Annotated in this window: 188 protein-coding genes, 4 tRNA genes and 3 pseudogenes (1 of these 195 cut by a window edge); 105 read left to right on the top strand and 90 right to left on the bottom strand. The window is 39.0% G+C overall.

All coding sequences use genetic code 11. From position 1 onward, the window contains the following. Nucleotides 1–297: 297 nt before the first annotated feature. Together AC559H_RS03995 and AC559H_RS03990 are read right to left on the bottom strand one after the other, a co-directional pair. A complete protein-coding gene (locus AC559H_RS03995) occupies nucleotides 298–1,461 on the bottom strand; it encodes an RNA-guided endonuclease InsQ/TnpB family protein (RefSeq protein WP_431602504.1) in 1,164 nt (387 codons plus the stop codon). A gap of 266 nt (nucleotides 1,462–1,727) precedes the next feature. Further along, the gene (locus tag AC559H_RS03990) at nucleotides 1,728–1,883 is read right to left on the bottom strand and encodes a QAALIT motif small membrane protein (RefSeq protein ID WP_155806209.1); all 156 of its coding nucleotides are present in this window, start codon (nucleotides 1,881–1,883) and stop codon (nucleotides 1,728–1,730) included. A 244-nt stretch (nucleotides 1,884–2,127) separates the two neighbouring features. On the opposite strand from AC559H_RS03990, the gene AC559H_RS03985 reads away from it, so the two are divergent. The 15 genes and pseudogenes from AC559H_RS03985 to AC559H_RS03915 all read left to right on the top strand — a co-directional run bounded on the left by AC559H_RS03985 (nucleotide 2,128) and on the right by AC559H_RS03915 (nucleotide 11,645). Further along, nucleotides 2,128–3,294, top strand: a complete 1,167-nt coding sequence (locus AC559H_RS03985) for a Ycf66 family protein (RefSeq protein WP_051319437.1) — start codon at nucleotides 2,128–2,130, stop codon at nucleotides 3,292–3,294. Between the two features lie 21 nt (nucleotides 3,295–3,315). Further along, nucleotides 3,316–3,672 (top strand): YkgJ family cysteine cluster protein, encoded by a 357-nt coding sequence (locus tag AC559H_RS03980; RefSeq protein WP_026786992.1) that lies wholly within the window; start codon nucleotides 3,316–3,318, stop codon nucleotides 3,670–3,672. Between the two features lie 257 nt (nucleotides 3,673–3,929). Beyond that, nucleotides 3,930–4,289: a TMEM165/GDT1 family protein gene (locus tag AC559H_RS03975; protein ID WP_237746346.1), complete on the top strand. Its 360-nt coding sequence runs from the start codon at nucleotides 3,930–3,932 to the stop codon at nucleotides 4,287–4,289. 19 nt (nucleotides 4,290–4,308) lie between these two features. After that, the gene (locus tag AC559H_RS03970; RefSeq protein ID WP_026786994.1) at nucleotides 4,309–4,617 is read left to right on the top strand and encodes a TMEM165/GDT1 family protein; all 309 of its coding nucleotides are present in this window, start codon (nucleotides 4,309–4,311) and stop codon (nucleotides 4,615–4,617) included. Nucleotides 4,618–4,782: 165 nt separating this feature from the next. Further along, nucleotides 4,783–7,881: a WD40 repeat domain-containing protein gene (locus AC559H_RS03965; protein WP_051319438.1), complete on the top strand. Its 3,099-nt coding sequence runs from the start codon at nucleotides 4,783–4,785 to the stop codon at nucleotides 7,879–7,881. Beyond that, on the top strand, nucleotides 7,878–8,597 hold the full coding sequence (locus AC559H_RS03960; RefSeq protein WP_026793798.1) for an MSCRAMM family adhesin SdrC: 720 nt from the start codon (nucleotides 7,878–7,880) through the stop codon (nucleotides 8,595–8,597). Before AC559H_RS03965 ends, AC559H_RS03960 begins: the two co-directional genes overlap by 4 nt. A 33-nt stretch (nucleotides 8,598–8,630) precedes the next feature. Further along, nucleotides 8,631–8,780, top strand: a complete 150-nt coding sequence (locus tag AC559H_RS03955; RefSeq protein WP_158442062.1) for a hypothetical protein — start codon at nucleotides 8,631–8,633, stop codon at nucleotides 8,778–8,780. Between the two features lie 153 nt (nucleotides 8,781–8,933). Continuing rightward, the gene (locus AC559H_RS03950) at nucleotides 8,934–9,170 is read left to right on the top strand and encodes a hypothetical protein (RefSeq protein ID WP_026786995.1); all 237 of its coding nucleotides are present in this window, start codon (nucleotides 8,934–8,936) and stop codon (nucleotides 9,168–9,170) included. Then, a pseudogene (locus AC559H_RS03945) lies at nucleotides 9,167–9,349 on the top strand (HNH endonuclease); the annotation flags it as partial. The gene AC559H_RS03950 and the pseudogene AC559H_RS03945, both read left to right, overlap by 4 nt. A 30-nt stretch (nucleotides 9,350–9,379) precedes the next feature. Beyond that, nucleotides 9,380–9,622: a hypothetical protein gene (locus AC559H_RS03940; protein WP_237745539.1), complete on the top strand. Its 243-nt coding sequence runs from the start codon at nucleotides 9,380–9,382 to the stop codon at nucleotides 9,620–9,622. Nucleotides 9,623–9,776: 154 nt separating this feature from the next. Further along, nucleotides 9,777–10,094: a DUF433 domain-containing protein gene (locus tag AC559H_RS03935; RefSeq protein WP_026793796.1), complete on the top strand. Its 318-nt coding sequence runs from the start codon at nucleotides 9,777–9,779 to the stop codon at nucleotides 10,092–10,094. Beyond that, the gene (locus AC559H_RS03930) at nucleotides 10,091–10,438 is read left to right on the top strand and encodes a DUF5615 family PIN-like protein (RefSeq protein WP_026793795.1); all 348 of its coding nucleotides are present in this window, start codon (nucleotides 10,091–10,093) and stop codon (nucleotides 10,436–10,438) included. The genes AC559H_RS03935 and AC559H_RS03930 overlap by 4 nt, the downstream gene beginning before the upstream one ends. Nucleotides 10,439–10,543: 105 nt before the next feature. Continuing rightward, a complete protein-coding gene (locus AC559H_RS03925) occupies nucleotides 10,544–10,897 on the top strand; it encodes a DUF433 domain-containing protein (protein WP_026793794.1) in 354 nt (117 codons plus the stop codon). Beyond that, nucleotides 10,872–11,243, top strand: coding sequence for a DUF5615 family PIN-like protein (locus AC559H_RS03920; protein ID WP_026793793.1), 372 nt, complete (start codon nucleotides 10,872–10,874; stop codon nucleotides 11,241–11,243). The genes AC559H_RS03925 and AC559H_RS03920 overlap by 26 nt, the downstream gene beginning before the upstream one ends. A 111-nt stretch (nucleotides 11,244–11,354) precedes the next feature. Then, on the top strand, nucleotides 11,355–11,645 hold the full coding sequence (locus tag AC559H_RS03915; RefSeq protein WP_026786999.1) for a nucleotidyltransferase family protein: 291 nt from the start codon (nucleotides 11,355–11,357) through the stop codon (nucleotides 11,643–11,645). A 48-nt stretch (nucleotides 11,646–11,693) separates the two neighbouring features. Here the strand turns inward: AC559H_RS03915 and AC559H_RS03910 are convergent, their stop codons facing one another. From AC559H_RS03910 to bioB, 5 genes are all read right to left on the bottom strand, one after another. Continuing rightward, nucleotides 11,694–13,718 carry a serine/threonine-protein kinase gene (locus AC559H_RS03910; protein ID WP_026793792.1) on the bottom strand — a complete coding sequence of 675 codons (2,025 nt, stop codon included), beginning with the start codon at nucleotides 13,716–13,718 and terminating at the stop codon, nucleotides 11,694–11,696. A gap of 544 nt (nucleotides 13,719–14,262) precedes the next feature. Further along, nucleotides 14,263–16,533 carry a transglycosylase domain-containing protein gene (locus AC559H_RS03905; RefSeq protein ID WP_026793791.1) on the bottom strand — a complete coding sequence of 757 codons (2,271 nt, stop codon included), beginning with the start codon at nucleotides 16,531–16,533 and terminating at the stop codon, nucleotides 14,263–14,265. 49 nt (nucleotides 16,534–16,582) lie between these two features. Further along, on the bottom strand, nucleotides 16,583–17,053 hold the full coding sequence (gene lspA / locus AC559H_RS03900) for a signal peptidase II (protein ID WP_026787002.1): 471 nt from the start codon (nucleotides 17,051–17,053) through the stop codon (nucleotides 16,583–16,585). 80 nt (nucleotides 17,054–17,133) lie between these two features. After that, nucleotides 17,134–17,718, bottom strand: a complete 585-nt coding sequence (locus AC559H_RS03895) for a biotin transporter BioY (protein WP_087882178.1) — start codon at nucleotides 17,716–17,718, stop codon at nucleotides 17,134–17,136. A gap of 19 nt (nucleotides 17,719–17,737) precedes the next feature. After that, nucleotides 17,738–18,856, bottom strand: coding sequence for a biotin synthase BioB (gene bioB, locus AC559H_RS03890; protein WP_026793790.1), 1,119 nt, complete (start codon nucleotides 18,854–18,856; stop codon nucleotides 17,738–17,740). 262 nt (nucleotides 18,857–19,118) lie between these two features. Between bioB and pstS the strand changes: the two genes are divergently transcribed. The 4 genes from pstS (at nucleotide 19,119) to pstB (ending at nucleotide 23,409) form a co-directional block, all read left to right on the top strand. Continuing rightward, a complete protein-coding gene (pstS, locus tag AC559H_RS03885) occupies nucleotides 19,119–20,285 on the top strand; it encodes a phosphate ABC transporter substrate-binding protein PstS (RefSeq protein ID WP_026793789.1) in 1,167 nt (388 codons plus the stop codon). Nucleotides 20,286–20,504: 219 nt separating this feature from the next. Further along, nucleotides 20,505–21,461, top strand: coding sequence for a phosphate ABC transporter permease subunit PstC (pstC, locus tag AC559H_RS03880; protein WP_026793788.1), 957 nt, complete (start codon nucleotides 20,505–20,507; stop codon nucleotides 21,459–21,461). A gap of 69 nt (nucleotides 21,462–21,530) precedes the next feature. Beyond that, nucleotides 21,531–22,430 (top strand): phosphate ABC transporter permease PstA, encoded by a 900-nt coding sequence (pstA, locus tag AC559H_RS03875; RefSeq protein WP_026793787.1) that lies wholly within the window; start codon nucleotides 21,531–21,533, stop codon nucleotides 22,428–22,430. A gap of 160 nt (nucleotides 22,431–22,590) precedes the next feature. After that, complete coding sequence (pstB, locus tag AC559H_RS03870) at nucleotides 22,591–23,409, top strand: phosphate ABC transporter ATP-binding protein PstB (RefSeq protein ID WP_026793786.1); 819 nt, start codon at nucleotides 22,591–22,593, stop codon at nucleotides 23,407–23,409. A gap of 44 nt (nucleotides 23,410–23,453) precedes the next feature. Here the strand turns inward: pstB and AC559H_RS03865 are convergent, their stop codons facing one another. Next, the gene (locus tag AC559H_RS03865; RefSeq protein WP_026787009.1) at nucleotides 23,454–23,621 is read right to left on the bottom strand and encodes an NblA/ycf18 family protein; all 168 of its coding nucleotides are present in this window, start codon (nucleotides 23,619–23,621) and stop codon (nucleotides 23,454–23,456) included. 223 nt (nucleotides 23,622–23,844) lie between these two features. On the opposite strand from AC559H_RS03865, the gene AC559H_RS03860 reads away from it, so the two are divergent. Next, a complete protein-coding gene (locus AC559H_RS03860) occupies nucleotides 23,845–24,432 on the top strand; it encodes a phycobiliprotein lyase (RefSeq protein WP_026787010.1) in 588 nt (195 codons plus the stop codon). A 117-nt stretch (nucleotides 24,433–24,549) separates the two neighbouring features. Here AC559H_RS03860 and AC559H_RS03855 read toward each other — a convergent pair whose 3' ends face one another. The 4 genes from AC559H_RS03855 to AC559H_RS03840 form a co-directional block, all read right to left on the bottom strand. Then, nucleotides 24,550–24,915: a hypothetical protein gene (locus AC559H_RS03855; protein ID WP_051319439.1), complete on the bottom strand. Its 366-nt coding sequence runs from the start codon at nucleotides 24,913–24,915 to the stop codon at nucleotides 24,550–24,552. 158 nt (nucleotides 24,916–25,073) lie between these two features. After that, nucleotides 25,074–25,949: an ABC transporter permease gene (locus tag AC559H_RS03850; RefSeq protein ID WP_026787011.1), complete on the bottom strand. Its 876-nt coding sequence runs from the start codon at nucleotides 25,947–25,949 to the stop codon at nucleotides 25,074–25,076. A 78-nt stretch (nucleotides 25,950–26,027) separates the two neighbouring features. Further along, entirely contained in the window at nucleotides 26,028–27,050 is a 1,023-nt protein-coding gene (locus tag AC559H_RS03845) for an ABC transporter ATP-binding protein (RefSeq protein ID WP_026787012.1), read from the bottom strand. 25 nt (nucleotides 27,051–27,075) lie between these two features. Beyond that, on the bottom strand, nucleotides 27,076–28,266 hold the full coding sequence (locus AC559H_RS03840; protein WP_026793785.1) for a site-2 protease family protein: 1,191 nt from the start codon (nucleotides 28,264–28,266) through the stop codon (nucleotides 27,076–27,078). Between the two features lie 185 nt (nucleotides 28,267–28,451). Between AC559H_RS03840 and AC559H_RS03835 the strand changes: the two genes are divergently transcribed. Next, nucleotides 28,452–29,471, top strand: a complete 1,020-nt coding sequence (locus AC559H_RS03835; protein WP_026787014.1) for a type I glyceraldehyde-3-phosphate dehydrogenase — start codon at nucleotides 28,452–28,454, stop codon at nucleotides 29,469–29,471. Between the two features lie 26 nt (nucleotides 29,472–29,497). Here AC559H_RS03835 and thiL read toward each other — a convergent pair whose 3' ends face one another. Continuing rightward, nucleotides 29,498–30,511: a thiamine-phosphate kinase gene (gene thiL / locus AC559H_RS03830; protein ID WP_026787015.1), complete on the bottom strand. Its 1,014-nt coding sequence runs from the start codon at nucleotides 30,509–30,511 to the stop codon at nucleotides 29,498–29,500. 86 nt (nucleotides 30,512–30,597) lie between these two features. After that, nucleotides 30,598–32,079 carry an isochorismate synthase gene (locus tag AC559H_RS03825; protein WP_026793784.1) on the bottom strand — a complete coding sequence of 494 codons (1,482 nt, stop codon included), beginning with the start codon at nucleotides 32,077–32,079 and terminating at the stop codon, nucleotides 30,598–30,600. 345 nt (nucleotides 32,080–32,424) lie between these two features. Between AC559H_RS03825 and menA the strand changes: the two genes are divergently transcribed. Then, on the top strand, nucleotides 32,425–33,324 hold the full coding sequence (menA, locus tag AC559H_RS03820) for a 2-carboxy-1,4-naphthoquinone phytyltransferase (protein ID WP_026787017.1): 900 nt from the start codon (nucleotides 32,425–32,427) through the stop codon (nucleotides 33,322–33,324). Nucleotides 33,325–33,389: 65 nt separating this feature from the next. Next, entirely contained in the window at nucleotides 33,390–33,806 is a 417-nt protein-coding gene (locus AC559H_RS03815; protein WP_174236010.1) for a DoxX family protein, read from the top strand. On the opposite strand, the gene AC559H_RS03810 is transcribed toward AC559H_RS03815, so the two are convergent. Then, nucleotides 33,784–35,151, bottom strand: coding sequence for a 2-succinylbenzoate--CoA ligase (locus tag AC559H_RS03810; protein WP_036831075.1), 1,368 nt, complete (start codon nucleotides 35,149–35,151; stop codon nucleotides 33,784–33,786). The genes AC559H_RS03815 and AC559H_RS03810 overlap by 23 nt on opposite strands. Beyond that, entirely contained in the window at nucleotides 35,151–37,400 is a 2,250-nt protein-coding gene (locus AC559H_RS03805) for a protein-arginine deiminase family protein (RefSeq protein WP_026793781.1), read from the bottom strand. The genes AC559H_RS03810 and AC559H_RS03805 overlap by 1 nt, the downstream gene beginning before the upstream one ends. A gap of 368 nt (nucleotides 37,401–37,768) precedes the next feature. Here AC559H_RS03805 and AC559H_RS03800 point away from each other — a divergent pair, with 368 nt between their 5' ends. Next, nucleotides 37,769–38,677, top strand: a complete 909-nt coding sequence (locus AC559H_RS03800) for a hypothetical protein (protein ID WP_026787020.1) — start codon at nucleotides 37,769–37,771, stop codon at nucleotides 38,675–38,677. On the opposite strand, the gene AC559H_RS03795 is transcribed toward AC559H_RS03800, so the two are convergent. From AC559H_RS03795 to AC559H_RS03785, 3 genes are all read right to left on the bottom strand, one after another. Continuing rightward, nucleotides 38,674–39,867, bottom strand: a complete 1,194-nt coding sequence (locus AC559H_RS03795) for a DNA-methyltransferase (RefSeq protein WP_026793780.1) — start codon at nucleotides 39,865–39,867, stop codon at nucleotides 38,674–38,676. The two genes, AC559H_RS03800 and AC559H_RS03795, sit on opposite strands and share 4 nt — an antisense overlap. Nucleotides 39,868–39,891: 24 nt before the next feature. Then, on the bottom strand, nucleotides 39,892–40,539 hold the full coding sequence (locus AC559H_RS03790; protein ID WP_071782555.1) for an ApaLI family restriction endonuclease: 648 nt from the start codon (nucleotides 40,537–40,539) through the stop codon (nucleotides 39,892–39,894). Between the two features lie 131 nt (nucleotides 40,540–40,670). Continuing rightward, complete coding sequence (locus tag AC559H_RS03785) at nucleotides 40,671–43,523, bottom strand: glycerol-3-phosphate acyltransferase (RefSeq protein WP_026793779.1); 2,853 nt, start codon at nucleotides 43,521–43,523, stop codon at nucleotides 40,671–40,673. A 151-nt stretch (nucleotides 43,524–43,674) separates the two neighbouring features. Between AC559H_RS03785 and psb35 the strand changes: the two genes are divergently transcribed. Continuing rightward, nucleotides 43,675–43,848, top strand: coding sequence for a photosystem II assembly protein Psb35 (psb35, locus tag AC559H_RS03780; RefSeq protein WP_162832327.1), 174 nt, complete (start codon nucleotides 43,675–43,677; stop codon nucleotides 43,846–43,848). A 188-nt stretch (nucleotides 43,849–44,036) separates the two neighbouring features. Here the strand turns inward: psb35 and AC559H_RS03775 are convergent, their stop codons facing one another. Both AC559H_RS03775 and AC559H_RS03770 read right to left on the bottom strand, forming a co-directional pair. Further along, nucleotides 44,037–44,795 carry an LmeA family phospholipid-binding protein gene (locus AC559H_RS03775; protein ID WP_026787023.1) on the bottom strand — a complete coding sequence of 253 codons (759 nt, stop codon included), beginning with the start codon at nucleotides 44,793–44,795 and terminating at the stop codon, nucleotides 44,037–44,039. A 489-nt stretch (nucleotides 44,796–45,284) separates the two neighbouring features. Beyond that, nucleotides 45,285–47,477, bottom strand: a complete 2,193-nt coding sequence (locus tag AC559H_RS03770; protein WP_237745532.1) for a phosphoketolase family protein — start codon at nucleotides 47,475–47,477, stop codon at nucleotides 45,285–45,287. A 245-nt stretch (nucleotides 47,478–47,722) separates the two neighbouring features. On the opposite strand from AC559H_RS03770, the gene AC559H_RS03765 reads away from it, so the two are divergent. Beyond that, a complete protein-coding gene (locus tag AC559H_RS03765) occupies nucleotides 47,723–49,087 on the top strand; it encodes a cytochrome P450 (RefSeq protein WP_026787025.1) in 1,365 nt (454 codons plus the stop codon). Here the strand turns inward: AC559H_RS03765 and AC559H_RS03760 are convergent. The 5 genes from AC559H_RS03760 to AC559H_RS03740 all read right to left on the bottom strand — a co-directional run bounded on the left by AC559H_RS03760 (nucleotide 49,077) and on the right by AC559H_RS03740 (nucleotide 50,857). Further along, nucleotides 49,077–49,754 (bottom strand): peptidase M15, encoded by a 678-nt coding sequence (locus AC559H_RS03760; RefSeq protein ID WP_237745533.1) that lies wholly within the window; start codon nucleotides 49,752–49,754, stop codon nucleotides 49,077–49,079. The two genes, AC559H_RS03765 and AC559H_RS03760, sit on opposite strands and share 11 nt — an antisense overlap. Continuing rightward, nucleotides 49,755–49,943, bottom strand: coding sequence for a type II toxin-antitoxin system HicA family toxin (locus AC559H_RS03755; protein ID WP_026787027.1), 189 nt, complete (start codon nucleotides 49,941–49,943; stop codon nucleotides 49,755–49,757). Continuing rightward, the gene (locus tag AC559H_RS03750) at nucleotides 49,940–50,152 is read right to left on the bottom strand and encodes a hypothetical protein (RefSeq protein WP_026793776.1); all 213 of its coding nucleotides are present in this window, start codon (nucleotides 50,150–50,152) and stop codon (nucleotides 49,940–49,942) included. The genes AC559H_RS03755 and AC559H_RS03750 overlap by 4 nt, the downstream gene beginning before the upstream one ends. A gap of 202 nt (nucleotides 50,153–50,354) precedes the next feature. Beyond that, nucleotides 50,355–50,615 (bottom strand): type II toxin-antitoxin system RelE family toxin, encoded by a 261-nt coding sequence (locus AC559H_RS03745; protein ID WP_026787029.1) that lies wholly within the window; start codon nucleotides 50,613–50,615, stop codon nucleotides 50,355–50,357. After that, the gene (locus tag AC559H_RS03740; RefSeq protein WP_026793775.1) at nucleotides 50,612–50,857 is read right to left on the bottom strand and encodes a hypothetical protein; all 246 of its coding nucleotides are present in this window, start codon (nucleotides 50,855–50,857) and stop codon (nucleotides 50,612–50,614) included. Before AC559H_RS03740 ends, AC559H_RS03745 begins: the two co-directional genes overlap by 4 nt. 238 nt (nucleotides 50,858–51,095) lie before the next feature. On the opposite strand from AC559H_RS03740, the gene AC559H_RS03735 reads away from it, so the two are divergent. Then, nucleotides 51,096–51,836: a hypothetical protein gene (locus tag AC559H_RS03735; protein WP_026798441.1), complete on the top strand. Its 741-nt coding sequence runs from the start codon at nucleotides 51,096–51,098 to the stop codon at nucleotides 51,834–51,836. Between the two features lie 83 nt (nucleotides 51,837–51,919). Then, complete coding sequence (locus tag AC559H_RS03730; protein WP_026793773.1) at nucleotides 51,920–54,352, top strand: GUN4 domain-containing protein; 2,433 nt, start codon at nucleotides 51,920–51,922, stop codon at nucleotides 54,350–54,352. On the opposite strand, the gene AC559H_RS03725 is transcribed toward AC559H_RS03730, so the two are convergent. Continuing rightward, the gene (locus tag AC559H_RS03725; protein ID WP_158442061.1) at nucleotides 54,317–54,493 is read right to left on the bottom strand and encodes a hypothetical protein; all 177 of its coding nucleotides are present in this window, start codon (nucleotides 54,491–54,493) and stop codon (nucleotides 54,317–54,319) included. The two genes, AC559H_RS03730 and AC559H_RS03725, sit on opposite strands and share 36 nt — an antisense overlap. 100 nt (nucleotides 54,494–54,593) lie before the next feature. Here AC559H_RS03725 and AC559H_RS03720 point away from each other — a divergent pair, with 100 nt between their 5' ends. Together AC559H_RS03720 and AC559H_RS03715 are read left to right on the top strand one after the other, a co-directional pair. Then, the gene (locus AC559H_RS03720) at nucleotides 54,594–54,842 is read left to right on the top strand and encodes an AbrB/MazE/SpoVT family DNA-binding domain-containing protein (RefSeq protein ID WP_036831080.1); all 249 of its coding nucleotides are present in this window, start codon (nucleotides 54,594–54,596) and stop codon (nucleotides 54,840–54,842) included. After that, complete coding sequence (locus AC559H_RS03715; RefSeq protein WP_026793771.1) at nucleotides 54,836–55,186, top strand: type II toxin-antitoxin system PemK/MazF family toxin; 351 nt, start codon at nucleotides 54,836–54,838, stop codon at nucleotides 55,184–55,186. Before AC559H_RS03720 ends, AC559H_RS03715 begins: the two co-directional genes overlap by 7 nt. A gap of 77 nt (nucleotides 55,187–55,263) precedes the next feature. Here AC559H_RS03715 and AC559H_RS03710 read toward each other — a convergent pair whose 3' ends face one another. Further along, the gene (locus tag AC559H_RS03710; protein ID WP_026793770.1) at nucleotides 55,264–55,656 is read right to left on the bottom strand and encodes a type II toxin-antitoxin system VapC family toxin; all 393 of its coding nucleotides are present in this window, start codon (nucleotides 55,654–55,656) and stop codon (nucleotides 55,264–55,266) included. Further along, nucleotides 55,656–55,907, bottom strand: a complete 252-nt coding sequence (locus AC559H_RS03705; RefSeq protein ID WP_026793769.1) for a hypothetical protein — start codon at nucleotides 55,905–55,907, stop codon at nucleotides 55,656–55,658. The genes AC559H_RS03710 and AC559H_RS03705 overlap by 1 nt, the downstream gene beginning before the upstream one ends. Before the next feature lie 91 nt (nucleotides 55,908–55,998). On the opposite strand from AC559H_RS03705, the gene AC559H_RS03700 reads away from it, so the two are divergent. Continuing rightward, nucleotides 55,999–56,649 (top strand): Uma2 family endonuclease, encoded by a 651-nt coding sequence (locus AC559H_RS03700; RefSeq protein ID WP_026793768.1) that lies wholly within the window; start codon nucleotides 55,999–56,001, stop codon nucleotides 56,647–56,649. A 285-nt stretch (nucleotides 56,650–56,934) separates the two neighbouring features. On the opposite strand, the gene gltB is transcribed toward AC559H_RS03700, so the two are convergent. Further along, nucleotides 56,935–61,533 (bottom strand): glutamate synthase large subunit, encoded by a 4,599-nt coding sequence (gltB, locus tag AC559H_RS03695; protein WP_026793767.1) that lies wholly within the window; start codon nucleotides 61,531–61,533, stop codon nucleotides 56,935–56,937. Nucleotides 61,534–61,637: 104 nt separating this feature from the next. Between gltB and nqrM the strand changes: the two genes are divergently transcribed. Next, on the top strand, nucleotides 61,638–61,739 hold the full coding sequence (gene nqrM / locus AC559H_RS03690; RefSeq protein WP_158442060.1) for a (Na+)-NQR maturation NqrM: 102 nt from the start codon (nucleotides 61,638–61,640) through the stop codon (nucleotides 61,737–61,739). Between the two features lie 32 nt (nucleotides 61,740–61,771). Continuing rightward, on the top strand, nucleotides 61,772–62,002 hold the full coding sequence (locus tag AC559H_RS03685; protein WP_026793766.1) for a type II toxin-antitoxin system HicB family antitoxin: 231 nt from the start codon (nucleotides 61,772–61,774) through the stop codon (nucleotides 62,000–62,002). A 66-nt stretch (nucleotides 62,003–62,068) separates the two neighbouring features. Here the strand turns inward: AC559H_RS03685 and AC559H_RS03680 are convergent, their stop codons facing one another. Continuing rightward, on the bottom strand, nucleotides 62,069–62,203 hold the full coding sequence (locus tag AC559H_RS03680) for a hypothetical protein (RefSeq protein WP_269147396.1): 135 nt from the start codon (nucleotides 62,201–62,203) through the stop codon (nucleotides 62,069–62,071). An 8-nt stretch (nucleotides 62,204–62,211) separates the two neighbouring features. Continuing rightward, nucleotides 62,212–64,005: a pentapeptide repeat-containing protein gene (locus tag AC559H_RS03675; RefSeq protein ID WP_026793765.1), complete on the bottom strand. Its 1,794-nt coding sequence runs from the start codon at nucleotides 64,003–64,005 to the stop codon at nucleotides 62,212–62,214. Nucleotides 64,006–64,207: 202 nt separating this feature from the next. On the opposite strand from AC559H_RS03675, the gene AC559H_RS03670 reads away from it, so the two are divergent. The 3 genes from AC559H_RS03670 (at nucleotide 64,208) to AC559H_RS03660 (ending at nucleotide 67,004) form a co-directional block, all read left to right on the top strand. Continuing rightward, nucleotides 64,208–64,588 carry a hypothetical protein gene (locus AC559H_RS03670; RefSeq protein WP_026793764.1) on the top strand — a complete coding sequence of 127 codons (381 nt, stop codon included), beginning with the start codon at nucleotides 64,208–64,210 and terminating at the stop codon, nucleotides 64,586–64,588. 122 nt (nucleotides 64,589–64,710) lie between these two features. Next, entirely contained in the window at nucleotides 64,711–65,829 is a 1,119-nt protein-coding gene (locus tag AC559H_RS03665; protein ID WP_026793763.1) for a patatin-like phospholipase family protein, read from the top strand. 269 nt (nucleotides 65,830–66,098) lie between these two features. Continuing rightward, nucleotides 66,099–67,004 carry a hypothetical protein gene (locus AC559H_RS03660; protein WP_148292193.1) on the top strand — a complete coding sequence of 302 codons (906 nt, stop codon included), beginning with the start codon at nucleotides 66,099–66,101 and terminating at the stop codon, nucleotides 67,002–67,004. A 72-nt stretch (nucleotides 67,005–67,076) separates the two neighbouring features. On the opposite strand, the gene AC559H_RS03655 is transcribed toward AC559H_RS03660, so the two are convergent. Continuing rightward, complete coding sequence (locus AC559H_RS03655) at nucleotides 67,077–67,283, bottom strand: hypothetical protein (RefSeq protein ID WP_026793761.1); 207 nt, start codon at nucleotides 67,281–67,283, stop codon at nucleotides 67,077–67,079. A gap of 343 nt (nucleotides 67,284–67,626) precedes the next feature. Between AC559H_RS03655 and argZ the strand changes: the two genes are divergently transcribed. Next, nucleotides 67,627–69,744, top strand: coding sequence for a bifunctional arginine dihydrolase/ornithine cyclodeaminase (argZ, locus tag AC559H_RS03650; protein ID WP_026793760.1), 2,118 nt, complete (start codon nucleotides 67,627–67,629; stop codon nucleotides 69,742–69,744). Nucleotides 69,745–69,823: 79 nt separating this feature from the next. Here the strand turns inward: argZ and AC559H_RS03645 are convergent. The 4 genes from AC559H_RS03645 to AC559H_RS03630 form a co-directional block, all read right to left on the bottom strand. Beyond that, nucleotides 69,824–69,895: transfer RNA gene (locus AC559H_RS03645), tRNA-Thr, on the bottom strand. A 68-nt stretch (nucleotides 69,896–69,963) separates the two neighbouring features. Then, nucleotides 69,964–70,045 (bottom strand) — tRNA-Tyr (locus AC559H_RS03640). Between the two features lie 97 nt (nucleotides 70,046–70,142). After that, a complete protein-coding gene (locus AC559H_RS03635; protein ID WP_043937103.1) occupies nucleotides 70,143–71,306 on the bottom strand; it encodes a hemolysin family protein in 1,164 nt (387 codons plus the stop codon). A gap of 199 nt (nucleotides 71,307–71,505) precedes the next feature. Beyond that, nucleotides 71,506–72,795 carry a glucose-1-phosphate adenylyltransferase gene (locus AC559H_RS03630; RefSeq protein WP_026793759.1) on the bottom strand — a complete coding sequence of 430 codons (1,290 nt, stop codon included), beginning with the start codon at nucleotides 72,793–72,795 and terminating at the stop codon, nucleotides 71,506–71,508. A 462-nt stretch (nucleotides 72,796–73,257) separates the two neighbouring features. On the opposite strand from AC559H_RS03630, the gene AC559H_RS03625 reads away from it, so the two are divergent. After that, nucleotides 73,258–75,744, top strand: a complete 2,487-nt coding sequence (locus AC559H_RS03625) for an NACHT domain-containing protein (RefSeq protein ID WP_158442199.1) — start codon at nucleotides 73,258–73,260, stop codon at nucleotides 75,742–75,744. A gap of 98 nt (nucleotides 75,745–75,842) precedes the next feature. Here the strand turns inward: AC559H_RS03625 and AC559H_RS03620 are convergent, their stop codons facing one another. Beyond that, on the bottom strand, nucleotides 75,843–77,813 hold the full coding sequence (locus AC559H_RS03620) for a S8 family serine peptidase (protein WP_071782695.1): 1,971 nt from the start codon (nucleotides 77,811–77,813) through the stop codon (nucleotides 75,843–75,845). Between the two features lie 241 nt (nucleotides 77,814–78,054). On the opposite strand from AC559H_RS03620, the gene AC559H_RS03615 reads away from it, so the two are divergent. After that, complete coding sequence (locus tag AC559H_RS03615) at nucleotides 78,055–79,518, top strand: glycoside hydrolase family 13 protein (RefSeq protein WP_026793758.1); 1,464 nt, start codon at nucleotides 78,055–78,057, stop codon at nucleotides 79,516–79,518. Between the two features lie 21 nt (nucleotides 79,519–79,539). Here AC559H_RS03615 and AC559H_RS03610 read toward each other — a convergent pair whose 3' ends face one another. Then, on the bottom strand, nucleotides 79,540–80,922 hold the full coding sequence (locus AC559H_RS03610) for a helix-turn-helix domain-containing protein (protein ID WP_026793757.1): 1,383 nt from the start codon (nucleotides 80,920–80,922) through the stop codon (nucleotides 79,540–79,542). 296 nt (nucleotides 80,923–81,218) lie between these two features. Here AC559H_RS03610 and AC559H_RS03605 point away from each other — a divergent pair, with 296 nt between their 5' ends. The 4 genes from AC559H_RS03605 to AC559H_RS03590 all read left to right on the top strand — a co-directional run bounded on the left by AC559H_RS03605 (nucleotide 81,219) and on the right by AC559H_RS03590 (nucleotide 83,415). Further along, a complete protein-coding gene (locus tag AC559H_RS03605; RefSeq protein ID WP_237745534.1) occupies nucleotides 81,219–81,839 on the top strand; it encodes a GTPase family protein in 621 nt (206 codons plus the stop codon). Between the two features lie 6 nt (nucleotides 81,840–81,845). After that, complete coding sequence (locus AC559H_RS03600) at nucleotides 81,846–82,697, top strand: GTPase family protein (RefSeq protein ID WP_051319442.1); 852 nt, start codon at nucleotides 81,846–81,848, stop codon at nucleotides 82,695–82,697. Between the two features lie 52 nt (nucleotides 82,698–82,749). Further along, nucleotides 82,750–82,950 (top strand): hypothetical protein, encoded by a 201-nt coding sequence (locus AC559H_RS03595; protein ID WP_026793754.1) that lies wholly within the window; start codon nucleotides 82,750–82,752, stop codon nucleotides 82,948–82,950. A 255-nt stretch (nucleotides 82,951–83,205) separates the two neighbouring features. Then, complete coding sequence (locus tag AC559H_RS03590; RefSeq protein ID WP_237745535.1) at nucleotides 83,206–83,415, top strand: type II toxin-antitoxin system HicB family antitoxin; 210 nt, start codon at nucleotides 83,206–83,208, stop codon at nucleotides 83,413–83,415. Nucleotides 83,416–83,457: 42 nt separating this feature from the next. Here the strand turns inward: AC559H_RS03590 and gifA (AC559H_RS03585) are convergent, their stop codons facing one another. The 4 genes from gifA (AC559H_RS03585) to AC559H_RS03570 form a co-directional block, all read right to left on the bottom strand. Then, nucleotides 83,458–83,649 carry a glutamine synthetase inactivation factor IF7A gene (gifA, locus tag AC559H_RS03585; RefSeq protein ID WP_026787056.1) on the bottom strand — a complete coding sequence of 64 codons (192 nt, stop codon included), beginning with the start codon at nucleotides 83,647–83,649 and terminating at the stop codon, nucleotides 83,458–83,460. Nucleotides 83,650–83,712: 63 nt separating this feature from the next. Further along, nucleotides 83,713–83,901: a glutamine synthetase inactivation factor IF7A gene (gene gifA / locus AC559H_RS03580; RefSeq protein WP_026787057.1), complete on the bottom strand. Its 189-nt coding sequence runs from the start codon at nucleotides 83,899–83,901 to the stop codon at nucleotides 83,713–83,715. 92 nt (nucleotides 83,902–83,993) lie between these two features. After that, nucleotides 83,994–84,185, bottom strand: coding sequence for a glutamine synthetase inactivation factor IF7A (gifA, locus tag AC559H_RS03575; RefSeq protein WP_026787058.1), 192 nt, complete (start codon nucleotides 84,183–84,185; stop codon nucleotides 83,994–83,996). 355 nt (nucleotides 84,186–84,540) lie between these two features. Further along, nucleotides 84,541–86,133, bottom strand: a complete 1,593-nt coding sequence (locus AC559H_RS03570) for a glycoside hydrolase family 57 protein (protein ID WP_026793752.1) — start codon at nucleotides 86,131–86,133, stop codon at nucleotides 84,541–84,543. Between the two features lie 458 nt (nucleotides 86,134–86,591). On the opposite strand from AC559H_RS03570, the pseudogene AC559H_RS03565 reads away from it, so the two are divergent. Beyond that, a pseudogene (locus AC559H_RS03565) lies at nucleotides 86,592–86,801 on the top strand (histidine kinase); the annotation flags it as partial. Between the two features lie 123 nt (nucleotides 86,802–86,924). Here the strand turns inward: AC559H_RS03565 and AC559H_RS03560 are convergent. The 4 genes from AC559H_RS03560 to psbH all read right to left on the bottom strand — a co-directional run bounded on the left by AC559H_RS03560 (nucleotide 86,925) and on the right by psbH (nucleotide 88,528). Continuing rightward, entirely contained in the window at nucleotides 86,925–87,191 is a 267-nt protein-coding gene (locus tag AC559H_RS03560; protein WP_026787061.1) for a DUF3146 family protein, read from the bottom strand. Then, on the bottom strand, nucleotides 87,188–87,826 hold the full coding sequence (pth, locus tag AC559H_RS03555) for an aminoacyl-tRNA hydrolase (RefSeq protein ID WP_233422994.1): 639 nt from the start codon (nucleotides 87,824–87,826) through the stop codon (nucleotides 87,188–87,190). Before pth ends, AC559H_RS03560 begins: the two co-directional genes overlap by 4 nt. A 55-nt stretch (nucleotides 87,827–87,881) precedes the next feature. Next, a complete protein-coding gene (locus AC559H_RS03550; RefSeq protein WP_026787063.1) occupies nucleotides 87,882–88,142 on the bottom strand; it encodes a TatA/E family twin arginine-targeting protein translocase in 261 nt (86 codons plus the stop codon). A gap of 182 nt (nucleotides 88,143–88,324) precedes the next feature. Next, nucleotides 88,325–88,528 (bottom strand): photosystem II reaction center phosphoprotein PsbH, encoded by a 204-nt coding sequence (gene psbH, locus AC559H_RS03545; protein ID WP_026787064.1) that lies wholly within the window; start codon nucleotides 88,526–88,528, stop codon nucleotides 88,325–88,327. A gap of 231 nt (nucleotides 88,529–88,759) precedes the next feature. Between psbH and psbN the strand changes: the two genes are divergently transcribed. The 5 genes from psbN (at nucleotide 88,760) to AC559H_RS03520 (ending at nucleotide 91,882) form a co-directional block, all read left to right on the top strand. After that, on the top strand, nucleotides 88,760–88,891 hold the full coding sequence (psbN, locus tag AC559H_RS03540) for a photosystem II reaction center protein PsbN (RefSeq protein WP_026787065.1): 132 nt from the start codon (nucleotides 88,760–88,762) through the stop codon (nucleotides 88,889–88,891). A gap of 132 nt (nucleotides 88,892–89,023) precedes the next feature. After that, nucleotides 89,024–90,124 (top strand): chorismate synthase, encoded by a 1,101-nt coding sequence (gene aroC, locus AC559H_RS03535; RefSeq protein ID WP_026787066.1) that lies wholly within the window; start codon nucleotides 89,024–89,026, stop codon nucleotides 90,122–90,124. 1 nt (nucleotide 90,125) lies between these two features. Then, on the top strand, nucleotides 90,126–91,037 hold the full coding sequence (locus AC559H_RS03530) for an MBL fold metallo-hydrolase (RefSeq protein WP_026787067.1): 912 nt from the start codon (nucleotides 90,126–90,128) through the stop codon (nucleotides 91,035–91,037). A 50-nt stretch (nucleotides 91,038–91,087) separates the two neighbouring features. Continuing rightward, on the top strand, nucleotides 91,088–91,636 hold the full coding sequence (locus tag AC559H_RS03525) for a DUF3747 domain-containing protein (RefSeq protein WP_026793750.1): 549 nt from the start codon (nucleotides 91,088–91,090) through the stop codon (nucleotides 91,634–91,636). A gap of 21 nt (nucleotides 91,637–91,657) precedes the next feature. Then, nucleotides 91,658–91,882 (top strand): DUF4926 domain-containing protein, encoded by a 225-nt coding sequence (locus AC559H_RS03520; protein WP_026787069.1) that lies wholly within the window; start codon nucleotides 91,658–91,660, stop codon nucleotides 91,880–91,882. Nucleotides 91,883–91,981: 99 nt separating this feature from the next. Here AC559H_RS03520 and AC559H_RS03515 read toward each other — a convergent pair whose 3' ends face one another. The 9 genes from AC559H_RS03515 to AC559H_RS03475 form a co-directional block, all read right to left on the bottom strand. Continuing rightward, entirely contained in the window at nucleotides 91,982–92,596 is a 615-nt protein-coding gene (locus tag AC559H_RS03515) for a Uma2 family endonuclease (protein ID WP_026787070.1), read from the bottom strand. Nucleotides 92,597–92,914: 318 nt separating this feature from the next. Next, nucleotides 92,915–94,117, bottom strand: a complete 1,203-nt coding sequence (locus tag AC559H_RS03510) for a 4-hydroxy-3-methylbut-2-enyl diphosphate reductase (RefSeq protein ID WP_026793749.1) — start codon at nucleotides 94,115–94,117, stop codon at nucleotides 92,915–92,917. 39 nt (nucleotides 94,118–94,156) lie between these two features. After that, nucleotides 94,157–94,948 (bottom strand): lipoate--protein ligase family protein, encoded by a 792-nt coding sequence (locus tag AC559H_RS03505; RefSeq protein WP_036831085.1) that lies wholly within the window; start codon nucleotides 94,946–94,948, stop codon nucleotides 94,157–94,159. Then, nucleotides 94,917–95,393, bottom strand: coding sequence for a YbjN domain-containing protein (locus tag AC559H_RS03500; RefSeq protein ID WP_026787073.1), 477 nt, complete (start codon nucleotides 95,391–95,393; stop codon nucleotides 94,917–94,919). The genes AC559H_RS03505 and AC559H_RS03500 overlap by 32 nt, the downstream gene beginning before the upstream one ends. Before the next feature lie 63 nt (nucleotides 95,394–95,456). Continuing rightward, nucleotides 95,457–95,999: a Uma2 family endonuclease gene (locus AC559H_RS03495; protein WP_026787074.1), complete on the bottom strand. Its 543-nt coding sequence runs from the start codon at nucleotides 95,997–95,999 to the stop codon at nucleotides 95,457–95,459. Nucleotides 96,000–96,096: 97 nt separating this feature from the next. Further along, nucleotides 96,097–96,525 (bottom strand): DUF29 domain-containing protein, encoded by a 429-nt coding sequence (locus AC559H_RS03490; RefSeq protein ID WP_026787075.1) that lies wholly within the window; start codon nucleotides 96,523–96,525, stop codon nucleotides 96,097–96,099. A gap of 156 nt (nucleotides 96,526–96,681) precedes the next feature. Further along, the gene (locus AC559H_RS03485; protein WP_026787076.1) at nucleotides 96,682–97,272 is read right to left on the bottom strand and encodes a hypothetical protein; all 591 of its coding nucleotides are present in this window, start codon (nucleotides 97,270–97,272) and stop codon (nucleotides 96,682–96,684) included. A 3-nt stretch (nucleotides 97,273–97,275) separates the two neighbouring features. Further along, nucleotides 97,276–98,610 carry an AAA family ATPase gene (locus AC559H_RS03480; protein WP_026798440.1) on the bottom strand — a complete coding sequence of 445 codons (1,335 nt, stop codon included), beginning with the start codon at nucleotides 98,608–98,610 and terminating at the stop codon, nucleotides 97,276–97,278. A 24-nt stretch (nucleotides 98,611–98,634) separates the two neighbouring features. Then, nucleotides 98,635–98,823 (bottom strand): type II toxin-antitoxin system Phd/YefM family antitoxin, encoded by a 189-nt coding sequence (locus tag AC559H_RS03475; RefSeq protein WP_026793743.1) that lies wholly within the window; start codon nucleotides 98,821–98,823, stop codon nucleotides 98,635–98,637. A 100-nt stretch (nucleotides 98,824–98,923) separates the two neighbouring features. Between AC559H_RS03475 and mnmG the strand changes: the two genes are divergently transcribed. After that, on the top strand, nucleotides 98,924–100,840 hold the full coding sequence (gene mnmG / locus AC559H_RS03470; RefSeq protein WP_026793742.1) for a tRNA uridine-5-carboxymethylaminomethyl(34) synthesis enzyme MnmG: 1,917 nt from the start codon (nucleotides 98,924–98,926) through the stop codon (nucleotides 100,838–100,840). Nucleotides 100,841–101,103: 263 nt separating this feature from the next. Here the strand turns inward: mnmG and AC559H_RS03465 are convergent, their stop codons facing one another. Both AC559H_RS03465 and AC559H_RS03460 read right to left on the bottom strand, forming a co-directional pair. Next, nucleotides 101,104–101,487, bottom strand: coding sequence for a KGK domain-containing protein (locus tag AC559H_RS03465; protein ID WP_051319443.1), 384 nt, complete (start codon nucleotides 101,485–101,487; stop codon nucleotides 101,104–101,106). Between the two features lie 147 nt (nucleotides 101,488–101,634). After that, nucleotides 101,635–104,040, bottom strand: coding sequence for a dynamin family protein (locus AC559H_RS03460; protein WP_051319444.1), 2,406 nt, complete (start codon nucleotides 104,038–104,040; stop codon nucleotides 101,635–101,637). 237 nt (nucleotides 104,041–104,277) lie between these two features. On the opposite strand from AC559H_RS03460, the gene AC559H_RS03455 reads away from it, so the two are divergent. The 5 genes from AC559H_RS03455 (at nucleotide 104,278) to AC559H_RS03435 (ending at nucleotide 107,912) form a co-directional block, all read left to right on the top strand. Then, nucleotides 104,278–105,177 (top strand): 2OG-Fe(II) oxygenase, encoded by a 900-nt coding sequence (locus AC559H_RS03455; RefSeq protein WP_026793741.1) that lies wholly within the window; start codon nucleotides 104,278–104,280, stop codon nucleotides 105,175–105,177. Nucleotides 105,178–105,389: 212 nt separating this feature from the next. Continuing rightward, nucleotides 105,390–105,935: an NYN domain-containing protein gene (locus tag AC559H_RS03450; protein ID WP_026793740.1), complete on the top strand. Its 546-nt coding sequence runs from the start codon at nucleotides 105,390–105,392 to the stop codon at nucleotides 105,933–105,935. A gap of 125 nt (nucleotides 105,936–106,060) precedes the next feature. Next, nucleotides 106,061–106,132: transfer RNA gene (locus tag AC559H_RS03445), tRNA-Asn, on the top strand. A 139-nt stretch (nucleotides 106,133–106,271) separates the two neighbouring features. Beyond that, nucleotides 106,272–107,627: a DUF3370 domain-containing protein gene (locus AC559H_RS03440; protein ID WP_026793739.1), complete on the top strand. Its 1,356-nt coding sequence runs from the start codon at nucleotides 106,272–106,274 to the stop codon at nucleotides 107,625–107,627. A 78-nt stretch (nucleotides 107,628–107,705) separates the two neighbouring features. Beyond that, on the top strand, nucleotides 107,706–107,912 hold the full coding sequence (locus AC559H_RS03435; RefSeq protein WP_026787083.1) for a hypothetical protein: 207 nt from the start codon (nucleotides 107,706–107,708) through the stop codon (nucleotides 107,910–107,912). Nucleotides 107,913–108,492: 580 nt separating this feature from the next. Here AC559H_RS03435 and AC559H_RS03430 read toward each other — a convergent pair. Next, nucleotides 108,493–109,836, bottom strand: coding sequence for a peptidylprolyl isomerase (locus AC559H_RS03430; RefSeq protein WP_026787084.1), 1,344 nt, complete (start codon nucleotides 109,834–109,836; stop codon nucleotides 108,493–108,495). 189 nt (nucleotides 109,837–110,025) lie between these two features. Here AC559H_RS03430 and AC559H_RS03425 point away from each other — a divergent pair, with 189 nt between their 5' ends. Then, entirely contained in the window at nucleotides 110,026–110,574 is a 549-nt protein-coding gene (locus tag AC559H_RS03425; protein ID WP_026787085.1) for a peroxiredoxin, read from the top strand. Between the two features lie 63 nt (nucleotides 110,575–110,637). Here AC559H_RS03425 and AC559H_RS03420 read toward each other — a convergent pair whose 3' ends face one another. The 5 genes from AC559H_RS03420 to AC559H_RS03400 form a co-directional block, all read right to left on the bottom strand. Next, entirely contained in the window at nucleotides 110,638–110,841 is a 204-nt protein-coding gene (locus tag AC559H_RS03420; RefSeq protein ID WP_026787086.1) for a DUF751 family protein, read from the bottom strand. A gap of 76 nt (nucleotides 110,842–110,917) precedes the next feature. Then, nucleotides 110,918–111,982, bottom strand: coding sequence for an ABC transporter ATP-binding protein (locus AC559H_RS03415; RefSeq protein ID WP_026793738.1), 1,065 nt, complete (start codon nucleotides 111,980–111,982; stop codon nucleotides 110,918–110,920). A 34-nt stretch (nucleotides 111,983–112,016) separates the two neighbouring features. Next, nucleotides 112,017–112,880: a carbohydrate ABC transporter permease gene (locus tag AC559H_RS03410; protein ID WP_026787087.1), complete on the bottom strand. Its 864-nt coding sequence runs from the start codon at nucleotides 112,878–112,880 to the stop codon at nucleotides 112,017–112,019. After that, complete coding sequence (locus tag AC559H_RS03405; protein ID WP_026793737.1) at nucleotides 112,881–113,789, bottom strand: carbohydrate ABC transporter permease; 909 nt, start codon at nucleotides 113,787–113,789, stop codon at nucleotides 112,881–112,883. A gap of 9 nt (nucleotides 113,790–113,798) precedes the next feature. Then, the gene (locus tag AC559H_RS03400) at nucleotides 113,799–115,082 is read right to left on the bottom strand and encodes an ABC transporter substrate-binding protein (RefSeq protein ID WP_026793736.1); all 1,284 of its coding nucleotides are present in this window, start codon (nucleotides 115,080–115,082) and stop codon (nucleotides 113,799–113,801) included. A 267-nt stretch (nucleotides 115,083–115,349) separates the two neighbouring features. On the opposite strand from AC559H_RS03400, the gene AC559H_RS03395 reads away from it, so the two are divergent. The 3 genes from AC559H_RS03395 (at nucleotide 115,350) to AC559H_RS03385 (ending at nucleotide 116,727) form a co-directional block, all read left to right on the top strand. After that, the gene (locus tag AC559H_RS03395; protein ID WP_026793735.1) at nucleotides 115,350–115,529 is read left to right on the top strand and encodes a hypothetical protein; all 180 of its coding nucleotides are present in this window, start codon (nucleotides 115,350–115,352) and stop codon (nucleotides 115,527–115,529) included. 9 nt (nucleotides 115,530–115,538) lie between these two features. Next, on the top strand, nucleotides 115,539–116,264 hold the full coding sequence (locus AC559H_RS03390) for a response regulator transcription factor (RefSeq protein ID WP_026793734.1): 726 nt from the start codon (nucleotides 115,539–115,541) through the stop codon (nucleotides 116,262–116,264). Between the two features lie 208 nt (nucleotides 116,265–116,472). Further along, entirely contained in the window at nucleotides 116,473–116,727 is a 255-nt protein-coding gene (locus tag AC559H_RS03385; protein WP_026793733.1) for a hypothetical protein, read from the top strand. A gap of 96 nt (nucleotides 116,728–116,823) precedes the next feature. On the opposite strand, the gene AC559H_RS03380 is transcribed toward AC559H_RS03385, so the two are convergent. Further along, nucleotides 116,824–117,744, bottom strand: coding sequence for a glycosyltransferase family 2 protein (locus tag AC559H_RS03380; RefSeq protein ID WP_026793732.1), 921 nt, complete (start codon nucleotides 117,742–117,744; stop codon nucleotides 116,824–116,826). Nucleotides 117,745–117,918: 174 nt separating this feature from the next. On the opposite strand from AC559H_RS03380, the gene AC559H_RS03375 reads away from it, so the two are divergent. Next, the gene (locus AC559H_RS03375) at nucleotides 117,919–119,121 is read left to right on the top strand and encodes an argininosuccinate synthase (protein WP_026793731.1); all 1,203 of its coding nucleotides are present in this window, start codon (nucleotides 117,919–117,921) and stop codon (nucleotides 119,119–119,121) included. A 186-nt stretch (nucleotides 119,122–119,307) separates the two neighbouring features. Here AC559H_RS03375 and AC559H_RS03370 read toward each other — a convergent pair. Beyond that, nucleotides 119,308–119,508, bottom strand: a pseudogene (locus tag AC559H_RS03370) (IS701-like element ISPlag1 family transposase); the annotation flags it as partial. 22 nt (nucleotides 119,509–119,530) lie between these two features. Next, a complete protein-coding gene (locus tag AC559H_RS03365; protein WP_237745536.1) occupies nucleotides 119,531–119,818 on the bottom strand; it encodes an ISAzo13-like element transposase-related protein in 288 nt (95 codons plus the stop codon). Between the two features lie 50 nt (nucleotides 119,819–119,868). Here AC559H_RS03365 and AC559H_RS03360 point away from each other — a divergent pair, with 50 nt between their 5' ends. The 9 genes from AC559H_RS03360 to AC559H_RS03320 all read left to right on the top strand — a co-directional run bounded on the left by AC559H_RS03360 (nucleotide 119,869) and on the right by AC559H_RS03320 (nucleotide 136,938). After that, nucleotides 119,869–121,068 carry a calcium-binding protein gene (locus AC559H_RS03360; protein ID WP_051319446.1) on the top strand — a complete coding sequence of 400 codons (1,200 nt, stop codon included), beginning with the start codon at nucleotides 119,869–119,871 and terminating at the stop codon, nucleotides 121,066–121,068. Nucleotides 121,069–121,149: 81 nt separating this feature from the next. Then, nucleotides 121,150–125,511 carry a tetratricopeptide repeat protein gene (locus AC559H_RS03355; RefSeq protein ID WP_158442059.1) on the top strand — a complete coding sequence of 1,454 codons (4,362 nt, stop codon included), beginning with the start codon at nucleotides 121,150–121,152 and terminating at the stop codon, nucleotides 125,509–125,511. Nucleotides 125,512–125,556: 45 nt separating this feature from the next. After that, nucleotides 125,557–128,763, top strand: a complete 3,207-nt coding sequence (locus tag AC559H_RS03350) for a tetratricopeptide repeat protein (RefSeq protein WP_081694750.1) — start codon at nucleotides 125,557–125,559, stop codon at nucleotides 128,761–128,763. A gap of 77 nt (nucleotides 128,764–128,840) precedes the next feature. Further along, complete coding sequence (locus AC559H_RS03345; protein WP_026793729.1) at nucleotides 128,841–129,602, top strand: hypothetical protein; 762 nt, start codon at nucleotides 128,841–128,843, stop codon at nucleotides 129,600–129,602. Further along, nucleotides 129,595–130,530 carry a glycosyltransferase family 2 protein gene (locus AC559H_RS03340; RefSeq protein ID WP_051319896.1) on the top strand — a complete coding sequence of 312 codons (936 nt, stop codon included), beginning with the start codon at nucleotides 129,595–129,597 and terminating at the stop codon, nucleotides 130,528–130,530. The genes AC559H_RS03345 and AC559H_RS03340 overlap by 8 nt, the downstream gene beginning before the upstream one ends. 27 nt (nucleotides 130,531–130,557) lie before the next feature. Then, nucleotides 130,558–132,924 (top strand): glycosyltransferase, encoded by a 2,367-nt coding sequence (locus AC559H_RS03335; RefSeq protein ID WP_026793728.1) that lies wholly within the window; start codon nucleotides 130,558–130,560, stop codon nucleotides 132,922–132,924. A gap of 93 nt (nucleotides 132,925–133,017) precedes the next feature. After that, nucleotides 133,018–133,803: a Stf0 family sulfotransferase gene (locus AC559H_RS03330; protein WP_026793727.1), complete on the top strand. Its 786-nt coding sequence runs from the start codon at nucleotides 133,018–133,020 to the stop codon at nucleotides 133,801–133,803. Nucleotides 133,804–133,858: 55 nt separating this feature from the next. After that, nucleotides 133,859–135,916: a Stf0 family sulfotransferase gene (locus AC559H_RS03325; RefSeq protein ID WP_026798439.1), complete on the top strand. Its 2,058-nt coding sequence runs from the start codon at nucleotides 133,859–133,861 to the stop codon at nucleotides 135,914–135,916. A gap of 50 nt (nucleotides 135,917–135,966) precedes the next feature. Beyond that, nucleotides 135,967–136,938, top strand: a complete 972-nt coding sequence (locus AC559H_RS03320; RefSeq protein WP_026798438.1) for a hypothetical protein — start codon at nucleotides 135,967–135,969, stop codon at nucleotides 136,936–136,938. Nucleotides 136,939–136,954: 16 nt separating this feature from the next. Here AC559H_RS03320 and AC559H_RS03315 read toward each other — a convergent pair whose 3' ends face one another. Further along, nucleotides 136,955–137,791, bottom strand: a complete 837-nt coding sequence (locus AC559H_RS03315; RefSeq protein ID WP_036834550.1) for an IS5 family transposase — start codon at nucleotides 137,789–137,791, stop codon at nucleotides 136,955–136,957. 93 nt (nucleotides 137,792–137,884) lie between these two features. Here AC559H_RS03315 and AC559H_RS03310 point away from each other — a divergent pair, with 93 nt between their 5' ends. Further along, the gene (locus tag AC559H_RS03310; RefSeq protein ID WP_052349574.1) at nucleotides 137,885–138,334 is read left to right on the top strand and encodes a profilin; all 450 of its coding nucleotides are present in this window, start codon (nucleotides 137,885–137,887) and stop codon (nucleotides 138,332–138,334) included. Nucleotides 138,335–138,405: 71 nt separating this feature from the next. Here the strand turns inward: AC559H_RS03310 and AC559H_RS03305 are convergent, their stop codons facing one another. From AC559H_RS03305 to AC559H_RS03295, 3 genes are read right to left on the bottom strand one after another with little or no spacing between them, the layout of a single operon-like run. Further along, a complete protein-coding gene (locus AC559H_RS03305) occupies nucleotides 138,406–138,528 on the bottom strand; it encodes a hypothetical protein (RefSeq protein WP_255377737.1) in 123 nt (40 codons plus the stop codon). After that, on the bottom strand, nucleotides 138,528–138,797 hold the full coding sequence (locus AC559H_RS03300) for a type II toxin-antitoxin system Phd/YefM family antitoxin (protein WP_026793460.1): 270 nt from the start codon (nucleotides 138,795–138,797) through the stop codon (nucleotides 138,528–138,530). The genes AC559H_RS03305 and AC559H_RS03300 overlap by 1 nt, the downstream gene beginning before the upstream one ends. Nucleotides 138,798–138,856: 59 nt before the next feature. Beyond that, nucleotides 138,857–139,021, bottom strand: coding sequence for a hypothetical protein (locus AC559H_RS03295; RefSeq protein WP_155806228.1), 165 nt, complete (start codon nucleotides 139,019–139,021; stop codon nucleotides 138,857–138,859). On the opposite strand from AC559H_RS03295, the gene AC559H_RS03290 reads away from it, so the two are divergent. Beyond that, nucleotides 139,020–139,538 (top strand): hypothetical protein, encoded by a 519-nt coding sequence (locus AC559H_RS03290; RefSeq protein ID WP_026787463.1) that lies wholly within the window; start codon nucleotides 139,020–139,022, stop codon nucleotides 139,536–139,538. The genes AC559H_RS03295 and AC559H_RS03290 overlap by 2 nt on opposite strands. Further along, nucleotides 139,531–140,064: a hypothetical protein gene (locus tag AC559H_RS03285; RefSeq protein WP_026793461.1), complete on the top strand. Its 534-nt coding sequence runs from the start codon at nucleotides 139,531–139,533 to the stop codon at nucleotides 140,062–140,064. Before AC559H_RS03290 ends, AC559H_RS03285 begins: the two co-directional genes overlap by 8 nt. Before the next feature lie 137 nt (nucleotides 140,065–140,201). On the opposite strand, the gene AC559H_RS03280 is transcribed toward AC559H_RS03285, so the two are convergent. Continuing rightward, nucleotides 140,202–142,952: a class I SAM-dependent DNA methyltransferase gene (locus AC559H_RS03280; protein WP_026793462.1), complete on the bottom strand. Its 2,751-nt coding sequence runs from the start codon at nucleotides 142,950–142,952 to the stop codon at nucleotides 140,202–140,204. Nucleotides 142,953–143,495: 543 nt separating this feature from the next. Here AC559H_RS03280 and AC559H_RS03275 point away from each other — a divergent pair. Beyond that, nucleotides 143,496–146,591 (top strand): adenylate/guanylate cyclase domain-containing protein, encoded by a 3,096-nt coding sequence (locus tag AC559H_RS03275; protein WP_026787460.1) that lies wholly within the window; start codon nucleotides 143,496–143,498, stop codon nucleotides 146,589–146,591. 457 nt (nucleotides 146,592–147,048) lie between these two features. Here the strand turns inward: AC559H_RS03275 and gyrA are convergent, their stop codons facing one another. After that, complete coding sequence (gyrA, locus tag AC559H_RS03270; RefSeq protein ID WP_043937199.1) at nucleotides 147,049–149,817, bottom strand: DNA topoisomerase (ATP-hydrolyzing) subunit A; 2,769 nt, start codon at nucleotides 149,815–149,817, stop codon at nucleotides 147,049–147,051. A 180-nt stretch (nucleotides 149,818–149,997) separates the two neighbouring features. Here gyrA and AC559H_RS03265 point away from each other — a divergent pair, with 180 nt between their 5' ends. From AC559H_RS03265 to AC559H_RS03255, 3 genes are all read left to right on the top strand, one after another. Further along, entirely contained in the window at nucleotides 149,998–150,918 is a 921-nt protein-coding gene (locus AC559H_RS03265; RefSeq protein WP_026793463.1) for a histone deacetylase family protein, read from the top strand. A gap of 212 nt (nucleotides 150,919–151,130) precedes the next feature. Continuing rightward, the gene (locus AC559H_RS03260; RefSeq protein WP_026787456.1) at nucleotides 151,131–151,322 is read left to right on the top strand and encodes a hypothetical protein; all 192 of its coding nucleotides are present in this window, start codon (nucleotides 151,131–151,133) and stop codon (nucleotides 151,320–151,322) included. A gap of 148 nt (nucleotides 151,323–151,470) precedes the next feature. Further along, a complete protein-coding gene (locus AC559H_RS03255) occupies nucleotides 151,471–152,178 on the top strand; it encodes a sirohydrochlorin chelatase (protein WP_026793464.1) in 708 nt (235 codons plus the stop codon). A gap of 109 nt (nucleotides 152,179–152,287) precedes the next feature. Here AC559H_RS03255 and AC559H_RS03250 read toward each other — a convergent pair whose 3' ends face one another. Both AC559H_RS03250 and AC559H_RS03245 read right to left on the bottom strand, forming a co-directional pair. Beyond that, nucleotides 152,288–155,053: a PAS domain-containing sensor histidine kinase gene (locus tag AC559H_RS03250; protein ID WP_051319726.1), complete on the bottom strand. Its 2,766-nt coding sequence runs from the start codon at nucleotides 155,051–155,053 to the stop codon at nucleotides 152,288–152,290. A gap of 100 nt (nucleotides 155,054–155,153) precedes the next feature. Next, nucleotides 155,154–155,561 (bottom strand): response regulator, encoded by a 408-nt coding sequence (locus AC559H_RS03245; protein ID WP_026793465.1) that lies wholly within the window; start codon nucleotides 155,559–155,561, stop codon nucleotides 155,154–155,156. A 274-nt stretch (nucleotides 155,562–155,835) separates the two neighbouring features. On the opposite strand from AC559H_RS03245, the gene AC559H_RS03240 reads away from it, so the two are divergent. The 3 genes from AC559H_RS03240 to AC559H_RS03230 are packed head-to-tail and all read left to right on the top strand — an operon-like array spanning nucleotide 155,836 to nucleotide 159,534. Continuing rightward, nucleotides 155,836–157,365: an efflux RND transporter periplasmic adaptor subunit gene (locus AC559H_RS03240; RefSeq protein ID WP_026793466.1), complete on the top strand. Its 1,530-nt coding sequence runs from the start codon at nucleotides 155,836–155,838 to the stop codon at nucleotides 157,363–157,365. A gap of 57 nt (nucleotides 157,366–157,422) precedes the next feature. Beyond that, nucleotides 157,423–159,090 carry an ABC transporter substrate-binding protein gene (locus AC559H_RS03235; protein WP_036833312.1) on the top strand — a complete coding sequence of 556 codons (1,668 nt, stop codon included), beginning with the start codon at nucleotides 157,423–157,425 and terminating at the stop codon, nucleotides 159,088–159,090. 9 nt (nucleotides 159,091–159,099) lie between these two features. Continuing rightward, entirely contained in the window at nucleotides 159,100–159,534 is a 435-nt protein-coding gene (locus tag AC559H_RS03230; protein WP_081694811.1) for an META domain-containing protein, read from the top strand. A 66-nt stretch (nucleotides 159,535–159,600) separates the two neighbouring features. Here the strand turns inward: AC559H_RS03230 and AC559H_RS03225 are convergent, their stop codons facing one another. The 4 genes from AC559H_RS03225 to AC559H_RS03210 all read right to left on the bottom strand — a co-directional run bounded on the left by AC559H_RS03225 (nucleotide 159,601) and on the right by AC559H_RS03210 (nucleotide 163,473). Continuing rightward, nucleotides 159,601–160,293, bottom strand: a complete 693-nt coding sequence (locus tag AC559H_RS03225) for a Rho termination factor N-terminal domain-containing protein (protein WP_051319728.1) — start codon at nucleotides 160,291–160,293, stop codon at nucleotides 159,601–159,603. Further along, nucleotides 160,293–161,795, bottom strand: a complete 1,503-nt coding sequence (locus tag AC559H_RS03220; RefSeq protein ID WP_237745599.1) for an AAA family ATPase — start codon at nucleotides 161,793–161,795, stop codon at nucleotides 160,293–160,295. The genes AC559H_RS03225 and AC559H_RS03220 overlap by 1 nt, the downstream gene beginning before the upstream one ends. A gap of 111 nt (nucleotides 161,796–161,906) precedes the next feature. Then, nucleotides 161,907–162,944: a fatty acid desaturase gene (locus AC559H_RS03215; RefSeq protein WP_026793469.1), complete on the bottom strand. Its 1,038-nt coding sequence runs from the start codon at nucleotides 162,942–162,944 to the stop codon at nucleotides 161,907–161,909. Nucleotides 162,945–163,224: 280 nt separating this feature from the next. Further along, nucleotides 163,225–163,473 (bottom strand): hypothetical protein, encoded by a 249-nt coding sequence (locus tag AC559H_RS03210; protein WP_026787448.1) that lies wholly within the window; start codon nucleotides 163,471–163,473, stop codon nucleotides 163,225–163,227. 264 nt (nucleotides 163,474–163,737) lie between these two features. On the opposite strand from AC559H_RS03210, the gene thrC reads away from it, so the two are divergent. Beyond that, nucleotides 163,738–164,829, top strand: coding sequence for a threonine synthase (gene thrC / locus AC559H_RS03205; protein ID WP_026793471.1), 1,092 nt, complete (start codon nucleotides 163,738–163,740; stop codon nucleotides 164,827–164,829). A 90-nt stretch (nucleotides 164,830–164,919) separates the two neighbouring features. Here thrC and AC559H_RS03200 read toward each other — a convergent pair whose 3' ends face one another. The 5 genes from AC559H_RS03200 to AC559H_RS03180 all read right to left on the bottom strand — a co-directional run bounded on the left by AC559H_RS03200 (nucleotide 164,920) and on the right by AC559H_RS03180 (nucleotide 166,942). Further along, nucleotides 164,920–165,369 carry a type II toxin-antitoxin system VapC family toxin gene (locus AC559H_RS03200; protein ID WP_026793472.1) on the bottom strand — a complete coding sequence of 150 codons (450 nt, stop codon included), beginning with the start codon at nucleotides 165,367–165,369 and terminating at the stop codon, nucleotides 164,920–164,922. Then, nucleotides 165,353–165,772: a hypothetical protein gene (locus AC559H_RS03195; protein ID WP_237745600.1), complete on the bottom strand. Its 420-nt coding sequence runs from the start codon at nucleotides 165,770–165,772 to the stop codon at nucleotides 165,353–165,355. The genes AC559H_RS03200 and AC559H_RS03195 overlap by 17 nt, the downstream gene beginning before the upstream one ends. A gap of 230 nt (nucleotides 165,773–166,002) precedes the next feature. Then, nucleotides 166,003–166,185, bottom strand: coding sequence for a carbohydrate porin (locus AC559H_RS03190; RefSeq protein WP_026793473.1), 183 nt, complete (start codon nucleotides 166,183–166,185; stop codon nucleotides 166,003–166,005). 136 nt (nucleotides 166,186–166,321) lie between these two features. After that, entirely contained in the window at nucleotides 166,322–166,531 is a 210-nt protein-coding gene (locus tag AC559H_RS03185; protein WP_026793474.1) for a hypothetical protein, read from the bottom strand. Between the two features lie 339 nt (nucleotides 166,532–166,870). After that, nucleotides 166,871–166,942: transfer RNA gene (locus AC559H_RS03180), tRNA-Val, on the bottom strand. A gap of 168 nt (nucleotides 166,943–167,110) precedes the next feature. Here AC559H_RS03180 and AC559H_RS03175 point away from each other — a divergent pair. Further along, complete coding sequence (locus AC559H_RS03175; RefSeq protein ID WP_026798435.1) at nucleotides 167,111–168,577, top strand: SLBB domain-containing protein; 1,467 nt, start codon at nucleotides 167,111–167,113, stop codon at nucleotides 168,575–168,577. A 55-nt stretch (nucleotides 168,578–168,632) separates the two neighbouring features. Here the strand turns inward: AC559H_RS03175 and AC559H_RS03170 are convergent, their stop codons facing one another. After that, nucleotides 168,633–169,121, bottom strand: a complete 489-nt coding sequence (locus tag AC559H_RS03170) for a DUF6803 family protein (protein ID WP_026793475.1) — start codon at nucleotides 169,119–169,121, stop codon at nucleotides 168,633–168,635. Nucleotides 169,122–169,443: 322 nt separating this feature from the next. On the opposite strand from AC559H_RS03170, the gene AC559H_RS03165 reads away from it, so the two are divergent. The 3 genes from AC559H_RS03165 to AC559H_RS03155 all read left to right on the top strand — a co-directional run bounded on the left by AC559H_RS03165 (nucleotide 169,444) and on the right by AC559H_RS03155 (nucleotide 171,252). After that, on the top strand, nucleotides 169,444–170,154 hold the full coding sequence (locus tag AC559H_RS03165) for a cadmium resistance transporter (RefSeq protein ID WP_026793476.1): 711 nt from the start codon (nucleotides 169,444–169,446) through the stop codon (nucleotides 170,152–170,154). Between the two features lie 25 nt (nucleotides 170,155–170,179). Then, nucleotides 170,180–170,485 (top strand): hypothetical protein, encoded by a 306-nt coding sequence (locus AC559H_RS03160; protein WP_036833315.1) that lies wholly within the window; start codon nucleotides 170,180–170,182, stop codon nucleotides 170,483–170,485. Nucleotides 170,486–170,628: 143 nt separating this feature from the next. Then, on the top strand, nucleotides 170,629–171,252 hold the full coding sequence (locus tag AC559H_RS03155; RefSeq protein ID WP_026793477.1) for a hypothetical protein: 624 nt from the start codon (nucleotides 170,629–170,631) through the stop codon (nucleotides 171,250–171,252). A gap of 27 nt (nucleotides 171,253–171,279) precedes the next feature. On the opposite strand, the gene pta is transcribed toward AC559H_RS03155, so the two are convergent. Next, complete coding sequence (gene pta, locus AC559H_RS03150) at nucleotides 171,280–173,370, bottom strand: phosphate acetyltransferase (RefSeq protein ID WP_026793478.1); 2,091 nt, start codon at nucleotides 173,368–173,370, stop codon at nucleotides 171,280–171,282. 191 nt (nucleotides 173,371–173,561) lie between these two features. Between pta and hemB the strand changes: the two genes are divergently transcribed. Continuing rightward, the gene (hemB, locus tag AC559H_RS03145) at nucleotides 173,562–174,569 is read left to right on the top strand and encodes a porphobilinogen synthase (RefSeq protein WP_026793479.1); all 1,008 of its coding nucleotides are present in this window, start codon (nucleotides 173,562–173,564) and stop codon (nucleotides 174,567–174,569) included. A 342-nt stretch (nucleotides 174,570–174,911) separates the two neighbouring features. Further along, complete coding sequence (locus AC559H_RS03140; protein ID WP_141292963.1) at nucleotides 174,912–175,073, top strand: ribbon-helix-helix protein, CopG family; 162 nt, start codon at nucleotides 174,912–174,914, stop codon at nucleotides 175,071–175,073. 68 nt (nucleotides 175,074–175,141) lie between these two features. Here AC559H_RS03140 and AC559H_RS03135 read toward each other — a convergent pair whose 3' ends face one another. Continuing rightward, the gene (locus AC559H_RS03135; RefSeq protein ID WP_026793480.1) at nucleotides 175,142–175,387 is read right to left on the bottom strand and encodes a hypothetical protein; all 246 of its coding nucleotides are present in this window, start codon (nucleotides 175,385–175,387) and stop codon (nucleotides 175,142–175,144) included. Between the two features lie 342 nt (nucleotides 175,388–175,729). Here AC559H_RS03135 and AC559H_RS03130 point away from each other — a divergent pair, with 342 nt between their 5' ends. The 8 genes from AC559H_RS03130 to AC559H_RS03095 all read left to right on the top strand — a co-directional run bounded on the left by AC559H_RS03130 (nucleotide 175,730) and on the right by AC559H_RS03095 (nucleotide 182,731). Further along, the gene (locus AC559H_RS03130; protein ID WP_158442056.1) at nucleotides 175,730–175,894 is read left to right on the top strand and encodes a hypothetical protein; all 165 of its coding nucleotides are present in this window, start codon (nucleotides 175,730–175,732) and stop codon (nucleotides 175,892–175,894) included. Nucleotides 175,895–175,979: 85 nt separating this feature from the next. Continuing rightward, nucleotides 175,980–178,487, top strand: coding sequence for a dynamin family protein (locus tag AC559H_RS03125; RefSeq protein ID WP_026793481.1), 2,508 nt, complete (start codon nucleotides 175,980–175,982; stop codon nucleotides 178,485–178,487). A 77-nt stretch (nucleotides 178,488–178,564) separates the two neighbouring features. Then, nucleotides 178,565–179,470, top strand: coding sequence for a hypothetical protein (locus AC559H_RS03120; protein WP_051319753.1), 906 nt, complete (start codon nucleotides 178,565–178,567; stop codon nucleotides 179,468–179,470). A gap of 15 nt (nucleotides 179,471–179,485) precedes the next feature. After that, nucleotides 179,486–180,790 (top strand): hypothetical protein, encoded by a 1,305-nt coding sequence (locus AC559H_RS03115; RefSeq protein WP_026793483.1) that lies wholly within the window; start codon nucleotides 179,486–179,488, stop codon nucleotides 180,788–180,790. Nucleotides 180,791–180,828: 38 nt separating this feature from the next. Continuing rightward, nucleotides 180,829–181,239: a CdiA C-terminal domain-containing protein gene (locus AC559H_RS03110; protein WP_051319754.1), complete on the top strand. Its 411-nt coding sequence runs from the start codon at nucleotides 180,829–180,831 to the stop codon at nucleotides 181,237–181,239. A gap of 11 nt (nucleotides 181,240–181,250) precedes the next feature. Beyond that, on the top strand, nucleotides 181,251–181,634 hold the full coding sequence (locus tag AC559H_RS03105; RefSeq protein ID WP_026793484.1) for a hypothetical protein: 384 nt from the start codon (nucleotides 181,251–181,253) through the stop codon (nucleotides 181,632–181,634). An 82-nt stretch (nucleotides 181,635–181,716) separates the two neighbouring features. Further along, a complete protein-coding gene (locus tag AC559H_RS03100; protein WP_026793485.1) occupies nucleotides 181,717–182,151 on the top strand; it encodes a hypothetical protein in 435 nt (144 codons plus the stop codon). A gap of 7 nt (nucleotides 182,152–182,158) precedes the next feature. Then, nucleotides 182,159–182,731, top strand: a complete 573-nt coding sequence (locus AC559H_RS03095) for a hypothetical protein (RefSeq protein ID WP_026793486.1) — start codon at nucleotides 182,159–182,161, stop codon at nucleotides 182,729–182,731. Nucleotides 182,732–182,808: 77 nt separating this feature from the next. On the opposite strand, the gene ccmP is transcribed toward AC559H_RS03095, so the two are convergent. Beyond that, nucleotides 182,809–183,450, bottom strand: coding sequence for a beta-carboxysome protein CcmP (gene ccmP / locus AC559H_RS03090; protein ID WP_026787432.1), 642 nt, complete (start codon nucleotides 183,448–183,450; stop codon nucleotides 182,809–182,811). 238 nt (nucleotides 183,451–183,688) lie between these two features. On the opposite strand from ccmP, the gene AC559H_RS03085 reads away from it, so the two are divergent. The 5 genes from AC559H_RS03085 (at nucleotide 183,689) to AC559H_RS03065 (ending at nucleotide 188,699) form a co-directional block, all read left to right on the top strand. Further along, nucleotides 183,689–184,936: a DUF3086 domain-containing protein gene (locus tag AC559H_RS03085; RefSeq protein WP_036833399.1), complete on the top strand. Its 1,248-nt coding sequence runs from the start codon at nucleotides 183,689–183,691 to the stop codon at nucleotides 184,934–184,936. A gap of 36 nt (nucleotides 184,937–184,972) precedes the next feature. After that, the gene (gene plsY / locus AC559H_RS03080) at nucleotides 184,973–185,650 is read left to right on the top strand and encodes a glycerol-3-phosphate 1-O-acyltransferase PlsY (protein ID WP_026793488.1); all 678 of its coding nucleotides are present in this window, start codon (nucleotides 184,973–184,975) and stop codon (nucleotides 185,648–185,650) included. 222 nt (nucleotides 185,651–185,872) lie between these two features. Continuing rightward, nucleotides 185,873–187,870: an adenylate/guanylate cyclase domain-containing protein gene (locus tag AC559H_RS03075; RefSeq protein WP_051319755.1), complete on the top strand. Its 1,998-nt coding sequence runs from the start codon at nucleotides 185,873–185,875 to the stop codon at nucleotides 187,868–187,870. Nucleotides 187,871–188,012: 142 nt separating this feature from the next. Continuing rightward, the gene (locus AC559H_RS03070; RefSeq protein ID WP_026793490.1) at nucleotides 188,013–188,411 is read left to right on the top strand and encodes a bacteriohemerythrin; all 399 of its coding nucleotides are present in this window, start codon (nucleotides 188,013–188,015) and stop codon (nucleotides 188,409–188,411) included. Nucleotides 188,412–188,504: 93 nt separating this feature from the next. Next, on the top strand, nucleotides 188,505–188,699 hold the full coding sequence (locus tag AC559H_RS03065) for a hypothetical protein (protein WP_026793491.1): 195 nt from the start codon (nucleotides 188,505–188,507) through the stop codon (nucleotides 188,697–188,699). Between the two features lie 60 nt (nucleotides 188,700–188,759). Here AC559H_RS03065 and AC559H_RS03060 read toward each other — a convergent pair whose 3' ends face one another. Both AC559H_RS03060 and AC559H_RS03055 read right to left on the bottom strand, forming a co-directional pair. Further along, nucleotides 188,760–189,497, bottom strand: coding sequence for a CHAT domain-containing protein (locus tag AC559H_RS03060; RefSeq protein WP_071782752.1), 738 nt, complete (start codon nucleotides 189,495–189,497; stop codon nucleotides 188,760–188,762). A gap of 26 nt (nucleotides 189,498–189,523) precedes the next feature. Then, nucleotides 189,524–191,710, bottom strand: coding sequence for an NACHT domain-containing protein (locus tag AC559H_RS03055; RefSeq protein ID WP_051319756.1), 2,187 nt, complete (start codon nucleotides 191,708–191,710; stop codon nucleotides 189,524–189,526). An 11-nt stretch (nucleotides 191,711–191,721) separates the two neighbouring features. On the opposite strand from AC559H_RS03055, the gene AC559H_RS03050 reads away from it, so the two are divergent. The 6 genes from AC559H_RS03050 to AC559H_RS03025 form a co-directional block, all read left to right on the top strand. Beyond that, complete coding sequence (locus AC559H_RS03050) at nucleotides 191,722–192,039, top strand: ATPase (RefSeq protein ID WP_148292187.1); 318 nt, start codon at nucleotides 191,722–191,724, stop codon at nucleotides 192,037–192,039. Further along, nucleotides 192,032–192,214 (top strand): hypothetical protein, encoded by a 183-nt coding sequence (locus AC559H_RS03045; protein ID WP_026793492.1) that lies wholly within the window; start codon nucleotides 192,032–192,034, stop codon nucleotides 192,212–192,214. The genes AC559H_RS03050 and AC559H_RS03045 overlap by 8 nt, the downstream gene beginning before the upstream one ends. An 18-nt stretch (nucleotides 192,215–192,232) precedes the next feature. After that, a complete protein-coding gene (locus AC559H_RS03040; protein WP_026793493.1) occupies nucleotides 192,233–193,717 on the top strand; it encodes a type I restriction-modification system subunit M in 1,485 nt (494 codons plus the stop codon). Between the two features lie 75 nt (nucleotides 193,718–193,792). Continuing rightward, complete coding sequence (gene dxs / locus AC559H_RS03035) at nucleotides 193,793–195,706, top strand: 1-deoxy-D-xylulose-5-phosphate synthase (protein WP_026793494.1); 1,914 nt, start codon at nucleotides 193,793–193,795, stop codon at nucleotides 195,704–195,706. A 288-nt stretch (nucleotides 195,707–195,994) separates the two neighbouring features. Further along, nucleotides 195,995–196,600, top strand: a complete 606-nt coding sequence (locus AC559H_RS03030) for a Uma2 family endonuclease (RefSeq protein WP_233423007.1) — start codon at nucleotides 195,995–195,997, stop codon at nucleotides 196,598–196,600. Between the two features lie 27 nt (nucleotides 196,601–196,627). Further along, nucleotides 196,628–196,660, top strand: partial view of a Uma2 family endonuclease gene (locus AC559H_RS03025; protein ID WP_026798434.1) — the 5' portion only. It continues 618 nt past the right edge of the window; only the first 33 of its 651 coding nucleotides appear in the window; it begins with the start codon at nucleotides 196,628–196,630; its stop codon lies off the right edge, out of view.

Genomic DNA, 196,660 nt, shown 5'->3' with positions numbered 1-196,660 from the left:
TAGCTAGTTTTCTTAAATCCTTAATCACTATTTTACAGACCCCCGCCTCTGAATCTATTTAGATGGACTTAAAATAACTGGTAATTTAAGTACCTAAACAAATTAATTACACATCCTCTACCCCGTTCCCCCCCCTAGCCCCCGTGCACGGGGGTTTGGGGGGCTGTTCCCTCTCTCAACTAGGTAATTTATTTTGTGCAACTACTTATAACAATTTAGGTTGACATCCGCCCCGCCGTAAAACGGGCGGGGATTCCATCTATTTCAACAAATCAACCCTTCGACCGTTCGACTGGCTCACGGCTCAGGAGACAATTGTTGAAATCCTGGACGGGTTGACGCTTCGCCGAGATGCGCTTTCTTTGCAGAAAGTCTGACCTTCTCTCCACGTCCGTTTAGAGTCTCCGAAAGTCCTCCGGCGACTAAAATATTAATTGCGGCGTTAACATCTCGATCATGAAAAGTGCCGCAATTCAAACAAATCCACTCTCTAACATTTAGCTCTTTTTTGCCACCGCGAAAACCACAGCAAGAGCAAGATTGAGAAGTCGGAGTCCATCTATCAATCACTCGAAAATCACGCCCGTACATAACTGACTTAGCCTCTAACATAGTTCTAAAATACTGCCAACCCAAATCAGAAATGGCACGGGCTAATTTTCTGTTTTTAACCATCCCTGAAACGTTTAAGTCTTCCAAGACTATCGTTTGGTTTTCACGAATAATCCGGGTTGACAACTTATGAAGAAAATCGCTTCTGGTATCAGAAATTTTAGCGTGAAGTTTAGCTAGTTTCTTTCTGGCAACTTCCCTTCTTTTACTACCCTTCTGTTTTCTTGACAAATTTTTCTGTAATCTCCTTAAACGCTTTAACTGTTTCTTTAAAGGTTTAGGTGATTTAATTTTTTCGCCATTACTTAATGTAGCAAAATCAGTGATTCCTAAGTCAATTCCAACACTGCGTCCATTCTTTGCTAATTGTTGGGGATTAAACTCAACTACAAAACTAGCAAAATATCTGTCGGCACTATCTTTAATTAGGGTAGCACTAGAAGGCGTTGCGGGTAACTCTCTACTCCAAATCACTTTGATATCACCTATTTTAGCTAGGTGAATGTAACTAGAGTTAGGATAGAGTTTAAAACCATTGTCGGTGAATTTAGCAGACTGTTTAGACTTACGTTTCTTAAATTTAGGCGGTTTAATTTTCCGACCTTTTCTTTGCCCTTTACAGGATTTGAAAAAGTTAGAATAGGCCTGTTCTAAATCTCTCAAAGACTGCTGCAAGGGAACCGAGGAAACTTCTGTTAACCATTGCTTTTCCTCGGTTTTTTTGAGTTCTGTAAGTCTTTTAGAAAGTTCACCGCTAGAAGGTTTTTTATTCCCTGCATGGTATTGTTCTTGACAATAGGCTAAGGCATCGTTAAAAACCACACGACAACAACCAAACAATTGGGACATTAGCCTCTTTTGTTGGTCAGTTGGGTAGATTCTGTACTGATACCTTAACTTCATTCTTTGCTCTTAAAATCTTCTTATTTAGTATACACTACAATTGAATAAAAAGCCTAAGTGGAACGACGGGGTTTTAAACCCATTTTTTCGATAAATTATAAATTAAATCTTGATGAGAAAAGTTTCATCAAAGAGAAATCAATTTTTAGGGAACCTCCATCTACGGGATAGAAGGATGATTGGTTCCCCAAAATAGCCTGAGTTAATCGAATTTATTTGATCACGTCTTGAGACAAAACAATTTTTTCCATTTGCATTTGAGAGGCTACTCCCATTGAGAATAATGGTTTATAGCCGAACCAGTTCAGACTGACTTGCAAATGCAGAGACAACGTAATAAAAGCAGCCAACAATAATTTTTCTAACATAATCAACTCCCCAATCAAAAAACTTCTAGCCGCACCCTTCTATCGTAGATATATCTATATTAATAAGACGATGTTTCTTTTCCGTATGATTCCCTACAATGTTGATAGGTGATAAAATTCACATCAAATTCTGATCTGAATCACAAATCGTCAACAGCCAATCGTCAACACCTCAACGGCTAACCGTCAACCGTTAACGGTAAAATAACGCAATAGAGGTTTTTTGATAGAGTGAGAAGGAAAAATGCTGGCATATATTCTAGCGATTGCAGTGGGTTTAGCAAGTTTTGGCCTTTATATGGCCGCCTTCTTCTTTCCAGAAGTTCACCGCAAAAGTGATTTCGTCTGGAGTGGAGTGGGATTATTCTATGGCTTGATTCTGTGGGCCTGTGCGGGACGAATTACCGGAGCCGTACTATTAGGTCAGGTGGCGAGTGTGTCCCTGTTGATTTGGTTTGGATGGGAAGTTCTGACCCTACGACGAACAGCAACCCCCGTCACAGAACAAACCCCGATTCCGGCGAAGGTGAAAAAACGAGTTAAGGGTTTGATTGGTGTTCAGTCTCCGGTAATTTTTCCTGAACCTGTACAGGATATTGTTACTACTCCCGAACCCGTCTTTGAGAACAACCCAGTAGTTGCTCAAACCCCAGTAGAAACACAGGAACAACCCGAACCAGAAGTTATTTCCCCATCCCCAGAAATTGTAGAGGAACCTCCACTTCCCCCTATAACCGAAGAACAGAATCTTCCTGAAGTCGAAGAAACACCATCAGTAACTCCCTTAACTTCGGATACCCCGGTAAAAACACCCAAGGTTAAAGCTGACAAACCTCCAGTTATTCCCAAGGTTAAGACTGCAAAAACGACTTCTAAAACCCAAAAATCTATCCCGGCGCTCGCTGGAACTTTATCTGGTTTTATTGGTAATTTAACGGGTTTATTTAATAAAAAACCCAAAACCCCCAGCAAACCGAAATCCCCGGAACCCACCCCTGTTCCCCCCGTTAAGGTTATAGAAGATAATCAGAAGGTGGCGACGGATGAATTTGCTGAATTTGAGGATTTAGAAACAAAAATTGTTGAGGAGAACTCTACTCCAAAAACTGCGGTTAGTGTTCCCGAAATCCTAGAAGAAGTTGAAAAACCTGCTCCTTCACCCTTTGAACAAATTATTACTTCCCAGGTTGAAGGAGTGGTGGAGATAATCACAGAACAAGTTAATCCTATAGTTGAGGAAATACAGGAATCTGTGACAGAAGAAATATCCTCAGAAACTAATAATTTAGAACCAGAAACCGTTGTGGAAGTTATTACAATTTCTGAAATTGAAACAGCTTCAGAAACACTGGAATCCGAGGAAATCAACCCGTCCCCATTGGTTACACCTGAACCGTCTGACCAAAAATAAGCGCGAATCTAAACCAGAATCATGACCACTTGGCTTTGTATCAAACAATGTGGGGCTTGCTGTCATCTTGACCCCAGTGAACGTCCTGAATTAGATCAATATTTAGCCCCGAAAGACTTACAATTATATTTGAGTTTAGTCGGGGAAGATGGATGGTGTATTAATTTTGATTCTGAAACTAAAGAATGCAAAATTTATGATCAGCGCCCTCGATTTTGTCGGGTAGAATCCGATATTTTTCAAGAATTATATGGAATTGAAGCATCAGAATTAAATGATTTTGCCATTGATTGTTGTCAACAACAAATTGAAGGAGTCTATGGGGATTCTTCCCCGGAAATAGAGCGTTTTAATCAAGCGGTCGGGTATGAATCCTAGGGACTTTCTCAGTTTTTTATTGCCGGATGGGGTAAAATATGAAAAGATTATGATATAGTTTCAATATTACCCCAACCGTCAACCAATGATGAACACAGATTCAAGAGGATTAAGAGGATTTCACCGACTACGTTCCTTGCTTCGCTCAAGATTTATTTAGTGCGAAGCTCTTAGGATAATCCGCGCAATCATATTAATCCGTATTAATCAGTGTCAAACAAAGGCAAAAAACGTAATCCGTGAAATCTGTGAAATCAGTGTTTAAAGACCCCGCTAGTAACCTATCTGCGATCGCTAATTCCGAAAAACAGACAGATCAACAGCAAGATTCAGCAAAACCCAATACGGGGAAAATTTTTGTCTCCACATTCATTACTATTTTTTTAGCTGAAATTGGAGATAAAACCCAACTTACGACTTTATTAATGACAGCAGAATCCCATAATCCTTGGATAGTTTTTGCTGGGGCGGGAAGCGCATTAGTTTTAACCAGTTTCTTAGGAGTTTTAGTCGGACAATGGTTAGCTTCTCGGATTTCACCCAGAACCTTGGAACTGGCTGCGGGTAGCAGTTTATTATTGATTTCGGTGCTATTGTTTTGGGAAGTTTTACACTAAATTAGTTATAATTAAGTCTATGGATTTTCAACTATTAGGATTGACTTTTATCACGGTTTTTCTATCAGAATTAGGAGATAAAAGTCAAGTGGCTGCGATCGCTCTCAGTGGTACTAGCAAATCTCCCCGCGCGGTCTTTTTTGGTACAGCCACCGCCTTATTATTAGCCAGTTTCCTCGGTGTGATAGTGGGACAAGGATTTGCAGAAATTCTACCCACTCGTCTAGTTAAAATAGCAGCCGCCATCGGTTTTGCGGTATTAGGAATTCGATTATTATGGTTTACGGGAATACCCGGTAAGCCTAAAGATCAGTCACTTGAGTGCTGAGATATAAGCGACTCGTTCGGTTTTGCCTGGTTAATTCTTTAATTGTTCTCACTATAGCAGAAGCAAAGGCTTTTACAAAGTGTGATTATTTTTCTTAATCAAACCTTTGTTATTTTATCTGGTTATGAGTTTAAAATGAATAGATAACCTGTAATAGTTAAGACCATGACCGCACCCTCTGAACGGCCAGCTATTGAGAATCTTCGGGGTAAATTTACCAGTCCAGACATCCAGCAACGACTTACAGCCCTTTCAGACTGTCTGAAATTTGAGGGAGGCTTGGATTTACTAGCGCAACAAGCATTAACTAACCCTTCAGAACAGGTTAAACAATCTGCTTATTGGGTGCTGTATGGTGATAATCCTTATTTAACTGAAAATGTTAATTTGCGATCGCCTAATATTATACAAGATACTATTTCCTCTGTAGCAATTAGTTCAGAGCATAAAATTATCGTCGGTGGTGGTTGGAAAACCATCAGAATTTGGAATTTAGATACAGGAAAATTAATTGATACAATTAACGCCCATTCCCATTGGGTTTTATCCGTTGCGATTAGTTCCAATGGTCAATATTTAGTTAGTAGTAGTATTGACAAAACTGTTAAGTTATGGAGTTTAAAAACTAAAATTAATTTGCATACTTTTACAGGTCATACAAGTTGGGTTAATGTGGTTAAAATCACCCCAGATAATCAAACCTTAATTAGTGGGAGTGCAGATAAAACGATTAAAGTCTGGAATTTAGAAAAGAAAGAACTTGTCCATACTTTTAATGGTCATACCGGATGGATTTCTTCTTTAGCAATAAGTTCAGATAGTAAATTTTTAGTGAGTGGAAGTACAGATAAAACAATCAAAGTATGGAATTTAACCCAAAAACAATTATTAAAAACTATTGAAGAACATTCAGATTGGATTCAAAATGTCGCCATTAGTTCTGATAATCAATCTTTAGTTACAGGTAGTCGAGATGGAATTATTAAAATTTGGCAAAAAGATCCTAATACTCAAGGTAAAAATGAAAATTTTAATATTCCTTTTGTAACCGATGTTTTGAGTTTCTTTTTTGGAAAGAGTAATAATCAATCCCCATTTCAATTACTTGTCAATAGTTTAAAATGTGTTAAGACTATCACCGGAAAATTTCAAACAATGACTAATTTTGATATTACTCCTAATGGTAATATTCAAGTCATGGGAACCAATAATGGCAGTATTTATATTCAAAGCCCTAATCAATACCCTAATCAATCTCGTATCAATGGTCATGCTGGATTTATTAGTTCTATTGCTGTTAGTTCTAATAGTAAACTATTTGTTAGTGGGAGTCGGAATTGGATCAAACTTTGGAATTTACAAACAGGAGAAATTTTAAATATTTTAGAAGGTGAGTCTCCTAAACTAACATCGTTAAAAATCAATTCCCCAGGAAAAACTTTATATTGTGGTGACTATCAAGAGTTTACTATTCAAGGTTTCGATCAATATAATAAACCGATTAAAATTGAAAATATAACTTGGACTGCTACAGGAGGAGAGGTCGAAGACGGACTATTCCAAGCCGGAAATATATCAGGTTCTAACTTTAAAATTCAAGCACAGGTTAACTCGGTTAGTTGTCAAATTTCAATTACAATTCTTGAAAAACCTAAACTAACATCCTTAAAAATTAACCCTTCAGAAACAAGTCTATATTGTGGTAAATCTCAACAATTTAATGTTAAAGGTTTTGATCAATATAATCAACCTATTCCCATCGGACAAGTCACTTGGACGGCCACGGGGGGAACAATTAAAAATGGACTATTTACAGCCGGAAATATATCAGGTTCTAACTTTAAAATTCAAGCACAAGTTAACTCTGTTAATTGTCAAGTTTTAATCACAATTCTTGAAAAACCTAAACTAACATCGTTAAAAATTAATCCTTCAGGACAAACTTTATATTGTGGTGACTCTCAACAATTTAGTGCTAAAGGTTTTGATCAATATAATCAACCTTTTTCCCTCGGACAAGTTCGTTGGACTGCTACAGGGGGAACGATTAAAAACGGACTATTTACAGCCGGAAATATATCAGGTTCTAACTTTAAAATAGAAGCACAAGTTAACTCTGTTAATTGTCAAATTATAATTACAATTCCTGAAAACCCCAAACTAACATCGTTAACAATTAATCCTTCAGGACAAACTTTATATTGTGGGGACTCTCAACAATTTAATGTTAAAGGTTTTGATCAATATAATCAACCTATTTCCATCGGACAAGTCACTTGGACGGCTGACAATATACAACTTCCTAATAATGGAATATTTGTTGCGGGTCGCTTTGAAAAAACGGTTACTATTACCGCAAAAGTTGAAACAATTAGTCAATCTGTCCAAGTTGAAGTTATTGAACGTCCAAGATTAACCTCTTTGATTATTTCTCCATCATTGATAGAAATGTGTCCGGGTCAAACCTATCAATTTACAGTTGAGGGTTTCGATCAAAGAGGAAATTCTATTGCAATTAAAAATGTCAATTGGACTGCAACCGGGGGCAAAATTAACAACAATGGAAATTATATTGTTGGGGATAATAGTAAAGGACAATTCACCGTCACCGCTTCAATACCTGGTAAAACAATTAGCGCAACGGCTAAAATCATTGTTCCTTCTATTCTAACTAATCTGATCATTTCACCGCAGACTATTTATGCTGAACCCAATGAACCTATCACGTTTCAAGTTATGGGTTTAGATCAGATTGGAGATTGGTTTTGGGTGAATAATATTGAATGGAAATGTACCGCCGGAGGTCGAATAGACCGAGAGGGAGTTTTCAAAGGAGGTTATGAACAAGAACAAGTTACTGTAACCGCCAAAGTTGGGTTACTTCAAGTTAGTGCAACTGTTAATATATTACCTGTTTTAAGACGGATTCAGATTAATCCTAATCGGAATATTTCTCTTAAACCGAATGAAAGTATAACCTTTAATGTCGTTGGGTTTGATCAATATGGAAATGAATTTGAAACAGGAAATATTGTCTGGGAAGCAAAAGGGGGAAGAATTGATCGGAATGGGAAATTTACCGCTAAGGATAATGATAAAGGGTCATATAAAGTAACGGCTAAAGTTTCTCCATTATCTCCCTATGATATTCGCTCAAAAATATTCCAGATCAACCTGAAACAACTAATAATATCTCACCCACTTCTGAGCAGAATTCGTCTTCAGAACTATTTAATTTTGAAATCGCTTTTCAAGCCTGGTTGATCAAACAAGCGATTAAAATAAGTGTTCGTTTATTAGATTGGGTGGGGAACTTTTGTATTAATTTGGCTCAAATTAGTGATTCTGTTAATATCCAGGTTGTTCCTGTTTTAACAAGTCCAACGCCACGTCCAACACCACGCCCAACACCACGCCCAACACCATGTCCAACCCCAACTCCGACTCCAACTCCAACTCCGACTCCAACTCCAACTCCAACTCCAACTCCAACTTCAACTTCAACTCCAACCCCAACTCCAACCCCAACTCCGACTCCAACACCAACTCCCAAACCCAAGGAAAACCCGAAAAACGCAGAAGATTCTGATAATGACTCTGGTACCGATTCTGAATATAACGAAGATTCTGATAACGACACTGATACCGATTCTGAATATAACGAAGATCCTGATAATGACTCTGATACCGATTCTGAATATAACGAAGATCCTGATAATGACTCTGATACCGATTCTGAATATAACGAAGATTCTGATAACGACTCTGATAGCGATTCTGAATATAATGAATATTACTATAGAGAATTTTATATTCCTCTCTATCTGATACTGATAGATGATTCCTTATCTGATCAAAATCATTGGTTCTATAAAAGTCAACTTTTTTACGATGGATACTTTATTAATGATATCGAAACTTATGCTTATTATTTAGCCTATCAAGATTTTTGTAGTTTTTGTCAATATGATCAAGATTGAGATATAGCAGTTATGATTTTATGACTTAAAGCAGTGCGAGTGTCCTCCCTCGCTACACCCCAACATCTACTAATTAATTGTTTTAATATTATTGTATTTGCGATCGCCTATTCTTATATTAATATCAATTTTAGTAAGATGGTGCGTGTTAATTTGATTGAGGCTGCGATCGCTAATTTTTAAAAAAGTCTAACTGCTTGAAAATTTATCAAATTTATGATATAATTTTACACTCTTATCTATAAGTTGATTGATTTCCGATGAAATATTAGAAAATCGGGGATTATCAGAATTTGCTAGAGTTAAGCTAGTGCTTTCTACTGGAGCAGCAAAATTATGATTCAAGTAATGATTAGCCCACAGTCCTTACTGGAAACAGGCATTAAAGTTGAGAAGGTTGATAGCCTTCGACTCTTCAAATTTACCGACGAGTTACAATCTAACCTCGAAGACCTGCTAGACAAAAACAAGACAGGTTCGCTAACCCTAGAAGAAGAGGCAGAACTCAATGCCATTGGGGAACTTGACCGCATCTTTACCTACCTCAATTCTCTCTTAGTTGCCGAGCAATGACTATTAATGAATTGACAAGGCAACTCGTGCGGAAACGCGCAGGCTACCTGTGCGAATATTGCCATTCTCCAGAGAAAATCAGCACCTCTCGTTTCACCATCGATCACATCCAGCCGCGCTCTCTAGGTGGCTCTGACAATTCTGATAACCTGGCTTTAGCTTGTAGCCGCTGTAACCAGCGTCGTTATAACTTCATTGTGGGTCGGGATGTGGAAACCTCAGCAATTCTGCCTTTATTTAATCCCCGTCAACAGCAGTGGGCTGACCACTTCATCTGGAATGCAGAGGGTACGGAGATTGTCGGCACAACTCCTATCGGTCGAGCCACTTGTGAGCGTCTTGACCTCAACGACGAACGCTATAGAGGAGAACGTTCTATCCAAGAAGCCCGGACGCTATGGGTTCAGGCTGGCTGGCATCCTCCCTCAGAAGATCCCCGGCAGCTTGAGTAAGCAGATTTGTCCGGCTGCTCTACTTAATTGTTTTAATATTATTGTATTTGCGATCGCACATTCTTATATTAATATCAATTATTAATTGCGATCGCACTCCAGAAGAAATTGCCGAAAATATACTATAATTAAATTCAGTAACGAGGCAAACTCTATGAACTTGACTACGACACAACACAAGTATATAGAACTGAATGAAAACAACGTTCCCTACATTGCCGGAACAACCATGAAAGTAATTGAATTAGTTTCCGGTCATCTTGCTTTTGGTTGGAGTCCCGAAGAAATTAAATTTCAACATCCCTATTTAAGCATGAGTCAAATTTATTCTACCTTAGCTTACTATTGGGATAATAAAGAAGAACTAGATGCCGATATACAGCGACGATTTGAGAATGTTGAAACGTTACGTCAACAAGCAGGTGAATCTGCTTTAGTTAAAAAACTTCGCACCCAGGGACTTATTAAATGACCCTAGCCCTTTATATGGATGAACACATTCGCCGAGCAATTACAAATGGTTTAAAATTGCGCGGTATAGACGTTCTCACAGTACAAGAAGATGGACGAACTGGCACGCCTGACCCAATTTTACTTGATCGCGCCACAGAACTTGATCGTGTTATCTTTACCCAAGATGATGATTTTTTAGTAATAGCTAACCGTCGCCAGCAACAGGGGGTAAAGTTTAGTGGGGTTATTTACGCACATCAACAGTCTGTCACCGTTGGAGAATGTGTGCGGGACTTAGAAATAATTGCCAAAGCAAGTGAACCAGAAGATTTAGTGAACCAAGTTCAATACTTACCTTTTTAACAATAAAATTATTGTTTTAATATTATTGTATTTGCGATCGCACATTCTTGTATTAATATCAATTTTTAGATATAATAAATTAATCCTAACTAGGGTTATAAACCGATGCAACTCGAAGACTATTTCGACTTTTTACGTCCTGATGATATTCGGATCAAAGGAACTCGGATAGGGATCGAAACGGTTCTTTATGATTTCATCCATCGCGCCCGTACCCCTGAAGAAATTGCTCAAACCTACCCATCTTTAACCTTAGAACAGGTTTATGCCACAATTTTGTATTACTTACACAACACAGAAACCATCAATCAATATATTGCCAACTGGTTAGAGTGGAGTCATGAAAAATGGCAAAATCAGCAATTAAATCCAACACCAACCCTGCTACGATTACGCGAAATTCGAGCAGAAATGAAAAGAGCAGGAAAAAATAATGGAACTGAAATATCTGTTAGATGAAAATATTGCTCCTATCTATAAAGTTCAACTTGCTAAACAGAATCGGGATTTAATTGTTTGGAGAGTTGGTGATCCGAATAGTCCAAAAATGGGGACACTAGATCCAGATATTCTAACTTGGTGTGAGAAATTAGGTTTTATCTTAGTAACAAATAACCGGGCTTCTATGCCTGTTCACTTGGTTGATCATATCAATGTAGGGGGTCATATTCCTGGTATTTTTATCCTTAACCCCAAGTTAAGTATAGGTGCAAATATTGAGGAACTGATTTTTCTAGCAGAGGTTTCTTTTAGAGATGAATACCAGGATCAAATTATTCATCTACCTTATAGTTATTTATTGTAAATCAATGGTGATTATTGCTATTCTTTAAAAAAGTTTAATTATTTGAAAATGGATCGAATTTAAGATATAATAATCTATACCGTTTTTAACTCATTAATCCCTAATAAACTCATGAACCTTGATGACCTGCTGAAAAGTTATCGTCAAGAAATTTTAAGGATTGCGGCTCAATATGGAGCCTATAATATCCGAATTTTTGGATCTGTGGCTAGAAATGAAGCAGATTCCAATAGTGATGTAGATTTTTTAGTTGAGCTTGAACCCGGAAGAAGTCTTTTTGATTTAGGTGGACTCCTGATGGACTTACAAAATTTATTAGGGTGTCCAGTTGATGTTGTTACAGAAAAAGGTTTAAAAAAACGCATTCGTCAACAAGTATTAAAAGAGGCAATTTCCTTATGAGAAGTGATTCCGAAATATAGATTTTAAGCTCACCTTTAAGAATCAATGTTATTGTTTCCACAACTTCACCGTCCGGTCATAACTTCCCGTTGCTAACCATTGACCATCCCCACTAAACGCCACCGTAAAAACATCACTTTCATGGGCTTTAATTGTTTCTAATAATATCCCTTTTTGTACATCCCAAATATCAATTATTCCCTGTCCTCCTCCACTCACTAAAAACCGATTATCTGGACTAAAAATAATATTAAATATCTCTTGATCATCGGCTCTTAATGTTCTTAATAAACCCCATTTTTCCTGTTGCTTTTGCCATATTCTAATCATGCCATTTTTAGACGCCGAAGCCAATAATTGACCATTTAAACTAAACGCCACACTTCTCACCCAGTCCCCATGACCTGTTAAACTTTGGACTTCCTTTGCTGTGTTCAAATCCCAAATTTTTACCGTTTGATCTCGACTCCCACTTGCTAACTTTTGACTATCCAAACTAAACGCCACACTATAAACTCGATCCTGATGACCTGTTAAGGTAAACCCCCGTTTTCCCTTATTCATATTCCAAATTTCAATACTTTTATCTCGACTTCCACTAGCTAATAATTGACCATTGGGACTAAAGGCTACCCCTTCCACCCCGTCTTGATGACCCGTGAGGGTGTACCACCTTTTACCCTTGGTCATATCCCAAATTTCAATGGTTTGATCCCGACTCCCACTCGCCAAAGTCTTGCTATCAGGACTAAAAGCAATAGTCGTGATCCAATTACTATGACCAACCAAGGTATACCACCGTTTCCCAGAGTCCAGCCGCCAAATTTCAATCGTCTGATCCTGACTCCCACTCGCCAAAGTCTGGCCATCGGGACTGAAAGCCACTCCGGTGATGGCGTTGCGATGACCACTGAGGGTATGGACACACTTCCAAGAGGGCGCTTGCAACGGTTGAACACGCTGCTGTTGGGGGGGTGTAGGTTGTTGGATGGTGCGGGGGGGTAAGGTCTGGGAGGACGATGGAATGGGAGTTCTAACGGTTTGGGGTGCGGGAGTTGGGGGGGATGGGGTTTGTAAATGGCGGGCGATCGCTGGAGGTATGCCACTCGGATGTAGATCTTTTAGGACTTTTAAGGCAGAATCATAACGTTGACTGGGTAATACTGCTAACATTTTATCTAAGATTTTTCCTAATTCTGAATTCACATAATTTTGTTTTAAATAATCTCGCCAAATCCACCGATCCTCATGAATATCATATAAATCAAAAGGAGAAATTTGCGTCATTAAATAAATACAAGTTACCCCCAAACTATAAATATCACTACTATAAATTGCCTGTCCTCTGGTTTGTTCGGGAGCGACATATTCGGGACTACCAATTACTGTTCCCATGATTGGAACTTGACTATCGCTAACAACTTTTGCCGCCCCAAAATCTACTAATACTAACTGACCTTGAGGTTGAGAACTCCCAGGAACATTTTGAGGCGAAGATTGACCGCGAAATTGTTGCAAAACTTCGGGACGAACTAATGGCAATTGTGCTGATAAAGATCCCTCTCTAAGAATAATATTAGCGGGTTTAATATCTCGGTGAATTACCCGATGATGATGAATAAATTGTAAAACAGGTAATAAGTCATCTAAGACTTGAGAAATTTGGGCTTGATTAAATACTCCTTGATGTAAAAGTTCTTCTTCTAAATTCGGCCCGTTAATAAATTCTTGGACTAAATATTGATGATTGTCTTGTTCAAAATGGGCTAATAATTCAGGAATTTGCGGGTGTTTTCCTAACTCATCTAATCTTTCTGCTTCACGATGAAATAACTCAATTGCTTTTTGGGAATTTCCCTGCATTTGGGGATGAAATTGTTTAATCACACAAGCAGGGCGGGAGGGTTTATCTTCATCCACTGCTAAAAAGGTTTTACCAAACCCTCCATGACCAATCACTTTAACAGCGCGATACCGTTCTCTCAACAATAATTTTGCCCCACAGGTTAAGCAAAATTTAGCCTCTGGGGTGTTCTGGGGTTGCGGACATTGGGGATTTAAGCAATAACTCATGATGATATAACTCAAACTAGCCTGAGTTTATTTTAGTCTAAGATAACCTGAAGAAACCATTTTTCTTAGAAACCCTGTTTACAGGAATTGTTATACTATAAAAAATTAATTTCGTTGTTGCGCTTTAGCGCTCCTACTCTTGGCGCTGAAGCGCAACAACAGAATGCGCTGAAGTGCGACAACAGAATGCGCTGAAGCGCAACAACAGAATGCGCTGAAGCGCAACAACAGAATGCGCTGAAGCGCAACAACAGAATGCGCTGAAGCGCAACAACAGAATGCGCTGAAGCGCAACAACAGAATGCGCTGAAGCGCAACAACAGAATGCGCTGAAGCGCAACAACGAACTGTTTTCTTATTGTTGCTTTATCAAATGATCGATGGTGAATATATGGTAAATTTATTTAGAGAAAATGATAGAATAGAATCGGCCATATTCCCCGAATTAAATTTAACCCCAACACAAATTTTTCAGTTATAATTCCCCGTAGAGACGAGCCACGGCGCGTCTCTCTTTCTCTTGATTTCTCAAAATAATAAAAAATTATCTAGCAATTTGACTCATATAATCTCGCCATAATTGAGCCGCATTTGCACTACTTCCATTGGTGGGAGAATTATCATCATTACCTAACCAAATTCCCGTGGCTAATTTAGAATCAGGAAGATAACCAATAAACCACAAATCAACATTATCATTTGTCGTTCCGGTTTTACCCGCTTCTCCTAAACCAATATAGGCACTTTGACCCGTACCCCGACGAACTGCTCCTTGCAACAAAGTTGTCATGGTTTCCGCAACAGAAGCCGATAAAACTGAAGGAATTGTTGGATTTTGTTGATCATAAGCATAAATCACCCGACAGGTATTAATATCATTAAAATCCGTACAATCACTACTATCTAAAATCCGTCTAATTGCATGGGGAGAATGACGTAAACCATTATTAGCAACGGTGCTATAAGATCCCGTAATTTCTAATAGATTTACCTCACTTTGACCGATAACTAAACCTGGAACTGGATCAAGTTTTGACTTAATTCCTAAGCGTTTTGCCATGTCAATAATTCGATCTAATCCAACATCTTGAGCAATTCTCAGGGCGATCACATTTTCTGATAATGCTAACCCTCTATACATATCCAGATCATCCCCACTGCGTTCACACCCTTGATAACTTTGTCCTTTCCAATTTAATGGTTCACAGGAATAGATTTGACCCGGAGGAATACCCTGAGCTAGTGCGGCTAAATAGGTAAATAATTTAAACGTTGATCCCGGTTGACGTTGAGCTTGGGTAACACGGTTAAATTGACTTTCTTTATAATCTACACCCCCCGCCATTGCCAAAATTTCCCCGTTATTAGAATCTAATGTTACCAGACCTCCTTGAGAAAATCCATTAGTTGCTCCTGTGGTCTGAATCGAACTTTTTAGGGAAGATTCTGCAATGGTTTGCATCGAAGGAGTTAATGCCGTTTCTACGATAAAATTTCCTTCTCTGGCTAATTGTTCCCCTAATAATTGCTGCAATTCAGCAAAAATATAATCATAAAAATAGGGAGCAATGGTACTTTCTAAAAACTCCTGAGCTTTAGGATTAATTTCAATCCGAGAACGACGAGCGCGATCGGCTTCATCTTCACTCACCATACCCAGTTCTAACATCCGACTAATCACCCGATCGCGATACTGCACCGCTAATTGATAATTTTGAATCGGATTAAAACTATTGGGTGCGGGTAAAATTCCTACTAATGTTGCTGCTTCTGAAAGGTTTAAATCCTTGGCAGATTTGTTAAAATAGAATTTAGCTGCATCTTCAAAACCATATAAATTAATTCCTAAATAAACCCGATTCAAATAGGTTTTTAGAAGTTTATTTTTTCCATAAACTGCTTCTAATTTTAGGGCCACAACCGCTTCCCTAAATTTACGCCCAGCAGAATCCTCCGTACCGACATAATCCCGATATAAACTCCGGGCTAACTGTTGAGAAAGGGTACTTCCCCCTTCTCGAATTTCCCCATCCCTAACATTGGTTAATAGGGCGCGTAATGTGCCAAAGGGATCAATTCCCAAATGCCAATAAAACCGAGCATCCTCAGAGGCGACAACGGCTTTGGGTAAATAGGGGCCAAAATCCGATAACTTATCTGCTTCTAAATGGGCGATGGTATTAGCTTCTCGCAGGGGACGGCCATCGGCGGCATGAATAATAACTGGCCCGGTTACGGTTTTCGGTAGGGGATCAACTTCAAATTTCTGCGACTCAAATAGTACCACAATGCCCACGGCGGCGCTTAAACCACAGATTCCATAAAATCCATAACGGAGGGTTTGAAGATACCAAGGAGGCGGATTTCGATATTCTACCCGGGAAACCGAGGCCAATTCTGGTGGCCCCAAGGTGAAACTATCTCCATGTCGCAACGGAAGTACCTTAATCCGTCGCCGTCCCCAATATAAGCCATTTGTGGAGTCTTCATCCTGAATCATAAACCCGGTACGACCCGAAAATAATCCCATCCGTTTGGGATCTCGGACAACACTGACATGAATTGTGCTAACTAGGGGGTTTCGGACTACGATATCGCAGGTTCGGGATGAACGTCCAACAACATAGCGATCGCCTAATAGGGGATAAACTTCGGCTTTGTTAGTATCGGCTTGATGTACTATTAGTTCTGGGACTTTAGCATTAGGTTTCAAGATCAGCCGGGAAAAATTAACTTTAGCGTGAAGCGTCTGGACAACCTGTGTGATTGTGTTCAGGAGAGTTTGGGGTTTCTGAGGGGGCAAGGGGGTGGACATTTTCAGCACTCAGACTTGCATTAGTATGTATTTATTGTACCGTCTTGTTTCAGGACTCAGGTTTTAATTGTGTGAATGTTGCAATAATTAAAAACCAGATTCCAATATTAATCGAAATATCTGCCAAATTGAATATGGGAAAATTAATTAGGCGAAAATCTAGGAAATCTACAACATGACCGGAAATAAACCGATCAATTCCATTCCCTAGGGCACCTCCTAGGATTAAACCATATCCGATCTGTTCCCAACGGTGCTGACGGGGGCCAAACCAAGCCATTGCCATTAGTCCTAGACTCACTAACAAAGATAACCAACGCAACCACAAGATACCCCCATTACTAAATAAACTAAAGGCTGCTCCTGTATTTGTAACATAGGTCAGGTGAAATACACTATGCCAAAGGGGTAAAGTTTCTCCTGGTTCAAAATTTTGCACCACCCACAATTTAGTTAGGTGATCCATAATTAAACTCACCAGAGCAACTATCCAAAAATTCCAATTCTTCTTAAATCGCATAAATTAGGGAATAGGGAATAGGGTAATGGGTAATGGGTAATGGGTTTTGGGTAATATCAATCAACGGTCAACAAACTACTTCAATAAAATAGTAATCCTCTTAAAAGATAAGATAAAACAGCTACCGCACAACTGACCGCTAATTGTCCGGGGAAAGGTTGGATAGAATATTTTTCCACCGCATCTCCAAGAATAATTCCTTGGGTAGCAACGCCATTAAAAACATGACTTAAACTTAAATAAATTAACCCTACACTGTGAACGGTAAGTAATCCACATAAACAACTAAAGGCTAATAATTCTAATTTAGGTAACGCTTTAAACGCTAAAAAACCACAGACCCATCCCCCAGGAATAAACCCTAATAAGTATCCAAAGGTAGGCTGTTTTAAATAATCTATTCCTCCGCCTTCTGAAAAAATGGGTAATAGAGTTAATCCCAAAGCCAGATAAGCAATTTGGGACATGGCGGCGGCATTTTTCCCTCCTAAACAACCCACTAACAAAACTGCCCCAATTTGATAGGTAACACCCAAAGAGTGAACTGCAACATTTTCTTGTTGCCAAAGCCAAGAGGGACTGGTGACAAAGGCTTCTAAAAAAGTACCACCAATCGTTAATAAAACACCAATAATTGCCCAGAAAAAATCAGAGGTCGTTGTCACAATAGGGAAATATTAACCATTAGGAAAAATTAGGAATAGTAGCTTCACCCCCTTCAAGTCCCAAGGATTTTAACATCGCCTGATCCTGTTCGGGAGCTTGACCTAAAGTGGTTAAATAATTACCAATTAACATGGCATTAATTCCCGATCTTAACCCCTTTCCTTGCAATTCTCCCATGATCGCTTCCCGTCCTCCAGCATAGCGGAGAATTTGAGTTGGAAGAATTAAACGAAAAATTGCGATCGCTTTTAAGGCTTCATAGGGATCTAGTTTAGATTGTTCGGATAGAGGAGTTCCCGAGCGTGGGTTTAATAAATTAATTGGCACAGACTCCACCTCTAATTCCTGTAACGAGAAGGCCAAATCTATCCGATCTTCCCAAGTTTCTCCCATGCCAATAATCCCCCCGGTACAGGCTTGAATTCCCGCCGCTTTCAGGTTTTTAACGGTTTGTACCCGATCTTCCCAGGTATGGGTAGTTACGACTTGCGGATAAAAGGCTTTTGAGGCTTCTAAATTATGGTTATAGCGAGTAACTCCCGCCTCAGCTAAAGCCTGAGCTTGTTCTAAGGTTAATTCCCCTAAAGCACAACAGGGTTTAACGTTTGTTTCTTGAATAATTCGTTTAACCGTGGCTAAAATCTGTTCAAATTCGGAGGATTTCGGACTATTATATTTAATCCCTCGTCCTTGAGAAACTAAACAAAACCTGGCGGCTCCAGCGGCTTCTGCGGATGCGGCATGGTCTAAAATTTCATCACTAGACTTTAATCCATACACCGGAGAGGCTTCCCCCGGATGATGAACAGATTGAGAACAAAAACCGCAGTTTTCTGAACAATTCCCCGATTTAATATTAATAATACTACAGAGATCAACGGTATTACCACAGCAAGATTGACGAACTTGATCGGCAGCTTGACAGAGTAATAAAATTTGTTCTTGATCTTCAATCTGGGTTAGAACTAAGGCAACTTCTCGACTAATGCGATCGCCAGATATAATTCTTTCAACTAATTTATTTAGCCAGATTTGTAGGTCTTCTAGGGTTTCCCAATTTTGAGGAACTTCCAATGGGGAATCACTCAACGAAGACAAACTATTAAGAGCGGGTCGTGCTGGAACTACATTGATCATGCCAGAATTGCCAGTTATTAAAATGATTGTTGACGGTTAAGAGTTATAGCGGGGAGTTATGAATTACGAATTACGAATGGGTAATGGGTAATCGGTAATGGGTAATATTTGATTTCCCCTACTCCCCCTGCTTCCCCTATTCCTGGGTTATTTTACCATCAATGGCATCGGGGCAATCCTTAACCCTCCCTTAACCCTAACTTGTTATGGAGACGATATTCTTTACCGTATTGACCCTAACAAAATACTGATTTTTTTAGTTATGCCGTTTTCTTTGAATTCTATTCGTTCTTCCAGTCGATTTGTAGCTAGATTTTCCGTCTTAGCCTTGAGTTTGAGTTTAGCCGCCTGCGGTGGCAGTAATACTACAACTAGCACGGCTCCAAATGCAACACCAGGGACAGAAGGAGCGGCTAATAATACCCCCGCCCCCAGTCCAGCCCAACTCGTTGCGTTAGAACAACCTGTGGCATTAATCGGTGCGGGGGCTTCATTCCCGGCTCCTTTATATCAACGCTGGGCTAGTGATATTAGTAGCGGCACCAAAAATCTACAAATTGATTATCAATCCGTGGGTAGTGGTGCTGGGGTAGAACGTTTTGTACAAGGGTTAGTTCAATTTGGCGCCAGTGATGTCGCTATGACCGATGAAGAAATTGCTAAAGTCCCCAACGGCGTTTTATTATTACCCATGACCGCCGGAAGTATTGTTTTAGCTTATAATGTCCCCGATGTAGCAGAAGTCAAATTATCCCAACAAAACCTAATTGATATCTTTTTAGGTAAAATTACTAATTGGAATGATCCAGCCCTAGCCACAGATAATCCGGGTGTCACCTTCCCTGACTTACCGATTCAAGTGATTTATCGTTCCGATGGTAGCGGAACCACCGGAGTTTTCACTAAAAATTTAAGTGCAATGAGTGAAGACTGGAAAAATAGTGTTGGCGAGGGTAAAACCGTTCAGTGGCCCGTAGGAATTGGTGGTAAGGGCAATGAAGGGGTGACGGCCCAAATCACTCAAACTCCTGGTGCGATTGGTTATGTTGAATATGGTTTTGCCAAAGGTGCTAACTTAAAAACGGCCTCTTTGCAAAATAAAGCGGGCAGTTTTGTCAAAGCTACCGATGAATCCGCCGCCAAAACCCTTGAATCCGTAGAATTACCCGAAAATTTACGCGCTTTTATTACTAATCCTGAAGGAGCCGAATCCTATCCGATTGTCACCTACTCTTGGATTATGGCTTATCAAAAGTACGATAAACCAGAAACAGCTAAATCCGTTGAAGCCATGATTCAATATGGACTCACTGAAGGTCAAAAAGTCAGTCCCCAACTGGGTTATATTCCCCTACCTGCTGCGGTAGTCAAAAAAGTAGCAGCAAAAGCGGATCAAATCAGCCCAGACTTTACAATTAAAGTTGAGTAATCGGGTAAATTCCTGCACAGGATGAACCAGGCTTAGTTAATACTCAACTTGACATTTGTAAGTTGTAAACAGACGGGCAGGATGGCATTTGAAGTATTTAAACCTGTTGAGGTTCGACTTGAAATTGCCTCCTTGCCCTATTCAGTTTGGGGTTGTTATCTTTTCAAAAATGATAATCAAGGTTATTTATTTCCATTAATCCTGTATAATTTTCAATGTATGGTTGTACCCAATCAGAATGTAACAGCAATTCCGCAATCTCGTTCCCCGATCGAAAAAAAACTTGATCAAGGTTTTGTTTGGTTAACCCAAATTTTTGCCTGGGGGATTGTTGTCGTCTTATTATTACTGGGTTTTCCCATCGCTCAACAAGCAATTCCCGCCATTCAACAGTTTGGATTGGGGTTTTTATTCGGTAGTGATTGGAACCCGGTTGCTAATCAATATGGCGCGTTTCCCATGATTGCTGGGACGTTGATGAGTTCATTAATTGCCCTATTATTTGCAGTACCTTTAGGTGTGGGAACCGCAATTTTCCTCAGTGAAGATTTTATTCCTCCCTCGATTCGCACCGCCTTAACCTTTCTGGTAGAATTGTTAGCCGCCATTCCCAGTGTGGTTTATGGTCTTTTGGGAATTTTTGTATTAATTCCTTTTTTAAGACCTTTTGGGATGTTCATGTATAAAAATTTCGGCTGGATTCCTTTATTTAGTACCCCTCCTGGGGGGCCGGGATTATTTCCCGCCGGGGTGATTTTAGCGATTATGACTCTGCCAATTATTACGGCAATTTCTAGGGATTCCTTAGCCAGTTTACCTCCTGATTTACGTCAAGCTTCTTTAGGTTTAGGGGCGACTCGGTGGGTGACAATTTTTAGAGTTTTAATTCCGGCCGCTTTTTCTGGAATTGTGGGCGGAATTATGTTAGGACTGGGGCGGGCTATGGGAGAAACTATGGCAGCTACAATGATTATTGGTAACTCTAATAATCTCAGACCTTCCATATTTGCTCCGGCGAATACTATTGCTTCTTTGATGGCTAATCAATTCCCTGAAGCTTCGGGTTTACAGGTTTCGGCTTTGATGTATGCGGGCTTAGTTTTATTTGCCCTCACCCTGTTGGTGAATATTGCGGCGGAGTGGATTGTTAATCAAGTTAAAGCTAAATATCAATAATCTGCATCAGGAGTAATTAATCCTGTTAGAAGAATCTGATCAGCTTGAAAAATTTAGTATTTTTTCTGTATGTCAAATCTAACAAAAGATCCGAATTATTCTGAAGGCAATAACTTTAGTTTAATTCGTAATCCTAGAAGTTCCAGGGATATTTTTGAATTGTTAATGACGGGGATTGCATCGGCTTGTATTGTGATTACCTTGATACCGCTTGTGGCGGTTTTGTCTTATATTTTTATCAAGGGGTCTGCCCGTTTAAATTTAGATTTATTCACCAAACTGCCCCCATCTGCGGGACAAACCACTGGAGGCATTGCCAGCGCGATTCTAGGAACAATTCAAGTCGTTTCTATTGCCACTTTAATTGCGGTTCCCTTTGGGATTCTAGCAGCTATTTTCCTCTCTGAATTTGGGGGAAATGGTCAAGTTGTACGGTGGATTCGATTTACTACTAATGTTTTAAGTGGTGTTCCTTCTATTATTGCGGGGGTATTTGCTTATAGTTTTATTGTGTTGAAAATGGGGTCGTTTTCAGTCCTGGCGGGGGCAATTGCCCTCTCGGTTTTGATGTTACCCACGATTATTCGTACCGCCGATGAAGCCTTACAAATTGTTCCCCAGGAAATTCGCTGGGCTTCGGTGGGGGTAGGTGCTTCTAATTATCAAACGGTGTTACAAGTAGTGCTTCCTGCCTGCTTACCTGCGATTTTAACCGGAGTTACCTTAGCCGTCGCCAGGGCAGCCGGAGAAACTGCACCTCTATTATTTACAGTTGTTTATACTAATAACTGGCCGGGAGGAATATTTTCTCAAACTCTCCCATCCCTAGCCTATTTGGTTTTTGAATTTGCTAGAGGATTTGATCAAGTTTTACAGGAATTTGCCTGGGCTGCGTCTTTGGTAATTGTGGTTTTAGTTTTATTAACTAGCATAATTGCTCGTTGGGCAACTCGGCAAAAACAGTTTTAAGTCTGAGCTTTCCAGCTGGGAATTTTTATTCCTGGGTTAGTTGGTTCTGTTTAACTTGAATCTGTATCTAACGATCATCATAATTTAGTATTAATTAAATAAAATACTCTATTTTGATGTTGATTTTTTTGATATTGTATACTATCAGGAGTTAATTTTTATGTCCGATACCCATGACCATCATTCTACCCAGACGGAAACGGTAATCCAAACCGAAAATATTGATATATATTATGGGGATTTTAAGGCCGTTAGGGGTGTTTGTTTAGAAATTCCTAAAAATAGAATCACCGCTTTTATTGGGCCGTCAGGTTGCGGGAAAAGTACAATTCTGCGCTGTTTTAATCGTCTCAATGATTTAGTTCAAGGATTCAAACTGAAAGGTAATATTTTCTATCATAATCAAAATCTGTATGCACCTAATGTTGATCCCGTAGAAGTTCGTCGCCGCATTGGGATGGTATTCCAAAAACCTAACCCTTTTCCTAAGTCAATTTATGATAATATTGCCTACGGAGTCCGGGTGAATAAATTAGCCAAAAATAAAGCCGAATTAGATGAAATTGTCGAAAAATCCCTGCGTCAAGCGGTGTTATGGGATGAGGTTAAAGATAAACTGGGTCAAAGTGGTTTTGCCCTATCTGGAGGTCAACAACAACGGCTTTGTATTGCTAGGGCGATCGCGATTAATCCTGATGTAGTATTAATGGATGAACCCTGTGCTTCCCTTGACCCGATTTCGACTTTATCGGTAGAGGAATTACTCCACGAACTCAAACAAAAGTACACCATTATTATTGTCACCCACAATATGCAGCAAGCCACAAGGGTTGCCGATATGACAGCATTTTTTAATGCCAAAGCTATTGAAGGTGGCAAACGTTTTGGCTATTTGGTGGAGTATAACGATACCCAAAGTATTTTCCAAAACCCCAAAGAAGAATCCACTCAACAATATGTGAGTGGTCGCTTTGGTTAATCAGATTACGAATAGAGACGCGCCGTGGCACGTCTCTACGTTGATTATGGGTTTTTGATCCATTGACGCAGGAGATTATCTTTAACCATACTCTGGCGTAATACTTCGAGTAGGTAGTCTTGGGCTTGTTCTAAATTTAAGTTTTTGACTTGTTCGCGTAGAATTTGTAACTTGAATTGTTGTTCAAGACTGAGGTTTGCAGGCGTTTTCATGTTCACTCCTCTAACTGAGTTGTACAAATCACGAAGATTGGGACTGACTAAGTTGATCTATATCACACTGAATGTAAACTATCGTAATAAGTTCTTGACAATCTGTCCATAATGCACAATTTGAAACTAATCTCTGTTACAGAAATTTAAAATGGACTCAGAATCGCTTTATCATAAAGGGTGAAACCAAGAAAGATCAGTGATTAAAGGGATTTTAACTGTGATGGATGCAATAGAATTTTTTCGGAAAAGTGCTGGAACATGGCGATCGCAACGGACAACCCACCATTTAGCCTTCAGACAAGCTGAGAAAGGCTTTTCAGATATTCAAGTCACCAGCCTAGATGCAGACGACCCTAGAGTGATCGAAATTTGTCAGATGCACAATGTTGACCCCAGTTTATCCGCCGGGGGAGCGTATGTTACTTGGGCGGGGGAAATGGCCTGGGATAAGGACGATGAAAACCACAAGGGAGAAACGGTATTTGCTATTGTTCCTGACCCAGAAAATCCCCGTAAAGGTCAAATGTTGCGAGAACGGGGTTATGCGGAAATTATGCCCGTTGCGGGTCAATTTGAGATGGATGAGAACGATGCTTTAATTTTAATTACTGAATATGAAACCATGAGTGCGATTGAGCGTTTCTGGTTTATGGGTTCGGATATTCGGATGCGAACCAGTGCGGTTAAACGGTTTGGTGGGTTCAATACCTCCACCTTTTGTACGGAAATTCGGGTTAATCCTGATACTGAAACCGTATCGGAATCTACCCCAGAGGATAGTCAGTTTTATTCAGCTTTTGGCTGGTAATTTCTACGTTGGGTGGGTACAAATCCCTAACTCACCTAATCTTTACGGGACTCAAGCAAGCACCCCATATATATCGTGCTTGCTTAAGTCCTGTTTTATCAGAAAATTCTTAACAGCTTAAGGTTTAACCTCTACAGGGTCAGTTGAGGTTTCAGTAACTTCAGGTTCTTGGAGAAGTAAGCGTTGTTTTTCCCGAAATTGAGTCGCCGCATCTTGAATATTTTGGCGTTGTTTATTTCCTACCGCTTCATAATCAACATTAAATCTCCCTAACCGAGAATTATGAATAATATCTAACATTGTTCTCCCACTATTTTCACCACTCAGGGGGTCTGGGTTATCAGAACGTTGAAATTGTTGTAAAGGGGTAGCGGAAGTGGATTGAGCTAGACTGGCTGAAGTGAACCCAAAAACTCCCATCCCAGCAGCTAAAAAAGTACAAGAGAAGATGCCCAGAGCCGATTTTAATTGCTTAAATTGCATGATCACAACCTCACGATTTCAAAAATAACTATAAAAACTTAGATTCCCATATTATAGCTACATTTTCTGAAAATTCAACATAAATATTCCCCCCTAACATTGGTGAACAGTTGGGGGGATTAATAGGCATAAAGTTTTTCTAAAGTTGATGGGTTTGTTTAAGCAAAACGACGCTTTAATAAAGGCTGAATCGATAATAAAGCCAAGGTTGCAAACCCTATTAATACTAACAACGCACCGCCAAAAGTAATCGTAGCAAAGGGGGCTTCCATGACCACACTATTGAATGCCCAATCTTGATTGAGGTATAAATAACGAATGGGTTCAATCGCATAACTTAGGGGATTCAGACAAACCACCACCTGTAACCAATTTGGCATAAAAGATAAAGGAGCGAGGGCGGTACTGGCAAATAAAAGCGGTAAATTGGTGACAAAAATTACCGCAATTAATTCAATATGACCGGGTAAGGCAAAAGCTAATCCTAGACTTAAACCTGTTACTCCCAAAACTAATAGAAACACAATCAGGGTAATGATACTTAATCCGGTAATTCCGGGTAATCCTGCCCCTAAAAATGCTCCGGCGGTAATAATAACAGAGGTTTGAATTAAACTCAGAGTAACTATATAAATTGCCGAGGCTAAAACAATCGAAAATCGAGAGACTAAAGGAGCGACCAATAACCGATTTAGAAAGCCAAATTCTCGATCAAACATAATTGGTAATCCGGCATTTAAGGCCCCGGCAAATGCTGTGAAAACAATAATTCCCGCAGCTAAAAACTGAGCATAATTCAGAGTTCCGCCAAACAATCCTTTGGGGGCATTTTGAAATAATGCTCCAAATAAAATTAACCACATTAAGGGTTGAATAATCCCCGCAATTAAGGTGGAAGGACGACGTTTTAATTGAATAAACAATCTCCGGGTTAAGGCCATTGTTTCTTGGATAAATTCCCCGACTAAATTTGGTTGCTGATCAGCCGTTTGATTCGGGGTTAAAATTTTAACAGAGGTTGTTGAACTACTCATGATTATTAAGGTTTTGACAATTAACGATATCGGTAACAGTTTGTTTGATTAGATTGTACAAAAAATTAGGAAATCTGGCTAAGAGCGCATACTTTTCTTTTTCTCAGCTTTCAAATCTCGATTACTAGAAGCCGCAATTTCAGCATCGAGTAAGGTTCGACCCGTGGCTGCTAAATAAACATCATCTAAACTTGGGCGAGATTGGGCAATCCCAAAGGTGGGTAAACCCGCATCTTTTAACGCCTGTTGAATCGTAAATAAGGCATCACTTTGAGTTTTAACTACTAAATTTAAAGAATTACCTTGAGCCGGATTAATAATAATTTCCTGTACAAAAGGCAAAGATTGTAATAGGGATTTGGCTGTTTCTGCTTCTTCAACCGGGGAAAATTCTCTAATTCTGAGGGTAATGCGATCGCCTCCGAGTTGATTTTTTAAAGCAGAAGGTGTACCCAAAGCAATCACTAATCCTTGGTCAATAATTGCCACCCGGTCGGCTAAAGCATCCACTTCCTCTAAATAGTGGCTTGTAATTAAAACCGTTGTGCCATTTTCTCTTAATTGACGCAGAAAATCCCAGACCACGACCCGACTTTCAATATCTAATCCCACGGTAGGTTCATCTAATACTAATAAATCCGGTTGATGGAGTAAACCCAAAGCTAAATCTAAACGTTTGCGAATACCCCCGGAATAGGTTCCAGTTTTTTGATCAATCCAATCTTGTAATCCTAATAAATTTGTAACTTGATTAATTCGTTCGGCAATATTAGGCCGAGGAATATGATAGAGAGCAGCCTGTAATTGCAATAACTCTCGCCCGGTTAAGACCTTATCTAAGGCGACCTCCTGGGCTACATAACCGAGGCGTTGACGAACAAGTCTGGGTTGATCAACCACAGAAATACCAGAAACCTCTAAACGCCCAGCATCGGGAGTAATTAAGGTACACAACGCCCTTAAAATTGTGGTTTTTCCGGCTCCATTGGGCCCTAGTAAACCAAAGATTTCCCCCGGTTGGACATCGAGAGACACATCTTTAATGGCGGGACAAGCACCATAGGATTTTTTCAGATTTTGGATCACAATAGCAGGAATCATATTATTAAACTTTGTGTCTTTGTGGTTAAACCATACTTTTTGCTAAAGCTGCTAACGGTAAACCCGGAGGATAAATTCCTTCTTCCTTAATTCGCCGAATATTTGCTTCTGGAATAGGAACTTTTAGATAGTTTGCCACTGATCTTACCACATCTCCGCGATCAATAATCCCGGCCACGGCGACCGCCGGAGATAATATTGTAATTCGACGCAATTCTTGGTCTTCCATCAGATTAATTACCTCCACTAATGAGGCTTTTTCCGAAACCGTAATCAGTGAATTCAGAGGTTGAACAATTTGATTTAAGGTTTGCTTCTCCCACTGACTGCGCTCAATCACGCGCAACGATTCTACAGAAACTAACCCCCGATAACGACCATTAGAAGATGCAAAATAAACGGGAATCGTTTCAACTCCAATTAAATATTCATCGGCGAATTGACGTAAACTTAAATCCGCATCCACAACTCGAAATTCTCTGGTCATGGTATCCCCCGCTTGAATATTAACCAAAGCTTCCTGTAGATCGGTGATTCGATTATAGGAAGCCGCATTTTGTAAAATAAACCAACCGATTAAAGCTATCCATAACCCGCCATAACTTCTGGCTAAAAAAACCGCAGATAAGCCTAAAGAAATCGCTAAAATTCCTAAAAACTGTCCCGTTTTCGCCGCCCAACGAACTCCGGTCAAACGATTTCCAGTAATTTTCCAAACCGTTGCTTTGAGCACCTGTCCCCCATCGAGGGGTAACCCAGGAATTAAATTAAATATCCCTAAAACTAAATTAATTCTGGCTAATTCCCCAACCACGGAATAAATTAAACTGGAATTGGGTAAGAGTTGGGTAACAAGATTCAGAATAAAAAATAAGCTAAAACTTACCAAGGGGCCAGCGATCGCTACTTGAAACGCTTGACCGGGGGTTTTTGATTCTTTATCAATAGCAGCCACTCCCCCAAACAAAAACAGAGTAATCGAGTTGACTCGAATTCCCTGGGATTGAGCCACCAAACTATGGCCCAGTTCATGTAACAATACCGAAGCAAACAATAAGAGTGCAATAGCAAACCCAGCAACCCAAGATAAAGTTTGCCCCCACTCCGCATAACTCTGGCGATTGGCGACTGTGAACAGCAAAACAATCACAAACCAAGAAGAATCAACAAAGAAGGGAATTCCAAATAACGATCCAATCCGCCAACCTGCTTGCATGAGATGTCTTTAGACTCCGTTTATTTTATTCTAGCGGTCTCGCGCCTGTGATCATCGACCCCAGCCAAAAAATAGTCTGGAAAATTGCGACAGCCTTTACGGTATGATTGGGGTCAATAGAAACATCTATCTAGTCAAACTTTAGCCTGGTTTGGGCGATGCCATTGTTAGGAGGAACAAAGTAAGTGATTAAGGTCGCAATCAACGGTTTTGGACGGATTGGACGTAACGTTTTACGCTGCTGGTTAACCCGGCAAAATAGCAATTTAGAGTTTGTGGGTATCAATGATACTTCTGATCCCAGTACCAATGCCCATTTGCTAAAATACGATTCCATGCTCGGCACACTCAAAGGCGTTGATATCAAAGCCGATGAGAATTCCATTACAGTCAATGGCAAAACCATTAAATGTGTTTCTGATCGTAACCCATTAAATTTGCCTTGGAAAGAATGGGGTGTGGATTTAATTATTGAATCCACCGGGGTATTTATTACCGAGGAAGGCGCTTCTAAGCATATTACCGCCGGAGCCCAAAAAGTCCTGATTACGGCTCCTGGAAAGGGTGAAGGCGTGGATACTTTTGTGGTGGGTGTGAATCACCATGACTACAATCATGATCAACACCGAATTCTGAGTAACGCCAGTTGTACTACCAACTGTTTAGCTCCTTTTGCCAAAGTCCTGCATGAGAAATTCGGCATTGTTAAAGGCACAATGACCACAACCCACAGCTATACTGGAGATCAGCGTCTTTTAGATTCCAGTCACCGGGATGTGCGTCGGGCTAGAGCCGCGGCGGTGAATATTGTTCCTACTTCTACGGGTGCTGCAAAGGCCGTTTCTTTAGTGATTCCTGAGCTGAAAGGAAAACTCAACGGGATTGCTTTTCGAGTTCCTACCCCTAATGTCTCGATTGTGGATTTAGTGGTACAGGTGGAGAAGGCAACCTTTGTTGAAGAAGTGAATTTAGCTCTGAAAGAAGCTGCTGACGGCGCAATGAAGGGGATTCTGGAATACAGCGATCTGCCTTTGGTGTCTTCTGACTATAAAGGACATGATGCTTCTTCAATTGTGGATGCCAGCTTAACAATGGTGATGGGTGGCGACATGGTGAAAGTGGTCGCCTGGTATGATAACGAATGGGGTTATAGTCAACGGGTGGTTGATTTAGCCGAATTGGTAGCTTCCAACTGGAAAGCCTAGATTTAATTGGGACACCAGGCAGGGTTTTAACTGCTTGTTATCTGTGAAAAGTGCTGAAATCCTCGACTCAAGGATAGTTTTTCAATGGTTGAGGGTTCAGCATCATCTATTAATAAAATATCTGGATTAGCAGTAATTTCACCAATAATAGTGGCGGTTTTTCCTAGGTATTGGACAACTATTTCAGCTATATCCGCAGCCACAGACAATACCAGTTGAAAGTCTTCGCCCCCATACAAAGCCCAATAAACTGCTTTTTGCGGGGAAACAAAGGTTTTTAAGGCTTGAGATATCGGAATTTGAGGACGTTGGATTTTAGCCCCGACTTGACTTCCTCGACAGATTTGGACAATCGCATCGGCCAGTCCATCGCTACTATCCATTCCCGCAATTGTTGTCTGGGGATGGGAGGCTAAAAAACTTTGCAATTTCGGGACAATATCCAAGCGGGGTTGGGGCCGTTGATGGGCTTGAATTAGGGATAAACGTTGATTAGCTGTTAATTCGGCTCCTAATTCGGGATGTAGGAGTAATTCTAATCCAGCCCTGGAGTCCCCATGATCTCCAGTAACTATAATTTTATCGCCAGGACGGGCAACGGAACGCCGAATTGCTAATTTTGGGTTAACCCTTCCAAAAGCAGTAATAGAAATACAAGTTACCGCCGACCGACAAATATCGCCACCCACAATCGGCGTCTGATACTGATTTAAACAGGTGGTTAATCCTTGATAAAGTTGTTCTACCCAGCTAACGGTTTTATTATCTGTTATTCCTAATGCGACGGTAATTCCGATGGGAAAAGCACCCATAGCCGCCAGGTCGGATAAATTCACCGCAGCGCCACGCCAACCCACATCAAAAGGTGATGTAGTGCGATCGCTAAAATGTACTTCATCTACTAACATATCCGTAGTAATTACTAAGGATTCATCCCCAGAAACCGCCAAAATTGCCGCATCATCCCCCACAATTTCCGAGGGACAAAAACCCTTAACAATTTCCAGTAAACCCTGTTCTCCTATATCTTTAATTAGCATCGTAAATCAGTCATCAGTTATCAGTCATCAGTAGAGACGTGCCATGGCGCGTCTCTACCAGTTTATTACCCATTCGTAATTCCCCCTCACACTAATGCTCTTAATAAAGCCTGTAACTTTAACTGAATTTCAGCTACTTCTTTTTCCGGTTCTGAACCCGCAACAATTCCGGCTCCTGCATAGAGTCTAGCACGATTTCCGTCTAATAAAGCCGAACGAATCCCCACCACAAATTCTCCATTTCCTTGATGATCAATCCAACCAATGGGGGCGGCATAAAGAGAGCGATCAAAATTTTCATAATTATGGATATGTTGTTGGGCAATATCTCTGGGAGTTCCCGCAACGGCGGGAGTTGGATGTAATTGTGATAATATTTCCAAGAGATGAATATTGGTTGAAACTTGACATTTAATTGGTGTCCAAAGGTGTTGAATATTTGTGAGTTGTCTTAAACAAGGTAAATCCGTTAAATCTGGGGTTAAACCCAAACTTAATAAACGTTCGATAATAAAATCTATTACCACTTGATGTTCCCGCAGATTTTTTTCACTATTGAGTAATTCTTGACCTAAATTAATATCTTCTATTGGTGTTTTTCCGCGAGGGGCTGAACCCGCCAAGGCATCAGTAATTAATTGATTATTTTTCAGACTAATTAATCTTTCTGGACTCGCACCAATAAACTGTTGACCCTTGCCATTACCCGTGGAAAAAATATAACAATCAGGATACAAAAGTCTTAAATTATTTAAAGAATGAATTAAATTAAATGGGGTTTTAGACACCACATCAATCGGTTGAGAAAGAACTAATTTTTTCAAGGATTTAGAGTTAATTAAATCTAAAGCAGAATGGACAGACTGTTTAAATTGTAAATAGGGTTTGGGGTCAGTTTCCACTTGTTGGGTTAATAATAAACTAGGGGTTTTACTGGTGACAGAAGGAATTGAGGTGGTTTCTAACCCATTAATTTGTTGACTTTTATACCAAACATCACTCAAAATATTTTCAATTTTAGAGTTTTTCTTCAAAACAATATTAACAATCAAAATACAGCGATTTTTTTTTCTAATCACTTGCCATTTAGGTAAAAATATGGTAGTCGGTGGAAAGTAAATATTTTCCGGTTCAACTGAAGGATTTTGTCCGCAATTCAAGGATAAATTAGGATTAAAATATTGATCAAAGAAAGTAAAACTACAACAAAAATAAGGTTTAGGTAAATTGCTATTTTTAGAACCAATAATAACGGTTTTATCTAAACAAGATTGAATAAATTTTTGCGCTTCAATAAACCTATTTTTTCCCGCCGTTGTGAATTTAATAGCCGTATCAACCGCCACAAAGGACTCCTCAAATTGAGGTTTTTCAAAATAAAAATGAATTAAATTTGGATGATAAAATTGCTGTAAAATTGCTAAAGGATCAATCCATTGAATTTCATGGGCAATGCTCAGAATTTTAGTCTGATAGTCCTGTAATCCATAATTTTGAAACTCTAACAAAAAACGATGCAGTTCTTGGCGATCTTGCAATAACGGGGTTGCAGAAGGAAAAACTGGCATATAAAAAATGAACAAAAAAAGGTTAAAATAGGGAAAACTGTCACCGAAAAATCGTCAACTCATGTTATTTTAATCTATGTTAACGACTTTCAGAGTCATTTACCCCTTATTCATAATCTACCCTCTAAAAATATTGCCCTCAGTCTGTAAAAAAAGTTCATAATTCTTCCCTCCTTCCCCTACTTCCCAACTGTGACAGACACCGGACACCCACACCACCTTTCCTCTACCCTCCTTGCGGGTATTAGTCCTGTCAGTATCAGATTCAACCTTTTTCAAGTCCTCTAGCATGATCAGATAGTCTTATGGGACAATAAGCCAGTCAAAGTTTAAAATCCTGTTTCTATGACCACAGAATTAATTGCAGCCTCAAAAAATAAATTATGGTTAGCAGCGATTAAACCCCCGATGTATAGTGTGGCAATTATGCCAATTTGGGTGGGAACTGCTGTTGCTGTTTTTGAAACTTCTACGATTAATTGGAAAATTTTTACCACTTTTATTACGGCAGCTATTTTAATTTTAGCTTGGGAAAATATTCTCAATGATGTCTTTGACTCAGAAACGGGAATTGACAAAAATAAACATCATTCTTTAGTCAATTTGACCGAAAATAAATCATTAGTTATGGCTATGGGAAATAGCTGTTTAGCCCTAGCAATTTTAGGTTTATTAGGGATTTGTTGGTGGCAACAGGATCTAACGGTTCTAGGCTTAATTCTGCTTTGCTGTGGCTTAGGTTATTTATATCAGGGGCCGCCATTTCGTTTGGGTTATCAAGGTTTAGGGGAATTTTTATGTTTCTTTGCCTTTGGGCCCTTGGGAGTTTCCGCCGCCTATTATAGCCAAACTCAAAACTGGTCTTGGGTCTGTTTAGCCACCTCAATTATTGTGGCAATTCCGATTACTTTAGTTCTCTTTTGTTCCCATTTTCATCAAGTTAAAGATGATATTAATGCGGGGAAAAAGTCCCCGATTGTTCGTTTAGGAACCGAACGGGGAGCAAAACTTTTACCTTGGTTTTGTGGTAGTATTTTTATTCTGACGGGTGGATTTGTCCTATGGGGAATATTCCCGATTTGGACTCTACTTAGTTTTGTTGCAATTCCCTCTGGGATTAAACTTTGTCGCCATGTCAGTCAATACCATAATCAACCTAACTTAGTCAGCAATTGCAAGTTTATCGCTATTGCTCTACAGTTTTGGAGTGGCTTATTCTTAGGAATTGGTTTGATTTTAGGTTAATTGAATCTATTATTAGGGTGGGTTAATTCCACCCAGAAGAAAACAAAGCAACTAGAGGTTAAATAATGATTCAGTTTATTCCCTTAATCGGTAGAACATTTTTAGCAACAATTTTTATACACGCAGCTATTAATAAAATCTTCAATTTTGCCGATACTCAAACTATGATGACGGGACGAGGATTACCTTTGGCTGGGGTATTATTGGTTGGAACAATTGCTGTTGAAATTTTAGGTGGATTATCTTTAGTATTAGGTTATAAAACTCGTTGGGGGGCTTGGCTTCTGATTGTATTTTTAATTCCCGCTACGGTGATTTTTCATAATTTTTGGGAAGTTCCCTCAGAAAAAATTGATTTCCTCAAGAATTTATCTATTATGGGCGGGTTATTGATGATTACCTATTTTGGGGCTGGGCCAGTGAGTGTTGATGAACATATTACCATGAGTAATACTGATTTTACTGATCCTGATAATCCATAATCCATTCTTTAATCTGTTGTTGATTGATTTTTCCTTGAGAATTGCGAGGTAATTGTTCTACAGAAATCCATAATTTTGGGTGTTTAAATTTAGATAATTTTCCTAAAATTGCTTGTTCTAATTGAGCTTGTGAAACCTCTTTAGAATCAGGAACATACACCGCAACAACAATTTCACCCCAATATTGATCGGTTTTTCCAATCACACAAATATCTTTAACCAAACCCGTAGCACGAATTACTGCTTCTACTTCGGTGGGAAATACATTTTCTCCCCCGGTAATAATTTTATTAGTTTGTCTCCCTACCAAGGTTAAATATCCCTGTTCATCCCAATAGCCTAAATCATCGGGTGTAAAGGTATTAATTCGTAAGTTTGGATTAAAATTATCTTGATAATATCCTAACATTAAAGAATCAGCTTTAATCTTAATTATTCCTGTTTGATTAGTTTTTAATTCCTTTCCATTTTTATCATATATTTTAATTTCAGCATGGGGTAAAACCTGTCCACAGCTATTATTACCCCGTAAGAAATCCGAGGGTTTTAAAGTCACAATTTGGGAGGCGGTTTCTGTCATTCCGTAGGTTAAAGCTAGGGGAATTTGATGTAAACGACTCTGTTCTAATAATTCTAACCAAGGTGGCGCTCCTCCCAATAATACGATCTGAAATTGAGATAACCAATGGGTTAGGGATGGAGATTGTAATAGACGATGTAATTGAGTCGGAACTAAGGAGATAAAATAGTCAGTGGGATTAAAATTAATCCATTCTTCTGCTTCTACAGTCTTAAAGGATGTGATAATCAATTGTCCATCGGTTAAAAGCGATCGCATCCACTGCATTAATCCACTAACATGATAAAGAGGTAATGTACAAAAAGAATTAATAGCTGATACATTAAAATATTGTTTGACTCCTTGAACTGAAGCTATTAAACTATCCCAATGATGAACAGTAAACTTGATATTTCCCGATGTTCCTCCCGTGGGAATCATAGTCAAACTTTTGAGGTTTTCATGATTAGAATTTAAGGGGTTTTGATAGTCTAAGATCTTACCTTGAGATATTAATAAATTGGGTTTAACTATTTGATAAACCTGTGTCCATTCCTGTTGTCCCCATTGAGGGTTACATAAAAAAATCGGACATTTTGCCGTTATCGCAGTCATAAAAGCCGATAAAAATAAAATAGGGTCGGATTCTGATATTAGAATTTTAGGATAATTTTTATTAAGTTTAATCCATTGATTGATAGTTTGTAAATGAGTTTTATAACGATCAATTAAAGAGTCTTGATTGTTTAAAACTAATCTATTTTGAATTTTATCAATTATATTCACTAGGGTATATCTTGCCAGAATGGTTGCTCATTTCCTACATGAGTCGTGTTAGTAGCACTGTAAATATTTCCCTGTAATTCTTGATAATATTCATCATCTAAGAAATTAACATTAATTCCAGCAACCGCAACCCGACGTTTAAAGTCTTCCTGGGTATAGTCTCGTCCATCAATTAATGCTCCTTTAGGGTTAGAAACTAACAATTCCCCATTCACATAAACCGAATTAATTAAATTGGGCCACCAAGCATACCCACTATAACTAAATAAAGCCGGAACTCTAATAATTTGGTTATTTCTGAGATTAAATTCTGTTTTGAGTTGATTAATTAAGGGTTCGATTTTCTGTTTTTGTAAATTCAGATTATGTTGGATTAATAATTGATTATTTAAAGTAGCTCTGACGGTGGTTTGAGTGCTTAATCCGCGATTAATTGCCGCTCCTTCATAACCTTGTTTTTCCAGTTCTTTTAATAGTTTAACTCCTTCTTCTGGACTAGCAATTAACATTAAAGGTTCACCGGAAGCACTAGGAATAAAATTAATAATTTCATCAACATGACGCAACATTAACCAAGAAGTATCAATAGCAACGGGATTACCTTGAACTTTTTGGGCTTTTAAAAACTCAACAACTTCGGGATTTAAACTAACATTATCGGCTGTGCCATAATAAATTCTTCCCAAAGGATAATCAGGTAAAGCGGGAGTTACGGCTAAATTATTATACCAATCTGCCCATTGATTAAAAGCATCTAATTGACGAGGTTTACCCACTTCAAACCAGCCAAAATTTTGATTCATTAAAGATTTAGCATAATCATCACTCTCCTCACTCCGATTGCCTTTTAAAACCACCGGATATTGCTCTAATCCTTCAGGTTTAGGAAACTGAACGTAGCCGATTTCTTGAGTTCCCTGCATCCACAAAGTCGCTCCAGGTGTGACTTTAACCTTTGCTCCAGTTTTTTCAACAATGGTTTTTACATCTTTAATGATAGTTTGATTATCACCGCGATCGCTAATATGAACCTCAGAAACCGATTCAGTATTATCAGACATAATCCAAGGAGCAACTCCCATAGAAATGCTATCCGTTGCGGTCACAATTCCTTGTTTCCGAGCGATGGCTTTTAGATTAACTAAACCCGACCAATTGCTATTAGCAAATTGTTTTGCTTCTACTCCTAAAACAATATCTGAACTAAATTCTAAAGGCGTTGCACCCGATAAATCAATAGCTTTCCACCCGGTTGAAGTTTGCTGGAAAATATTAATATAGGGTTGTGCTGCTTCGTCAACGGTGAGCAATAATTCCGAACCTTTGTACTCTGGATTAACTTTAAAATGAACCAAAGCCAAATCCTTTTCATCTTCAGCCCCATTAACTATTTTATCTCGCCAATCGGGTAATCCATTAACATCATCATCATCATTATTAAATAATATTAACGGCCCTAGGGATAAAGACCATTGTTCCGGGCGTTGTTGATCTTGTTCATTCACAATACCATCTCGGTTGGTATCTCCATAAAGTTTAAAACCGGGAAATTGAGGATTAGCAACGGAAACGGGGGAAATTGTTTGAGGTTTTTCTGGTTGTTGTTGTTGGGATTGTTGGATTAAGGCGCGTTGATAGGTGGCGATCGCTAAATAACCTTGATATTCTACGGTTTTATCAATAGCTTTAGAACTCAGAAAAGACTCTTTAGGAATTTTCCGTAGGGTATCAATCGCTTGAATCCATAATTGTTGTGCGGTTTCCCAATCTTCTATTGTATTAGTTTCAGATTGTTTGCCAAAATTTGCTGCTTTAGTGGCTATTTTAATCACCTGATTCCAAGTTTCCAGGGTTTTTTCTTCAAATTTAATTTGAGCTTCAACTTGGCGATTAGCTTTAACTAAAGTTTCATATTGTTTCAGTTGTAGTTGATATTGCCAAACTTCTAAATTACTATTAATATCAGGAGGACTAGAAACTTTCTTCAATTCAGCTTTGATCAAATCCTGTAATTGATATAATTCCTCTAAGGATTTGGGTGTAACTTCTGTGGTTTCTGTGTTAAAATTGCCATTATTGCCTGCTTCAAATCCTTGAAATTGCACCCCGGAGTCATTAATCCGATACTCCAAATTGAGATCCGTTGGTGAAGATTGGGCTAAAGTTGACGGGGCGGGAACTAGGATAATTCCAACAACTACACCCAAAGCATTAATTAAAGCAACAGCAATGTAGCGCATCCAATTCATACTTAACCTCAGATATCCTGATTAATTGTACCTGAAATTGGCTAACTGTTGATCAGATATCCCTCAATCCTTTTTAAAGAGGCAAATTTTAAAATTATTAATGGTAGGAGCGAGGTCTTTTCGCCCTCCTGATATTCTCAGGACTGACGCATCACCGCTATCAATAGTAGGGGTAATTCATGAATTACCCCTACATCTAGGGTTACATCCCCAAATTTGCGTAAGTCCCTATCAGTAGGGTGTGTTAGCGCAGTGTAACGCACCATCAAAGCTATATCTGGAGTGACTTCGTAAGTCCTGTTTATAAAAGGTTTTGCTTCTGCTATAGTGAGAACAATTAAATAACTAACCAGGCAAACCGGATCAATATGGAAATTAACCCTAATCCCCTCGAATTTCTATCTGCCAAGGTTCAAGAAACAGTTGACAATACCCAAAATTTGGCTAACCAAATGGCTGCCAAGGTTCAAGACAGTGCCAATGTGGTAACGACATGGGTAGAATCCGCCCCCGCTTCCATGGTTGGTGCTGGGGTCGTTGTGACTCAGGAAGCCTTTAAAGTCGCCCATAATATCAGGTTTGAAAACCTACCCAGACAGTTACAATTCAAATTTGCTACAGTAGGTGTGCGTGAGGGAATGCGAAGTGTTCAAGAAGCCGCCAAGGTGTTTGAATCTATACCCGCCCAAATTCGTGCCCAAGGGCCAGAAGCCATTCGTAATTTCCGTCAAGGTAAAGATTGGAGTCACATCAAAGCCCACGTTAATGGCGGGGGAAGCGAAGCAAATAATGGGATTTTTGAAAATTTCATGGTGAATCGTAAGCGCAGTGGGGTGGACATGACCCACAAAGAATTAGCCGCGGCGAAGAAGGTTTTAGCGGACGCCGCTTTTAAAACAGCAGTTGCCGAAATCGTTGGGGCAACTCTTAAAGGAGCGATTGTTGCGGGAGTTATTGAGTTAGTATTTTCTATTTTAGAAAACTCTTTATTGTACGTTGAAGGCAAAATTACCAAATCAGAGTTAGTTAAAAACGTCGCCACCGCCACGGCAAAAGCGGCTATTGCGGGGGGTGTAATTACCGCCATTCTGTTAACAGTTTGTATGATATTTCCCCCCATTGCCACGCTTTTAGGTGCCGCTGCCATACCCTTAGCGGTTGTCGGGATTGGTTTTATGGGAATTCGCTCTTGGGAAATCTTTTGTCATGCCGATCGCCTATTTGGTATAACTGAACAAACACAACAATTTTTAGGGATAACTGAAGCGACAATTTAATTTAAGTAAAACCCTTTTTGAACAGCATAAGCAGGGGCTTCTATAATCATGATATGGTCGGGAATATCTGTCATTTCAAGCTCAAAAAGATCATCAGATGTTTTGACTAAAATAGATTTTACAGCCCCTTTAATTTGAGATGCTTTATTCAGTAAAGCGAGTGCTTTATGTAAGCTTTCTCCCTGGCGCTGTACCCGAATAGGAACTGGTTTTCCTTGATAATTTTTTTTTAAAATTGCATCTATTCCTTGATTCCTTTGAACTGGAATAATATCTAAACTAGCAATAATATTTAGTGCATCTTCATTGGCATTAAGATAGGCTTTTCGACCTTTCTGAAGGAGCAAAGATTCGGATTTAATTGGGGTTTTCAATCTATCTTTAGAAATTTGAACAGCATCGGGGGAAATATCAATTCCCCAGGCTGAACGATTTAATAATTTAGCCGCAATAATTGTTGTACCACTTCCACAAAAAGGGTCTAATATAATATCCCCAGGATTAGAGGCTAATTCAATGATTTGTTCTAGGAGTAAAATTGGTTTTTGACTGGGATAACCCACACGCTCTTTAGCTTTAGGGTTTAAATAGGGAATCTCCCAAACATCACTTAATGGCACTCCCTTTTTGGGATCAGCAGGAATAATTTCCCCATGATCATCCCTAGCATAAACGGCTTTACCATGCTCATCTCTAGTACGTTTTTGTAAGATTTGATCAATATTCGTAGACTCTGAATAATCACAATAAATTGGATTAAAAATAAATTGATTTGTCTTAGAATAAAAGAATATGGTTTGATGGGCGGGTAACAATCCCTTTTTAGAATTTGACCATCGTTTGTAACTCCAAATAATTTCTGATCTAAAATTTTCTTGACCAAAAATATGATCTAAAATTGCTCTAATAATATAATTAGCATGGGTATCACAATGTACAAAAATTGACCCATCTTCCCTTAAAACGTTATATAGAACAGCTAACCTATCATGAAGAAATTTTGCATAATCTTGATGACTTTCCCATAAATCATCATAGCTAAATTCAAATTGTCTATCTCTCGTTTTTAAAGAATGTTGTTTCTGAGTAAAAAAAGGTGGGTCTAAATAAATCAGATTAACGGAATTTTGCTGCATTCCTTGGACGATATCAAGACAGTCTCCTTGAATAATATTGTAAGTATTGCTCATAATTTTTAATGGATTAATCAATTATTATTCATCAGAAGCCGTATTTTGATCCGCAATTCTTTGTAAAATTGCTTTTAAATCTATGCCTGTTCTTTCAGTTACATAGTTCCATGCACTCTCTCCATAGTAATATTCACCGCCAATACCCTTATAAAGTGTCTCTAAAGTTTGTTGAATTCTGATAGCTTGTTGCCTATTGGGGTAATAAAACATAATACGAATAGGTTTATAACCTGCGGTTGATATAGCTTTGATTCTAGTATGTTCTTTTGTAATATGATCTCCATCTGTTGTTGCATCTCTCCATTTAATTTCAATGGCATTATTTCCTTCTAAACAATCAATTTCAAATGTTTTCGGTCTTGAACCCAGAGTATTAGTAATTTTGACTGATTTTGAATCAGGGTATTTTTCTAGGAAAGATAATTGAGTAGCCTTCTCTAAAAATGAACCTGCATATTTATATAAAAAACGACCTTTGTTTTGATAAATATCTATTAATCTTCCTTCTTGCTCAGTGATGCCCAAAACTCTATAGATTAGAAAATGAGAGGTGTCATCAACTTTCATTTCTTCTAAACGAAAGTTGATTTGTTTTAGTAGAGCTTCGGAAGATTTTTGTGCTAAATTATGGATTTTTTCTTCCAAACTTGAATTCGTGATAGATGCCATAAATTAAATAATATTTTTATAGACAAGTATAAGTTATATTTAATTAACATTATGATGGAATAGTTTGATTATAGCTTTAAGTTGTTCATCATGTCAATATATTTAATACTAGATTCTCGATTCATTATTCCCTATTCCCTACTCTCCAAAATTTCAACAGTCCCTTGATAACCATCAACTCGCACCCGTTGACCGTCTTTTAAATAGGTAGTAGCGCCTTGAATATTCATCACCGCCGGGATGCCATATTCCCTGGCGATAATTGCACCGTGAGAAAGTTGTCCGCCGACTTCAGAAATAATCGCTTTTGCTGTTAAGAGAATTGGCGACCATCCGGCATCGGTGTAGGGAACTACGAGAATCATATTCTCAGTTTGATCAATAATATTGGTTAAACTCCGGCAGATTTTAACGGTTCCTTCTACACAGCCAATACTAGCAGGAATACCTTGTAAAAAAGCCGGATTTTGTATGGTTTTTGATCGAGGTTTCGGTAATATATTACCATAGATAATAGCCGGAACAGTGCGATCGCTATCTTCTATGAAAATTTGCCTCCGTTGACTAATTTTAGAGACAAAATCCGTGGCAATATCTGATTTTATCCAATCTTTAATTTCATCCCATTCTAAATAGAAAATATCTCCAGCATTTTCTAATACTCCCTGGGTTATTGCTTGGGATTCTATGGCTAATATTGTCCATCGTAAATGAGCTAAAAGTTTACCGTAAATTTCAGCGATTTGGCTTTTTGTTAGGGTGCGTTGATAACATTGTTTTTGCCGCCATCTTTCCCATCGGGTTAAGTTGGAAACCGTTAAATTTTCTATGCGGTAGTTAGGATTTTTAACGATTTTAAAGAGCATTTCTTTTAATATCTCTGGTTGTTCTAACCAATTAGGAACAGAAATATCGGTTCCGACTTCACTTAAATAGCCGTAGGTTTGTAACCAAGTTTCAAATTGTTGATTTTTAGCTAAAATTTGATTAAAGGATTCATGGGTTATTTGTTCGGGTTCTTTGAAGGTTTCTCTGATGTTATTGGCAATCGTTTGTAAGGCTTCTATTGAGGCAATTTCTGGGGCGGTTTGGGTTGGTATCCAGCTATCAGATACTTTAAATAATGTTCGTCGAATTGCTAACCCAATCGGGGCTATTATATTATAAAAAGTGGCTGATTTTAATATAGTTTGAATGGTTTCACACCGTTCTAAAAGTTGGGTTAAAGTTAGGGATTCTAAGGACAATTCCGCCTCTAATTGTTGCAATATTGGTAAAAATAGCTGTTCTAAATCCTCTTGAAAATCCTGATCTAAATGTCGTTCTCGTTGAATTAATCGCCATAAACCTGCTAAGGAAGGTAAGAGTTTACCAATTGGAGGTTTTCCCATTTTTTGTCCTCGGACTAAAAACTCTAACCCCTGTTCTGGTAGTCCCATTAAGGTAAAGATTTCCCCTAATAAGGTGGCGTTAAAATAGGCGTGAGAACCGAATAATGTAGCGGTTTGATTAAAGTCTAATTTTGCTACTTTTTTCCCTAAAACTAAGGTAAAGATTTCTCCCCAAACTCCACAGGTTAAGGGGCGATTAATTGACCAAGTTAGGGGGGGAATTACCCCAGGAATCACTTCTGCGGCAATGGTTCGCGTCCAAATGGGGTGTAAATTGGTAATGGGACGAGTTTGCAAAATCCAGACTTTTACCCCATCCCAACACCACTCAATATCTTGGGGTAAACCATGATAAAAGGTTTCTATTTCTTGGGCGAGTTTGACTAATTCCAAAATAACTGTTTTTGGTAAAATATCAGGTAGTTCTAAATCATCAATAGAGGTATTAATTTCTATTTCTAAATGAATCGGAGTAAATTGCCCGCCAACAACGGATTCTGCCCCTCCTGGTAAGGCTTCAATAATAATTTGTGAATCGCCATCTAAGGGGTTACGAGTAAATATTACCCCGGCGACTTCACTGACTAAATAGGGTTGAATTAATACGGCTATTCCCATATCAGGAAGTTGTTGATTTTGACGATAGGAAATGGCTTCTGGAGTCCAATAGGATTGACGACATTGAATAATTGCCTCGTGTAATTCTGAAGCGGAATAAACAGGGCCAATGGTTTGATATTGTCCCGCGGCTGAAGCATAGTTACTATCTTCTCCCACCGCAGATGAACGGACAATTAAGGGAAAATTAATCGGATCAATTTCTTTTTTACAAGAAATATTTACATCTTCTAAACGGTTAATTGCTGGCAAAATCCATCCTAAAGTAACTTTAAATCCTGCCCGTTTTAATTCACTTAATCGGGTGGCTTTTTCGCCACATTGTTTAATATTTAGTTTATTTTCTAAAGCAAAAAACTGTTGTTTCATATACAATCCTAAATCATCTTTTTGAGCTAAATTAATCATCACTAATTCAATAGATAACCCCATAACTGCCACCAATTCCCCAGGAGACAAAGGAGGAGATTCAGGGGTTTGATGCCAAAACCAGACCCAAAATGGCCCACTTAAACACCCTAAACGGGAAGCCCAAAGTCGGGAGGAATATTTAGAAATTGGCAATAATAAATAACTGAATCTCCAGATGAATAATCCGGTGATTCCGCTACTAATCGCAATAATTGGAGAATAAACTAATATTCCCCAGGTTGCATTGGTAACTCCGCCTCCTTTAGCAACAAAATATCGTCCTGCGACTAATAAAATTAAACTCACCAGTTGCCAAACTGGAGCATTTGGGAATAAAATCTTAGCAGTAATAACTGGAATAATTCCTCGTGCTATTTCTAGGATAACAGCAATAATTCCCGCTTGTTTTCCTCCTTGATAAAAAGCGGCGGAAACGCTAATATTTCCTGTGCCTAATTCTGATAATTTTTTGCCAGATAGGAGTCGGACAACCCAACCCGTTAGGGGTAATGTCCCCAAACTAAAGCTACCTGCTAATAGTAATACAATCACCCAAAAAGACATCAGAAATATTCTCCGGTAATCAGTAAGATCTTCAGCATCAGATCCTAGGGTTAATTGGGGTAGGATGTCATCAATAGAATCTTTAACATTTAATTAACCAAAAATGAGATAATAGTCAAGGTATCATTATAATTAAGGAAAAATCAACATTATGGCAAGTAGTAATACTCTATGGATTCCGATTGCAGTGCTGATTGTCGGATTTGTAGCGGCGGTGGGTATTGGATCAATTGCTTGGTATAACTCCAAGCGTCCCCCAGGTTGGGAAGATAAACAAAGACCGGATTATGTTCCTGAAGTGAATCAAGAAGATGAGAATAAATAAGGGTTAAGATTAATTTAACCATAAAGACAAAAAAATACATAGAGCTTTTCAATATCCTCGGAACTTATTGATCTGCTTTTAAGAGGAAAGTCGGGAAGAATACTCGCTTTTCCCGACTTTCAACTAAAAGCAATGGTCTTGAACAATTCTCCTCCAGCAATCAAATTTAAGGGCAAATTAACAAGGATTTAGTTTTTCTTACCCTTGGGAAATTGGTTGATTTGGGCTGACCCATAAAAGATGAGGGAATTGTTTTGAATTCGCAATCTATCTACTTTTAATTGGGTTCCATCTAAGGCAAATTTGTCCAGATCTAATAAATCATTAACATGGTTGACTAGGGCTTGACTGAGGTTAATTTCCTCCTGGTTTCCGCTATATTGAACGTCAATAAATTGGATTTTCCGACGATCTTCCACCTCGACTTGAGTGGTGAAATCAACTTGGACGGGTTCTTCTGCATTTCCGAGTAAAATTCCCGATTGAATTCTAAGATTTTTCTCGGGAGTAACTGTCATCAGGGTTTTTGTAAAGGTTAAGGATTCTCCCTGATATTGCAGGCGTTGGAGTTTTTCGACCACAAAGGGTGTGTTAAAAGAGTCTGTCAAGTCTTCCTCGGTTAATACCACCCGCAAACTGGCTTGAGTGGGTTGTCGTAACTTGACTTGACCTGTAAAAATCGCGCTGAAATCAATGGACACCGCCTGCACATAGAGTTCCATGACAGCAATGCGGAGGCCATTGTACATCAGCATCCCGTTACCGATAAAATCGAAACCATCGACGCTTCCCTGCAAAAGCTTGGCTACAGGTTCCGCCCGAACGTTGGCTTCAATTTTTTCAGAACGTTTGAATAAAGCTGCGATCGCAGCCCCAACCACCTTACTGACAAGGCGATCGCCACTTTGATTCTGAAAAGAAGTGCTTCCAAACAAAGCCTGTACCATTCCTATTGCTCGTTAGCTGACTTCCCTATTATAACTTTTTATAAAGTTTTATAACAATTAGTAATGCTTATCAACAGAATAAGGAGGAGCGGGGGTGCGGTGGGATCAGAACAGGGAAGAGTGAATTCGTTTGCTGGACTTATAAGTATAGCAGTCGCCAGACCTATTAGGACAAAGAGTGATGCAGCAAAGCTAGACGGTGAAATCTTTTCCTCCCAGATCCGGCGTTCCCTGTTCTCGTTCGACCGTTCGACTGGCTCACGGCTCACGACGCAGCCTGTTCCCTGCTATAAGTGTCTTAACTGTAATGCGTAGTGCTATAACTTCAACAGAGTGGCAATCTTTCTGAAATCGGGGAGATCCTTGCAACAACGAAATATGATTACCTACTTATGAGGTTAAAATCCTTAACAGTTTATCCTTCAATAAAAAATTCCCTAGCAGAACCAGGGAATGAGGATAATATAGGTTTATTGAGCTCGGAAAATATTAATGAATTAACTCAATAGCTCGTTTCGTCAACGCCTCAGAAGTAATACCATTAAATGCCATTAACTCCCCTGCGCTGGCGGTGGTTTCCCCCCGTTTCCAAGCGAAAGTATCCCGCTTAGAATTGCTGCGTAACATAATCGGTTCTAACATCAAACTGGAACCACCTGTTACTCCAATTAACGCATCTCCAGCAAACAGTTGATTAAAGGTTTCATCACTGGCAAAATTGTTATCGGGTTCGGAACAAGTCTCGGATAAAACATCGTGAGAACGATATAAACGCCGAGGGTTAATAATAGAAACAATTCGCACCCCAATACCTTCAGTTTCTAAAAATGCCGCCGCTTCAAACACCGGAATTAAGGTCATATCGCCAATTACCGCAAACACCACGGTTTTATCCCCTGGAACTTCCTGTAAGACCACCGCCCCATCTTTTAACCCTTGATCAGTTTGCTCAAAGGTGGTGCGGATGGGTAAGGGGGACTTACTGGCGGTGATAATAATGCTCTTATTTTTGGTATTTAAAGCCCAATTATAGCACACTTGAATGCTATTGGCATCGGGAGAAAACACCGGAAAAACGTTGCCACTTCGCATCATAGCCGCGAAATAAGCCTCAATTTCAGGCCGTTGGTGTGTCCAACCATTGCGACCCTGTTCTAAGGCTCCGGCGGTGAATAAACACACCGTTGAGGGGGTAGGACGTCGTAACTCAGCCATAGCTTGAGCTACGGTTTGCAAAACTGGCACACCGTTAATCGCAAAAGACTCATAAGAACACCATAATGTTCGGGCTCCTAATAGGGATAATCCCACCGCTAACCCGGCACAAGCATCTTCGCTTAAGGGTTCATAAACTTGCCCTTGGGGTTGTTGAAAATAAATATTATCCGTTGTTGGGTGAATAATCTTTAATCCCTGGTTAATATTGTTAATTCCCGAAGCCGCATTTCCATCAGCATTGGTAACAATAAAATGGGGATCTTTTTGCCCAACATGAACAACTAACGCCCCCATTGCCGTTGTTGAAACCTTGGGATCACCGCCAACAGCATATTCTTCTAGGGGTAATTCACCCAGATCCGCTAAATGGTAATCAAACTCTGTGACAACGGTTTTGGCTGCTGGGCCACCACTAGAACGCTCTAAATTTGTCCGCACTAATTCCCAAGCCGCCACAGGTAAGGCCCGTTCTTTTAAAGCGTTAATAATATGGGGACTATCTAAGGTATCCCCTGGATAAAGATTATGGGATTTTGCACCCAGGGCGTGAACTCCCGCTCCTTTCAATTGTTTAATAATAAACACGGTTAATTTACCCCCTAAAGCCGATTTTGCAGCTTTATCCATTGCCACTAAAATTGCTTGGGTAAATTCAATCCGTTTATTAATAGAAAAGGCGGTACTATCAACATAATTACCCGCTTGATTTTGATCATCAAAATCTTTCGCATCGACTAAAATCACTTCTGAAAATCCATTTCCTTTCCAGTAAGCAATCATTTCTGCATTAGTTTTCGTAGAAACCATGCTATGATGCTCTTGACTGTAACCATTCCAAACCAACACAGGCAAGAAATTAGTCACTTCAGGATAGGCGGTGTGGAAGTGCATCATGCTACTCATGGGGTAGGGTTCGCCCATGCCCCCATCTCCGAGAGTGAACGGAAACAGGACGTTCCGGTGTAACAGGGCGGCGGCCATGGCAAAATGTTGTCCCTGTCCCAATGGCCCGGCGGGGTTGAGCAGGCCAGGAATAAAGCCAGAAAGGTGGCCAAGTAGTCCATGTTTTTCGCGAAAGCGATCGCGCAATTGTTGGACGGTGACAATTCCCATATCCTCCAGGGAGCGATCCAAGAAGACCGCACTATAAAATCCTGGGGCATGGTGTCCCACTTCTGTCATAATATTTTTATGACCCAGCATCACCAAGGCCGCATAAGCTTCCACACTAGAGGCAAATCCTCCAGGGTGTCCAGAGGCTTTACTGGCGGTGACTTGTAAGGTCAAATAACGCAGGGCATCGGCATAGAGTAAGGTTTGATAGGCAGCCTTAGTATCATGGGCATCGGAAATTGATACAGTATTTTCAGCAATAATTGGGGTATTCCCATAGCGGTCGAATTCGGGGAAACTGTCTTTAAAATACTGAATTCCTTGACAAAATTCTGGTATTGTTGTTGTCATATTTAATCCCTTCTCGGTCATTCTAATTTTTTGAGTTAAGATTTATTTTACAATTGCTTGTCCCTAAAAATGATTTTATTTTTGAAACCGATAAATAAATTAAAATCATTGATGTCAATGAATAGAGAGAAAATTAGTTTACTATTGGGGTGTCCGGGGAGTATTTAAACCCGGTTGCAAATTTTTTGTATATAGTTAATATAGAAGAAACTATAACCTAATTTGATCACTCTGAAACTTTGATTATGAATACACAACTTCCTCCCGCATCCCCACGTCCAGCTTTTCAAGAAAAAGTATATTGGATTTCTGATCCGCTTAATTATATGGATACCCATACCCAAAAATATGGGGATATTTTTAGTAATTATATTCTGGGGGCAAAAACTCCTTGGGTTTTCGTGAGTCATCCCCAAGCCATTCAGAAAATTTTAACCGATGATATCTTTGAAGCTCCAGGTGCTTTTAATAAAATTTTACAGCCTTTAACCGGAGATAATTCTATCTTTATGTTAGAGGGCGATCGCCATAAACGAGAACGGAAATTATTAATGCCCTCTTTTCATGGGGAAAGAATGCGAGATTATGGGGAATTAATCACGGATATTACCCAAAAAGTCATCGGTCAATGCTCCGAAGGACAGTCTTTTACTGCCCGAGAAACCCTGCAAGCAATTTCTTTAGATGTTATTTTAAAAGTGGTTTTTGGGGTCTATGCGGGAGAACGATATAGTCAGTTAAAACGTTTGTTATCAGGAATATTAGACGTTTTTAAATCTCCTTTCAGTTCTAGTTTTTTATTCTTTCCTATTTTACAACAAAATTTAGGCTCTTGGAGTCCTTGGGGATATTTCTTAAAACAACGTCAAGAAATTGATGAATTATTATATACAGAAATTCGAGAACGTCGTGAAAACCTCGATGAATCTCGTAAGGATATGCTGCATTTAATGATGGCTGCCAGGGATGAAGAAGGCAACCCGATGACAGATCAAGAATTACGAGACGAATTATTAACCTTATTATTTGCCGGACATGAAACCACTGCTACGGCAATGTCCTGGGCTTTATATTGGATTCATAGCCAGCCAGAAGTCCATAAAAAATTAATTCAAGAGTTAAAAAGTTTACCTGAAAATGCTGAGGGAATGGATATTTTTCGCTTACCCTATTTAACAGCAGTTTGTCAGGAAACCTTGCGAATTTATCCCGTGGCAATGTTAACATTTGCTCGAACCAATAAAGAATCTGTCGATTTAATGGGTTATCAATTACCGCCAAAAACTCCAGTAGTCGGCTGTATTTATTTAACCCATCGACGGGAAGACTTATATCCGCAAGCGGATCAATTTAAACCGGAACGCTTTTTAGAACGTAAGTTTTCCCCCTATGAATTTCTTCCCTTCGGAGGAGGAAGTCGTTTATGTATAGGAATGGCTTTAGCTCAATATGAAATGAAGTTAGTATTGGCTACAATTTTGTTGAATTATGAGTTAAATTTGTTGGAAAAACAACCGGTAAAAGCGGTACGTCGAGGGGTAACTTTAGCCCCCAAAGGCGGGATTAAAATGCAACTACTAAAGAAACTTCCACTTCATATTATTTTTTAAGATCCCGAATAAAATCTTGATAAAATTCTGCATGGGAACCCGTGAAATCATCCATATTTTTATGGGTTAAATATCCTCTGGTTTTTTTAGTATGGGGATTTTCAACATAACTATAGATGGATTTTGGATAATTTGGATCTTCATGCCATCTAATATTAAATGCTGCATATTTCGGAAAAAATTGCATCTCAGCATAACCTTTAATCTGATCATGTATCCACCAAGCTAATGCTGTCCAGTCTTTAGTCCGTTCATAATAGGGAATAAAAGAAGTGACAATAATACAAGCCGTTGCTCCCATATAACCATTTTTATCTCGTCTATCCCAAATATGGGCGGCATAATTGCTTTCATTGGAGGCACAATTATATTGATTTTTATTTTCTGCACCTTTAGCATTCACTTCACAAGACCGATAAGCCGAACGAATACTAATTCTTCCGAGGGCATCTTGCAAGGGTTCTAGTATATTTTCACAGAGTTTTTTTCCGGCTGCGATCGCTAATTCTGGATCATCAGGTATATTAGGAATACCTTCAATTTGAGAAATTTCTGAGTATAGAAATTCCCGCATAAAAAAACTTTTAGAAAGTTGTACCCGTCCGAGTTCTTCTAAAGCTTTAACAGTTTCTGGTTTTTTCATCGCATTATTCATTTCATCCATCATTTATTTGAAGGATTTTATACCCAAATCTTTACAGATTTTATGAGCTAGAATATCACTAATTTCAGTATGTCTGGGAACGGCTGTTCTTTTATTTAAAACAGGATTATACCACCAAGAGTGACGACTTCCTTCTCGAATTAACTCACAACCCTGAGAATGAAGATAGCGGATAAATTCTTTACGCTTCATACCGCTATTTTTTCTTCTTGGTAATTACCATTAGCAGCATTAATAGCATCTTGGCGATTAAATTCTAATGCTTCTTCCAACGTAATTTTAAGGCTTTCCAATAATTGATCGCGGGAAGATTCTTGGCAATTCACGCCTGGAATTTCTTCAATCCAGCCAATCCACCAATTACCCTCTTGTTTAATAATTGCGGTATAGGTATTGCTCATATTTAGCCTATTTTACATTGATCTTAGGGTACAAATTAAAACATAATTCCAGTATAACCGATTCGGTTTTGAGTTTGGTCAAGAGCGATCGCTATTTTTAGAAAGTTGTACTCGTCCAAATTCTTCTAAATTTTTAACAGTTTTTAGTTTGTTCATCAAATTCTTTCCTAAATTTTTATATTAATTACATAAAAAATAAACTCTACTCTCGATAAATATTCCTCCGATGTTTACAGTGAAGAACTAACACAGTTAGTATTTTATCATTAACCTCATAACGAACTCGATAGTCACCTACTCTTACACGATATTCATTATCAAACCCTTTTAGTTTCTTAACCCCTACTGGACGAGGTTCTATTGTAAGAGACAAAATTTTTGCAGTAATTCGTTGACGGATATCTTCGGGTAAATTATCTAACTGTTTCTGAACAGGTTTAGGAATGATAACCGTATAACTCATGTTTTTTTGTCAAGCTGAGTTGCAATATAGTCTTGAATAGTTTGATAGTCTCCTCTTTGATAAGCTTGACGTGCTTCCTCAATTTCAGCAAGAGTGTGTGAATCTTCTTCTAGTTCTTCTTCTGCTTCAAAAATTTGATCTTCTAAAATTTCTAAAAGCTGATGTTTTTGGGATAAATCCAAAGATTTAATTGCTGTAATTAATGAATTGAAGGAAATATCAACTTGAATTATTGTTGTCATAATTTTTTATCCTACCTATTTCTAGGGTACAGATTAAAACATAATCCCAGTATAACCGATCCGGTTCTGAGTTAGGTAGAGAGCGATCGCTATTTTCTGCCATAAGCTTTGTTATTCAACCGAGAGATGAGTTGATAAACCCGGTTTCTGAGCCCCCACGCGATCGCGGCAAAGACGGGCGGAAAACAGATAACCTTGTTATAATAAAAATTATAATTTTCTCTTTTGACACCAGCCCATGAATAACCCCTTTGACGACGCATCCCAGAGTGGTAGTCATTCTCCCCTGGATGACTTTATACAATCTTTAAGTTCAGATTCCCATAGTTCAGACTCGCACCACAGCAACCATCACCCCTCAGATCCTCTTGATTTATCTCACCTTAACTCGAATTTGGGTGAGGTTCACCATCCCCATGATTTAAACCATGTTGGTGCTTTAGATGGGGTCGATCGTTCCCACCATTCATTGATGACTCCGGCGGGTGCTTTGGATGCTGCATATCGAGAGAGTTTGGCTGAGTTCAAAACGGATCTTTATTCAGAAAATTATGCCCAAGGTTTAGTCTCTAATTCAACTATATCGCCGACTGATCATAACCATTCTCAGGATAGTTTTTCATCCGATAATTACTCGGAAAATGTTGTTGAATTTTCGGCCAATAGTTCATCTACACATTCAGGGGCGATTACTAAAGATGATAGCAATTCAGTTAACTTTGTTGGCGATGAAGTTTTTTGGAATGGTTATGCTATGGGTCAAGCGGGGACTGTAGATGGACACAAATTTTATCGCGACGGTCATTATATCGGGCGTTTAGGTGCAGATATGAATGTGTATGATGCTGATGCACATAAAATTGGTTATGTCACCCCTTCTGGCAAAGCTTATACGACTGATGATCAGCTATTTGCTACAGGAGGAAATGCTCGTTGGGCAGCAGCGACTTTAGTTTTTAATACTTGTAGTCGTAGTTAATCTTAGAAACCGGGTTTCTGAAAGAAACAGAAACCCGGTTTCTGAAATTCTGCAAACACAATTTCACATCAGGAGAAATGATTATGGTTTGGGATTTAGCACAAGGAATGATCACAACAATTCAAGGTGTTTTTACGCCATTTCAAATAGAAGCGAGTCGGCAAGAATTTCAAACTGATGTAGAAGTCTTTAGAACTGCTTCTCAATTTGTATTAGAAGCCAGTCGGCAAGAATTTCAAACTGATTTAGAAGCGAGTCGGCAAGAATTTCAAAAAGATGTGGAAATCTTGAGAACCGCTTCTCAATTTGCACTACAAGGAAGGCAGCAAGATTTTCAAACTGATGTAGAAATATTTAGAACCGCTTCTCAATTTGCACTACAAGGAAAGCAGCAAGAATTTCAAGCGGCTTTGGAAGGAGTGCGTCAAAAACATAGCAAGGAAATGGAGGCATATCGACAATATTGCGAAAATGCACGACTGCAAAAACGACAAGATTTTGAACGGGAACAGTTAACTCGACGCTTACAACATGAACAAAGATTAGAAGAATATCGTCGGGAAACTCAATTGATATTATCTCGCCTTCAATTGCTGATGGGTATAGAACTCGCCGATGATAAACAAATTCGAGATACTTTCCCCCTGAAAACTCCAGCCAGAGTGATTTTAGAGGCTTATAAAGGCTATCAGGAAAGTTATCGAAATATTCCGCTTTTGGTGATTATTTCACCCCCAGCATTAGAGTTTGAAAAGTTCCCCAATGCGGCTCAGGGTTTTAGTAAGATTGAGGTTTCTTTGACGGATAAAGTGCAGGAATTTGGCAAATATTACCCCCTCACCAGTCAGGAAAGACCTGTTAGATATCAAGGTGCTGATTGGGAAAGTAAATCTTCTCATGGTAAGAGTGCGGTGGATATTTTGCATCATGTTCTTAACTCAATTCCTACTGTGGTTTTAGAGTCTAAGGTGGATGGGGATTTGCTGCGGATTTATTTAGCGGGTTGGGATATGCTAGAAAAAGTGCCTCATTATGAAAAGGTGTTGACGATTCCTTGGAAAGATGTTTTGTATCCTATCGCCCGCAAATATGCCCAGGAGTGGCGAGAACACCGGATGAAGTTATTAGAAAAAGGCAGAAGTTTAGAGGATATAAAGCGGCGTGGTGGAGATGATGAACTGAATCTTTTAATCTTAGAGGAAGAGGAGGAAGATCAGGAGTTTGGTAGAAGTGGTCAGCATGATTATAAATACAATGTGCGGGAAGATAAGTATATTCGAGAACTGGCGCAATTTTTAGGGATTTGCCATTGTATTTTAGTGGGTTTGATGGCAGATCGCTATCATTTTTCTCATGGTGATGTGCGTCCGAAATTGCCGGAATTGTTACCCGGATTATTGGAAAAGGTGCCGAGTGATAGTTTAAAGGAAATGCTGGTGGGTGAGATTGTTTCTAGCTATCAAAATCTCTATCAGTTGACGGGAGTCGATCGCCCTCATCTGATTCCCTATTTATTTTTGGATTTGGCGCTGAGTTTGAGTTATTTACCGGATAAATCTTGGGCAAGAAAACAGATTGAGTATTCGTTGCTATCTTGGTTGAAACTCAGAAACTTGGTTGATTCTTTTGCAGAACAGAAAGGGGGTTTGTTGGATTTATTATTAGAAGCATTCATATCAGCTTTGATCATGGCAGATGTAGAATATACGGAAAAGCTAAATGGGTGTTTAGCCGCGATTGGAGAAAGTTACCATCAGGAGACAATTCGGAACGCGATACAGGGTGAACAAAACGCAGAATATCAGCGACAACTGGAAGCGGAACGCCTACGCCAAGAAGAAGAAGCGAAACGTCAGCGACAACTGGAAGAAGAAGCGGAACGCCTACGCCAATCAAAATATCAGCAATTAGAAGGTTTTCTCGCTGCTGCAAATTGGCAAAAAGCTGATCAGGAAACAGCTAGAATGATGTTAAAAGTAATGGGAAAAGAATACACAAATTATAGTATGTGGTGCAACTTAATGTGTACAAAATACAATATGAATGTATATATGTACTCATGCTTTTATGAAAACGCTAAGGCGAGAATAATAGACGAATATCGTATCGTCGAAGATAAAGAGGCGAAAGTAATAGACCAATATGTGAGCGTCGAAGATATCGAAAATTTCCCCAGTGAAGACCTCCGCATTATTGATCAGCTTTGGGTAAAATACAGTGATGGTCGGTTTGGTTTTTCGGTACAAAAACGAATCTATCAAAGTCTGGGCGGAACAAGGGAATATGATGAGAAAATATTCGGAATTTTCCGCGATCGAGTGGACTGGTATGAACTAGGATACAAACAGGGGAATAACTGGGGTATGATCTCGTGGGACATCCAATATAAATACAACGCTCCCGTTGGCCATCTCCCCACGTTATGTGAAGAACGCTACTCCAGTCACAATATTCTATTGTTTACGAATGACAAATCTCCATTACTGATGGCTCTTCTCTCGCGTCCCGATTTGTAGATAGGTATCGAGAAACCGGGTTTCTATGATGATTTGGGTATCTTCACCGAGATGTAGGTAAGAAACCCGGGTTTCTTTTCCCCACGCGATCGCACCCTCAGCCTCAGCCAAGAAACCGGGTTTCTGCGATAATTTTGGCATCCTTACCGAGATTTGGGTAAGAAACCCGGTTTCTAAACCCCACGCGCAACTATATCTAGTTGTTAGAATAGAAAAACCTGAGCATTAAAATCGCAAATGTATGACAGCCAAAATACACATCAGCAACTTGGGTAATTCCTTAGCTTTGCCAATACCGGACTATATTGTAAAATTTTTCAACCTGAAAGCAGATGATTCGGTAATTTGCAGTATAGAAAATGGAAAAATGGTCATAGAACCTGTAAATCAGAAAGTTTCCAAATATACCCTAGATGAATTATTAGCAGGCGAAATAGAACCCAGCGAAGAAATCTATTGGGGAAAACCAGAAGGAGAAGAATTTTGGTAAAATATATCCCCGAACGAGGTCATTTCATTCGCCTCAATTTCGATCCTCAAGCAGGGCACGAACAAATGGGAACTCGACCTGCACTGGTTGTGAGTCAAACTAAATTTAACCAAAAAATGGGGTTTGTGTTTGTCTGTCCAATTAGTACCACACAACGCAAAAATCCGTTTTATGTTCCCATTCCAGAAGGTGAATTGGTGACAGGTGTAATTATGGCAGATCAACTGCGTTCCTTAGATTATCGCTCAAGGCAAGCAAGTTTGATTGGTGAATGTCCAGAAGATTTAGTTAGGGAAGTATTGAAGCGAATTGAACCTATCTTATTCAAAAATATGACCTCCTAGAAACCGGGTTTCTGCGATAATTTTTCTGTTTCAACCGATATATGGCTTGAGAAACCTGGTTTCTGAGTCTCTCATATTCAATACCAGTCCGCGATCGCAAGTCCTAAAACTCTCGAAAACTCCTTAACATTGTGGGTAACAAGAGTTGCTTGAAGTGAAGCGGCTGTCCCTGCAATCAAAACATCGATCGGGCCGATGGGAGTACCTTGTTGCTCCAATTGAGCGCGAATTGTCGCAGCAGCAACAGCAGAATTGCGATCAAAAGGAACAATGTTAATTCGGTTCAAAAGTTGCTGAAGTTGTTGGGTACGTTTTGCAGGGGAGGTAGATTTAGCAATACCCACTTGCAATTCAAACAGGACGATCGCGGAAATACCAATTTCTTGAGAAGATACATTAGCAAGGTTTTGGGCAATTCTTCCTTGTCCTTTAAAGTAGTAAATTAATGTATTTGTATCCAAAATGTACACTAGAAACTCTCCCGCAAGATGTCTTCCCCCGACTCGGCACGAATATCTTCCAGAGTAGGAAAGTCTTTTTCCCACGTTCCAGCTAGGGAATAAACCAGTTCCGCCCAAGGAGTCGAAGTATCTAATATTGCGATCGATGGGTTGGCATTTAGGTGCTGGGCGCGAATAAATTCCGCAAAAGTGAGAATTTCGCGGGCTTGCTCTTGGGGAAGGCTTTTAACGATCGCGTAGATTTGTTCAATGATAGTCATAATCTGGTTGGTGATCGAGTATGTTTATTCCTATTTAATCTAACTTATTTCATGTTATCATAAAATCACTTGAGAGCAGAAGGAAATGATCATGCAAACCCAAGAAAAATCAGCTATCGAAAAGCAACCCAAAACCGAAAAACGCTATTACACCCCAGAGGAATATCTAGCATTAGAAGAAACTGCGATCGACAAAAGTGAATACCATGATGGGGAGATAGTAACAATGACAGGCGGAACAACCAACCACAACAAACTCGCACTGAATTTTTGCCGCAAATTTCCTTTGACTATAAAGGAGCAAAATTATGAGATATTTATCAATGATGTGCGTCTGTGGATACCCCAAACTCGCCGTTATGTCTATCCCGATATCATGGTAATTCAAGAAGAACCAATCTATCAAGAAAATAACCAAACAGTTGTAACAAATCCTCTGGTAATTATTGAAGTTTTATCCAATTCAACTAAAAACTACGATCGCGGTAATAAATTCTTCTTTTATCGCTCAATCCCTACCTTTAGAGAATACATTTTGATTGACCAATATAGCTATCATATTGAGCAATTTGCTAAAAACTCTAAGAGCAAATGGGAATTAACAGAATATGATTCAGAAGACTCTGTATTAACCCTAGAATCCGTAGAATTTCAAATACCGATAAGAGATATTTACCAACGAATTAATTTTGAGGTTAACGCAGAAGAAGTAAACGAGCTAACCGATGAAATCCAACAATAAGAAACAGGGTTTCTGAATTCCCCACGCGACTATATCTAGTTGTTATAATAGATAGACCTGAGCATTAAAATCGCCAATGTATGACAGCAAAAATAAACATCAGCAACTTGGGTAATTCCTTAGCTTTGCCAATACCCGACTATATTGTAAATTATATCCCCGAACGAGGTCATTTCATTCGCCTCAATAGTGCTCCTAGAAACCGAGTTTCTGCAATAACCTTTGTTTCCCAACCGAGAGATTTGTGGAGAAACCCGGTTTCTGACGAAACCGGGTTTCTAACATTTAACTTCCGCCAACCCGCGCCACATCACGGGAATTAGCTTCAAACGCCGCCGTTAACGCTTCATCCCCAGTTAAACCGGATTTTTCAGCTTCTTTTAAAGCTTCTAAAACCCGCTTATAATCCCGTGGAATCACTTTAACAAATGTCGGAATCATTTCCGTCCAATTTGCCAAAATTTTCAGCGCTTTCTGACTCTTGGTATACTCCGCGTGTTTAGCAATTAATTGGTAAACCTGATTAATTTCTTCCGGGTCTTCCAACTTTTCTAAATCCGCCATAGACGTATTGCAACGGGTAGCAAAATCGCCACTTTCATCGAAGATATAGGCAATACCGCCACTCATCCCCGCCGCAAAGTTACGTCCAGTTGCACCCAGGACAACGACCTTACCTCCGGTCATATATTCACAACCGTGATCTCCCACGCCTTCCACAACAGCATTCACGCCGGAGTTACGCACCCCAAAACGTTCACCCGCTAACCCTCGGATATAGACTTCTCCCAGGGTTGCGCCATATAATGCCACATTGCCGATAATGATATTGTCTTCAGGGATAAAAGTGGAAACCGCCGGAGGATAAATAATAATTTTGCCTCCGCTTAATCCCTTGCCTACATAGTCGTTAGCATCCCCTTCCAATTCTAACGTCACCCCTTGAGGCACAAAAGCCCCAAAACTTTGACCCGCACTGCCTTGGAAATGCAGATGCACCGTATCTTCGGGTAAACCTTGCCAATGGTTTTTGGTGATTTCATTACCTAAAATCGTTCCCACCGCCCGGTTAATATTTTTAATCGGTAAGGTAGCTGTAACCTTCTCACCCTTCTCAATAGCGGGTTTACACAGATCCAGTAACACGGTGATATCCATAGATTTATCTAAACCGTGATCTTGGGGAATTTGACAATAACGGCCGATATCGTCCCCAACTTCCGGTTGATAGAGGATTTTCGAGAGGTCAATACCCTTGGCTTTCCAATGGTCAACGGCTTTCTTTCCTTCCAAAATATCCGTCCGTCCCACCATTTCAGTTAAGGTGCGGAAACCCAACTGGGCCATGATTTCCCGGACTTCCTGGGCGATGAACTTCATGAAGTTAACGGTATACTCAGGATCACCCGAAAAGCTTTCCCGCAGTTGGGGGTTTTGGGTGGCAATACCCACAGGGCAGGTATTCAGGTGGCACACCCGCATCATAATACAACCCAAGGTAACTAACGGGGCAGTTGAAAAGCCGAATTCCTCTGCTCCTAACAACGCCGCAATTACCACATCCCGTCCGGTCTTCATTTGACCATCGGTTTCCACCGCAATCCGCGATCGCAAATTATTCAACACCAGGGTTTGATGGGTTTCTGCTAACCCCAACTCCCAAGGCAGTCCAGCGTGTTTAATCGAAGTTTGGGGAGACGCCCCCGTACCCCCATCAAAACCGGAGATTAATACCACATCGGCATGGGCTTTAGCAACCCCCGCAGCAATCGTTCCCACTCCGACTTCCGAGACTAATTTCACGCTGACCCGCGCTGCCCGATTCGCATTTTTCAAATCGTGGATTAATTCGGCTAAGTCCTCAATAGAATAAATATCGTGGTGAGGAGGAGGGGAAATCAAACCCACGCCGGGGGTAGAATGGCGAACTTTGGCAATAGGCGGATAAACCTTACGTCCGGGGAGTTGTCCCCCTTCTCCGGGTTTTGCGCCTTGTGCCATTTTGATTTGAATTTCCTTAGCTTGGGAAAGGTACAAACTCGTCACCCCAAACCGACCGGAGGCGACTTGCTTAATGGCGCTATTTTTCGAGTCCCCCTGTTCGTTTGTCCAGGTATAACGTTCTGGGTCTTCGCCGCCTTCTCCTGTGTTAGACTTACCACCAATCCGATTCATGGCGATCGCTAAGGTTTCATGGGCTTCCTTAGAAATCGATCCATAACTCATCGCCCCGGTTTTAAAGCGTTTCATAATTGCTTCAATGGGTTCGACTTCTTCTAAAGGAATCGGTTGACGATCTTTGAATTGCAATAAACCGCGCAGGGTGAAATATTTCTGATTTTGTTCATTCACCAACTGGGCGTATTTTTTGAACAATTCATAATCCCCTAGACGCACCGCTTTCTGTAAAGAATGAATCGCCTCCGGGCTTAATAAATGGGCTTCTCCTTCCTTACGCCATTGATATTCCCCACCCACATCTAGGGTATGGGTTTTATCTCCGGGTTGGTTGGGGAAGGCGTGGGTATGGCGGATAATTGCTTCTTTGGCAATAATCTCTAAATCAGCACCTTCAATGCGGGTAGCTGTCCAACTAAAGTATCGATCAATCACCGATTGATTTAAACCAATAGCTTCAAAAATTTGGGCTCCACGATAACTTTGTAAAGTGGAAATACCGATTTTTGAAGCAACTTTAACTACCCCTTTTGTAGCGGCTTTGATGTAGTTTTTACAGGCGGTTTTATAGTCCACACCGACTAATAATCCTTGCTGGATCATATCGTGGATACTTTCAAACGCCATATAGGGATTAATTGCACCACAGCCATAACCGACTAAAAGGGCATAATGATGGACTTCTCGCGGTTCACCGGATTCTAAGATAATTCCCACCCGGGTGCGTGTCCCCTGACGAATTAGATGGTGATGTAAACCCGATACGGCTAATAAAGCCGGGATGGGGGCATTGTTGGAGTCAACACCGCGATCGCTCAAAACCAAGAGGTTCACCCCTGCTTCAATTGCTTGATTAGCCTTGGCAAAAATCCCCTCCATGACCGTTTCCAAGCCTTTTACCCCATCTTTGGGGTTAAACAGAATTGGCAGGGTAACGGATTGAAAACCGTCTTCATTAACAAATTTGAGTTTAGCTAATTCTTCGTTACTCAGAATTGGGCTTTTGAGTTCGATCAGGTGGCAACTTTCCGGTTCGGGTTTTAATAAGTTGCGTTCCGCCCCGATAGTAGTTTCGGCCGAAGTGATAATTTCTTCCCGAATGGAGTCAATGGGGGGGTTTGTTACCTGAGCAAAAAGTTGTTGGAAATAATCATAAAGCAGTTTGGGGCGATCGGACAACACCGCCAAGGGGGTATCAGTTCCCATGGAACCCACGGCTTCTACCCCATCCCGCGCCATTGGGGTTAATAATAGGCGCAGATCCTCGAAGGTATAACCAAAGGCGGTTTGCAGTTGGACTAAATTCTCCTGTAGAGACGCACCATGGCTCGTCTCTACGGGTTCTTTCAGACTCGCCAATTCCACCATATTCTGGTTGATCCAGTCCCGATAGGGCTGTTCCGTAGCGATTTTAGTCTTAATTTCCTCATCCGTAATGATCCGCCCCTGTTCCATATCTACCAGGAACATCCGCCCGGGTTGCAAACGGCCTTTATAGGCGACTCGTTCTGGTTCAATAGGGAGAACTCCGGCCTCCGACGCCATAATTACCAGATCATCCTTAGTCACATAATAGCGGGAGGGTCGTAAACCGTTACGGTCTAGGACAGCCCCCATCATTGTGCCATCGGTAAAGGCAATGGAAGCGGGGCCATCCCAAGGTTCCATTAAACAGGAATGGTATTCATAAAACGCCTTTTTCTCATCACTCATGGACTCGTGGGCCGTCCAAGGTTCGGGGATCATCATCATCACCGCATGGGGAAGCGATCGCCCAGCCAAGACTAACAATTCTAGGGCATTATCAAAAATAGTAGAATCGCTACCATTAATATTAATTACGGGTTGAATTTTTTTCAGATCCTCCCCAAACAATTCCGACTCCAACATCGACTGGCGGGCGGTCATCCAGTTAATATTGCCTCGCAGGGTATTAATTTCGCCGTTATGGGCAATATAACGATAGGGGTGGGAACGTTCCCAACTTGGGAAAGTATTGGTACTGAAGCGAGAGTGAACCAACGCTAAGGCGCTTTCCATATCAGGATCATGGAGTTCGGGGTAATAGTCACCCACCTGTACAGGCATCAGCATCCCTTTATATACCATTGTCCGACAGGAGAGACTCGACGAATACAGATAGGTGTCAACTTGTGTCACCCGGATCTCAGTATGGGCGCGTTTGCGGATCACATACAATTTCCGTTCAAAAGCTAAATCATCAACTAAGCCCGAACCCCGTTGAATAAACACCTGCTGCATGAAGGGTTCACTCATTTTAGCAGTATTTCCCAGGGAAGAATGATCGGTCGGTACGTCCCGCCAACCTAAGACCTGTTGACCTTCATCCGCCGCAATTTTCTCAAATATCCGGCGACCGCTTTCCCTGGCGTTGGTATCGGGGGAAGCGTACATCATCCCAACGCCATACTGACCGGGTGCGGGGAGGGTAATATTCTCCGCCGCTGCCACTTTTTTCAGGAACTTGTGGGGGAGTTGGATCAAAATTCCCGCCCCGTCACCCGTATTAGTTTCCGCACCACAGGCGCCGCGATGGTCGAGGTTGAGCAGGATAGTTAACCCCTGTTCCACAATATCGTGGGACTGTTTACCTTTCATCTGCACAATAAACCCGACCCCACAGGCGTCGTGTTCAAATTGTGGATCGTATAAACCCTGTTTTTCGGGGAATGTGTGAGTATTCATGGCAGTCAATTTAGAGTTATGAATGTAGATACCTAGGGCTTTACTGTCTCCGAGGGCAACGAAGGCCCATTAAGGGAGGGAAAAACCTATTATGTCAGCTTACCTTGGTTCAGGGGAGTTGTGGGGGATTTGGGGAGTTGGGGAAAACAAAAAATTGTTCTGTTTGTTGGGATACATTTGGACTAAATAGAATGATGCCGAGGTAAAATTAGGTAGATTACTAACAAGTTAAAAACTTATGGATAACAATAATAAACAGGTTTACAATTATACAGTGATTCTGCAAAAAGAACCCGAGGTCGGTTATCATGCTTTTTGCCCTATTCTAAAAGGTTGTCATTCTCAAGGAGATTCTTTTGAAGAAGCGATCGATAATATTACAGAAGCGATTGAATTATATATTGAAAGTTTAAAGGCTGTTTTGATTGTCATTCTGAGCTTGCGAAGAATCTCATTGTACTCTAACTGAATCATCAGAGATCCTTCATTCCGCTTCGCTACATTCAGGATGACAATTTTAAAGGTCTTTTGACATTTACTGAATAATTTCTAAACTCCATTCCTCCGATAATTCCTCAGTACGCTGTTCTTCTAAAACCTTGCTTAAAAATGTTAGATAATTTTCCGAAACTTTCTGCGTATTTGAATGATTTTCCCGTAATTTCTGCATAAAAACTCTCAACACACTGACTTACTCAGATCACAATGTTTTAGGTTCATCTGTTCTAAATTTAGGGATCTCAGATCCGCTTCCCATAGAGGTAATCCTGAAAAATCTGCTCCCGTTAAATCCGTGTTAATAAAACACAATAAATTAATTATATTCCCAACAGCATAACCGCATGGGATTTTAATTTCTCGAAGTTTGATTAAAATCAAATTCAACTGTTCAGCAACATCTTCTGAACTTTTATATTGGACTAAAAGTTTTTGAATTAAAGGTTTAACAAGATCCGAAATCTGATAATTTTTAACAGAATTGCTCGCAGTTACCTTGAAAATTGGGTAATTTTGCAATATCAAAAATAATGGACAATAGCGAGGAGTCTTTTTGTCATATTCCAAAGTTAAATCTTGATAAAAATCTTCAATAATTTTTTCTGTTATATAAGCTCTAATTAAATGAGTTTGAGTAAATCCTAAACTTTGTTTTTCAATCAGCGATCGCCTTTGCAAAGATTCTAAATTTTCCATTAATAGGGCTTCAGAAACAGGCGGAAATACATTTTCTACAAGTTGTTTAACAGAAACAGATTGACCCTCAATCGTCAACCAGTACATGATCTTTTGTTCTAATTCCGATAAATGGTTGAATTGCTGATCCAATATTGCTTTTATCCCATTAAAAATTAGATGATTTTCGCTTATAAATTCTGCGATACTATTGTTAAATAAATCTTGAATTGATGTAGCAACCAGTTTTAATAAAAGAGGATTACCCGAATAATCTCTAACCAGTTTTTTATACTCTAAAGAACTTCCTTTAATCTGTTTCAGTTTTAAAATTTCCTCTCCTGCTTGAGAATCTAAACCTTGTAACTTTAAGACTCGCACAGGTAAAAGATTTCCGGCTAAAACAGCAATTTTTTGAGGAGTTTCTCGACTGGTAAGCAAAATACAACTTTGATGGTTAATTTCTCCCAGTTGTTGCAGAAGTTTCCGATAGTCTTCATATCCATTTCGGTAGTGTCCCGTTAACATTTGCTCTTGAAAAACAGCCTCAAATCCATCAAAAATAATTAAAAAGTGATGATTTTGTAAATATTCAATCAAGCGTAAAATTTTGATTTCAATTCTATCAGAAGATTTCAAAGGGGGAGGATTAATTAAACAATGATCAAATATTTCTGTTAGTAATTCAGAACAAGATAAGCCTGTATTAAGATTATAATAGAAAACAAATTCAAACTCTTGCTTAATTTCATGGGTCAGTTTAACGGATAAAGCCGTTTTGCCCATTCCTGCCATCCCGACAATTGCAATTAAGCGACAATGTTCTTCTAAAATCCATTGTTTTAGCGTTGATAGTTCAGTGTTTCTACCATAAAAAAAGGAAACATCAATTGCTGTCTTTAAACCATAACATTTGGGATGATTTATGATTTTTATTGACGCTAATTTTTTAGCTATTACGATCTTTAAACAGGAAGAACAATCATGAGTCGTTAATGGTTTTGATACAATCTCAGACTGAGTAGATCCCTGTTGTGATTGATGGGCGTAGCAGTTAATTACAGAATGTAAGTTGGCTTTAGTAACAGGTTTTCCTAAGATTTGAGAGAGCAATCGCCACAACCGAGAACCCACCACTTTAATATAGTCTGTATCATACTCAAAGGCTTGGGCAATTTGTTGATAGGATTTTCCTTGCCAAGACTCCCGCAACACCAGTTCTTGAGTATCATTCAACCGATGGGGGAGAAGTAGAGGAGTTACAAGGTCTACAACTTCATCACAGTTGATCTCTGGCATGATTGACTACCACCACATTCTCATTTTGTTTGTATTCTATCACCTTTGATCACTTTTTTAACCGTTCTTTATTTATCTTCAGGTTTCTTTACATAAAAGTGATCACCTTTTCTTACTTTCAATCAACAAGTGATCAAGTTAGTCTAAGAACAGAAAGTTAGAAAGCCTAATAACTCAAGGAGAGTTAAGGAGGGATAAGATTATGAATAAGATCTATAGGACAGTTTTAGCTATTTCTTGTGCTTTAACACTAGGAGTTTTAAGTGCGGGTAGAGTATTGGCTGAAACTCAGGTATTTCTAAATGACGTTACAATCGATGGTAAGCATGTAGATCGGTGCATCGCTTCTTATCGTTTTCCTAGTGCTTGTAGTGAAGCTGCTACTAAACTAGCTGCCAATAAATTTTGCGAGAAAATGGGTTATCGATATGCTAGTAAATGGTCTTGGCACAATCGTAGGAATGCAGCCGATGTGGAGTCTGTTTGGAAGTACACTGAAGAATACCGAGATGGTGAGTTATGGAGTGGATGGAAAATAACAGAAGGAAGTTGGTTGTTTGAAACTATAGTTTGTGAGAGATAAACCAGTCAAATCAGTCAATTGTAGGCAAAAATTAATCCCAGTTTTTCTAGGCTATTCAATCAGTTCTAATTTCTATTGTTCATAAATAGCCTCAAATCAATACATATCAAGGAGCAACTAAAATGTTTGAAAAACCTCGCCGAATTCTTTCATTTGATGGTGGTGGTATTCGCGGACTTTTAACCGCAACAATGTTAGAAGCAGTTGAAGACAAGCTGAAAGCAATCAATCCCGATAAACAATTGAGAGAGTATTTTGATATTATTGCTGGCACATCTTCAGGAAGTATTATTGCTCTAGCTGTTGCTCAAGGAAAATCTGCACGAGAAATTAGAAATTTTTTTAAAGGGGACGGTGATAGAATTTTTCCTGATGTTAAATCAAGTTTAATCAATCTGATTAAAAGGTTTGCAGAGCAAGATTTTGATTTGAATCTATTTAATCTCTGCAATCTTTTTGACAAAGACAATAAAGAAATTGATAAAATCATGAGCCAGCCTTTTTATGATGATCAAGGGTTGGAGGAGGTACTCAAAGAAAAGTTTTCTGATCAGTTATTTGGGGAGCTAAAACCTTTAGTGATTGTTCCTAGTTATGATGTCTATAATCGTCAAGCGACAGTGTTTAAAAATCGAGACGACCGTTATAAAAATCTAGCGATTTGGCAAGTATGCAAAGCTTCTTGTTCTGCTCCTACTGTTTTTCCGGCTCATATTATTAACAATGATCAGTTTTTCTATGAACTCAAAAAAGATGCAAAAGAGGCTAAAAATTTAGATAAAAGTTTCAATCTTGATATTCCCAACGAAGGTCTTCCATTTGTTGATGGTGGTTTCGTGGCTAATAATCCTGTACTTTGTGCTATGGCTGAATGTCAGAAAAACTTTAAGACACTTCCCGATTTAGTTGTATCTTTTGGAGCAGGTACAGGATTCAAGCGAATTAGTGTTCAACAATCCCAAGGATGGGGTGCTTTTAATTGGGCTAATTTAACCAGAAGTATACCTTTGATGGATGTATTTACAGATGGCTCCAGTGATGCAACGGATTACATTACCAAACACCTGCTTAAACAAGAAACTGACTATGTAAGATTTCAGCCTATTTTTGTTGAGAAAGATGTAATTACATTTAGTGCGGATCAAAAAAACATGATGGTTTTAGAAGAATCTGTTGATGATTATATTAAAACCAAAGATTATCGAGATCAAGTGCAAAAAGTCGTTGAAGAACTAACGTAATAAATTAGGGTTTTAATAATTCTAATTTAGCCTAACCATGCCACTTAAACTATTAAGATAATTCCCTTTTAATGATCCGAATTCTAAGCCAGAGTTATCAACTAGAGTAGGGAATAAGTTAAAAGGGTTTTATTTGTTGATAGTTAGGGTCAATTCAGCCAGAGGAAAACATCATGAAAGTTTACACTAACAAAGCAGAACTAACCCAAATCGGCTCCCCCAACCTGTGGATAATATTAGGGTTAGGAACCGCTTTATTCCTGATCTCAATGAGTTTTATTTATCCCTTAATAACAAAGGACTCACTATTATTTGTTGGCATCTTTGCTCTTCTTGTTGTCTCAATTGTAATGATTGTCATTTATATCGCTTGGGCGGCTATTCTTAATCTCAAGAAAACTCAGATAACTGATCAAATTAATCGTCAACTAGCCGGAGATTTTATTAGTAATCCTGACAACTATTGGTATCGCTGGGAATACACCGAACGAGATCGAAAATGGATTGCATCTCATCTTTTTTTAGAAGGACTTGGGATATTATTATTATGGTCTCCCTTTATAGCAATTGTTATTCTAATCATTGAAATTATAAACGGGAGAAAATTTAATTATAATCCGACGGGGAATTGGCTTCAATATCTGATTCACTTACTAGGAGTAGAACTTGGTATTGGCTTCGGAATCGGATTAGTCTGTTTTATACGTGGGATTTTTCAATCAGCCAAACGCAGCAACAATATTTGTGATGTTTATATTGGTGAAAATGGGTTTTATGCGGATGGTGAATATTGGTGCTGGGAAGGAACACCCTATCATTTATATGGCATCAATTTATCAAAACGAGTCTTAAAGTTTGAATTATTTTATCAATTGCTAGTACAAGAATCCGAACAAGATAAAGATTTTGTTCTGAACACTCGTTTATTTGCAGATGAACCCACTGGGGAGATCACTCGCTCTATTTTTGTTCCTCTTGGTCAAGAACAAGCTGCTGATCAAATAGTAAAAGAATTAACGAAAAAATGTATTCCAAACCCAATAAAGGGCAGGTATTCTAATAGTGACTATTATGGCGATAGTTACTACAGTGATAGTGATTCAGGTGATTCTGGGGATAGTTGTTCCTGGGGTGATTCAGGTGATTCTGGAGATAGTTGTTCTAGCGATGATTAGTCTTTTAGGGATAAAGCCCTGAAGGGCTTACTACGGGTTTACCAAATTAAGGTTAAATTAAGAGGAGTAGATTTAGGGAAAATAGTGTCGCTGAGTCATTGTCATCACAACGTTAACCGTAAGTTCAGGGAGATCACCCAAAGTGGGCAAAATATCTAAACCTGAACAAACTAGGGGTAATTCATCGCCACAAAAACCTACTTGCTGTTTAGCATCCAATAACGCCTGGGCTAAGGCTTGTACATCTTCATCAGGACGCTTAATAATATGGTTTTCCAAACCGTAGTAAGCCCTTCAGGGCTTTCTTAGAGAGTCCTAAAGGACTCACTACAAAATTGTTTACACCAGTTACTTTGGCAATTAGCCTTGCAACTATAGCAAGTTGTTGATGCGATCGCTACTTTTTTAAGTGAGAAGACCAAACAATACCTTGATCACCCTTCGACCCAATGTTATGAAAATATGACATTGAATCGAAAGGCGTCCACATTCGGATGATATAATTAAAAGTTGGCTTTTTATAGAACTAACTCCCCCTTCAGCAACCGCTTAAGTGGGGTTTTGTAGTGACTCAAATCTCCTATCAGTAGAAAACCGTAGCGTCTACCCTATTGTACCTAAAATGACAGAATCAATTCGCTTTCTGATGTGTTCTCCAGACCACTATGATGTGGACTATGTGATCAATCCTTGGATGGAGGGAAACATCCACAAATCCTCCTTTGACAAGGCTAGAGAACAATGGCAAAGTTTGTACCATCTGATCAAAGATCACGCCATTGTTGACTTAGTAACCCCCGCCAAAGGTTGGCCGGATATGGTATTTACCGCCAACGCCGGGTTAGTTCTCGATAAAACCGTCGTTCTTAGTCGTTTTTATCATAAAGAACGCCAAGGAGAAGAACCCTATTTCAAAACCTGGTTTGAAAGTCAAGGATTTACTGTTCACGAACTTCCTAAAGACCTCCCCTTTGAAGGCGCTGGAGATGCCCTATTTGACAGGGAAGGGCGCTATTTATGGGCGGGATATGGATTTCGATCTGAACTCGATTCTCACCCCCTAATTGCCGAATGGCTCGATATTGAAGTTCTATCCCTGCGGTTAATGGATGAACGTTTTTATCATTTGGATACCTGTTTTTGTCCCCTAAAAGGCGGGTATTTAATGTATTATCCTCCCGCCTTTGATTCCTATTCAAATCGCTTAATAGAACTGCGAATTCCTCCCGAAAAACGGATTATTGTTGAGGAACCCGACGCCGTTAACTTTGCTTGTAACACCGTCAATATTAATCAGATGGTGATTATGAACAAAGCCAGTGAAAACCTCAAAGCTAGAATCGAAGAAGCAGGTTTTACTGTCTTAGAAACTCCCCTAACTGAGTTTTTAAAAGCCGGGGGAGCAGCCAAATGTTTAACCCTGCGGGTCACTGAACCTGTGATTGTTGATCGTCATGCGGTGGTTAAAGTCGAAAGCCACACCGTCCTGATGGAAGGACATCTATTAGACGCCGGGTTAATTAACCGCGCCCTAGATTTGATCGTCGAAGGCGGTGGTAGTTTCAAAGTCCTTAACTTTAATTTAGGGGAACAACGCCAAAGCACCTCGAAAGCCGAAATTAAAATTTCCGCCCCCTCCCATGAGGTGATGGAAGAAATTATTAGCCAATTAATTGATATTGGCGTGGTGTCCTTAGAAGATGACCAACGGGACGCCCGCTTACAACCCGTCGAACAAGATGGCGTTGGCCCCGATGATTTCTACGTCTCCACCATTTACCCCACGGAAGTTCGGGTTGATGGCCAATGGTTGACGGTTCAACATCAACGCATGGACGGCGCGATCGCGATTTTTGAAACCCCCAACGGTCTTGTCGCCCAATGTAAAATTCTGCGGGACTTAAAGGTCGGAGAACGGGTTGTTGTGGATGTGGCTGGTCTTCGCACCATCCGCAAAACCGAATCCAGGGAAGCCCGGAATGCACCCCAGGAATTCAGCTTTATGTCGGCTGGGGTGTCCAGTGAACGCCGGGTGGAATTAATTGTGGAACAGGTCGCCTGGGAACTGCGCCAAATTCGCGATCGCGGCGGGAAAGTGGTGGTGACGGCTGGCCCGGTGGTGATCCATACCGGAGGGGCGCAACATTTATCCCATCTGATCCGTGAAGGCTATGTGCAGGCGTTATTAGGGGGAAATGCGATCGCGGTTCACGATATGGAACAATCGATTATGGGAACCTCCCTTGGTGTCGATATGAAACAAGGCATCGCTGTTAAAGGAGGGCATCGACATCACCTTAAAGTGATCAACAGTGTTCGCCGTTATGGGAGTATTGCCACTGCCGTTGAAAATGGCTTGGTTAAGAGTGGGGTAATGTACGAATGTGTGAAAAATAATATTCCCTTCTCCTTAGCGGGTTCGATTCGAGATGATGGCCCGTTACCGGATACCCAAATGGACTTAATTAAGGCCCAAGAAGATTATGCCGAACTTTTGCAGGGCGCGGATATGATTCTGATGCTGTCCTCGATGCTGCATTCGATTGGGGTGGGGAATATGACGCCTTCGGGAGTTAAGATGGTCTGTGTGGATATTAACCCGGCCGTTGTGACCAAACTGAGCGATCGCGGTTCTGTGGAGTCCATTGGCGTTGTCACCGACGTGGGACTATTCCTAAGTTTATTAGTCAATCAATTGGATAAATTAACCAGTCGTTACGGGGTCGTACAAGTCGGTTAATTTCATTTTGAATTAACGAAAAGTGATCACATTCAAAATTTTTGAATGTGATCCTTTCTGTTATAATCAAAAAAAATAAAGCCCGTGACGAGGATTGAACTCGTGACCTCTTCCTTACCAAGGAAGTGCTCTACCACTGAGCTACACGGGCAAAAAAAATTAATAACAAAAAACTAAAATATTATAGCTTCTAATCTTTAATTTTTTTAATTTTAGAGGTGGGCCGAGCTGGATTTGAACCAGCGTAGGCGTAGCCAGCGGATTTACAGTCCGCCCCCATTAACCGCTCGGGCATCGACCCATTTATTCAACAATTTTATATAGTAGCACGATCTCAGAAAATGTCAATGGTTTTGGCAAAAAACTTTTTTAGTCTAGGGTAAAGGGGGCTGATAACCCTAGCGTTCAGGGAGTTTACGGACTTTTTTGGTTGGGCGGGTTGGACGGGAAGAACGGGTGCGAGGCCGGCCTGTCGTGAGTTTATCAAGCGGTTGGGTGCGGCTGGGAAAATCGCTCTCATCGTAAATTTCCCCGACTAACTCCTCCAAAATATCCTCCAGGGTTACTAGCCCAACGGTTCCCCCATATTCATCCACCACAATTGCCAGATGTAAGCGTTGTTGCAGCATTTCCTTGAGTAAATCCCCAACCCGTTTAGTTTCGGGGACATAAACCGGAGGACTCATGGCTTCGGTGACAGAAATGTTGTCCCGTTCCTCATCGTGGGCATGGGCTAATTGTAACGCCCGTTTCAAATGGACAATCCCGACAATTTGATCCTTTGATTCTCCCTGCACTGGAATCCGAGAATATCCCGTTTCTAGGCATAACTCAATCACTTCTGGTAAGGTAGCTTGATGGGAAATAGTTCGCATCTCAATTCGCGGTTTAACCACCTCTCGGGCGATTAAATAATCCATCATCAAGGCTTTATTCAAGAGTTGATGTTTTTGCCAATCTAACTGACCCCGACCCCCTAAAATTTCGATCATCAATCGCAAATCCTGTACCGATAATCCCTGCTGAACCCCCCCCGGACTAAACATCCGAATAATCCCTTGGGTAATACTTTCTAACAGGACAATCACTGGCGAGAGGACAATAGATAACAAATAAATCGGCCGAACCGTAGCTTTAAAAATGGGTAAAATGTTGTTAATAGCAAAGGATTTCGGGGTAATTTCCCCAAAAATTAATACTAGAAAAGTCACAACACCCGTAGCTACCCCAATCCCCGCATTACCTAGCCAAATCGCAAATAAATTACTGGTGAGAATCGCCGAGAAATTATTTACCAGGTTGTTTCCGACTAACAAGGTGGTGATAAATCTGGCCCGCTTTTCTAAAACTAGGGTATACATCCGGTTGGGGTCGCCCTGTTCTTTAATTAAAGCTCGTAATTTTAAGTTATCGAGGGCGGTAATGGCGGTTTCGGAACCGGAGAACAAGGCTGATAGAATCAGCATAAATACCAGCGCTAGAATATCTAGCCCGATATTTCCCAATAAAGGTACGCTTGCAGAAACAGCAAATAGAGATTCTGAGGGAAAGGTTCCGAACATCAACGGGATAAAGTTATCTGAAAAAACTGTTTTGATTGTAGCCGATGGGGTTTAATATAGCAGGGAACAGGGAATGGGTAATGGGTAATGGGTAATGGGTAATAGGTAATAGGTAATCTGCTGTGCTATACAATAAAAGACTTCCTGGGAGTAGGAAGTCCTATAAATAAATAGATTGGGTTTTGGTGTCAGACCCAGATTAAATAACGGTATAATCGGAAATTACCGCATTTTTCAGGATCACAACAATACCACTGCGGATATAAAATCCTAAATCTTCCCTTTCCGCTTCTTGGATATCCTCTTTATTGATAATTTGGACATTGCGACCAATGCGAGCATTTTTATCAACAATAGCCTTACGAATTACGGTATTGGAACCAATACCCAGTGAAACTTCACCTTCTCGTAAACCCGAAGAACGTTCTGAGAATGCTTGATAAAAGTCGGAACCCATGAGTAGGGTATCTTCAATCACGCATCCAGCTTCCACCCGGGAACGTAACCCCAAAACAGAATGATCAATCCGACATTCTTTCAGGATACAACCTTCAGCAATAATAGACTCCGTAATCCGACAATCTAGGATTTTCGTAGGGGGTAAGTGACGAGAACGGGTATAAATCGGAGATTCTTCGTCGTAGAAACTGAAGTTGGGGTGGGGTTGTTGTGTTAAACCCAGATTGGCATGATAAAACGCTTCGATGGTTCCAATATCTTCCCAATAGTCTTTAAATAAAAAGGCTTGAACGTTTAAATTGGCCGATGCGTTGGGAATTACTTCTTTCCCGAAATCAGTTTCCTGGGGATTTTCATCTAATAGCTTAATCAAGGTGTCTTTGTTAAAGACATAAATCCCCATAGAAGCAATATAAGGATTTTCTTTAGCCTGTTCGGGAGATAAACCTAACGTCGAGGTATCCACCTGCATTTCTTTGAGGGCGTCCCCTTTGGGTTTTTCGCTAAAACTCACCACCCGTCCAGAGTCATCAAGTTTCATTAAGCCAAAATCCGAAGCCCGTTTTTCGTCAATGGGCAATACCGAAAGGGTAATATCCGCTTTGGTGTCTAAATGACGTTGGACAAATTCCCGATAGTCCATGCGATAGAGATGGTCACCGGATAAAATCAGAAATTGGTCAACGTCCCATTCCTTCAGCAGCCACAAATACTGACGCACCGCATCCGCCGTACCCTGGAACCAATTGGGGTTTTGGGTGGTCTGTTGGGCGGCTAGGACTTCTGCAAAGCTATCATCAAAGCCAGAGAAGTTGTAGGCGCGAGCAATATGGCGGTTTAAGGATGCTGAGTTAAACTGGGTTAAAACGTAGATTTTGAGAATTTCTGAGTTAATACAGTTACTAATGGGGATGTCGATTAACCGATATTTCCCGGCGATGGGAACCGCAGGCTTGGCCCGCATTTTGGTTAAAGGATACAGGCGGCTACCCGCACCGCCACCGAGAATGATTGCTAAAACTCGTTTCACAAAAAGTTACCTCTCAACTGCCAATAGTCTTCCCAAGTCCAGTGTCCGACTGTACGGTACTCTTGACAAGGGGGGAGAGGCAAAACCGACATTAAGTTTGGGTTTGGGTTAAGTTAAGAGGAAGGGAAATGGCCAAAGAATTGTTAAAAGGTTATTGAATTTTAAGGGTTGAAAATTTTTTAGCTGTTTATAACTTGATAATTCTTTATATTTTTTTACCGGATTAGTCGGGGATTGTTTTGTTAATTTCAGGTTATACGAGAATAAACACGATCAATTTTGATTAAAGATAGAGGATTTATGATGTACCCATATTGGCATAAGGTTTCTCAGGCGATTAAAGTGGCTGTGGTCGGGGTTTCTTTACCTTTATTGTTGTCGAGTGCAGCGTTCGCGCAACAGAATGTTAAGCAAGAAGCTATTCAGGTCGATCCCAAAATTCAAGAGCCGATTGAGATGTTGATGGATGATAATCCAGATAATGATCAAGAAGCTATTGAAGAACTTAAAAAAAATCCTGATATTGTAGATGTATTGATTCGAGAGTTTAACAATAATAAAAATTCTTTTGAAGCTCGATCAGCTATTGTGCAGGCGTTAGGAGAAGTAGATCGTAAATCAGAGAAAGCTGTTGATCAGTTAATTAAAATTATAGAAGACCAACAAGAAGATGATAAAATTCGTATTTCAGCCACTAGATCTTTAGTAACCATAGGAAAAGTCGCTCAAAAAGCAGTTGATTCATTGATAAATCAAGGATTAAATTCTAGAAACACAGTTTCCTTTAGAGGATCGTCTTTATATCGTTTAGCTAATGGAATTTCAATTGAAAATTTAACGCTTAATGAGGAAAAAATTGATAAAATTTTTCCTCTATTGAATCATGAAAATTATATAATTTATTTTGAAGCAACCCATATTATTACAGAAGCAGTAAAAAGAAATAATTCTCCAGATTTAGTTCCCAAGCTCAAAAAAATTGCTCAAGATAAAAATAAACCTTGGAAAACTCGAATAGGTGTGGCACAAGCGCTTGGATCTAGTGGTTATGATGTTAAATTATCGATGGAAGTTTTAACAAAGTCTCTTCAATATAAAACTCAAAGTCCCGCAATCCAAAGATTTGCTATTGAATCTATAGAAAGCATAGCTGATGAATTGCAAAAATTAGCCTATACAATTGCCAACAAAGAAGATCAGAAAAAAGATTGGCTTGAAGGATTGAATTTAGCAGTAAAAACACTAGAAGAAAATAATTTTACTAAATCGGATAGTGATAAAATTGAAACCACAAAAAAATCTTTAAATAATGCAATTCAATCGATTCCAAAGCCAGCAAATCCTTTCGTGATCTGGCTGACTGAAAACAAAAACCTGTCGATCCCTGTATTTTTATTCGGCTTTTGGCTTTTTCTGCTTTTTTTATTACTCCGTGTCAAACCATTATCTTTATTATGGTTGCACATATTTTTACAAAAAACTGATTTATCTTTAGAATTTATCGGGATCAATTTTAAGACTGCTACATTGAGAATATTATTGTTTGACTTACAATATCATCCCAGGGTACTAGATGATTGGGTGAAAACGAATCTGGAAACAGCACGCCGTCAGTTTGAAAATAAGCAGACCGTTAAAGATAGAAAAATTTATGTTCCTACTATTCCTGTAATTTTGAATGGTGATTCGATTCCTGAACTCACCCCTAAAGATTTACAATATAAGTTTAGTGAATCAAGAGAAACTTTACTAATTTGGGGAGAAGGAGGTTCTGGAAAAACAACTTTAGCCTGTCAGTTAGCAAGGTGGGCAATGGCAGATAATCCAGAGCAGCGTCTTTGCCAAAATCATCGAATGTTACCAGTTTTAATTGATCAAGAACTGAGTGAAGAAGTTACAAATGGACAACAGGTTTTAATTCAAGCTATTCATGGGCAACTGCGGGACTTAATTGAGGCAATAATGCCTATATCCGAGGAATTCGTTGAACATTTATTAAGGCAAAGACGGCTTCTGGTGATTGTTGATGGCTATTCTGAAATGCGTCCAGCAACTCGCAACAAAATTAAACCAGAATTACCTAATTTTTTAGTGAATGCTTTGATTGTTACCTCACGGAGAAAAGAATCTTTAGGAGGTGTGAATCAAACTATTATTCAAATGATGCGGGTTCACAGTAGTAAACTGGCAGAGTTTTTACAAGCTTATGTTAATAAAAAAGGAAAACAAGATTTATTCAAAACAGATGAAGCACTTTTTCAAGCCTGTATAAAACTTTCTCAGCTTGTGGGTGAGCGAGATATTACCGTTTTATTAGCTAAACTCTATGCCGATCAACTGATTGCGGCTGAAGCGGATCAGATGACTCAAAATTTACCTGATAATATTCCTGATTTGATGTTATCTTACTTAAATCAACTCAATTATCAACTGATTGAAAAAGAGCTAGAAAATCATTTAGAAAATCTGATTGTTCATCGGGTGACTAAAGTTATAGCATGGGAATGTCTAAAACAAACTTATCGGCCTACCACTGTCTCTCTTGAGATCATATTAAAAGTATTAGGTGAACAATGGGGTGAAGATCAGGCAAAAACTCACCTTAAATACTTAGAAAACTCTCTGCATATTGTTGAAATCCTCAAACCGAGTGAAGATCAAATTCGTTTTTCTCTTGATCCTTTAGCAGAATTTTTAGCAGGTTTATATTTAGTTGATCTTTATAAGGACAATGAGAAATTATGGACGGAATTTCTGGCGCAAGCGGATCATCAACCCGGTGCGCCAGAAAGTATCAAAGGATTCTTACAGGCTGTGCAAGATTGCTGCCAAAAGAAAAAGGATATAGTACCTAAAATGATATTAGAAGAACTCTCTCAAAGAATTATCGATTGCGATTATTCGGAAAAGAGTACCGACAATACCACTTATCAAGAGGGAGGAGATTAAGGCTTAGGAATGAAAATTCAATAACTTGAGTATTGGGTTGGTAGTTTCGCCCTGGGGCGCGAAAGCAGGCTAGAAGCCTACATCACTTTATTGAATTTTCAACATATTGTACCAGCAGGACATTCAACAAATTGTTGATCACTTAATAAGTTACTATTATTCTGCGCGTGTGAACTTGCTTCTCCTAACGCTTCCATAGCATTAGCCAACAACTCTGATCGCTCTTTAACATCCGTGATAGCTGGTATATTGGATTCATCAGTGATTGCCAGTGCAAGAAATGCAATCGCTTCTTCTTGATAACGACCTAGCTTTAATAATCCTTGTGCAGCAAAAATTTTAGCTTTGAGATCAGCTTCTGTATTATTTAGGGTGGTCATCAACTGATAAGCTGCTTTTGAAATGGGCGATCGCGGTACAAAATTGGCAGCACTAATGACTAACTCATACTCACCCTTAATTTCTGGATCTACATTTTGCAGGGCATTATCTAATGCACACAAAATTTTCTCGTAGTGCTTTCTGAGTTTAGAATCCATAGTAACCTCTGTTAAAGTAATGGGTGTTTTTTGAGATGAAAAATTACGTTGCTTGTTAGGTTTTGGTTTAGGTGAATGGGAATTTTTGGCTAAACGTTGGGCTGTTTTTACCGCCTCAAACCCATTAACTAAACCGTTTCCCGTTGCCCAATCAAATCCGGGTTTAGCCGAATGTCCTCCGGTTGCAGAATTGCTATTTCCTGCAATCACGTCCAGGGCAGTTTGTTGCAAAATTTCTTTTGCTTGTTGGGGAGATAATTGCGGATTAACTTGCTTCATCAAAGCGCAAATTCCCGCGATTTGGGGCGCTGCGGCCGATGTTCCACTAAAGGCTGCCCAACCATCTTCTGATGAAGTTTCATCCGCGTCAGGATGTTTAACTCCGGGTAAACCAAAAAGGGCATCTAAAGTGCTTCCAGGGGGAACAGGTAAAACAATATAAGCCGCTCTAGGTTTCTTTCCAACTAACCCACAAATATCAGGAACAATCCGCCCAGAATAGATATTACTGCTAAAACCACTAGCATAATTACTGGCTTCTAATTTACCATCGGAATCCAAATAAACGCCCCCAGCCGCAATCACATCCGGGTGTTGAGAAGGAAATCCCCAATGCCCATTTCCGGCAGAAAAAACAACAATAATTCCCTGATAAACTGCATCGGCAATATTAGCAGTTAAGGCAATATGATATGCAGATAAAGGCAGATATTGTTTGCTACTTCCCCAACTACAAGAAACAATATCAGGACGCAAGAAAACCGCTTTTTTAAAGGCAGCAATGGAATTTTTGAAGTTCCCTTTTAGCATCGTAAAATCTATTTCTGGAGCCATAGAAAATAGATTGGCAGATTCTCCGGTTCCATGTCCATTTTCATCGACTTCGGGATTAATACATCCTGCCCCTAAGATGACTTGACCCCGATATCCATTCCGGGCAAAAAAAGGATGACGATACCATCCTGAATCGACCATGACAACGTTAATACCTTGACCTTTAATTCCCTGTTGATGAGCCGTTACTGCATTCAGTTTCGGGGCAATATCCTGGGGAATTAAATGCCAATAGGAAGTATCAGGGGGATCTCCTGAAGGCAAACCGACATCGGTATAATAAGCTGGTTCACTTAAAGCAATTCCTTCAATTAAATCAGATAAAGGACTTGAAGATGTATCAACAAAACCGATAATATCAGTATCAGGAGTATCTAAAAATGTGCCTATACTTTCTAATCCTCCTCCTTTTATAACCGTTTTGTCTTTAGCAATAATTTGCGTGTTGAAAACACGCTCATACAAATCAGCAGAACCTGCAATACTAAGAGTGACTCGTCCCGTTTCTAAAACTTCAAACCCTTCAGCTTTTAGACGTTGAATTGCTAAATTGACCTGTTGAGGATGAGAATAAAATTGAGTAATATTCTCGCTGGTAATTAGTTCTGAAGATCGGAATAGGGAAACCCCTCCTTGTGAATTAACTGAGGCTTCTGCGTAAACAATGGGTGGTACGTTACTATTGGGGTCATTCATTCCTCTGGGTGTACATCCAATAAGTTGTTTCTAATTTATCATCGGTAAATAAGATATTCAGGGCTGCTTAATAAAACTTTAATATCTGAATTAGAGTGATTGACTTGCTGGAGAGGTTAGCGATCGCCTACAATTAAAGAGCTAATTTCTAAGCTCAGTGCAGTTCAGCTAAATCGGATAACTTGGTAAAATTCCGCTTAATTCTAGCATTTATACTTATGATATGTGGTTAAATTTATCTATGCAAATACAAACTCCAGATTGGGTCAAACACGCAGTATTTTATCAAATTTTTCCCGATCGCTTTGCTCAAGCAGCTATTCCGCGCAAAAAATTGTTAAAATCCGATCGCTGGGAACAATGGGATTTACCACCGAGTTTACAGGGATATAAAGGAGGCAATTTATGGGGGGTGATTGAACAATTAGATTATTTACAGGATTTAGGGATTAATGCGATTTATTTTACTCCTATTTTTCAATCGGCTTGTAATCATCGTTACCATACCCATGATTATTACCAAATTGACCCCATACTCGGAGGAAATACAGCCTTTCAAGAGTTATTAGATGCAGCCCATCAACGCCAGATTAAAATTGTTTTAGATGGAGTATTTAACCATGCCAGTCGCGGCTTTTTCCAGTTCCATGATATTTTAGAAAACGGCCCCAATTCTCCTTGGTTAGATTGGTTTAAAATTGAAGGCTGGCCGTTATCTGCTTATGATGGCAGTAAACCTGCTAATTATGTGGGTTGGGTTGGCAATCGGGCTTTACCTCAATTTAATCATGATCATCCTCAAGTTAGGGAATATATCATGGAAATTGCTGAGTATTGGATTGATTTTGGGATTGATGGTTGGCGTTTAGATGTGCCTTTTGAAGTGAAAACTCCTGGTTTTTGGCAGGAATTTCGAGATAGAGTTAAGGCTATTAATCCAGAGGCTTATATTGTTGGGGAAGTGTGGGGAGATTCGAGACAATGGTTAGATGGAACCCAATTTGATGGAGTGATGAATTATTTATTTACCGCCCCGACCATTGCTTTTGTTGCAGGCGATCGCGTTCAAATGGAATTAGTCGAAAGCCCGTCTTATTTTCCATATCCGGCTATATTTGCTAAAGAATATGGTCAAAAAATACAAGATTTATTAGCGTTATATCCTTGGGAAATTCAACTAACTCAATTGAATTTACTCGATAGTCACGATACCGCCCGGTTAATTAGTGTGGCGGGAGGAGATAAAGCAAGTGTTGAGTTAGCAACTTTATTGTTATTTACTTTTCCAGGTGCGCCCAGTATTTATTATGGAGATGAAGTCGGGTTAGAAGGACACCTTGACCCCGACTCTCGCCGCAGTTTTCCGATGCAAGATTCTTGGCATCAAGATATTTTAGAATATCACAAAAAATTGATTGCTATTCGTCACCAATATCCGGCTTTAAGAACAGGTTCTTACAATATATTATATGCTCAGGAGATGGTTTATGGATTTGCTCGATGTTTAGACCATCAAGAATTAATTATTGTGGTCAATTCGGGAACAGAAGCAGCCGAAATCAACTTAATGGTTACTGAGTTAAAAAATCGTCCTAATCAGTTAATTTATGGAGAATGTAAGTTCAGATGGAAACCAGAAAATGGCACAACGGAATTAGAGGTCTATCTTCCTCCCCGTCAAGGAATAATTTTAGTTAATTCTTAGTTATATCCGTCGCCAGAGCAGTTACCGAGATTGATTTTTCATATATTCTTTAATCACAGGTTCAAGACTCCAGTAAGATTCTTTATTATTCCTCGCTTGTTGAATTAAGCCTCGTTTTTTTAAAGATTGTATAGCCCTTAAAAAATCGTTATCAGATGAAAATTCTGTGGGTTTACTCAAAATATTGACTGTTTTATCTTGGTTAGCTAACCACAACATCAGAAGTTGTTCAGATTCGGATAACCGTTGATAATGTTGTTTAATCAGAGGTTCTAAATCTCCTAAAAATAGGGTTTTATAGGATAAAAAATGCTCAATACTACCATTAAATAAATCTTTGATCGTAGAAGCAATAATATTTAACCAGAGGGGGTTGCCGCTATAAAGTTGGATTAGTTCTGGCCATTTGTGTTGATCTGTGAGTTTTCTGTCAGCTAGGAGTTGGGTAGCTGATTCACCTAAACCTTGGAGTTGTAGGGTTTTACAGTAGCGGTTTTCGGTTTCTAAGTTGGCAATTTCGATGGGTTGTTCCCAACTGAGGAGGAGCAGACAACTATTATGGGGAGATCTGCCAATTTCCGTTAACAGTTTACCATAGTCTTGATATTCTGACAGGTAGTTTCCGACGAATTGACGGGGGGTTAAGGTGTCTTGGAAGTCGTCGAGGATAATTAAGCAACGGTGCGATCGCAAATCATCTAGGATGGAATGGCGGGACTGTAAATAGTTGATAATTGAGGGATTTTCGGAGGGTGGAGTTGGGGAGAAAAACTCGATTAGGTTGGTTTTGAGGGCGTTGAGAGTGGGGAATTTGCGATGAGTTCGCCACAGGATGGAATCAAAATTATCTCTGATTTGTTCTACCAGTTGTCTCGCTAGGGTGGTTTTACCCATGCCCGATAATCCGGTTACAGTAACAATACGGCTATTTTCTGTGAGTATCCATTGTTTCAGGGTAGTGAGTTCGTCGGTGCGATTATAGAGGCGATTATCGTATTCTGGGGCTTCGCTGAGGTCGTGGCGGGGTTGAGATTTAGCGTTTTTTGAGTGAGTAGGCGTTCGATTTTTTTGTACTTTGGGATAGGGGCTAATTTCGCTACAGATATTGATATTACCAAAAATTTGTGTAGAATTTGAAATATTAGAAAATTCTACTCGTTTTAATATAGATTTAAAGTTAGATTTTTTAACATCTTCCCCCAAGACATCAGAAAGAAGTTTCCATAGATCCGAAGCAACTCTTTTCGCATGGTCTTTACTACAATGATAATCCTCTGATAATTGCTTATAAGTTTGATTTTCTAAAGTCCCCTCTAATATAGTTCTTTGAAGCGAATCAAGGTGCTTTCCAGTTTTAGTAAAAACTCGATCATCCGTCCACTCGATAGCTTCTTGAATATCCATAGATATTAGATGAGGTCATAATTTTAGTTACAATTTGATATTAGTCTACCACACTTTCGCTACTTTTGCCACTAAATCTTACTTTTTGACACCCAATAAAAACTTAACAAACGAGAAACTTGTCACCAAATGTCACCTAGTATACCTTGCCAGAAGGAAAATTGAGTGACAAGATAATCAAAGAAAAGGCAATTTTATAGACTAGCGATCGCTCATCTAAATTCTGCAATAAAGAAGGAGGTAATTGTTTGCTACTTGTGTCAGGGTTAAAGAAAATCATCAGATCCTTTGCCCCGTTGGTTAAAAACGATCGATTAACAGTTGTATTTTTTGGTAAAACCGGAGTTGGTAAAAGTAGCACTCTCAACGCTGTTTTTGGGCTAAACTGGGCTACCGATAATGCCGTTGCTTGTACGAAAAAACCTCAATTTGCAAATTTAGATATCTTTGATTATCTTGATTTTCCCGACCAACAAGTAAGAGTTGTTGATCTGCCTGGAATTGGTGAAAGTCTCAGGGACGATCAAAAATATATGGCTTACTACAAAAAATGGATATCTCAAGCAGATTCTTTAGTCTGGGTGACTCAAGCAGATACAAGAGCTTACAAACGGGACGAGATTTTTTTAAAGCAGTTAAAGCCATTCTTTAAGCCGTCTCTATTCCTAATTGTTGCTCTTAATAAAATAGATTGCCTGGGAGTTTATGAGGGGGAAAAACCATTTGATATTGAGGGGGGAGAACCTTCAGAAGACCAATTTAGGCTAATTCCTGAAAAAATAGATGATGTTTACGGCATTTTCAAGAGTGCGGTGGATGGCAAAATAATCTTTGAGAAAAATCAGATTGTAACTTACACATCTGTTTACGGTTGGGGATTAGAAAATCTGAAAAGAAAAATATTAACAAGGAGCTAAAAAATTATGTTTGAAGATATATGGGCTAAGATATCTAGCTTTTTTTCTGGAAAAAGTCCTAAAACACCGCTTAGACTTGTTGTTGGTTTAAACCAAGTTGATAAAATGATTCCTAACGGTTGGAACAAGCGTTTAAATAGTCCTACTGATGAAGCAGAAAAGGAGATTGAACGTCGGTGTAAAGATATTATTAAACAATTGGGAAAAAATGTAGAAATATCTGAGGCAAACATAGAATATTATTCTGCCTTACAGCGTTATCGTTTGATCCCTTTGCTAACCAAAATTATCCGAAATGCTTATGCTGGATTCAAGCTGGGTAACGTGAAACCTGCCGATCCATTTGAATTAGCAGATCCAGAGGTCAAAGCTTTTGTGGATCAACAACGTCAAAAGAAGGTTGATTCTAAGACTAAAACTTTAGAGGACTTCAAAAAAATCGAAAATATTATCCCAGAAACCAATTTAAAATTAATCTTAGATCAGCTTCAAAAAGAAACTAAATTACCACCTAAAGTTGCGGTGATTGGTAAATCTGGCGTTGGTAAAACGACGACTATTAATAATCTGTTTAATGGTCAGTTTAAAACAAGTCCCACAACTGTTGGTACAACTGAAGCACAAATTAAAGAATTTACACTCTCAACAGGTGGAGCTTTAACTGTAGTCGATTTACCTGGCTATGGACGCAGCGAAGCGGAAGATCGAGAGTATGAAAAAATCTATCAAGATCTCATCCCTTCTTGTGATCTAGTCTTTCTTATTTTGCAAGCGGATACAAGAGATTTTTCCGATGATATTGAGATGATTAATAAGATTACAAAATGGCTGAAAGATCATCCGATTCCCAAAAGGTAACAAAAACCAGAATATTGTTGAGTAGTAAATTTACAAACCGAAGGAGTTTTATATGGCTGTAACCGCAGCAGAAGAAGATAAATTACGCCAATTATTTGCGCGAGAGAGCGAACAAAAGCAAAAGTTAGTTCTTGCCAATGAGAACAATTTTAAAAGTTGGGTAGAACAAGTAGCGTCTGGGATTGTCGCAGCAATCGGTGTAGATGCAATACATTCACTATGGCACTGGTTCTTGGGATCGTTGGGATCTTAATATTAAATCGTGTTGGACAATGATCAGTTATGCTGATCAGCCTATACAATACAACAATACAAGCGATCGCGCTTCATTTCCTAATTCCTTGAAATGCGATCGCTCTTTTATTTCCCAGAAATGCGATCACAGATGTTGATAGAGTGATTTGCTAAACTAGATATTATCAGATATGCTAAATACATAACAATCATTTCCTAAAAATATTGATGAAAAGTGAAAGTTTAACTGCCATAATTTACTCCAGAAGATGATATGTACATAGCCGAGTGTCCAGAAGTAGGAACAGTTGACCAAGGCGCAACTATGGAAGAAGCGAGCGCTAATCTCAAAGAAGCTACAAGACTTTATCTTGAAGAATCTCCCTTAGTAGAAACAACCCCAAGATTAGTGACAAGTATAGAAATTAGTTATCCGTTAATCATAAAAATATCCCCACTTGCTCAGGCAAAGCGGGGGCATTGATAGATTCATAATGAATTTACCGTTATCTTAATAACAACTGAATTAACTCATGGACGAGCCACTGCGGTCATAGCTGCTAACGCTGTCAGTGGGTTTGCCTTGAATCGTTGTCCGATAATCTCCGGGTTCAATGCCGACTTCATCCGCGACTCGGTTGAGGAGGGATTGTTGACGGTTTTTAATTACTTGATGATGACGCATCATTAAAGCCCGAGCTTGATTTTGAGTATCCATAATTTGTTTCTCCTTTGTTTAAAATTGAAGGTTTTTTTGAGGTTAATCTTGGATTCGACTAACCTAAATCATCCCGTTACCACGGTCATAATTACTAACAGAATTGGCACTGGGTTTGCCTTGAATGGTTGAGACATCACCGGGTTCTGTACCGACTTCATCCGAAACCCGATTTAACATCGATTGTTGACGGTTTTTAATTACTTGATGATGACGCATCATTAAGGCCCGAGCTTGATTTTGAGTATCTATAATTTGTTTCTCCTCTGTTTAAAATTGAATGGTTTTTTGAACTAAAATTTGCTTAACTAAAATATGAAGAAAGATTACAATTATTAATCTTCCTAGCTCATTGTGGCATTACTGCGATCGTAACTGCTGGCAGAATGGGCTCTGAGTTTTCCTTGAATCGTGGTTGGCTCACCAGGTTCGGTACCGACTTGATCGGAAATCCGGTTGAGTAAAGACTGTTGACGATTTTTGATGGTGTGGTGATGACGCATCATTAAAGCGCGAGCTTGTTCTTGAGTACCCATGAGTTTGTTCTCCTGAATGAATAGCCTAGAAAATAAAAGGCTGTTTTGGTCTTCAATTTCTAATATACCAGAACATTCTGTAGTCTACTTTACAAAACGCTCTAAGTTAACAAATCTTTACATTTTTCTTAGAATTCCGTCATAAACGTAGTAAGCCCTTCAGGGCTTTATTCCCCAGAACTATTAGCAAAACCTAACACCAATAACACTCATAAACGTAGTAAGCCCTTCAGGGCTTCATTCCCCAGAACTAGCAGCAAAACCTAACACTAATAATCAAGAGATTAAATTTATTAGTGTTAGGTTTAGGGGATTAAGCCCTGAAGGGCTTACTACGAATATTACCTATAACCCATTACATCAAGGGTCGATAGACGCGAAAATCGATATTAGGGAAGATATTATCAATGGCTTCGACCTTTTCCAGCCAATCTAAATCTACCTTGCCAATTTTGAGATCTTCGTATATTTTGTTAAACCGCATTAGGTGGGAACGGGTACGACGCACGGCGTAGGGGGTCATAGTTCCCGAACTCATGATAAAGGCCCAGTCGGAAGACTGTGCTAGGAGTAATTCTCTTGCGGCTTGATTAAGCGCCCGTAATTCTAGGTCGCCTCTAGGTTCTCGACCCGCCATTTTAATCATCCTTTCGGCGGCTTTGTGGAGATGGGGATAAATCCAAGAATTGGTATGATTGAGCCAATATTCATGGAATCCCTTATATCCCCAACTGGACTGGGCGGGATGACAAACCTGTTGGGTGGGAAAGGCTTGGAGATAATCGGCTAAATGGGTCATGGCGTAGACCTTTTGATTTTCCCAGGTTTTGCGGAATAATTGATCGAGAAACGAAGGCCCTTCATACCACCAATGTCCGAATAATTCGGCATCGTAGGGAGAGATAATAATCGGGGGACGCTGCATAATTCCATGCAGATGTTCTACTTGGCGCTCGCGGTTAAATACAAAGTCCGCCGCGTGTTCGCTAGTTTTAGCTTTTGCCCAATAGGGGTCATAAAGTTCCTTCTCTCCCAGTCCTAGACCCCGACCCGTAATTTTGTAATACTTAATCCCGGTATTTTTGCGCTGACCATTAGGCATAATATAGGGCTTAATATACTCATATTCGGCTTCCCAGCCCAAATCCTTATAAAATTCTCGGTATTCCGCCGCCCCAGGATAACCTACTTCCGAAGACCAGACCTGCTGAGAAGATTCGTTATCCCTGGCAAATACAGCCACACCAGATTCCGTATAAACAGGGGAATAGGTGCCAAAACGGGGACGGGGACGGGCGTAGAGAATCCCATGACCATCGGTGAGAAAATACCGAATTCCTGCATCCGCTAACATTCGTTCTAAGCCATTATAGTAGGCACATTCGGGCAACCAAATCCCCCGAGGGCGACGGCCAAAGGTTTCTTCATAGTGTTGACAGGCGACTTCAATTTGTCCCCAAACTGCTTGGGGATACATATTCATTAGGGGTAAATAGCCATGAGTCGCACCGCAGGTGATAATTTCTAAATTATTACTATCTTGAAATTGTTTAAAAGCCGTGACTAAATCGCCTTGATAGCGTTCCCAAAGTTTACGGGCTTCCTGCCATTCTTCGGCATAATGTTCGGCGAGGTAACGAAGATGAGGGGTTTTTTGATAGCGATCAATTTCCTGTTCGGTTAACTCTTGGAGTAAACTCAGGTGTTGATCATATCGGTCTTGGAGCAGAGGGTCTCGCAACATCGACACCAGGGGTGGAGTCAAACTCATGGTGATTTTGAAATCAATCCCATCCCGCTTTAACCCTTCAAACATTTTGATTAGAGGGATGTAGGTTTCGGTAATTGCTTCAAATAGCCATTCTTCCTCTAGTACATAGTCACTTTCAGGGTGGCGAACAAAGGGAAGATGGGCATGGAGAACCAGGGCGAGATAGCCAATAGCCATAGGGATTTAATGGAAATACGCTTGTTATCGGAGCTAGATAGTTTTTCAATATTATTAAGATTTTAAAACGAAAGGGTAAGATCCGAGTCAATTGAATTTTAGGAGGTGATTTTAGATAATTTTTGCAACTCAGCCAAAGGCTATGGACAATAAAATTGATATCCAAGATTATAAGTGATGTTTTATACTGTAGATAGATTGGCAAACTGATAATATTAGGCTCTTGTATATGATCGTAAATCAGCAATTTATAATAGTTTATATACTCCGATTAAAGATTCGGAAGGAGGGGTGACAGGTGTAATTGGAGTTTGTCGAGATTTTACCCATTTAAGGCAACTTCAAGATACCTCAAATTCTCTTTTAATTCAAGCTCAATTGCAATCTCAACGTTATCAATCTTTATCAAAAATAATTGGTCAAATCAATCAATGTTTGGAGTTAGATACCCTCTTACAAAAATGGAAGAAATTGAATTTGAGTTTATTCAAGAGGATCTCCCTAAGATTTTATCTTCGATGAAAGTTGGTGCTTACCGAATTCGTCAGTTAGTTTTATCTTTAAGAAATTTCTCCCGTTTAGATGAATCTGAGGTGAAAGCAGTTGATATCCATAAGGGGATTGATAGCACACTATTAATTCTACAACATCGCTTAAAATCTAATGCTATTGATGAATTAGAATCTTTATCTATTGAATGTCAAGCTTTACCCTAAGAAGGGACAGAATTTATTGTGGAAATTCCGGTTTATCAAATCCGATAAAAATGGTCACTTACCCTTGATTGTGAATTAAAATTGAGCGCGAACAGTAAAAGAATAATCCCCACCAGGTTCTAATTGATAATCATACTTTTCTAAAAACCGTCCCAAGGGTTCTTGTATTAAAGCTCGTCCTTGGGATGGTTGAATTGTGAGTTTTTTGGTATGTCGAAATCGCCACTGAAATCGCCACTCATAATCCCCAGCACTGACCTCCCCTTCGAGAAAACCCTGGTGCCAAGATTGTCGCGTAATTCGCACATACGCCGTTGTTTCAGGTAAACTTTTAGAACTCACTCTGTACTATCAACAAAACTACGATTATTGTACAGACTCATGGCTTTTTCTACACCTTGATGCAAACTTAAATCAATCGCTTCCCCCGCCCATTTTAGAACTTGTTCCATAATTTGCATTTCCGGTGAGGAAAATTTTCCTAGCACATAGGAAACCGTTTCTCGTTCTCCGGTTCCAGCCATTGATTTGGGTTTACCAATACCAATTCTCAACCGAGGAAAGTTTTGGGTTCCTAAATGGGAAATGGTAGATTTCATCCCATTATGACCTCCTGCTGAACCAGACAACCGCAGTCGCAACCGTCCTAATGGTAAATCCATATCATCATAAATTACTAATACTGATGTGGGCGGGAGTTTATACCAATCAACAACAGCGCGAATTGCCTGTCCTGATAAATTCATATAGGTTAGAGGTTTTAATAATCTAATTTTTTCCCCAGAAGATGTTACCCCTTCGCCGAATTTTCCTTTAAATTTGCGATTTTCTGAAATTGGAATTCGCCAAGCCTTTGCTAACGCATCAATAGCCTCAAAACCAATATTATGTCGGGTTTGCTCATATTTAGTTTCAGGATTTCCTAAACCTACGATTAATTGAGGAACAATTAATATTTTAGCAGGCGTAACCTCCATAATCATAATTATTGATATATCTAAATAACGTTAATTTATTGATTTTACCTATTAATTAATCAAGGGTATTGACGGAATTTTCCGTTGGGGTAGATGCGACAGTTGAGTTTTTTTCTGGCTGAATTTTAGCTGTTTCTTCTAACTTTTGAGCTTCTTTTTTAAATTCATCTTCAAACTCTTTAGAAGCCTGTTGAAATCCTTTTAGGGCTTTACCTAAACTACTGCCAATTTCAGGTAATTTTTTCGGGCCAAAAATTAAAAGTGCCAGTACCAAAATTACTGCCATTTCTGGTAAACCAATTCCAAATATATTCATTAAAATAGTCTCCTAAGTTGCAAAAAATAATCGTTATCAATAGAAAACCGTGAACTGTGATTTTTAACTTTCCAGAAGTAGCAATACAGGATTGAGGTTAAGTATTTTTAAATTATTATACCTTAAAACCTATTTCCTAAATTGATCCTCACAGTTCACGATTAACTGGATTTTAAACTTGATTAGCGGGTTAAATTAGCCCAGTTTACATCCACATTTTCAAGCAGCAGTGAGGAATTATAAATCTGTAAAATAATTAACAGAAACACGAAAAACAGACCCATAAACACTGCCATTAAGGAGGTGGTTCCCCAACCGGCAGAAACCTTACCATACTCGGAATTTAAAGGTCTTAATAAATCTCCTAACCAAGTCCGTTGTGCCATAGTTCACCTAAATTTTTTACGTCAGCAAAATTTTTTCTGGATTTTGGACACTCTCACCGCTTCAAGCTAGGGAAGACAGGAGAGGCTTAGGCTAATGTTACCCGATTTAGGTGTCCCCATATCGGGTTAAACACAATATCCTAACCCCAGAATTGAAACAATTGTTAAATTGTCTTAAGTTTTCTAATTATTTTATTATAGAAGTACACGAATAACAAGGGATTAATCATAATGGAACCCGCATTAACTCTGAGCATTTGTATTGCTGTGTTTGTGATCGCCCTAACGGGATATGCGATTTACACAGCTTTCGGCCCCGCTTCTACCGACCTGCGCGACCCCTTTGAAGAACACGAAGATTAACATGGGGTTGGGGATATCCGTAGAGACGTGCCACGGCGCGTCTCTGATATTTTGTATTTTCTACGGGTTTCAGGTCTGATTTAGCTCCATATCTGCTATAATAAAGAGTTTGGCAAAATAAACACAACCATTATGGGCAACACATTTGGGCATTTATTTCGGATCACGACCTTTGGAGAATCCCACGGTGGGGCGGTGGGAGTTGTGATCGATGGTTGCCCTCCCCGATTAAAACTTGATATTACAGATATTCAGGCGGAATTGGATCGACGTCGCCCCGGACAAAGTAAGATTACTACTCCCCGCAAAGAAACCGATACTTGTGACATTCTCAGTGGAGTCTTTGAGGGACGAACCTTGGGAACCCCGATTATGATTATGGTACGGAACCAAGATACTCGCCCCCAAGATTATAGTGATATGGCGGTTAAATATCGCCCTTCCCATGCCGATGCTACTTATGATGCTAAATATGGGATTAGAAATTGGCAAGGAGGGGGACGATCTTCGGCCAGAGAAACTATTGGAAGAGTGGCGGCTGGGGCGATCGCTAAACAAATTCTTAAACAATATGCTGGGGTAGAAATTATTGGTTATGTGAAACGAATTCAAGATATCGAAGGAGTGATTGATCCCAATAGCGTCACCCTAGAACAAGTGGAAAGTAATATTGTTCGTTGTCCCGATGGCAATTGTGCCGAAACCATGATAGAACGGATTGAACAGGTTCGGGATCAGGGGGATTCTATTGGTGGCGTGGTAGAATGTGTTGCCAGAAATATTCCTTTAGGACTCGGATCTCCAGTATTTGATAAACTAGAAGCAGATCTAGCCAAAGGGGTAATGTCCTTACCCGCGAGTAAAGGATTTGAAATTGGCTCTGGCTTTGCTGGCACTCTGCTCACAGGCAGTCAACATAACGATGAATTTTATATTGATTCTGTGGGCGGCGTCCGAACAGTAACCAATCGATCGGGTGGAATTCAGGGTGGCATTTCCAATGGAGAAAATATTATTATCCGAGTAGCATTTAAGCCAACTGCTACAATTCGGAAGGAGCAACGCACCGTCACCCAGGAGGGAGAGGAAACGTTGTTATCGGCGAAAGGACGGCATGACCCCTGTGTTTTACCTCGGGCTGTGCCAATGGTAGAAGCGATGGTTGCTCTAGTTTTGTGCGATCATTTGCTGCGTCATCATGGTCAGTGTGGAACTTTGAAGCCTGAAGAATAAAATGGAAACCAGCCTATCGTCTGTGGGGGCTAACCCTCAGAAGCTCTCTAATTTATCGGCTCCCGACTCTAACCCAGAGGATTTTGTGATCCAGTTCTGGGGGGTTAGGGGTAGTATTCCCACCCCCGGAAAAGAGACGATTCGTTATGGGGGTAACACCTCCTGTTTGGAAATGCGAGTGGCTGGTAAACGCTTGATTTTTGATGGCGGAACTGGCCTGCGACTCCTAGGAGATGATTTACTTAAAGAAGCCCCGGTGGAGGCGTATATGTTCTTTACCCACTACCACTGGGATCATATTCAAGGATTTCCCCTGTTTACCCCGGCTTTTATGCGGGGTAATTGCTTTCATATCTATGGGGCAATTCCACCGGATGGGGACTCGATGAAACAACATTTTATCGACCGAATTTTGCATCCTAATTCTCCAGTTCCCCTGACGGGACTACAAGGAGACTTGAGATTCTATACACTCAAGCCTGGGGATTCGATGATGTTGGATGATATTCTGATTGAAACCGGACAACTGAACCATCCGAATACGGCTATGGGATATCGGGTGACTTGGAAGGGACGGACGGCGGTTTATTGTTCCGATACCGAACATCTCCCCGATGGCCTGGATGAGAATGTCTTAAATCTGTCTCAAAATGCCGATATTTTGATCTACGATGCTATGTATAGCGATGAGGAGTATCATAATCCTAAATCTCCGAAAATCGGTTGGGGACATTCCACTTGGCAAGAGGCCGTAAAGATGGCTAAAGCTGCCGGAGTTAAGCGAGTGGTGATTTTCCACCATGACCCTAGCCACAGCGATGACTTTCTGGATCAGGTAGAAAAGGAAGTCCAAGCGGTATCTCCCCAAGCAATTATGGCACGGGAAGGGTTAGTGGTTCCCGTGGGATTTTAGAAAATATTTAGAGTAAGTTCTTGTTGCCATTGGACGGTGCAAAAATCCAGATGAAATTAGCACTAAAACGAACTATTGTCGCCTTGATCATCGGGATATCAGTCCTGAGTTTTAGCTTAAATGCGATCGCGGTTGATTTTGACCAAAAAGAGGTGGAACAGGATCGATTTGTGGCGATCGCTGTGCCTCGCGCCTTTGGACATACTTTAGTAGTTGTGGAACAGGTCTCGGATCGTCGCCCCTGTTGGAATGAGAGTGGTAGTCAACCTACGATTGTTGATCCGTTACTGCTGAATTTTGATTTTACTGGGATTTGTGGACGGGCCACCGATAGTAACGGTTATTCGGTGAGAATGGCCGGAACGGATTTGGTGCTGTCCCATTCTTTGAGTGTTCAAAGTACGCCGAGTGATATTTTATTGGTCGCCCAGTCCCGGGCTGATGCCTACGCTCCACCGATTATTATTGGTAGAACTTATGGATTTACGAGTGGTTTCGCTAAAATAATTTTAGAACCGGGTTGGCGTTTAACCAAACGAGTTTATCAGGGAAAAACCCTAGGTCATATTTATTTTACCAGCGATTCTCCAGCTTCTTAAACAAGATGATTTGATGGGTTTATGATTACTGAATTAGACCGAGTGGTTTTAACTCATGATTTAGCCGAATATAATTTAAAAGCAGGCGATATTGGTACTGTAGTTTTAGTCCATCAAGAAGGTTTAGGATACGAAGTAGAATTTATGACCCTCACAGGTCAAACAATTACTATTATTTCTTTATTTAGTTCTCAAATTCGGGCTATTGGTAATAGAGAAATTGCCCAAGCACGAGTTCTGAGCTAATTATGTTGAAGGGATTTAATCTATCGCCCGTGAGTTTAAACAATTCTGATTATATTAGAGAAACAGCCTTTACACTCAAAGTTATTCAAGTTCATGATGTTACACGATACGACCTGCTGCAAATATTTGTTGAGCGGTGATTTTTAAATTGGGAAAGATTAATGAAACCAGTAAATCATTATTTTGAAATAATTGTTTTTGATACTGATCACCGACTAGATTACAAATAGTAAGAGTAGGTTGTTTTGGTTTACCAATATATTCTCTACCTCCTATTCCTAAATAATCAATAATCCAATATTCAGGAACTCCGAATAAAGCATAATCTTCCACCTTCCGCGCATAATCATTTTGCCAGTTGGTACTGACAACTTCAGCAATTAGTTGAATGGATTTTCCTGATGTAATTATAGGTTTTTGTTCCCATAGGGGTTCATCAATCAGTTTTGTTTGATCTAATACAATCAGATCGGGACGAAAAGCGGTTTCTGTTCCTAATAGTTTGATCAAACAACGATGGGGAATTAGGGAAGGCAGGTCTTGACGATCAATTTCTACATTTAGTTTTCGACTGATAAAAGCTCCTACTTGTTCGTGTAGTCCAGTCGGTTCCATTTCAATTAACTCTCCATCTATTAATTCATGGCGATCGCTATCACCATATTCAGTAATAAATTGATCAACATTTAAGAGTTTTGTTGCTGATTGAATCATTGTAAGTAGTTACACAAAATAAATTACCTAGTTGAGAGAGGGAACACCGTAACAGCCCCCCAAACCCCCCGTGCACGGGGGGCTAGGGAGGGAGGGAATAGGGTGGAGGATGTGTAATTAATTTTGTTTAGGTACTTAATTATTCCTTATACTAATAATTAATGAATATAGCAATCCCATTTAAGTTATGTTCAAAATTGTTGAGCAAAAGGGTTTAATAAATTCAGGATAATCAAAGCCGGAAAACTTAATCAAGATGATTATAACCTGGCTTGATTATCCTAATCATGGGAGAGAAAATCTCGTTTATTTTTAGTCTTAAACCTGAGAAAGTTTTTGTGAAAAAATCCGTTCAATTACTTCTTCCACCACTTTATCAGGCGTCGATGCACCGGACGTAATTCCAACTAAAATCTCCCCATCAGGAAGCCAGTTTTCTTGAATTTCCAAAGATTTGCCTAACGGTTTATGTTCAATCTGGTTATCCGCTAAAATGCGTTCTGCACAGTCAATATGATAAGATAAAATTCCTTTTTCCACGGACATTTCCTGTAAATGGGTGGTATTAGAAGAATTAAAGCCCCCAATCACAACCATTAAATCTAACGGTTGATCTAATATCCCAATCATGGCATCTTGGCGTTCTTGGGTGGCATCACAAATGGTATTAAAACTTTGAAAATGATTATTTAATTGATCAGGGCCATATTTTTTGATCATCGTATGCTCTAATAGTTTGCCGATTTGTTCGGTTTCACTTTTCAGCATGGTGGTTTGGTTAGCAATGCCAATTTGCTTTAAATCTTGATCGGGATCAAAACCTTCGGAACAGGCTCGACTAAATTTTGCTAAAAACTCTTGACGATCGCCTCCATTCAGAATGTAATTAGACACATATTCCGCCTCTTTATAATTCAAAATTACTAAATATTTATCAGCAAAGGAAATGGTAGCAACGGTTTCTTCATGTTTATATTTTCCATGAATAATAGAGGTATAATCTCTTTTTTTGTGTTTCTCAATGCTATTCCAAACTTTAGACACCCAAGGGCAAGTGGTATCAACAATTTTACAGCCTTTTTCGTTTAAGGTTTGCATTTCTTGAATACTTGCCCCAAACGCAGGTAAAATTACCACATCCCCAGAATTCACTACTGAAAAATTCTTATTCCCATTTTCGACAGGAATAAACTCAACTTTCATATCCTTTAAATGTTGATTCACCGAAGGATTATGAATAATTTCGTTGGTAATCCAAATATTTTCCGTTGGAAAATGTTCACGAGTTTCATAGGCCATAGCCACAGCCCTTTCCACACCCCAACAAAACCCAAAGGATTGAGCCATTTGAATCGTAACATTTCCCCGTTTAATACTATAGTTATTCTCTCTAATCTCTTGAATTAAAGAACTTTGATAGGCTGAGTGCATAACATTTGCCACTTCTTCCTGATGACCAAAGCCTTTGCGATGATAGGTTTCTGACTCTTGTAAGGAACGTATAAATGCTTTTGTATCCATTTTTTTATCTTGAAATCAGGTGCATTGTCATTGATGATCTTAAACTACCATGGCGTCAGCAAACACGCCCCAAGGGGTTGAATACTCGGCTTCAATGGTCTGCAATTCCCTATCTGAGAGGGCCTGTATTACCCATTCTCCCCCGAACCAACAACGGGCTGCTACCCCCAAAGCATCAATAACCGTTGAAACCAACTCCTCCCCAAACGGTAAAGTAGTTAGGGTTGGTGAGGGCATTTCCAGACCAAACACCTGACGAAACAGTTCCGCATCAGGAGTTAACCGAATGGAGCCATGTTGTAGAATTGTCCCATTTCCCTTGAGTTGGGCACTGCCAATTAATTTAGTGCCATCGGATAGGACTAAATCGGCGGCGGTGGCGGTGGCAAAACAGTTGGGGTTGTGAATATATCCCCGTCCAGCAGAACCATAGTGGAGTTCATAGCCGAGCGATCGCCATCCTTCAATTAAAAATTGGCATAATGTTTGATAGGCTACCCTAGAATTTTGGGGCAATCCCGAAGCGATGACCGCATAGGTTAAATCCCCTTGATGTAAAACCGCCCGACCTCCGGTGGGACGTTTAACTAACTCTAAAGGTTGGTTTTGCCAAGTTAACTGTTGCCAATGTTCCGGCCAAGATTTCTGATGATAACCTAAAGAAATACTCGCAGGTTCCCAAAAATAAAACCGTAAACTGGGGGGATGTTTTCCCTGTTGATGTTGACGAAACAACCAATGGTCAATTGCCATTTGCAAATGTCCAGAGGCTTTAAATACAGGAATTAAACGCCAAATATTAGACTTTGAACTCGGCTTGTAAGCTATCATCGTTATTATCGGCAATTGTCGCCACAATGGTAATAATGCGTGAGATTTCAGTGGCAGAAATATCTGCTAAATTGCGGCTCGATAAAACTACAACTTGATCATTGGTAATCGCAAAATGGGATTCTAAAGTAGATAACCAGTTCATTTCTAATAATTTTCGCATTAACTGATTTTCATTTTTCACCGGAAATTTTAGTACCGTCGCCCAAACCGTGATGGTATCTTCATCGGTTTCTCCGGTGAGTTGCACAAAAACTTCCACACTACCATATTCAAATTGCCAAACCTTACCCGCTTCGGACTGTCCGACCATTACCTTTTGGTCTTGAGCTAAACCGATCAGGACGTTTTCAATTTCTTCTGAGGGTCTGACGGTGGCCATAGCATTATCAATCAGTTCTGCGTCAGTCTCAGTCATTAACGGTGCTTGTTCTGTAGTTGTCATAATACTTGATACTAGCTTTTAATTGAATTGTATCGTAACTAGCCCTGCCTTTGTGAAGATTATTTAACTCAATAATCTTTCAACAGATATCTCAATATCTGGAAAAGCTAAGGAGTTAATCATGCCTTGATTAATAATTTGTTGACTCAAATAAATATTATTCTCAGGATTTCTAAATACGATTAATTGTTTTTGGGATAAATCTAAAACCCAATATTCTTCAATTTGAGCTTGAGCATAAATTGATAATTTTAATTCTAAATCTTTTTTTAAACTACTTTTAGCCACTTCTATGAGCCAAAAAATATCCTCAGCATAGGGATGATGATCTTGATAAGTTGACTCTGGTAGTCGGACAATAGCAATATCCGGTTCTGGTTCAGATTCAGATAAGGTAATGGGGCCATTAAAACGAATATCCGCTTTACCTGTCAGCAAGATTTCTAAGTATTCTACTCCTCGCTTGGTTTTGTTATAATGAATCGGAATTTCTGGACTCATTTCAATAATTTCACCTGCTAATAATTCAACTTGGCGATCGCACAAAATCCCAGCATTAATCATCTGGTGATAATCCTCTACAGACCATTTTACTAAAGTTTTCATGGCAGAATTACCTATTTTAATTATATAATTGAGTTATTCCTATATTAACATTTTTTAGGGAGTTGCCACAAAATAGAGTAAAATTTTATATAATCATTTACTCTGGTAAAAATTCAGGGGATAAAATCTCTGTTAAGGTATAGGGACAAGTTTCAGGAAATAAAGATAACCCGGTTTCTCTTTCCGCGCTCAGAGTCGCCAAAGGATAGACATCTTCTATCGCTTCAGTCAAATTCGGTTGAAGACTAGGGTTTTTTTGTAGAATTTTTTCTAACCGGAGGCGTTGCTCTTTAATCGTTAATTGCCAACTTCGAGAGCGTAGGTTAGGCTGAAATTGCCATTTTAATAAGTGCATAATTAAGACTTCTAATCGGCTTTCTAATTGTCGTTTTTCCGAGCGTCCCATGTCCTCTATTTCTTCAGCAATGTTTTGCCAATCAATTTGATTAAGTTGTCCCGTTTTTAATAGCTGTACCTGTTCATTCGTCCAAGCATAAAAGTCTGTTTCATGGGTGGTTGAGTTCATGAGTTCTCCTGTAATTCAAGCTGCTATTTACTTTGTTTTTTAATTTAGCAGAATTACCTATTTTAATTATAGAGTTGAGTTGTTTCTATATTAACATTTTTTAGGCAGTTGACACAAATCTGATAACCGTAATCTAATTAAAATAAAAATATTGCTTCATTTTAAAATATCTAGCCAGTCTTTAATTCGCTGTTCTAAATTCAACAAATCTTCTGGACAAAGTTGCCGTAGTCGTTTATAGTTTCCAGCAGCTTTTTCAGCCATAATTTTTCGACCTTCTCCTGGGGTTTCTAACAGATTTTGTTGTTTAGCTAAGGGGATAAAATATCGTTCTTTTGGATGTTCTTCTCGACGGACTTCTTGCCATTTCCATTCTGATGATAAATCATATCCAGCTAACACCCATACCTCTATTTCTTGCCAAGCATTTTCCGCTAAAAGTAAACTCTGACGGGATGTTAAAATTTTTGCAGCTTCTTGTTCTAGTTTGTTTAACGCTTGTTTTCGTCCCTCTTTTCCATCACGGTCAACACATAATATAAATAAATCAGCTTTTCCGCGATACTGTTCAATAATAGCTAATATATTTTCAAGTTTTAAAGCTTCATTAACTCCACCTAATAGGGGGTCTTGACAAACTTGAACCTGAGCTTTTGTTTTCCCTAAGTTTGACATCATTGCTTTAATAATGGGTTTGAGCATATATTGATCTTTACGGAAATCTTCAGGAATAACTAAAACTTTCATAAATTATTCCTCCTCCTGAGAAAATTCCATAATATTTTCTAACCATCCTGACTCATGAAGACGGGCTAAACTTTGTTCTTTAATTAAAGTTTCTGTTTCTGGAGAGATATCAAAAATTCTTTTAATTTTGGCATCAGGTTGATTTTCTAAGCGATAAGTTAAAGAGGTATTTTGTAAAGTCTCATAACTTAATAATCTTAGAAGTTGCGAAGAATGGGTTGTGGCAATAATTTGCAAGTTAGTTTGTTTAACACGAGTTTCAATTAATTCTATGAGAAGATGTAAACGGGTGGGATGAAGACCGTTATCTAATTCTTCCAAAAAATAACAACTAAAATTAGGTAAATCATCAGATTCATTAAATAAGGCTGCAATGATAGCTAAAAATCTTAAAGTTCCATCGGATGCACTAATAATTGGGATTTTTTGACCATTCGCTTCTATTAATACCAGTAAGATTTTACCCGTTATATCTGTAACAAATTCTAAATCCGTCGCATCCATTGGCGTTAATGCTTTTAACCATTCTAATACAGCGATTTTACGGGTGGGATTTTCACAAATTCCTTGTAATACTGAAGATAAGTTTTCTCCGCGATCGCCTAAAATATTTTGACCTGGGTTAGAGGGTCTTCGCATCGCATCAGGAAATAAATCTAAGAATTTTAAACTACTTAATTCGTTAAAAGTATCATCAATACTCCAACCAATTTTATCTTTATCTATTATGTCATTATTTTTTAAAATATTTTTTATTGAGTTACTATCAGTAAAGGATTTACTGTTGTTTCTTGAAAATTCTATTTCTTTTATATCTTCTGACTCAGAAGATACATAAAGTAACATTTTTGCAGAATTATTAGGTGATTCATTGACCTTAAAGATAAGATTTTTTTCCTTTGAACGTCCTAAATTATATAAACTTTCCTCTATAACTTTAGGCTGTTTACCATTAATTCCTGGATTAACCTCTACACGATAGATTAATTCATATTCACCTGCTCTTAGCATTGGCCGTAAGTGATCTTCTTTTTCATCTATATCACCTATGGGCAAACTAAAAGTGACTTCTATAGCAAAAGTTGGAGAATTTTGAAAAGTAATATTCTGTTTCCCTCCTCTAATACCTTCCCATTCCAAAAAACCTCCTTGTCCCCACTTTTCTCCTAATATTTCAGCTAAATTATAACCTCGACTAATTCCATGTAAAAAACGTAAAGCGTCACCAATATTACTTTTACCTGTAGCATTAGTACCCACTAAAATTGTAAAATTACCCAAAGTTAATTCGGCTTCTTTAAAATTTTTAAATCGTTCTAAACGTAATTTTTTTAGCATATAGCGAATCAATTTTGTGTTTAGTTAATTATTAATAATATTTTCCAAGGTAAAATGAGTTCCATACAGCACATTATAACCTGTAATCACATCTTCTAATGTAACTAATTCTTGACCATTTTGCTCAATCACAACTTTCTCACCCATCTGTTCAACACGACTCAAAAGTTCTGAAAAATTCCCTTGAATTTCGGTAACATCAACATTAGTCATTTTTAACTCCCCTTGAACTTTATGAAAACCTTAGCCTAAGATGATATCAATTTTAACCGCTAAAATCAAGAAATAAGTCTATAAAACCTTAACCTAACCCATGACCCTAACACCCTCAGTAGAATTTTTAGATGAATTTGACATTATTGTGGTCGGGGCCGGACATTCGGGCTGTGAGGCGGCGCTGGCTGCGGCCCGGTTGGGAAGCCGTACCCTGCTCTTAACCCTTAACCTCGATAAAATCGCTTGGCAACCCTGTAACCCGGCCGTTGGAGGCCCTGCTAAGTCCCAACTCGTCCATGAAGTCGATGCTTTGGGGGGAGAAATTGGCAAAATGGCCGACCGTACCTATTTGCAAAAACGGGTGCTGAATATTTCTCGTGGCCCTGCGGTGTGGGCTTTACGGGCGCAAACCGATAAACGGGAATACGCCGCCGTGATGAAAAATATTGTGGAAAATCAGGATAATCTTACCGTCCGAGAAGGGATGGTAACGGATTTAATTTTAGGTAAAAATCAAGAAATTATTGGGGTTGAAACTTATTTTGGAGTTGCTTTTAAATGTCAAGCGGTAATATTAACAACAGGTACATTTTTAGGCGGTATTATTTGGGTTGGTAATAAATCAATGGCCGCGGGACGGGCGGGAGAATTTGCCGCCGTTGGGTTAACAGAAACCCTCAACCGTTTAGGCTTTGAAACCGGAAGATTAAAAACCGGAACTCCGGCGCGAGTTGATAAACGTTCTGTGGATTATTCTAAATTAGAACCGCAACCAGGGGATACAGAAGTGCGCTGGTTTAGTTTTGACCCAGAAGTACAAATTGAACGGGAACAAATGTGTTGTCATTTGACTCGAACTACGGCCGAAACCCATCGAATTATTCGAGAAAATTTGCATTTATCTCCGGTTTATGGCGGTTGGGTGGATGCGAAGGGCCCCCGATATTGTCCGAGTATTGAAGATAAAATTGTGCGGTTTGCGGATAAAGAAAGTCATCAAATTTTTATTGAGCCGGAAGGTCGAGATATTCCTGAATTGTATATTCAAGGATTTTCTACGGGTTTACCTGAAACTTTACAATTGCAAATGTTAAGAAGTCTTCCCGGGTTAGAAAATTGTGCCATGTTGCGTCCGGCTTATGCGGTGGAATACGATTATTTACCCGCAACTCAATGTTATCCAACTTTGATGACCAAGAAAGTTGAGGGGCTATTTTGTGCAGGACAAATTAATGGTACAACGGGGTATGAAGAAGCCGCAGCCCAGGGTTTGGTGGCGGGAATTAATGCGGTAAGATTTGTCAAACATCAACAGATGATTGTCTTTTCCCGTGAACAAAGTTATATCGGAACTTTGATTGATGATTTATGTACAAAAGACCTGCGAGAACCCTATCGGGTGTTAACCAGTCGGTCGGAATATCGCTTATTATTACGGTCAGATAATGCCGATGAACGGTTAACGCCTTTGGGTCGAGAAATTGGGTTAATTGATCACCGTCGCTGGGAGTTATTTGAACGTAAACAAGGTAATATTATTGGGGAAAAAGAACGGTTATATGCTACCCGAGTTAAGGAAAATGATCCCGTAGGAATTGCGATTGTTAATGATACCCAACAAAAAATTAAAGGGTCAATTACTTTAGCGGATTTATTGCGCCGTCCGGGGTTGCATTACGTTGATTTAGAACGATATAATTTAGGTAATAATCTCTTAAATCAAGTGGAAAAAGAAGGAGCAGAAATTGAGATTAAATATTCAGGATATCTGCAACGGCAACAAAACCAAATTGACCAAGTTAGTCGCCAATCTAATCGAGCCTTATCGGAAGATTTGAATTATCTCAAAATCGAAACTTTGTCAATGGAAGCGCGAGAAAAGTTAATGAAGGTTAAACCTTTAACCATTGGTCAAGCGTCGAGAATTGGGGGGGTAAATCCGTCGGATATTAATGCTTTATTGATTTATTTGGAGGTCAGAAATCGTCAACAAACTGTTACTCTCAATTCCTAATAAGTAGTTGCACAAAATAAATTACCTAGTTGAGAGAGGGAACAGCCCCCCCAAACCCCCCGTGCACGGGGGGCTAGGGGGGGAGGGAACAGGGAACGGGGAACAGGGAACAGGGAACAGGGAACAGGGCAGAAGATGTGTAATTAATTTTGTTTAGGTACTTAGCAATCTTAAATAGGTTGTCACATTGGCTCCTTGCTGTGCCTGGGTTTCAGGCTAATTTGTCTCCATAACCTATTTGGGATTGCTATAGCCATCTTCTGTTACTTATTTTCTTGGTTTAATTTTTGACGAATATCATCTAAAGATTTTACCAGTTCATCAATTTCTTCTTCCTCCTCAACTTCATCTTCTTCAGGTTCTTCTGGGCAGAATTCAAGAGTAACTTTCATTTTAAGGGTTCCAGATTGCCATTCCTTCGCACCTAATTTTAAAAGTTTACACTCTTTTCCTTCTTCAAACCATTGTTTGTCATAACAACTCCTATCTATAGATTGTTTGTTAGCAAGTGAGTCTAAAATACCTTGTGCACGTTCTTTCAAAGCATACTCAAGATCTTGTTTCAGTTTTTCAACAAGGCAAGTATGATTTCCAAATAGCAGAACTTCATAATCTTCACAATTTTTTACATCAACTAGATCACTCATGTCTAAAAATGACCTCATAAAATATCAATACATTTATTTTAGAGTTATAACAATATTTTGTCAATATTAAAATTATTATAATCCGGCGTACCCCAAAAACCCGGCTTCTCAAAGAAACCGGGTTTTTTATAGCGTTTATGAGTCTAATTAGAAATCAAACTGCTCATCAATAACACCAGAATTAGCAATAGTTGGTAATAAGTGTTCAAACAGTTGCATCGACTGTAAACAACTATTAATTTCCGAAACAAATTGATTGTATTCGTTAATCTTTTGATTCACTTCCAAATGAGATTTGGCATTATTTTTAATTTTCTCCTCCGCTTCCTGTGCCAAAGTTTTTTCCAAATAAACCCGCGCTTGACTATACTGCTGCATAATCTCATCCGCTTGAATATCCGTCATCGGTAATAAATGGGTTTTTAGAGTTTGGTTAACAGTTTGGCGGAAGGTTTGATGAATCGTTTTTGAGACTTTGGGTTCAAAATCTAACTTCAACAATTGACGGATAGCGGGTTCGGCATCAACTATTGCTTTCACGTCATAACTGGATGAGGTTTGTAATAGAGTTTGGCGAAATTGATAAATCGAAAATGTGCCTTCATCATAGAATTTAGGACTTTCTCGGACATAGCGATCGCATTCAGTTTTTGCCATCGCAATTAACGCTTGATTAACTTCTGCTTCTAACTCTTTTAACCGTTTTTCTAACCCGCCATCATTCCCTAATAAACGATTGAGTTTGCGATAATATTCAGTCTTGCGAACTTTTTCAACTAAACGACGGAAAAAACCAGCATTCACAGATTTAACTGACTCAACTAAAATATCCTCTAATTGATTAGCTAAATAATACAAAGCCTCAACTAAAACTGCTAATAAAGGTGCAGTTGCATTCCGAGGATGATTGAAAGTAGCCCGACTATAGGCTTCTTTTACAGAAAAACCATCTAATAATTCATCTAAACGCCGTACCATCCGAGATTCTAATTGCTTAAAATCCTGTTCAAAGCTATCACATTTATTGGTAATAATCTGATTAATTTCCTCCATAATATGATCTCGAAATTCCAGTCCCGCTTCTTGTAATTGTTGATTCAGCAGTTGTAATTCCTGGGCTTTCATCGCTTCAATTTCACGGGGTTGACTGTCTAAATCCCGTTCAATTGATTCATAATACTTGCGTAGGGGAATACAAATATCTTCTAAATCATCGGCTAGATTTTTAAACAGTTGCGGGCGTTTTTCTTCGGTTAAATAGTAAGTAATAGCGTTACGAAATTCCTCAATTCCGCTATCTTTAATTAACTGATCAACTAAGGGTTGTCCCCAATCGGCTAAAATTCGGGTGTAGTTTTGATTCGGAGATTCAAAACCATTAATAGTGACTCGAAACTGGATGGGAAGTTTGCGAGAACTGCCACAATAGTTATTAAAAGCATAGACAAATTGGGGAGTTTCTTCTTCGCCTCCAAACCCTTTAATACTTTCGGCGAAAATACTATCTAAACCAAAGCGATCACGTCCGCTTGTGCCTTTAATTTGACTACCATAAAACCCTAATAATCCACTGGTTTTATAGACCCTGGTGGTATCCTGAAAGTCAGAATAAATTAAGTTCTCTAACCGTTGACGTAATTGGGCATTATACCAGGTTTCATCAATTCGATTAAAGATATAAAAAACCCGATCACGGATACTCGGATTTTGACGAATTATTTCTAAGAGTTCCGTTTCTTCAATGGTCATTTCTCCCGCCGATGCTGGTTTCAAAACACAGACCACCGCCGATGTATCGGGATGTTCAATTTTGTTATAGGTTAATTGGGCATCTTTCTCCACGGGTGCATCAATTCCAGGGGTATCTATAATTACATTTCCATCTTTTAATAGGGGATGGTAGCAATAGTATTCAATCCGTTTTAAGACCGCGCTATTACTCCCTCGACGGGCATAACTCGCCGCTTCTTTGAGGTTGGAAAAGTTAAACTGTTCCATTGAATATGTCGCATTATTTAGGGTTTGAATGCGATCGCGATTTTCCGTAAATCCTTTGATTAATAAATCTAAGGCTTTAGCTTGTTTGGCCCGTTCAGATTTATTCACTCCGCCTTCTTGCTGAATAATTCTTTCGCATCCTTCTACTAATATATCAATCATATCATTTCGATTGATATTAACATTAGAAGATAAGCCCAATAATTGACATAAATTAGTGACTTGTTCCCTGATTTCGGCTTCACTTAAAAAGGTTAAAACTACCCGTTCTTGATCAAGTTCAGCATAATCAATATAACATTCAGTTCCGGTGGCGTGTCCCTCGGCACTATATAATAATTCCCTTTCTAAAAGGGCATTAATTAACATGGATTTTCCGGCACTAAACGCCCCCGCAAACACAATTTCAAATTTGGGAGAAATGACTTTCTTTAAAGAAGCATGAACAGCAGTAATATCCTGTTGGCGCAGAGTGGGTTCTTGATGTAGAAGTTTGACCAAACCTTCAACCTGATGTTGTAAGTTTTGGCACTGGGGCGATAGGGGATGGTTCATATATAAGACTTTACTCTTGCTAAAAATTATCTCACTTTAGATTATCTCTGATTAAATATAACTTGGGCATTAAATTTTACTTTAATTTACAATTCCCGTGTTGATCAGGTTCCCGTTTTAGTTAATTTAGGTAAATAAAAGAAAGTATGCTATAATCAAGTGCCGATTTAATTTATATACTGGTAAATCTTCACTTTAACAATAAACCTTATTATTCTTTGTTTTCTATTATAAAATATGGACAGTTTAACAACAGCATCAACCCCTCAAGATATTAATGTGACCATACTCCTTTTGGGGGGTTATCAATATCAAATTACCTTGGCCTCGAATTCTCCCTTACTCTTAAATTTATTAAATGCGGTAGTTCATCCCACCGAAAAAAATTCCGATGAACCGCCAAAATTGTTTCAAATTCCGATGAATGGACAGCAACAAGCCCTCTGGTTTTCTAGTAATTCTCTAGTCGGAGTAATTACCGAACCACCGATTTTTATTAAAGCTCATACTCCCGCAATTCCATCTACACCCCAAGCGGAAATTTTTAAACTTAAATATTGGCAAATTGATAATTTTTTATCTCCAGAAGACCATCAAAATCTTCTGAATTATGCTTTAGAACAAGAACAGCAATTCCAATTAACTGGCCCAGCTACCAACACATCAGACTATCCTGAACATCGGGATTCTTTGGTTCTCTATTATTCTCCAGATTTTGGTGATATGGTTATCAACCGAGTTAAAGCGATGTTCTGGAAAGCCTTAGAAAAACTTGATATTCCCCCGTTTCCAATTACCCATATTGATGCCCAACTGACTGCCCATAATCATGGTCATTATTTCCGCACTCATAATGATAATGGTTCGGCTAGAGATGAAACTCGAATGTTAAGTTACGTTTATTATTTTTATCAGGAACCCAAGGCTTTCACTGGAGGAGAATTATTAATTTATGATACCCAATGGCAAGGTCAATATGCTTATTCCAAATTAGAAAATTTTCAAGCTATTGAACCTCTGAATAACCGAATTATCTTTTTCTATAGTGGTTTAATGCACGAAGTTCTGCCCGTTAATTGTCCTTCTAAACAGTTCAAAGATAGTCGATTTACGGTGAATGGTTGGGTGAGACAATAAAAGCTATCGTAGGAAACCGGCCCCCAAACCCCCCCATCGGTGTCAGGCTTTTTTAAATATTGCCCGAAATGACTTAGACATCACAACTTCGACACTCAGAGTGTCTTCAGACCTGAGAGTGTCAAAATTATGTGATAATATGGGGAAAAAATGGACTCTCGACGATTTTTTATTTGTCGTCGAGTCCATGCAAGTTTATTTAAAATTTAACCATGAGTAGCTCCCTCACCAAAGCTGTCTTATTTGTAGACGGCTATAACATAATTGGAATCTGGCCCCTATTGCGACAGAAACGCGATGTTGATGATATGGAAACAGCGCGGAGACATTTGATTGAAACCTTAGTGGACTATAGCGCCTTTGAGGGACTCGACGCTCGACTGGTCTTTGATGCTCACTATCAAAATACCCCCGGTGTCAGCGAAACTATTACCCGCAATGTGTCGATTCATTATACCGGTTTTGGGCAAACCGCAGATACTTATATTGAAAAACTCTGTGCTTCTTTGGGGCGTCAACTGCGGTTGTCGCGACGTCGGTTGATTGTGGCGACTTCAGACCGCGCTCAACAGTTAACCGTGACGGGCTATGGTGCTGAGTGGATGTCCGCCGAACAGTTAGCAGAAGAGGTGGAAGCCACTACCCAGCGTCGTCAGCGTCGTCATCAACCACGGAAGCCATCTTCGAGTCGTTTCTTGGCTAATTCCCTAGACGCAGAAGCTCAAAACCGTCTGGCTCGCATGAGGATGGGGTTATAATCACGGTATCAAGAGGGTTTCAGCTTTTGCAACCAAAGTCAAAAAAATTTTTTTCAAAAAAGCTTGCAAAAAATTAGGATCAGGCGCTACTATTAGTAACTGTGGCTAAAAGAGAGACACAACGTTCCTCGGTAGCTCAGTGGTAGAGCGATCGGCTGTTAACCGATTGGTCGTAGGTTCGAATCCCACCCGAGGAGTTTAACAAAATATTCTTTGAATCTCAGGTTAGATTTTAACCTAATCTGAAATTTTAAGCCAGTATCCTACATTTCTATTGAGAAAGGTAGGATATTGTTTTGTATATGCTCAAAACCATTACATCTGATATCAAGGATGATCCTACCTTTATTTGTGAGTTTAACCTTATTGGCCCAAGCCACCCCTCCGGTGAATGAAATTGTGCAACCGCAGCAGGTGCGACCCCTACCAGGACAATTGGATAAAATTCCGGTATTTAATAGTAACAGTCCCGAACTGATTTTAAACGAAGGAATTTTACTTTCTACTTTTCCAAAAACCAATAAAAAACAGCCAGAAGCCCACTTAAATTTTCCCTTTCAAGGCAAATTTGATATTTTTGCCCACCACATTGCTAAACCTCCCCAAGAAAATGATTTAAGAACCCTTTATTTAGGAATATTAGCCTATAATCCAGGTAATCAACCCGTTACTATTAATATTTTAGAAGCAGCCAGTTATTTAAGTCAACCTGATGCGCCTTTTATTCCCCTTGATGCTATTTTAGATAATTCCGCAGGTAATATTTTTGCTGGGCCAGGAAGTCGGGTAATGAATGATATTTTACGGGGAAAAAGACAGCCTGAATTTGTTAAAAAAATTATTATTCCCCCCCAAAGTAGTCGTCTTTTATTAAATGCTCCAATTCCGGTTAAAAATTTAGAACCTCCTTTAAATGGTCGGTCTACCTTAATGCGTTTAGAGAGTGATGGCGCGGTTTATATTGCTAGTTTAGCTAAGTATGCAACGGTGCAACAAAATAAAACAGAAATTGCACCGACATTAACAGAATGGGAACAATTATTACAGCAAGGAATGTTAGTTACACCTAGAGATCGTACCCCCACACCTCCTAATAATAATTCTGAGCAAATCATCTATGGGCGAGTGGCTGGAGTGGCATTAGGTTCCCGTTGGAATGCTAATATTGTTGATCCAAATAGTTCTATTTTAACTATTCCTGAACCGGAAAAAGCATTTTCTTATCCGATTGCAACCTTACCTAGAGGACAGTTAGGAACCAATCAAATTCAAAGCGCTCCTTTAGTGGTTAGATATCCCGATACCGCCTATCAAGCCCATGGCAATTATGGGATAGAATATAACTTAATTTTACCACTTTATAATCCCACAAATCAACCCCAAAAAGTTATTTTAACCTTACAAACTCCCATCAAAGAAGAAAAATTATCCCAATCTGGATTAAGGTTTTTTGATCCTCCAGCCCCTCAAGTTTTCTTCCGAGGAACTGTTAGATTGAGTTTTGGAGATGATCAGGGAAAATCCCAAATTCGCTATATTCATTTAGTTCAAAAACGCGGTCAACAGGGGGAATCATTAGTACAATTAATATTGAAACCTCAAGAAACTCGATCCGTTAAAGTTGATTTTCTCTATCCTCCTGATGCTTCTCCTCCTCAAGTTTTGACGGTGAAAACATTACCGTTAAAATAATATATTTTAGTCTTTGTTTAACTACAAAGACACAAAGACACAAAGAATTTATAAACACTAATTTTGTAGGTTGATTTTATGTCTCAAAGCGATGCACCAAAACCTAAACCGCCTCTGGATAAACCCCCGCCACCGCCCCCAAAACCTCCTGATTGGGGGACATTAGGATGGTTAATCGTTGCATTATTTTTATTCATTATTGCGATAGGAAATGCTTCGGGATTTGGAGATAGTCAAAACCGACCATTAACTCCTAGTTTTGATCAAACAGAATCGGATAATTAGGGGGTTATAATTTCGTTGTTGTGCTTTAGCACCACTATTAAGAGCGCTAAAGCGCAACAACATTCTATAAAAATTTCGTTGTTGTGCTTTAGCACCACTATTAAGAGCGCTAAAGCACAACAACATTCTATAAAAATTTCGTTGTTGTGCTTTAGCACCACTATTAAGAGCGCTAAAGCGCAACAACATTCTAATAAAAATTTCGTTGTTGTGCTTTAGCACCACTATTAAGAGCGCTAAAGCACAACAACATTCTATAAAAATTTCGTTGTTGTGCTTTAGCACCACTATTAAGAGCGCTAAAGCGCAACAACATTCTATAAAAAATTTCGTTGTTGTGCTTTAGCACCTCTATTAAGAGCGCTAAAGCGCAACAACATTCTATAAAAAATTTCGTTGTTGTGCTTTAGCACCTCTATTAAGAGCACTAAAGCGCAACAACATTCAAAAAAAATTTCGTTGTTGTGCTTTAGCACCTCTATTAAGAGCGCTAAAGCACAACAACATTCTATAAAAATTTCGTTGTTGTGCTTTAGCACCTCTATTAAGAGCGCTAAAGCGCAACAACATTCAAAAAAAATTAACCAATGGTTAAGGCTAAATCCGTGGGTGATGTGATGACCGTGGCTGTTTGGACAACACTAGGTTGGACGTTTTTAACAATTCCTAAAATTCCTGAATTTGTAATCTTAATTACGGTGTCATTCCCAGAGGAGGTAAAACTTAAATTAGCCAGAGGAATTGTATCAAGGATATGAATTTTATCGCCTTCTGAAACCTTAAAATCCGTAATAATATCAGCTAAATTGATATCAGAAACCGTAGCGGCTTCATCCCCTCGCAACATGAAAATATCAGTCCCTCCTCCTCCGGTTAAAGTATCTGTTCCTAAATCTCCGATTAGGAAATCATTACCATTATTGCCATTTAAACTATCATTGCCTTGTCCACCTCGAATAAAGTCTGAACCAGCACCTCCAAAAATGGTATCACTCCCTCGATTTCCATTTAAAATATCATTGCCTTGTCCCCCTGTAATAATATCATTATCTTTTCCTCCAAAAATATAATCATTGCCATCATTTCCATCCAGAGAATCATTGCCAGCATTTCCATTAATTACATCATTTCCTGTCGAACCAGTAACCAAATCATTACCGCCTCCAGCTAATAGTCCCCGATGATTATTTAGGGTAATATCAGGAGTCATGGTTATGACATTATCTGCATCTAAATTACGAGGATAGGCATAACTTAAAGGCAAACTAGCACGATTTATGGTATTAATAAATCCATTCAAGATATTCGCATCTGAAATAATTCCAGAAACCCGACTGGGAATAATTCCATCGACAACGGCTGCATCCCAAATTTGATTACCTACTCGAATTTGATTGACGACATCAAAGCCTTGAGTTACTGTGCCAAAAACCGCATAATTTCCGTCTAAGTTTGTGGAATTATCTGCTAAATTAAAATAGAATTGGGATGAAGCCGTATCGGTTCCCGAAGACCGCGCCATGGCAATGGAACCGACGACATTACTTAACACCGGAGGAACGGTAATTCCTGCTTCTTTAAAGGTTTTGCTATAGATAGGTTCTGTAGCACCTTTGGGTTTAATTTCTAAGGGAATATTTCTAACTTTACCCGTAGCAGGGTCAATAAAACCTCCACTTCCTAACAAATTTGCAGCCACATTAGGATCTTTACTTTGGGGGTCGCCACCCTGAGCAACAAAGGGCGTGGGGTCAATAACAACGCGATGAAATAGGGTGTTATCATAAACATTTCGTTCAACTAAATCAACGAAATTTCCAGCCGTTATCGGAGCATTTGCACCATCAACTTGAATCGTAATTGGTAGTCCTTCAACTACCATAATCACGGTAGCAGCACTGGTTAAGTTGGGTAGATCAGCCATAATAAAATAGTGGGTTAGATTGTATGAAATGAGGTATAATTAACCTAATTTGCTCTTTATATTTTACAATAAAGATTGCAATTAGAATCAGATATTGCCAATATTAGGACACCCAACCTCAAATTTAAGTTCCTGTTATTCCTAAGATTGGGTAAACTGGATCAAAAGTTGTAATTATCCTTCATAATCATGTCCCGTCGTTTCTTTCTAAGTTTCCTCTTATCTCTGGGTTTAGCTGTGTTTAGCTTCAAACTCACTGCGCCCGCTTGGGCGTTAGGGGGAAAATTGCCACCATTGAATCAACCCGCCCCTAATTTCACCTTACCAACTAATAGTGGAGAGGGAAAAATTTCTTTATCCGATTATCAAGGACAATGGGTTATTCTCTATTTTTATCCTAAAGATTTTACTTCTGGATGTACTTTAGAAGCTCGTCGTTTTCAACAGGATTTACCAAAATATTTAGCTAAAAATACTAAAATTTTAGGGATTAGTGCCGATGATATTCAATCCCATGCTGAGTTTTGTGATTCAGAAGGTTTAAAATTTCCCTTACTGGCTGATGTTGACGGAAAAGTAAGTAAATCCTATGGCTCATGGATTAATTTTATATCAATGCGTCATACTTTTATTATTGATCCTGATGGAATTTTAAGGGAAATATTTTTAGGGGTTAATCCTGCTATTCATAGTCAGGAAGTGTTAGCACGTTTGGATGAATTGCAAGAAACCAGTTAGTTTAAATTCACAGCCAAAAAGGGAAGGTTAAAATCATCCTCCCTTTTTTAAAATTACTTTTTTTTAAACTGGGTTTAATCCTAACATTGCCTTTAAGGTAAAAAAGGTAAATGCAAAAACACTTAATAATAAAATTATTAATGCAGTTGCAGTTACGGGACGATTTAAGAGGGGTTTTAGACGTTCAAATAGGAAAAAGAAAATTCCTAAAGTAAAGGTAATAAAATAACGGGGATAACGAGAAACGTTTTGAAAAAATTCTTGCATTGTCGTGGTTGGGATTAATTTCAGATTAAAGGTTTTATAATTTTAACAGATTTCGGGATTATTTTTTAAGATAATTTTAGGATAAGCGATCGCCCGATTCCGAGTCAAACCAGTGTATCCGTTGGGGCGATAAACTCAACTTGATAGTTTCACCTTCCCAAGTTTGCTGTGCGGGAACCAAAAAACGGATTGTTTCATGGGATTGGGTGATTCTCACATTCAACAGTTTTTCTTTTCCTAAATCTTCCACTAAAAAAATTTTACCTTCTAAATTCACAGAATCTTCCCGATTTTCTAAATAAATATCTTCGGGGCGAATTCCTAAGATAATTTGAGAAGGTTGGGTTTTCAACTCAGGTAAGGGAATTTGAAATTCTCCTAAAATCCCATAATTTTCGCGACAATTTAAGCGAATTAAATTCATCTGAGGACTTCCCACAAAACCCGCAACAAATTGATTAGCCGGAGCATTATAAATCTCTGAAGGAGAGGCTAATTGTTGTAAATAACCTTGATGAAGTACAGCAATTTTACTCGATAAAGTTAGGGCTTCGGTTTGGTCATGGGTAACATAAACAACGGGTTTTTGTTGAGAATTAAATAACTGTTTTAAATCGGCTCTTACCTGTTCTCGTAATAGAGCATCTAAATTACTTAAGGGTTCATCTAATAAAAAAACTTCGGGATTTCTGACTAAAGCTCGTCCTAAAGCAACCCGTTGACGTTGCCCCCCGGACAGTTGAGCAGGTTTTCTGAGTAATAAATGTTTAATATCTAAGCGATGAGCGACATCATTAACCCGGGTTTCAATCTCAGAAATAGGAATTTTTCTTAATTTTAAAGCCGTTGAAATATTATCAAAAACCGTTAAATGGGGGTACAGGGCATAACTTTGAAATACCATGGCAATATTCCGTTGACCGGGGGGAAGGGTGGTAACATCTCGATGGCCTAAAATAACTTTTCCCTCGGTGGGTTGGTCGAGTCCTGCAATCATTCTTAATAAGGTTGATTTTCCACAACCCGAAGGGCCTAATAGGGTGAGAAATTCCCCATCATTGACCTCTAGGGTAATATCTTTTACTGGAATGACTTGGGGGGAAAATTGCTTTTTTAAATTGATAATTTCGAGTTTTGCCATGGTTAATGATCTCCATTAATTGTTAAAATTATTGTTAACCTTTGACGGCTCCTGCGGTAATGCCTTGAACAATTCGCCGTTGAAAAATCAAGACTAAAATGATTAAAGGAAAAGTTCCGGCTAAAGTTGCAGCCGCCATTGGCCCATAGGGAATTTCTAATAAAGAAGCACCCCCCAGTTGAGCGACGGCCACGGGAATGGTATATAAATCTTCTCGGGTAATAAAGGTTAGGGCAAAAATAAATTCATTCCAGGCGAAAATAAAGGTTAATATACCCGTGGTGACTAAGGCAGGAAGGGTTAAGGGTAAAACAATATTTAATAGCATAGATAGGGTATTGTAGCCGTCAATTTTGGCAGAATCTTCTAAATCTTTAGGCAATTGTTGGAAAAAAGTTCTTAAAATTAAAATGGTTAAGGGTAAATTAATTGCTGTATAGGGGATAATTAATGCTAAATAATTATTTCCAATCTGAAAAAATTTAACTAATTCTAATAACCCCATAAATAACAAAATATAGGGAAATAATGTTATAATTAAAATCAGTACCAAAATTAAATTTTCTCCAGGTAGCTTTAATCGAGTCAGGGCATAGGCAGCCGGAGCGCCAAGGGTTAAGCATAATAAAGTTGAAATGATAGAGACAAAAGCACTATTGAAAATATATCTCAGAAATTGACTTCCCAAGCTGAGATAATGTTGAAAAGTCAGTTGTTCTAAACTGGGAAAATAAATATTAGGAACCGTTGAAATCGCCGCATTAGTTTTAAAAGAAGTGAGTAATTGCCAGAAAACTGGAGCCAAACAAAATAAAACTGTGGAGATTATTCCCAGGGTGAGTAAAATCTTTTTTCGAGGGATAAAACTAACGGAATTTGAGGGATTAAAATTTGCCATTTATTGATCTCCAATAATATTAACACGCAATTTGGACAGGAAAAAAGCAGCAATACAAACCGCAACAATTAATAATAAAAAGGTGACGACCACTAAAGCCGCCCCATAACCAAAATCCAGATACCTTCTAATGGTGGCATAAATATAAACAGAAACGGTTTCCGTTGCCCCTGCTGGCCCCCCTCCAGTCATGACTTGAACTAAATCAAAAATCCCAAAGGCTTGAGCAAATCTAAACAATAAGGCAATAATAATTTGAGGGGTAATTAAAGGAATTGTGATTTGATAAAAACTTTGAATTGAGTTTGCCCCATCCATAGCATGAGCTTCATACAAATCCTGGGAAACAGATTGCAGTCCGGCTAGTAAAATAATAGCAATAAAAGGGGTGGTTTTCCAAACATCGGCAATAATCAAAGCAAACATGGCTCGACTGGGTTCTCCTAACCAAGTCATGGGACTATTAATAATATTAAGACGCTGTAAAATATCATTCACCACACCATATTGGTCATTAAAAATCCAAGCCCAAGCTAACCCCATGACCGCCGTAGGTAAGGCCCAAGGAATTAAAGCTGTGGTTCTGACAAAACCTCGACCTTTAAAACTTTGATTCAGAATTAAAGCAATGAATAAACCCAAGATTAATTCTAAGATAATAGAAATACTGGTAAAAACCGTTGTATTCCATAAGGTTTGCCAAAATCGACCATCCGCTAAGATGCGTTGATAATTATTCAATCCTGAAAAAATGGGTTGTAATTGAGTTCCTAAATTTTGGGTGAATACACTTAATGAAAAAGCCCTTAAAATTGGGTAAATAAACACTAAGGCAATGATGAACAAAGCGGGTAAAATTAACAGCCATCCGGTTCGTTTTTCTTGTTTTTCTAAAGAGTTAGTATTCATGCTCAAAATTCACTCATTAATGTTTAATAAAGTTCGAGTTTCCCTGGCTGCCTCTTTCATGGCTGCTTCCGGGGTTTTACTCCCGGTTAATGCCGCACTCAAATAGCGTTGGAGAATATCCGAAACTTGGGCATATTGGGGGATGGGAGGACGTAAAACCGCATTTTCAGCCCCTTGTAAGAGGTCGGGTAAATAGTTATATTTGGTGACTAAAGTATCATCGGTAAATAGGGATTTTCGAGAGGGAACATAGCCCGTTTCTAAAAAATATTGTCGCTGAATATCCGGTTGATTAAAATATTCAATCACTTGCCATGCTTCCCGTTGATTTTTAGAACTTTTAGAAATCCCAAATCCCCACCCTCCTAAACAAGCACCGCTTTGTTTTCCGGGTAAATGAACCATAGGTTGAATCCCATATTTTCCCGCAATAGGAGAGTTAGAAGCTAAGGCATAAACGTAGGGCCAATTTCTTAAAAAAACCGTATTTCCACTTTCAAATAATCGGCGAGTTTCTTCTTCTGCATAGGTGGTGACTCCCGGGGGAGAAATACCTTGTTTAATCGTTTGTCGTAAAAATTTAACTGCTTCTATACTTTCAGGTGCATCTAATCCGATGGCTTGGGTTTCAGGATTCACCCAAAATCCCCCATATCCCTGTAAAATTTCAGTGAACATGGCGGCTAATCCTTCATATTGTTTCCCTTGCCAAACATAACCCCATCGAGCTAAATTTTGGTCTTGAAGGGTTTGGGAAGTGGTGAGTAAATCTTGAAAGGTTTTAGGGGGTTTTAATCCGGCTTTTTCTAATAAATCCGTTCGATAATATAACATTCCAACATCTGTTCTAAAGGGCATTCGATACAGTTTATTTTGATATTTTCCCCCTTGAACATCGCCCTGAATATAATCAGTTAATTTCTGAGGATCAACTTTTTTGGTTAAATCTTCTAACCATCCTGCTGCGGCAAATTTTTGTACCCAAACCACATCCATATAGACTAAATCATAGGGAGAATCTCCGAGTAAATAGGCAGAGGTATATAAATCTTCAACCAGATTACTATTATTCGGGGCTTTAACCACTTCTAAACGAATTTTTGGATGGGTTTGATGGAAACTATTAATAATCGGTTGCCATTGGGTTGATTCTAAGGCTTGAACTAAAACTTTAAGGGTAACAGGTTGTTGTGTGAAGGCAGGTTTAATCATTAATATACTGATGATAACTCCTATCAATGAAGTTAAAATAAATTTATAAAATAATGGAATTTTAAATTTAACAAAAATCATTTTTTAAACCTCAAAATTATGGATTTTTATCTTTTCATTTTCCTAACAACATAATTTTGTCCTTAGACTCCTTATTCTAGCAGGGGTTGACAGGGCTTGGAGGAAGAAGATATTGATTAGGAGTCTTAACTAATCTGGGATTTACCAGGGATTTTGGGTTTAAAGCCTTGCCCTTTAATTGTAATGGAGGGCGGTATTATTTTTTATTGTTTTCTGATATAATTCTCTGAACTTGAGCAGACGGTTTTCTTGCGGGGATTGATTAAAATGATTCTGAAGTTGCAAGAGGCTGGTCAAATTCCGATCTCAAAAATGTGTGTCACCTGTCGCTTTTTTCAGGCTGATCGTTATCCGAATAGCGATCGCCCCCATCATTGTGATTTCGTGGATGCACCCTTTAGCGATCGCAATTTGCATCTGGAATGTCCTGAACAAATTGGCATTTAATTTTAATTTATGGATATTTTAATTGTTGAGGATGAACCAGAAATTGCCCGTTTAATTCAGCATACCTTAGAAGCGGAAGGATTTTCTTGCCAAATTTCTAATAATGGTTTAGCCGCTTTACAAAAATTTCAAGAATTACAACCGGATTTAATTATTTTAGATTTAATGATTCCGGGGTTAGATGGCTTAGAAGTCTGTGCTAGAATTCGTCAAAAACCCGGGCAAAAAGACCCCTATATTTTAATGTTAACCGCAAAAGGTGAAGAACTAGATCGGATTATTGGTTTATCTACTGGCGCGGATGATTATTTTGTTAAACCCTTTAGTCCTAGAGAATTAGTTGCTAGAGTTAGAGCATTATTAAGACGGAGTTTGCGCCAAGGAAGTCAACCGAATCAAGTTTATCAAACCGCGCATTTTTTAGTCGATTTAGACCAAAGAATTGCCAGCTATCAATTAGAGTCAGGGAATACAGAAATCCTGGATTTAACCACTTTAGAATTTAATTTATTATCAACTTTTCTGAGTTATCCGGGTCGGGTTTGGAGTCGTACCCAACTAATAGATAAACTTTGGGGAGATGACTTTTTTGGCGATGAAAGGGTTGTGGATACCCATGTCGCTAGACTGCGTAAAAAAATTGAACTTGACCCCTCCCATCCCACTTTTATTAAAACTGTTACCGGGGTGGGATATAAATTTGAAGATGCTGTTATAGGAGGGAATAGGGAATAGGGATCACGGATTTAAGAGGATTTCACGGATTTCACGGATTTTAATCTGCGTTAATCTGTGTAATCCGTTTAAATCCGTGATAGGTAATAGGTAATGGGTAATGGGTAATGGGTAATAAGACTTTATTGGCTATTGCTATATTTATACTTAAAATTTAGGTAGTTAAGGTATAATAGATTAACTGTATTAATAATGTTATCATAACATAATGAGTAAATCAAAACCCCTGACAGACCTAGAATTAATTGATTGTGCGAAAGCTAATGCTAAACAAGGCGTTGCAAATGCAGCCAAACTATCGGGTTATGGGGATGATGTAGACAAATTTATGGACGCACTGCAAACCGCTTGTCGTAGAATTGGAGTTAATATTGATTCCCTATCGGATTTAATTACAGAACACCAACAAATTCGACAAATACCAGGTTTAGAAATTGCTCCAGATTCAGAATCAAGTTTATAAAGTATCCAAACCCAGGCGCAAAGAGGGTTGGAAGACCCAACCCCCTACGATAAAATGCTATAACCTATTTAGGATTGCTATAGTTTGTATCTCGCTCTATTTTAACTCATTATAAGCCAAATAAACCGCTTTAACATTATACCAATTTAGAAATATTCGAGCAATTTCTAAAGCTAATTGTGATTTTCCTTGATTAATTAAATATTGTAAAAACCCTGCCATTGTCCGTTCGTTTAAACGCCCTCCCAAAGATAATAAACCCCATAATATTTTATGTAATATTGTCATTTGAATCATCATTTTAACTTCAAAAGAGGGATGTTTTTGATAAAATAAAACTCCCATTCTCCCCCGTTGAATTTCTCGATCTATTAATTTCGGTAATTGTTCCAAATCAAACGCCGGATGCCAATGATAACCCACAGCATCGGGGCATTTAATTAACTTTAAACCTAATTTTTTTAACCTAACTCCTAATTCTAAATCTTCCCAGCCATATTGTTGAAATTGAGGATCAAATAACCCGGCTTCTATTAACCAATGACGAGCGATCGCTACATTTCCGGTAGCAAAATAAGCCGCCGAAAAATCAGTAATTTTATAAGGTTCAGAAGTTGGATCTTCAAAATTACAAGTATTAATTACCCGACCATAGGTAAAAACTTGATCTGAAGTTTGATATCCCTCAACTAAACTATTAGCATGGGATTGTAAAAACGTTTCTGTCACCACTAAATCACTATCAATAAAAATAATAGTTTCTCCCAAAGCCTTTTCTATCCCTAAATTTCTCGCCGCGGCTGGCCCTTGATGGGATTGACAAAATAGCTGAACATGGGGAAAATCTAACTTATTTTCCTCTAACCAATTTAAGGTTCCATCCGTTGAACCATCATCAACTAAAACTACCTCATAGTTAGTAATAGTATGATCATATTGTTGCTGTTCTAAGGCTTTTAAACACTTTTGTAAAATCGGTAAACGATTATAGGTAGGAATGACAATACTTAAAAACACAGTTTTTCTAACCTGAAACTTAAATCACTATTATTATTAACTACTTACCCGAAAAAAATCCAGTCCCCTCCCCCTGAAAGTGGCCCCAACTCAAATATATAGAATTCCTGACATCAAAAGGGCATGAAAGGCGAGATAATGTAACATTTGGTTACTTGAGGAGAAATATTAATCATGGGTCGCGCTGAAAAAGTTGTGCTTGCTTATTCAGGTGGGGTGGATACCTCCGTTTGTATCCCCTACTTGAAAAATGAGTTTGGCGTCAAAGAAGTAATTACCCTGGCCGTAGACTTGGGACAAGGGGATGAATTAGGGCCTGTTCAACAAAAAGCCTTGGACTCTGGCGCCGTCGAGTCCCTGGTAATTAATGTCCAAGATAGATTTGTCAAAGACTATGCGTTTCCGGCCATTCAAGCCAATGCTTTGTACGAAAACCGTTATCCCCTGGCCACGGCCTTAGCCCGTCCGTTAATTGCCAAAACCTTAGTGGAAGTGGCCGAAAAATACGGAGCCGATGCTATTGCTCACGGTTGTACCGGAAAAGGTAACGACCAAGTGCGGTTTGACGTCTCCATTGGTGCGCTCAACCCGAAAATAAAAATTCTGGCCCCCGCCCGGGAATGGGGCATGAGTCGGGAAGAAACCATTGCCTACGGGGAAAAATTCGGCATTGCTTCCCCGGTGAAAAAATCCTCTCCCTACAGTTTAGATAGAAATTTGTTAGGAATTGCGATTGAAGCTGGGCCCTTAGAAGATCCTTGGACGGAGCCCCTGGAAGAAGTCTATGCGATGACTAAACCGATTTCTGAGACTCCTAACGAACCTGAATATATTGAAATTGGCTTTGAAACTGGAGTTCCGGTGAGTTTAAATGGTAAGGCAATGGATGGTGTTCAATTAATTGGAAAATTAAATGAAATTGCCGGAAATCATGGGGTTGGACGCCTGGACATGATTGAAAACCGTTTAGTCGGGATTAAATCAAGGGAAATTTATGAATCTCCGGCGATGATTGTGTTAATTAATGCTCACCGAGATTTAGAAAGTTTAACCTTAACCGCCGATGTGACTCGTTATAAACGGGGCATTGAAGAAACCTATAGCCAGTTGGTTTATAATGGCCTCTGGTATAGTCCGTTAAAAGCGGCTTTGGATGCCTTTATTCAACAAACTCAGGAACGGGTTTCGGGTGTTGTCCGAGTCAAATTATTTAAGGGAAATGCCACAATTGTCGGCCGGAAATCTGCCAATTCCCTCTATAGTTTGGACTTAGCAACCTATGGCTCCGAAGACGTTTTTGATCATAAAGCGGCGGAAGGTTTCATTTATGTTTGGGGTTTACCAACTCGCGTTTGGTCTGAGAAAATAAGAGACTAATAATCTGATTAGAAATCAAATTCATCCTAGGGGTGAGACGCACCTCGCCCCTACACAGCAATCTCGGTCAGGACTTACGCAAGCACGCTATATATAGCGTACTAAAAGTAGGCGATCGCATACCAATGATAATAGCAATCACCCTAAAAAGTCCTGATTATTTATTTAAAAATAAACCCAAAAGAATCAAACAAGTTCCATTTTTATCGAAGGACAATTCAGTTCTTTGATTAAATAACTGGACAAAGATTCAGCTTTTAACTGATAGACTGTTTTCTTTGTCAGATGAGCTAATCTTTTCAATTGATTCCAAACTAAAAGGGCACAAGCAATATGATTTCTTTGAATACTAGCTTTACGACACTGGCAAGATTCAATCCCAGTTAGGAATGAAAAATCAATAAATGGATTAATGAGTGAGTTGAGGTACGGCTCGATAGTTCCATTTGGGTAAATGTTCATCAAAAATAATTTTTAGAGTTTTTTTGAAATTATCAGTTACCTTTCGACCCGTTTGATAGACTTGATCAACGACATTAACAACGACAGATAGCCCTGTATTAGTGCGAGTTTTTTCCATGAGAGTTTTGACCAAACCGAGACTGGTAAAAATCACTCCTTGACAAGCTCGAGTTAGATGAGGAAAAAGTCGATGTTCAATGGGATTATATTTAGATGTATACTGAAGACAAAGCAAAAAAAAATGGTTATAGTTACAAAATAGGGCTTTGCATCTCAAATAAATTTATGTCAAATTTTATATTTCCAGTGGTAGCCACCAATCAGTCAATCTTGGCTGATTTGTCCCAAAAAATTCAAGATAACCAAACTCCTCCAGTCAGCCAGTTTCAGAGGGATGATGGGGGGTTAGAGATTATCGGTTCACTAAACCAGGGCAATGTATTTGTAGGCAGTACCGCCAATGATTTTGCCACGGGTGGCAATCAAGCTGATGCTATTGATGGGGGTGATAGCAATGACATCATCCTGGGTTTAAAGGGAGATGACATTCTCCTCGGTGGTAAGGGGAGTGATAACATTTATGCTGGCAAAGGAAATGACCTAGTTAGTGGTGGAAAAGGCGGTGACCTGATCTCCAGCGACGAAGGAGATGATAAGATCTTTGGGGAAGAGGGTAACGATATTATCTATGGCGGCAAAGGAAAGGATGCCCTGGATGGAGGGGCTGGAAATGATAACCTTTATGGTGGAAGTGGTGACGATACCATTGTTGGCGGAGAAGGAGATGACCTGCTCTTTGGTGATCAAGGCAATGATACTCTTGACGGTGGGCCAGGGAAGGATACTCTCTATGGTGGAGAAGGAGACGACTCCCTAACCGGAGGATTGGATGATGATCTTCTGTTTGGTGGCAAAGGTAAGGATACCCTTTATGGTGGAAGTGGTGACGATACCATGGTTGGCGGAGAAGGAGATGACCTGCTCTTTGGTGATCAAGGCAATGATACTCTTGACGGTGGACTAGGGAAAGATATCCTTTCTGCTGGAGAAGGGGACGACTCCATGACCGGAGGATTGGATGATGATCTTCTGTTTGGTGGTCAAGGTGAGGATACCCTGATTGGCGGTGCGGGGAATGATCTCCTAACGGGTGGTAAGGGAAATGATACCTTTGTTTACGAAGGAGCTATCGATCAGTTAGGCCAAGATACATTAACTGATTTTAATGTTTCAGAAGATGTAATTGCCCTAAATTCCACGGATTTCTCCGCATTAGCTCCGGGTGTACCAGGTGCTTTAGCCGAAAGAGAATTCCAAACCATTGCTAACTTCTCTGGAAATGCTGCGGATGCGGGGGATGCTAATTTAATCTACGACCCAGAAAGTGGTTTACTCTACTATATTGACAAACAAGGGATTACAACTCCTATGTTAGATATGGGTAAAAATTTAACATTAGGTAATGATAATTTTGATTTGATTTAGAACTCGAATAGTTAGTACCCTCAAAATCTAAAAATAAATGTGCTTTTCTCGGATTTTTACAGTCTTGGTAACTTCATGCAAATGTCAGATTCTGAAGCAAGAAAATTAGCTGATAAGGCCTTATTTTACCAAAATCAAGGACAACTTGATCAGGCTATTTTATCTTATCAGCAGGCTCTTAAAATTCGTCCTAACTGGCCGGAAGTTTATTATAATTTAGGGATTATTTTTGAACAACAACAGAACTTATCGGGGGCAGTTAGCTGCTACAAACAAGCTATTTTACAAGCCGATAATTATGCCGAAGCCTATTATAATTTGGGTGTTGTTTATCAGAAACAAGGTTTAATTGAAAAAGCTATCAAGACATATCAAAAAACAGTTATTCTTGCGCCTGAACTTATTCGCGCTTATAATAATTTAGGATGTTTGTGGTTGGAAATAGGGGAATATTCCCAAGCCATTGAAGTTTTTACACAGGGGATTAATCTCAATCCAGATCAAGCAGAACTTTATAATAACTTAGGTCAGGCTTGTTTAAAAAATGGTAATTTAGATGAGGCGATCGCCCATTATTTAAAAGCAATTAAATTAGAACCAAATTTAGTTAAAGCCTATCAAAATTTAGGTCAAGTATTTTATCAACAAAACTTATTTGCTGTCGCCCTACAATACTTTCAGCAAGGCTTAAAAATCCAACCAGACTCTGTTTCACTTTATAGTCAATGTGCGATCGCCCTTCTCGCCCAGAAAAACTATCCCGAAGCTACTATTTATCTGCAAAAAATTGTAGCATTAGAACAACCCTGGATCACCGCCTATTGTGAATGGACAGAACAGTTTAATACGGAAGATATTATCGATCAAGCTACGGTGGCTTGTGGTCAATTTTTGCGAACATTACAACAGCAAAACCCTGATATTAATCAAGTTAAAAAATATTTAGCTCAAACCTATTTATATTTAGGGAATGCTTTTGTTGAATATCGCAATTATCAAAGTGCAGAACGTTATTATCAACTAGCAGTTGATATTGATCCTAAATTAGCTGAAACTTATATTCATTGGGGAGATTCTTTAGCCAAACAATGGCGTTTTAATGACGCAGCTTTACAATATCATCAAGCTTTAGGACAACACCCGCAGAATCCTGATTTTTACCAAAAAGTTAGTCAAGTTTTAGAGAAACAGCAACAAGTCGAACAAGGTAAATTAAAATTTATTTTAGTCAAAGATAGGGAAAATTTGACACTCCCAATTTCTCTGCAAAATCCAGATTTATCACAGCCTAAATGTCAAGGATTAGATTGTCAACCCTGTTTAAAAAAACTCCGCCAATACTTTCGACCCCAGCATTTAGGATTAGGAATAGAACAGTATTTTCCCTTGGATGATTTACCAGATAAATTAACCGAAACTACCGTAACAATTATTCCTCAAGGACGGGTTTGGGTCGCCCCTAAAATCAGTTGGTGGAATGTGTGTAATGCGATCGCTATTTTCAACAAAGACAAGGAATTAATTCCCGAATTATCTCGATTTTATCCCACACCGTTACCCAACTGTAAAAATTATGATTGGAGTCAACATCAGATTTTTTCCCTAGCAGAAATTCCCCCCTTAAAAATCATTGAAGGGCGAGTTGCTGTTTTATCAGGACTGTCGGGAAATGTCTATTTTCACTGGCTAGTTGATATTTTACCAAGAATTAAAATATTACCAGAAAATGGGATTGATTTAGATTCCATAGATTGGTTTTTAATTAATTCTACCCAACAAAACTTTCAACGAGAAACCTTAGAAAAAATTGGAATTCCTCACCATAAAATTATAGAAACTGATCAAGTTTCCTATCTCCAAGCATCCAGTTTAATTGTTCCTTCCTATCCTGCTTCTGTCGGGTGGGTTGTCCCCCATACGATCAACTTTCTGCGAAGTCTGTTTTTAACCGATATTTCTCCACCAATAAAAACCTATTCCCCCCGAATTTATATTAGTCGTAATCAAGCCCGATATCGGCGACTTTTGAACGAACCGGAAATTTTAGACTATTTGAGTTCATGGGGATTTGTTTCTGTAGATTTGGAAACCCTAACTGTTCAAGAACAGGCTAATTTATTTTCCCAGGTTGAAGTTATTATTGCACCCCATGGAGCCGGACTAACTAATTTAGTTTTTTGTCAACCCCATACCGTTGTGATTGAGTTAGTTTCTCCCCATTATCTGCGCCCTTATTATTGGCAAATTAGTCAGCAGTTAGGACTCCAACACTATTCTATCCAGGGGGAATCTTTGGAATGTGCTTTTTTGCAACAACTGATGTATCCTACGCCACTGTTTGAAGATATACAAATTAATCTGAAATCTTTACAAAGATTGCTGCAAGTTTGTGATATTCTTAAAGATAAGGGTAAATCTTATAATTCCTCTGGTAAACCCAGAATAATTATGCCATCTTCTGTTGATCAGGTCACAACCTTAGCCAATAGGTTGCAAGAGGCTAAAAATCATTTAGCTCAAAACCACTTTGAGTCCGCGATTTTAGCCTGTCAAAAGGTATTGGAAACTGATGTTAATTGTGGGGAAGCCTACACGATTTTAGGCAACGTGCTACAACTTCAAGGGAAGTTTGAACAAGCTCACAACTCCTATAAAACCGCAATTCAGTTACAACCCGAATCCCCGGAACCTTTAGGAAATTTAGGGAGTTTGTATGCTAGAAAACAACAATGGGACTTAGCGGTTAAATATTATCAATTAGCGTTAAAATATAAACCTAATTGTGATAAACTTTATCGCAATTTAGCTAAGGTTTTAACAAAATTAAATCGCCCGGATGAAGCGACGGAGTGCTGGTATCATAGTTATCGGTTACAGCCGGAACAGGCAGGAGCAACAGAGCATTTAGAATTAGGAAAAACCTTATTAGAACAGGGGAAAAGCACCGAAGCGATCGCTTGTTTTCAGAATGCCATATCTTCAAGCAAAAATTCAGAATTATTTTTACAGACAAAGCTAGAAGCCTATTCGTTGATGGCAAAAGCTTTGTATCAATCTAATCAATTAGAAGAAGCGTTACAAACCTATCAAAAATTGTTACAACTAAATCCCCAAGATGCTATTGCCTATACAAATTTAGGAAATTTATACGCCAAACGTCAAGACTGGAAATCGGCACTGACAGCCTATCAAAAAGCGATCGCTTTTAACCCGAATTTAGCCATAGCCTATCGCCATTTAGGTGAAGTATTCCAGCAATTAGGAGATCAAGACCAAGCCATTGAATATTGGTATCAAGGGTTTAATATAGAACCGACAGCTTTTCGGGCAACGGATCATTTAGCATTAGGTCATTTACTCTGGCAAAAAGGTTTACTTAAACCCGCAACAACCTGTTATCGTCATGCCTTAGAATGCGATCCAAATAATGCCACTGCTTATCATAATTTAGGAGAAGTCTTAGTTGCCCAAGGTCAGTTAGAAGCCGCCATTGATGCCTATTACCAGGCTATAGAATTACATCCGAGTTTTGAAACCTACAATAGTTTAGGGAAAGTATTAGGACTGCAAGGACGCTGGCAAGAGGTAATTGCTTGTTATCGTCAGGGGATGGAGTTGAACCCTAGACTATTGATGGCGATGCAAACCCTCACCCAAGCATTAGCTTATAGCCAAAATCATCAGGGTCAAGGAGAGTCCCAACCCTTGTTTTCTCTGATGGCTGGCGAGGTTCTCTCTTGGCAACCCCAAATTCAAGGGAATACCACCAGAGGACTACTCCGGGGAGAACAGGAGCAACCTCTACAGAAAATCTCTGTATCAGTATCCTACACCGTTGCCGAGTCAGACTTAGTGCAGCAAGCTCAGAAATTATTTGACCAACAGCAATACCTCCCCTGTATCCTCCAATGTGAACAAATCGCGGCTTCCCAACCTCAAGAGGCATCAGTTTATCTACTGTGGGGAAAAGCTTTAATGGCGGTGGGGAGACGGGAGGAAGCCCAACAGAGGTATCAAACGGCACTTCAGCTACAACCGCAACAGGGAGCAGCCTATCTGGGTTTAGGAGAAATCTATGCTCAGGAAAAATACTGGAAAGAAGCGATCGCGTGTTATCAAAAAGCTCTGACAATTCAGCCCCACAATTCAGAAATTTATGCCCTGTTAGGAGATATCTATGCAGAACAGGAAGAATGGGACAATGCCATTCAATCTTATCAAACTGCCCTTCAATTCAATCCTGATTTTGTTTCCGTTCAGGAAGCCTTGGGAGATATTGGGTTGAGTCAAGGTCAATGGCATCTTGCCATCCAATATTACCAAAACGTATTAGCCTTAGACCCCCAATTACAGCCCGTATATCAGAAGTTGGGGGATGCGCTCTGGCAGGTCGGAGAGATTAACGCCGCCATCGATGCCTATAGAAAGGCAACGGAAATCTAATCAAATTTTTACTTTTAGAAACTATTACTTCCCTCACTTAAAACGATGATCGAGCCACAGCCTAAATCCTTATCCACTCCCAGCCGAATTCGGATTCGAGCCGAATCAACAACGAACGCTCATTATCGTCTAGCTAAGGCTCTATCCTATCAAGGAGATTGGCTCGGAGCGATCGCAGCCTATCAAAACGCATTACAATTAGAACCCCATCGGGGGGAATTTTATCAAGAATTAGGGGATGCTCTGAGTAAGGTAGAAAAATGGGAAGATGCCATAGAAGCCTATCAACAAGCCATTCAATGCAATCCTGATTTTTCCTGGTCGCATAATAATTTAGGGGATGCGTTGCGCTCGTTAGAACGCTGGTCAGAGGCGGTGATAATGTACAGTCGAGCCATTGAATTGAACCCAGATTTTGCCCTTTCCTATCACAATTTGGGAGATGTATTCGGGAAGTTGGAACAGTGGGAAGAATCCGTTGCTGCCTATCAACACGCTATTGAGCTTGATCCTAATTTTGTTTGGTCTTACTACAATTTAGCGGAAGGGTTGGTGCAGTTGAAGCAATGGGATAAGGCACTGGTGGCTTATCGTCAAGCCCAACAACTTCAGGCGAATTTGCCAGAGATGGACACTAAACTCAAAAGCACACTGCATCAACACATCAAACAGTGCTTGCAATTAGCTCTACTCTACTACCGTCAAGCAATTGAGCAGAATCCCAATGATATCGAAAGCTATGAAAAAGCGTTAGAATTGCAACCCGATGATGTCATGCTCTATGTGGGGTTAGGGGATGCTTGGGTGGCAAGACACCAACCCCAACGGGCGATCACTGCCTATCAGCAGGCAATTACCCTAAATCCCAGTTTGCTCACCGCCTATCAAAAACTGGCTGAACTACAATACCAGATGGAAAAGCCTGAATTGGCTTTAATGACCCAATGGCAATCTTTAGAGCATTCCTTGGAGAACAAGGCTGAAGAATATTTGAGTTTAGGTGAGGAATGTTTAAAACAAAATTACCCAGAGTTAGCCATTCGTTGTTATCAACAGGCGATTAAACGCTATCCAAATTGTGTGGAAGCTTATCTTCAGTTAGGGGAATTATTTTGTCAGCAACAGCAGTTAAAAGAGGCGATCTCTCTCTATCAAACCGCCCTTTTAACTCTACCCAACCAAACCGAATTATACAAATGTTTAGGTGACGCTTTAGCTCAAAAACACCAGTGGCAAGAGGCGGTAACTTACTATCAACAAATGGTAGAAATTCAGGGGGATAAAACACGACAGTTAGCAATGATTCAAGAGTGTGGGCTGATTATTCCTCGCAGTGATCAGCCAACGGTTTCTGTCATTATTCCTGTTTACAATAAAATTGACTACACCTTTCAATGTTTAAGATCTTTAGCTGCTCATGTTCAACCCCAAACAGCTTTAGAAGTGATTGTGGTTAACGATGCTTCGACGGATAGAACCCAAGAAATTTTAGCCAATATTGAAGGTTTAATTTTAATTAAAAATCCCGAAAATCTAGGGTTTATTCAATCTTGTAATCAGGGGGCTGCTATTGCTCAAGGGGAATATCTCTATTTTTTGAACAATGACACTGAAATTCGTCCGAATGCAATTGAATATTTAATCGAAGTTTTGGTCACTGATTCTCAAGTTGGTGCGGTGGGTTCTAAATTAATTTATCCCTCTGGAGCGTTACAGGAATCAGGAGGAATCATCTGGAATACTGGGGAGGGCTGGAATTATGGCAGAAACGAAAATCCTTACAATCCAAAATACAATTATCTCCGCCCTGTAGATTATTGTTCTGGTGCAAGTTTAATGGTCAGGTGTAAGATTTTTCAGGCGTTAGGTGGTTTTGAACGAGAGTTTTCTCCAGCCTATTATGAAGATACGGATTTGTGTTTTGCGATTCGAGAATGGTTAGGACTAAAGGTCATGGTTCAGCCCAAATCCGAAGTGATTCATTATGAAGGAATTAGTTCGGGAACGACCCTTAATGAAGGCATAAAACAGTATCAATTGATTAATCAAGAAAAGTTTAAAAAAAAGTGGCATCAGTCACTCATTCAGTATCCGATTAATCAAGGATCGGAATTTTTTGAACGAGCCAGCCGTCGCTATTTAGGTCAAGCTGTTATTTTGGTAATTGATAGTTATATGCCTTGTCATGATCGGGAATCGGGATCAAGGCGATTATTTTATATCATGAAGTTATTGAAGGAGTTAAACTATCATGTTATTTTTGCTGCTGATAATGGGTTTAAGGCTGAACCCTATACTTCAGAATTAGAAAATTTAGGAATAGAAGTTTTATACACTCAATCGGGTTATGGTTATCCGATAGAAGCCCAAATCCAAGAGAGAATTGATTTGATTAATCTGGCTTGGGTCTGTCGTCCTGAATTGAATGAAAAATATAAATATTTGTTGCAGAATAATACTAAAATCAAGATTATCTATGATACGATTGATTTACATTACTTAAGAATGAAACGAGCCTGGGAGCTTTCATCTACAAAGGATGTGCAACAGGCTAAAGCCTGGATTAATATGCAGGCTATGGAGTTAAAACTAGCAATGGAGGCAGATTTAACCGTAACCGTAACTGCGACGGAAAAAGAAATACTACAAGAGCAAGGAGTATCAAATGTAGCAGTTATTCCTAATATTCATCCCTTGATTTTTCAGAAAAAAAATAGTTTTTCTGAACGGGAGGGGATTTTATTTATTGGAAGTTATAATCATGACCCTAATGTGGATGCTGTTCTCTGGCTTTGTCAAGAGATTATGCCCCTTGTTTGGCGAAAAAATCCCAATATTCCTGTAACAATTTTGGGCAATGAACCGTCAGATATTGTACAGAATTTGGCCAATGAATGGGTAACAGTCACGGGATATGTTCAAGATGTTTCTCCCTACTTTCTGAGTCATCGGTTATTTGTAGCTCCGCTCCGGTATGGAGCCGGAATGAAAGGTAAAATTGGGCAAAGTTTAGAATATGGTTTGCCTGTTGTCTCTACCTCAATTGGCATTGAAGGTATGAATTTGGTGAATGAACAAAATGTTTTAGTTGCTGATACAATAGAAACATTAGCAGAACAAATTTTGCGCTTGTATCAAGAGCAAGCGTTATGGGAAAAACTGGTAGCCAATACTGAACAGGCAATTGCCCCCTATTGTCCTGAATTTGTTAAATTAAAGTTGGCTCATTTGATCCAGAAAATCACGTCGTAGAGATGATTACTTCATCTTCACTTTGTACAGATATTATATACAAATCCTCTAAAAAAGAGGTTTACACAGGAGGTTTTATGAAAAAAAAGTTTATTTCACCCTTGCTCAATTCTTTAGACATTAGCCCCGAACAAATTCAAAAACAAGCTCATGTTCTGAAAAAAAGAATATCAGAGGATTATGGAGATAGATTATTTGAGGGGTTGCTTCAAGAGTTAGCAACAATGGAATTAGCATTCAATCAATTGCTATTAAAACTCAATTTAGTTGATCATAAATTAAATCTATTGGATTATCCATTGCCTGAATTGTTAAGTCTATCAGAAACGACTCAAAAAGTTACGATAGAAGCAGATTTTCCTCTCAAGTCAGAGCAGGGATTTTATCACCTGGAATATGATCAAAAAGGCAATCCCTTTCGATGGACAGGGCCAGAAGAATTTTTTAATTTTGATGTTGTCATTAAACGGGAGCAACCCTGGGAATTGGTTTTGCGTTTATTTTCAGCTTTAGCTCCTGTTAATTTAAAAAAAATCCGGTGTTTTGTGGATGAGTTGGAAATTGAATTAGAACAGAAAAAAATTAATGGAATTTTTTATTTTCAAGGAATTATCCCATCCTGTACTGGCAAGTTCAGAACGACCAAAATCAGTTTTTTAGTTCCTAAAATAGTCAAAAATTCAGAAATTAACCCAGAAAGTGAAGATCATCGTTTACTGGGTGTGGCATTTTCCCAACTTTTAATTCACCCTCCAGTAGAGACACGCCATACTACGACTCTACCCGGTGATTATCTTTCTTCTGAATCCACCTTGAATCCTCTTGAAACCGATGTCTAAAATTTCTGCTGTCATTTGTACTTATAACCGCTATGATTTGCTCGAAAAAGCCATCCATAGCCTAAAACAACAAACTTTGAATTCTGATTTATATCGAATTCTTGTAATCGATAACTCCCCTGATTTAGAGTATGCCGAACAGGTTAAACAACACTATGATTCTCAACCATTTTTAGAGTATGTAATTGAACCCAAACCGGGGTTGTCGAATGCTCGAAATGTAGCCGCCCATCTTTGCAATACGGAATTTATTGCTTACATGGATGATGATGCCATTGCCGATCCCAATTGGCTAGAACATATTTTGGTAGCCTTTCAATTATTCGGTCAAGAGGCAGCTGTTGTTGGGGGAAGCGTGGAACCCCTTTGGCCAGAAGAACGACCTTCTTGGTTAGATGATTCACTCTTAGGTTATGTTTCCGTAGTCGATTGGGGGGGTGAAACTCGAATTGCTAAACCTCGTGAGTGGTTTGCGGGAACGAATATTGCCTTTCGGACTGAAGAAATTTTGAATCGGGGTGGCTTTGATGTGACATTAGGACGCACTGGAGGGGGAGCAGTTTTATTAAGTAATGAAGAAACCCATTTGTTAGAGCAAATTAAACAAGATGGCAAATTAGCGATTTATGCTCCAGAAGCTAGAGTTCACCACCTGGTTGAACAGAAACGGTTAAAGCAGTCTTGGTTTCGCCAAAGAGTGGCATGGCAGTCTGTTTCTGATTATATGATGAACCCAGAAGTTACAGTTGCGGATGCTAAAAAAGATTGGAATTTTATTTTAGAGTATTTCTTTGGTTTACCCCCTCGCTATCGCACGATTAAAGGACTATTTTATGATACAGATGATCCGAATAAATTTCGTCAACAATTGAGCGTTTTATCGGCTGTAACTACACTTATGCTGACCGGATTCGAGGACATAGAATAAATTGAAATTTACTCAGAAATAACCGTTATGAACCCCCGTAATTTGATCCTAAAGGGAACTGATATTTTAGTGTTATCCCCAACACCCACTTACCCAATTATTAAGGGGAATTGTAAGCGAATTTATTCCGTTTGCCAACAATTACGCGATCGCGGAGCCAAAATTCATTTTCTCCACTATCCTCAAGACTGGGTGAATCATCTGCCTTTGACTTCCATTCAAGCCATGTCTCAACAATGGGACTCCTTTCATTTAGTCCCAACAACTCGCCCCTTACAAACTCCTGCTATCTATCAAGATCATAGCATTGATGAATGGTGGGATGAGGCCATTGGTGACTACTTAAAATGGTTATTTTCCCACTATTATTTTGATGCCTTTCTCGTTAACTATACCTATCTCAGTAAAGCATTTGAATTTGCACCTAGTTTTGTTTACCGAATATTAGATACCCATGATCAATTTACCGGAAGGCGACAATTACTCGCCGAGCATGACATTGCGCCTGAATTTTTCTATTCCACTAAAGAGCAAGAAGCGATCGGCTTAAAACGGGCAGATTTAGTCTGGGCAATTAAAGATGAAGAAGCCTTATTTTTCCGTAAAATTGCATCCACACCCGTTTGTACTATGCTGCATACAGAACCCCGTCTCAATATTAAACGGGCAATAATTCCGGGCGACGAAGATTATCTGGTCTTAGGAATTTTGGGAGTCGGGAATAGTATTAACACCCAAAATGTCCAACGTTTTTTGAAGCAGGCATTAGCCAAATTTCGGCGAGATTTAGCCCCGATTAAAATCAAAATAGCAGGGAGTTTGTGCGAAACTCTACAAGAGTTTGAGCTAACCCATGGAGTAGAATTAATGGGGCGAGTGGAACGAATAGAAGAATTTTATCAAGCTATTGATGTTGTTTTAGTTCCTTTAAGTTTTAGTACAGGATTAAAAATCAAAGCCGCAGAAGCATTAGCAACGGGTTTGCCCATTGTTGCCCATCGTCATGCCTTTGAGGGAATTCCGGCTGATCACCGCTACCATACTTGTGACACCTTTGAACAAATGGCGGATGCTTGTTTAGAACTCGCCTATTCTCGGAGTCAACGGTTGGAGTTAGCAGCCGCAACTCGATCTAGTTATCGGCAAATGCAGCAACAGGTGGAACAGACGATGACTGAAACGGCATTACGTCTGTTGAAAGGACGTCCGTTGATTGTCATCGTTTTCCCGCCTCGGTTTTTCCAAGCTGACACCCTAGAATATACCCACACCCTACAAACCATAGACTATTTCAAGCATTTGGCAGATATAATTTATTATGTAGACACGCCCCTAGATGCTCAATCAAGTCGGCTGTTTCAAGGATACGACCTCGCGGGTCGGGTGGTGTTATCGGCCCAAGCTGCGAGGGAGTCGGGATTGGACAATGGGAGTACCTCATCGGATACCGTTCCCCCCTTGGATCTGTGCTACTCCGTCATGAGCTTAGAAGAACTCTGTCACAAACGGCAAGTCATTGCACTCTGGTTGTTGGATTTACCCAGAGAACTTAATAATAGTGTTGCTCCTGCGTTGCGAAGAATTCCCACTTACATCAGAATGGATGTCATCGGCAATAACAACTCAAACCTCCTTAAAGAGCGATTAAAAGAGTTGAGAGAGTTTAAGCAAGTGACGTTAGTTCACTGTAGTTTCGTGGTATTATTTCAACAGCAAGATCTGCTATCCAAAGCTGAAGTTGCAGTGGTTCCCTATTGGCGTTACTTACCCAAAACTATCCGTCAATCTTGGACATCAACACCGATACACCAGCAACGGGTGATCCTCTTAGTCAATCCTAAGTTAATCTCACTCGCTTATGCCCTCTGGCAGATTGCTGCTCGTCTATTCCCCAATCAATCCCAACCTTTAGTATTTATGAGCCATGAGGAAGAAGATCTTCAACAAAAAAACAGTTTAGCTTGGCAACAAGATCGCCGTTTTTTGCAAGTTAGGGCTACGGTTTCAGAGTTATATCAAAATTGCCTAACGAGCAATTACATTCCTAAGCTAGTGATTGATCTTAGTTGCGAAGATCAGGCTTTTGCGGTTTATATTGAAACTCTCAAACGGGCGGGTGTTCCCCTAATTCGGCCCCAAGGCGTGGATCATCAGAGGGGACATTCTCTATTCCAACAGTGCGGAAAACTTCATCCAAACTCCGCGTTTCGTTTAGTGCATCTGTTAAATCAAGTGGCGACTCAGACGGGCTTATGGGAGGAGTTAGGGATGGAAACTCAAAAACAAGCGACTACAGAATATAGTCATGACGCGGGTTGGTCAAAAATTTGGAGGGAAATGAAAAGCCACAAACAACTCAGTAATATCATTGGAACAATGGATTGGGTTAGTTAAGGACAACAACAGTTAGGTAGCGAGTTAATGGGTAGGTTTAATGATACTATCTTTAGAATTCATAAAATATAAACGCTATTTTTTTACAAATTCATGATCAATCCTAAATCTTATGTGATTTGTACAACTCCCCGTTCTGGAAGTAATTTACTCTGTGATTTACTGGCGGCGTCAAAAGTGATGGGAAATCCCCAAGAATTTCTCAATGTTGATTCGATGCTCAGTCCATTTTGCAAAAAGAATGGTTTAGTTGATACAGAATCCAAAGTTAATTTAGAAAGCTATATCAAGCTAGTCATGGAAAAATTCTCCTCTCAAAATCAAGTTTTTGGCATGAAAGCTTTGTTTGATCAACTGGAACCTTTTCTGGAATTAAATTCCACTCGCCAGTTTTTACAAAATAGTAAATTTATTTGGCTAGTTCGTCAAGATGTTTTGGCACAGGCGGTTTCAATGTATATTGCTCAGGCAACTGATGAATGGACATCTTTGAACGAAGAAAATAACCGCCAGCAAGAAAATAAAAATCGTCGAGATACTTTAAAATATAATCAGGAAAAAATAGATAAAAAACTGAAATATTTAACCCGGTATAATCTGAAATGGTTAGAATTTTTTGCAATCAATAAAATTGAATATTTAACTGTTTTTTATGAAGATATTTTTAAAAATCCTACTCTAGCCTGTCAAGATATTTGTCGATTTTGTGGAGTAGAAACAGATTATAGTTTTCCGATGGAAAAGGCTAAATTTAAAAAGCAAGGAGATCAAATCAATGAAACTTTTATCACCACCTTTAGCGAAAATTCGGGTTTAAATTTAAAAAATATTAGTCCTACTTTTGAACTTGACATTAAAGGAGTAAAATTAATTGAGTAAAGTCTAAAATCTCAAATTTTTCGAGTTTACATTCATACAGAGGATAGTTAAATTTATGGAACGGAAATTTTATATAATTTGTACAACCCCCCGTTCAGGAAGTAACCTGTTGTGTGACTTACTTCAAAGTTCTGGAGTTATGGGGAAACCCTCAGAAATGTTGAATCCTAAAGGGTCAATTCTTCCTTTTGCTAAAAAGCACGGTTTAATCGATTCTAACTCTCAAATTTCCCTAGAACAATATCTGAATCAACGAATTGATCAATTTTCTTCTGATAATGGGGTTTTTGGTTTTCAGATATTTTATCGGCAATTAGAACCTTTGCTTGGTTCTAACACTATCAACGATTTGCTTCAGCATTATCCCATCATTTGGTTGCAACGTCAGAATATTATTGCTCAGGCTGTTTCCTTATATATTGCTGAAAAAACCGGACAGTGGAAGTCTGATAAAACCCCTAAAAACCTTGATCAGAACCTAGAATATGATCAAGCTAAAATCGAGCAATGTCTGAAAAATGTTATTCGACAAAATTTGGGGTGGAGTGAGTTTTTTGCACTCAATAAACTGAGGTACTTCCCCATTACCTATGAAACAATCATTAGCAATACTGATTCAGTATGCCAAGAAATCTGCAAGTTTTGTGGGATTGAGGCAAATTATAAGTTTTCCATAGAAAAAATGTGGTTAGAAAAACAGGGGAATACTTTAAATGCTGAATTTGCTGAAAGATTTTGTCAAAACTCTAGTTGGAATCTGAATGACTCTACTTCTGTTGAAACCCTTGATTTAAAAAAAATTAAGCTCATTAATAAAAGTTCGGGGCTGTTAATGCCTATAGATAAAAAAACTGAGGAATTACACAGTCAAGCTAACTTAGAATCTGTACAACAATTGAATCCCGATCTGGATGCTAAACAATACTGGGAATTAGGAAATACTCAAGCTGAACAGAGCCAATGGGATGAAGCAAAATCTTGCTATCTAAAAGCAATTCAAATTCAGCCTGATTATGTTGAAGCCTATCTCCATTTAGGAGATATTTTTAAAAAACAGAATCAATTAGATGAAGCTATCCACTATTATCTTGAAGCTGCTAACCTTAAGCGTAATTTCTTCTTGCCTTATCGAAGATTAGATGCTCTTTTAAAAACAACTAAAATAACACAAGATCAAATTGAAAAAATTAGTGAAGTTGCTGTGAAAGCTTTACAAAAGTATCCTGATAAAAAGCAAACCCAGACCCTACGCCTTAGTAGTTTAATTAAACTTGGTAAAAAATCAGAAATTATCAAGTTTTGTCAAGATCTTACCTACAGGAAAAATTTAGATGCTAAACCAGAGTTCGCTAACCAATTTTGGGAACCAGAAAAATTGGGTTTTCCTAATTTTATGATTATTGGATTTATGAAGTGTGGGACAACATCTCTGTACGATTATATGACTCAGCATCCCAATATTTTACTAGGAAGAAAAAAGGAAATACATTTTTTTGATAATCCTGATTTCGATAAATTAGGATTAGATTGCTATGGTGCGAATTTTCCTCCAATTCCTGAGAACTCTTTATATTGGGTAGGGGAAGCAACGCCTGAATATATTCGACATTCAAATATTGCTCAAAAAATTCGAGAAAACTTCCCCAATCTTAAAATTATTGTACTTGTAAGAAATCCTGTATCTCGAACAATTTCACATTTTCATTTTTCCAGAAAAATGCGTGGAGTTAAACATAGTTTAGAAACAGCGATTCAATCCCAAATTCAAGAAATTGAGAATATGACAGATCTTAATCAAGAATTAGATCACAAGAATGGGTTTGTTTCACTGAGTTTGTATGCTTATTACTTGGAAAAATGGATGAGTGTTTTTCCAAGAGAAAATTTTTTGGTTTTAAGCCTAGAAAATTTATCAAAAAACTCCCAATCAACATTAGATAAGGTTTTTGAATTTCAGAAATTACCATCTCATATAATAGATTTTGATAAAAATTATAACAAAGGCAACTATTTACATTCTAATGATGAAATTTCTAGGTTATTATATGATTTTTTTAAGCCTCATAATCAGCGCCTAGAAAATTTAGTTGAGCAAAAGTTTGACTGGGATTAAACTTTGCCCATTATCTTAGTAAAAATTGTAATTTTTAGGGAAACCCGCCAATGAATGACCAACAAAAAGTAGAAAAGTACGCGGCAGAAAAATTGACTCCAATGAAACCTGTTTCAGGGGTGAATCAGTCGGAAAAAAATCTGAACAATACCACTAAAATTGTGACTCATGCAAAGGAATATTGTATTGAAGTTGAAGGAAAAACTTCTATCTACTTACAAGATAAACAAGGTAATATTACTTTAGAACGTTACCCCTGGATTGAGAAATTCTTGGCTGTCAAACCAGTTGGCGAAAAGTATGAAATTTTGTATCAACAGAAAAATGGTCAGTTTTTTAAGTGGATAGTAAATCACTTAGGAAAAAAACAAAGCCGTCAACAAATTGAAGAACAAGATATAGTTAAATTGGCTCAAGAATTTTCTGTTAATATTGACAGTTTATCGGTTAATAAATCAGCATCAGCCGATTATCCTAAGCCAGAAAAACTGATTATTCATTGCTGCTATCATAAAGTAGCTACTTCTTCTTTTACCCAAGTTTTTAATAAAATTTGTAAAAAATTTAATTGGGAATTTCAAGAAAGCTATCTCAACAAAAAATTGCAACCCGAAACTAAGATTTTTTTAGCTAATCATAGTAATATTGATTGGTCTAATTTACCTCCCTATATTGGCTCTCATATTATTCGAGATCCAAGAGATGTGATTATCTCCGGTTATTTCTATCATTTATGGTGTCATGAAAAGTGGTGTCATACGAAAAAACTTGAATATGACAATCGAAGTTATCAAGAACTTTTGAACTCGGTGTCTCAGGATGAAGGAATCACTTTAGAAATGAAGAGAGTCAAAGGCATGATTAAAAATATGTTAGCATGGAACTATTCTAACCCTAACATTATTGAAATTAGATTAGAGGAGTTAGCCGTCAATGAAAAAGCAGTATTTGAAAAAGTTTTTCAGAAATATGGATTTAATCAGGAGCAAATAGACCTCTTGCAAAAAAAATCTATGCTATAATAACAAATTTTCACTTTCAGACTAAGAGTGTCAACTCATAATTATAAATGGCCGACAACAAATTACAACGAAGACCATAACGGCGACGACGATTTCGATAACGACTCGATAAGATCCTGAAAATTTTGAGGCTCCGATTAACGTGTTCAATCACAATTCGTTGATGAGCCAAAGCTTGATTATAGTCTTTTTCTAAGACCGAAAGATTGCCATTTTTGGGTTTCTTTTTGGGTACATAGCTATTCAAGTGATAATCCTTAATCCCTTGATAGCCACTATCTTGTAAACTATCAGTTTGGGGGTGAAAATGAATTTTGCTTTTTTTGAATAAGCTAAAATCGTGGCAATGTCCTTCTCCAAAATCTGTACAAATAATCTGTTTAGTTTCTTGATTAATTACTAACTGAATTTTGAGTGTGTGATGTTTTTTCTTTCCTGAGTAATATTTTTTCTGTTTTTTTTTCGGTCTTTCAATAGCCGTTTCTGTGACATCCATCACTACGATTTCGGGGTAGCCAGAATCTTGAATTAATGCTTTTTTTCCCGGAATACGAAACTTTTCTGTTTTGATTAAAGTTGATTCAATATTAGCAACAATTCGGCAAATAGTTGATTCTGATACTCCCCAATTTGTCCCAATATGAAAATATGTTCTGTATTCTCGCCAATACTCCAAGGCTACTAAAACTTGCTCTTGGAGAGTCAGGTGGGTGTGACGTCCTCTCCTATCTTTAGGATGTTCTAACCTGAACTGCTCTATGGCATTAACCATTTCTTGAAAGGTTTGAATCTTGACACCAAATCTCCGTTTAAATTCATGAGGTTTCAAATTTAGATAAAATTGAGTGTTCATCGCAGAGTTATTGTCTAAATTCACTTTCAATTTTTACCATTTTATGGAGTTTTTAGCAAAAATTTGTGAAGAATGGTTAGTCTCTAGGATTTTATGAAATTGAGCAAAACTTACCATAATACCATAAAATTATTTTGCAAGAGTTCTAATTTGTGTGCACAATCAAATGATTCCACAGGGAAAGCTCACTGTGGGAAAGCAGCTATTATTTCTCTAGATGGTGGAGCATCATGGACTAGCCCAAATCATCCATATGGTATTCAACTTACACCTGCGGAGGGACAGAAAATTGCTCAAATGATGAAATCAGGTGATTTCTCGTCAGCGCAGGCCAATGGTATCGTGTTAGAAGGTGTGAAATATCAATTCTTGAGAGAGGATGGTAAGGTAGCCTTCGCAAAAAAGAAAGGTTTTGGCGCGATAACGATACAAAAATCCAAATCGGCTGTTGTTATTGGTCATACGCTAGAAGGCTCACAACAGGGAAACACGAATAAAGCAGTGGGTGTTATTGCAGATTATTTAGAAAGTGTGGGAATGTAACAGGATGCCGAGTGCGATCGCTTTTTCTATCACTTCTGAATACCCAAAATTCTATGCTTTAATTCTGAATTTTAATCATCATCTTGATCCTCGTCTGACTCGTCTAACAGCCCTAATCTCAATAGCTTTTTAGGGCGATCGCTAATTTCTTTTAATAGTTTGAAAGCCGTAGGTTGAATAACGACGCGATACATTACAGGTCTAATTCTCGTTTAGCTGATTCCCAATCTATTCCTTGTGCTGATTTCGCCTCGGTAATACCTTGATGCAAGTTAGCCATAAGGTTCGCATCACCAAGTATTTCTATGGTTTCGAGTATTGCTTCGTAATGTTCCCAGGTCATCACAGCTAGGACAGGCTTGCCTCTGCGGGTAATTGCCAGTGTACCGCCTTGCTGGGCAAGTTTTTCAGGCAATGAGGTTAACTCCTGTCTTGCTTCTGTAATAGGAATATTGGATAGCATTATTTTTGAATCTATCTGTACATCTAAGTGTACATCTAAAATACAGCAAAAGCGATCGCCTAAAAATCACGACTCACACCGAATAGCGATCGCACTTCATCAGAGAAAGTGATCGCAGTAACTTGACAATTAGCCGAAAAAACATTTATAATGGTACTATTGATATCGGCTTTTTTTAAACTTAATCTAATTTCTTTGTATAAAATTTTAAGGTGTAAGATCATGTCTAAAAAACCATACCTAGAACAATTTGAAGAGTTTCTATCTCAACAAGAATTAGAAAAAGTCAATTCACTTATTGACTATGAGGTAGAGAAAGAAACATGGCTTGGTAACATTGATGATTTTTATAACTTAATTCGAGGATTTGTTGGTAATTATCTTAAACAAGGTAAAATTATTGAGGAGCAGAAAACAATTAAACTTCAAGAAGATAATTTTGGAGAGTATCAGGTTCAACAATTAATTTTAAAAATCGGTAAGAAAAGGCTAATTTTTAAACCTGTTGGTCGCTTTGTGGTTGGTTGTAATGGTCGTATTGACTTAGATTCTAGTTTAGGGAGCGTTCGATTTTTATTCCTTCCTAAAGATTTTGATAAACCAAGCACTTTCTTTATGGGTGATTTTAGCCCTCAGACAGAATGGTGTTGGAAAATTGCAACTCCGCCACCTAAAGTTAGCTACTTAGAGCTTACGGAACAAAGTTTTTTTGAGGCTTTAATGGAAGTTGTTAATGCTTAAAAAAGTTTCATTATCGGGTCAAAATTTATCGCTGTCAGATATTAATGATTATTATGTTGATAACCAGCGTGCTTTGAAAGTTTATTTTAGTTCCCACAGTTTTAATTTTGATTCCAGATTTGCCAATTATACAATCAACGAAATTGAGACAGAATTGCAAGCTAGATTAGACGAGCTAGACAAATTAGTCTCGTTCTCTATTTTATCTGCTTTAGAGGCTTCTTTTCGCATTGATTATTTAAGGAGGTGTGATCAAAAAAAGAAAGATAGTTTATCCAGAAAAATGAGAGAAATTTACCAAATGAAAGGGAGTCGTGCATCTTTAGAGGATGATATTTTAAGACTATGGAAGGAGGATTTTCCAGAATACAAACGTTTAATTTCAGAAGTAATTACTGCCTTTAAATATCGGCATTGGTTGGCTCATGGTCGTTATTGGGAGCCTAAATTAGGTCGAATTTATGATTATTATTCGTTGTATGATTTAGCCGATGCTGTAGAACATTTAGTGACTTCTCTAAACTGAAAACAAGCAGTGATCGCATTTCTATTTTGCTGAGATATTAAGCGGCGATCGCATTACGTTCTTGCTGTAGTGATAAACAGCGATCGCCTAATAATCACGACTCACACCGAATAGCGATCGCCAGATCATCTAATTTATTAACTATCTTTTTTCTTAACTCGCTTTTTCTTCTCGACTTTCAGTAATGGCGCACTTAGGGCTTCATAGAGGCTAAATAAATACTCAATGCGATTTAATTCGCTAACGAAGGGCTGGGGACGATAGCAGAGGTCTACCGCTTTATCTAGGGCTTGATGTGCCTTTACCAAATCGGGCGGCATAGTGAGGGGATCGTAAAGATCGGCGAGGCTACTATCGGGATATTTTGCCCTTGTGTCTAATACTTTTTGTGCGGCAGTTTCTACTTTTTGCTTTTGTTTGTCGCTGATGTTTTCAGGGAATGGATAGTTATTATAAACAATTGTACTTGAGTAACGAAAATCACTTTTTAATCTTCCACAAACATACTTAACCCAAGTCATGTGCATCTCTGATGTGAGAATTCCAAATAAAAATAAATCAGCATTAGAAATAATATAAAGTTGATTGGATGCAATAATATCAGGAGATAAAAATGCTACAGGAATATATTTTCTATTTTCAGAAGAGAGTGTCGGAAAAGCTAAGTAGTTTGATTCTGGTTGTCGAATTTCAGCAAAAATAGAAGGAATATTGGCAAGTTTTTTTGTCGTATTTCTATTGCTGTTTAATCGCCAGTTTTTAACAGCATTTACTCTATTCATAATTACAGATATTTTTTTTATTTTATCAGGTTCGGCATTTAATAACCATAAACAAAATCTTTTTTCGTTTCTAATTAGCTCTTTACCACCGATAAATTGTTTGATGTATTTTTCAGCTTCTGGTGAAGATTTTATTATTTCTTTTTTGTCTGCTTCAGAAAGAGTAAAATTACCATCATCTAAAGCAAAACTGCCGTAATTTATTTCTTGTATTTTACAAAGAGACTGACTTCTTTTTTGAATAATTAAATCATTTCCTTCTGTTAAATATGGATTAATATTTCTAACCTTTCTCTCTGTTGGTTCGCCTTTAATATCTGCATAATCAAATATTTTCTTATTTTCAATATCTTGTAAGCCAAAACCAACGATTATACAATGAACTCCAGCATTTCCTTTTGCTTCATTTTTCCAGCTAAAAGTACGATGAGCAAAATGTATTTTTATTTTATAGTTGCTATAAAGTTCTTGCCAAAGAATCCCGACTTGCTCACCTTGCGAAATCGAATTTGTACTAACAAAAGCACAGCGAATATCAGTATTTTGAATAGTCTGACTTGCTCTAATATACCAAGCAGTTACATAGTCTAATAAACCCGAACTTTTTACATTCCCAAAAATACTTTGCATATCAGACTTCTGTTGTGAATCTTGGTATGTTTTCCCGACAAATGGAGGATTACCCAAAATAAAATTTAACTTCTCTTTTGCAACAACATCCCCCCAATCAATCCGCAACGAATTACCATGCACAATCTTCGCCGCTTTTTTCAACGGCAACCGCACAAAATACTGCCCAAACTCATTACTCACCTTCACATTCATCTGATGATCAATTAACCACATCGCCACCTCAGCAATCCGCACCGCAAACTCATCATATTCAATCCCCGCAAACTGATCTACATCGACTTGAATAATTGAGCTAATATCCGTCACTAACTGCCCAGTTTTATTCAACTCCAACAAAATCAGAATCTCTAAATCTCGCAATTCCCGATAGGTAATAATCAAGAAATTGCCGCAACCACAGGCAGGATCAAGGAAATATAAATTAGCAATCTTTTTATGCAATGTTTCTAGTTTGCCCTTACTACCCTTAGCCTTCTCAAATTCAGTATAAAGATCATCCAAAAAAAGCGGCTTAATCAACTTCTGGATATTCTTTTCAGAAGTGTAATGCGCCCCTAAATTGCGCCGTTCCGTCTGATTCATTACCGCCTGAAACATCGACCCAAAAATTGCCGGGGAAATCTTACCCCAATCAAACCCACAAGCCTTTAACAACATTTCACGCATCTGTTTATCAAAAGCCGCAGGTTGCAAAGGTTCCTCAAATAACTTCCCATTCACATAGGGAAACTGCGCTAAATTTTCATCTAAATTTTTTAACCGCTTCTCCTTGGATGTATTTAAAATATGGAAAATAGAAGCAATGTGCATCGCCAAATCGCTGCCATCTTCCTTTGTATGCAAATCGATATATTCCCAAAAAATCCCCTGATTAAAAATCCCCGTATCATCGGCAAACATACAGAACAATAGCCGCACCAGATACACCTCTAAATCATGCCCTGTATAGCCAATTTCTTTGAGGCGATCATGTATATCCCCCATCAATTCCGCCGCTTTAATATTGACAGGATCTTCATCCCTATAAACCCGTTTTTCATATCCGGCCATAAAGCCGAATAGATGCACATGATTTAAAAAATCCTTTAGCTCAAACTCTTTGGTTTCGTTCGTATCTAAATCATAAAGCCGGAATTTTTGGAAATCCGAAACTAAAATATATTTTGGTAATTCATGCTCTTTTAAATTGGGAAAATAATCTTTTGCCTGTTGTGTAGCTTTATCTAAGTCTTTGCCCCTAGACTTATGTTCCACCAAAATCATCCCTTTCCACAAAAGATCGATAAAGCCTTGTTTATTATCCGCCTTTTTAATCGGTAGCTCAAAACTTCCCACCCGCCGCCGTGAAATGCCAAACACATTAAAAAAATCATTCCAGAATGATTGTGATTCTGACTTCTCTGAAGTTTCAGTTTCCCATTCCTTAGAAAAGGCGATCGCCCTTTGCTTAATTTCATTCCAACTTAGAGGCATATCGGCAAATGTTAAGGCATAATTTTAGGCAATCTTTATACTATAGCAACCGCCAAGGCAGTTAGGATAGAGACGGATCTTGGAACCCAGACGGTGAAGTGTTTTCCCCCTGTTCCCTCCCCCCTAGCCCCCCGTGCACGGGGGTTTGGGGGGGCTGTTCCCTGCTATATCATTCAGAACGGACGGGGATTCCATCTATCAGGACTTACGCAAGTACACCATATATAGCGTGCTTGCCTGAGTCCTGACAGATTAAAATCCGTGAAATCCGTGAAATCCGCTTAAATCTGTGATCCCTCTTGCCCTATTTTGTCCAAATTGGTAGAACAAAACACAGATGAGAATCTATACTAAGTGGAATAATAGTTTCACAAACCGGGCTTGCCCTAAATCGGATACAATTTAGCCACTTGTCAATATCCAACGTAAACTGGTAAACAGTAATTGTCTATGGGCTATTTTCTTTTGATAGTTCAAAACTTAAAAAAATATTAATTTTCCCCTAAAAGACTGTTTCAACCCCAATCTATGTATTAAAACCCTATGAAATCTGCATCCCCGACCAATTCTATATCAGGAGAATCAACGGTTGTTTCAGCACAAGTAATTGATGTAACACCCGTTGAGGAGTCTACAGTTAATCGAAAGGGTATCAGCAAAGTGGGGGGTGAGACCCCTCTTGAAGAATCATCTTCCTCAACGAATGGGGGTTTAGTTCTCACAGGTGCAGGAGGCAGCAGTTTCTCCTCTATTCTGGCTCCTTTAACCAAAGACAATTTCGTTATTGTGGTTAAAGAAGTTGAGGATAAACTGAAAACAGTTAATCAAACCCTGTCGATGCTGAATAATCTGCTCGATGCCCAGGGGTTTGAGGAAATTCTCAATGAAATGTTGCGGTCGATTACTATTAAGATAGGAGAACTTTTAAATGCTGATCGGACAACGATCTGGCTGGTAGATGAAGAAAAACACGAACTCTGGTCAATTGTAGCTGGAGGACAGGATGGTAAACCCTTAGAATTGAGAATCCCATCCACCGCCGGAATTGCTGGGGAAGTGGCGACCACTCGCAATGTGGTTAATATTCCCTACGATTTTTATAATGATCCGCGTTCGGCCGCCGCCAAGAAAATGGATCAGAAAAATGGCTATCGGACTTATACGATGGTTGTTATGCCTCTTTTAAATGATGAAGATGGCTTGGTGGCGGTGGTACAATTACTGAATAAATTAAAACTGAATTCAAGCCACCTAGATCCCTTAGATGAAAAAATAGACTTAGAGGGATTTACGGTAGACGATGAAAAACTATTTGAAGAATTTGTCCCCTCGATTCGCCTAATTTTAGAGTCTTCTCGTTCCTTCTATGCGGCGACGGTCAGACAGCGAGCGGCTGCGGCTTTAATGAATGCGGTTAATGCCCTCAGTAAGAGTAGTTTGGACTTAGAAGAAACCCTAAAAAATGTTATGGATCAGGCAAAAGAATTAATGAATGCCGATCGTAGCACCCTGTGGTTATTAGATGAAGAAAAAGGCGAACTTTGGACGAAAATTCCGATTAATGAAAAACTGATAGAAATTCGGATTCCTCGAAGCGCCGGATTTGCTGGAGTTGTTGCCCAAAGTGGTGAACCTTTATTAATTCCCTTTGATCTGTATAACGATCCCCGTTCCGAAACCTCTAAACAAACTGACCAAAAAACTAAATATCGGACTTGCAGTATGTTATGCACACCCGTTTATAATGCTGACAATCAACTGATTGGTGTGACTCAATTAATTAATAAGAAAAAACAAGGAGAACACCCGCCTTATAATCCAGAAAATTGGCCAGAAGCCCCGGAACAATGGAAAGCCAGCTTTAATACTAATGATTTAGAATTCATGCAGGCATTCAATATTCAAGCGGGGGTTGCCTTACAAAATGCCAAATTGTTCCAAAAAGTCAAAGAACAGGAACAACGGCAAAAAGATATTCTGCGATCGCTCAGTAATGGAGTCATTTCTACCGACAAAGAAGGTCGAATGATTGCCACGAATGATTGTGCCATGGAACTCCTAGGAATTCGGGAGGAAGATGTTGTTAAGGGGCGTTCCGTCCGAGATTTAATTCAGGTTAAAAACGGAGATTTTAGCAAATGGTTTGATCTAGCTTTAGCCCCGAAAGATATTAAAGACAGACAACAATATTACCCGGATCAAACTTTATTCTCCGAAACAAATGAATCCTCTCGAAGTGTGAATTTATCAATTAATTCCATGTCTGATATCAATAACCCAGAAAAAGTTAGTGGGGCTTTAGTGGTGATGGAAGATATCAGTGGCGAGAAAGAAATCAAGAACTTAATGTATCGCTACATGACTCCAGAAGTCGCTGAACAACTGTTAGCCAGTGGAGATACCGGGTTAGGCGGAAAACGCAAAGACGTTACCGTTTTATTTAGTGATATTCGCGGCTACACCACCCTCACCGAAAAACTGCAAGCCGAAGAAGTAGTCACCATGCTCAACTCCTATTTTGAGGAAATGGTAGACACGGTATTGGGCTATAAAGGAACCCTGGACAAATATATCGGAGATGCGTTAATGGCCGTATTTGGTTCTCCCGCCCCCCTTGCGGATCATCCCTGGATGGCGATGCAAGCGGCCGTGGAAATGCGTTACCGTTTAGCCGAATATAACGAAGGTCGGGTCGCCCAGGGATTAATGCCTATTGGTATTGGTATGGGTCTCCATTCCGATGAAGTGGTATCGGGAAATATTGGGTCAAGTAAACGGATGGAATTAACCTCTATTGGGGATGGGGTCAACCTCGCCTCCCGTTTAGAAGGAACCAGTAAACAATATGGCACGGATATTGTAATTAGCGAGAATACCTATATCCATTATGCCGATAAGGTAATTGTGCGGGAACTCGATTTCATCACCGTTAAAGGCAAAAGCCAACCTGTGAGGATATATGAACTCGTTGGTATTCGGGAAGGGAAATTAGTTCGACCCGTTTCTGAAAAACAACAGGGGATCATTGATCACTATCATCTGGGACGGCAATATTACCTCAAACCCGCCACGGACAAATTAACCGCAGAGGAAATAGTGCCGTTATTAGAAGAACTCGAAGAAGTCTCCGAAGTTCAAATGAAAAAACTATCTTATGATGATAAGGATTTATTGGGACAAATGTTATTAAAAAATTCTCTGGAGAAACTAACCGAAATGTTAGATGAAAATATCATCAAGCGGTTAGCCATAGAAGACTTTAAACGGATGCCGATGGAGGAAGCCTTAGCCATTTTACCGGAAAAAGTCAAAGGATTTACTCCCCGGGAAACTAAAAAATTACTCATCGTTAAACTAAAACAGTTTACAACCGATGAGAATACCCAAAAAATGTTGGAAGACGAAGCCGCAGAAATGCCCCTAACCAAACTTCGGAAAATGGTTGATTTAGCCAAACGCAAATTTGCAGCAAAAGCCAAAGAATCTTTGCGGACTGCCAAACGGGAATTTCTGGCGGTTTTGGATCTTGATCCGAAAAATAAGGCCGCTAAACTGCACGTTGATCGCTGTATTCTGTATGAAACCACCCAACCCCCAGATGAAACTTGGGATGGAGTGTGGAACCTGACTGAGAAGTAATTGAAGATATTGAATGGAGAGACGCGCCGTGGTACGTCTCTTTTAATTTTATAGCAGGGAACAGCCCCCCCCAAACCCCCCGTGCACGGGCCAGGGCTGTTTCATGTTTGAAAATTATAGCCTACTTTTGGGTCATAATTCTCAAACATGATAGCTATTTTCCGAATAATTAATATTTTATATAATTGCTATATTAATATTAATTATAGGAGGTATTATCTAAGCAGCATAAATATTCTTATTCCCTACGGAGTAAGACTTACATTCCCGATTTTTATCTATTAAATTTTCTATTAAACTTGTTAGCATCTTTATTTTAGAAAAAAATGGCGATCGCTCTCCATTTTATCAGGTGGCGATCGCTCTTTCTTTACTCTTTTTCACCTGACTTTGAAACAGCCCTGGGGTAAAGGGGGACTTTGATCTCCTCGACCCCATTTAATAAGGGGGTTATTTTTTATTCTTCTTCTCCAGATTCTCCAGATTCTCCAGATTCTCCAGATTCTCCAGATTCTCCAGATTCTCCAGATTCTCCAGATTCTCCAGAATTGGATAGACTTTCCACGTCTTCTTCCCCGGAAGCGGGAACAATGGCCACCGCGGCAATGGAATCTTCCTCGTATAATCGCTGAACACGAACCCCAGTAGCACTTCGAGATTGTAGGGGAATGGCATTCACGACTTGACGAATAATAATCCCTCGACTGCTAATTAACATTAATTCATGGGTTTCATCCACGACTTTTAAAGCCACTACTTCATCTTTCTTAGCATGGGGTTTAAACTTGGTGGCAATAATCCCTTTTCCAGCCCGATTTTGTAAGCGGAATTGAGACACTGGAACCCTTTTTCCATAACCACTAGCGGTTATGACTAAAACCGATAGTCCTAGGGAGTTGACCTCCGCTACTACTTCGGTTTCTGTTTCGTTTTCTTCGGTAGTTTCTGCGGTTGTTAGTTCGTTTTCTTCGGTAGTTTCTGCGGTGGTTAGTTCATTTTCTTCCTCGGTAGGAACTACCGTTGTGAGCATCAATTCGTCATCGGTTTCAATTTCTTCTCCCTCCGCTTCAGCGAAATTAGAAATAATTGCACTGGGCAAAATATCCATACTGATTAAGGTATCATCCCCTTTCAATTTCATGGATTTAACGCCACGGGTTGCCCTTCCTAACGGTCGCAATTGTTTATTATTGGCTTTAAAATGAATTGCCATACCGTGACGGGAACCAATGATAATGCCATCGTCAACTTTTGCCCGTCTCACCCAGCGTAATTCGTCTCCATCTTCTAAGGAAATAGCAATTAAACCATTAGTTCTAATATTACTAAAGGCGGATAATTGAGTTTTCTTAATAAATCCACCTTTGGTTAACATTACTAAGTATTCATCATCGCTAAATTCGCTAACATGAACAATAGAAGTGATCCGTTCTTCCTTGGGAATGGGTAACATTTGGATGATCGGAACCCCCCGCGCCGTGCGGGATGAAGCCGGGATTTGATAGGCTCTGATACTATAAACCACCCCACGATTACTAAAGAATAAAATCGTGTCATGGTCGCAACAGGTAATAAAGTGTTCAACTCCATCATCCTCTTTCATTTTTGTGCCTTGTTTACCTTTTGTGGCTCGACTTTGGGCAGCAAAAGTATTAACAGGCATTCGTTTCATGTAGCCCTGTTCTGTTAACAGAATTAAGGCTTTTTCATTGGCAATTAAATCGGTATCTTCTAACTCGCCTTCTGTATGTTCAATCACAGTACGACGAGGGGTATTAAACTTTTGTTTGATTTCTAGGGCTTCATCTTCAACGATTACTAAAATTCGTTCTCGTCTAGCTAAAATATCCTCTAAATCAGCAATTTTTATTTGTAATTCTTGGTGTTCTTGGTCAATTTTTTGGGATTCTAAAGCTGTTAGCCGTCGCAATTGCATTTGTAAGATGGCATCGGCTTGTTGTTCAGATAACCCATAGTTAGTAATTAATTCTTGTTTAGCTATGGGAATATCTGCCGCATGACGAATTAAGGCAATAATTGCATCTAAATTGTCTAAGGCAATTAATAATCCCAGTAAAAGATGATCCCGTTCTTGAGCTTTTCTGAGTTCATATTCCGTGCGTTTGCGGATAGTTTGTTCCCGAAAATGCAGGAATACTTCTAAGAAGCGTTTGAGGGTGAGAATCTCAGGACGACCATTAACTAGGGCTAACATATTCGCCCCAAAATTGGTTTGTAGGGGCGTTTGTTTGTAGAGGTTATTGAGGATAACTCTGGGGTAAGCATCCCGTTTGAGTTCAATTACGATCCGCATCCCATCCCGATCGCTTTCATCACGAATATCGGAAATTCCCTCTAATTTCTTATCATTAACCATTTCAGCAATGCGTTCAATCATCGCGGCTTTATTGGTTTGATAAGGTAGTTGGGTGACAATAATTGCTTCTCGATCGGGTCTACCTTTATGTTCGATGGTTTCAATGGTAGCAATCCCGCGCATGGTAATCGAACCCCGACCATCATTATAGGCTTCTTTAATGCCCGATGTGCCTAAAATTTGCGCTCCAGTAGGAAAATCTGGGCCGGGAATATGGCGCATTAATTCGGCAATAGTAATCTCAGGATTATGAATTAATGCCAGTAAACCATCAATTAATTCTCCTAAATTGTGGGGGGGAATATTAGTCGCCATCCCCACAGCAATTCCCGAAGATCCATTTAATAGTAATTGGGGAATTCGTGCGGGTAAAACTAAGGGTTCCTGTTGAGATCCATCGAAGTTATCGCCAAAGGCCACGGTTTCTGAATCAATATCTCGCAGGAGAGAATCACTGGTTAAGGCCTGTAGACGACATTCCGTATACCTCATAGCCGCCGGAGGATCATTATCCACCGATCCAAAGTTGCCATGACCGTTAATTAAAGGCGATCGCATGGAAAAATCCTGTGCCATCCGCACTAAGGCGTCATAAACGGCCACATCTCCATGGGGGTGATATTTACCGAGTACCTCCCCCACCACACGGGCGCATTTACGGAAGGGCCGATCGGGTGTTAAGCCCAGTTCGTTCATCGCGTACAAGATCCTACGGTGAACGGGTTTCAAACCATCCCGTGCATCTGGCAGCGCTCGGCCTACGATTACGCTCATGGCGTATTCTAGGTAGGACTGCTGCATTTCATTTCTGAGATCCGTCGGGACAATTCTCGACTCAGAGGTACTCATACCTTCAAAAACTCCATTACAATTTAAAATTAGTCACATTTAACCGAAAATATTAATAGAAAAAAAATTACTTTCGGTAGGGGTTATAAAATTAGTGACTAATGCTTAAAATTTTACCATAATTTGCCTTCTTTTTGGGGGTAAAATCTGGGATTTAAAATTGCAAAAAACTCTTGACAAATGCTAACAGTTATTTATTCTGATGAATTCCTCAATCATAAGACGGGATTATTCCATCCCGAACGACCAGAAAGGTTAACGGCGATTGTTAATGCTCTAAAATCCTTGTCTTGGAGAGAACAGTTACGATGGCAAAAGCCGACTCCGGTGGCCGATCGCCTGGACTCTTTAATTAAGCTCTTGGAAAAAGTACATACTCCGACCTATATTCAGCAGGTGAAAGCGATCTCGGATCGGGGGGGTGGTTATTTAGATGGGGATACCCCGATGTCGGCGGAAAGTTATGATGTGGCACTTTTGGCGGTGAGTGCTTGGTTGGATGGGGTGGATCGGGTCTTGGATAACGGACGTCCGGCTTTTGTTTTAGCTCGTCCCCCTGGACATCATGCGGAAAAAGATCGAGGGATGGGATTTTGTTTGTTTTCTAATGCGGGGATCGCAGCCTATTACGCCCTGAAAAAACCGGGAATTAATAAGGTAGCTATTTTAGATTGGGACGTCCATCATGGGAACGGAACTCAAGGGTTAGTGGAAGATAATCCTCGGATTGCTTACTGTTCTTTACATCAATCTCCCTGTTATCCGGGGACGGGATATGCGGATGAGCAGGGATCTCATAAAAATGTTCTGAATATTCCTATGTCTCCGGGTAGCACCATTGGGTTATACAAACCTGCCTTTGAAGATTATATTATGCCCTTTTTACGTCAATTTCAGCCGGATTTACTGATTGTGAGTGCCGGGTATGATGCCAACGCGGATGATCCCTTAGCCAGTATTGCCCTACAACCAGAAGATTACGGACTTTTTACCGAATACTGTCTACAACTGACGTCTAAAATTGTCTTTGGACTCGAAGGTGGTTATGATTTGCCCAGTTTATCTCAATCAGTTGTGGCTACCTTAGAAAAATGTTTGTAGGACGGGGAATAGGGGGAAATCTTTCCCCCTCCAGGTTGGACTGTCAAACTTCATCGGCCCATTGACTCAAATCACAACGGTTATCGAGATCAATCACAAATTTACATAGCTTTGAATCACTGAATATTCTGTACAAAAAGTTCACAATGAATATATACAAGCTCACAGACTTTTATCTTTGAGCAAGCCATTCTAAGTAGAGGTGATTTATGATGACATACTGCCCGATCCCCCTGGAGGAGCTTTTTGGTCAAATTATGTTTTCTAGTGTGGTGACTCGTAGCGATCGCCAACATCTGAGATCCGCCATTTTGGGGGATGGTTTAACTGAAGACGAAAAAGCGATTATTAACCGATTACTTTACAATGTTCGCAGAGGTTGGGTGAAGTTGGTAGATATGTAGTTGATGGTTTTAGAATTAAAACATGATCAGCAACTTTTTTTTAAAAAATTATTTTGGTTTGTGCTTTCTATTCCCAAATTTGTTGAAGTTGATCAATTTTCGATACAATATCAATCGTTAACCGCATATTCAGGATTGATCCTAACCCTTGTTATCCCCATCTCTACTGGTTGCTCATGGTAGCCGCGATCCTCGTCCCCAACAAGCCTTAAGTCAATTGGCTAAACATTTAGGGGAGCTTCCAGGCTGTTCTTTAGTTGGAACTGCAACTTTAGAATTAGCTCCCCTTCCTCTACATCAACAGATTCAAAATTTTGCCAAGTTAAGTCAATCTTGGGGATATTCTCAAGTACAAATTTTACCGTTATTTCTCTCGTCGGGTGTTCATGTTAACACGGATTTACCCGAAGAAATTGCGATCGCTCAAGCACAAATTGGCTCGGAAATTCAACTCAATTTATTACCTTATTTTGGTTCTAAAGTCAACCGTTTAGCCCCTTTGATCGCTACAAAAATGGCAACGGTTGAAATAGAAAATTGGATTTTAATTGCCCATGGAAGTCGCCATCTGGAGGGAAATCAACCCATTGAACAATTAGCGACTCAAATTGGGGCAATTCCTGCCTATTGGTCGGTTACTCCGAATTTAGAAACTCAAATTCAAGTATTGATTGCATCGGGAGTTAACCGAATTGGAATTATTCCCTATTTTATGTTTTCTGGTGGTATAACCGATGCGATCGCCCAATCAATTAAACAGTTTTCTGAACAATTCCCCACCGTTAAATTTGATTTAATTTCACCTTTAGAAATAGATGAAAATTTAGTGAATTTAATTGAGGATTTATTGCTATAAATAGAAACAAAAATAACTCATATTTCACTTCACGGATTTAAGAGGATTATGCAAATTAACACAGATTAAAATCCGTGAAATCCGTGAAATCTTCTTAAATCCGTGATCCCTATCTTGGTTGTAACCTAGGAATTTCAATCACACATTCTGTCCCTAACCCGACTTCTGAAACGCAGGACAATTGACCTTTATGGGTTTCAACGATAATTTTATAACTGGTAGACATTCCTAAACCTGTTCCTAACCCGACATCTTTAGTTGTAAAAAACGGATCAAAAATTTTCGCTAAAATCTCGGCGGACATCCCAATTCCATTATCAGCAATTCTAATTTGTACGCGCTGGGAATCTGTTAATGAGGTTGTGATCCAAATCATCCCCGGATCGGCAATAATTTCCTTTAATGATCGTTGTTTATTGCGTTGTTCCACGGCGTCAATAGCATTAGCCAATAAATTCATAAAAACTTGATTTAGTTCCCCCGCATAGCATTCAACAGGAGGTAAGTTTCCATATTGTTTAATCACTTGAATAGCTGGATGATGGGGTTGTTCTTTGAGGCGACTTTCCAATAACATTAAGGTACTATCTAAATTTTCATGTAAATCAATATTTTTCAGTTCTGATTCATCTAAACGAGAAAAAATTCTCAAGGATTTAACAATATCCCTAATTCGCTCCGCCCCAGTTTTCATTGAATTTAATAATTGAGGGAGATCTTTTGCAATAAAATCGAGTTCGATATCTTCTAATTTTTCTTCTATCTCTGGGTGGGGATGGGGATAGTGTTTTTGATAGAGTCTAATTACAGAAAATAAATCATCCAGATATTCTTTAGCATAGGTAAGATTTCCAAAAATAAAGCTGACTGGGTTATTGATTTCGTGGGCAATTCCAGCAACCATTTGTCCTAAACTTGACATCTTTTCCGAATGAACTAACTGAATTTGAGCTTGTTGCAATTTGGAAACTGTTTGTTCTAATTCTTGAGTTTTTGCCGTGGCTATTGTAGCAGATTCTTGAGATTTTGTATAGAGTTTTGATTGATTAATTGCAATTTCTAACTGATTGATAATAAAGCGTAAAAGTTCAATTTCCTGGGGTTTCCATGGTCGAGGCTCCTGACAATGGGCTAAGACTAAAACCCAAATATCACCGGATTGAAGTTTTATCGGCAAAATTAAAACGGATTCTAATTCTAAAACCATTAAAAAATTCCGCACCGATGGAATTTCATAGGTAATTACCTGATCAATTTGGATAATTTTTTCTTGTAAAATAATTTCACTAATGGGGTGGAGGGCATTCCCTGGATATAGTTCAGAAATACTCATTAAATTAGGGGCTTTAGATTCCTTGAGAATTTCCCATTCTGGAGGATTTAATTCTAAGTTATATCCAACACAATAACAGCGATCAATTCCTAATAATTGACGAATTTCTTCTACCGTTGTCTCTAAAATAGTATTCCAATCTAGGGAATTTCTAATCAAATTACCGATGCAGTTTTGCATCTTTTCTCGTTCGGCTAATTCCCGCAATTGTTGTTCTGAATTTTGCCAAGCTGCTTCGGTTTGTTTGCGATCGCTAATATCTAAAAGTAAACCATCCCAAACAATTGATCCATCCGGTTGTTTACCTAAACTTCCTCCGGCTTGAATCCATTTAATTTTACCCGAAGGAGTAATTAAACGGTATTGATGTTGCCAAGGTTTTCCCGTATCTACAGCTTGAGCCATGGAATCGACAAAGCTATTCAGATCATCAGGATGAATTAGTTTCCACAAGAAATCAGCATTTTTTAAAATCACTTCGTGTCTAATTTCTGTTAATTCTAAACATTTGGGGCTTAAATAGGTAAAACAGCCCCGTCCTTGATGATTATATTGATGATATTGATAGGTAACACCAGGGACATTTTCTGCTAATTGTTGGAAGCGGATTTGTGAATTTTGCAAGGCTATTTCTGCATTTTTTCTGGCGGTGATATCCAGAGAAGTCCCAATAATTCTATAGATTTTCCCACTGGAATCTGAAATAGGATTGAGGGTGGTTAAAGAAAAGGTTTGTTTATCCTCAAACCAAATTTCTTCTTCATATTGAATTAAGGTTTTTGCCTGAACACAATCTCGATAATGTTGGAGCATTTTTTCCCCTTCCACTAAACCAAAAATTTCTGTAAAGGTTCTTCCATAAACTTCGGTAGATTTTTGTCCTGTGATTTGTTCGGTTTTGGGATTCCAACCCAAACATTGAAAATTATTTTCATTAAAAACCGCAATAACAAAAATAACCTGTTCTACGCCGTTATAAATATTTCTTAAAAATTCTTCTTTTTCTTCTAAAACTGCTTCGATTTTTTCCGGTTCCATTGAGTCATCTGAGGAGTCAAATCGGCTTAAAACTTGTTCAATTTTATTGGTTGTAATCCTTTCAATCTCGCAGGTTTCAGGGTGACAGCAACAACAATTATCGAGGGTTGGGGGTGGAATTTCTAAAATTAATCCATCCCAAACTAGATCGCCATTGGGTTGAGGACAAGGTTGGGCGATCGCAGACAAATATTTGATTTTTTCCGATGGAGTTTGATATTGCCATTGCCGTTGCCAAGGAATTAATTTTTGAGCGCAGGTTACAAGGGATTGAGTAAAAACCTGTTGATCCCGATCATTCATCAATCCCCACATTAAAGCGGCATTATGCTGAATTTCATCGGGTTCTCGCTCGTAAATTCTTCGGCAACTAGAACTAATATATACATACTCTTGAGAACCATCATGGTGTAGCAGCAATTGATAAATTACCCCCGGCAAATTATCGGCGATCTGATGCAGATCTACTTGATACTGCTCACCCTGTGGAATTGTACTGGTCATGTTAAAGGTACATCCGAAAACCTAAAGAAATTATATCGTTTCCTAGGATTTTTTGAATCTCCAATGTCAAAGGATATGGTCTATATTTTACCCAAATCCGTTATAATTCAGACGTTAGACTAACTGTCTGATTCAGAATTTTTGCAATCGTATGCACCAGTTCTTCTTCAGAGAAAGGCTTAGTCAAATATGCCGTTGCCCCGGATAATCGACCCTCTACCTGATCCTGAGCCCCATTCCGGGATGTGAGCATCACAATCGGGAGGTGGCTGAAATTGGGCAATCCTCGCAAAACTCGACACAGTTCTAAACCATCCATTCCGGGCATAGAGATATCCAAAAGCATTAAGTCAATGGACTGCTGATGGAGTACCGTTAAAGCCTCGGGGGTATTGTTTGCAAAAACTAGCTGATAGTGTTTTTCCAACATCCGTTTCACCAGTTTTTGCACAGGAATGCTATCATCAACAGCGAGAACTGTACTCTGAGATTTTACAGATGTATACATATTGACTGCTCCATTTTATTCTCTAAGTCATTAACATTAGGCATATTTTAGAATGGATTGTTTTGGTGGCATTGATTCATCACATAAATTGATTATACCCTACCTAAAACTAAGTTTTTCCTGTGTTGTGATCATTCTGTTAAACTATATAAATCTTTGTGATACACAATAAAAATTAATAATTAATTATCCATCTAAAACAAATCTAGTTATCCTTTTAGGATATAATGGTGTTCTACCCTGTTTTAATTTACAAGGAGGATGTTAGAAATCTGTGTCAACCATAGATTACCAAGCAAAAAGAGCCTATCAACGAGGAGTTAAATGGCTAGTGGTGATGACTCTATTAACTGGAGTCAGTTTAGCAGGTGTGGCTTTGTATTATAAACTACAAAAAAAGGATGCCGAAGCTGTTGCTGCTGGGTTACAGAAAGTGGAATTGGGAACAGTTGAAAATAAAATTAGTGAAGGGGGAAGCGTTGAATTAGGTGGCCAAAGAACGATTAAATCCCCTACTGATAGTGCGGTGGAGCAGATTTTTGTTAAGGTAGGTGATCCAATTATTCGGGGGCAAAATTTAATTCGGTTAAGGTCTACCGCAGGGGAAAATTCCTTACTACAAAAACAATTAGAGATTCAGAAGCAAGAACTTGCAATAGAACGAAATCGCCAAAAAGTAGAGGAAGCACAAACTAAATTAAAAATTGCCAAACTTAATTATAAAAACGAGTTAAATAAGTATCAACAGCAAGTTAAATCTAAACAAAATGAGAAAAGGATAAAAATTCAAGGAGCTCAAGCAAAATTAGAACGCCAAAAAGAAAAATTGCTGGAGATTCAAGAAGAAATAGATGCTTTAGAAGTAGACTTAACTAAATCTAATTTACTTTTAGACCGGGGGTTTTTAGCCGGAAAAGACTTAGATGATAAAAAATCATTAATTCGCCAGAAAAAAGCAAATTTAATGGATGAAAAATTAACCTTAAAAAATGATATTTTTAACTTAGAAACCGATCAAAATCAATTTTTAGATGTCCCACTCCCCAGCAATAATATCTTAGAAGCTGAAGTTACCCTTCAAGAAGTTCAGTCCGAGCTTCAACAAAATTTAAGTCAACTTCAGCGACTCAAAGTAGAATATAAAGAACAAGAATCAAATTTACAGAATAACCTTGTTATTTCTCCCTTGGATGGAGTGGTACTAAATATTAATATTAAACCCGGGGATGGAATTAGCCGAGGAAATGATTTAATTACGATTGGAGATCCGAATCAAGAACTGGTTCAACTTAGGTTATCGACCTTGAATGCGGCTCAAATTAAACCCAATCAAGCCGCCCGAATTACGATTATTGGCCCTGATTCAAAACCCTTTTCCGGGCGGGTTGAGCAAGTCAATCGACAAGCAGTTTCTGAAAATGCTAATAGCGGCCAATCTAGCAGTTCATCCGGTCAAGTCACCGTTCCTGCTACAGTAAGATTAGATCAACCAACCCGGGTATTAATTCCAGGGGGTCAGGTGAGTGTTGAGATTATTTTAGAACAACAAAAAGATGTGATTGCGATTAATACAGAATTAATTCAATCCGAAGGAAAATCATCTTTTGTCTGGAAATTAGACGCAAATAATCAAGTTCAAAAACAACCCGTCACCCTGGGATTAAAAGATTTAACTAAAGTTGAAATTAAATCCGGTTTAAAAGTGGGTGATACCTTAGTAATTCCTCCAACTGATATCCCCTTAAAACCGGGAATGGTAATTATTGAGGAAGAAAAAGATAAAAATTCAGATTCAGAAAGCTGATGGGGCTGTAAAATGCTATAATCAAAAGATTAGATTCATCCTTAACGTTTTTAAACGATGGTTAACCTATTAAAAACTCTATCAAATCCCTTAAAAAATCTGCATCCATCCTCCCAAAAATTTCTGACTCAATGGATAGGTTTGTTCTGCTGTTTTTGTCTGATTCTGATTAGTTGTACTCCCGATCACAAAATTACGTCTTCCCCTTCATCTTCCCCCAATAATGAACGAATTACCATAGGAACCACCCTAAAACTTCGCACCCTTGATCCGGCCGATGCCTATGAAGTTATCTCAGGAAATATCCTGTATAATTTAGGCGATCGCCTCTATGATTATGAAATAGGAACCAATCAACTTGTCCCTAAATTAGCCACCGCTTTACCCACCCTGAGTTCCGATGGATTAACCTATACTATTCCGATCAGAAAAGGCGTTTTGTTTCATGATCAAACCCCTTTTAACGCCGCCGCGATGGAATTTTCGATCAAAAGATTTATTCAAAATGCTGGGTCTCCCTCCTCCTTATTAGCAGATACAATAGATACAGTTCAAGCAACAGGAGAATATGAATTAACCATTAAACTTAAAAAACCCTTTGCCGCCTTTCCTTCCCTATTAGCTTTTTCAGGAATTACGGCGGTTTCTCCCCAATTTTATGAAATTGGAGAAGGGAAATTTAAACCCAATGAATTTGTCGGAACTGGGCCTTATAAATTAAAATCTTTAGGGATAGATGTAATTCGCTTAGATGCTTTTGACCAATATTGGGGGGAAAAACCTGCTAATAGAGGTGTTGATATTCAACGCTTTTCAAGTTCCTCTAATTTATTTAATGCCTTTAGAAGTAGTGCGGTTGATATTGCCTATTTATCCTTAAATCCCGATCAAATTTCGAGTTTACAAAAAGGAGCAGAAGCCGGGAATTGGCAAATGATTTCTGCTAATGGAAATACGATTAATTATCTACTGATTAATGTTAAATCGGAACCCTTAAATCGGATAGAAGTTAGACAAGCCCTAGCCGCTTTAATCAATCGTTCTATTATTAATGAACGGGTATTACAAAATCAAGGAGAAAAATTATTTAGTTTAATTCCTACCACCTTTAGTGATTATAAACCCACCTTTTATTTAAAGTACGGTGATGGTAATATTGAAAAAGCCAAACAACTTTTAACCCAAGCTGGATATACTCCAGAAAATCCAGCCATCGTTGAGCTTTGGTATGCGTCTAATTCATCTAATAAAGGGTTTTTAGGATTAACCTTAAAAGCCTTAGCAGATAGGGATTTAGGCGGGTTACTAAAATTACAACTCAATAGTGTAGAATCGACTACAGCCTTTAAATATTTAGAGGAGGGAATTTATCCAACTTTTATCTTAGATTGGTATGCGGATTTTCTGGATGCAGATAACTATATTCAACCCTTTTTAGAATGTAGTAAAGGTTCAGTTGAAACTGGATGTGTCAAGGGTTCCAGTCAATATCAGGGTTCTTTCTATTATAGCGATCGCATGAATCAATTAATTGCCCAACAACGGCAAGAACAAAACCCAGAAACTCGCAAATTAATCTTTGAGGAAATTCAAGAACTTCTCGCCGAAGATGTGCCTTATATTCCCCTTTGGCAAGATAAAACCTATGTTTTTGCTAAAAACGGAATTGACAATATTCGGTTACAATTAACTCAACAGTTACCCTTTTGGACAATTAAAAAATAAACCGACCCTATGAAAAAACTACTCCTATCCCTATCCGTTGCTAGTCTATCCATTCTGTCTATGATTAACCCCTCTATGGCTTCTGATGCTCTCAGTGGAACCTCTTGGAAATTAATATCCTGGGGGAATGAAAAATCCACCCAAACGCCCCTAGATGAAACGGAAATCACCCTACAATTTGAAAATAATCAAATTAGTGGTTCATCGAGTTGTAACCGTTACTTTGCATCCTACACCATTGAGGATGAACAATTAAAATTTGGTGTAGCCGGAAGAACTCAAATGGCTTGTCCCGAAGAAATTATGAAGCAAGAAGATCAATTTCTCTCAGCTTTAGAAAAAACCCGAACTTTTGAGATTAATGCTGAAGGTAAACTACAAATTAAATATAAAATAAATCAAGGATCTGGGGTAATGATATTTACCCCAAATCAACCCGAATAACCCGTAGTAAGTCCTTTAGGACTCTCTATATTTGAGTCCTAAAGGACTCACTACTTTTTATGGAAATTAATCTTGGGGTAGAATAGCAATTAGTTGAGCTTTCTTCATCTTTGAATATCCTTTGATATTTAGTTCTTTCGCAATTTTTTTGAGTTGAGCTACAGTCATATTACTATAGTCTTGCTCCCTAATAGTCTCCGTGTCAGTGGGCTTTTTACCTAGTTCATTAACAATAGCCATTAAATCCTTAACAGTCTTTTCAAGCTGTTGTAATCGATTATTAATTTCTGAATCACTAGAAGCTATGATTTGAAATAACCTTTCTAATTTATCATTTGTTTCTCTATGATCTCGATTATGTAATTCTCTGAGTTCATAAAGTTGTTTTTCTGATCGTGATTCTAAGGATGTTTCATCTATAACTTTGACTTCTTCTTGTTGAACAGGAAATGAACGATTCTTTAAAAAATCAGCCTGCTTTAATAAAGTGTCCTGATTTGAGGGTTGTACAATAACAGCATTAATCATTTCACCCTGTCTAGGATTCTTTTCTTTAGCTCTGACTGCTGCATAATATTCTAAATCTCCGACTAAAACGTTGTAACTATTAATTCCAGTTTGAGTTAATAAAATAACGTTTAAAACGCCTTCAGACTCTAAGATCATATCTGCTAATTGTTCAATTTGTTCCTCAGAAAAATTAGAGCGAGGAACATTAGATTGAATAGCTTTTACGTCAACGAAATAAAATTTAATCATTAGTTAATTGCCATTTTACTTAAGACTTCTTCTGCTAAAGACTCAAACTCAGCCGCCGATTGACCTGCGTTTGCATGAGTTTCTTCATATTTAAAAATAGACTGGGGATTAGGGATTTCTAAATCTCCTACGGTGATGGTTTCATTTAAACATTGAGCTAATGCAGTCCGTTCAAAAATCACACTATCCATCAAAGGTAGTTCGTATTTATGGGGAATAACAACCATTTGACGCGGTAAAACATATTTTTGATATTGGGCATTTGTAGAGATTTTACAGGGAAGCACACCCATAATTTTTAAGGGGAGTTGTCCAGAGGAGGCGCGAAATTCGTTAACGTCTTTGACTGATTGTTTAACATTGGTTAAACCTTGATTAGCAAAAGGTTTTAAATCGGACGGAATAATTAAATAATTAGCCGCAATTAATGCTATTTTTGCATATAGATCTCGAGAAGGAGGAGTATCTATAATTACAATATCATAATCTCCTTCAACTTGTTTAAGTTTGTTAATTAAGCGAAATAGACTCGCAGGAAAATTTTTGAGTTCATCCTGACGTTGTAACAATTCAATATGAGAGGGAATGACATCAATTTCAGGATGATTAAAATCCACCGACTTTCTAACTAAATCGGGAATAAAATCAAAATCTCCTGACTTAATTAAATGATAAATATAGCGTTCTCTGATATTATCATCTTCTTCAAATTGAAATTTAATCAATCCTGTGGCAAAAGTTGTATTCGCTTGACTATCAAGATCAATAATCAGAACTCGATAACCTTTTTTACTTAACGCTGCGGCGAGATTAACAACCGTTGTTGTTTTGCCAACGCCACCTTTATTATGATAAACAGCAATAACTTTCATAGATGCTTGATTCTCCGTTTTACAAGGGATAATTTCAAGAGATTGACTCTGATTTTCAGTTAGTTGAGACTCAGAAATATTTTCTATATTTTGTTGATTACTTTCAGGAAAAATAGCAACTTCTGGATGAGAATTGGGTTCAGAATTATCATCAGAAATAGGTTTAATACTTTGGGATTGTATGTATTGTAAGCTATCTCGGCTTACTAATCCTTTAATTTCTTCTATTCTTGCCTGAATTTCATTGCCTCGACATTGAAAAACTAATTTAACTTCGTCGGTCAATCTGGCATAGATTCTTAATTCTTTCCCGTTAGTTAATAAACCATATCTAACATTTAAACTTGTTAGATAGCGTTTCAGTTTCCGAATATGCCGATCTAAATTTTGTTTAGGGTTTTTTGCCTCTAAAACTAAACTTAAAGGAGAATCTGCATTGAGGGTAAATGGGATAACTTGAACAGCAAAAGATAGGAAATCTAAGCGAATATTACCAAAGGTGATCTCTTGATGCCAAGTATCGGGAGTATAGCCCAACTCAGGGAGTAAATAACTGACAATCAGTTTACTTTCTACCTCGCTTTCATTGCGACATTGATCAGGGTTGAAGATCAAAACTGTCTTTTTCACCTATTTCTAATAAGTTAGTAGTGAGTCCTTCAGGAGTAAAATATAGAGAGTCCTAAAGGACTTACTACTAAAACTGTAGTGAGTCCTTTAGGACTCTAATTAATGCTTTTTCTATTCTGGAAAGGAAACATAAGCATTTTCAGCATCATATAAATGACACTGATCGACAATATGAGTCATTAAAGACCAGGAAAAATCACATTCAGGATAGAGATATTCACCCCAATTGTCTTGAATAATTTTATAGGCTTTCCGTAAATTGTAGGAAGGAATAGCCGTAGAAATATGGTGAGGAATGTGAACATTAATATCGTGACAGAAAAACTCAACCCAAGCGGGATAATTGCAGTGAACTGTTCCCGATAATTGGGCTAAGGCTTCATTCCAATCTTCAGGTTCTTGAAACTGAATATCGGGGGCAGTGTGGTGAACAATCGTGAAGGTACTCATCCAGAAATGGTACACTAACCAAGGCATTAACCAGAATTTAACAAAGCCCCAAATTCCAAGAGTAAAAATCATTGTAGGAAATGCGATCGCCGCACATCCAATCACAAATAAAGCAGAAAATTTAACCTGTTCCTGTCCTTTTCCTTCAAACTTGCGCCAATCAAAGTTAACAATTGCCCAATGCAAAATTGAACCTAACCACCACAGTCTAGCTCGGGTTAATTTATAAGCAATTTGTACGATTTTAGGGGACGCTTCATAATTTTCAATTTTCCAGGGTTCCCAAGCATTATCTTCAGTCAGTTTATTAGTATGTTTGTGATGATGATTATGTCCTAAACGCCAACCATGGAAGGGATAAATTAAAGGAAGAAATGCCAGATGACCGACTAAATCATTCACCCAACGACGGTTAGAAAAAGAACGATGTCCACAGTCATGACCAATGACGAAAAACCCCGTTAATGCTGTCCCTGTAAAAACCCAAGCTAAGGGTAAAAGAAACCAGGGAGAGTAAGCAACCGCAAAATAGCCCGCAACAACCAGAAGAACATTAATAAAAACCGTCAACCAAGCTTTTTTCTGATCTTTAAGAAAAACTTCCCGAGGGAGACTTTTGATAATGTCCTTTAAACGTAAATCCGATGGAAAACTAGCAGAAGATGCTAGGGTTTGAGGTTGAACAGAGGATAATGTCATAGAATCTTTTAAACTTTTAAATCCCTCAGCACTGGGGGCCAGGGTAATACTAAGGTTGTGTGGTTTTATCTTCCCAATTTTTGGGTAGTCTGATCAATTACCTAATTTGACAACAAAAATTTCACCTGCATGGGAAAAACAGGCACTTTCCGTTGATCCATTTAACTCCAACTCCGATATTAACCCTCCTCTAAATAGAGTCCATCAAAAACTAGGGTGTTTAGCAGTTTTTGCTAAACCCAGCTAGTAATGATCGGGGGAGTTGAACTTAGAGGATAACTCAATTTACGGGTGAGGCTGTTTCTTGGCGCTGTTGCTTGATGGTTTGCAATTCCAGAAGCAAGGTTTCAACTTCAGCGTGCAAATGTAGAAACTTCACTTGCTGATCGGCGTTGTACAGATTTTTCATCGTATCAATCGTCAGCGGCTTAGACATAACAGAACCGGAAGTCCGACTTAAAGGGGCATCTAAGGTTTGAGTCCCAGATACGGTGGATGAACGAGTGGGCATCAGCAGTTGATTTGACATCTAAAAATATTAGCTCAACAAATCTTAACTATATTTTACCCTCAAGGTCTACTCCCATTGAAAAAAACATCAAAATTGATTAGTTTTTTCACGGAATGTAAACGAGAAGGTAAACTAAATTAAGGAATACACCCAACGGCTGATCCTGTCAACTGATACAGTTTATGGATTTAAACCGTTGAGTGGATTCTTTGGTATCATGAATCTGTTAATTTGTCAATCCTTAACCGGATTATTTTTGGTTTATTATTAATGACTACCGAGATGACGTTGACTTTGCCTACAACCCAGTCCTCATTAAAGTGCTGGCCCGGTCTGATTGAAGCCTACCGCAACTATTTACCTGTTTCCGAATCTACCCCCGTTATCACCCTACAAGAAGGCAACACGCCCCTGATTCCGGCCCCAACCATTGCCGAAATAATTGGCAAACGGGTGCAGGTCTATCTGAAATATGACGGACTCAACCCCACAGGCAGTTTCAAAGACCGCGGCATGACCATGGCGATTTCCAAAGCCAAAGAGGAAGGTAGCAAAGCCGTTATCTGTGCCAGTACCGGAAATACTTCGGCGGCGGCGGCAGCCTATGCTCGTCGAGCCGGAATGAAGGCTTTTGTCTTGATTCCCGATGGTTATGTGGCCTTGGGAAAACTAGCCCAAGCCTTATTATATGGGGCGGAAGTCTTAGCAATTAAGGGAAATTTTGACAAGGCCCTTAATATTGTGCGGGAGATGGCCGAACATTACCCGATTACTTTAGTTAATTCTGTCAATCCCTATCGTTTAGAAGGTCAAAAAACCGCCGCCTTTGAGGTGGTAGATGCCCTGGGAGATGCCCCCGACTGGTTATGTATTCCCGTGGGAAATGCTGGGAATATTAGCGCCTATTGGATGGGATTTTGTCAATATCATGCCGTTGGTAAATGTTCTCGTTTACCCCAAATGATGGGATTTCAAGCCGCCGGAGCCGCACCATTAGTTTTTGGCTATCCGGTGGAAAACCCCGAAACCTTAGCAACGGCCATTCGGATTGGAAATCCGGCCAGTTGGGACTTTGCGGTGGCTGCTAAAGATGCCAGTAAGGGCAGTTTTAACGCCGTCACCGATGCCGAAATTCTCGACGCCTATAGATTATTAGCTTCTGGGGAAGGGATTTTTTGTGAACCCGCTAGTGCCGCGTCCGTTGCGGGATTATTGAAAGTGAAAGATCAGGTTCCAGAAGGAATTAAAATTGTTTGTGTGTTAACTGGAAATGGGTTAAAAGATCCCGATACGGCTATTACTCACAGCAACAATAAATTCAAAGCCGGAATTGCACCAGAAATGGAAGCTGTTGCAACAGTAATGGGATTTTAATTTGTTTGTAGAGGCGTTGTTAAATGCAATGTCTCTACTGAGTTTTTAAGGGTATTTTCGGTTAAGTATTCCAGTATTTATTGGGACTGTTCAAAGATGACTAGGATCAATAACTTTAATTTGGGAACACCAAGAAAAATCCTTGACATTAAAAGTGTAAATACTGGTGACTTGATGAGATAACATAATGGCAATATGAAGTAAGTCAAAAATTCCTCCATTGGTCACAGGTTGTTCTTCTAATAACCTCATCCAACCTTCAAAAAGATCGAGAGGAGTTGAGAGCAAGCAGACATGAGGCATTTGACAAATTCGTTGAATGCGGTTAATGGCTTCTGTTGGCTCTAGGGGTTTTGCTAAGATAGCAGGATTCGTAATGTAGGAGTAAAATTCTGCTAAAACTTGTGATGAAACGCAGAGAATTTCTGTTTCACAGGGTCGAAAGATTTCTAATGCAGACCTGTGGTGAGGTGCTTTGGTATTAGCAACATAAGCGAGAACGTTGGTATCAAGATAAATTCGTTTAGATTCTGTTGCCATAAAGCAGACTCCGATTAAACGGTTGAAGGATTTCACTTTCAAAAAACAACTCCGTTGGATCAAATTCTGATATTTGATCTTCTGTTAATGGGTGTTGATGTTTATTGATACCCCTAAATGTGTTGATCATTGCATCAATTTGCTCGATTTGTTCAGGAGTCAAGCCAGTCACATCAAGAGTTTCTCTCATTGCTGGCTCTAAATCTATCCCCTTAGCCGCTAGTAAAGCATCATAAAATTCGGTTTTCTTGGCGCGGATTTTGTGATCTTTTGTTTCGGTATAATACCCGCACAATCGAGCCACTTCTGATCGGGGTAAGTTCCCTAAATCTTTAACTTTCTGTAACAAGGCTTTGCCCGTTATGGGAGTGCTTGAAGGTTTTTCTGTTACTGTTTTTGCCATAAATGTTCTCCAGATATAACTAATTTTATCCTATCATATTTAACGAGTTTGTTTGTCCTAAAAGAGCAACACCGTTAATATTTTAATATATTTATCGTCAAATCGATGTCACCACTTATCGAAACCAGGGGCATCGCTGCGGGGGTTGTTTGTTTGATTTGTCATTCTCTAACAGCCGTATCGCCTACTAATCTTAAATTTAACCCGTCGAACTCACGTTTTGTTAGGGTTCAAAATGTAAAGGTTGTTCTAATTACACCAATAACTGCATCATCATTATTATTATTTTGGGCGGGTGCTGTTAACCAAATTAACCCAGGAGTGATCGCAATATAATCATTTAATCGATATTTATAAAATGCTTCAATATGAAAAGGTATCCCTCTTCTGTCACTCTCCGAAAAATCTTGCATTTTTTGAGCCCTAGAGCGTAGACACAGCAAGCGATCACGCTATTTTTTCCGAGTAGCAATTCCTGAGAGTGTGAAATTGGCTAAAATGCGATCGCCCCATCCCAGATAGTTGACTATAACGTGGCTTTGGAAATTACTAATCATAGGAAAAACCGGAGAGTGACAGAAGAGGGATATAAGTTTGTTTATGGATACATCGAACTGAGACAGGGCGGGCTGAGGTATTCCAACCCCAACCATCATTAAATCTTTCAACAAGCAGAGGTTCTTCTGGGTGAGCGATAGCAGATTCTAAAGCATCTCTCCATTGTTCTCGTTGTTGCTGGTGGGTTGGTTTACTATTCACAAATTAACCTTAAAGAGTCAGGTCATCTCTACTAAATTAGTACATAATAAGCTATTATTTAATCCTGAAAATAAGATGAATAAATTTTATCTAAATCAGAAGCTATCAAATATTATCAATGGTTAAAATAAAATATTGAGGTTAAAATAAAATATTGAGAATTTCCATAATTTTAAAAAAAATGATACAATAGCAAGGCTTAGACAGTGCGATCGCTAACTCTAGCTGAATTTGAAACAGGATAGATGAGATCCAAAGAATAGGGTAACACTTCCTTTACACGGAAGGGTCACGGGCGAAAAGCTCGATAGAGCCTAAGATTTAGTTTATGAAATTTAATGGGCGATACGGGATTTGAACCCATGACCCCTTCCGTGTGAAGGAAGTGCGCTACCACTGTGCTAATCGCCCGCACAACTTATCAATATAACACAGCTTTTTACTGTTTGTCAACCCCAAGATCTCTCCGTTGAGTTTGAGAATAAGGCAAGTTATTCTGTTGTCTGGATTTTGAAGGGTTGAGAATTGTTAGCTAGAATAGATAAATAAGGACTTTGGTGGATAACCTCCGATAATTTTATGTTTGTTCGCTGTATTAGTTATTCTTTGACTCACCTAACTTTACTTGTAGGAATTCCCCTGATTTCCGCCTTCCCCGTTAAAGCCCAAACCGCTCCTCTAATTCCGCTTTTACCCAAACGGCAACCCGTGTTAGGAAACCCAGTTCAGGATTTTCCATATCTTTTAGGAGTGGGGGATAAAATTCGTGTGGATGTTTTTGGAGTAGAACGATACGGGGGCGAACAATCGGTTCTCTCCGATGGAACTATTAGTCTTCAAGGGATTGGGCCTGTCCCTGTGGTGGGTTTGACTCTGGTGGAAACTCAAAAATTAATCACTCGACTCTATTCTACGGTACTCCGACAACCGATCGTTACCGTTAATTTAACATTACCTCGTCCTGTACAGATTGCGATCGCTGGAGAAGTCTATCGTCCCGGTTCCTATAATCTACCAGTAGATCAACAATTTTCTCGACTAACCCAAGCCATCAAACTCGCTGGAGGTCTAACTCAAGCGGCGGATTTAAGTTTAGTTCAACTGCGACGGACTAGCCCACAACAACCCATTGTCACCTTAAATTTAGCAGAATTATTAGATCAGGGAAACTTAAAGCAAGATCCGATTCTCAGGGACGGAGATAGTATTTTTATTCCCACGATGACGGGTTTTAACTCAGAACAAATGCGCCAAATCGCTTCTTCTAGTTTAGCCGGGTCTGCCAGCCAATCAATTCAGGTGGTAGTTGTCGGGGCGGTCTTTCGTCCGGGGGCCTATTCCTTAACTTCAGAAGCAAGTGGAACCGATACTACCAGTAGCAGTTCTGGAACCACAGCAACAGCAGCAGTCAGAATCAATTTACCCACGGTTACCCGGGCGTTACAAACGGCTGGAGGGATTACCAATATAGCTGATATTCGCCATATTGAAATCCAACGCATCACCAGAACCGGGGTACAAACCACAAAAATCAATCTTTGGGAACTGTTGCAATCGGGAGATATCAACCAAGATGTATTTTTACAGGAAGGGGATACTGTAATTGTCCCGACGGCTACTAATATTGCCACGGTCGATTTACAAAAAATTGCTTCCGCCAGCTTTTCACCCGCCACCATTTTTGTGAATGTGGTCGGGGAAGTCAAAAATCCCGGTGTGATTCAAATTCCCCCTAATCGTCCTTTGAATCAAGCCTTACTATCGGCGGGAGGGTTTGATAACAACCGTGCTAATAAAAGTTCCGTGGAACTGATTCGTTTGAATCCCAATGGTTCAGTAACTCGAAGAACAATTGATGTAGATTTTACATTGGGGAATGCCCAGGAGAATAATCCTGTATTACAGAATAATGATGTGATTATTGTCCGTCGGTCTTTTATAACTAGATTAGGTGATAGCGGTTCTTCGTTGTTGCAGCCGATTCAGAATGCCTTTACATTGTATCGGTTATTTAGTGATGTAATTCCAACTAGGTTAAAGAAATAGTGATTGATGAACAGTAATCATTAATCAGAATATTGACCTTTGCGTCCGGGTTTATTTACATCCCCGGCATTCCTGAATGTCCACCTAATATCGCAGGACTCAGCATTCCAAAAATCATGGCAATATGGGCAACAATCAGAAAAATAGCCACAAAAGTAGCATGAATTTTGAGTTTATATTCTTCACCTTTATGTTTAGCAATTAGGTTTAATTCTAAAAGACTAATTGCCAATAAAGGCACAACTCCTAATAAATAAAATCCCACCGCAATCACGTCAATAATGGTTCTCCATTGTCCCGCTATTGTGATGGGAATTACGGCTTTAAAAAATAGATGTAAAAAGATGATTAAAAAGTAAAAACCAGCTAAAATACCTGCTACTTTATTAATAGTTCTAACTTTACCTTTCAAATTTCGAGTAAATAAAATATAAAGTTCAGACACGGCAATTGTTTCTGCCAAAATAACAGGCACAGCCATAAAAATCAAAAGATTCCAGGGCTGGTTAGTCGCTAGAAGCTCCATATAATGAGTCATATTCATTAGACATTTTCCTATATTTTTATAACTAATTATTAATCTATCACATTCCTATTTGATTGGCGTCCAAAATTTCTGATTCATCGGGAATAGGCGATGGTTTTTAGGAAAAGGGGGAATAGGGAAGATGACGATAGGATGAAAGTCATACAGGGCGAGGTTTCTAGGAATAATTCAATCTTCGATTACTTTTATTTATCATTTTAAAAACAAAGAACATTTGCTTCTATTGTTGAATCGGTATAGATTAAAAGTAATCAGAAAAAAACCAAATTGAAACCAAAGTTTACAGGTGAAATATTCAACAGATTAAGGAGAGATAAAAATGAATGAGATTTTTACTGCTATTTTTACTGGTATTACAGCTTTTACTGCTACAAATTTGGATGATTTAGTTATCCTCACCTTACTGTTTTCTCAAGTTAATGCTACCTTTCGTCGTCGCCATATTATTATCGGTCAGTATCTCGGTTTTTGTACTTTGATTCTTGCTAGTTTGGTGGGTTTTTTTGGGGGTTTAATATTACCCGCCGAATTGATTGGACTTTTGGGTTTAGTTCCCATTACTATTGGACTTAATCGGTTACTCAATCCTGATGATGATAATGATTCATCTTCTGAGCCGGAATTGGATACTAAAATTTCCCCCGCTTCTGGTTTAGCCAGTTTAATTTCTCCTCCGGCTTATAGTGTAGCAGCGATTACGATTGCCAATGGTAGCGACAATATCAGTATCTATATGCCCTTATTTGCTTCTACGGGTATCTCTAGTTTACTGATTATTATTTCAGTCTTTTTGCTACTGGTTGGAGTTTGGTGTTATATGACCTATAAATTAACTTGTCAACGGGATATTTCCAATTTACTCGCCCGTTATGGGAATCATTTTGTGCCCTTTGTGTTAATTGGTCTGGGTGTATTTATTATCCTTGATAGTGCTTCTTTGAGTCCCATTGCTTTAATCACTAGCTGTTTGTGTTTAATGGGATTAATCAAAATTATTCAAGCCTCACAATTCAAAACTCAGAGTTTGTAAACGAAAAACAAGATGAAGGTTTTCCATGTCTGTCGTTGTATTATTACTAGGAATTAACTTCTTTGTTTCTCCCTCCTCTTGGGCAGAAACCTCCCCGACTTCAACCAGCAATTCCGATGCTCTGGAAGTGGGTCAAAAAGTCATTTGGCTTTATAAAGCCCGTGCTGATTCGGCGAATGTTCATAAAGTTCCGGCGGAAATTGTTAAGCTAGGTTCTAAGCAAGTACAAATTAAGTTTTGTAGGAATAATAATGAATTTGTCAATCGCTGGGTGAACCGAAATCGACTGGAAATGATTCCTTCTATTCCCAGTCCCGACCCAGAAATTTAATTGATTAAATTTATTAAAATGACAAGTAAGACTATTTGCTTTTATTAATTGATGTCACTTAAACTAAGGTTATAGCAAATTAGAGCACAATGGCTATAATTCAATTGTTGACATCTACCCAATTTTTAAAAAAGGAAAACAATATGCGGTTTCTCAAAATTGTCCTTGTCGGTCTTTTATTATGCGTGAATCTAATGATTGCTCAACCCTCTTGGGCAAGCAAAGATTTTACTAAAGGGGCTGATTATACAGAGGTTACTCAGGCATTAAATCAACTTCTACTGGTTAAAGATACACCAGAAGAAGCCGGTTATACTCCTGAGCAATTTCAACAGCGATTAGCTCAATTAGAGTCCCAGAAAAAAATTATAGAAACTGCGAAAAAACGGGCGCAGTGCCGCAATGAAACAGGGAAAACCATCGGGGTTTATGCTAGTGACGGAGGCAAAACTCCTAGCGAACTTTATTTCCTAGCAACAGGTCAAATTACCGATGATGATTGGGATTGTGATGGGTTTTACTTACCCGCAGGAACTCAAGTAATGTTCAGTCCTAATACTCCCGCCCAAGAGTTAACCGAAGCCATTACGGTGAAGTTTGTTGATGGTAGTCAGTCCATTGCTACTGCTGACCCAACCACCGGGGCAATTCAATTAAATCTTGAACCCGCTAAAATTGTTAAAGCCGGGGAAAGTAACGGGTTAATCCCCACATTATCCCCAGCAGAAATTGATACCCAAATTCCGAGTCCAGAGTTGATTGACTAACAGTTAAGTTCAGGGAATCAATTAAAACTAATTTATTCCCTGGGCTTGAATAGCGGTAATCGCAACGGTATTCACAATATCGGTAATCGTACAGCCCCGACTTAAATCATTAACGGGTTTATTTAAACCTTGTAAAACCGGGCCAATGGCAACAGCATTCGCAGACCGTTGTACGGCTTTATAAGTATTATTTCCGGTGTTTAAATCGGGAAAAATAAATACCGTTGCGTGTCCAGCTACTTCGCTTCCTGGTAGTTTAGTTTGAGCTACCCCTTCATCAACAGCCGCATCATATTGGATAGGGCCTTCTATTTTTAAATCTGGGCGTAATTGACGGGCAATTATTGTAGCCTCTCGAACTTTATCCACATCTTTTCCTTGACCCGATTCTCCGGTAGAATAGGATAACATTGCTACTAAAGGTTCAACCCCAAATTGTTGAGCAGTTAACGCCGAACTAATGGCAATATCGGCTAATTGTTGGGGGTTAGGATTAGGATTTACCGCACAATCTCCATAGACTAAAACCTGGTCTTCTAAACACATAAAAAACACACTGGAAACAATTGAACATCCCGGTGGAGTTTTAATAAATTCTAAGGCGGGACGAATGGTATGTCCAGTGGTATGAATAGCCCCAGAAACCATGCCATCGGCCATGCCTTTATGAACCATCATTGTGCCAAAATAACTTAAATCGTGCATCACATCTAAGGCACAATCTTCCGTAATTCCCTTATGTTTTCGCAGTTGATAATAGGTTTGAGCATAGTCTTCATGCCAGGGGGAGGTCATGGGATTAACAATATTTACCCCTTCTAATTTTAGGCCTAGTGAAGTTGCTTTTTCGCGAATTTCTTCGGGATTTCCTAATAAAGTAATATCGACAATTCCCCGTCTTAATAGAATTTCAGTGGCTTTTAAAATTCGTTCTTCTGTGCCTTCGGGTAAGACAATATGTTGACGTTGTTTTTTCGCCCGGGCGACCAGTTCGTACTCGAACATAATCGGAGTAATGCGGGAAGAATGGGATAAAGCAATCCGTTTTTCAATTTTAGAGCTATCAATATGGTTTTCAAAAAGTCCTAAAGCAGAAGCAATTTTTCGTTCATTGTCGGGGGTAATTTTTGAGTGAATATTATTAATGATGGTTGCAGTATTATAGGTATCTGTTTCTACCGTAAACATCGGCACTGTCCATTTTTTAAATCCTTGAATCAGTTTTTGCAGGGAAGGAGGCAATTCAAACCCCCCAGTTAAAATAATTCCGGCAATATTGGGGTAAGTTTCTGAAAAAGCCGACGCTAAACAAGCTAAAATAATATCAGCCCGATCTCCAGGGGTAACAATTAAACAGCCTTCTCGAATATGATAAAGAAAATTAGGAACGTGCATCGCCGCCACCTTAAACGATAACACTTCCTGTTTTAATTGTTCAGGATCGCCATGGACAAATTTAGCGTCAAGGGCAGTCACAATTTCCCCAACAGTAGGTTTAGAAAGAGCTTCTATTTCAGGTAAAATAAATACCGGATCATCATAACACCAAATCTGTTCTAATTCCTGGGTAACGGATAAAAATTGTTCTGAAGAAATCCGATTAACCATTGTTGCTACCAGAGTTAAATCTTTTTCTATAAAAGCTTTTCGTTCACTTTTAACACTACTAATCACTTCTTCTTGGCTTTTTCCCTGTCCATTCGCTACCAATAAAATCGGTGCGTCTAATTGATTAGCAATTTCCGCATTAAAGTTAAATTCAAAAGCAGAAATAATATCAGTAAAATCCGTGCCTTCACAGACAATAAAATCACATTTTTCTTCTAAAGCCTTATATTTCTCAATAATCCGTTTCAGGATTTCTTCAAACTGTCCCTCCGCAATTAAAGCCCTGGTTTCTTCATGGGTAACGCCATAATAATCTTGATAGGGAAACTCTAAATGATAGCGACTGCGAATTAGCTCAATATCATTATCCGGCTTAATTCCCGCCTGAATAATTGGACGGAAAAATCCTAATTTTCGGATGCGTTTCGAGAGTAATTCCATAATTCCTAACAGAATTAAGGATTTACCGCTATCGGGTTCAATGCTAGTAATATATAGGTTGCTAATCATAACTTAAAAAGGATATACAGATTCTTGGAGTTATTGTAGGCTGATTTTCGGGTTAAAGGGTTGTAATCCCAGTAATTTCAATCTTTTTTTAAGATTGTTACATTTATTAACAAATTAGGTACATCCAGAACCCACCCGAATGGGATAATTAACAATTGGTCTTTACTAAAAATATTTTTACCCCGTTTCTTATGTCTTCAGAATCTCATAAAAATGCCCTAAATCTGGTTCAACGTCCCCGTCGTCTGCGTCGCACCGATGCCCTACGGCGGATGGTTACGGAAACAAGGCTTACTGTCAATGACTTAATTTATCCTCTGTTTATCATGGAGGGAGAAAATCAAAAGGTTGAGGTTTCTTCCATGCCCGGAAGTTACCGCTATACCTTAGATTTACTATTAAAAGAAGTCAATGAAGCTTGGGAATTAGGCATCCCCGCCATCGCCTTATTTCCCCTAGTGGCTGAAGAAAAAAAAGATAACGCCGGAACTGAAAGTTATAATCCAGAGGGCCTAATTCAGCGTACCGTTAGGGCAATTAAACAGGCGATTCCTGAGATTATGATCATCACGGATATTGCCCTTGATCCTTTTTCCAGTAAGGGTCATGATGGTATCGTCAGCGAGGAGGGCGAAATTCTTAATGATGAAACCGTGGAAGTTTTAGTTAAACAGGCGATTTCCCATGCCCAAGCCGGGGCCGATATCGTTGCACCTTCGGATATGATGGATGGTCGGATTGGGGCGATTCGTCAAGGGCTAGATGAAGCGGGATATACTCAAGTAGCGATTTTAGCCTATACCGCTAAGTATGCCTCAGCCTATTATGGCCCCTTTCGGGATGCCTTGGATTCGGCCCCGAAATTTGGGGATAAGAAAACCTATCAAATGAATCCGGCTAACTCCAGAGAAGCCTTGACAGAATTGGCTTTAGATGAAGCTGAAGGCGCCGATATTGTCATGGTTAAACCCGCCTTAGCCTATTTAGATATTATTCATCTATTGCGTTCGGCAACGGATTTACCTGTGGCGGCCTATAACGTCAGTGGGGAATATGCGATGATTAAGGCGGCTGGAAAAATGGGTTGGATTGATGAGAAAAAAGTCATGTTAGAAACCCTCACCAGTATTAAACGGGCTGGGGCTGATTTAATTCTCACTTATTTCGCTAAGGAAGTTGCCCTAATTTTGCGTCCTTGACACTCCCACGGGTGAACCGCGTGGGATTCTCCTGTCTAGCCCCGATTGCTCGGTATTCATGGAGTTGCCCCCTACTGTTTCCAGAATTGCTTCACAGCAATATTAGAGGAGAGTACGAGACTCTGAGGAATGCCAAGTACCTCGTCCCAATTGACGGCACACGACTATTACAGTCTTTGGCTCTGCCAAGATTTTTCGGAGCTTTCTGTAGTCAACAGGGATAATCACAGTGGTTGCCTTTTTCTCGCCATTGACAACTTGTTTTTAAGGAGGTCAGAACATCTGACCAGATAAGCGAGGAACATCCTTGCTATACTCTGATAATAGAGTCTTAAATAGAGTATGTCAAGGGAAAAGAAAATTCAGTTTAATGTTAACGAGAAAGAATATGAACGTCTCAAAAGTCATGCTGAGTCAGAAGGATTATCAATGGCTGAAGTTCTTAGGGATTACATTAAAACCCTCACACCCCCTAAAGGGGGTCGCACTACATCCCACGACTGAAGTGCGTGGGCTTTGTGCGAGGTTGTTGTAAGGAATGCGAGTATTACTTAAACTGAAACCCTGAAGACCTAACCCCTTAACCTTCTTCCCTTATCGGGAAGGAGGGATAGTAAATATTTGTCAATCTCCAAGATATTTAATATTATGAATTCTTCACCCCATCTCCTTTTTTTTAAAAGCTCTTGAAATGTTGCGTTAGCGAAGATTGCCGAAGGCATCGCTAATTTTACCTGGGGTTTTATCCCCATAAATTTTAGCAAACTCATAAAATTTATTCGAGATTCTAATAAATCTAAATGTTCTGACTTTGCCATATTTTTTAATCCTATTTATTCGGGATTAAAACTACCTAGTAATTATCTCATTGTGAGGGTAGCAAAGCAATCTCAAAGCCTTGTTAAACCGTTATAGCAGGGAACACCGGAACAGCCCCCCCAAACCCCCCGTGCACGCAGGGCTAGGGAGGGAGGGAACAGGGGGGAAAACACTTTAATGTCTGGGTTCCAATATCCGTCTGGTGTCTTAACTGCCTTGGCGGTTGCTATACTATCCGTAAATCCCGTGAATCTTTGTCACAAATATTCAAAAAATTGGTTCAAACTCGACTGTAAGAGTTATAATTTATCAATGCCCTCGCGTCTATCTCATTTAAGCCTATGAGTAACCTTACAAAAATACCAGATAACAGCGATCTATCCGATCGCTTTAGAAATATAGGAGAACAAATTCAGTTATTCTTCGACTTTGCCGAAAACAACCCTGATCAGGCTGTTCCTTTTTTCGTCAATATCTGGGAAACTCAAGCATCCCTAACCACCTAGACCTGAAGGAGTGATAACCCCATCTCCCTTTAAATTTTTAAGACTTAGTGGAATTAACCAAAATCATTAACTAGAGAGGTATCCAGTGGAACTAAATATTGAATCTAAGTTAAACAACACCCGCAACCTGTTACAAGAATTAGGTAACTCTGTCTCTAGCTTAGTCAACTCGTCCCCTGATGTTTTTGCTGATCCAGCGATTCAATCTTGTCTACAAGATTTTTTAACAGTTTATCAAGAAGCCATCCAACGGCTAAAACATCCTAGTTTTCGGATTGCTACTCTGGGAACAACTTCCTCTGGAAAATCAACGATTGTTAACGCGCTGATTGGTCGAAAAATCGCGCCTATTGAAGCCGGAGAAATGAGTGGGGGTGTATTAACCATCAAACATTCTCAGGAACAAAAATTAATCATTGAAAAAACAGAGGATGCGGTTTGGGATACTGGTGAATCGACAGGCAGTGATGAGGACTTATACCAGCGAATTAGCAGCGTTATGCGCTCCTATAACGATGAACGGAAAAACCGGGAGTATGTTGCGCCACAAATAGCTGCTCATGTTCCTCTTTTACCTGCTTGTGATGCTTCCTTACTGGGTTTACCCAACGGAATCGGAGTTGAATTGATTGATTTACCTGGATTGAAATCGGTTCAAGATCGGACTAATTTAGCAACTATCCAAAAGCAAGTTAATAAAGCTTTTAGTTTAGTGGCTTTGGACTATATGCAGGTAGATGATAAGCACAGAAAATGCCTCTTGGAAGAATTAAAGAAAGTTGTCGAATACCTACAAGGACGCACGGATTCGATGATTTTTATCTTAAATCGGGTCGATCAGCGAGGAGCCGATGATTTACCTCTGTCAGTGCGGATTGATAAGTTAAGAGAGGAAATTAAAGAGGTTTTATCACTGCGAGAACTTCCTGATGTCCTGCCTTTTAATGCTCGTCTTTTATATTATGCTCAATGTGCTTGGGGTTCAGGATCTTTTAACCAACCATCACTGATAAATCAGGAACTACGGTTAAAACTCCTTAAGGCTATGCTTCAAGATTGTGCAGTAGTTATTAAATTAAATACTAAGGAGAATCGATATTTAAAGAATTGGTTTCGTGATATTGATGATCAAGTAGAAGACAATGAAGCTATTGATGATGAAACCATGCGAGAAATTCTCCGCTATTCTTTAGAATGGAGTGGTGGTAGAGAACTTTGGGATTGTTTCCGTGTGCGGGTTCAAGAATCATTTGCTGAACTGGTAATACTTCCTGCATTGTTGGAAGTATTCGATAATTACGATGCTTTGGAAAAATTACTAGAGGTTGTGATTCAGACCCGAAAAATTGACAATAAAAAACAGGTTGAACAAGAAAAAGATAAAATCGCTAACATTCGTCAAGATTTACAGAAAAATATCAGAAAAATTGGAAAAGAATTTAAGGACGAAATTGAGCAACTGAAAGCAGGCTTGAAAAGCCATAAACCTGAAATTGATGATAAAGCCGTACAAGAGGCTCTAAAAAAAGGACGTAAGGGATTTGAGCTAATTTTTGATGCGGTTAGATCTGTTGTGACAGATTTAACCACATCTCTAATTGTTCCAGTTCGTGATGCCCTTAAGAATAATCAAGGAGCTTTTGAGTTAAGAGATAAACTACGGGAAGTCACATCACCTTCATTGGCTGATGATATTTCTAAAGCCTATGATAATGTTAGTCGAAGATTCAGTAAGTTTTCTGCTGAGTCGGAATACTTAGTTAAGCGTGTACGGGCTGATGATGATAAGGGAGAAAAAGAAATTGAACATGATCAACACTATTTTCTCCTGCTATATCACACGATGAGAGAAGCTATATCTGCAAGGGCAGAGTTTTTATTGCAAGGAAAAGCTCAACAATTTGAACAAGCTTTAGAATCATTAGTGGATGAGCAAGTTAAGAGATTAAAAGTTTGTTTGTCAGATGAACAGTTTTCTTCGATTAACCTTGAAAAAGCAGCCATCAGTAATTTACGCAAAAAATTAGCTCAAAACTTGCCAACTTTACCTGAGAAATTTTTTGAACTTCCAAAAGCTATAGAACAAAAGCAATCCAAACAAAAAGAAGTCGTTGGTACGAAAACCGAATATGAAACTCGCACAAAAACTGAATATCAAAACTATACAGAAACCTATGAAGAGGGTTCTTGTTTCAAAAGCACAAAAACGAAGACAAAAACACGACCTGTAACCCGTGAATACCAAGAAGCGGTAACTCGGAATATTTACCAAGATATCGAGTATGTCGAACTTTTTCTTCCTTCTCCCGACTTAATGGCAAAACAATGGTCAAGTGGAATTGAGAAAGGGAAAGACAGTTTGTGGGATATTTTGTTTAACTGGATTCTTGAACGGTTAGAGGCTGTTAGCAGTATCTTTGAAGAATCCGTTGATGAGATTACCAATCTAGCTGAACGTGCTTTGAAACAACAATTAACTATCATTGAGGAGAACTTTGAGCAGGAAAAACAGTTCTGGCGTGATTTTGAAGTTAAAAAAAATCATGCAACAGCAGGTTGTGAAAAGTTACAAGATATTTTTCGTCAATCTTAAGTTGGCTATTGTATAATTTTAGGGAGTATCTTGCTCCCACTCTAAAAAATCTCTCTTTTAGGATTTAAGATGTTATTATGTTTGTTGAAACATTAAACCAAGTAACGGCTCAAACAATTAGGGAATGCCAAGGTAGTAAATGTTTTGGAGAGTATCTAAGTCATGCTATCGGTATTTGGTGTAATCAACTCAATATTTCTCAAGATATAACTGACTATATTCTGAGAGGTTATGTTCAGCCTGAAATAAAAGACTTCACAAAGTATATTTATAAAGAAGGTAAAACAGAAATGAATAATTGGACAATACCAACTCCATTCGGTGAGGTGCCTACAATTTTTGCACTTGAAAATCCATTCTATCAACAGATAAATACCCTTTTAAATCGAATGAACATTAGGGGTGATAACATTAAATTCATTGTAATTATTGCCTTTGCTATTACCGCAATTGGTTACTTTATCTATATACTCAATCAACCAAAACAACAACAAACAACTCGTAGAGAAGAACCCATAAAATCTAATTCTCATCCTCCGGTTACTAGCATTTCTACAGTTCAAACTCCTCCAATTCCAACTCCTTCAGTACAAATAATTACTAAACAGTTTTTAGTTTTAGTTATTTCTGCCTCACAATCAGAGTTCCTTGAATCTCTAAAAGGCAAAAATCATATTGATGTTAGTCAGGGAGAACAACTTTACCAAATTACTAGATATTTATGGCTAGGATCTGAAACTGAACTTTCTCAGAAAATACATGATATCAATCAGTATTCAGTCGCCAAAGGAGCAGAATCAGAATATAATATTTACTTAGTTAAGATTAAACTGGAGCAAGATGAAGAAGGATTTAAGCCTAATGTCAATCAAATTGATAGATATGATGCGTTTCGTAAGTTAAATGATTTAGCAGTTGAGGTTAAAGTGTCTGAGAGATTGCAAATAAAAGCTTACGAAAAACTTGGAGTTTACAATCGCTAAATAGGAGTAATTAAAATGTTAATTGATACCACTCTTTTAGTTAAAAATCCCGAAATCATCAACGGTTTACTCGATGGCTCAATGACACGCTATGGAAGCGTTATTAGATGGGCTGCGGGTAATGCAAATGGTGGTCAAATTGTTCGCCATTTAGCCGAAACCCCCGGACTAACTAGCAAACTGATGACAGTTCCCTTTTCTCCCATCTTGGGAGGAGTTGATATTATTGGTCATGGGCTTACCTATCATAAATTAATGGGTATTGAAAAAACCCTATCCTCAGTAATGGGATTAACTCAAATTGCTGCGGGCGCAAGTGTTTTAAACCTTGGTGTTAGTATTGCGGGCTTTGCCTATATGGGCTATAAACTGCACCAAATCCAAAACACTTTAGGCAACATTCAACAGTCAATGGAAGCAGGTTTTAACCGAATTGAAGATGACTTAAATCGGATTGAAAAGAACTTAAGCGCAGGTTTTATTCATCTTGATAAGCGCTTCGATCAGGTTGATAAGGGCTTAGATATTATCTCTGAACAATTGGCCTATTTGTATTTATTAGTAGAAGATAGCCGCCAAAAACAAAAAAGCCTCGCCAAAGCTATTTCCCATCTTCATCAAGCCATGCTAATTAAAGAAATTGCCGCTTTAAAAGCTCAACTTGATGATCGTTCTCGTTTTCCTGATGAATCACCGAGATCGGCCATTAAAACAGCTTCCAGAGTGCGATTATTTCTCAGTAATCAAGCCATACAAGCTACCCCAGAATTAGATGCTGAAATTATGCTTAATGCTGATGTTTCTATTCAAGGTTGGGCTGTAGCCACAGCAACAGAAGCAAATCTTCTCCTAGAAATAGGAAAACATCAAGAAGCTAAAGAATTACTGGCGGTAGAAATCCCCCAATTTAAACAAGTAGCGGAAAGATGGGGTCAAGCATTAATCAATAATGAAAACTCTTATTTATCTACCGCTTATCGCTTTAGTAATTCTCGATTTAATAACCATATTACCCCAGAACGAGTAGAACGAATTACGAAAATATCAATAAGCGATCGCGCCTTATCTCCTGACCAAATTAGAAGCAAAAAAACTAATATTGATGTGGAATTTGATATGTCCTATAGTGCTACTAAATTTGATCTAGCCTGGACTTATCGCCAAATTGCTATAGCTGAATATTTAGATACTTTGAGCGAACTTTCAGCCAGATTAGAAAGTTTAGAATATTTTGCCGATCTGTGCGAAAGTAAAGGTGTTAAAAGCAGCCGGGAAATTATGCCTGGGGATGACGCTGAACCAGGTATATATGCACTATAAGATATGCGGATACTACTAATAAAAGAAAAGCACCACGAATGAAGCAAAATTCGGCTAATTGTGGCAGTATTGATGAATCAGAAAGAGCTTTTGGTGCAACAGAAAGAGCGATCGCAGAATTTCTCAAAACAGAGGGAAAAAATGTTAAAGCCTTAGCAGAAAAAACTGATGGAGGTAGAAATCCCGATGCTGAGGTAGATGGAGAACCCACTGAATTTAAAAGTTTGGATTTTGGTGCTACAAGCGCGACAGTAAAAAATCAGATTAACAACTCGATTAGACGAGGGGGACAAGCTAGGGATATAATTATAGATGCTAGGACATCTGGATTGATAGAGTCTGAGGCTGAACGAGGTTTGCAGAGGGCAAAAAATATTACACGCGGAAAAATTGATAGCATCCGAATTATTGGCGATCGCTATGACATCACTTTTACTGAGTTTCAATAAAGGAGGTTTTTATGTCTCGCACACTAGATATTTTTATAGAATTTCCCCAGGAAATCGAACATTTAATCAAAGAATTAGAGTTGATATTGGCTCTAAAATTCGAGCTTATTTCTGATGGTACTGACAATTGGTATGAGTTTAGTAACTCAACCATCACTCTTACTGTAGGAAAGCATGATTTTGAAAATGATCAAGATATCAACTTTGAAGAATACCATTATAACTTATCAATCAGATCGCTAAACATCTCGAATGAACTTGATAGGCAAAAGTGGCGTAATGATTTTGCTAGTTATGTTTTCCAAAAGTTGAAAGCTACAGAAAGGTATCGTTTAATGCTAGTGGATGACCTACAAGTGAAATTAGAGGAGTTTGCGCCATTGGTGAAAGTTTAATTGAACATCATAATGCGCGATCGAGTTCAAAAGGAGATAGACTTATCTTTGAATATAAAGTGGATTCTCGTTAAATTCTGTCGTGACACAATCATTTTCAAATAATGCTCCCATTCCTTGCTTTTCCAATCAGTCTCCTGGGACTTTAAATGATGAACTTCGGTCAGCAGAGGAATTAGGCATCAGACCAATTAAAGTGGGAGAAGCAGGATTTGATGATATAATTAATGAAGGGACTGTCAAATGGGCAGTAACAACAAAACTAGAACTCCTTGTAATTCCGAAATTTTTAGATGTTAGCAATGAAATCTACCATACGGTTATAACTCTCGGTGAGCCTGTTTTGGCTGCGGGAGAAGCCGAGATTGTTGGCAGCAAAGGTTTATATATTTTGCTAACTATCAGCAATCATAGCGGGCATTTTAGACCCACTTCAGAGAGTTTAGAACTAGGAATAACAGCCTTTAGGCAGCAAGGAGTTGACACAAGTAATGCTGATATCGAATATGTGGAGTAGATAAATTATGACTCAATCTCCTACGACAATATCAATTGATAGCATCCTCGAACAAGATGCCGAATCTGTACTGATTTGGGTAAAAAAGATATTTTCAGATCAAGCCACCCAACCACAAGAGTTTAACTGGTTATTATTAGCCGATGTTTCCTCTGCTAAGGCTCGAAAAGGTCAAAATGGTTCAGGTTTACCTGATCGCCAATGGGCAGAAGTAGCCACCACAATTTACGATCGTCTAGCCAATGATGCCGAACACAAAAAAACAGGAAGTGGCGAGTCTTTTAGGATTTCCTCAATGATGCTCCGGGCTGGCGCGATCGCGAAACTTGGAGTAATTTCCGATCATTGTGTTCTCGATGTTAACTTAATTTTACAATGGTTTTGGGATAACATCAAAGAATCGCCCGAAGATGTGGAAAAAAAGGCCGCGAAGTGGAAAATGCTACCCATTGCAGAAATTCGCGAATTAAGACAACTAAAAAATAGATTGAAAGTTATCGCAGCCCTCGCGGATAGTGATAAATATGTTTTGGATGAATCTCTCAAATCTTGGCTTGACTTGCGCGAAAAACTACCGTAAAAGCAGCTTAAATTGGCTTTACTTAAAATTGTAATAAAGCTAAATGTTCTGGATTTGCCATATTTTTTTCTCCTAATTTATTCGGGATTAAAACTGCCTCCGTATTCTCGTCCCGATACATTTTCAATCGCTTCTAAAGCCGCTTGTGAACCTACCATAATATCCCGTTCTTCTCCCCCTAAATACAGCCGTCCAAAACTACCAACGGCCGTCACTTGCAGAATATTAATTAACGAGGCTTTTTCCGCTTCATTCGCCGCTAAAGCTGCATAAGCTGCGGGTTGAACTTCCAAAATATATAAACTTTGACCGCCTAAAATTAACTGCCCTCGACGGTTACGATTAATTAATTGGGCTTGGTGCGGGTCAAGATTCCGAATAATTTGACTGGACATAATTTGAGGTTTCAGGCGATCGCTTTCTCGTAACCCTAAAAAATCCAAAATTGCCCGTCCTGCGGTAATTGTATCCCCTTGACGACTTGAATGAATTTCTAAAAGACCATAAAGCCGCTCAATAAACAACACCCCAGGACGCACCGAGGTCGCTTTCAAAGCAATATCCGTAATTCGGTTAATTTCAATCCCAGGAGAAACTTCAATCCACAAAGAAGAATCCCCAGGTAAAGGCAAAAAACCCAGGGACACCGTACCAATATAGGCCGCGTGTTGCCGTTGAAGATTATCTAAATAGACGTAACTGCGTAATTCTATTCCCATTTTTAGTTATCAAGTACCCGCATTATCAATTATCAGTGTAGGGACGTGCCTTAGCAAAGCTATGCCGATACAAATGATTCTATAGTCAGTCATTGAATTAATTCAGAGGTTGAAGTAGTGCTACAATCACTCTAACAGGTCAGGGTAACAAACCTGTCTAAACACCCCAATAACCGAACAAAACGCTATACTTTCACCCATTACATCCCCTTGTGTTTAGACCGGGACGCTCAATTGCATGAATTCAGACGAAACTCAAATCCGAGATCAAAACCCACCTGTAAGCGGGGTAACTTCTTCAACAACGCCACCCTTTAATCCCTCTCTTGGAGAAACCGGAGGGAACTCGATTAATATGAATCCTTTACCCATTGCTGACCCTTGGGAGTCCAACGAATTCCACAATCCTGAACCGGGATCAAATTCCGCAACCTCACCGAGCTTGTCCGAACGTCTGATGTCCGAACCCATAGAAGAAGTCACCACCCAGTTAGACCAACGGGTGAAACGATTACAGATTCAAGAACAGGAACTACAAAAAAGAATTATCGGGTTACAGGAGACCAACGAACGCATCCAACAGGAACAACTGGTATTAACCCAGTCCATGGGGAAATTAATCTCCTCCGCCTTAGATCAATTAGAACAACGCAAACAAACCTTACAAATCGAAATCGAAAAACTCGAACGTCGTCGCGATCGCATCCAAAAAGAAATGCGAACCTCCTTCGCCGGAGTCTCCCAAGAACTCGCTATCCGAGTCCAGGGATTTAAGGATTATTTAGTCGGGAGTTTACAGGATTTAGTCGCCACCACCGAACAATTAGAACTCATACCAGAAAACCCACCCGAACCCCAAATCCCCGCCCAACCGCGAGAGGTGACGAAGGTGATCATCCCCGTAGAAAATCCTCAAAACACTGCAAACCCACAATTTTCAGAACAGGGTTTTGCCGAACAAACCCAACGAATTCGCCAACTCCTCGATCAATATCGCAACGCTCCCGACTATTATGGCCCCCCTTGGCAACTGCGTCGCACCTTTGAACCCATTCACGCCAAACGGGTTTCCAATTGGTTTTTTAACCAAGGAGGACGGGGCGCCTTACGCACCATGGGCAGTCGTTTACAGAATATATTAGTCGCCTCGGCAACGATTTCTATATTGAGAAATATCTATGGAAACCGCCTAAGAACCCTGGTTTTAGCCAATAGTCCCGAACGGTTGGGAGAATGGCGCCGCGGTCTCCAAGATTGTTTAGGGATTGACCGTCGAGATTTCGGCCCAGAACAGGGAATTGTTTTATTTGAAGAAGCGGAAGTTCTTTCTCAAAAAGCCGATCGTTTGGTCAAAGAAGGACGCTTACCCTTCATTATTATTGATGATATGGAAGATAGAATTAGTCTATCTTTACTGCAATTTCCCCTCTGGTTGGCCCTGGCCCCCGACCCCCAAACCCAACAACCACCTACTGAACGGTTTTAACAACTTCGGCAACTTGAAAATAACGGTCTTTTAAACATGATTGAATGGTTATTAATTAATACCGGATTATTAGTAACGGCCTATTTCTTAGGTTCTATACCCACAGGATACGCCATCGGACGCTGGTTTTATGGAGTTGATATGTTGGCTGAGGGTTCCGGTTCTACGGGTGCAACCAATATCCTGCGAACCTTGGGAAAATTACCCGCAGCACTGGTTTTATTAATTGATATTTTAAAAGGAACCTTAGCCGTTCTTCTGGTTTTTTGGACTTATTCCCTCTCTTTTGCCTCGGAACTCGCTACCAATGCCGGAATCCAACATCCTGATATATTACAATATTGGATCGCTATTCTAGCCGGATTAATTGTAATTATTGGTCATACAAAATCCATTTGGATCGGATGGAAAGGAGGAAAATCTGTTGCTTCTAGTCTGGGAATTTTATTTGCCTTAGATTGGAAATTAGCCTTAGCAACCCTAGGAATTTTTGCCATGGTTTTAGCAATTTCTCGAATTGTTTCCTTGAGTTCAATTTTCGGGGCGATAGGAATTGCAATTTTAATGATTATAACTGGGGAACCTCTGCCCTATCAAATTTTTGCGATCGCCGGGGGAATTTACGTTATCTGGCGACACCGGACTAATATTGATCGAATTCTCAAAGGAACAGAACCCAAACTAGGCGAGAAATTAACTACCCAAATCCAATAATTATTCGTTAAAATCAAGTCAATCAACCTTGGGTAATAGGTAATAGGTAATGGGTTTAGATCCTTATCTTTCAAGTATGTCAGTTTAGAGACGAGTAGTTAGGGCAGTTAAGGGCGCAAACGCTTTAATAAGTGGATTAAAAACCCATTACCCATTACTCATTACCCATTACCTATAGTTGGGGGGTGCGAATCGTTGATTTTGATATCAGGGACAATCACTATGGCATCTCTATCTCGTCGTCTATTAGGATTGAATAAAAAAGCACCTAAACTATCCCTGCGGATTGTTTTTGTGGTTCCTTTTCTGATCCAAATTTTTGCATCCGTCGGACTAACAGGATGGTTGTCTTTTAGAAATGGTTCGATCGCCGTTAATGATTTAGCGACTCAATTAAGAATTGAATTAAGTAACCGCATCCAACAGGAACTTAATACTTATTTAGAAACCCCCCACATCATCAATCAAATTAATGTTGATACCCTGAGAATGGGATTAATTAGTGTGGATAATGTTCCCCAGATGGAAAAGTATCTGTGGAGTCAGTTAAAACAATTTAAAACCGCTAGTTATATTGGAATTGGATTAAAAAATGGTTATTATGTGGGAGCTAATCGTAATGATGATGGTACGATAGAATTTGATATTGTTGATAAAAGTACCGCCGGAAAGTTTCATAAATGGTTAACTAATAATCAAGGCGATCGCCAAGAATTATTGAGTGTGAGAGAAAATTATGATCCTAGAGTTCGTCCTTGGTATGAAGCGGGGGTAAAAGCCGGAAAACCTGTTTGGAGTGAAATTTATGCTTATTTTGGGTCTAAAGTTTTAGTGATTTCCGCCAACCAACCTATTTATAATCGCAATAAACAGTTATTAGGAGTAGCGAGTACCGATTTAACCTTAGAACGGATTAGTCAATTTCTGAACCGTTTAAAAATTGGCAAGACCGGACAAACCTTTGTCATGGAAAGAAACGGATATTTAGTCGCCACCTCAACCCTAGAAGAAACCTTTATTGTTCATAAAAAAGAGAAGGAAACCAAACGAATTAAAGGAATTAAAAGTAGTGATATTTTAACTCAGGCTACCTCCAGTTATTTACTGAAATATTTTGGTAATTTAGATCAGATTAAAACCTCAACTCAACTGACCTTTGAGATTAATGGAAAACAACAATATTTACAAGTCACTCCCCTATCTGATCAACGGGGAATTAATTGGTTAATTATCGTTGTTGTACCGGAATCGGATTTCATGGCGGAAATTCATGCTAATACTCGGACAACTATTTTATTATGTATTGTGGCGTTATTAGTAGCCACATTATGTGGCATTTTTACCGCCCGTTGGATTAGTACCCCGATTTTTCGTCTGAGTCAAGCTAGTCAAGCGATCGCCAGTGGAGAATTAGAACAAACAATCCCGGTCGAACCCATTAAGGAATTAGGGATTTTAGCTACTTCTTTTAATACCATGACCCAACAGTTAAAAGCCTCTTTTAATGAGTTAGAAAAAACCAATGCCGAATTAGAACAAAGGGTCGAAGAACGCACCGCCGATTTAAGGTTAGAAAAAGAAAGATCGGAACAATTATTATTAAATATTTTACCCGAAGTTATTGCCAATCAACTCAAACATAATACAAAAGCCATCGCTTCTGCGATTGAAGAAGTGACCATTTTATTTGCCGATGTGGTAGGATTTACTCCCCTATCTTCTCAAATTCCGCCGATAGAATTAGTCAGTGTTCTGAATGAAATGTTTTCGATTTTTGACCATTTAGCAGAAAAACATGGATTAGAAAAAATTAAAACCATTGGTGATGCTTATATGGTAGTAGGAGGTTTACCCTTACCCAAAGCTAATCATGCCGAAGCGATCGCCGATATGGCATTAGGAATGCAAGCCGCCATGGCTGAATTTAAAGTGCCTTTAGAAAGATTTAATATCGACTCTCAATTTCAAATTAGAATTGGGATTAATACTGGATCTGTAGTAGCGGGGGTGATCGGAATTAAAAAGTTTATTTATGATTTATGGGGGGATGCAGTTAATATTGCTTCTCGGATGGAATCTTCCGGCGACCCCGGACGAATTCAAGTCACAGAAGCAACTTATCACAGAATTAAAGATCAATATAATTTTGAAAAACGCGGCATAATTTCTATTAAAGGAAAAGGAGAAATGACCACCTATTGGTTGATGGGTAAAAAATAGTTTTTAGGTAATAAGTCTGCTAGATTATTGTTTGAGACAAGGAACAGGTAACAGCCAACAGTAAGTGTGTTAAACTAGGATCAACCAGCCAATCAGGACTAAAATTAAGTCTATACTCCAGCCCCAAAATTAGGATAAAAATATGAGAACATGGAATGATTCTTTAAAAATTGGTATCCCCTTACTAGACTGTCAACATGAACAGTTATTAGATCAAATGGATCAGTTATTAACTGCCATGGATAATCACAAAGGCGATCAAGAACTTCGATCAATTATGGGATTTCTAAAAATGTATACAAATAATCATTTTAATTATGAAGAATCCTGCATGGATAGCTATAAATGTCCTATTGCTTGCGATAATAAAAAAGCCCATGCTAATTTTTTAACAACCTTACAAGATATTAATAGTAAAATTGATCAAAAGCAACCGTTAGAATTAATTCGAGTTCAGGTTAAACGAGAGTTAGTAGATTGGTTTGTCAACCATATTAAAAATATTGATACCCAGCTTAAATCCTATATTCCTAAAAAATAAAGCATAATAGGCTATTAGAGATTGCACCTATAAAGAAAGACCCAATCAATCAAAAACCAAATCTAACTTACAATTAGAATTCCCCTTAAAATAATGCCAAATCTGTATATAATTGGTGGGGCAAATGGTTCAGGTAAAACCACCTCAGCCCGGCAAATTCTCCCCTATTTTCTCGAAGTTTTTGAATATGTCAATGCCGATGAAATAGCATCGGGACTTTCACCTTTTAATCCTGAATCTGTCGCTATTCAAGCCGGACGATTAATGTTAGGAATGAAAAATAAATAACTTGCACAATTAAACCCTGGAAACCCTTATCTACCGTAAACTATTGCTCAATTAGTCACCTTATTGGTTTTCCATTCCTATTAATTGATCTGTGGTTTGAGTGAGGTCATGTCCGGCTTGACCTACTTGACTGTTGGAAAGATTACCATTAATATTGATGGATGGTTTAAAGCTGGGCTGAGAGGATGAATCATCGTTTTTTTGAGCTTGTTGAGCTTCCTGAAGATCTGAAACATAATGTCGAGGTCGATAGCGAATTTGTGGAGTATCCGACTCCGGTATTCCTTCTAAATTAATCGAATTACAAGCAACGTTGAAACATTTATCATAAGATTTTCCTGCACCTAAAGCTTCATAAAATGCCGTAGAGAAATTAATCGCTGTGTTATCTCCAACCGCTTTATTCATCCCCACAACACAATCAATAAATTGATGAATAGCTTGGGCTTGTTCTTCACTGTAGCAAGCATTGAGGATAACACATTGAACTTCCGTTTGAAACTGTTTAAACAGCTTGGCTAAAGCCTCACTACTCACGAGTTGAGTTTTTCCTGAATCATTTTCTAAAACCAGTCCGTTAGTCCCAGAACCATGACCCGAAAAGTGAACAATTGCGGGTTCATATTCTAATAATGCTCGTCGCAAATCTTTCACTCGAACGGCTGACTCACTCACAATTTCAAACTGTTCTCGATTTTTCGACTGTTTCAACGCCGCTTTAATTTCGCGGATTTCTTCGTTCAAACGCAACTGGACAGAATCTTTGGGATTGGATAATAAAATCAGTATGGTCTTCATGGTTAAATCTCCTTGATGTTACAAGTTTAGTTAGAAATACTATCAGAATTTAATGCAGTTCCACACTTTGAACAAAAGTCAAAGTCAGATGGATTTTCATGTTGGCAATTTCCACAAATTTTATTAGAGACTGATTCGGCTTCTAATGTCTCAACGGTTTTTAAAGTCTCAAGTTCTTCTGAGTTAACCGGATTTAATTCTTGTGCATTAGACGCATTTATCAGGTCTATTGACTGAGAAACTTGAACTGAACTTTCTGGAACTTGTTCCGGTTCAACTTGGGCAAAATGTTCGAGTAGCATTCGGTGAATAAAGATGTAACCACCCCCAACTTTTTGCAGGAATATTAGTTCTGTGGCGTAGTCCAGAAAACGAGCATAATTCCAGGGGGCAAAGCCTTTTATGTCAAGCCTTGAACGCAAAGTTAAGTGTTGAATGACAGCATATCCACCACCGAAAGATAAGCCAATAATTAAACAAAATAATATAGTCAGTAATAAAATATAACTGAATATATCAACATTATTGTGGCCATTAATCCCCGCTATTAACCACAGACCAAATGATCCTATCAGTCCTGCCACGATAGGTATAATTATTCCCAAAATTATAGCGTTAAGTATTGATTTTTTAATTCCTTGATTCGGGATTTTTTTGACCTCTATTTCTGGGCTTTTAAATCCTTGAATAATAGCATAGAATATCCCGACAAACAGCATTCCAAACAGCCCGACAATAAACCCTACCATCGTCTGTTCAAACGCCCATAAAATCAGCCCGAAAATCAGCCCTAAGATCCACAGTAAAGTCGGCATTTTTTTTAGAGTTTTTTTGAATTCTTGAGCCGACCATGTTAAGCTTTCAATAGGTTTAATTTCCCCTCCAATCAGCCCCTCATTCAGCCCTCCAATCAGCCCTCCAATCAGCCCGAAAATCAGCCCCTCATCCAGCCCGATCCCCCATCCAATCAGCCCGAAAATCAGCCCTGAAGCTAATACACTCATAATGCGATAAAAGATACGTTCTCCCTGCTTTTCTAACCAAGTAGGTTGGATTTTCTCAATCAAAAATACAGTTTGAGATTCCCGCACCATCCCAGTCGCCAGCCAAGTGAGCCAATGTTTGGTTTGCTCTGGTTTATAGTTGCTCCTCATCGAGCGTCCATGACGCTGAAACATTCGCTCAATATAGGTTTCAAAAAGATGGCGACGACGTTCTTGAGTGGAACCGAATTGCTGTAGATTTTCAACAGAGATATCTTTGTAAGCCATGCTGACAATACTGAGAGTCAGGGGAGATTTCATCATCTCCTCCATGGCGGTATCTTGTTGCAAAAGGGTTTTGACTCCCTGAAGTTGTTCCCCCGCTTGGTCTAAATATTGGTTAACTTGTTCTGAGGTTAAAGGTTGAACACAGATAGCACCCCGTACTTGTAGACGATTTGAGAGGGCTTGATAGTCTTTGATACGACTACAGACGACCATCTCAGTTAACCCATAGTTTTGCATAAACTGATTGATGGCTTCTACACAAGCTTCTCGATGTTTGGCTTGCACCTCATCCAAACCATCCAGTAGTAGTAACAATTGTTGGTCTTTTACCCATGCTTTACCTAGAGACTTGGAAACGCCATAGTTGCTCTGAAGTTCATCCACTAACCAATCAGCAATTTTCTGCTGCTTTTTTGCCCAAGAAGATAAGTTAAAAACAACAGGTATGGGTCGATTCAAATTTTCCGATGTTTGAGCAATTAAATCCCGCGTTAATTTCAACAATACCGTTGTTTTTCCGGCTCCGGGTTCACCCAAAATTAGGAGTGTTCGTCCCTCTCCCATCCGATTAAATGCAGTGTTAATTCCTCGACTTGTAGATAAAGGTTTTTGTGATTGTTCTGGGGAGATTTGAACATTACCAAAAGGACGCGCTACTAAATCGGGTCGTTCTTCCAGTCCGAGGTCAATCATCGCCTTATTATGCAGTGACCGTTCTAAGACATTCTCTACCCAAAATTCTTGAACTTGGTTGAGTAATTTTTGTCGGAAGCGATATTCTTGTTGGGTTGGGGGTTTAACTTCTCGATGAAATAAACCTGCAAAACTCAAACTTTCATAGACCGTTACATTTTGAATCAGATCACGTCCAGCCTGCCCTATTGGAGAGTTTTCTAGGGTCTGACTATCAATATTGAGTCTGTAATTGGGTTGTTGAGTCATATGCCCGTTTTTTGAGAGATTGTAAAAATCAAGGTTATCAGATTAACTTAATTTATTTTTGGTTACAAAGTCCAGAATTGGCGATCGCCAGGGTACGCAGACGGGTAGAAAGCGGGGGTCACAATATCCCAGAAGATGTCATTCGCCGTCGTTATCAACGGGGACGGAAAAACCTAACTGATTTATATTTACCCCTCTGTAATCGCTGGATAGTTTATGATAACTCTAGTCTCAATTTGCAGATTATAGCTGAATGCCCTTTTAACCAAGACCCGATTATTTATCAACCTCAATTGTGGACACAAATTACAACTTCTAACGATGAATAAACCCATTCCTGATAAATTATCAAGCCAAATTGACACAGGTGTAAAACTGGCTATTGCTAAAGCTTTAGATAGACATCGGAAATTAGGAGAATCTATTAGTGTTTGGGAAAATGGAAAAGTTGTCACCTTAACCGCAGAGGAAATTCCGCAGATTTCATCAGATAATCAAAGTTAATTATTATTTTAAATCCCCATGAGTAACCTATCATCTACTATTGTTCAAAAACTTTGGAATTACTGCAACGTCCTCCGAGATGACGGCGTAAGTTATAGCGACTATGTAGAACAGTTGACTTATTTGCTATTTTTAAAAATGGTAGATGAACAAGCCCAACTCCCTGCACCCTTGGGCAAACCTTCTACTATTCCCAAGGAATATGACTGGCAAATCTTACTATTAAAAGATGGGGATGCTTTAGAAATTCAATATCGCAAAACCCTAGAAAACTTAGGCAAAGAAAAAGGACTTTTAGGGGTTATTTTCCGTAAGTCCCAAAACAAAATTCAAGACCCGGCTAAACTAAAACGACTGATTGATTTAATTAATTCCGAAACTTGGATAGGGTTAGATATTGATGTTAAGGGGGAAATTTACGAAGGACTGCTACAAAAGAACGCTGAGGACACCAAAAACGGGGCGGGACAATATTTCACCCCCAGACCGTTAATTAAAGCCCTTGTAGAAGTCATGCGTCCCCAACCTGGACAGCGTATTTGTGACCCCGCTTGTGGGACGGGGGGCTTTTTTCTGATTAGCCATGACTATATTAACAAGCATTATCAACTCGATAAAGCTCAAAAACTGTTTCTCAAACATCAGACGTTTAAAGGTTACGATGTGGCGGATGGAGTGGTGCGGTTATGTGCCATGAATCTGCATTTACATGGTATTAGTGGCGATGAAAGCCCCGTTGAAGCTAAAGATAGTTTAAGGGCTGACCCAGGTGATAGGTTTGAACTGATATTAACTAACCCTCCATTTGGGAAAAAAAGCAGTATTACGGTTTTTAATGATGACGAGAAAGCGGATAAAGAAAAAATTGTTTATCGTCGGGATGACTTTTGGGCGACTACTTCCAACAAACAATTAAACTTTATTCAGCACGTTAAAACCCTGTTAAAAATTAACGGTAAAGCGGCGGTTGTTGTTCCTGATAATGTACTTTTTGAAGGCGGTGCTGGGGAAACGATTCGGAAAAAATTACTTCATAGTTGTGACGTACACACTTTATTGAGATTACCTACAGGGATATTTTACGCCCAAGGGGTGAAAGCCAATGTTTTATTTTTTGACCGTAAACCCGCCAGTGCTGACCCTTGGACAAAAAAACTATGGATTTATGATTTTAGAACGAATCAACATTTCACTTTAAAAACTAATCCTTTACGGTCTGAGAACTTACTAGATTTTATCCAGTGTTTTAATGTTGAAAATCGTTATGAACGTCAAGAGACGGAACGATTTAAAGCGTTTAGTTATGAAGAATTAATCCAACGGGATAAACTAAGCCTCGATATTTTCTGGCTGAAAGATGAAAGTTTAGAAGACTCGGATAACCTGCCCAAACCGGATGTTTTAGCAACGGAAATTATGGAGGATTTAGAAGCAGCTTTGCAACTGTTTCAGAGTATTACCAGCAATTTAGAACCAGGGGTTGAGATATGCGATCCAACATGAAACAGCCCTGTCCTTCTCCCCCTAACTCGTCCGGTGCTACCATGACTTTATAGTAAATGCAGGCATTTAACAAATATGCACCTAAGTGAAATTACTCATCCCAATCAACTCCATGGCTTGTCGATCCATCAACTCGAACAAATTGCCCGCGAGATCCGCGAGAAACACCTAGAAACCGTTGCCGCCACCGGAGGACATTTGGGGCCAGGGTTGGGAGTTGTGGAACTAACATTGGGTTTATATCAAACCCTCGACTTAGATCGAGATAAAGTGATTTGGGATGTGGGACATCAGGCCTATCCCCATAAATTAATCACCGGACGTTATCAAAATTTCCACACTTTAAGACAAAAAGACGGCGTTGCAGGCTATTTAAAACGCTGTGAAAACAAATTTGATCATTTTGGGGCTGGACACGCTTCTACCAGTATTTCTGCGGGTCTAGGAATGGCGATCGCCCGTGACATGAAGGGGGAACACTTCAAAGTCGTTGCCATTATTGGGGATGGTGCATTAACCGGAGGTATGGCCTTAGAAGCTATTAACCACGCTGGACATTTACCTAATACTAATTTAATGGTAGTTCTCAACGATAACGAGATGTCAATTTCTCCCAATGTGGGGGCAATTTCTCGTTATTTGAATAAAATGCGTTTGTCTCCTCCAGTTCAGTTTTTAACTGATAATTTGGAAGAACAATTTAAGCATTTACCTTTTGTGGGAGAAGCCCTCACCCCAGAAATGGAACGGATGAAAGAAGGGATGAAACGGTTAGCAGTTTCTAAAGTCGGGGCGGTGTTTGAAGAATTAGGTTTTACCTATGTCGGGCCGGTTGATGGTCATGATTTAAAAGAATTAATTAATACCTTTCAACAAGCCCATAAAATACCAGGGCCAGTGTTAGTTCACGTCGCCACGGTGAAGGGAAAAGGTTATGCGATCGCTGAAAAAGATCAAGTCGGTTATCATGCTCAAAACCCCTTTAATTTAGCCACTGGAAAAGCTGTTCCGGCGAGTAAACCCAAACCTCCTAGTTATTCTAAAGTCTTTGGGGAAACCTTAGTTAAATTGTGCGAAAATGACTCTCGAATTCTGGGAATTACGGCGGCAATGGCAACGGGAACTGGGTTAGATATTCTCCAGAAAAAACTGCCGAAACAATATATCGATGTCGGTATTGCCGAACAACACGCTGTTACCATGGCGGCGGGTTTAGCAACGGAAGGAATGCGTCCAGTGGTTGCTATTTATTCCACCTTTCTACAACGGGCTTATGATCAAATTATTCATGATGTTTGTATTCAAGAACTTCCAGTTTTCTTCTGTTTAGATCGGGCGGGAATTGTTGGGGTAGACGGCCCCACTCACCAGGGAATGTATGATATTTCCTATCTCCGATGTTTACCCAATTTAGTGATTATGGCTCCCAAAGATGAAGCCGAATTACAACGGATGTTAGTCACCGGAATTGAGCATACAAACGGCCCCATTGCCATGCGTTATCCTCGCGGATCGGGTTTAGGTGTTCCTTTAATGGAAGAAGGTTGGGAAGCCTTACCTATCGGCAAAGGAGAGATTTTAAGACATGGAGATGATCTGCTATTAATGGGTTATGGCAGTATGGTGAATATGTCAATGCAAGTAGCAGAAATTCTCAGTGAACATGGCATTGAAGCTACTGTAATTAATCCCCGTTTTGTTAAACCTTTGGATGTAGAATTAATTGCGCCTTTAGCCAAACAAATTGGTAAAGTCGTAACTATAGAAGAAGGTTGTTTAATGGGTGGTTTTGGTTCCGCCGTTGCGGAAGCTTTATTAGATAATAATGTGGTGGTTCCAGTGAAGCGTTTCGGGGTTCCTGATATTTTAGTTGATCATGCTGAACCTAATGAATCTTTTGCTGATTTGGGTTTAACCAGTTCTCAAATTTCTGAACAAATTCGTGAAGCCTTTTTTGTTCAGAACAAACAACCCTCTAAAGTTAGTTGATTTGATCAAAAATCACTAATTTTGAGATAGAAACTGGGTTTCAAATATATAGCAGGGAACGCCGGATCTGGGGAACAGTCCCCCCAAACCCCCGTGGGGGGCTAGGGGGGAGGGAACAGGGGGGAAAATACTTCACCGTCTGGGTTCTAAGATCCGTCTGGTGTCCTAACTGCCTTGGCGGTTGCTATAGCAGTTATTGTGGCTATTTTTACAAGGATAAAGCCTAATTTAACCACAAAGATACAAAGACACAAAGAGTTTGTAAACACGCTCTATATATAGGAGAAAATGATGACACAAGCTAACTTTTTACAACCGCTTGCGGTCAATATTTCACCATCGTTAATACTATCGATCACCCATAAAAATTTCATTCAGTTAGCTCAAATAAATCGAGACTTACAATTAGAAAGAACGGCTAAAGGAGAGTTAATTGTAATGCCACCAACGGGAAGTGAAACCGGAAATCGAAATCTTGATATCGCCGGACAACTTTGGTTATGGAACCGTCAAAATCAATTAGGGATAGCTTTTGATTCTTCTACAGGTTTTCATCTTCCCAATGGTGCTGATCGCTCTCCTGATGCCTCTTGGATACGTCAAGAAAGATGGGATTTACTAACACAGGAAGAACGGGAAATCTTTGCGCCAATTTGCCCTGATTTTGTATTGGAATTGCGTTCAAAAAATGATGCGATAGAGAAGTTGCAAGCTAAAATGATAGAATATATGGAAAATGGAGCTAGTTTAGGTTGGTTAATTGATCGAAAAAATAAAACCGTAGAAATTTATCGACAAAATCAGGATATAGAATTATTAAATCATCCATTAATCTTATCAGGAGAAGATATTTTACCGGGGTTTATGTTAGATTTAACTGAAGTTTGGAATTAACAAAAATATCTAGTTAGGGAGAATGAAATGGTTGTTACATTTGAATTACAACAAATTGAT

This window comes from Planktothrix prolifica NIVA-CYA 540 (assembly GCF_963864145.1).
Classification (GTDB): Bacteria; Cyanobacteriota; Cyanobacteriia; order Cyanobacteriales; family Microcoleaceae; genus Planktothrix; species Planktothrix agardhii.
Note: the sequence above shows the minus strand (reverse complement) of the source record. Positions and strands in the feature narration are given on the sequence as shown.

What these genes read in the sequence shown, in the direction of transcription:
- AC559H_RS03995 (WP_431602504.1), bottom strand. Translation starts at nt 1,461, where the DNA reads ATGTCCCAATTGTTTGGTTGTTGTCGTGTGGTTTTTAACGATGCCTTA.
- AC559H_RS03990 (WP_155806209.1), bottom strand. Translation starts at nt 1,883, where the DNA reads ATGTTAGAAAAATTATTGTTGGCTGCTTTTATTACGTTGTCTCTGCAT.
- AC559H_RS03985 (WP_051319437.1), top strand. Translation starts at nt 2,128, where the DNA reads ATGCTGGCATATATTCTAGCGATTGCAGTGGGTTTAGCAAGTTTTGGC.
- AC559H_RS03980 (WP_026786992.1), top strand. Translation starts at nt 3,316, where the DNA reads ATGACCACTTGGCTTTGTATCAAACAATGTGGGGCTTGCTGTCATCTT.
- AC559H_RS03970 (WP_026786994.1), top strand. Translation starts at nt 4,309, where the DNA reads ATGGATTTTCAACTATTAGGATTGACTTTTATCACGGTTTTTCTATCA.
- AC559H_RS03965 (WP_051319438.1), top strand. Translation starts at nt 4,783, where the DNA reads ATGACCGCACCCTCTGAACGGCCAGCTATTGAGAATCTTCGGGGTAAA.
- AC559H_RS03950 (WP_026786995.1), top strand. Translation starts at nt 8,934, where the DNA reads ATGATTCAAGTAATGATTAGCCCACAGTCCTTACTGGAAACAGGCATT.
- AC559H_RS03935 (WP_026793796.1), top strand. Translation starts at nt 9,777, where the DNA reads ATGAACTTGACTACGACACAACACAAGTATATAGAACTGAATGAAAAC.
- AC559H_RS03930 (WP_026793795.1), top strand. Translation starts at nt 10,091, where the DNA reads ATGACCCTAGCCCTTTATATGGATGAACACATTCGCCGAGCAATTACA.
- AC559H_RS03925 (WP_026793794.1), top strand. Translation starts at nt 10,544, where the DNA reads ATGCAACTCGAAGACTATTTCGACTTTTTACGTCCTGATGATATTCGG.
- AC559H_RS03920 (WP_026793793.1), top strand. Translation starts at nt 10,872, where the DNA reads ATGGAACTGAAATATCTGTTAGATGAAAATATTGCTCCTATCTATAAA.
- AC559H_RS03915 (WP_026786999.1), top strand. Translation starts at nt 11,355, where the DNA reads ATGAACCTTGATGACCTGCTGAAAAGTTATCGTCAAGAAATTTTAAGG.
- AC559H_RS03910 (WP_026793792.1), bottom strand. Translation starts at nt 13,718, where the DNA reads ATGAGTTATTGCTTAAATCCCCAATGTCCGCAACCCCAGAACACCCCA.
- AC559H_RS03905 (WP_026793791.1), bottom strand. Translation starts at nt 16,533, where the DNA reads ATGTCCACCCCCTTGCCCCCTCAGAAACCCCAAACTCTCCTGAACACA.
- lspA (WP_026787002.1), bottom strand. Translation starts at nt 17,053, where the DNA reads ATGCGATTTAAGAAGAATTGGAATTTTTGGATAGTTGCTCTGGTGAGT.
- bioB (WP_026793790.1), bottom strand. Translation starts at nt 18,856, where the DNA reads ATGATCAATGTAGTTCCAGCACGACCCGCTCTTAATAGTTTGTCTTCG.
- pstS (WP_026793789.1), top strand. Translation starts at nt 19,119, where the DNA reads ATGCCGTTTTCTTTGAATTCTATTCGTTCTTCCAGTCGATTTGTAGCT.
- pstC (WP_026793788.1), top strand. Translation starts at nt 20,505, where the DNA reads ATGGTTGTACCCAATCAGAATGTAACAGCAATTCCGCAATCTCGTTCC.
- pstA (WP_026793787.1), top strand. Translation starts at nt 21,531, where the DNA reads ATGTCAAATCTAACAAAAGATCCGAATTATTCTGAAGGCAATAACTTT.
- pstB (WP_026793786.1), top strand. Translation starts at nt 22,591, where the DNA reads ATGTCCGATACCCATGACCATCATTCTACCCAGACGGAAACGGTAATC.
- AC559H_RS03865 (WP_026787009.1), bottom strand. Translation starts at nt 23,621, where the DNA reads ATGAAAACGCCTGCAAACCTCAGTCTTGAACAACAATTCAAGTTACAA.
- AC559H_RS03860 (WP_026787010.1), top strand. Translation starts at nt 23,845, where the DNA reads ATGGATGCAATAGAATTTTTTCGGAAAAGTGCTGGAACATGGCGATCG.
- AC559H_RS03855 (WP_051319439.1), bottom strand. Translation starts at nt 24,915, where the DNA reads ATGCAATTTAAGCAATTAAAATCGGCTCTGGGCATCTTCTCTTGTACT.
- AC559H_RS03850 (WP_026787011.1), bottom strand. Translation starts at nt 25,949, where the DNA reads ATGAGTAGTTCAACAACCTCTGTTAAAATTTTAACCCCGAATCAAACG.
- AC559H_RS03845 (WP_026787012.1), bottom strand. Translation starts at nt 27,050, where the DNA reads ATGATTCCTGCTATTGTGATCCAAAATCTGAAAAAATCCTATGGTGCT.
- AC559H_RS03840 (WP_026793785.1), bottom strand. Translation starts at nt 28,266, where the DNA reads ATGCAAGCAGGTTGGCGGATTGGATCGTTATTTGGAATTCCCTTCTTT.
- thiL (WP_026787015.1), bottom strand. Translation starts at nt 30,511, where the DNA reads ATGCTAATTAAAGATATAGGAGAACAGGGTTTACTGGAAATTGTTAAG.
- AC559H_RS03825 (WP_026793784.1), bottom strand. Translation starts at nt 32,079, where the DNA reads ATGCCAGTTTTTCCTTCTGCAACCCCGTTATTGCAAGATCGCCAAGAA.
- menA (WP_026787017.1), top strand. Translation starts at nt 32,425, where the DNA reads ATGACCACAGAATTAATTGCAGCCTCAAAAAATAAATTATGGTTAGCA.
- AC559H_RS03815 (WP_174236010.1), top strand. Translation starts at nt 33,390, where the DNA reads ATGATTCAGTTTATTCCCTTAATCGGTAGAACATTTTTAGCAACAATT.
- AC559H_RS03805 (WP_026793781.1), bottom strand. Translation starts at nt 37,400, where the DNA reads ATGAATTGGATGCGCTACATTGCTGTTGCTTTAATTAATGCTTTGGGT.
- AC559H_RS03800 (WP_026787020.1), top strand. Translation starts at nt 37,769, where the DNA reads ATGGAAATTAACCCTAATCCCCTCGAATTTCTATCTGCCAAGGTTCAA.
- AC559H_RS03795 (WP_026793780.1), bottom strand. Translation starts at nt 39,867, where the DNA reads ATGAGCAATACTTACAATATTATTCAAGGAGACTGTCTTGATATCGTC.
- AC559H_RS03790 (WP_071782555.1), bottom strand. Translation starts at nt 40,539, where the DNA reads ATGGCATCTATCACGAATTCAAGTTTGGAAGAAAAAATCCATAATTTA.
- AC559H_RS03785 (WP_026793779.1), bottom strand. Translation starts at nt 43,523, where the DNA reads ATGTCTTTTTGGGTGATTGTATTACTATTAGCAGGTAGCTTTAGTTTG.
- psb35 (WP_162832327.1), top strand. Translation starts at nt 43,675, where the DNA reads ATGGCAAGTAGTAATACTCTATGGATTCCGATTGCAGTGCTGATTGTC.
- AC559H_RS03775 (WP_026787023.1), bottom strand. Translation starts at nt 44,795, where the DNA reads ATGGTACAGGCTTTGTTTGGAAGCACTTCTTTTCAGAATCAAAGTGGC.
- AC559H_RS03770 (WP_237745532.1), bottom strand. Translation starts at nt 47,477, where the DNA reads ATGACAACAACAATACCAGAATTTTGTCAAGGAATTCAGTATTTTAAA.
- AC559H_RS03765 (WP_026787025.1), top strand. Translation starts at nt 47,723, where the DNA reads ATGAATACACAACTTCCTCCCGCATCCCCACGTCCAGCTTTTCAAGAA.
- AC559H_RS03760 (WP_237745533.1), bottom strand. Translation starts at nt 49,754, where the DNA reads ATGATGGATGAAATGAATAATGCGATGAAAAAACCAGAAACTGTTAAA.
- AC559H_RS03755 (WP_026787027.1), bottom strand. Translation starts at nt 49,943, where the DNA reads ATGAAGCGTAAAGAATTTATCCGCTATCTTCATTCTCAGGGTTGTGAG.
- AC559H_RS03750 (WP_026793776.1), bottom strand. Translation starts at nt 50,152, where the DNA reads ATGAGCAATACCTATACCGCAATTATTAAACAAGAGGGTAATTGGTGG.
- AC559H_RS03745 (WP_026787029.1), bottom strand. Translation starts at nt 50,615, where the DNA reads ATGAGTTATACGGTTATCATTCCTAAACCTGTTCAGAAACAGTTAGAT.
- AC559H_RS03740 (WP_026793775.1), bottom strand. Translation starts at nt 50,857, where the DNA reads ATGACAACAATAATTCAAGTTGATATTTCCTTCAATTCATTAATTACA.
- AC559H_RS03735 (WP_026798441.1), top strand. Translation starts at nt 51,096, where the DNA reads ATGAATAACCCCTTTGACGACGCATCCCAGAGTGGTAGTCATTCTCCC.
- AC559H_RS03730 (WP_026793773.1), top strand. Translation starts at nt 51,920, where the DNA reads ATGGTTTGGGATTTAGCACAAGGAATGATCACAACAATTCAAGGTGTT.
- AC559H_RS03725 (WP_158442061.1), bottom strand. Translation starts at nt 54,493, where the DNA reads ATGCCAAAATTATCGCAGAAACCCGGTTTCTTGGCTGAGGCTGAGGGT.
- AC559H_RS03720 (WP_036831080.1), top strand. Translation starts at nt 54,594, where the DNA reads ATGACAGCCAAAATACACATCAGCAACTTGGGTAATTCCTTAGCTTTG.
- AC559H_RS03705 (WP_026793769.1), bottom strand. Translation starts at nt 55,907, where the DNA reads ATGACTATCATTGAACAAATCTACGCGATCGTTAAAAGCCTTCCCCAA.
- AC559H_RS03700 (WP_026793768.1), top strand. Translation starts at nt 55,999, where the DNA reads ATGCAAACCCAAGAAAAATCAGCTATCGAAAAGCAACCCAAAACCGAA.
- gltB (WP_026793767.1), bottom strand. Translation starts at nt 61,533, where the DNA reads ATGAATACTCACACATTCCCCGAAAAACAGGGTTTATACGATCCACAA.
- AC559H_RS03685 (WP_026793766.1), top strand. Translation starts at nt 61,772, where the DNA reads ATGGATAACAATAATAAACAGGTTTACAATTATACAGTGATTCTGCAA.
- AC559H_RS03680 (WP_269147396.1), bottom strand. Translation starts at nt 62,203, where the DNA reads ATGCAGAAATTACGGGAAAATCATTCAAATACGCAGAAAGTTTCGGAA.
- AC559H_RS03675 (WP_026793765.1), bottom strand. Translation starts at nt 64,005, where the DNA reads ATGCCAGAGATCAACTGTGATGAAGTTGTAGACCTTGTAACTCCTCTA.
- AC559H_RS03670 (WP_026793764.1), top strand. Translation starts at nt 64,208, where the DNA reads ATGAATAAGATCTATAGGACAGTTTTAGCTATTTCTTGTGCTTTAACA.
- AC559H_RS03665 (WP_026793763.1), top strand. Translation starts at nt 64,711, where the DNA reads ATGTTTGAAAAACCTCGCCGAATTCTTTCATTTGATGGTGGTGGTATT.
- AC559H_RS03660 (WP_148292193.1), top strand. Translation starts at nt 66,099, where the DNA reads ATGAGTTTTATTTATCCCTTAATAACAAAGGACTCACTATTATTTGTT.
- argZ (WP_026793760.1), top strand. Translation starts at nt 67,627, where the DNA reads ATGACAGAATCAATTCGCTTTCTGATGTGTTCTCCAGACCACTATGAT.
- AC559H_RS03635 (WP_043937103.1), bottom strand. Translation starts at nt 71,306, where the DNA reads ATGTTCGGAACCTTTCCCTCAGAATCTCTATTTGCTGTTTCTGCAAGC.
- AC559H_RS03625 (WP_158442199.1), top strand. Translation starts at nt 73,258, where the DNA reads ATGGATGATAATCCAGATAATGATCAAGAAGCTATTGAAGAACTTAAA.
- AC559H_RS03620 (WP_071782695.1), bottom strand. Translation starts at nt 77,813, where the DNA reads ATGAATGACCCCAATAGTAACGTACCACCCATTGTTTACGCAGAAGCC.
- AC559H_RS03615 (WP_026793758.1), top strand. Translation starts at nt 78,055, where the DNA reads ATGCAAATACAAACTCCAGATTGGGTCAAACACGCAGTATTTTATCAA.
- AC559H_RS03610 (WP_026793757.1), bottom strand. Translation starts at nt 80,922, where the DNA reads ATGGATATTCAAGAAGCTATCGAGTGGACGGATGATCGAGTTTTTACT.
- AC559H_RS03600 (WP_051319442.1), top strand. Translation starts at nt 81,846, where the DNA reads ATGTTTGAAGATATATGGGCTAAGATATCTAGCTTTTTTTCTGGAAAA.
- AC559H_RS03595 (WP_026793754.1), top strand. Translation starts at nt 82,750, where the DNA reads ATGGCTGTAACCGCAGCAGAAGAAGATAAATTACGCCAATTATTTGCG.
- AC559H_RS03590 (WP_237745535.1), top strand. Translation starts at nt 83,206, where the DNA reads ATGTACATAGCCGAGTGTCCAGAAGTAGGAACAGTTGACCAAGGCGCA.
- gifA (WP_026787056.1), bottom strand. Translation starts at nt 83,649, where the DNA reads ATGGATACTCAAAATCAAGCTCGGGCTTTAATGATGCGTCATCATCAA.
- gifA (WP_026787058.1), bottom strand. Translation starts at nt 84,185, where the DNA reads ATGGGTACTCAAGAACAAGCTCGCGCTTTAATGATGCGTCATCACCAC.
- AC559H_RS03570 (WP_026793752.1), bottom strand. Translation starts at nt 86,133, where the DNA reads ATGGCTATTGGCTATCTCGCCCTGGTTCTCCATGCCCATCTTCCCTTT.
- pth (WP_233422994.1), bottom strand. Translation starts at nt 87,826, where the DNA reads ATGGAGGTTACGCCTGCTAAAATATTAATTGTTCCTCAATTAATCGTA.
- AC559H_RS03550 (WP_026787063.1), bottom strand. Translation starts at nt 88,142, where the DNA reads ATGAATATATTTGGAATTGGTTTACCAGAAATGGCAGTAATTTTGGTA.
- psbH (WP_026787064.1), bottom strand. Translation starts at nt 88,528, where the DNA reads ATGGCACAACGGACTTGGTTAGGAGATTTATTAAGACCTTTAAATTCC.
- psbN (WP_026787065.1), top strand. Translation starts at nt 88,760, where the DNA reads ATGGAACCCGCATTAACTCTGAGCATTTGTATTGCTGTGTTTGTGATC.
- aroC (WP_026787066.1), top strand. Translation starts at nt 89,024, where the DNA reads ATGGGCAACACATTTGGGCATTTATTTCGGATCACGACCTTTGGAGAA.
- AC559H_RS03530 (WP_026787067.1), top strand. Translation starts at nt 90,126, where the DNA reads ATGGAAACCAGCCTATCGTCTGTGGGGGCTAACCCTCAGAAGCTCTCT.
- AC559H_RS03525 (WP_026793750.1), top strand. Translation starts at nt 91,088, where the DNA reads ATGAAATTAGCACTAAAACGAACTATTGTCGCCTTGATCATCGGGATA.
- AC559H_RS03520 (WP_026787069.1), top strand. Translation starts at nt 91,658, where the DNA reads ATGATTACTGAATTAGACCGAGTGGTTTTAACTCATGATTTAGCCGAA.
- AC559H_RS03515 (WP_026787070.1), bottom strand. Translation starts at nt 92,596, where the DNA reads ATGATTCAATCAGCAACAAAACTCTTAAATGTTGATCAATTTATTACT.
- AC559H_RS03510 (WP_026793749.1), bottom strand. Translation starts at nt 94,117, where the DNA reads ATGGATACAAAAGCATTTATACGTTCCTTACAAGAGTCAGAAACCTAT.
- AC559H_RS03505 (WP_036831085.1), bottom strand. Translation starts at nt 94,948, where the DNA reads ATGATAGCTTACAAGCCGAGTTCAAAGTCTAATATTTGGCGTTTAATT.
- AC559H_RS03500 (WP_026787073.1), bottom strand. Translation starts at nt 95,393, where the DNA reads ATGACAACTACAGAACAAGCACCGTTAATGACTGAGACTGACGCAGAA.
- AC559H_RS03495 (WP_026787074.1), bottom strand. Translation starts at nt 95,999, where the DNA reads ATGAAAACTTTAGTAAAATGGTCTGTAGAGGATTATCACCAGATGATT.
- AC559H_RS03490 (WP_026787075.1), bottom strand. Translation starts at nt 96,525, where the DNA reads ATGAACTCAACCACCCATGAAACAGACTTTTATGCTTGGACGAATGAA.
- AC559H_RS03485 (WP_026787076.1), bottom strand. Translation starts at nt 97,272, where the DNA reads ATGAAAGTTTTAGTTATTCCTGAAGATTTCCGTAAAGATCAATATATG.
- AC559H_RS03480 (WP_026798440.1), bottom strand. Translation starts at nt 98,610, where the DNA reads ATGCTAAAAAAATTACGTTTAGAACGATTTAAAAATTTTAAAGAAGCC.
- AC559H_RS03475 (WP_026793743.1), bottom strand. Translation starts at nt 98,823, where the DNA reads ATGACTAATGTTGATGTTACCGAAATTCAAGGGAATTTTTCAGAACTT.
- mnmG (WP_026793742.1), top strand. Translation starts at nt 98,924, where the DNA reads ATGACCCTAACACCCTCAGTAGAATTTTTAGATGAATTTGACATTATT.
- AC559H_RS03465 (WP_051319443.1), bottom strand. Translation starts at nt 101,487, where the DNA reads ATGAGTGATCTAGTTGATGTAAAAAATTGTGAAGATTATGAAGTTCTG.
- AC559H_RS03460 (WP_051319444.1), bottom strand. Translation starts at nt 104,040, where the DNA reads ATGAACCATCCCCTATCGCCCCAGTGCCAAAACTTACAACATCAGGTT.
- AC559H_RS03455 (WP_026793741.1), top strand. Translation starts at nt 104,278, where the DNA reads ATGGACAGTTTAACAACAGCATCAACCCCTCAAGATATTAATGTGACC.
- AC559H_RS03450 (WP_026793740.1), top strand. Translation starts at nt 105,390, where the DNA reads ATGAGTAGCTCCCTCACCAAAGCTGTCTTATTTGTAGACGGCTATAAC.
- AC559H_RS03435 (WP_026787083.1), top strand. Translation starts at nt 107,706, where the DNA reads ATGTCTCAAAGCGATGCACCAAAACCTAAACCGCCTCTGGATAAACCC.
- AC559H_RS03430 (WP_026787084.1), bottom strand. Translation starts at nt 109,836, where the DNA reads ATGGCTGATCTACCCAACTTAACCAGTGCTGCTACCGTGATTATGGTA.
- AC559H_RS03425 (WP_026787085.1), top strand. Translation starts at nt 110,026, where the DNA reads ATGTCCCGTCGTTTCTTTCTAAGTTTCCTCTTATCTCTGGGTTTAGCT.
- AC559H_RS03420 (WP_026787086.1), bottom strand. Translation starts at nt 110,841, where the DNA reads ATGCAAGAATTTTTTCAAAACGTTTCTCGTTATCCCCGTTATTTTATT.
- AC559H_RS03415 (WP_026793738.1), bottom strand. Translation starts at nt 111,982, where the DNA reads ATGGCAAAACTCGAAATTATCAATTTAAAAAAGCAATTTTCCCCCCAA.
- AC559H_RS03410 (WP_026787087.1), bottom strand. Translation starts at nt 112,880, where the DNA reads ATGGCAAATTTTAATCCCTCAAATTCCGTTAGTTTTATCCCTCGAAAA.
- AC559H_RS03405 (WP_026793737.1), bottom strand. Translation starts at nt 113,789, where the DNA reads ATGAATACTAACTCTTTAGAAAAACAAGAAAAACGAACCGGATGGCTG.
- AC559H_RS03400 (WP_026793736.1), bottom strand. Translation starts at nt 115,082, where the DNA reads ATGATTTTTGTTAAATTTAAAATTCCATTATTTTATAAATTTATTTTA.
- AC559H_RS03395 (WP_026793735.1), top strand. Translation starts at nt 115,350, where the DNA reads ATGATTCTGAAGTTGCAAGAGGCTGGTCAAATTCCGATCTCAAAAATG.
- AC559H_RS03390 (WP_026793734.1), top strand. Translation starts at nt 115,539, where the DNA reads ATGGATATTTTAATTGTTGAGGATGAACCAGAAATTGCCCGTTTAATT.
- AC559H_RS03385 (WP_026793733.1), top strand. Translation starts at nt 116,473, where the DNA reads ATGAGTAAATCAAAACCCCTGACAGACCTAGAATTAATTGATTGTGCG.
- AC559H_RS03375 (WP_026793731.1), top strand. Translation starts at nt 117,919, where the DNA reads ATGGGTCGCGCTGAAAAAGTTGTGCTTGCTTATTCAGGTGGGGTGGAT.
- AC559H_RS03360 (WP_051319446.1), top strand. Translation starts at nt 119,869, where the DNA reads ATGTCAAATTTTATATTTCCAGTGGTAGCCACCAATCAGTCAATCTTG.
- AC559H_RS03355 (WP_158442059.1), top strand. Translation starts at nt 121,150, where the DNA reads ATGTCAGATTCTGAAGCAAGAAAATTAGCTGATAAGGCCTTATTTTAC.
- AC559H_RS03350 (WP_081694750.1), top strand. Translation starts at nt 125,557, where the DNA reads ATGATCGAGCCACAGCCTAAATCCTTATCCACTCCCAGCCGAATTCGG.
- AC559H_RS03345 (WP_026793729.1), top strand. Translation starts at nt 128,841, where the DNA reads ATGAAAAAAAAGTTTATTTCACCCTTGCTCAATTCTTTAGACATTAGC.
- AC559H_RS03340 (WP_051319896.1), top strand. Translation starts at nt 129,595, where the DNA reads ATGTCTAAAATTTCTGCTGTCATTTGTACTTATAACCGCTATGATTTG.
- AC559H_RS03335 (WP_026793728.1), top strand. Translation starts at nt 130,558, where the DNA reads ATGAACCCCCGTAATTTGATCCTAAAGGGAACTGATATTTTAGTGTTA.
- AC559H_RS03330 (WP_026793727.1), top strand. Translation starts at nt 133,018, where the DNA reads ATGATCAATCCTAAATCTTATGTGATTTGTACAACTCCCCGTTCTGGA.
- AC559H_RS03325 (WP_026798439.1), top strand. Translation starts at nt 133,859, where the DNA reads ATGGAACGGAAATTTTATATAATTTGTACAACCCCCCGTTCAGGAAGT.
- AC559H_RS03320 (WP_026798438.1), top strand. Translation starts at nt 135,967, where the DNA reads ATGAATGACCAACAAAAAGTAGAAAAGTACGCGGCAGAAAAATTGACT.
- AC559H_RS03315 (WP_036834550.1), bottom strand. Translation starts at nt 137,791, where the DNA reads ATGAACACTCAATTTTATCTAAATTTGAAACCTCATGAATTTAAACGG.
- AC559H_RS03310 (WP_052349574.1), top strand. Translation starts at nt 137,885, where the DNA reads ATGAAATTGAGCAAAACTTACCATAATACCATAAAATTATTTTGCAAG.
- AC559H_RS03305 (WP_255377737.1), bottom strand. Translation starts at nt 138,528, where the DNA reads ATGTATCGCGTCGTTATTCAACCTACGGCTTTCAAACTATTAAAAGAA.
- AC559H_RS03300 (WP_026793460.1), bottom strand. Translation starts at nt 138,797, where the DNA reads ATGCTATCCAATATTCCTATTACAGAAGCAAGACAGGAGTTAACCTCA.
- AC559H_RS03290 (WP_026787463.1), top strand. Translation starts at nt 139,020, where the DNA reads ATGTCTAAAAAACCATACCTAGAACAATTTGAAGAGTTTCTATCTCAA.
- AC559H_RS03295 (WP_155806228.1), bottom strand. Translation starts at nt 139,021, where the DNA reads ATGATCTTACACCTTAAAATTTTATACAAAGAAATTAGATTAAGTTTA.
- AC559H_RS03285 (WP_026793461.1), top strand. Translation starts at nt 139,531, where the DNA reads ATGCTTAAAAAAGTTTCATTATCGGGTCAAAATTTATCGCTGTCAGAT.
- AC559H_RS03280 (WP_026793462.1), bottom strand. Translation starts at nt 142,952, where the DNA reads ATGCCTCTAAGTTGGAATGAAATTAAGCAAAGGGCGATCGCCTTTTCT.
- AC559H_RS03275 (WP_026787460.1), top strand. Translation starts at nt 143,496, where the DNA reads ATGAAATCTGCATCCCCGACCAATTCTATATCAGGAGAATCAACGGTT.
- gyrA (WP_043937199.1), bottom strand. Translation starts at nt 149,817, where the DNA reads ATGAGTACCTCTGAGTCGAGAATTGTCCCGACGGATCTCAGAAATGAA.
- AC559H_RS03265 (WP_026793463.1), top strand. Translation starts at nt 149,998, where the DNA reads ATGCTAACAGTTATTTATTCTGATGAATTCCTCAATCATAAGACGGGA.
- AC559H_RS03260 (WP_026787456.1), top strand. Translation starts at nt 151,131, where the DNA reads ATGACATACTGCCCGATCCCCCTGGAGGAGCTTTTTGGTCAAATTATG.
- AC559H_RS03250 (WP_051319726.1), bottom strand. Translation starts at nt 155,053, where the DNA reads ATGACCAGTACAATTCCACAGGGTGAGCAGTATCAAGTAGATCTGCAT.
- AC559H_RS03245 (WP_026793465.1), bottom strand. Translation starts at nt 155,561, where the DNA reads ATGTATACATCTGTAAAATCTCAGAGTACAGTTCTCGCTGTTGATGAT.
- AC559H_RS03235 (WP_036833312.1), top strand. Translation starts at nt 157,423, where the DNA reads ATGGTTAACCTATTAAAAACTCTATCAAATCCCTTAAAAAATCTGCAT.
- AC559H_RS03230 (WP_081694811.1), top strand. Translation starts at nt 159,100, where the DNA reads ATGAAAAAACTACTCCTATCCCTATCCGTTGCTAGTCTATCCATTCTG.
- AC559H_RS03225 (WP_051319728.1), bottom strand. Translation starts at nt 160,293, where the DNA reads ATGATTAAATTTTATTTCGTTGACGTAAAAGCTATTCAATCTAATGTT.
- AC559H_RS03215 (WP_026793469.1), bottom strand. Translation starts at nt 162,944, where the DNA reads ATGACATTATCCTCTGTTCAACCTCAAACCCTAGCATCTTCTGCTAGT.
- AC559H_RS03210 (WP_026787448.1), bottom strand. Translation starts at nt 163,473, where the DNA reads ATGTCAAATCAACTGCTGATGCCCACTCGTTCATCCACCGTATCTGGG.
- thrC (WP_026793471.1), top strand. Translation starts at nt 163,738, where the DNA reads ATGACGTTGACTTTGCCTACAACCCAGTCCTCATTAAAGTGCTGGCCC.
- AC559H_RS03200 (WP_026793472.1), bottom strand. Translation starts at nt 165,369, where the DNA reads ATGGCAACAGAATCTAAACGAATTTATCTTGATACCAACGTTCTCGCT.
- AC559H_RS03195 (WP_237745600.1), bottom strand. Translation starts at nt 165,772, where the DNA reads ATGGCAAAAACAGTAACAGAAAAACCTTCAAGCACTCCCATAACGGGC.
- AC559H_RS03190 (WP_026793473.1), bottom strand. Translation starts at nt 166,185, where the DNA reads ATGCAAGATTTTTCGGAGAGTGACAGAAGAGGGATACCTTTTCATATT.
- AC559H_RS03175 (WP_026798435.1), top strand. Translation starts at nt 167,111, where the DNA reads ATGTTTGTTCGCTGTATTAGTTATTCTTTGACTCACCTAACTTTACTT.
- AC559H_RS03170 (WP_026793475.1), bottom strand. Translation starts at nt 169,121, where the DNA reads ATGAATATGACTCATTATATGGAGCTTCTAGCGACTAACCAGCCCTGG.
- AC559H_RS03165 (WP_026793476.1), top strand. Translation starts at nt 169,444, where the DNA reads ATGAATGAGATTTTTACTGCTATTTTTACTGGTATTACAGCTTTTACT.
- AC559H_RS03160 (WP_036833315.1), top strand. Translation starts at nt 170,180, where the DNA reads ATGTCTGTCGTTGTATTATTACTAGGAATTAACTTCTTTGTTTCTCCC.
- AC559H_RS03155 (WP_026793477.1), top strand. Translation starts at nt 170,629, where the DNA reads ATGCGGTTTCTCAAAATTGTCCTTGTCGGTCTTTTATTATGCGTGAAT.
- pta (WP_026793478.1), bottom strand. Translation starts at nt 173,370, where the DNA reads ATGATTAGCAACCTATATATTACTAGCATTGAACCCGATAGCGGTAAA.
- hemB (WP_026793479.1), top strand. Translation starts at nt 173,562, where the DNA reads ATGTCTTCAGAATCTCATAAAAATGCCCTAAATCTGGTTCAACGTCCC.
- AC559H_RS03140 (WP_141292963.1), top strand. Translation starts at nt 174,912, where the DNA reads ATGTCAAGGGAAAAGAAAATTCAGTTTAATGTTAACGAGAAAGAATAT.
- AC559H_RS03135 (WP_026793480.1), bottom strand. Translation starts at nt 175,387, where the DNA reads ATGGCAAAGTCAGAACATTTAGATTTATTAGAATCTCGAATAAATTTT.
- AC559H_RS03130 (WP_158442056.1), top strand. Translation starts at nt 175,730, where the DNA reads ATGAGTAACCTTACAAAAATACCAGATAACAGCGATCTATCCGATCGC.
- AC559H_RS03120 (WP_051319753.1), top strand. Translation starts at nt 178,565, where the DNA reads ATGTTTGTTGAAACATTAAACCAAGTAACGGCTCAAACAATTAGGGAA.
- AC559H_RS03115 (WP_026793483.1), top strand. Translation starts at nt 179,486, where the DNA reads ATGTTAATTGATACCACTCTTTTAGTTAAAAATCCCGAAATCATCAAC.
- AC559H_RS03110 (WP_051319754.1), top strand. Translation starts at nt 180,829, where the DNA reads ATGAAGCAAAATTCGGCTAATTGTGGCAGTATTGATGAATCAGAAAGA.
- AC559H_RS03105 (WP_026793484.1), top strand. Translation starts at nt 181,251, where the DNA reads ATGTCTCGCACACTAGATATTTTTATAGAATTTCCCCAGGAAATCGAA.
- AC559H_RS03095 (WP_026793486.1), top strand. Translation starts at nt 182,159, where the DNA reads ATGACTCAATCTCCTACGACAATATCAATTGATAGCATCCTCGAACAA.
- ccmP (WP_026787432.1), bottom strand. Translation starts at nt 183,450, where the DNA reads ATGGGAATAGAATTACGCAGTTACGTCTATTTAGATAATCTTCAACGG.
- AC559H_RS03085 (WP_036833399.1), top strand. Translation starts at nt 183,689, where the DNA reads ATGAATTCAGACGAAACTCAAATCCGAGATCAAAACCCACCTGTAAGC.
- plsY (WP_026793488.1), top strand. Translation starts at nt 184,973, where the DNA reads ATGATTGAATGGTTATTAATTAATACCGGATTATTAGTAACGGCCTAT.
- AC559H_RS03075 (WP_051319755.1), top strand. Translation starts at nt 185,873, where the DNA reads ATGGCATCTCTATCTCGTCGTCTATTAGGATTGAATAAAAAAGCACCT.
- AC559H_RS03070 (WP_026793490.1), top strand. Translation starts at nt 188,013, where the DNA reads ATGAGAACATGGAATGATTCTTTAAAAATTGGTATCCCCTTACTAGAC.
- AC559H_RS03065 (WP_026793491.1), top strand. Translation starts at nt 188,505, where the DNA reads ATGCCAAATCTGTATATAATTGGTGGGGCAAATGGTTCAGGTAAAACC.
- AC559H_RS03060 (WP_071782752.1), bottom strand. Translation starts at nt 189,497, where the DNA reads ATGAAGACCATACTGATTTTATTATCCAATCCCAAAGATTCTGTCCAG.
- AC559H_RS03055 (WP_051319756.1), bottom strand. Translation starts at nt 191,710, where the DNA reads ATGACTCAACAACCCAATTACAGACTCAATATTGATAGTCAGACCCTA.
- AC559H_RS03045 (WP_026793492.1), top strand. Translation starts at nt 192,032, where the DNA reads ATGAATAAACCCATTCCTGATAAATTATCAAGCCAAATTGACACAGGT.
- AC559H_RS03040 (WP_026793493.1), top strand. Translation starts at nt 192,233, where the DNA reads ATGAGTAACCTATCATCTACTATTGTTCAAAAACTTTGGAATTACTGC.
- dxs (WP_026793494.1), top strand. Translation starts at nt 193,793, where the DNA reads ATGCACCTAAGTGAAATTACTCATCCCAATCAACTCCATGGCTTGTCG.
- AC559H_RS03030 (WP_233423007.1), top strand. Translation starts at nt 195,995, where the DNA reads ATGATGACACAAGCTAACTTTTTACAACCGCTTGCGGTCAATATTTCA.